We start from the raw sequence: 230,686 nt of genomic DNA on the forward strand, positions 1-230,686 counted from the left end.
CCGGCACCGGCGCCCAGGTGCTGTGCGGCGCCGACAACTCCTGCCTCGCCCACCTGGACGGCCTGCTGCGCCGTGCGGACAGCCCGCTGCGGACCCTGCACCTCGCCGAGATCCTGGCCGCGACCGAGGAGGAACCGCTGCCGTGACCGGTACGCACCTGGGCATGCCCGCCTTTCCCGGCTCCCCGTCCTTTCCCGCCTTTCCCGCCGCCGCGCGGGAAGCCGTACGCGACGAGGCGCTGCGCGCGAACCTCCGGCACGCCACCCACACCATCCGCGACAAACGCGCGCGGGCCGTCGCCGAACTCGCCGACTGGGAGCGGCTGCGCGCCGCGGGCAAGGCCGTCAAGGACCACACCCTCCGCCACCTCGACCGCTACCTGCTGCAGCTGGAAGCAGCGGTCACGGCCGCCGGTGGCACCGTCCACTGGGCCGCCGACGCCGAGGAGGCCAACCGGATCGTCACGGACCTGGTCCGCGCGACCGGCGAGCGCGAGGTCGTCAAGGTCAAGTCCATGGCCACCCAGGAGATCGGGCTCAACGAGGCCCTGGAGGCCGCCGGGATCGCCGCGTACGAGACCGACCTCGCCGAACTCATCGTCCAGCTCGGCCACGACCTCCCCTCCCACATCCTGGTCCCGGCCATCCACCGCAACCGGGCCGAGATCCGCGACATCTTCCGCGCCGAGATGGCCGGCTGGGGCCGTCCGGCGCCCGAACAGCTCGGCGACGACCCGCGGGAACTCGCCGAGGCGGCCCGCCTGCACCTGCGCGAGAAGTTCCTGCGCGCCAAGGTCGCCGTGTCCGGTGCCAACTTCATGGTCGCCGAGACCGGCACGATGGTCGTCCTGGAGTCCGAGGGGAACGGCCGGATGTGCCTGACCCTGCCCGAGACCCTGATCTCCGTCGTCGGCATCGAGAAGGTCGTCCCCACCTTCCGCGACCTGGAGATCTTCCTCCAGACGCTGCCGCGCTCCTCGACGGCCGAGCGGATGAACCCGTACACGACGATGTGGACCGGGCTGGGCCCCTCGCGAGGGGCGGACGGCGACGGGCCCACCGCCTTCCACCTCGTCCTCCTCGACAACGGCCGCACCGACACCCTCGCCGACCAGACCGGCCGCCAGGCCCTGCGCTGCATCCGCTGCTCCGCCTGCCTCAACGTCTGCCCGGTCTACGAGCGCGCCGGCGGCCACGCCTACGGCTCCGTCTACCCGGGCCCCATCGGCGCGGTCCTCAGCCCCCAGCTCCGCGGCACCGGCAGCGCGATCGACGCCTCGCTGCCCTACGCGTCCACCCTGTGCGGAGCCTGCTACGAGGTCTGCCCGGTCGCCATCGACATCCCCGAGATCCTCGTCCACCTGCGCGAACGCGTCGCCCAGGGCGGCCCGGTGACCCGCGCCGGCATCCGCGTCACGCTCCGCCCCGCCGACGGCCACACCGCCGAACGGGCCGCCATGCGGGCCGCCCGGCTGCTCCTGGACCACCCCGGGGCCCTGCGCGCGGGGGAGCGCCTGCTGGCCAGGGCCCGGCGGCTGGCTCCCCGCCGGCTCCCCGGAGCCGGGCGGGCCTGGACCGACAGCCGCGAACTGCCCACCGTGGCGGCGCAGTCCTTCCGCGACTGGTGGGCCCGTGAACGGAGCGACCCGCGATGAGCAGCAAGGACCGCATCCTGGGCCGGATCCGCCGGGCGCTGCGCGACGACGCGCCCGAGGCGGCGATCCCCCGCGACTACCTCCACGTGCACGGCACCCGGACCCCGGCGGAGCGGGTGGACCTGCTCGCGGGCCACCTCACCGAGTACCGGGCCGTGGTCCACCGCACGGACGAGGAGGCGCTGCCCGCGCTGCTGGCGCGGCTCCTGGACGCGCGGGCCGCCCAGTCGGTGCTCGTCCCGTCCGGCCTGCCCCCGCACTGGCTCCCGGCCGGGGGCCCCACCCGCGTACCCGACCGGGCGGCCTCCACCCCGTACGAGCTGGACCGGGTCGACAGCGTGGTCACCGGCTGCGCCCTGGCCGTCGCCGAGACCGGCACGATCGTCCTCGACGGCGGCCCCGGCCAGGGACGGCGCCGCATCACCCTGATCCCGGACCACCACATCTGCGTGATCCGGGTCCCGGACCAGGTGGTGGACTCCGTCCCGCAGGCCCTGCCGCTCCTCGACCCGGCCCGCCCGCTGACGTGGATCTCCGGCCCCTCCGCCACGAGCGACATCGAGCTCGACCGGGTGGAGGGCGTCCACGGACCCCGCACCCTGGAAGTGGTCCTCGTGGGCACACAATGAGGGCATGCCCTCGCACATCGCTCTCACCGCCCTCCTCGTCGACGACTACGACGAGGCCATCGACTTCTACACCCGCGCCCTCGGCTTCGACCTCGCCGAGGACACCGCCCGCCCGGACGGCTCCCGCTGGGTCGTGGTCCGCCCGCCCGGCGCCACCGAATCGGCGCTCCTCCTGGCCCGCGCCAAGGACGAGGCCCAGCGCTCCCGGGTCGGCGACCAGACGGGCGGCCGCGTCGGCCACTTCCTGTACACCGACGACTTCGCCCGTGACCACGCCCGGATGACCGCCGAGGGCGTCCGCTTCCTGGAGGAGCCCCGCCACGAGCCGTACGGCTCCGTCGCCGTCTTCGAAGACCTGTACGGCAACCGCTGGGACCTCCTCCAGCCCGCCGCCTAGGAGGCGGGCCGGCGGAACCGGTCGGCCACCGCGCGACAGGGGGAGCCGGGCGCGATGAAGTCGTGGACGAACGCCCCGTCCACGCACTCGGCCGCGCAGAGGTCCAGCAGCGCCCCGACCTCGGCGGCCTGCTCGCGCTCGTCGCGGACGTGGCCGTGCTCGACCACGGGGGTTCCCGCTCCCGGTCCACCGCGGTGAAGCCCGAACCGCCCCGCTCCGCGGCCCCCGTGAGTGTCGTTGCCGCCCTGGATCTCCATCACCGCGTTCCGGCAGTCGGACAGCGACTCTCACAACCGCCGTCGCCCGCCGTGGACCTGACGCCCGATCGGGCGGCATCGGCGTGCCCACCAACGGCCGACCTGCGTCGGTTCGGCATCAGGTCGGTGGTCCCGCAGCCCGTACCCGCAGCCTGCTACGACATGACCTGGGGGGCGAGCCTCGGTGCCTCCCGCGCGGCATCGACGGCCGCGCCGCCGTCCGCCACCCGGCCGGCCAGCTCCCCGGCCCACCGGACCAGGCCCGGCACGTCGACCCCGTACGGTCCGCCGTCCAGCCCCTCGATCCCCGCGGCCCCGCGCCGCAGCAGCCGCGCCCCGCCCACCGCGTTGCCGCGCGCGGAGTGCGTCAACCCGACGGCGAGCTGCGCGAGCCCCCGCCAGAGCGGGGCCGCGGCCTCCGGCCCGGACTTCCAGGCGTCCTCGAACACCTCGTGCGCGTGGAACGGCATCCCGGCGTCCAGCAGCCGTTGCGCCTCCCGCACGGTCTCCCCGGGGGAGCGCACCACCCCCTCGGGCTGCCGCTCGACCCCGGCCACCCCGTAGGCGAGCGGCCGCCCCAGCCCATCCCGCGGCCGCGCGCTGCGCGCCCGCCCGTCGACGTCCCGATCCCGTGTGTTCACCACCCCATCCTCCCCCTCGCCGATTACCCGTGCATGCACACCCCTCGCCGTGGGGTAATGTTCTGCATGTGCCGCCGAGCAGGGGGAAATCCCAGGTCGCAGGCACATCGGGACGTGGCGCAGCTTGGTAGCGCACTTGACTGGGGGTCAAGGGGTCGCAGGTTCAAATCCTGTCGTCCCGACCATGCGGAAACGCAGGTCGGAGGCCGTTCTCTCATTCACGGGAGGGCGGCCTTTCGTGCGTCCGGCGGCCCGCGGCCGGTCCGCAGGCCGTGATCACCGGTGCGGCGGGGCCGACCCGCTCGATCGGGTCGCAGACTCTGAGGGCGGGCAGGGCCTGCATCCGCTCGGCCTGCCGGCACACGTTCCGTCGGCTTGCTGCGCCCGAGCAATGGCCGGGACGGGCGGGCGATGTTGAGAGCGACGATGCGGTCGGCCACCTCGGCACTGCCGGACGCGGCGCCGAGGGCCGCTACGGCGTGAGCCAGGCGCCGCGGGCCCGGCGGGGACGGTCGGGTGCTCAAGGCTGACCGCGGTCACACGTACTCCTCGTGATCATGCCGCGCCCGGTCACACTCTACGCGCCGTCCCGTCGAGAGCTCAGCGCCCCAGTCGGGCGTCGAGCCAGGCGAGGACCTCGGGGGTGACGGGGTCGGTGATGTCCGCGAACTCCTGGTGCTTGATGAGGAACTTGGCGACGTAGGGGCAGACGGGCACGATCCGCTTCCCGGAGGCGCGGACGTCGGTCAGGGCCTGTTCGACGAGGACCGCGGCGAGCCCCTGGCCGGCGTAGGTGTCGTCGATCTCGGTGTGGAAGAAGACCCGCTGGTCGTCGCGGTCGCGATAGGCGGTCAGGCCGGCGCGGTCGTCGGCCACGAGGATCTCGTAGCGGTGGCGGGCGTCGACGCGGCGGACGACGGGGGCGGTGGTGGCCTGCTCGCTCATGGCGGAGGTCCTTTCGGTACGCGGGATCAGTGGCGGGTGGGGTTCTTGCGGGGCGCGATGACGGCGTTGGGCAGGGCGGGGGCGGGCAGTCGCTCGCCGGGGTAGCCGTCGACGGTGCCGAAGCGATCGGAGGCGCTCTCCCACGCCTTCCGTGCGTCGACGATGTCCTGGTGGCTGCGGCCGATGAAGTTCCACCACATCACGATCTCCTCCTCGAAGGGCGGGCCGCCCAGGAGGACCGTCCGGGCCGGGCGGTCGGATCCGTTGGTGAGGGTGAGGGTGGTGCGGCCGGGGGCGGCGTAGCCGAGTTCGGCCGGGAGCAGGGGAGTCGTGTCGAGGCGGACGTCGCCCTCGTCGACGAGGAGTCCGTGTTCGAAGCCGGGGTCGACGTCGAGGGTGACGGTGGCACCGGCGTCGATGAGGACCTCGGCGCCGAGGAGCGGGGTGTAGGTGCGTACGGGGGAGGTGACGCCGGCGAGGGTGCCCAGGAAGACCCGCAGTTCGGCGCCGTCGACGCGCAGCGGCTCGGGTGCGTGGTGCTGGAACTCGCGTGGCGCGTGCCGGTGTTCGCCGGGGAGGGCCACCCAGAGCTGGACGCCGTGGAGGACGGTGGTGCCGGGGGTGGAGACCTCCGTGTGGCTGATGCCGTGTCCCCCGGTCATGAGGTTGATCTCGCCGGGCCGTACGAAGGCGTGCGTGCCCAGGCTGTCGCGGTGCTCGATCTCCCCGCTGAACAGCCAGCTGACCGTCTGGAGCCCGGTGTGCGGGTGGGGTGCGACGTCCATGCCCCCGGAGTCGGCGACCCGGTCGGGGCCGTAGTGGTCGGCGAAGCACCAGGCCCCGATGAGCGTCCGGGCCCGCTGGGGCAGGGTGCGCCGTACGGTCATCGCCCGCGGTCCGCCCAGCGGGACGTCCCGGGCGGTGAGGACCTCGACCGCGGCCCCGACCCCGGCCCCGATCCCGGCCTCCGTGTGATCCATGTCCCGGCCCCTCTCCGCCAAAGTAGTTTTACTTTCAACAATATTCGTTGATCATAGTACCGATGATGACCCGCGACAAGCAGGCGAAGGAGCACAGGGTGAGCGAGACGGTACAGGTCACGGAGGTTCCCCGGACGAACGGCCGGATCTACCTCGACAAGCAGAGCCCCGCCGCGTACCAGGCGCTGGTCAAGACCGCCGACGCCGTCCGCGCGACGGCGGCCGAAGCCGGCCTGGACCGGATCCTGGTCGAGCTGGTCAACCTCCGCGTGTCCCAGCTCAACGGCTGCGCCTTCTGCCTCGACGTCCACACCCGGGCCGCGCTGCGCGCCGGGGAGACGACCCGCCGCCTCGGCGTGCTCGCCGCCTGGCGGGACACCGAGCTCTTCACCACCCGCGAGCGCGTCGCCCTCGCCCTCGCGGAGGCCACCACCCACCCGGCCGACGCGCTCGCCCAGGAGCGGGCGTACGCGCAGGCGCGGGAGGTTCTGGACGACGACGAGATCTCCGCCGTGGTCTGGGCGGCGATCACGATCAACGCCTTCAACCGCGTCTCGATCCTGAGCAAGCACCCGGTACGCGAGACACCCGCCCGCTGAACCCCTGCGGGCCCGGAGGCCTTCCGGCTGTGGCAGTGTCCGGATCAGTGGTCGGAAGGCATTCCCGCGGAGCGCCACCCTGCCGAACAAGACGGTCGCCGCCGAGAACGGCCCGCGGGAACCCGGACAACTGGGATCCCGCACCGGTCGAAGCGCTCGCCCCGGCCAGGCGCGTGATCGCCTTCGGCAACACCGGGGTCGGCGTCTTCACCGGCTCGGCTGCCTCGACCTGCCGGTGTTCGTTGCCAACGGCGACAGCGAGCGTCGGCACGAGCAGAATCGTTGACATCGGGATGCGGGGCACGCCCGCCGCGGGCCGTTGGCGACATTCGTACAAGACCGGCAACCGCCACCCCCCGCACCATCGCCATATGAACGACCACGACGCACAGCACGCGCAGCCGATGCATGTGGACCGCGACGGACCGCGGGACGCGCCGCCGTTGCTGCTCATCCACGGGTCTGGAGCCTCGGGCGCCTCCTGGGGGCCGGTGGTCCCGGCCCTCGCCGCCCGTCATCATGTCGTCCGGATGGACCTCGCGGGCTGCGGCCAGTCCCCGCCCGCCATGTCCTACGGCGTTCCGGCGCAGGCGGGCCGTGTGGCGGCGCTGCTCGACGAACTCGGCCTGCGCTCGGTCACCGTGGCCGGCCACTCCAGCGGCGGATACGTCGCCACCGCGCTCGCGGAGCAGCGCCCCGACCTGGTGGGTGCGCTGGCGATGATCAGCACCGGCCCGCGCCTCGACGCGCTCCTGCCGCAGCCGGCCATTCTCCGCGCCATGCTGGCACCGCCCTTCGGGCCGCTGCTGTGGCGGCGGCGTTCGGACGCGATGATCCGCAAAGGCATCGGCGCCACGCTCGCAGGCCCTGCGCCCATCCCGCCCGGCATGGTCGCCGACGTGCGGAGCACCACGTACCGCGCGTTCCGCGAAGTGCTGCGCGAGAACACCGCGTACCTCGCCGAGGAGTCCGTGCCCGAGCGGCTCGCCGCCCTCGGGCTCCCGGTACTCGTGGTCTTCGGCGCTGCCGATCCCCGGTGGGATCCGGCGTCGGCGAGCCAGTACGACGTCGTGCCGGACGTGCGGGTCGAGATGATGCCGGGCGTCGGGCACGTGCCCATGCTGGAAGCGCCCGAGCCGGTGGGCCGGCTGCTACTGGACTTCGCGGCCCTTTGCGCCGGAACCCCGCCGACAGGCCCGGCCTAGACTGGTGCCGTGTCGTCGCAGGGCGTGCCTCCCGTGTGGTCGGGCGTTGACATCGCGGTACCGGTGCCTTCGGACCGGCTGCCGGGCATCAGCATGGCCGGCTTCCGCCAGCGTGTCCCCGCGTCCGTCGACATCGCCATGGTCGCCCATCCGTCCGTCACCGTGGTCATCGATCTGAGCGACGATGCCGGCCTGGTCTACGACACTCGGGGCCGGCGCGGACACGGCAGTGTCGTGATCGGCCTGGCCCCCGGGGAGCTGCGGGCGTCCGGTCTGGTGGGCGAGTGCCTGCAGATCCGGCTTCAGCCGGGTGTGGCGGCCGCGGTGCTCGGCTCGTCGGCCGGGGTCAGCGGGAGCGTGGAGTCCTTGGCGGACGTCTGGGGCCGCGACGCCGGGCGCGTCGAGGAGCGGCTGAGGACGGCCGGGTCGTGGGACGAGCGGTTCGCGATGGCGACGGACATCGTCCGTCGGCGGATCGGGGACAGCCTGCGGGTCGATCCGGAGGTCGCCCACGTCTGGAGGCGGACGGTCACCGGCGGCGGCCGGGTGCGTATCGACAGCCTGGCGGGCGAGGTCGGCTGGAGCCGCAAGCGCCTGTGGGCGCGTTTCCGGGCGCAGCTCGGCGTCACCCCAAAGCGGGCCGCCCAATTGGTGCGGTTCGACCATGCAGCCCATCTCCTCGCGGCGGGTCACCCTCCCGCCGGTGTCGCAGCCGAGAGCGGTTACGTCGACCAGCCTCATCTGCACCGCGACGTCAAGGCGTTCACGGGGCTTACGCCGACTGCCGTCGCCGCCGCGCCGTGGCTGGCGATCGACGACGTCGCGTGGCCGGACTTCTGGCGGGCAGGGAGGCCTGTGACAGATGGCGCAGGCGCTTCCGGCCGGCACCGAACCGCAACTGTGCTTTGACATCCGACCTGGTCGCCCCAGGTCGGGCCCTCGCATCGGACGACACCATGCCGAGTTCGCCGCCGACGTCGACACCGGCCTCGACGGCATTTCGTCCGCCTGATCACGCCCCATCAGAAGGGTCGGCCCCCATGGACGCCGCGTTTACCACGGTCCGAAGACGTCCGCACATCATGCGCAGCCACACGAATGAACACTGCCCCTCCGATGGTGGCTATCGGTGAACGCGCCGATACTGGATTCGCTGTGTGAACTGTCACGCAAGCAAGGAAATCGAGGGAGTTCGGAATGTCTGAGTACGAAAACGGATTCGCCTGCAAAGCGCACGGTGAGGACTTCACCGCCACGGCGTACGAGAACAGCAAGGGTGAACGCTGGGTCACGGTGGAGGGCACCTGTTCATGCAACACCGAGGGCTTCGAACTGACTTTGGAACTCGCACCCCCACCGATCAGGCCGGTTCCCGAAGAGCTTCATCTGCACCTGGTCGAACACGCGCCGGGCGGGCTCGTTCCTCCCGTCATCACGCCGACGCCGGTCAAGGAGGAGTTCCGCATCGATGGCAAAGTGGAACGAGTTTTGATCCGCAACAGGAACATCACCGTGCCGATCAAGAAGGAATGAATTTCACGGTTCACTCGCTCGCCACAGTGGAGGGGGAGGCTTTCCGGAAATCCGCGTAGCGGCCGCCACGACGCACTCGGTGCGCGACCATCGCCACCGTCCGGCCGACCGTCAGGTGCTGAAGCCGCCGTTCCCTGCCCGCTGCCGCCGAGCCCGACGCCGAGCCCGGCCCGGGTGCTGGTGCCGACCCGAACCGGCACACGTGTCACCCTGGTCCCGGGTCGAGGACGGGTGCGGGTGCGCGTCGGGATCGGGGGAGGAACGTGGCGGACCGGGAAGCGCCGGAGGATCGTCTCGGCGGGTATGCCGACATGCTGCGGGACGCGTGTGCCACGGGGCGTCACCTCACCCGTGCCGAGCTCGACTCCAGGCGAGCCGAGGGGCAGTGGGCGGCGGAGGCGGGTCTGCCGCTGCGCGGGCTCGTACGGGACCACCTGGCCGCCGCCCGGAACGTACCGACGCGATCACCGGCGCCGCTGCTGGCCGTGGTCGAGCAGGCGGTGGACGCGTTCGTGGAGGGATACGAGCGCTCCCAGCGCCAGGCGGTCCGTCAGGAGGAGGCGGCCCGGCGCGAGTTCATCGACGACCTGCTGTACGGGCGCGGCGGGCTGGGCCGGTTGGCGGAGCGGGCCGAACGGTTCGGGCTGCGCCTGTCGCAGGCCCACGCGGTGGCCGTGGCGGCCGGTCCCGAGCCGTACGGCGACGGCTACCCCGTGGCGCGCCGCATCGAGGAGGCGGTCCTCGGCCGGTTCGGGAACCGGCAGATCCTGCTGGCCACCAAGGACGGCAGCCTCATCTGCGTGGCGCCCGGCGATCAGCCCGATGTCCTGGCCTACTTCGCCGAACGGGCGCACGCGGCGACGGACGGCGGGCGGGTCGCCATCGGCCGCTCCCACCCGGGCCCGGGCGGAGTCGTCCACTCCTACGAAGAGGCCCTGAACGCCCTGGACCTCGCCGAGCGGATGGGGCTGGAGGGGCCGGTGCTGCACGCCTCCGACCTGCTGGTCTATCCGGTCCTCAGCCGCGACCGGCAGGCCATGGCCGACCTCGTGGAGAGCGTCCTGGGCCCGCTCCGCCGGGCGCGCGGCGGCCCGCAGCCCCTGCTGGACACCCTCACCGCCTACTTCGACAGCGGCTGCGTGGCGACGGAGACCGCCCGCCGCCTCTCGCTGAGCGTGCGCGCCCTGACGTACCGGCTGGGGCGCATCCACACCCTCACCGGTGCGGACCCGGCGGACCCGGCGGACCGCTACACACTCCAGACCGCGGTGATCGGATCACGGCTGCTGGGCTGGCCCGGCGCCAGGACCTGACCCGGGGCACCCTGCCGTACTGCTGCGTCAAGGAGTCGTAAAGATTGCCGGAGGCTGGCAATGTGCGGCGCCTTCGCGCGCTGGCACGATGCCCTTGTCCGGCGGGGATGCCGGCCGAGCGGGGAGGTGCTCATGGACTTGTTTCTGGGTCTCGGCATCGGGGGAATCGTCCTGCTGGCCGGCTCGCTGGTGTTCGACGGGGTCCTCGAAGGAGTCTTCGACGGTGCCCTGGACGGACTGTTCGACGGATGGCTGTCGCTTCCGGTCGTCGCGGGCTTCGTCTCGATGCTCGGTTTCACGGGGGCGATCGTGCTCGGGACCACGGGTCTCGGGCCGGGAGCGGCGGCCGCCGCCGGGGCCGCTGCCGGTGCGGGGGCCGGCTGGTCGACGTACCGGCTGAGCCTCGCCCTCACCCGGTACGGCAGCGGGGGCGCCCCGCGCCACGACGAGCTCGTCGGGTCGTCCGGGACCGTGGTCACCGCCATTCCGGCGGGCGGGTACGGCGAGGTCCTGCTGAGGCTGGGCGGCCAGCCGGTCAAGTACGCCGCGACCGCCGACGGCCCGGTGGCCCTGGGCGCCGAGGTGTGGGTGACGCGGACGCCGTCGTCCACCTCGGTCGGCGTGTGCGCCGTCGAGCGCTGACCCGGCGCGACGGCCGCCCCGGGCACCGCCCCGGGCGCGACCTCGGCGCCGCCCCGGGCGCTCCACCCTCTCATCCACCACCGATCTGCCCCCGTGAGAGCGGGCAGGGGGGATCCACCATGAGTTCAGTCGTCGTTCCGGTCGTGGGAGTGGTCGTGCTCCTCGTGCTGCTCGCACTGGTCGTCGTCACCCGCTACAAGGTCGCCGGTCCCAGTGAGGCCTTCCTCATCACCGGCCGGCGCGGCAAGAAGTCCACCGATCCGGCCACCGGACAGGTCTTCACCGACACCAGCGGCCAGAAGGTCGTGGTCGGCGGCGGAGTGTTCGTCGTGCCCTTCGTCCAGCAGCGCTACACCCTCGACCTGTCCAGCCGGCACATTCCGATAGCCGTCCGCGGAGCGGTCACGCTGCGCGGCATCAAGGCGCACCTCGAAGGCGTGGCGATCGTCAAGGTCGGCGGCAACGAGGACGCCATCCGCGCCGCCGCCCAGCGTTTCCTCCAGCAGCAGGAAGGCATCGTCGGCTTCACCCAGGAAGTGCTGTCGGGCGCGCTGCGGGCCATCGTCGGACGGATGTCGGTCGAGGACATCATCCGCGACCGGGCCGCCTTCGCCGGGCAGGTCGCGGAGGAGGCCGAGGCCAGCCTCTCCGGCCAGGGCCTCGTCCTGGACGCCTTCCAGATCCAGGACATCACCACCGAGGGCTCCTACCTGGAGGATCTCGGCCGCCCTGAGGCCGCCCGCGCCAAGCAGGAGGCCGACATCGCCGAGGCCAACGCCCGCCGGGCCGCCGAACAGGCCCGGCTGAAGGCCGAGGAGGAGATCGCGGTCGCGCAGCGCACCCTGTACCTGCGCCAGGCCGAGATCAAGGCCGAGACCGACGCCGCCACGGCCCAGGCGAACGCCGCCGGCCCGCTGGCCGACGCCGACCGGCAGCAGCAGATCCTGGCGGAGCAGGAGAAGGTGGCCGAGCGGCAGGCCGCGCTGACCGACCGACAGCTCGACACCGAGGTCCGCAAGCCCGCCGACGCCCGCCGCTACCAGGCGGAGCAGGAGGCCGAGGCGCTGCGGGTGGCCCGGGTGAAGCAGGCCGAGGCCGAGCGCCTCGCCGCCATCGCCGCCGCCCAGGCGGAGGCCGAGCGGGCCCGCCTGACCGGTGAGGGCGAGAAGCAGCGCCGCTCGGCCCTCGCCGAGGCCGAGGCCATCGAGGGCGCCAGGCGCGGTGAGGCCGAACGCGCCCGCCGGGCGGCCATCGCCGACGCGGTACGCCTGGAGGGCGACGCGGAAGCGGCTGCGATCGCCGCCAAGGGGGCGGCCGAGGCCGAGGCGATGCAGAAGAAGGCCGACGCCTTCGAGAGCTACGGCGATGCGGCGATGGTCCAGATGCTGGTCGAGGTGCTCCCGCAGGTCGTGGCCAAGGCGGCCGAACCGCTCGGCGCCATCGACCGGATGACCGTCATCTCCACCGACGGCGCGAACAAACTGTCCCGCACCGTCGCCGAGAACGTCGCCCAGGGCATGGAGCTGCTCGGTTCCACCACGGGCGTCGACCTCGCCGGGCTCCTCAAGAACCTCACCGCGACCGGCCCCGCCCCGGCCGTGACCGCGCCCGAGCCGGCGAAGACCCCCGGGCCCGCCCCGGCCAACGGCAGGATCGCGATCACCGACTGACGTCCGGTGCCGTCCCGTCCGGGGCGGCCTCCGATCACATTTCCGGTCAGGTGGCGCACCCTCGAGCAATCAAACCTACCCACTCCGTTAACATGTCCGGTCTGACAATGTTCACGTTGGACCACGATAAGCGGCCGGAAATTGACATCTTCGATATCGCGGGTTCTTTCTCGAATAGGCGACGGCGCCAGGTCCGCCGCGCGGCCCCGACCACGGGTCGTGCTCTGGGCCGCGGTGGGTGTGATCGGCCTCGGATTCCTCGTCGCACTGGAGCTGGCCGCGCGTCAGTACGGCGTGCCCGGTCCGATCACCGTCCAGACCCGAGAAGTGATCTTCGCCCCCCAGTCGGGGACGGTGCTGTACGCCAGCATGGCGTTGATGATGGTGGTGCTCACCTGGCGGCAGCGCTTCATCGGACTCGCCGCCGCGATCGGCATCGACCTCGTCTTCTGGCTCGTGAGGTGGGTGGTCGGCGCCCAGATGATGTTCGGCAACGGCGCGTTGCTGGTGACCCTGTCCTGGGCCGTCATCGCCGTCACCCGCCGCACCGGCCGGGAACGCCTCCTGCTGCTGAAGGGCGTCGGACTGGCCCTGCTGCTGGTGGCCGGCCGCAAGACCGGCTACACCTGGCTGCTGATCACCTCGAAGTCCCGCCCGATGGTGCTCGACCAGTACGTGGCGACCGCCGATCACGCGCTGGGCAACCCGTCCTGGGTGGCGGGCCGGATCGTCGAGGCCACCGGCACGGTCGGCTTCCGCGTCCTCGAGTTCGTCTACATCCAGCTCGCGGTCGCCGCGGTCGCCGTCGCGCTCTACCAGCTGCGGCACGTGGCGGCCCTGCGCCGCTTCCCGAGCCACCATCTGGTACGCACCTTCCTGGTCATCGGCCTGCTCGGGCCGGGCATCTACATGATCTTCCCGGTGGTCGGGCCGATCTTCGCCTACGGCGCCGACGGCGCGCACTGGGCGGTGGCCGACCTGTGGCCGAACACCCCGCCGCCCCTCGGCACCCCCGGCCCGATGCCCTTCGACGAGTTCACCCCGCGCAACTGCATGCCCAGCCTGCACACGGCGTGGGCCACCGCGATCTTCATCCATTCCCGTAAGGCCCCGCGGGCGCTGCGCTACGCGGGCACGTTCTGGCTGATCGCCACGCTCGGCGCCACCCTGGGCTTCGGCTACCACTACGGCGCGGACATCATCGCCGGCGTGGTGTTCACGGTCACGATCGAGACGGCACTGCGCTCGCTCGCCCGCGGCTGGGACCGGCCCGGCATCCTGCTGACCGTCCACGGCACCGCGGTGTTCGTCGCGTACCTCGCCTCGTACCGCTTCCTGTCGACCCAGCTGGCCGCCTACCCGTGGGTGTTCGGGCCGCTGCTGATCCTCGCGATGGGCTCGGTGGTCTACGGCTACGTACGCATCACCAGGACGTGGGAACGGGCGGACGCGGCAGCAGCCGCGGCGGCGGCGCGAGTGCCGGAACAGCGACGCGAACCGCAGCCCGAACTGGTGTGAGTGCGCGCGACGGCGCGGCCGGCCGGCCCCGCCGTCGCCCCGGGCGAAATCCGGTGGGGCTGGTGATCGGCGCCGGGTAGGGTCGGCCCGTCGTGACGGACACGGGGACGGGCAGGTCGGGCATGGAGCAGGCGAAGGCGTCGGCGGAGCTGCTGGACCTCGTGGGGGAGCGGGTCCGGCTGGAGCCGCTGGAGCTGCGGCACCACGACGGGCTGTGCGCGGCGGTGCGCGACGGCAGCCTGTGGGAGCTCGCCGTCACGGCCGTCCCCCACCCGGACGACGTCCGCGGCTTCATCGAGGAAGCGATGGCGGCCCGTGCCGAGGGCACGCAGATCCCGTACGCGACGGTGGACGCGGCGACGGGGCAGGTCCTCGGCTCCACCCGGCTGATGATGATCAACACCGCGCAGCGGCGGCTGGAGATCGGCTGGACCTTCCTCGCGGAGTCCCGTCAGCGGACCGGTGTGAACACCGAGGCGAAGCTGCTGATGCTGACGCATGCCTTCGAGGTGCTGGGGATGAACCGGGTCGAACTGCTGACGGACGTACGCAATGCGAAGTCACGGGCGGCGATCGCCGGGCTGGGCGCGACGCACGAGGGCGTGCTGCGGCACCACATGGTCATGCGGGACGGTTGGATCCGCGATACGGCGGTGTACGGCATCATCCGGCCGGAATGGCCGGCGGCGAAGCGCGCACTGGAGGCGCGCACGGCGGGCCGCCCCGCATCACGCGCCGGGGAGTGAGCGCCGGGACGTGAGCGCCGGGGCCCGAGCGCGGAGGAGTGAGCGCCGGGACCGGAGCGCGTGGACCCGAGCGCCACGACGTCCGTCCCGGTCCGGCCCTCAGGGTGCGTCCGCCGGTGTCTTCGCCGGGGGTTCGGCGCGGATCCCCGAGATGACCACCGTGATCAGGCAGAACGCGATGACCGTCTCCGCCCAGAGGAAGGCGATGTAGTCGAGCAGGCAGCCGATGGGCGGGGAGCCCGGAGCCGTGTTGCGGAAGGCGGCCAGCGCGAAGAGGGTCGCGGCCATCCAGCCGAGGGCGGGCCAGGTCAGGCCCTTGCGCCGGGTGACCAGGTACCAGCCGCCGATCAGGACCGAGACGGCGAGCGCCCACATGGCCAGCATCATGAAGATCGCGAAGATGAACACGCTGGTGGACCGGGCCAGCCCGATGTCGAGGACCGCGACCTCCTGCACCGTGGAGGCGTCGACCGTCGCCGAGAACAGGACGTCGTTGTTGGAGAGCGTCACGCGGACCGGGACCTTCTCGCCGCCCATCACCGCACCGAACTCGACGTCCGCCCCGTAGGCGTCGAACGGGTAGTCCGTGATCGAGCCGCCCGTCAGGGCCACGGGCACGTCCGTCGTGGAGATCCGCTGGTGGGCCTTGAAGGTGAGGTCGCCCCGGGTCGCCGTCGAGGTCTGGACGGTGAGGTCCTCGGTGGGGGAGACCCCGTCGGCCTCGGCCAGGGCGCCCCGGGGAGTGACCAGGACGCGCAGCGTCATCTCGCGGCCCGCGGCGTCGACGCGCTGGATCGTGGCGTCGACGTCGACGCGGTCCCGGTCGGCGCGGCCGGCCGTGTACACCGTGTCCAGCGCCTGGCGTTCCCCGAACTGGAGCCACGCCCCCACGGTGACCGCCGCGACGATGGCGATCAGGAGCAGGCCCGGCAGCAGCGGGACGCGGCGCGCGGGTCGTGCGGGGCGGTGGGAGTTGGACACGGCGTCTCCGGTGGTGCGGGCGGCGGTGAGGGTGCGGGGCCGGATCAGGCGGCGGGCTTGCCGGGCTGGTCGTGGGTCGAGCAGTGGATGCCGCCGCCGCCCGAGGCGATGGTGTCGATCTTCACCATGACGACGTCCCGCTTGGGGAAGTGCTCCCGCAGGATGCCGCGGGCGCGGTCGTCCGCCTTGCGGTCGCCGAACTGGGGCATGAACACCGAGTCGTTGGCGACGTAGAAGTTGGCGTAGGTGGAGACGAAGTCGTCACCCTCGCCCGTGATCCGGTTCAGGTCGGGCTGCGGCAGGTCGATGACCTCGAAACGGCGGCCGCGGGCGTCCGTCGCCTTCGACAGGACGGACTTGGCCTGGTCGGCGGAGCGGGACCAGGAGTCCGGCGGGGTGCCCGGGTGGGCGCGGTCCAGCAGGACCACGCCGGGGGCGGTGAAGCGTACGAGGCTGTCCACGTGCGCGTCGGTGATGTCCTCGCCGCGCACGCCGGCCAGCCAGATGACCTTCTGGACGCCCAGGGTCTGCTTGAGCTCGGCCTCGATGGTGTCCCGCGACTTCCCCTTGTTGCGGTTGTCGTTGACGATGGAGCTCTCGGTGACCATCAGGGTGCCCTCGCCGTCGGTCTCGAAGGAGCCGCCTTCGGCGACGAGCGGGGCCTGGACCCGGGGGATCCCGTACTTCTGCAGCAGCAGGCGCCCGACCTGGGCGTCGTTCGTGTGCTCCTGCTTGTTGCCCCAGCCGTTGAAGTTGAAGTCGACGCCGACGACCTTGGCGCCCTCCTCGACGAACACGGGGACGGTGTCGCGGGCCCACAGGTCGTCGACGGCGAGGGGAATGACCTCGACCTGGGAGCCGACGGCCTTCTGGGCCGCGTCCATCTGGTCGGGCCGGGCCATCATGATCACTTCTTCGTAGTCGCCGACGGCCCGGGCGATCCGCGCGATGTCCTCGCGTACGTAGGGCAGGTCCCGCTCCCAGACCGAGGCGAGGGCGGGCCAGGACATGAAGGTGCGGGTGTGGCTCTCCCACTCGGCGCCGAACCGGCGCTTTCCGTCCGGGGCGGGCTGGGAGGAGCCGGCGGCGCCGGGCCGCGTACCGGATTCGGCGGGCCCGCAGGCCGCCGCGCCGAAGACGGCGGCGCCGATCCCGGCGAAGGTGCGGAGGACGGAGCGGCGGGTGGGGGGAGTGAACGACACGGGGGGACTCCGATCGTGTGCTGGCGGAGCGAGGGGCGTCCGGCCAGGGCGGGCACGGGAGGCGTGGCACAGGCCGGCGGCCGGGCCCTATCCAAAGGGTGCACGCTTTGCACCGAGAACGTCCGGTACGCACGGGAATATGGTGCGGCCGGATGTCGTCCACTGTTGCACTGACTGGAATTTCAGTCAATTTACGTGGTGAGGGAACCGAGCCTGCCGATCTCGACTCCGATTGCCCCGCGCATCAGGTCACGGGCGTGCGCCACGGGCAGCAGGCCGCTCAGCCAGCGGCCGCTCAGGCCCTCCAGGAGGGCGGTCAGCCGCTCGGCGGCGGCGCCGACGGCGGAGCCCGGCGCCGACGGGCACGCGGCGGCCAGCAGGCCGGCGACCTCCTCCACCCAGGCCGCGCCGGCCGCGGTGAGCTCCTCGCGCAGCTCCGGGTCGAAGATCGTGTGGGCCCGCAGCTCCCCCCAGGCCGTACTGTTCTCGCGCACCTCGGGCAGGTCCTGGAACTCGAGCAGCAGGATCCGCTCCAGGAGCCGGCGCGGGTCCCCGGCCAGGGGGGCGGCGTCCGCCTCCTCGGCGGCGCCCGTGTAGCGGTCGGCCCGGTCGCCGATGAAGGCCAGGGCGTGCCGCAGGATGCCCGTCCGGTCCTTGAAGTGGTAGTAGATCAAGGCGGTCGACACGCCGGCCTCGGCGGCCAGGTCGGTCACCCGCAGTCCGCGGACCCCGCGGCGCGCGATGACCCGGGCGGCGCCCTCCAGGATGGCCCTTCTTCGATCCGACACCGGTCGATCCTCCCTTCTGGCGGTGTGCGTCTCGCATTGTCACACATTGACTGAAACTTTAGTTAGCGGCACGATGCGCCCCAGGTCATTGCCGCATCGTTGAAAGAGCCACCGCATGTTCGCTCAGACTCCCGGCGTACAGTCCGCCCTCACGGCCCTGTCCGCCGACGACCCCCACGAGATCGGTGGCTACCGCCTCCACGCCCGGCTCGGCTCCGGCGGCATGGGGGTGGTCTACCTGGCGTACACGCCGGGTGGCCGGCCCATCGCGCTGAAGGCGGTGCGGCGGGAGTTCGCCGCGGATCCGGAGTTCCGCGAGCGCTTCGCCCAGGAGGTGGCGAGCGCCCGCCGGATCCACGGCCTGTTCACGGCTCAGGTGGTCGACTCGGGCGAGGACGACCACACCCCGTGGCTGGCCACGGCCTACGTACCCGGCCCCTCGCTGCACCAGGTCGTGCAGCGGCACGGGCCGCTGCCGGTGCGCACGGTGCTGCTGCTCGTCGCCGGCATCGCCGAGGCCCTCCAGGAGATCCACCGGGTGGGCGTCGTCCACCGGGACCTCAAACCGGCGAACGTGCTCGTGGCGGGGGACGGGCCGCGGGTGATCGACTTCGGCATCGCGCGCGCCGCCGACGCCGCCGCCCTGACCGGCGTCGGCCTGCGGATCGGCACCGCCGCCTTCATGGCGCCGGAGCAGGCGCTGGGCCATCCGGTGACGCCGGCGACCGACGTGTTCGCGCTCGGGGCGCTCGCCGGGTTCGTGGCGGGCGGGGTCCCGCCCTTCGGGAACGGGCCGGAGTCCGGCGCCCTGTACCGGGTGGTCCACGAGCACCCGGACCTCGGCCGGATCCCCCCTGAGCTGCACGGCCTGCTGTCGTGGTGCCTGGCCAAGTCCGCGCAGGACCGTCCCACGACCGCCGATCTGATCGCCGCCGTCCATGCGCACCCGCTCGTGGGCCCGCGGCCGGAGTTCACCGACGGCTGGCTGCCCCGGCCGGTGCTGGAGGAGGTCGGGGGCCGGGCCGGCGCCGACGACCCGGGCGCGGCGCCCGCGGCGCCCGCGGGGTCCGCCGGGTCCGCCGGGTCCGCCGGGTCCGGCCGGCCGGGGCCGCCCGTTCCGGAGCACCTCCAGGCGACCAGGGCGGCGGCCGCGTACCCCGCCCCCGGGCCGGGCGGGACGATGCCGTACGCCCCGGGGGCGGGCCCGGCGGCCCCCGTGACTCCGTCGGCCCCCATGGCCCCGGCTGCCCCCGTGGGCCCGGCTGCACCCGTGGCCCCCGCGACCCCCGTCGCCCCCGTCGCCCCCGTGATCCCGGCCCGGCGTGACCGGCGGCGCGACCGGAGCCGGCTGCCCGTGGTCGCCCTGGCCGCCGCGGCCCTGCTGGCCTGCGGCGGCGGCGCCTACTGGTTCGGCTTCCCCCCGGAGGAGGGCGAAGCCCCCGCCGCGGAGCCCGCTGCCGCCCCGCCCCGGCCGACGGCCTCGGCGTACGTGCCCGGATATGCGCAGGCCGAGCTCACCGCGCCGGATTCCGGTTACGAGTTCGACCTGCGCGCCGGAAAAGTGGTCCCCGTCGAGACGGCCGCCTGGTACCTCGCACGCGGCTCCGACGCCTTTCTCCTCTCCGAGGAGTCGGACGCCTTCGTCGCGGACGGAAGCGGAGAGCTGACCCCGGACGACTGCGCGCGGGGCATCGAGACCCGGCCCGTGACGACCCTGCCCTTCAAGGCGCTCGCCAAGGAGCGCCCCTTCTGCGTACGAAGCCCTGACCAGCGGGAAGTCGCGATCGTACGGCTCGTGGAGGCTACCCCCGCAGGGTCCGTGACGATCGCCGTGGACCACTTCCGCAAGGCCTGATGCCCGGAAGCGGAACCGGGCCCGCGCGGCGCGCCGACACGCGGCGAAGGTTGACTGAATTTTCAGTTAGGGCGAGGATGCCGTCCATCCCGCCCCTCCTCATCAGGGAGTCACCATGGATATGAACCCCCGCACCTCTCGCCGGCGAGTGCTCCAGTTCGGCGCGGCGGCCGTGCCGCTCGCGGCCCTCGGCTCCGCCCTCCCGTCGCTGGTGCAGACGGCCTCGGCCGCCCAGAACGGCACCGGCACGCTCCGCATGCCCGCCGAGACCGACCGGCACGTCCGGACGTACATGGCCTGGCCTGCCCTCTCCTCGGTGTGGGGCAGCGGCCTCTCGGCGGTGCGCAGGGACATCGCCGAGGTGGCCCACACGATCTCGCGCTACGAGCCGGTCGTGGTGCTGGCGCGCCCCGGCCAGGTCGCCGAGGCCCGCTACCAGTGCGGACTGGGCGCCTACTACGGCATCCAGGTCATCGACATACCCAACGACGACCTCTGGATCCGCGACTTCGGCCCCACCTTCGTCGTCGCCCCGGGTGCCGTCGCCGGTGTGGACACCAACTTCAACGGCTGGGGCAAGGCCGGTACGAAGTACGCGCAGCCCTTCGCCAACGACGCGGCGGCGGCCCGCACGCTCCTCGCCGAGTACGAAGTGAACCGGATCCGGGCCGGCTTCGTCGGCGAGGGCGGCTCGCTGGAGACCGACGGCGAGGGAACCCTGCTGGCCACGGTCAGTTCGATGGTGAACGCCAACCGGAACCCGGGCATGAGCCAGGCCCAGGTCGAGTAGGCCATGAAGACGGCGCTGGGCATCGACAAGGTGATCTGGGTGCCCGGCCTCGCCGGCGAGGACATCACCGACTGCCACATCGACTGCCTGGCCCGCTTCGTCGGTCCCGGCCGCGTCATCCTCGACAAGCCCGGCCCCGTCGCGGACAAGAAGTGGGTGGCCGTCTACGAGGAGACCAAGCGGGCCCTGCAGAGCGCCACCGACGCCCGGGGCCGCCGCCTGTCCATCACGGAGCTGCCCGGCCCGGACCGGCGCGAGATCAGCGGCCGGGGCGACGAGTTCCTGTCCAGCTACACCAACTACTACACGGCGAACGGCGCGGTGATCGCGCCGCGGTTCGGCGACGGTTACGCCGACGGCGTCGCCTACGCCATCCTCCAGGCCGCCTACCCGGGTCATCGCGTCGAGCAGCTCCTGATCGACGGCATCGCCTCCGGTGGCGGCGGCATCCACTGCGCCACCCAGTCCCACCCGGCCGCGCCGCCGGTGCTCTGATGGCCGGGCCGCCCCGGCCGGCGCGGACGCCGCCGCCCGCCGGGGCGGCCCGCGCGCCCTCCGGTACAGCCGGTCACGGGCCGCGTACGTACGCACCCGATCATCCCGGTAAGGTGCGGAGCATGTCGTCTCGTAGTACTCAGATCCTCGAAGCTGCCGCCCGGGTGATCGCCCGCCGCGGTGTACGCGGGCTGCGCGTGGAGGAGCTCGCGGCCGAGGCCGGCGTTTCCACCGCCCTGATCTACTACCACTTCAAGGACCGTACGGGCGTCCTGCGCCAGACGCTGGAGTTCATCAACGACCGCGCCGAGCGCTACACCACCGAACGCGATCCGGACGATCCGCCGCTGACCCCGCGCGAAGAGCTGGAGGAGACCCTCCTGCTGGAACTCCAGGACACCGTGGAGGTACGGGAGAACAGCTCGGCCTGGGGCGAACTGCGGGCGAGCGCCGTCTTCGACGAGGTCCTGCGCGAGGACCTGGCGCGGGCGACCCTGGTGTGGGTCCAGGAAGTGGCCGCCCTGCTGGGCCAGGTCCGGCCGATGGTGCCGGCCTCCGCGCTGGCCGGGGCCGCCGAGCGGCTCACCGCCCTGCTGGAGGGGCTGAGCATGCGCTGGCTGAGCGGCGGCATCAGGATCGACCACGCCCGCGAGCTGATGCGGGGCGCCATCGACGCCGAGCTCGCGGGGCTCGGGCAGCACTGACGCCCGCCGGCCGGGGGCTGTTCCGCGCCCCCGCGTCTTTCGCTTGCCTCCTGCGGTACTCCTGCTCGCCTGCTGTTCGTTTCCCGTGGTTCCTTGCGGGCCGGGGGCCGTTCAGACTCTTGACTGAATTTTCAGTCAATGCCAGAGTGGGGATTCCGAGCAGGGTGGGCTGAACCTCCCGCCCCTTCGGACCGCCGGTCGGCCCGCATTCCTCGGCGTACCCCTTGAGGTGCCCCCGGCGCACCACCGGCCTCCGGTCGCCGTCTCGCGCATCACGCATCCGGACGGCGGCGCCCCGGCCCCGGCCGTATCCCCGCCCGGCCTTCCGGAGGAAGGAGCGATCATGACGATATCGGGTCGAGAGGTGCGGCCGACGGCGCCCGCCTCGCCGATGCCGGCGTGAACGCCCGGACCGGGCCGGTCGGGCTCGACGGCGAGCCGGGCTCCTGTGTCGCGGCCGGCCCGGCCCGGCCCGGCCGGCCTCCCTGAGCCGCCCCTCTTCCGCTGGTCGCTCCTTCCGGCCCTCCCGCACTCCCGCACTCCCGTGCTCCCACACTTCCGCACTCCCTGCCTTCCGTACGACTTCGCTCTTGACTGAATTTTCAGTCGAGTGGAAGACTCCACCCACGCAAGAAATGAGACATCCGATGACCGATTTCCGTATGCCCGCCGAGTGGTCCCCGCACGACGGCTGTCTGATGGCCTGGCCCACCCGCGAGGACCTGTGGGGCAGCGTGCTCGCCGACGTGAAGGAGGAGTACGCGAACGTCGCCCGCGCCATCGCCGCGTTCGAGCCCGTCACGATGGTCGCCCCGCCCGGCTTCGCCGAGGACGCCCGCACCCTGTGCGGCGACGGCGTCACCGTCATCGAGCTGCCGCTCGACGACTCCTGGTTCCGCGACTCCGCCCCGCTCTTCGTCCTCGACGGCGACGGCAACCGCGCCGGAGTGGACTTCCGCTTCAACGCCTGGGGCCGCAAGCACCACCCGTTCGACGCCGACGACCGGATCAGCGGCCTGCTGCTGGATCACCTCGGGATCGACCGCATCCCCTCCGGCATGATCCTCGAGGGCGGGGCCGTCACCGTCGACGGCGAAGGCACCCTGATCACCACCGAGCAGTGCCTCCTGCACCCGAACCGCAACCCCGGCATGACCCGCGACCAGATCGAGGCCGAGCTCAAGGCCCGGCTCGGCGTCACCAAGGTCATCTGGCTCCCGTACGGCGGGCTGCTCGACACCGAGACCGACGGGCACGTCGACGGCGTCTGCGCCTTCGCCGCCCCGGGCACGGTCGTCGTCTCCCTGCCCTCCGACCCGGACCACCCCGACCACGCCCGCATGCGCGCCAACCGCGCCGTGCTGGAGGCAACCACCGACGCCCGCGGCAGCCGCCTGGAGATCATCGAGGTGCCGCAGACCGCCTTCGCCGACCTGGCCGACGGCGAGATCGAGGTGTCGTACCTCAACTACTACGTCGCCAACGGCGGCGTCGTCGTCCCGGTGGCGGGCGTGCCCCAGGACGAGGAGGCCCTCGCCGTGATCGCCACGGCCTACCCGGGCCGCAAGGTCGTCGGGGTACGGGCGCTCGCCATCGCGTTCGGCGGCGGCGGAGTCCACTGCATCACCCAGCAGATCCCCGCGGTGCGGACCACCGTCTGACCCGGGAAACCGCCCGCTCCTCCCCCCGCATCCCTCACGGAATAGAGAGCGCGACGATGACCACCACCCCGCCCCGCACCGGCAGACGCTTCCGCGGCCGGCGCGGCCGGCTCAGCCCCGTTGCCACGGCCGCGACCGCCGCCCTGACGGCCGTCTCCCTCCTCGCGGCCTGCTCCGGCCCGCCGAAGGAGAACGCCGGAGGCGTCACCGACGTCCGGCTGTCGCCGTCCACGCCCGAGGCCGGCGGCGAGATCGACTCCTTCACCTGGGCCGTCTACGCCGAACCGCCCACCCTCGACTACACGGTGGCCTTCGACTACCCGCAGAACACGGTCCTGTCCAATGTGTGCGAGAGCCTGATGCGCTGGACCCCGGGCCTCACCACGGAGCCCGGTCTCGCCCAGAAGGCCTCCAACCCGGACCCCACCACCTGGGTCTACGACCTGCGCCCCGGCGTCCGCTTCCACGACGGCAAGGAGATGACCGCCGACGACGTGGTCTTCAGCCTCGGCCGCCAGAGCGACCCCGACAACGCAGCCGCCTGGGCCCAGGTGTTCCAGAACGTCGCCTCGATCACCAAGAGCGGCCCGCTGCAGGTCACCGTCAAGCTCAACAAGCCCGACTCGCAGTTCCCCCAGTACATGGCCACCGCCGCCGGCGTGGTCGCCTCCAAGGCCGCCGTCGAGGCGGCCGGCAAGGACTACGGCACCACGGGCGGCCTCGGCTGCAGCGGCCCCTTCCGGCTCGGTACGTGGAACAAGGGCCAGTCGATCGAGCTGGAGCGCTTCGACGGATACTGGGGCAAGAAGGCCAAGGCGAAGAAGGCCGTCTTCCGGGTCCTGACCGATCCCTCCGCCCGCACGAACGCCATGCTCAGCGGGGAGGCCGACGGCGGCTACCTGATCCCCACCGAGAGCTACGCCCGCCTCAAGAACAGCGGCACCGGCACCCTCTACTTCGGCGAGGGCCTGAGCACGGTCAACGTCAACGTCACCAACATGCAGGGCCCCCTCGGCGACATACGGGTCCGCCGGGCGCTGTCCCTGGCGCTGGACCGCTCCGGCTTCGTCAAGGCCGGCCTCGGCGGGGCGGGCACCGTCACCAACTCCCTCACCACCCGCGCCGCCTGGGCCGCCGCCCCCGAGCGCACCCTGAAGACCGCCTTCGACAGCCTGCCGCCCACCGGCCAGGACATCGAGAAGGCCAAGGCCCTGGTCAAGGAGGCCGGCGCCACCGGCAAGACGCTGACCGTGGCCACCAGCTCCATAGGCCAGGACGTCTCCCTCCTCGCCACCGCCGTCCAGGCGGCCGGCACGCAGATCGGCCTGGACATCCAGCTGAAGACGATCGCCCCGAACGCCTTCACGGCGCTGTTCACCGACCCCCAGGCGCGCGAGGGCATCGACATGTTCCCGCTCACCTACTACGACTCGATCACCGACCCGCTCGACCTGCTGCAGAACTTCAAGACCGGCGCGTACATGAACTTCGCCGGCTACAGCGACCCCGAGTACGACAAGCTCGTCGACCGGGCGAGCGCCGTCTACCCGGTCGAGGAGCGGATGGACATCGAGGCGAAGCTGCAGCACCACGCCTCGGACCAGCTGCTGTGGATCCCGGTCGCCGAGTGGCCCACCGCGCTGTTCATGAACAAGCGGATCACCGGCGCCCCCACCACCATCGCGTACATGTACTACCCGTGGGCCGCCGACGTGGGGGCCGCTCAGTGAGTTTCGTCAGATTCGCGCTGCGGCGGGTGGCGGAGATGGCCGCCACCCTGCTGACCGCCTCGTTCGTGGTCTTCGGGGCCATGTACCTGGCACCGGGAAACCCGGCGAGCTTCCTGCTCGCCGGCCGCTCGGCCTCCCCGGAGGCGCTGGCCTCGATCAACGCCCAGTACCACCTGGACGACCCCTTCCTCGTGCGGTACTTCCGGTGGCTGGGCGACGTACTGCAGGGCGACTTCGGGCGGTCGATCACCTACCGCACCGATGTCTCGCGGCTGCTGGCGGACCGCCTGCCCACCACCCTGCTGCTCATCGTGATGTCGCTCGTCGTGGTCGTCGCCGTCGGCCTCCTCCTCGGCCGGATCGCCGCCGTGCGCGGCGGGGCCACCGACTCCGCCATCCTCGTCACCACGACGTTCGCGGTCGGTACCCCGTCCTTCGTCGCCGCGGTCCTGCTCCAGGGCCTCTTCGCCGTCAACCTCGGCTGGTTCCCCAGCAGCGGGGCGGGGGACGGCGGCCTCGGCGACAGGCTCTGGCACCTCACGCTCCCCTCCATCGCCCTCGCGCTCTACCTGATCGGCATGCTCGCCCGGGTCACCCGCTCCGCCATGCTCGAAGCCCTCGACAGCGACCACGTCACCGTCGCCCGCAGCCGGGGCGTCCCCGAACGCCAGGTCATCGGGCGCCACGTCTTCCGCAACTCGCTCGGCACCGTCCTGACCACCGGCGGCCTGATCGTCTCCACGCTGCTGGTGTGCACCATCCTGGTGGAGACGGCCTTCAGCATCGGCGGCATCGGCCAGCTCCTCGAACTGTCCACCACCACCAAGGACTTCCCGACCGTCCAGGCGATCTCCCTGATCATCGTGGCCCTCTTCATGATCGTGAACCTGGTCGTGGACCTGCTGCTGCCCCTGGTCGACCCCCGGGTCACCCTCGGAACGAGGAGCGCCGCCGCATGACCGCCGTCCTGACCCGCCGGCCCGGCCTCTCCCGGATCCGTGCCGCCGGCTCCCCGCTCCACCTGGTCTGCCTGGTGTTCGTCGCCGTCGTCGTCCTGGCCGCCCTGCTCGCGCCCTGGCTCGTACCCCACGACCCCAACGCCGTCGACCTCGGCAACGCGCTGGCCGCACCCTCGGCCGCGCACCCGCTCGGCGTGGACGCGGCCGGCCGCGACACCCTCTCCCGGCTGCTGCTCGGCGCCCGTACCTCGCTGCTCGGACCGCTCGGCGTCGTCGCCTTCTCCACCGTCGCCGGCATCGCCATCGGCACGGCGGCGGCCTGGCGGGGCGGCTGGATCGACTCCGTGCTCTCCCGCAGCACCGAGCTCGTCTTCGCCTTCCCCGGCATGCTGCTGGCCATCCTGATCATCTCGGTCTATGGAGAGGGCCTGCTCGCCCCGGTCATCGCCCTCGCCGTGGCCTACCTGCCCTACGTCAGCCGCCTCACCCGGTCCCTCGTCCTGGCCGAACGGGCCCGCCCGTACGTCAGCGCCTACCAGGTCCAGGGCCACCCGGCGCTGCAGATCTGCCTGCGCCACATCCTGCCCAACATCGCCCCCGTCGTCCTCGCCCAGTCCACCATCAATTTCGGCTACGCCCTGATGGACCTGGCCGGACTGTCCTTCCTCGGGCTCGGCGTGCCCGCCCTCACCCCCGACTGGGGCCGCATGGTCTTCGACGGCCAGACCGCCATCCAGCACGGCTACCCGCTGTCCGCGATCCTGCCCTGCGCCTTCATCGTGCTGACCGTGGTCGCCTTCAACGTGGTCGGCGAACGCTGGGCCGACCGCATAGCCAGGAGGGCCCGATGACCCCGCCGCAACCACCCCAACCGCCGCACCCCGCGTCGCCCACGCCCACCCTCGACGTCCAAGGGCTGAGGATCACCCTCCCCGGCACCGCCCGGCCCGTCCTCGACGGCGTCGACCTCACCGTCTCCACCGGTGAGACCGTCGCCCTCGTCGGAGAGTCCGGCTCCGGCAAGAGCCTCACCTCGCGCAGCGCGCTGAACCTGCTGCCGCCCGGAGCCGTCGTCGAAGGAGCCGTGCGCGTCGGCGGCGAGGACGTCCTCACCATGGACGCCGACCGGCTGCGCACCGTACGCGCCTCCGCCGTCGCCATGGTCTTCCAGGATCCGCGCGCGGCCGTCAACCCCCTGCGCCGCATCGGGGACTTCCTCACCGAGAGCGTCACCCTGACCCGGGCCATGAGCCGGGCCGGGGCGACCGCGCGCGCCACCGAGCTGCTGCAGGCCGTGGGCCTGGACCCGGAGGTGCTGCGCAAGTACCCCGGCCAGGTCTCCGGCGGCATGCTCCAGCGCGTGGTGATCGCGGCGGCCCTCATGGGGGACCCCGTCCTCCTGCTGGCCGACGAGCCCACCACCGCGCTGGACGTCACCTCCCAGGCCGAGGTCGTCGCCCTGCTGGCCGGGCTCCGCGCCCGCTTCGGCACCGGCCTGCTGTTCGTCACGCACGACCTCGACCTCGCGGCCGCCATCAGCGACCGCGTCTACGTCATGTACGCGGGCCGGATCGCCGAGAGCGGGCCCGCCGAGGCCCTCTTCGCGCGCCCCCGGCACCCGTACACGGCCGCCCTGCTGGCCTCCACCCCGCGGATGGACGGCCCGCGCGGCCGGCTCGCCGCCATCGAGGGCCAGCCGCCGGACCTGCGCCAGGCCCTCCACGGCTGTGCCTTCGCCGCCCGCTGCCCGCTCGCCACGGAGGTCTGCGACCAGCAGGTCCCGCAGCCGGTGGCCGCCCCGGGCCGGCCGGGGCACCTGGCCGCCTGCCACCACAGCGACCGGCTCGAAGGGAGCACCGTCGATGCCCGATAGCGGACTTCCCGACAACGTCCTGGAGGTCACGGGGCTGCGCCGCTCCTACGGAGCCGTGCGTGCCGTGGACGACGTGTCCTTCGTCCTCCCCGAAGGCGGCTCGCTGGGGATCGTGGGGGAGTCCGGCTCCGGCAAGACCACCACCGCGCGGATCGTCGTCGGACTGGAACGGGCCGACGGGGGCGAGGTCCTGGTCGGCGGCCGGAACCGGATCGCGCGGGGCGGGGGCGGGGGCCGCGGCCGTGCGCGGCGCCTGGCCCGTGCCCGCGAGGTCCAGATGGTCTTCCAGGACCCGTACCTCTCCCTCGATCCGCGGACCAGCGTCGAGGCGGCCTTGCGCGAGACCCTGCGCCTGCACTTCCCGGGCCGGGACCACGCCGCGCGGATACGGGAGTTGCTCGACCAGGTGGGTCTGGGCACCCGGGCCGCCGACGCCCTGCCGCGCCAGCTGTCCGGCGGCCAGCGTCAGCGCGTCGCCATCGCCCGGGCCCTGGCCGTCGAGCCGTCCGTGCTCGTCCTGGACGAGGCGGTCGCGGCGCTCGACGTGTCCGTACAGGCGCAGATCCTCAACCTGCTCGCGGACATCAGGGAGCAGACCCGCATCGGGTACCTGTTCATCACCCACGACCTGGGCGTCGTTCGGTGCGTCACCGACGAGATCGTCGTGATGCGCCACGGCCGGATCGTCGAGGCGGGTTCCACGGCCGAGGTGCTGGCCGCGCCCCGGCACCCGTACACCCGGCTGCTCCTGGAGTCGGTGCCCCGCCCGGGATGGGATCCGGAGGCGATCGCCGCGGCCCGCCGGGCGCTGTAGCGGGGGCCGGTCACGGCCCGGATCCGGCTCCCGGGGCGGCTTCCGATCCGGCTCCCGCGGCGAGGGTACGGATCAGGGTCCGCAGGATCTGGCCCGTACCGCCGTCGGCGCCGAGGGAGTCCATGGCCGCCAGGCCGTCCACGGCCGCGGCCACGGCCAGTCCCAGGGGGCGCGGGTCGAGGTCCCCGCCGCGTTCGTCGGCCAGGACCTGGAAGAGGGCGACGAAGCAGGCGCGCCAGCGCCGGTACTCGGCTTCCAGGCTCTCCCGGACCCGGGCGTCGTTCAACGCCTGCCAGTGCAGGGCGGAATGGAGGTGGGAGAGCTCGGCGCCCTCGGGCCGGCCGAGCAGTTGGACGACCCGTTCGGCGCGCTCGGCGAAGGGCCCGGAGCCGGACACCGCCGCCTCCAGCGGTGTGATCCATTCCGGTCGGATGTCCTGGATGACCGCCAGGACGAGATCGGTCCGGTCCTGGAAGTGGTAGTGGCACATTCCGTGCGAAACGCCTGACAGCGCGGCGACGTTGCGGGTGGTGAAGCCCTCGCCCGCCTCTCCCGCGAGCAGGGTCCGCGCGGCGGCGATCAGCCGCGCCCGGGTCAGTTCGCCCTTCGCCGAGGCCCGTGGCCGGCCGGCCCTTGCAGGGGGAGTGGCCGGCCGGTCCCCGGAGTCCTTCGCGACAGCTGCCATGGCGTCACTCTAACCAGCCTTCGGTCCGCGACCTGGGGCTTTCGGTGATCCACCGGAATGACCTCGTCCAAACTATTGACCGAGCGCTTGGCCAGTTTTAGCTTTCCGGTCAACCCCGCTGTCCCCGCGGGGAGTTGAGCCATCGGAGGACCCCCACATGAACGATCACGCAATGAACCGCCCCGTGGGCGAGGGCATGGGCAGGCGCAGGTTCCTCGCGGCGGCGGGACTCACCGCCGCCGCGGCCGCCCTCGCGGCGACCGAAGGGCGGGCCGGCGCCGCCGCGGCGATCCGCCCGGCGGCCGCAGGTGCCTTCCGCGTACCGATCGAGGACGTCCGGCACACCCGCACCTGGATGGCCTGGCCGGACTCCACCTCGATCTGGGGCAACACGCTCGGCGGCGTCCAGCAGGACATCGCGCTCATCGCGCGCACCATCGCCAAGTACGAGCCGGTCTACATCTGCGCCAACTCCGCCGGCGCCGCCAAGGCCCGCTCGATGTGCGGCTCCACCGTCACCGTCATCAGCACCATCCCCGTCGACGACTGCTGGATGCGCGATACCGGCCCCGTCTTCCGCACCAACGGATCCGGCGGTCTGGACGCCGTCGGCCTCAACTTCAACGGCTGGGGCAAGAAGCAGGCCCACTCCCGGGACAACCTGGTCGCCGGCCGGATCGCCTCCTACGTCGGGGTCCCCTTCACCGCCGCCGCCCTGGTCGGCGAGGGCGGCGCGATCGAGCAGGACGGCGCCGGCACCCTGATGGCCACCCGCAGCAGCCTGGTGAACAAGAACCGCAACCCCAACAGGACCGAGGCGCAGATCGAGTCCGCCATGCTCGCCGCCTACGGCGCCTCCAAGGTCATCTGGTTCGACGGCGTCAAGGGCCAGGACATCACCGACGACCACGTCGACGCGACCTCACGCTTCCTCGCCCCCGGCCGGGCCGCCGTCCAGATGCCCCTGGCCTCCGACAACGACGTGTACGCCAAGGACGCCCGCCAGCAGTACCAGATCCTCTCCGCGGCCACCGCCGCCGACGGCACGCGCATGGCGGTCGACCAGATCCAGGGGCCCGACTACAACAAGATCCGTTCCACCAACCCGGACTTCCTCGCCTCCTACGCCAACTACTACCTGTGCAACGGCGCCGTCATCAGTGCCCACTTCGGCGACACCCGCGCCGACACCGCGGCCAAGGCCACCCTCGCCCGGCTCTACCCCGGCCGCACCGTCGAGCAGCTCAACATCGACCGGCTCGGCACCGGAGGCGGCGGTATCCACTGCGTCACCCAGCAGCAGCCCGTCCCGTAACCGGGCACCCGCACACCACGAGGGCCGTTCCGGAGCGATCCGGAACGGCCCTCCGGCGTACGCGGGCGCGAACGGGTACGAGATACCGCCATTCGGGAAAATCCTTGGACCGCGCGGATGCCGTCACGGGACACTTCCAGTTCCTGCAAACCGCCCGCACACGACAGCACAGGGTTGCAATGGGAACGCCTGAACCGCCCGACAGTCCACCGGGCAAAGGCCCGGTCATCCTCGCACTTCGTTACTACGGAAGGGAGTTGGTCCGCCTCCGATGGCTGACCGCACCCGCGATGCTGCTCCCGGCGCTGGGCAACATCGGCATCAACTACATCGCGCCACTGATCGTCGCCAAACTCGTCGGCCGCATCGCCGGGGGTGCCGCAACCACCGTCGACACGATGCTGCCCTACGTCCTCGGATTCGCCGGGGTCCTGCTCCTCGCGGAGGCGCTGTGGCGCCTGGGCCTGCACTGCCTCAACCGCCTCGACGCCCGCGGCATCGAGCGCCTGTACGTCGTCGGCATGGACGAGCTGTTCGCCAAGGACGCCGCGTTCTTCCACGACAACTTCGCCGGGTCGCTGACCAAACGGGTACTCAGTTTCGCCTCCCGCTTCGAGGAGTTCGTCGACACCCTGACCTTCTCGGTGATGGGCAGCTTCGTACCGCTGGTGTTCGCCTCCGTGGTGCTGTGGCAGTACGACCCGCTGCTCGTGGCCGGACTGCTGATCCTGATCGCCGTCACGGCACTGGGCGTCGCGCCGCTGATCCGGCGCCGCCAGGGCCTCGTCGCCCAGCGCGAGGAGGCGATCGCCCGGGTGTCGGGCCACGTCGCCGACAGCCTGATGAACATGGACACCGTCCGGGCCTTCGCCGCCGAGGAACGCGAGGCGGCCGAGCACCGCTCGCGCGTCGCGCAGTCGCGCCGGCTCACCCTGCGCTCCTGGGACTACGGCAACCTGCGGATCGACACGGTCGTCGCGCCGATGTCCGTGCTGACCAACGCGCTGGGCCTGCTGCTGGCCGTCACGCTCGGCGGGGGAGAGCACGGCGTGGAGGCGGTCATCGTCGCCTTCACCTACTACGCCAGCGCGACGCGGATCATGTTCGAGTTCAACCAGATCTACCGTCGGCTGGAGAGCTCGATGACGGAGGCCGCACAGTTCACCGAACTGCTGCTCACCCCGCCGACCGTACTCGACCCGGCATCCCCCGAGCCGCTGCGGCCCGGGTCCCGCGACGTCCGCTTCGAGCGGGTCACCTTCGCCCACGGCGGCGGCAGACCCCTCTTCGAGGGCCTCGACCTGGACGTGCCCGCCGGCACGAAGATCGGCCTCGTCGGCCGGTCCGGGGGAGGCAAGACCACGCTCACCCGGCTGCTGATGCGGATGACGGACGTCGAATCCGGCCGGATCCTGATCGGCGGCCAGGACATCACCCGGCTGCGCCAGGCCGACCTGCGCAGCCTGATCGCCTACGTCCCGCAGGACCCGGCGATGTTCCACCGCACCCTGCGGGAGAACATCGCCTTCGCCCGGCCGGGCGCCACCGAGGCCGAGATCCGCCGCGCGGCAGAGGCGGCGCACGTCACGGAGTTCACCGACGCCCTGCCCGACGGCTTCGACACCATGGTGGGCGAGCGCGGCGTCAAGCTGTCCGGCGGACAGCGCCAGCGCGTCGCGCTCGCGCGGGCGATCCTGCGCGACGCGCCGATCCTGCTGCTCGACGAGGCCACCAGCGCCCTGGACTCGGAGAGCGAGATCCTCGTCCAGGAGGCGCTGTGGCGGCTCATGGAGGGGCGCACGGCCCTCGTGGTGGCGCACCGGCTGAGTACGGTCGCGACCATGGACCGGCTCGTCGTCCTCGACCGCGGACGCATCGTCGAGCACGGTACGCACCAGGAGCTGCTCGCCTCGGAGGGTCCCTACGCGAAGCTGTGGCAGCACCAGTCGGGGGGCTTCCTCGACGACACCTCCGCCGCGCGCTCGGAACTCGGCTGACGGCAGGCACGGTCCGGTCGTGGTGCCGGTCATGCCCGGCACCACGACCGGACCGGGCCCGAACCACCACCGCTGCCCCGGCGCCCGGGACGACGCGGTTCGCTCGTGCTCCTGAGCCGTGGACGCCGTGCCGCTGCTCCCGGGCGGGGTCCTGGCCCGGAACGCCCCGCCGCGCGTCCCGCCCGAGAGCGGCACCCGCCCTTCGGGAGCGGATGTGCATATTTTGTTCTGATATGAGCATCCATGAGGAAAGTCATGGCGGCCCGGGGCGGCGCCGGCTGCTCCGGGTGGTACTGACCGGCACGGTGGCCCTGGGAGCCGGCCTGGTGGCCGGTTCCCCCCGCGCCCCGGACGCCCCCGTCGCCGGCGGCCCCGGAAGGACCCGGCCCGCCAGCCCCTTGTCCGCGCTACGGGAGCTGGAGACGGGCAACGCGCGCTGGCGGACCCTGCACGAGCGGCACCCCGACGAGACGCGGACCGTGCGGCAGACCCTGGTCGGCGGCCAGCACCCGTTCGCCGTCGTCCTCGGCTGCGTCGACTCCCGCGTTCCCCCGGAGCTGGTCTTCGACCAGGGCCTCGGCGATCTGCTGACCGTACGGTCGGCGGGCGAGGTCCTGGACGAGGCGGTGCTCGGCAGCATCGCCTACGGGGTCCTCGAACTGGGCATCCCGCTGATCGTCGTCCTCGGTCACCAGTCGTGCGGGGCGGTCGCCGCGGCCGTCCGGGCCGACGAGGGCGGGCCCCCGCTGCCGGGTCACATGCAGTACCTGGTCGAGCAGATCCACCCGGCGATCGACCACACGCTGCGCGGGGCCGCGCGGATCGACGCCGCGATCACCGCGAACGTACGGCTGGTGCGGGCGCGGCTCGCCGCGGAACCGGAGCTCGCCGCCAAGGTCGCGGCCGGGGACCTCGCCGTGGTCGCGGCCCGGTACGAACTCACCAGCCAGCGGGTGCGCCGGCTCGGCTGACCCCAGCGGTCCGGGTCCGGCTCGCCACGAATCCCAGTTCGTCAGCCTCGCGCGGCCCGAACCGCACGTCCGGGTGGTTGTTCGCCGCAGGGGTGCCTTTGGGCGCTCAAGGCGCTTGGGGGCCGGGACAGTTGATACATGATCATCGAACCCGTGCCCACGCCCGATCCCACGCCCGGCCCCTCCGGCGAGCCCGCCCCGGCGCCCTCCCGCCGCCCTTCCCGCCGGAAGGTCATCGCCGGTGCGGCCGCGGTCGCCGGAGTCGGCGGCCTTTCGGTCGCGGCCGCCTCCGCCGGGACCCCGCAGGCCCCGACCGGCCCGGCGAGCGCCGACTGGGAGACCTGCCTGACCATCGCCCGGGCCGTCCTCGTACGGGACGAGGACGACGAGCCCCTGGTGCCCCGTTACTCCGACATCCTGCTGAAGAACGGCCTGCCCCGGTCCCGTACCCGCAAGAAGGTACTGATCGTCGGCGCCGGCCCCGCCGGGCTCACCGCCGCCCACCTGCTGCGCGAGGCCGGCCACCGGGTCACCGTCATCGAGGCCAACGGCAACCGGGTGGGCGGCCGGATCAAGACCTTCCGCACCGGCGGCCACGAGAAGTCCGCGGCCCCCTTCGCCGACCCGAAGCAGTACGCCGAGGCCGGCGCGATGCGCATTCCCGACAGCCACCCCCTGGTCACCGGGCTGATCGACGGTCTCGGCCTGAAGCGCAGGCGCTTCCACCTGGTCGACGTCGACGGGGCCGGCCGCCCCGCCTACCGTACGTGGATCTTCGTCAACGGAATCCGCGTCCGCCGCGCCGACTACGCGCGCAGCCCGCAGGCCCTCAACAAGTCCTTCGGGGTCCCGGCGGCCTACGAGGCCCTGCCCGCCGCGCAGATCGTCCGCAACGCCTTCGCCCCCGTGCGCAGGGAGATCGAGGGCAAGAAGGACAAGCAGCTCGTCGAGGGCTGGGCCCGCGTGATCCAGCGATACGGCCACATGTCGATGTACCGCTACCTGACCGAGGAGGCCAAGCTCGACGAGCGGACGATCGACCTGATCGGCACCGTCGAGAACCTCACCTCCCGACTGCACCTCGCCTTCGTGCACAGCTTCATCGGTGCCTCGCTGATCAGCCCGGACACCGCCTTTTTCGAACTGCCCGGCGGTACCGCCACCCTGGTCGACGCCCTCTACGCCCGCGTCGACGACCTCGTCCGGCTCGACCGCCGCGCCACCCGGATCACCCACGGGGAGAGCGGGGTCAGCATCGAGACCGTCTCCGAGGGCCGCGGCGGCAGCCCCGTGCGGCGCGAGACCTTCACCGGCGACACCGCGATCATCACCGTGCCCTTCTCCGGGCTGCGCCACATCCCGGTCGCGCCCGCGCTCTCGTACGGCAAGCGGCGCGCGATCACCGAGCTGCACTACGACGCGGCGACCAAGGTGCTGCTGGAATTCAGCCGCCGCTGGTGGGAGTTCGACGAGGCCGACTGGAAGCGCGAGCTGGAGGCGGTCCGGCCCGGCCTGTACCGCGCGTACCAGCTCGGGCGGACCCCGGCGGACGGCACCCTGCTGGGCGCGCACTCGTCCGTCGCCGACCGCGGCATCTCCAGCGGGCAGCGGGCGCACTACGCGGCCTGCCGCGCGGTCACCCGGGACCAGCCCGAGGCGGCCCGCGTCATCGGCGGCGGCTCGGCCACCGACAACCCCAACCGCTTCATGTTCCAGCCCTCCTACCCCGTCGAGGGCAGCGCGGGCGGGGTCGTGCTCGCCTCCTACAGCTGGTCGGACGACGCCCTGAAGTGGGACTCCCTGGACGACGAGGAGCGCTACCCGCGCGCGCTCGCCGGGGTGCAGGAGGTGTTCGGGCAGCGGATCGAGGTCTTCTACACCGGCGTCGGGCGCACCCAGTCCTGGATGCGCGATCCGTACGCCTACGGCGAGGCCTCCGTGCTGCTGCCCGGCCAGCACACCGAACTCTTCCCGCACGTCCGCAAGGCCGAGGGGAACCTGCACTTCGCCGGGTGCCACACCTCCATCAAGCCCGCGTGGATCGAGGGGGCCCTGGAGTCCGCCGTACGCACCGCCCTGGAGGTCCACTCGACCCTCTGACCGGACCTCTGACCGGGCCTCAGCTCTCGGCGAGCACGATCAGCCAGTCGTGCTCGCCGAAGCGGACCCGCTGCCCCTTGTCCGGATTGAGCCGCACGCCGTAGGCGGGGCCCGTGGCGGCCTCGGCGCGCAGCCGGTAGCCGACCGCGCATTCGCGGCGCCGCCGCGCCGACTCGACGAGGGTCGCGAACGTCACCTCGCGATCGGTGCGCACGTAGTCCGCGACCGGCTTCAGGTGGAGCTCGTTCCCCTCCGCCTCGAACAGCTCCTCGAAGACGGCGGCGAGATAGGGGCTCTCCGAGATCTGGGTCATCAGGAGACTGATCAGGCGGCCGCTGACGATGAAGTCGGCGCCCTCCCGGGCGGGTGCCAGCAGCCGGTTGCCGTCGTCGGACATCTCCGTGGTGAGCGACAGCTCCCGGCCCGCCGCCTCCCCGATGGCCCGCAGATGCAGCAGGGTGACCAGCGTCCGGTCGTCCGTCTCCGTCCCGGTCTCCGGCGCGAGGCCGAGGTCGATCGCGCGGGCGGGCGCCGCCGCCGCGCGGGGGAGGGGCTCGTGGCCCGTCTCGCCGATGACGATCACGCTGTCGTACGCGGGCACGTCCAGCTTGGCCAGCAGCCCGGGATCGGTGATGTCCCCGCTGCGGAAGGCCACTTCGAGGCTGCCGTGCGCCCCCGCGACCCCGGTGGCGGCGCGCGTGCGCACGTCGTCGGCGAGCGATACGACGTCCAGCGTGCTCCCGGGACCGACGAACCGGTCGAGCTGCTCCACGAGGAGCGGGGCGCGCCGGTTCCAGCCGAGGAGGAGCAGCCGTGCAGCCTCGGCCGTCCGGGGGCGGGCCGTGACGATCGCCTCCTCGTCGACGCACGAGGACGCGTCCGCCGGTACGGCCGTGTCGTCGTCCTCGGAGATCAGGATGATCCGGTCGCCCGGGCCGATCGCCGTACCGGGGTCCGGATTGAGCGCGACGGCGCCGTCGGCGTGCAGCAGCCCGACCACCGAGGACGTGGTGAACGCCAGCAGGGCCTCGCCGAAGGTGCGTCCGGCCAGGCCCCGGGCGGCGGCGGTGTAGAACTCGTCGCCCGCGAAGTCCAGCAGTTCCTGGTAGACGAGCGAGAGACCGGGTTCGCGGGCGGTCTGGACGAGGAGCCGGGCGATGATGTCGTCGACGCACAGGACGTGACCGCCGCGCCCGGCGGCCAGCCGGGCGGTGAGATGGCTGCGGGTGTCGCGCACGGCGGCGACCACCACCGCCCCGCCTCCCTCGGGGACCGCGGCGCCGAGGGCGAGCAGCGTCTTCACCACCTGGGCGTCGCCGGTGTCCCCCTCGGGGGGCAGGACGAGCACGGCCTTCGCGGTCCGCGGGCTCACCCGGGCCAGCTCCGCGGGGTCGGTGGTGCGCCCGTTGCGGCAGATGATCCGCGTCGTGCCGGTGCCGGTGCCGGTGCCGGTCGCGGCGGCGGAGGTGGCGATCTCCTCCTCCATCTCCACCTTGTCCTTGGGCGCGAGGACGGCGATGGCGGCCCTTCGCTGGTTGGCGTTCGCGGCCACCAGCTCCCCGACCACCGGGAAGATCTGGTCCGACCAGCCCAGCAGGACGGTGTGCCCGGACTCCAGCACGGTGGAGTGGCCGCGCCGGAGCAGCATGATGCGCCGGTTGATGCCGGTGGTGATCAGACCGACCAGCGTGGACACGAACAGCAGGGCGACCAGGGCGAGGGCCACGGAGGCCAGCACGTAGAGGGGCGACCCGACCGCGCCCCCGATCTTGAGGGTCTGTCCGACGCTGACCCATACGGCGGCGAGCCGGCCGGAGAGGGTCGCCGGCGCGGCCCGGTCGGCCCAGACGAGCACCGTGCTCGCCGGGACCACGACGGCGAGACAGGCCAGGGCGAACCATCCGATGAGCGCGGTGGTTCCCCCCGCCATCAGGTTGTCGAACCTGTACCGCAGGCGCAGCGCCAAGGTCGTCGTGTGCCGCTGCGCCATGAGAACCCCCTCGTCTTCCCCGCTGCTAACCCGCGGGCGCCCGCTCGGTTACGGGTGAACCGCCCCCGGGGCGCGGCCGGTCAGGGGTGCAGCGCCGCGATGATCTCGTCCGTGGTGCTGACCCTGCCGATGCGCGGGAAGATCTTGCCGAAGGTATGGGCGTGGGACTCGGGGTCGGTGTCGGCGGTGGCGTCCTCCGCGAAGACCAGGTCGTAGCTGAGCTCCCACGCCGTACGGGCGGTGGACTCGACTCCGACACTGGTGGAGATGCCGGCCAGCACGATGCGGTGGATGCCGCGGCGGCGCAGCTGGAGGTCGAGTTCGGTACCGGTGAAGGCACCCCAGTGGCGCTTGGTGACGACCACGTCCCCGAGGTCGGCCAGCTCGGCCGGGATCTCGGAGAAGGCGGCGGGCGGGGCGGCGGCCGGGCCGGGGCGGTCCACGTTCGCGGTGGGCAGGTCGCCGCCGTCCGGGGACCACGCCACCTTGACCAGGACCACGGGCAGCCGGTGGGCGCGGAACGCCTCGGCGAGCGCGATCCCCTTCCCCAGGATCTCGGGGGTGGGCTTCGCGGCGGGCCGGTCGAGGATGCCCGTCTGGAGGTCGATGAGAACCAGGGCGGTGTCCCCGCCGAGGGTGAGGCGATGGGGTTCGGCGGTCATGAGGTCTCCTCCGACAAGATGGGACATAGGGGCACAACGTACAAGGCGGGCCCCCGATTTCCCCGGCCCTCCTGGCCCTCCCGCAGGCTCGCCCACCCCTAATATGGGAACGTGAGTACGAATAGGGAGGAAGCCCGGCCCGCCCTGACCCGCGCGCTGACCGGGACCGAGCTGCTGCGCTGGTACTGGACACTGGCCGAACTGAGCGCGCTCGCACGGGAGATGGGCCTGTCGGCCGGCGGCGGCAAGGCGGCCGTCACCGCGCGGCTCGCCGCCGCCCTCGACGGACTCCCCGCGCCCGCCGCCCCGGCGGCCCCCGCGGCGCGCCGCGCCGGGCGCCAGCTCACCGCCCCCGTCACCGGCGCGACCGTGATCCCGCCGGGCCAGCGCTGCAGCCAGGTGCTGCGTGCCTACTTCGTCCGCGAGATCGGACCCGGCTTCCACTTCGACGCCTTCATGCGGGACTACGTCGCCCAGCACGCGGGGCACACCCTCGCCGATGCCGTCGCCCACTGGCACGCGACGCGCGCCCGGGCGGCCGAACCCCAGGAGGTGGGCGCGCAGTTCGAGTTCAACCGGTTCCTGCGGGCCTGGCACGGCCGGAACCCGGACGGGGCCCGCGCCGAGGCCCTGGCCGCGTGGCAGGCCCACCGGGCCCGCCCCCGGGACTGACCGCCGTGCTCGGGGTGCCGTGCTCGGGGTGCCGGGCTCCGGGCTACGCGCGCTCGTAGCGCAGCAGGACGACGCCGTTGCCGAAGGTGTGGGTGTCCGTGTGCCGCAGGGTCACCGGAGCGTGGTCGAGGGTCGGGAAGAGCGGTGTGCCGCGCCCGATCCGCACCGGATGCACGTAGATCCGGTACGCGTCCACGAGGTCCTGGCGCAGGAAGGAGGCGGCGAGACCGGCCCCGCTCAGCGTGAGGTCGCCGCCCGGGGCCGCCTTGAGCGCGGCGACCTCCTCGGGCACGACGTCCCGCACGACCGTGGTGTTCCACTCGGCCGACCGCAGGGTGCGCGAGTACACGTACTTGGGCTTGGACCGCCAGATCTCCGCGAACTCGGCGACCGGACCCGCGTTCGCGGGATCGGCGTCGGCGGTCGGCCAGTAGTCCGCCATCAGCTCGTGCGTGACGCGTCCGCTGAGGAAACCGCCCATCGTGCGGAGCACGTCGTTCATGTGCTGGTGCAGCTCTTCGTCGACCTGGTGCCAGCCGATGTCCCGGTCCGGCCCCTCGATGAACCCGTCGAGCGACACCCCGGCCATCAGCACGATCTTCCGCATGGCCGACCACGGTACGCCCCGGGAGCGCCCCGCGGCGGGAGCGGCGCGGGCCACCGTGATACTGGCCGGTGTGAAGACCGAAGACCCGCAGACCGAAGACGTGAAGCCCGACGACGCGGACACCGTGCTGTTCCACATGGAGGGCCGGACCGGGGTGGTCACCCTCAACCGCCCCCGGGCCATCAACGCCCTCACCCACCCCATGGTGATCCGCATCGACGAAGCCCTCGCCGCATGGGCGGCCGACCCCGCCGTGCGGCAGGTCCTGATCCGCGGCGCCGGTGAGCGCGGGCTGTGCGCGGGCGGCGACATCCGGGCCATCCACGACGACGCCAAGGCCGGGAACACCGCCTCCGCCGCTTTCTGGCGCGACGAGTACCGGCTCAACGCCCGCATCGCCCGCTACCCCAAGCCGTACGTCGCCCTCATGGACGGCATCACCATGGGCGGCGGCGTCGGCGTCTCCGCCCACGGCTCGGTCCGGGTCGTCACCGAACGCTCCCGCGTCGCCATGCCCGAGACCGGCATCGGCTTCGTCCCCGACGTGGGCGGCACCTACCTGCTCGGCCGCGCGCCCGGCGAACTCGGTACCCACCTCGCCCTCACGGGCACGGCGGTCGGCGCCGCCGACGCGCTGCTGTGCGGGCTCGCCGACCACTTCGTACCGGCCGACCGGCTCCCGGAGCTGACCGCCGCCCTCGCCGACGCACCCGCCCACGAGGTGCTGCCGCGGTACGCCGCCACCCCCGGGCCCGGTGACCTCGCCGGCCGGCGCGGCTGGATCGACCACTGCTACGCGGCCGACACCGTCGAGGAGATCGTGGAGCGGCTGCTCGGCCAGGGCGAGCCCGCCGCCGAGGAGGCGGCCGAGGCGATCCTGGCCAAGTCCCCGACCGCCCTCAAGGTCACCCTGGCCGCACTGCGCCGCGCCGTCGGGCTCGGCTCGCTGGAACGGGTGCTGGCCCAGGAGTTCCGGGTCTCCTGCAACGGGCTGGCCGCGCCCGACCTGGTGGAGGGCATCCGGGCGCAGGTCGTCGACAAGGACCGCGATCCGCGCTGGTCCCCTTCGACCCTGGCCGAGGTGACCGACGCGGACGTGGAGCGGTTCTTCGTCCCGCTCGGGCAGGACCGCGAACTGCGCCTGCCGCCGCGGGAGGACCTCGAACGCGGCTGAGCCGCGTCTCCAGGCCGCCCGGGCCCCGCCGGCGTCCGTGGTCGAAGTCCTCCTCGCGCAGCCTCCGCGGCCGCCGGGAGGCCCGCCGTCCGCAAGAGCGCCACCCCGGCCGGGCACCGAGGCCGGCCAGGGGTGGCGCAGGGCCATCGCGCGCAGGCTGTGCCCGTCCCGGTGCCGAGCCTGTGCATGCCCGGTGCCTCGATGCCCTCGGCGTCGAGCAGCCGGATCGCCGCCGCGACGACCCTCTAGGAGGCCACGTACTCCCGCAGGTGACGGGCGGTCAGTGTGTCCGCCCCGGCCACCAGGTCCGCCGGCGTGCCCTCGAAGACGACCTCGCCCCCGGCGTGGCCGCCGCCCGGGCCGATGTCGATCAGCCAGTCGGCGTGCGCCATCACGGCCTGGTGGTGCTCGATGACGATCACCGAGTTCCCGTCGTCGACGAGCCGGTCGAGCAGGGCCAGCAGCCTGTCCACATCGGCCATGTGCAGTCCGGTCGTCGGCTCGTCCAGGATGTACGTCGAGGACTTCTCGGCCATGCTGATGGCCAGCTTGAGCCGCTGCCGCTCGCCGCCCGACAGGGTGTTGAGCGGCTGGCCGAGCCGCAGGTACGACAGGCCCACGTCGACGAGCCGGCCGAGGACCGCACGCGCCTGCCCGGTGGGGAAGAACGCGTGCGCCTCGGCGACCGGCATGTCCAGCACCTCGCTGATGTTCTTGCCGCGCAGCCGGTACGTCAGCACCTCGGGCGTGAACCGCCTGCCCCCGCACTCCTCGCAGACCGAGGCCACCGCGGCCATCATCGCCAGATCCGTGTACACCAGCCCGAGGCCGTTGCACTTCGGGCAGGCGCCCTCCGAGTTCGCGCTGAACAGGGCCGCCTTGACCCCGTTGGCCTTGGCGAAGGCCGTCCGGATCGGCCCCAGCAGTCCGGTGTAGGTGGCCGGATTGGACCGGCGCGAGCCGCGGATCGGTGACTGGTCGGCCACCACCACCCCGTCCTGCCGGGCCAGGTATCCGTGGATCAGCGAGCTCTTGCCCGACCCGGCGACGCCGGTCACCACCGTCAGTACCCCCAGCGGCACCTCGACGCTGACGTCCTTGAGGTTGTGCAGATCGGCGTCCTTGACCGAGAGGTGGCCGCGCGCGGTGCGCACCGGCTCCCGCAGCCGGGCACGGTGTCCGAGATGGCGCCCGGTGAGGGTGCCGGAGGCGCGCAGCCCGGCCACGTCGCCGGTGTAGCAGAGCCGCCCGCCGTCCGTCCCCGCGCCCGGTCCGAGGTCGACGACGTGGTCGGCGATCGCGATGACCTCCGGCTTGTGCTCCACCACCAGCACGGTGTTGCCCTTGTCGCGCAGGCGCAGCAGGAGGTCGTTCATGCGCTGGATGTCGTGCGGGTGCAGGCCGGTGGTCGGTTCGTCGAAGACGTACGTGACGTCCGTGAGCGAGGAGCCGAGGTGGCGCACCATCTTGACCCGCTGGGCCTCGCCGCCGGACAGGGTGCCGGAGGGGCGGTCCAGGCTGAGGTAGCCCAGGCCGATCTCCACGAGGGAGTCGAGCAGGTCGCGGAGGTTGGCGAGCAGCGGGGCGACGGCCGGGTCGTCGATCCGGCGGACGAAGGAGGCCAGGTCGCTGATCTGCATCGCCGAGCAGTCGGCGATGTTCATGCCCTCGATGCGCGAGGACAGCGCAGCCGCCGAGAGGCGGGTGCCCCCGCACGCCGGGCAGTCGGTGAAGACCACGGCCCGGTCGACGAAGGCCCGTATGTGGGGCTGCATCGCCTCGCGGTCCTTGGACAGGTACGTCCGCTGGATCTTCGTGATCAGGCCTTCGTAGGTGAAGTTGGTGGAGCCGGACTTCACCTTCACCGGGCCCGTGTGCAGGAGGTCGGCCCACTCGCGCTCGGTGAAGTCCTTCAGCTTCGTGTCGGGTGAGTAGAAGCCGGAGTTGGCCATGTTCTGCCAGTACCAGGTGTCCACGGCGAAACCGGGGACGGTGATCGCGCCCTCGTTGAGGGAGAGTTCGCGGTCCACCAGCTGGTCCACGTCGATGTCGGTGACCTGGCCGATGCCCTCGCAGTTCGGGCACATGCCGTCCGGAGAGTTGAAGCTGAAGGCGGTGGAGGCTCCGACGTGCGGGACGCCGAGGCGGGAGAAGACGATCCGCAGCATCGTGGAGGCGTCGGTCGCGGTCCCGACCGTGGAGCGGGAGTTCGCGCCCATCCGCTCCTGGTCGACCACGATGGCGGCGCTCAGATTGTGCAGCCCGTCCACGTCCGGGCGGCCCAGGCTCGGCATGAAGGACTGGATGAAGGCGGTGTACGTCTCGTTGATCATCCGCTGCGACTCGGCGGCGATGGTGCCGAAGACGAGCGAGGACTTGCCGGAGCCGGACACGCCCGTGAAGACGGTGAGCCGGCGCTTGGGGATGTCGAGGGAGATGTCCGTGAGGTTGTTCTCCCGCGCTCCGCGGACCTGGATGACCTGATGACTGTCGGCGGCGATCTGCACGGAACTCCTCGCGGTTGCGGTGTCGCGGTATCGCGCTGGCGGTGTTTCGACCTTACTTTATACGCTGTATTCTGTACGGTGTAGTGAATTATTGGCATGCGCTCGGAGGGCCGGACATGGCGAAGGACCGCAGCGGTGCGGGAGACCCCGCCCGCACGCTGGAGCTGCTGTGGCGCGGCTCCGGACAGCCGGCCCCGGCCGGGCGGCGCGGCCCGCGGCAGGGCCTCACCGTCGACGCCGTGGTCGGGGCCGCGACCGAACTCGCCGACGAGGCCGGACTGGCCGCACTCACCATGCGCGCCCTGGCCCAGCGCCTGGGAGTGACCCCGATGACCCTCTACACGTACGTCCCCGGCAAGGCCGAACTCCTCGACCTCGTGCTGGACGAGGCGTACGGGCGCATGGAACGCCCGGCGCCGGGCGCGGGGGAGGGGTGGCGGACCAGGGTCGCCCGTGTGGCCGAGGACAACCGGGACCTGCTCGCCCGGCACCCGTGGATCGCGGACCTGCCGGTCACCCGCCCGCCGCTGGGCCCGGGAGTGATCGGGAAGTACGAGTACGAACTGGCCGCCTTCGAGGGCATCGGCCTCACCGACGTCGAGATGGACGCGGCCCTGACCCACCTCCTCGGCTTCGTCCACGCGAACGCCCTGGCCGCGGCCGACGACGCCGCGCACAACAGCCACCAGAGCCAGGACGAGTGGTGGGCCGTCACGGCCCCGCTGCTGGAGCGGGCCCTGGACCCCGGGCGCTACCCGCTCGCCGGCCGCGTCGGCAGCGCCGTCGGCGGCTACCACCCGCAGGCGCTCTGGAACTTCGGCCTCCGGTGCGTCCTGGACGGCCTGGCCCACCTGATCGACGCCCGCCCGGCCGGGTGAGGGCCCGTCCCGGCACCGGGACGGGCACCCGGACCGCTCAGCGGTAGCCGGTGGTGTCCGCGGGGCGGTCCGGGTCCTGGACCTCGACCATGTAGCGCCAGGCGTCCGGGCGGCTGCCGTCCAGGTCCGTGAAGCCGTACTCCCGGGCGAGCTGCCCGCTGGAGAGGGACCGGCCGTTCCAGCGGGCCACCTCCGGGTCGGCGGCGAGCGCCGCGACCGCCCGGCCCACGTACGACGGGGTCTCGGAGATGGCGAAATGCGGGACCTTCGCCAGCGCGTCCCGCCAGTTCGCCTCCGTCACCCCGAAGGTGTCGAGCATCATCTCCGAGCGCAGCCAGCCCGGCGTCAGCGCCACCGCCGTGGCCCCCCGCGGCCCCAGCTCGTGCCCCAGCGCGAACGCCATCCGCAGCACCGAGGACTTGGCGATGTCGTAGAAGAAGGACACCCGGTAGCGGCTCGCGTTGTACTCGGCGGTGCCGTCCGTCATCTCCACCACCAGACCACCCGGCTCGCTCAGCAGCAGCGGCACCGCGAAGTGGCTGGTGATGGCGTGCGTCTCCACGGCCAGCCGCATCAGCCGCAGCCCCTTGTCCAGGTCGTGCTCCCAGACCGTGCTCTCCCACTCGAAGAGCAGCTCCCCGCCCCAGATGTCGTTGACCAGGACGTCCAGGCGGCCCTGTTCCGCCTCGATCCGCCCGACCAGGGCCTCGACCTCCGCCGGCACCAGATGGTCGGCGACGACCGGGACGCCCCGGCCGCCCGCCGCGGTGACCAGCTCGGCCGTCTCCTCGATCGTCTCGGGCCGGTCGTACTCGGAGCGACGGCCCCGGGTGCTGCGCCCCGACACGTACACGGTCGCACCCCGCGCGCCCAACTGGACCGCGATGCCCCGGCCCGCGCCGCGTGTCGCCCCGGCCACGAGGGCCACCCTGCCTTCGAGACTCCGCTGTGTTTCCGGCATGCCCCGACCCTACGACGGACACCGCCGCCGAGGGCGCACCTTCACCCCGGCTCTCGGCCGGTTCCGGGACGGGACCGGCGCGGGCTTGTCCAATCCGCCTCCGAGACCGCACTGTTGACCGAGTTTCGTCCCTCAGGTCAGGAGAACCGGCTTGTCGTCCCCCATCTCGCCCGTCCCGCAGGCTCCGGGCACCCCGTACGTGATCGACCCCGCCGGCGGCTGCCCGCACGCCCTCAACGCCCGGCTGCGCGCCGAGCACGGGGCCGTGGCGCAGGTCGTGCTCCCCGGTGGGGTCCCCGGGGCGGTCGTCCTGGAGCACGACGCGCTGAAGGAGTTCCTCGCCCACCCCGAAGTGGCCAAGGGCGCCCGGCATTTCCCCGCCCTGCACGACGGCACCATCCCCGCCGACTGGCCGCTGCGGGTCTTCGCCAACGCCCAGGGCATGCACACCGCGGACGACGCCGACCACCGCCGCCTGCGGGGGCTGGTCGGCAAGGCCTTCACCATCCGCCAGGTGGAACGGCTGCGGCCGCGCGTCGAGGAGCTGACCGCCGGACTCCTCGACGACCTCGCGCGGGCCGCGGCCGGCTCCCCCGACGGGACCGCCGACCTCTACGAGCACTTCGCCCTCCCGCTCCCGATGAACGTCATCTGCGAGCTGCTCGGCGTGGACCCCGAGCACCGGGGCCGGCTGCACCACCTGACCAACCAGGTGATCATCGCCACCGACATCACCCCGGCCGAGAAGATGGCCGCCCTCCAGGAACTCATGGCCCTGATCGCCGCGATCGCGGCCGCCCGCGCCGCGAACCCCGGCGAGGACCTCACCAGCGCCCTGATCGCCGCCCGCGAGGACGACGGGGACCGGCTCACCGAGGTCGAACTCATCGGCACCATGCGGCTGATGCTCGTCGCGGGCCACGAGACCACCCTCAACCTCATCGTCAACGCGGTCCGCGCCCTGTGCGCCCACCGCGACCAGCTCGCGCTGGTCCTGGACGGCAAGGCCACCTGGTCGGACGTCGTCGACGAGACCCTCCGCTGGGACACCCCGGTCAGCTGGTTCCCGTTCCGCTATCCCACCCGCGACCTGACCTTCGGCGGGACCGTGATCCCGCAGGGCACCCCGGTGCTCGCCGGATACAGCGCGGCGGGCCGCGACGAGTCCTTCCACGGGCCGGACGCCGACCGCTTCGACCTCACCCGCGCCACCGCCGCCCGCAGCCTCGCCTTCGGCCACGGCGCCCACTACTGCACCGGGGCCCCGCTGGCCCGCCTGGAGGCCACGATCGCCCTGGAGCGGCTCTTCACCCGCTTCCCCGACCTCGACCTCGCGGTCCCGGACACCGAACTCCCCTACCAGAACAGCTTCATCAGCAACAACGTCCGCTCACTGCCGGTCCGGCCCGGCCGGCAGGCCGCCGCCACCCTCTAGCGCCCGGACGCGCACGTCCACCGCGTGCCACCCCGTCGCCCCGTCCGGCACGGTCCCGGTGCGGACCCCCGTCTGCACCGCGCCCGTGCCGTCCGTGGCGCGGACCTCCAGGGTGTGCGGCCCGGGGGTCGCCTCCCACGGCCAGACCCACTGCCGCCAGGTGTCGACACCGTCCGCCGCCCCGAGCCGCGCCTCCTGCCAGGGGCCGCCGTCCACCCGTACCTGGACCCGCTCGATCCCGCGGTGCTGGGCCCACGCCACCCCGGCGACGGGCACCCGGCCCGGTGCCAGGCCGGCGTACGGGCGCGGGGTGTCGATCCGCGACTGCGTCTTGACCGTGGCCTGCTGGGCCCAGGACCTGCGCACCCAGTAGGCGTCGTAGGCGGCGAACGTGGTCAGCCGCAGCTCGGTGAGCCACTTGCAGGCGGATACGTACCCGTACAGACCCGGTACGACCATCCGGACCGGGAACCCGTGGGCGAAGGGCAGCGGCTGGCCGTTCATGCCGACCGCCAGCAGCGCCGCCCGGCCGTCCATGACGGCCTCGACCGGTGTGCCGATGGTCATGCCGTCCACCGAACGCGCCACCAGCTGGTCCGCGGGCCCGCCCTCGGACGGCGGTCGCACCCCCGCTTCGCGCAGCAGGTCTCCCAGGCGTACGCCGAGCCAGCGGGCGTTGCCCGCGTACGGGCCGCCGACCTCGTTGGAGACACAGGTGAGGGTGATGTCGTGCTCGACCACCGGGCGGGCGAGCAGCTGGCGCAGATCCAGGGTCAGGGGCCTGGCCACCCCTTCCCCGTGGATGCGCAGCCGCCACGTGTCCGCGTCCACGCGCGGGACGACCAGCGCGGTGTCCACCCGGTAGAAGTCCCGGTCCGGGGTGAGGAAGGGGCCGAGCCCGGGCACCCGCAGGTCCGCCCCGGCGGGCACCGGCGGCGCGGGCACGGTGGGCCGGGGCAGGACGAAGCGGGCCCGGGAGGCGGTGGCGTCGGCGCTGCCGTGCGCGCCCAGCCGTCGTGCCCCGAGCCCGACGCCGGCCGACGCCGCCAGCACGGCGACCACCAGCCGGCCGAAGCCGCGCCGGTCCATCGACCCGGCCGCGCCAGGCGGAGCTCCTGCCGGGCGGGTCCGCTTCCCGGCCGTGACCAGCAGGTACAGCACCCCGGCCGAGACCAGCGCGCCCACCAGCGAGGGCAGCGCGTCCCGCCAGGAGGCCTCCGGCCGGCTGAGCGCGGCGAGCGCCCCCACCAGCCCGAGTCCGCCCGTGACCGCGATCGCGGCCGGGAGGTGGCGTACGGCGAGCAGCCCGGTGCCGACGGCGACCGCGGCCAGCACGACGAGGATGCCGAGGCCCAGCACCAGCTTGTCGGAGGTGCCGAACAGTCGGATGGCCCATTCCCGGACGGCCACCGGCGTCAGGTCCACCACGGCTCCGCCCACGGCCGTGACCGGCGAGGCCTCGGGCCGGCCTGCCGCTGCCGCGGCCAGTTGCGCGGACGCCAGCCCGGCCACGGCCGCGACGATCCCGCTGACGGCGCCCGTCGTGCGCCGCGGCCGTGCGGAACGGCTCGGGTCTGACTCCACATGGCCAGTGTCCCGCGCCCGGGCCCTCCCGGTGCGGCGCCGTGCCGCCGTACCGGCCCCGCGCCGGGCCGCGTCTTGCGCCCAGGGCGAAAGGACCACGCCCCGAGTGAACGGACCGTGGCGACGGCGGGGTGCGGGGCAACGATCACGGCATGACCTCCCTTCACTCCACGCAAGCGTGGATACCGTGCCCCTGAAACCCGCGCGGATCCTCCGCACCTCGCCCTACCGGCCCGTACTCACCCACTCGACGCTGCGCCGCCTGTTACCGGGGTTCACCGTCTCCTCCCTCGGCGACGGCATGGCCGTGGTCGCCGTGAGCTGGCTGGCGATCGAGATCGCACCGGCGACGGAACGCGCCCTGTGGGTCGCGCTGGCGACCACCGCCTACACCCTCTCGGGCGCCGTGGGCGCGGCCCTCCTCGGACCGCTCCTGCGACACCGCTCCCCGGCCCGGCTCGTCGCCTGCGACGCCCTGCTGCGCGCCGCCGCCCTCGGCGCGATCCCCGTGTTTCACGTGCTCGGGGCGCTGAGCATCGAGCTGTACGTGGTGCTGCTCGCTGCCTCCTCCGTCCTGCACTCGTGGGGCCGGGCCGGCATCCACACCCTGCTGGCCCGCCTGCTGCCGGAGCGCGACCACCTGGCCGGCAACGCCGTCCTGTCCGGCATCGGGTCGCTCTCCACCGTCTTCGGCCCGCCCCTCGCCGGCGCCCTGATCCTGTGGGGCGGCGCCGCCACCGTGATCGCCGTCGACGCGGCGACCTTCCTCGTCCTGGCCGCCACCTTCCTCTTCGGCGTGCCGCACGAGGACGCGCCCGCGCCCGGGGAGGGCGGCTCCCGTTCCGCGGGCTTCGCCGTGATCTGCAGCGCCCCCGCCCTGCTGGGCCTGCTCGCCCTGAGCTTTGCCTTCTTCTGCCTCTTCGGTCCCGTGTACGTGGCGCTGCCGCTGTACGCGTCCAACGGGCCGGGAGCTCCCGCCGCCGTGCTGGCCGCCTTCTACACGGCGTTCGGCGTCGGGGCCGTCCTCGGTTCCGTACTGACCGGGTACCTGGGCCGGCTGCCGATCCGGCCGGCCATGACCGGCATCGTCATCGCCTTCGGCCTCTGCATGCTGCCGGTGGGCCTGGGGGCGCCGACAGCCGTCGGCGTCGCCGGGTTCGCAGCCGCCGGGCTGCTCTGGCCCCCGTACGCCTCGCTCTCCACGGCCCTCTTCCAGCGTTCGGTCCCGCGGGACCTGCTTCCCCAGACGCTGGCCGCGAGCACCGCGGTCCAGCTGCTCGCGGTGCCGCTCGGCACCGCGCTGGGGGGCCCGCTGGTGGCCGGGCTCGGCGCCAGGGGGACCCTGCTGGCCTCGGCCGTCTCGATCGCGGTCCTCGGCCTGGTGGCTGCCGGGGCCGCACGGGCCGGGCGGATGCGGAATTCGTGAATCCGGGTCCGGGGCCCGCCCGGGGGCCGGGCGAGCCCGCGGTGCGGGTCAGCGGGTCAGCGGGCGGCGGCGGCCGGTGGCAGGGCCGCGGCGATCCGTTCGGCCAGCCGGTACGGGTCACCGTTCGGCCGGTCCGGATGGCGGGTGGTGCGCCCCGCCCACTCCGCCTCGAAGGCGTGCCAGTCGATCTCCCGCGGCGCGGCCTTCTTCACCAGCGCCTCGTCCAGCGACGCGAAGTAGCGCGCCCACCGGGGTGCGTACAACTCCGAGATCAGGCCGCTCCATTCGCGGTTCGCGTAGTCGTGCAGGAAGCCGCCCTCGCTGGTGCTGCGGCGGCCCCACACGCTCAGCAGCGAGCGCGCGTCGTACTCGTACCGGTCCTGCTCGGCCCGGTCCGCGCCCCAGGAGCGCGCCGCGGAGAGCCACGTGCCGAGGAGGAAGGCCGGGTCGGATCCGGTGACCGCCTCCAACTTCCGCTCACCGTCCTGCCATTCGGCCGTCAGGGCCCGGAAGCGGGCCAGGTCCTTGGCCTCGTAGGCCGCCCTGATCTTCGGCAGCAGCACCCGCGAGTGGTTGGCGAGGGCCTGCCGGGCGGTGTCCACCAGGTCGAAGCGGTAGGCGCTGGAGCCGCGCAGCGCGGGATCCACCTTCAGCAGGTGGTCCAGGGCCCTGCGCACCGAACCGGCCGGGTAGCGCATGGACTTCGGGCTCCAGTACGCCGCCCCGGCCGCGGTCAGGCCCGGCCGGGCGGTGAACAGGCTGTCCTGCGACTCCGACCACAGGCCCGAGGAGGTGCTGTACGGCCCCTTGCGGAGCTCCTCCCAGGCCGCGGCCGCCGCGGCGTCGGGGCGGCCGTACCGGCGGGCCGCGAAGTCCGCGAACCACCGGCGCTGGTCGATCGGCCCGCGCTCCCAGGCCAGATCGGTGAAGAGGTCGAAGGCGGCCGGGTTGGTCCCGGTGGCCTCCGGCAGGTAGGCGATCCCGGCGAGCGCGCTGTTCGCCTTGTCCCGCCAGGGGCCGAACCGCTCGATCCACACGGAGCTGTTCGCGCCGACCGTGGTGTGCCCGCCGAAGTTGTAGATGGTGCCCATCGCGTACGGTGCCCCGCCCCAACGGGCTTCGCGGTCCAGCCGGTTGTACCGGTCGGACAGCCCGTCGAGGATCAGCAGCTTCGAGGTGTCCACCCCGGCCAGCAGCTCCGCGGTGGGGTCGTCCTGCCAGCCCAGCACCGCCCACAGCGCACCCGGACGGGCGGCGTGCAGTGCGCGCTGGATGGCGCCGGCGGCGGCGCGGACCTCGACGGAACCCGTCCGGCCGCCCTCGTGCAGCGGGCTCATCCGGTACATCGTGCTGTCCCCGAACACCTCGCGCTGCTCGGCGTAGTACGCGGCGGCCAGCCTCCCGAACACGGGCGAGGCGGGGTCCAGCCAGTCGGGGCGGTCGAAGCCCGCCCAGTCGCCCTGTGCGACCGTCGCCGCCCCCGGGTTGCGGGCGGAGAAACCGGGCGGCACGGTGCCGAAGTAGCCGGGCAGCACCGGGGTCATGCCGAGCCCGCGCAGCTGCTCGGCGATCCGCCCGCCCAGCTCGGCGCGCTCTCGCATCAGCCGCTCGGTGACCGGGCCGCCGAAGTCGCTCAGGTTCTGCAGCAGCCACCAGCTCTGGTGGCCGGGGCCGGGGATCCACCGCCGCAGCTCCTCGGCGGAGTAGCCGAACCCCTGGAGCGCCCGGTAGTACGGGTACTCGGCGCCGACCTGCACGAACACCTCGTTGATGCCGTGCAGGGCGAGCAGGTCGATCTGCCGCTGGTGCTCCTCGAAGGAGCGGTACGGGCCGGAGTACCCGTCGTCGGTGTCGTTCAGCGCGTACCGGTGCGGGACCTGCGCGGCGCGGGTGACCGGCACCGGGACCGCCGGCAGCCGGCCGGGCAGCATGCCGATGCTGTCGCCGGGCCAGCCGATGTCGACCCCGGCGACGTGCTGGAGGTACCAGCCGACGCCCGTGAGCAGGGTGGCCCCGGTGCTGCCGCGCACGGTGACCGCGCCGGCGGTGCCGGACACGGTGAAGGTGTCGGCGGCTGCGCCGGCATCGGGCACCAGCGTGAACTGCTCCCAGTGGCGCGGGAGCAGCCGCCGCAGGGCGGCCCGCGCGGGCGCGACGTCGAAGGTGCCGGCCCGGCCCGGACGCGGGGCGGCGCCCGGGTGCGCGTCCGCCGGTACGGAGGCACGTGCGGGCGCCCCCGCGCAGATCAGTGCCAGCAGCGCCGCGGGCAGTGCGGCGAGCGCGAGCGGGCGCCGGGGCTTCGGCCGGCGTCCGCTGCGCTGCGTCGGGTTGCTCATCCGTTCGCCCGGCCGTCAGACCGGCAGGGCCCAGGTCTGGTCGACCCGGTGGTCGCCGCAGTCGGTCAGCCGCAGCCGCTCGGCCGGGGCGGCGGCCGCGGGGGCCGTCAGGCACATCCCGCTGACCTCCTCCACGAGGGATCCGTCGCGGCGCTGCGACCAGGTCTGGCCCGGCTGCTCCGCCGGACGGTTCGAGCAGTCGGCCAGTTCCACGATCCGGTCCGCACCGGCCGACAGGCACTCGCCGGCCAGCCGCAGGGTCGCGTCCTTGCCCACGGTCCAGCGCTGGTCGGGGGCTCCGGTGCAGGCGGCCATCACCACGGCGCCGACGCCGGTGGTGTTGGCGCCGTCGGCACAACGGGCGCCGTCACCGACGACCTGCCCGGTGGGTACGGCCTCGGCGCAGCCGCGCGGGCTGAGCCGCCAGACCCCGGTGTCGTGCCCGGCCACCTTGCCGGTCAGCGTCGCGCCGACCTCGCGGGTCGTGCCGCTCCACAGGTCCTGGGCGCCGGCGGTGCAGTCGGTCAGGCCGATCTCGTCGAGCGGCACGTTGATGTCCCGGGTGGTGGCGGAGCGGTTCAGCACGGCCACGGCGCGGTCGCCGTTCGCGAGCGGCCGCACCAGGATCTCGAAGGTGGCGTTGGAGGAGACCACGGAGCCCTGACGGCCCATCGGGTCCTGGTCCAGCCGGATCATCCGGGTGTTGCCGAGGGCCGCCAGGCCCGCCGGGGTCAGCTTCGAGACGTCGGACGAGAGGATGAAGGGGGAGGCCATCATGGCCCACAGGGCGACCTGGCTGCGGCTCTCGGCGGCCGTGAGCCCGGGGGCGCCCGCGATCAGGAAGTCGGGGTCGTTCCAGTTGCCGGGGCCCGCGTACCGGCCGAGCCAGCGGTTGTAGCCGTAGTTGCCCAGCACCGCGCTCCACCGGGAGGTGCCGGGTGCGGCCGGGTTGTAGACCTTGATGTCCTTGCCCTCGCGCCACAGCTGGCCGGTCTCGCCGACCCAGTCGAGGACCTTGTGCCAGTCGGAGCCGCCCCACTCGCCCTGCTGGAAGTAGGCGGGCGCGGAGGCCGACAGGACCATGTCCCGGCCGCTGTCCCGCAGGGCCTTCGCGACGGCGTTGTAGGCGCCGCGGTAGGCCACCTCCTTGGTCGTGCCCTCCGGGACCCAGAGGTTGCAGCCGTCCATCTTGACGTAGTCCACCTTCCAGGAGGCGAACTGGCGGGCGTCCTGCGCGTAGTGGTCCGCCCCGCCGCCCTGGGGGGCGCCGCTGCCCGGGTACTTCTCGCAGGTGAGGGAGCCCGCGTCCTGGTAGATGCCGAACTTCAGGCCCTTGGCGTGCAGATACTCGCCGAGCCAGGCCATGCCGTGCGGGAACTTCGCCGTGTCGACGACCAGACTGCCCTGCGCGTCGCGGCTCTTGGTCATCCAGCAGTCGTCGACGGTCACCGTGTCGTAGCCCTTGGCGGCGAGCCCGGTGGACACGAGCGCGTCGGCGTTGGCCACCACCTTGGCCTCGTCGATGTCGCACATGTAGTGCGCCCAGTTGTTCCAGCCCATGGGAGGGGTGAGCGCGAGCGGGGTGTCCGAGGTCGCCCGGGGCTCGGCCGCCACCGGGGCGGGGGAGAGCGCGAGGGCGAACAGGGCGGCCGCGGTCAGGCAGGGGAGCGTTGCACGCAGGCGAGGCGGCACGGAGTCTCCTTGACGTGGGGGCAGTCGTGCGCCCAGTGCAGCGAGACGATTACCCACTGTCAACAGAAGTCGCTGATTGTCGACCGATGACCAGCAATATGGCGGCAATCGATGTCACACGAAAGTGCAGATACATCGTATGTTACGGTGTATCTCATGCCGCGAAGATCAGCCGCCCTGGACCGTGCGACCCCGGAGGCCATCGCCGTCGCCGCCCTGCGGATCCTCGACGAGCAGGGGCCCGGCCACCTGAGCTTCCGCAACCTCGCCGACCGGCTGGAGGTCTCCCACGCCACCGTGCAGCGCCGCTGTACCGACCTCGCCGGCCTGCTCGACCTGTGCACCGAGCACCTCGCCGGGCAGCTTCCCGAGATTCCCGCCGGCACGGACTGGGCGCGGGCCACCGAGGAGCGGTTCCGCGCCCTGTACCTGCTGCTCACCGCGCACCCCGGACTGCTGGCGCTGCGCGGCAGCCGGCCCTGGCTCGGGCGCCAGCTGCTGGCCCGGCTCGTCGAGCCCGCCCTCGCCGACAGCGTGGCCGCCGGGATGACCGCCGCCGAGGCGATGACGGTCTACCGCCGCATGTACCTGCTCACCCTGGGCAGTGCCGCCTTCGTCGACCACCGGGATCCGGGCACGGCCACCGCCGCCTCGCGGGCGGCCCTGGCCGCGCTGGATCCGCAGGAGTTCCCCGTGCTCGCGGGCGCGGTGCCCGACGTACTGCCCGCCCTGACGGACCACGAGGTCTACTACGGGGCCCTGCGCCAGCTGATCGAAGCCGCCCGGCCCACCCGGCCCGACCGGCCCGCCACCCGCACCTGATGGGGAGACAGCCCATGCAAGCAGCACCGGCCCAGCAGCTCGACCACGCCGCCGTCCGTGCCGCCGCCGACCGGATCGCGGGCGGGATACGCCCCGTCACGGTGGCGCCCGCGGCCGAAGCGGGGGTCTGGTACGCGCTGGAGTACCTCCAGCACACCGGCTCCTTCAAGGCGCGCGGCGCCCGCAACTTCCTCGCCGCCCACCACGAGTCCGGCGCCCTCCCGGCCGCCGGGGTCACCATCGCCTCCGGCGGCAACGCCGGGCTCGCATGCGCCTGGGCGGCCCGCGCGCTGTCCGTGCCCGCGACCGTGTTCCTGCCCGCCAACGCCCCGCGGGTGAAGGTGGAACGGCTGCGCGGGTACGGGGCCGAGGTACGGCTCGTCGGCGACCGGTACGCCGATGCGCTGGCCGCCTGCGAGGAGTTCGCCGCCGACAGCGGGGCGCTGAGCAGCCACGCCTACGACCACCCGCTCATCGCGGCGGGCGCGGGCACCCTGCTGGAGGAGATCCGGGCTTCCCTGCCCGGCCTGGACACGGTGGTGGTCGCGGTCGGCGGCGGCGGACTGTTCGCCGGGGTCGCCACGGCCGCGCGCGAACACGGCGTACGGGTGCTCGCGGTCGAGCCGGAGAACTGCCGGGCCCTGAACGCGGCCCTGGCGGCGGGCCGGGTCGTGGACGTGACCGTGGAATCCGTCGCAGCCGACTCCCTGGGGGCCACCCGCGTCTCGGCGGACGCGCTGGCCGCCGCGCGGCACGGGAACGTCACGTCGGTCCTCGTGCCCGACACGGAGATCACGGCCGCCCGGCGTGCGCTCTGGGAGGAGCACCGGATCGTGGTCGAGGCGGGCGCGGCCACCGCCGCGGCGGCGCTGCGCGTCGCGCCGGGGCCCCTGGGGGACCGGGTCGCCGTCGTCCTCTGCGGCGCCAACACGGACCCCCGGGACCTGGTGACCCCGGGGACCTGACCCCCGGTCGGATCGGGTCGGAGGGCCCCGCGTGCGGGGCCGTCAGTCGTCGTCGTCCGCGCCCTCGCGGACGATCACGACCGTGCCGGCCGAGTACTGCACGACCTGCTGGCTCACCGAGCCCAGCAGCGCGCCCTTGAAGCCCCCGTACCCGCGGGTGCCGACCACCATCAGGTCCGCCTCCTTCGAGGCGTCGACCAGGACCTGCGCCGGGGACCCCTGCTCCACGCGCCGGAACACCGGTACGCCGGGCGAGGTGCCGACGGCCGCGGCGACCGTGTCCGCCAGCTTCCGCCGGGCCGCCTCCTCGGCCGTCACCGCCTCGGCGTCGGCGGTCTCGGCGGCCGTCGGGCTGATGGCGAACGGATTGCGGTTCCACTCCCAGGCCATGACGGCGTGCACCCGGGCGCCCGTCATCGCCGCCTGCGCGACCGCCCAGCGCAGCGCCTCCTTGGAATGGTTCGACCCGTCCACGCCGACGACGATCAGCGGCTCGATGGTGTGCTCACTCACGGTGGGTTCCTCTCGGTTCGCCCGGATGGTCGCTCTCCTCCCTGTATACACGGACCGGTGGGTCCGACCTCGAACGACGATCGTCGCGACGGACGGCGACTTTCGAGGACAGCCCGAGGACCCGGCCCCTTGCGAGGGTGTGAGTGTCCAGGCGACCGCCGCCGGACACGAACGACACGGAGGAACGGGCGTGGCTCAGCGCAAGGGTTGTCTGATCGGGTGCGCGGTGGCGCTGGTGGTCGGCGTGGGCCTCCTCGTCGCGGTGGTCTTCGGCATGGGGAAGGTCCTCGACATGGCCGACAAGACCCTGGTCGACCCCGCGGTCTACGAGGCAGTGAAGACCGGGGACGCGGAGAGCGAGGTCCGCGGCAAGCTCCCGTCCGGCGAGAGCTTCGTCAAGAGCGCCCTCAAGGAGGGCGGGCCGGCCGAGCCCGAGGGCAGCAGCTGCTCCTGGTACATATCCAGCGGCGAGGCCAGGAACGGCGAAGAGACCGTGCTCCGCTTCTGCTTCAAGGACGGCAGGCTCGCGGAGAAGACCCAGTACCCCATGAAGTGACCGGACCGGGCGCCGGGCGCGGGTCAGTTGACCGCGTCGGCGCCCATCGGCGTTGCCGCGGCGCCCGCTTCGTTGCGGATGTCGCTCGGAGCCCGCCCCTCCCAGCGGCGCACCGCCCGGCGCAGCGCGCGCATGTCGCTGTAGCCGACCCGGGCCGCGACCGAGCGGAGCGGCAGATCGGTGGCCCGAAGGAGCTCCATGGTGTGCTCCTGGCGCACGGCCTCGACCTCCTCGCGCCAGGTCGTGCCGTGCTCGCCCAGGCGTCTTTGGAGGGTGCGCGGGCTCATCGCCAGCCGCTGCGCCACCTGCTCCAGGCTCACGGAGTCCTCCCGGAACGCGGAGTCCAGGACCATGCGGAAGCGGTCCTGCCAGAGCAGGGCCGGCTGTGCGGAGGCGATGGTCAGTGCCGCTTGCCGGGCCAGGATGCGGTCCAGCCCCGGCTGCGCCTTCGGCAGCGGTGCGCGCACGTCGTCGTCGTGGAAGGTGATCGAGTTGTACGCGGCGCCGAAGTCGATGCGGGTGGTCCCGAAGAACTCCGCCAGCCGCCGGAAGCGGCCGGACGCCGCGTGCGTCACGGAGACGCGCAGCGGGACGACGGGCCGCCCGGTGGCGGCCCGGGCCCGGGTCAGGAACACGCCCAGGGCGAAGAAGTCGATCGCCTCCACCACATCGGGCCCCCAACTCCCCGTCGCGTGACGGATGGTGAAGGACCGTCCGTCCTCCTCGACGAGGAGCTTCTCCTCGGCCGCGTCACCGATGACGGCGCTGTACTCCACCGCCTGCTTCAGGGTTTCCCGGAGCGTGGGACCGGTGGTCACCAGGTAGTCCCACAGGCCGAACGTACCGATCGGCGCCTCGGCGGTGATCAGCGCGCCGATGGCCGTCCCCGGCTCCGCGAGGGTCAGCTGCTCCCACACGGCCAGCGCCGACGCGGTCGAGACCCGGGCCAGATCGTTGCCCAGCACCTCGGGGCCGAGGTCGGGCAGCCGGGCGACCCTGCCCGGGCCCACCCCCGACCGGTGCAGGGCATCGACGACGAACCGCGCGAGGTGGACGGAGACGGTGCCGTCGGTGGCAGGAGAGCGCATAGGACGATCGACGCTACCAGCCGCCCGCTCGAACTGGCGTGTCAAGTCCCCTCGTTGGCGCCACCGGGTCCTTATCGACGGTTCGGGGCGCGGCTTACGTTGGCGTGGATCCCGGTGTGCGGATCAAGAAGCGTGCGGCCGTGTTCCGTGCGGGACCACCGAATCGAAGGAACCGATGTGACGTTCTCCCCGGCCCACTGGCAGAGCCGCCTCGACACCCTGCGCGCCGCCCACCACGTACCCGGCGCCACCCTCGCGGTGTTCGCCGAAGGGCGGATCCACGAGCTGGCGAGCGGCATCCTGCACCGTGGCACCGGGGTGGAGGCGACCACCGACTCGGTGTTCCAGCTCGGATCGATAGCGAAGCTGTACACGGCGACCCTGGTCATGCAACTCGCCGCCGCGGGCGAGCTGGACCTCGACGCTCCCGTGACCGAGGTGCTCCCGGAGTTCTCCGTGGCCGACCCCGACGCCGCCAGGACGATCACCGCCCGCCAGCTCCTCAGCCACACCAGCGGTCTGACCTGTGACTTCACCTACGACAGCGGCCGCGGGGACGACTGTCTGGCCAAGTACGTGGCAGCCGCCCGGAACGTGGCGCTGGACTGCCCGCCCGGCACCGCGGTCTCCTACAGCAGCGTCGGCTACAACGTCCTCGGCCGCATCGTCGAGGTCCTCACCGGACGCACCTGGGACCAGGCCCTCAAGGAGCGGCTCGTCGCCCCGCTGAGCCTGACCCACACCATGACCCTGCCCGAGGAGGCGCTGGCCTTCCGCACCGCGATGGGGCACCTTCCGGGCGACGGCCCGGACCCGGAGCCCGCGCCGGCCTGGGACATGATGCCCCGCTCCGCGGGGCCGTACGGCCGCGTCCTGGCCACCGCCGCGGACGTGCTCCGGCTGGCCAAACTGCACCTCGACGGCGGCTCCGCCCCGGACGGCACGCAGATCCTCGGTGCCCGGGCCGTCGCGGAGATGCAGCGGTGGGCGGCCGACGTACCCGACAAGTGGACGGTGAGCGCGGACGGCTGGGGGCTGGGCTGGTCGCTCTACGACTGGAACGGGGTCCCGGGATACGGCCACGACGGCGCCTCGATCGGCCAGTACGGCTATGTGCGCGTGGTTCCCGGCGCCGATCTCGTCGTCGTCCTGCTCACCAACGGCGGCGCCTCCCGCCTCCTCTACGCCGACCTGATGCGCGAACTGCTCCGCGACCTCGCCGGGGTCCACATGCCGCCCGCCTTCGCGCCGCCCGCGCGGCCCCCGGTCGTCGACATGGTCCCGCTGGTCGGCACCTACCGCCGGGAAGGCGTGGTCATCACCGTCGGCGTCCGGCCCGACGGCGCCCCCCACCTGCGGTACGAGTTCGTCGACGGGATGCGGGACTTCTCGCCGCCGCTGGAGCTGGACCTCACGCCGCTCAGTGCCACCGTCTTCGCCGCCTCCGGCGCCGGTCCCTCCTTCGGCGGGGACTGGACGCCCGTCGTCTTCGCCGCCCTCGTGGACGGCACCCCCTGCTGCTACATCGGCATGCGCTGCGCCCCCAGGGCGGACGCCGGCTGACGGCCCGGGCCGCCGCCCGGCGTCAGTGCAGGCTCAGACAGAAGGGGTGCCCGGCCGGGTCCGTGAGGACCCGCCACCGGGCACCGCCCGGCTGGTACTCGGGCTTGCCCGCGCCCAGCTCCAGCAGCACGGCCTCGGCCTCGTCGAGGTCGTCGACGGCGAAGTCGAGGTGCGACTGCTGGGGCACGGACCCGTCGGGCCACTGAGGGGCCCGGTAGCCGTCCACCCTCTGGAACCCGAGGAACAGTCCGTCCTCGCGGGTGAGTCCGGCGAATTCGCCGTCCGACCGGGGGTGCGGCTCGAACCCGGTGGCCCGCGCGTAGAAGTCGGCCAGCGCCCGGGGGTCGGCGCAGTCGAGGGTGATCGCGGTGAGCCTCATCCGAAGGGGCACGGCAACCCCTCACTTTCCCTTGAGGAGTTGGTCGACCCGGGGCACGGACAGTCCGATCAGTTCCGACACTTCCCTGAGGGTGCGCCCCTGCCGCAGCTCGCCCACGGCGGCGGTGCGTATGTCCTTGACCGTCTTCGCCACAGCGGGCAGCAACTGGTCGGTGAACAGCCGCGCGGCCTGTTCCCGCGCGACGGGGGTCTCGATGCCGGCGAGCCGCGCCCGGACCGCGCTCAGGTATTCGACGGTCAAAATGCGCAGGTCATCGGGCACTTGCTGGTCGGCAGGGGTGGAGTCGGTCATGGGGACAGCGTACGCAGACGTGGTAGGAATTTATGATGACCTTCCCCATCGGCGCGTGTCGCGCCGGGCGGGAGAGGCGTCAAGCGGACCCCCGGAAGCAGGTGTTGGGGGTGCCGCGTACCGGCGTGGCGGCCAAGTGCCCCAGGCAGGAATTCCGTTGCGAGAAGCGGGACGAGGCGGTGACCGTCCGCCCGCAGTCATCACACACCGGGAGCGCCAGCATGATCCTCGAACTCGCCGTGATCTACACGACCCGTCTCGACGCCTGCCGCGACTTCTACCGGGGCATCGGCCTCGACCTCGTGCGCGAGCGGCACGGCAGCGGGCCGGAGCACTACGCGGCGACGCTCGCCGACGGCGGCGTCCTGGAGCTCTACCCGGCCACGGCCCGCCCGGAGACCGGGTACCTGCGCCTCGGTCTCACCGCCCCGCCGGACGGAGCCGGGTTCCTGCCGCCGGGCCGGCACACCCTCACCGATCCGGACGGCCGTACGGTCGTCCTCACCGTGGGGGAGGCCCGCCCTGGCCGGGTCCCGCCGGAGCCGCGCACCGGGGGGCGGACCCGGTCGAACGGCGGCCCCGTACCTCCCGAGGGCCGCACGGGAGTCACGTACGCCGAGATAGCCGAGCACTACGGCATGAGCGCCCGCTACCTGTCGGAGAATCCCCGGTGGGGACGGCACCCCGGGTGGCCGCCCGCCGTCGGCAAGCGCGGCAGGACCATCGAGTTCGACCCGGACGCCATCGCCCGGTTCTTCGGCGAGCACCACACCCGGGAAGCCACCGCGCTCGAACCGTCCCGCCACTACACCGTCGTCGAGATCGCCGAGGCGTCCGGCCTGCAGCCCGACAGCATCCGGTCGGACATCAGCCGCGGCCGGTGGCCCGCACCGGACGGGATGGACGGCGACCGCAAGCTGTGGCGGGGCGAGACGGTCGCCACGCATCTGGCCGGCCGTCGCATCTACCGCAACAAGCCCAAGTGAACTAAGTGGCGGCGGCGGCGAGTCGGAGGTCGGCGAGGGGCAGGGCGATCCGCGTCGCGGTGCGGGCCGGCAGCCGGGCGGCCCGCGCGTCGATCCAGGTGAGTACGCGGGCCTGCTCGTCCGCGTCGCACAGCGCGAGGTGGAACAGCAGCTGACGCCAGGCGCACGCGCTGCTCTTCGCGGTGGCGGCCGGGCCGGTCGCGGCGGCGAACGCGCCCCGGGCCGCGCCCTCCCAGCCGCCCCGCGGGGTGACGTCCGCGTGCACGACCAGGGTGGCGAGGTTGGCAGTGGTGAGGATCCGGGCCTGTTCGACGACCGCCGGGTCGTTCGCCGGTGAGTCTCCCGGGCGCCCGGCCCGCTCGGCGCACAACAGGGCGAAGCCGTACCGGTCGCGGGCGTCCGCCAGTTCCAGCACCGCCGCGTAGTCGATGCCGTGGTAGCGCTCGTACACCGTGCCGCGCAGCAGCCCGGCGGCGGTCCGGGCCGCCGTGAGGACGGCGGGATCGGCCATCCCGCCGTACGTGTCGAACAACGGCTCCGCGGCGAACGCCACGGGCAGCCCGGCGAGCCGTGCGAGCCCGGACAGCGCACGGACGTGCAGGTTGGGCAACCCGGCGCCCGGGAAGGCCCGCACACAGGCCTCGCCGAGCGTCCGCAGGGTCGAACGGGCCTCCTCCACCGGGTCGCCGGCCCAGGGGGCGACCGCGCGGACCCACGGCAGCGCGGTGATCCGGGCGTGGTGCTCGGGGCTCCACCACAAGGGGTACCGGCGACCGCGCCGGGCCCGGTAGGTCGCCGCGAGCAGCGTGCGCAGCGAGGCGTCGGCGTATCCCCGGGCGGTGTGCGCGGCGACCAGCTGTTCCGCCACCTCGCCCAGTACCTCCGCGGAGGGGACCAGTCCCTGCTCCAGCAGTGTGTCCAGGGGCGCGCTGCGCGCCGAGGCGACCGCGGCCCGCACCGATGCCGGGACGACCGTTCCGGCGGGCAGCCCGGACTCCTCGGCCTCCTCGGCGGTCACCGGGCCGATCAGCGGACCGATGTCCGCCAGCCCCCGGCTGACGTCGAGCGGGGCGAGCCGGCGCAGCACCAGGGCGGCCAGGTCGTGGTGCGCGGGCCGGCCGGCCTGCCGGGCCTGGGCCCGGCGCAGCCGGGCGTGTTCGGCGGACCCGGGCCGGCCGCGCTTGGCGACCATCGAGTCGACGGCGTGGCGCAGCAGTCCGGCGAGGCGGGGCGACAGCTCGCGCCCGGCGACCCGCTCCTCCAGCGCGCGGCGCAGCACGGCCGGATTGGACTTGGGGTCGAGGTGCCCGGTGCAGCGGGTGTGCGCGGCCGCGAGCCGTCCGTACCGCGCGAGCAGGGCGGCGCCCTCACCGGTACGGTCCCCGCAGTCCTCCCCGGAGTCCTCCCCGGCGCGCAGCCAGTGGTCGAGCAGCTCGTCCTCGAAGGGCTGCCAGACGGTCAGTGCCTCGTGCTGCGCCGCGACGCCGGGACGGGGCGCGCGGCGCGCGAGCGCCCCGGCGACCTCGCCGACGGTGCGCACGTGCACGGCGTCCGCGCCCGCGACGGGCTGCTCCGCGAGGTGCGGCGCGAACCGCACCTCGGCGGCGAAGGGACGTATCTCCTCGACGAGGGCGGCCGCCGCGCCGGTCTCCCCGGCGCGCATCAGCCATGCGACGAAGAGCAGCGCGGCCTCTTCCGGCTCGCGCAGCTCGTAGTGCCCGCTGTCGAGCAGCGACCACAGCAGGGCGAGGCCCTCGTCGGTGAGGCAGTGGTCGAAGAGCCCGGCGCCGGAGAGCCCCGATGCGGGGAGTCCTGGGGCCGGGAGCTGGTTTCCGGTGTTCTCGTCCATGGCCGGCGTGGCAGGTCCTGCCCCTGCGCCCTCCGACTTGGCAAGTCGGCGCTCTGGCTGCTGAGCTACACGCCGTTCGAGGCGAAATCTAGACGTGCACCCGGCGCCCGCACAACCCGGTTCCGACTAAAGCGGTTTCGCGGCATGCGGATAAAGCGCATTAGTGAACACCCGCCATGAACCATCGACAAGAGGTCAAGTTCCGACGCGCGAGCAGCTTCGTTATCGAATCGAGACCAGCCCCGACCGTCTTTGTACTAAAGCGCATCAGTCCAGTTCGGAGCGGTGATCATCAAGTCTTCCGAGGCGTTCCCGGCCCCGTCGCGCCATTCGGCACCAATGCGTGTCCGGCCAGCCGTCGTCCGGCCTCATTGACGAGGTCTTGCTTTCGGACGACCGTGGGCACCGCCTCCGGCGATGAGGCCGGACTTCTGCAAAGGCGGCGACGATGGCCCGTTCGAACCCGACCCGTATCGCTGTTGCCCTGCTGGCGGCGGGATCCCTCCTCTCGACCGCCGCGTGCGGTCTGAGCGGCGGCGCCGCCGACACGGAGGAGGCACGGCGGACGGGCAGCGTGTCCGGCGAGATCACCTTCCGGACCCTGCAGCTGAAGCCCACCTTCACGGCCTACGTCCAGGGGGTCATCGACGCCTTCGAGAAGCGGTACCCCGAGGTGAAGGTCACCTGGGAGGACGTCCCCGGTGACGGCTACAACGAGAAACTCGTCGCGGACGCCCAGGCCGGAGCCCTCCCCGACGTGGTCAACCTCTCCACCGACTCCTTCCAGCTCCTCGGCGACCGGGGCATGCTCGCCGACGTGGCCGCCCTCGACGGCGCGTCGGCCAAGGAGTACGTGCCGGGCGCCTGGGAGCAGTTCAAGCTGCCCGGCAAGGGTGACAGCGTGTACGCCTACCCCTGGTACGTGACCCCGGAGATCCTCACCTACAACAGAGAGCTCTTCGAGAAGGCCGGTCTGGACCCGGCCGCGCCGCCGACCGGCGTGGAGCAGTTCTTCGACTACGCCGAACGGATCGCCGCCTCCTCGGGGGGCCGGTACACGGCCTTCATGGCCGACCCCAAGGGCCGGTTACCCGGGGACTGGCAGAAGATGGGCATCCCGGTCCTCAACGAGAAGCGGGACCGCTTCACCTTCGACACGGACCTGGCCGTCCGGTGGGTGGAGCGGATGAAGGACCTCTACGCCAAGGGCGCCATGCCCAAGGAGTCGCTCCTCAAGTCGGACGACATCAACCAGCTCTACGGCGGCGGCAAGCTCGTCTTCGGTCCGGGCTCCCCGGGCTTCGTCAAGGACATCAAGCAGAACGCCCCCCAGATCTACGCCAAGACCCAGGTCGCCCCGGCCGTGACCGGCACGCTCGGCCACATCGGCATCTACGCCCAGTCGCTCGGCATCAGGAAGGACACCGAGCACGTGGACGCGGCCGCCGAGTTCGCCAAGTGGGTCACCAACGGCCCCAACCAGGTGGAGTTCTCCAGGAAGGCCACCATCTACCCGTCCAACGCCCAGGGCCTCGCGGACCCGTTCTTCTCCGACAAGGGCGACGGCAAGGACGCGGAGACCCTCGCCCGTGCCGTCGGCGCGGACCAGCTGAGGACGGCCGCCCTCGACGCCAACACCCCCGTCCAGTGGACCAACCAGGTCGGCGACGCCGTCGTACGCGAGGTGCAGAAGGCCATCAAGGGCGAGCAGGACCCCCGGACCGCCGTGCAGAAGGCGCAGGAGGCGGCGAACAAGCTCCTCGCCGCCGCGGCCGCGAAGTGACCGGCGGCGCCCCCGACGGGCCGCGGGGCGGCGGTACGGCACACGAACGGCGCCGCGGAGCGGCGCGCCGGCGGCGGGCCCTGCGGGCCATGGAGACCGAGGCCGGACTGCCCCACCGCAGCTGGTGGACCCCCTACCTGTTCCTCGCCCCCGGCCTGGTGATGGTGACGCTGTTCAGCCTCTGGCCGTTCGTCAACACCGTCGTCCTCTCCCTCACGGACGCCCGGATCCTGCGCGGCGGCAGCTTCGTCGGCCTCGACAACTACCGGCGCGCCTTCGCCGACCCCGACTTCTGGGTCGCCACCGGGAACAGCGTGCTGTACCTCGTGGTCGTCGTTCCCTGCCTGGTCCTCCTGCCGCTGGCCCTCGCGGTCCTGGTGCAGGCGAAGATCCCCGGCATCGGTTTCTTCCGCTCCGCCTTCTACACCCCGGTGATCGCCTCCGCCGTGGTCGTCGGGCTGATCTGGCAGTGGGTGCTGCGCAGCGACGGTCTCGTCAACACCGTCTTCCAGCGGCTGCACCTGGTCTCCGAGCCGGTCCCGTTCCTGACCGACTCCACGATGCTGCTGGTCTCCGCGATGATCGTGACCGTGTGGAAGGGCCTCGGCTACTACATGGTCTTCTACCTGGCGGCCCTCGGGAACGTCTCCGCCACCCTCCACGAGGCGGCCGCGATCGACGGCGCAGGCCCCGTCCGCCGCTTCTTCAGCATTACGGTGCCCCAGGTGAGGCCGATGATGCTGCTGGTCGGCACCCTCTCCGCCATCTCGGCGCTGCGCGTGTTCACCGAGATCTACATACTCGGCGGCGAGAGCGGCGGACCCGGCGGCGGCGCCCGCACCCTGCCCTTCCTGATCCGGCAGGTCGGCCTCGGCTTCGCCGGCGAGACCGGCTACGCCTCCGCCGTCTCCATCCTGCTGTTCCTCCTGACCCTGGCCTTCAGCCTGCTGGGCCGCCGCCTGTCGAAGGGAGACGAGGGGTGAGCACTCCGTCCCCCTCCGGGAGCGGGCAGCCGCCCCGGCGCACCGCCGCCGCCCGCCGCCGCCACCGGATCGGCCTGGCCGGGCGGTACGCCACGCTGGTGCTGATGCTCGTGGTCATGCTGGGCCCGATCGTCTGGCAGTTCCTGACCTCGATACGCGGCCGCACCGAGAACGTGTACGACGGCGTGCTGCCCGCACGGCCCACCCTCGACAACTACGTCCGGGTCGCCGAGTCCTTCCCGCTGCTCCAGTACGTCGGCAACACCCTCACCGTCGCCGCCCTCGCGGTCACCTCGAACGTGCTCTTCGCGGCCATGGGCGGCTACGCCCTCTCCCGGGCCGGCTGGAAGGGCCGGCAGGCCGTCTTCACCGTGCTGGTGGCGACCCTGATGTTCCCCTTCGAGTCCGTGATGATCTCCATGTTCCTCACGGTCCGCGAGATGGGCCTGGTCGACACCCTCGTGGGCGTCTGGCTGCCCGGCGCCGTCTCCGTGCTCAACGTCATGATCATGCGGGCGGCCTTCCTCGCCGTGCCCCGGGAGGTCGAGGAGGCCGCGGTCCTGGACGGGGCGGGCGAATGGACCCGTTTCACCCGGGTCTTCCTCCCCGCCGCCCGGGGCGCCCTCGCCGTCGTCTGCATCACCAGCTTCATGGGTGCCTGGGACGACTTCCTGTGGCCCCTGCTGGTCCTCACGAACAGCGACCACTACACGCTCCAGCTCGGCCTGAAGACCCTGGCCGGTGCCACGACCGTCAACGACCAGCGGCTCGTCGCCGCCGGCGCGATGGCCGCGCTCGTCCCGATGATGCTGCTCTTCTTCGCCCTCCAGCGTTTCTTCTTCAAGGGCGTGGGCGAGGGAGCCGTCAAGACCTGAGCCGGCCCGCCCGCCGCCCGCCGCCCGCACCGCCACGCCCGCACCGCCACGCCCGTACCGAAACGTCCGTACGCCCGTACCGACCACCCTCCCTGGAGCAGCAGTCATGCATGACGACCGCAGCATCACCGAACACCGCCTCCGCCGGGTTCTCAAGGAGCGCGTCAAGCCCGCCGTCCACTCCCGCGCGGTCCCGCTGACCGTCGAGCGCTGGGAAGCCCCCGGCGAGCCCGTCCCCGTCGCCGAGGGACTCGCCGCGCACTACGGGCCCTGCGCGATCGGCGACGCGTGGGGCCCGGCCTGGGGCACCACCTGGTTCAGGGTCACCGGTACGGTCCCCGCGGACTGGGCCGGCCGCACCGTGGAAGCCGTCCTCGACCTCGGCTTCGACCGGATGATGCCCGGGTTCCAGTGCGAGGGCCTGGTCCACCGGGCCGACGGCGGCGAGGTCAAGGCCCTCAACCCGTACAACGACTGGGTGCGCGTGGCCGACCGCGCCGAGGGCGGCGAGCAGGTCGAGTGGTACGTCGAGGCCGCCTCCAACCCGGTCCTGGTCGACCACGCGGCCACGTACGAGGGCGACCTGCCGACCAGCGGCGACCAGCCCCTGTACCGGCTCGCCCGGATGGAGCTCACCGTCTTCGAGACGGAGGTCTGGGAACTGGTCCAGGACCTGGAGGTGCTCTACGACCTGATGACCCAGCTCGACACCGCGGACGCCCGCCGGCACGGGATCCTGCGGACCCTCGGCGCCGCGCTGGACACCCTCGACCTCGGCGACGTGCCCGGCACGGCGGCCGCCGCCCGCGGTTGTTTGGCCGGGGTGCTCGCCGCCCCGGCCAACGCCTCGGCGCACCGGATCAGCGCGGTCGGCCACGCCCACATCGACTCCGCGTGGCTGTGGCCGCTGCGCGAGACGGTCCGCAAGGTCTCGCGCACGGCCTCCAACATGGTCAACCTGATGGACCAGCACCCCGAGTTCGTCTTCGCGATGTCGCAGGCGCAGCAGCTCGACTGGATCAAGACGTACCGGCCGGAGCTCTTCGAGCGGGTCAAGAAGAAGATCGCGGACGGGCAGTTCGTGCCCGTCGGCGGCATGTGGGTCGAGTCCGACACCAACATGGTCGGCGGCGAGGCCATGGCCCGCCAGTTCCTCTACGGCAAGAAGTTCTTCCTCGACGAGTTCGGCATCGAGACGCAGAACGTCTGGCTCCCCGACTCCTTCGGCTACACCGCCGCCCTGCCCCAGATCGTCAAGCTCTCCGGCTCCAAGTGGTTCCTGACCCAGAAGATCTCCTGGTCCCAGGTCAACCGGTTCCCGCACCACACCTTCTGGTGGGAGGGCATCGACGGCACCCGCGTCTTCACCCACTTCCCGCCCGTCGACACCTACAACTCCGACCTCGGCGGCGCCCAGCTGGCCCACGCCGCCCGCAACTACCGCGAGAAGGGACACGGCTCGCGCTCGCTCGTCCCCTTCGGCTGGGGCGACGGCGGTGGCGGCCCCACCCGCGAACACCTCGCCCGCGCCCGCCGCCAGCGGGATCTGGAGGGCTCCCCGAAGGTCCGGATCGAGCGCCCGGACGCCTTCTTCGAGAAGGCCCGCGCCGAGTACGGCGACGCGCCCGTCTGGGCCGGTGAGCTCTACCTGGAGCTGCACCGCGGCACCTACACCTCCCAGGCCAAGACCAAGCAGGGCAACCGGCGCAGCGAGTCCCTGCTGCGCGAGGCCGAGCTGTGGGCGGCGACGGCCGCGGTGCGCGTCGCCGGGTACGCGTACCCGTACGAGGACCTGGAGCGGATCTGGAAGACGGTGCTGCTCCACCAGTTCCACGACATCCTGCCGGGCTCGTCCATCGCCTGGGTGCACCGTGAGGCGCGCGAGACGTACGCGGCGGTAGGCGAGGAGCTCCGGGCGATCACCCTCGCCGCGCAGCAGGCCCTGGCGGGCCAGGGCACCGAGGAGCTCGTCTTCAACTGCGCCCCGCACGCCCGCCGCGGCGTGCCGGCGGGCGGGGCCGCCCGCCCCGCCGAGGCGGGGGAGCCGGTCACGGTGGAGGAGCGGCACGGCGGTGGGCACATCCTGGCCAACGGCAGGCTGCTGGTGGAGATCGACGGCCGCGGCCTGATCGTCTCCGTCTACGACCTGGAGGCGCGCCGTGAGGCGGTCGCCCCGGGCGCCGCGGCGAACCTGCTCCAGATCCACCCCGACTTCCCGAACATGTGGGACGCCTGGGACGTCGACGCGTTCTACCGCAACCGGGTCACCGACCTCGTGGAGCTGGACCGGCTGGAGGTCACCGGGAGCGGCCCGGCGGCGGCGACCGTACGCGTGACCCGCTCCTTCGGCCGGTCGGCGGCGGTCCAGCAGATCACCCTGCGGGCCGGGGCCAGGACGGTCGACATCGTCACGGAGGTGGACTGGCACGAGACGGAGAAGTTCCTCAAGGCGGCCTTCCCGCTGGACGTGAAGGCCGAACGGACCGCTTCCGAGACCCAGTTCGGACACGTCTACCGGGCCACCCACACCAACACCTCCTGGGAGGCGGCCAAGTTCGAGATCTGCGCCCACCGCTGGATCCACGCGGAGGAGCCCGGCTGGGGGGTGGCGCTGCTCAACGACTCCACGTACGGCCACGACGTGACCCGGGACGTACGGCCCGACGGCGGCCAGACCACCACGGTCCGGCTGTCCCTGCTGCGCGCCCCGCGCTACCCCGACCCGGAGACCGACCAGGGCTCCCACACCCTGCGCTACTCGCTCGCGCCCGGCGCGGGGACCGGGGACGCGGTCCGCGAGGGCCACGCGCTGAACCTGCCCGAGCGGGTGGTCCGCGGCGCGGGCCCGGTCGCCCCGCTGGTCACGGTCGACGAGGACGCGGTGGTCGTCGAGGCCGTCAAGCTGGCCGAGGACCGCAGCGGCGATGTGATCGTCCGCCTCTACGAGTCCCGCGGCGGGCGCGCCCGGGCCACCCTCACGGCGGGCTTCCCGATCACGGACGCGGTCGAGAGCGATCTGCTCGAACGCCCGCTCGCGGGCTCGGCGGTGGGCGTCCCCACCCCGGAGCGCCGCATCCCGCTCACCCTGCGCCCGTTCCAGATCGTCACGGTCCGCCTGCACCGCCCCTGACCGCTCCGGCGGGCTCCTGCGGCGGTCCCCGGCCCGGCCGTCAGGGCCGGGGACCGCTCTCCAGCGCGGTCCGCAGCTCGGCCAGGTGTGCCGTGTCATCAGGGAGTTCCAGCCCCTCGAGGACGGTGCGCGCCCGGACGCGGTCGAGGCCGCCGTGCCCGTCGCGGTGGCTGTGCAGGATGCCCCGGAAGACCGCCTCGTGCAGGGCCGGGACCCGGGCCGCGGCCCGGTAGGCCAGTACCTTGACCTGCCAGGGCACGCGTCCAGAGGATTCCAGCACGCGCCGGGCACGGCGCAGCACGGCTTCCGGGGCGTCCTTCTGCAGCTGCGTGACGTCCTTGCCGAGGACCTCGGTGAAGGCCGTCTCCGCGGTGTCGCGGTCCTCGAACCAGTCGGCGCGCAGGGACCGGGTGATCGCCGCGCAGGCAGCCGGGGCGCCCAGTCGGCTGCGGTAGCCGTTCCAGAGCGCGCGGGCCGTGTCCGGATCCGCGATGCCCCGGGCGGCGGAGGCGATCTCGACCATCACCCGGTGCTCGTCGAGGAGGTCCACCAGACCGAAGCCGAGCCGCAGCCGGTGCTCGATGTCGAGGGAAACGTCCCCGAGGGCAGCCGCGGACCACCAGTGGGCGACCTCTTCCGAGGTGAGCCGGCCCTCCCCGGACTCCCCGTCCGTCCAGGTGTGCTCGCCGGTCCGGACCACGCCCCGCTCGGCCAGCCAGAGCCGGGCCGACTCGCTGTCGGGCAGTTCGTCGAGGAAGTCCACGACCGTCCGGACGAATTCCTTCGGGGCGGCCGCGTGGACGAGGTGCCCCACGGGGATCGTGGTCAGCCGTGCGTCGGGGATCCGGCGGGACATCTCCGCCATGCGGTCCTGTGGGTACGGGCTCGTGGGGCCACCCGCCAGTATCAGGGTCCGTGCGGTGATGCGCCCGAACTCGTCCAGTTCGTCGGGCTGGGGCAGAGAGCTCCCCCACTGCTCCGAGTCGAGCCATTCAGACCAGTCGATTTCGACGTGGTCGGGTCTCACCTGCCAGTCCTCGCGCGGAGCCGGAGCCTCCTCCAGGACCAGCCGGGCCACCCGCCCGGGCTGGTCCGCCGCGGCACGGTAGGCCGCTACCCCGCCCCCCGCGCGGCCGGCGAGGTCCACCCGGTCGAGGCCGAGGACGTCCAGGAAGCCCAGGAGTACGGCGGCTCCCCAGTACGGCCACGGGTACTGCCCCGCCGGCTCGGCGTTGCGGCATGCGTACGGGAGGTACACCCGGCGTGTGCGCGCGAGCTCGGCCCGGAGCACTGCCCAGTCGCCCCGATCGGGCAGCAGCACCAGCGGGTCGCCGTCCGCCGGGCCCGACACCTCGTACTCCAGCGGGAGGCCGTTCACGGTCAGGGAGTGGTGTTCGATCATCCGGCCGACGCTACCCGCCACGGCCGCCCGCCGGGCGCGGCCCGGTTCGCGCCGGCGGCGTGAACTGTGCCACAGCTTCGGGAGGGCGGACCCCGTGGGCCCGGGGGTGGCGGGGTGGGATGCGGGCACCTGGTTATGCACCTAGTTGCAAAACCGGCCTCCCCTCGCTAGAACAGGTTCATCACCCCCGCGCGAGGAGGCGCCCCTCATGAGTTCCCAGAGCCGGTACCCGCACCTGCTGAGCCCCCTGGACCTCGGTTTCACCACCCTGCCGAACCGCGTGATCATGGGGTCGATGCACACCGGCCTCGAAGAGCACCAGGGCGGCTTCGAGCGGCTCGCCGCCTTCTACGCCGAGCGTGCCCGCGGCGGCGCCGGCCTGATCGTCACCGGAGGCATCTCCCCGAACGACGCCGGCCGCCCCTTCGAAGGAGGCTCCCGCCTCACCACCGAGGACGAGGCCGCCGAGCACCGGGTGATCACCGAAGCCGTGCACGCCGAGGGCGGGAAGATCGCGATGCAGATCCTCCACTTCGGCCGCTACGCCTACCACAAGGACCTGGTCGCCCCCAGCGCCCTCCAGGCCCCCATCAGTCCCTTCGTCCCGAACGAGCTCACCGACGCCGAGGTCGAGCAGACGGTGGAGGACTTCGTCCGCGCCGCCCGCCTCGCCAAGCTCGCGGGCTACGACGGCGTCGAGATCATGGGCTCCGAGGGCTATCTGGTCAACGAGTTCATCGCCGCCGCCACCAACAAGCGCACCGACCGCTGGGGCGGCGCGTACGAGAACCGCGTCCGCTTCCCGCTGGAGATCGTGCGGCGCACCCGCGCGGCCGTCGGCGAGGACTTCATCCTCATCTACCGCCTCTCCATGCTCGACCTGATCCCCGGCGGCTCCACCCTCGACGAGGTCGTCCACCTCGCCAAGGAGATCGAGGCGGCCGGCGCCACCATCATCAACACCGGCATCGGCTGGCACGAGGCCCGCATCCCCACCATCGCCACCTCCGTACCGCGCGGCGCCTACACCTGGGTCACCAAGCGCCTGATGGGCGCGGTGAGCGTCCCCCTCGTCACCAGCAACCGCATCAACACCCCGGAGATCGCCGAGGAGCTGCTCGCCGACGGCCGCGCCGACCTGGTCTCCCTGGCCCGCCCCTTCCTGGCCGACGCCGACTTCGTCGCCAAGGCCGCGGCCGGCCGCTCCGAGACCATCAACACCTGCATCGGCTGCAACCAGGCGTGCCTCGACCACACCTTCAGCGGCAAGATCACCAGCTGCCTGGTCAACCCGCGCGCCTGCCACGAGACCGAGCTCGTGCTGTCCCCGACGAAGCTGAAGAAGCGCGTCGCCGTCGTCGGCGCCGGTCCCGCCGGCCTCGCCTGCGCCGTCTCCGCCGCCGGCCGCGGCCACGCCGTCACCCTCTTCGAGGCCTCCGGCCACATCGGCGGCCAGCTCGACATCGCCCGCCGCATCCCCGGCAAGGAGGAGTTCGAGGAGACCATCCGCTACTTCGGCACCCAGCTCGCGGAGTCCGGTGTCGAGGTCCGCCTCGACACCCGCGCCGACGTGGAGACCCTCCGGGGCTACGACGAGGTCGTCGTCGCCACCGGCGTCACCCCGCGCACCCCCGACATCGAGGGCGTCGACCACGCCAACGTCGTCAGCTACCTCGACGTGCTGCGCGACGGCGCCCCCGTCGGTGAGCGCGTCGCCGTCGTCGGCGCCGGCGGCATCGGCTTCGACGTCGCCGAGTTCCTCACGGACAGCGGCGAGGGCGCCGCCCAGGACCCCGACGTCTACTTCCGCCACTGGGGCGTGGACACCACGTACGCCGGCCCCGGCGGGCTCACCGCCCCCGAGCGCCCCGCGACGCCGCGCCAGGTCCACCTCCTCCAGCGCAAGGCCACCAAGGTCGGCGCGGGTCTCGGCACCACCACAGGGTGGATCCACCGCGCGGAGCTCAAGCACCGGGGCGTCGTCTCGGTCGCGGGAGCCACGTACGACCGCATCGACGACCAGGGACTGCACATCACCGTCGGCGGCGAACAGCACCTCGTGCCCGCCGACACCGTGGTCCTGTGCACGGGTCAGGAGCCGCGCCGCGACCTGTACGAGGCCCTGCGCGCGGCCGGCGTCGAGGCCCACCTGATCGGCGGCGCCGACGTGGCGGCCGAGCTCGACGCCAAGCGGGCCATCCGGCAGGGCACGGAACTCGCCGCAAGTCTCTGACCGAAAGGGGATTGTGGCGGTCCGGTCGGGCCGCCACAATCTCCCGGTGACGATCTCACCGGCAGACGCAGACAAGATCCTCAGCGACAACTTCGCCCCCTGGGTGCTCGCCCTCGGACTGACCGTCCAGGAGACCGGCGAGCGGCACGCCGTGCTGCGCCTGCCCTGGTCGGACGAGCTGGCCCGGGACGGCGGAGGCCTCTCGGGCCAGGCCATGATGGCGGCCGCCGACACGGCCACCGTCATCGCGATCTCCGCCGCCCGCGGGACCTACGGGCCGATGACCACCGTCCAGCAGTCCACCAGCTTCCAGCGGCCGGTGGTCGGGGCCGACGTACTGATCCACGTACGGGTGACCAAGCTCGGCAAGCGGATGGCCTTCGCCGACATCACCCTGACCCCCGAGGGCGCCCAGGACCCGGCGGCCACGGCCTCCACGGTGTACGCCCTGCTCGGCCAGTAGGAGCCGGGGCGAAAACGTGTTGGCGGGCGGCGGACCCGCTCGCCTACGCTCGCCCCCATCGGCCGACCCCTCAGGCGGCCGGCGGGCACGGGGGAGCGGGACCATCTCGGCGGAATCCAGAACGTACGACTCGCTGCCGCCGCTGCGGCGGAACAAGGACTTCACGGTCTTCTGGCTCGGCCAGGCGCTGTCCGTGCTCGGCGGGTCCGTCTCGATGCTGGCGCTTCCGCTGCTCGTCCTCCACGCCACCGGATCCATCGTCCAGATGGGTCTGGTCACGGTCGTCTCCGCCGTCACCGCCATCGGCACGGGGATCTTCGCCGGATACGTGGTGGACCGGGCCGACCGCCGCAGGCTCATGATCGCGTGCGATCTGGTGCGGGCCGTGCTGCTCGGCGCCGTACCGTTCGTCTGGTGGCTCGCCGGGCCGCAGATCTGGCTGCTGTACGTGCTGACGGCGCTCACCTCCGTCCTGAGGACGCTGTTCGACGTCGCGTACGTGACCGCCATCCCCAACCTGGTGCGTACGCAGGACCTCACGGCCGCCAACGGGCGGCTGATGGGCACCTTCGCCCTCGGGAGCCTGCTCGGGCCGGTGGTGGCCGGCTTCCTGACGGCCGGAGTGGGCGCCGACTGGGCCCTGGCCCTGGACGGGGCGACCTTCCTGGTCTCCGCCGCGAGCCTGGGGTGGGTCAGGTTCACCCCGCGCCCGGCCGGGGACGGGGCGGACCGGGCCGGGGCCTCGGACGAGGCCGGAGTGTTCCGGGAGATGTTCGTGGTCGGCCTCCGCTTCCTGTGGAGCCATCCGCTGCTGCGCCCGCTCACCGTGGCGCTCACCCTGCTGACCTTCGTCACCATGGGCGCCACCGACCTGCTGATCTACCGGGTCCAGCACGACCTCGGCCGGGACGCGGCCACCCTCGGCTACGTGATCGCCGTCAGCGGGGCCGGATCCGTAGCTGCGGCCCTGGGTGCGGGGCGACTGCGCCGGCTCTTCGGCTTCGGCACGTGCTGGCTCGCCTCGGTCGCGATGATCGCCGTCGGGGTGGCGGTGACGGGCGTCAGCCGCAGCGTGCCGGTGATCGCCGCACTGGCCGCCGTCTCCATGTTCGGGATGACCCTGGGCGGGGTCTGCAGCATGACCCTGCGCCAGGAGGTGACCCCGGACCACCTGCTCGGCCGGGTCACGTCCGCCTTCTGGACCGTGCACAACGCCGCCGGCCCGGTGGGCGCGGCCGTGCTCACGCTGCTGGCCTCCCGGCACGGGGTCCCGGCGGTCAGCCTGGCGGGCGGGGCGCTGTGCCTGCTGATCCTCGGCGGCGCCCTGCTGACCCCGCTGCGCGGCAGCCGCGCGGGCGCGGCGACGGGCGGGTCCGGCGCCCCGGACCGGGAGCCGGCCGCGGGGCCGTCGGCGCGCGCGTAGGGTGCCCCTCTGGGATCGTGGACCGCAGGCAGCCGCACCGAGGAGCCCACATGTCCGGACAGTTCGAGGCCAGTGTTGAGATCGACCGGCCGGTGGAGGCGGTGTTCGCCTACCTCGCCGACGGACGGCACGACCCCGAGTTCAGCCCGCGCGTCCAGGAGATCACCAAGACCCCGGACGGCCCCACGGCCCTCGGCACGGTCTTCCGGAGCACGGTCAAGGACGCCGGGATGAAGACCGGACGGGAGTTCCGCATCATCGGCCTGGAACCGCCGCACCTGATCCGCTGGACGGAACAGAGCCGCAACCTCATCACGGCGGAGGGCGGCTACGACCTCGAGTCCCTCCCCGGCGGCCGCACCCGCGTCCGGATCTTCAACACCCTCGAAGGCCACGGCATCGGCAAGCTGCTCGTCGGCCTCGCGGCCGGCGCGGCCCGAAAGGACGCCCCCGACTTCGGCCGCCGCATCAAGGCGGCCGCGGAGGCCTCCCTCGCCCCGTAGCGGTACTTCGACCCCGAGCAGGCCGGGGCGGCGCGTCCGTCCCTGTCGCGCGGACGCCGCGCGTAGCCTGGCGACAGCCGCATCCGTCCGAGTCGGGCAAGAAGTGTGAGGGCGTGCATGGCCGAGGGGCAGGACGACCGGCACGACGTGGTGGTCATCGGTGCGGGAGCCGCCGGCCTGGCCTGCGCCTCGGACCTGGCCGCGGCCGGCCTGCGGGTGCGTCTGCTGGAGGCCGAGGACACGGTCGGCGGCCGCATCCGCACCGAACGGGTCGCGGGCTTCACCACCGACCGCGGATTCCAGGTGTTCAACACCGCCTACCCGCAGGTCAGACGCCGCCTCGATCTGCGCGCTCTGTTCCTGCGGCCGTTCACGCCCGGCGTGCTGGTGCACACCGACCGCGGGAGGCTCCGGCTCACCGATCCCACGCGGCGCCCGCGCGACGGCATCGGCCTCCTCACGGGCGGGCGGGTGGGGCCGCGCGACCTGCTCGCCTTCGGCGCCCTGTCGGCGCACGCCATGCTCGCACCCGCCTCCCGCGTGCGGGCCCGGTCCGACGTCACCACCCGTACGGCCCTGGCCGAAGCGGGGTTCTCGGAGGACTTCGTCGAAACGTTCTTCCGGCCCTTCCTGTCAGGGGTCTTCCTGGAGGACTCCCTGGAGACCTCCGCCCGCTTCTTCCACCTGGTCTGGCGCAGCATGCTGCGCGGCACGCTCTGCCTCCCGCGCGACGGCATCGGCGCCGTGCCGGCCCAACTGGCCGCCGGGCTGCCCCGCGGGGTGCTGCGGATCTCGTCGCCGGTCTCCGCGCTGACACCCGCGGGAGTGGCGTCCGGCGACGGGGAAGTGCGGGCGCGAGCCGTCGTCGTCGCCACCGGAGCCGGCGCCGCGGCACGTCTGCTGCCCGGCCTCGAACCGCCGGCGGGACGGACCGTCACCACCCTCTACCACGCCGTCGAACGGTCCCCCCTCCCGGAACCCACCCTGCTGATCGACGCACGCCGCAGGTTCCTGAACACGTGCGTCCTGACCGAGGTCCAGCCCGGCTACTCCGGCGACGGCCGGAGCCTGGTGTCGACCTCGGTACTCGGCGCCCCCGCCCCGGCGGACGAGGCCGCGGTGCTCTCCGCCCTCGCCGAGGTCTACGGCGTGGACACCGGAACCTGGGAGCCGGTGCACCGTGTGACGGTGCGCAACGCCCTGCCCGCCATGACCCCGCCGATGCCCCTCACCCGGACCACCCGCTTCGCCCCGGGCCGCTACGTCTGCGGGGACCACCGCGCGACGGGCTCGCTCCAGGGGGCGCTGGCCTCGGGGGCGAGGGCGGCCCGCGAGGTGCTCGCCGGCCTCGGGGCCGCGGGAACGCCCTGACGGACGAGGCGCGCCGCCGGTCTGCCCTCACCAGCCGGCGGTTCCGGGACCGCCCTTGAACGGGCCCAGGATCTCGTCGGTGATCCAGCCGCCGTAGAAGTCGCCGGGCTGGGCCCGCACGCGCTCTCCGTCCACCGTGCACAGATCGACCCTGCCCGCGTAGAAGGCCAGGCTGCCGGCGATGCCCGCGTACCCGGGCGAGGGAGCCTCGTAGCTCCATGCCGCGTCCCGGACGGTGCACCCGTCCACGGACAGGGTCCAGTAGGTGGCCAACCCCTTCCACTCGCAGACGCTCGTCGCCCGCGACCGCGACAGCAGATCGGTGCGCACGTCCTCGCGCGGCACGTAGAAGACCGGGGGATGGCTCCTCTCCAGCACGCGTCGGCAAGTCCGGGAGTCGGCGAGCGTCACCCCCCGGTGCATGATCAACACCCGCCGCGCGTCCGCCTCCACACGCGGCGGACGCGGATAGTCCCCGACCGATTCCGTCGGCTGCCGCCCGTTCATGGGCCAAGCCTCACCCATCGCACGCACCTCCACCCGGCCTTCGCCGGATTCGCGGCCGGCGGATGCGCCTCAGCCGGGCGAGTCCGGTCCCTGCGGCTCCCGTCCCCCCGGCACCCGGACGAGAAAGACCTCGTCGACGAAACACCAGGCCCAGGACTCGTCGGGGGCCAGGGACAGGACCACGGGATGTCCCGTCCGCGCGTGGTGGGCATAGGCGTGCCGGCCGCGGGAGCTGTCGCAGCATCCGACGTGCCCGCACGTGGCGCACCACCTCAGCCGGGTCCAGGTCCAGCCGCGGGAGCGGCATTGCGCGCACACCTCGTACGGCGTCCCCGGTGATGCGGGCAGTGCCGCCAGGTGGGCACAGGCGCGACCCTCGGGAAGCCCTCCGTCGGGTGACACCGTCCACGGGGAGGGCGGCCGGCGCGGGCCGTCGGGGTCTTCGGAGGTCATGGTCGGCCTTCCCGAAGGGCGGGTGCGGGCTCCGGGCCGACCGCCGGGGCGGGCCGGGCCAGTGCGCTCGGCCACCAGACGCGCGGGCCGATGTCGATGATGAGGGCCGGTACCAGCAGGGAACGCACGACGAGGGTGTCCAGCAGGACGCCGAACGCGACGATGAAGGCGATCTGGACGAGGAAGGCCAGGGGGATCACCATCAGCGCGGCGAAGGTCGCGGCGAGGACCACGCCGGCGGACGTGATGACCCCGCCCGTGGTGACGAGTCCCCGCAGCACGCCCTCGCGCGTGCCCACGGCGAAGGTTTCCTCCCGTACGCGGGACATGAGGAAGATGTTGTAGTCGACGCCGAGGGCCACGAGGAACACGAATCCGTAGAGCGGCACGGAGGCATCCGTTCCGCTGAAGCCCAGCAGGTGCTCGAAGACGAGGGCGGACACGCCCAGCGTCGCCAGGAAGTTGAGGGCGACCGTCGCCACGAGCAGGACGGGCACGAGCAGGGAACGCAGCAGGGCGGCCAGGATCAGCAGGATGATGCCGAGTACGACCGGGACGATCACGGTGCGGTCGCGGGCCGCGGTCTGCTGGGTGTCGAACTGCTGGGCCGTGTAGCCCCCGACCAGCGCGTCGGCACCCGGCACCGCGTGCACCCGCGCGCGCAGTTCCCGGACCGCCGCCTTCGCGGCGTCGCTGTCGGCCGCCGCCTCCAGCGTGGCGTCCAGGCGTACCCGGCCGTCCACCACGAGCGGGGCCCCCGAGCCGGGACGGCCGCCCGCGGTGACGGGGACGACCGCGGCGACCCCCTCCGTGGCCTCGGCCGCCGCCCGTACCCCGGCGATCCGCCCGGCGTCGGTGATGATGACGGCCGGATTGCCCGAGCCGCCGGGGAAGTGCCGGGCAAGGGTCTGCTGGGCACCGACCGAGGGCGCGTCGTTGACGAAGATCTCCTCCAGCGGCACGCCCTTGGACGGCAGGGAGGCGGAGAACCCCGCCAGGACGATGAGCAGGAGGGCCGTGGACATCCACACGCGCCGCGGTGCCCGGTCGAGCAGCCCCGCGATACGGCGCCACACGCGGTGGCCCTCGGCCGACGCGTCGGCCGGCCCGGGCGTGGCGGGCCAGTAGGCGGTCCGGCCCAGCAGGGCCAGCACGGCCGGCAGGAAGGTCAGGGAGCTCAGCACCGCGCAGACGATGCCGATCGCGCCGACCGGCCCGAGAGCCCGGTTGTTGGTCAGATCGCTCGCCAGCAGGGCCAGCAGCCCCAGCGCCACGGTCGCCGCGCTCGCGGTGATCGCGCCGGCCGACCGGCGCACGGCTGCCAGGACCGCCTCCGTCCGGTCGCCCCGTACGACGAGCTCTTCCCGGAAACGCGCTGTCAGCAGGAGGGCGTAGTCGGTCGCGGCCCCGATCACCAGGATCGACAGGATGCCCTGGACCTGGCCGTCGACCCGGACGGCGCCCCGGTCGGCCAGCGCGTACACCACCGCGCAGGCCAGGCCGAGTGCGAACACCGCACTGATGATGATCACCAGGGGCAGCAGCACGCTGCGGTAGACCAGCAGCAGGATCAGCAGCACCGCTCCGAGCGCCACGCCCACCAGCAGTCCGTCGATGCCGGCGAACGCGTCGGACAGGTCCGCCTGGGTGGCCGCCGGGCCCGCGATCCCGACCGAGGTGCCCGGCACTTCCCGAGCGGCCTGCCGCACCTCGTCCAGGACCGCCTGCAGTTCCTCGCCCAGGCCGGGTGCGAGCGGTACGACGGCCTGGATCGCCAGGCCGTCATCGGAAACGACGGCCGGTGAGGGTGGAGCGGCGATGCCGGGCCGGCCGGCGAGAGCGCCGACCGCCCGGGTGGCGGCCTCCTGCTGTCCGGCGCTCACCCGGGTGCCGTCGGCCGTCCACACGATGATCGCGGGAACGGACGGCGACGTCTCGAACGCCTTGCGGGCTTCGAGGACCCGCGTCGACTCGGCGCTCCGCGGCAGGAACGCCGCCTGGTCGTTCGTGGAGACCTCGCCCAGCTTGCCCGCGTACGGACCGAGCGTCCCGCCGATGCCGAGCCACAGGATCACGAGCGCGAGCGGTACGACCCAGCGGGCCCAGCGGGGTGTGTTCTTCAATGCGTGCTCCCGGCCATGACATTTATGTCAGTCGTAAAGAATGTCAATCATCGAGAGATCTTATCCTGAAGCCATGCGCGACACAGACAGTCCCTCGCCTCACCTTCCGGCCGACGACCCGATCGGGTTGCAGTCCTTCGCCGTTCTGCTGCGCCGGATGAACGCCGAGTTCAATCGCATCGCGCAGGAGTTCGCCCACGCCCAGGGCCTCCACCTCACCGACGTCCAGGCGCTCATCGCCGTACTGGACGCGGACACCGACGAGGACGGCGGCCCCATGACACCCGGCCGGCTGCGCAAGCAGATGAACCTCACCTCGGGCGCCATGACCGCATGTCTGGACCGCCTGGAGAAGACCGGGCACATCCGCCGCGTCCGGGCGGCCGACGACCGCCGGGTGGTCCACCTGCATTACGCCCAGGCGGCCAAGGAGGTCGCCCGCGACTACTTCCGCCCCCTCGCCCACGGCACCGACGCCGCCCGCGAACGCTTCACCCATGACGAACTCCACGTGGTGGTGCGCTTCCTCGCCGAGATGAACCATCAGCTCGCCCTCGTCCGGCGATGAGTCCCACCCGGGGCGCGCGGGCCGACCCGAGGGGGAGAACGACTGCGGAACCCGCCCGGGCCGAGGCGCCGGGCGGGTTCCGCAGGTGGTGGGGGTCCGGGCGGTGTCAGAACCGGCCGGGAGCGGACGGGAGCGGCAGTCGCTTCGCGGGCGCCGCCGATTCGCGGCGCTCGGCAGCGGCAGGCGGGTTCTGGCAGGTCACGTCCTGGGCGGGCAGCTCGCCCGTGGCCAGGTACGCGCTCACCGGGGCGTTGGCGCAGGAGGCCGGGTCGAAGAGGTACACGCCGTGGCCCTCACCGCCCGCCGCCAGGACCATCCGCGAGCCCTTGAGCGCCTTGTGCAGGCCCTGGCCGCTCACCAGCGGGGTCTGCGAGTCCCACTCGTTCTGCACCGTCAGCACGTTCGCCTTCTTGTGCATCGGCGTGGCCGCCTCGACCGGCCGGTCCCAGAAGGCGCACGGCATGATGTTGGACGCGAAGTCCCCGTACAGCGGGTACCTGGCCTTGTCCTTCGCCGCGTCCCGCGCGTACTGCTCGGTGTAGCGGGGCCAGCTGCCGGTGTCCCCGCACGCCACGGCCCAGAACACGGCGGTGGCGTTGTCCGAGGCCGGTTCGGCCGCCGCGCCGCCGGTCAGCAGTCGCCCGAGCTCCGTCGCGGTCGGGCCCGCGGGCAGCGGCTTGCCCTCGGACGCGGCCTTCAGGGCCACGACCAGCGGGGTGGCCTGCGAGGGGTAGAAGAACACCCCGCGCGCGGTGCGGATCATGTCTCCGTCGACCTTCACGCCCTCGAACTCGAACGGCTCCTTGTCGGCGCGCGCCACCAGATCCCAGAACGTGTCCGACACCGCCTTCGGGGTGTCGCCCAGCCGGTACTCCGCCGACCGCTGCGCCGCCCACTGCGTCCACCGCGCGAAGGCGGGCTCGGCCTCGGTGGCCCAGACCTGGATCATGCCGCGCCAGATCCGCTGGGGGTCCACGCCGCTGTCGAGCACGAAGCGGTCCGTGCGGTCCGGGAACATCTGCGAGTAGACCGCGCCCAGGTAGGTCCCGTACGAGTAGCCCAGGTACGAGAGCTTGCGCTCGCCGAGGACCGCACGGATCGTGTCCATGTCCCGGGCCGTGTTGCGGGTGGTGATGTGCGGGAGCACCGGACCGGCCTTCTCGCGGCACTTGTCGGCGACGGTGCGCGCCCAGGTCACGTCGGAGCCGAAGGTCTCCGGGCGGTAGGCGCGGTTGAAGTTCTGCTCGGCGTCGGTCAGTCCGCAGGTGATCGGGCTGCTGGCGCCCACTCCGCGCGGGTCGAAGCCGATGAGGTCGTAACTGTCCCGTACCTCCTTCGGCATCGCTTCGCCGACCAGCAGCGGCAGGTCGAGACCGGAACCGCCCGGGCCGCCGGGGTTCAGCAGCATGGCGCCGTGCCGCTTGGCCGGGTTCTCGCTCTTGACCCGGGATATGGCGAGATCGATCGTGCGCCCCTCGGGACGCCGGTAGTCGAGCGGGACCTTGAGCGTCGCGCACTCGTACGAGGCCGGCTGCTCGGGGCTGCAGCGGTGCCAGGCGGGTTTCTGCCGAAGGTGGTCCGCGGCCGGGGCGGCGGCGGCCTGGGTCGCGGACAGCAGGGGGACGGTGGTCGCGATGAGTCCGGCGGCGGCGAGCAGCGGTGCGAGGCGTTTCAGGCGCACTGAGCCGTTCCTTTCGGTGAAGTCGCTTACGCGACCACCTTGTTGCACCCGGGCGGCCGACCGAATCATCCCGAAGGTCCGTGTCCTGTGCTCCTCACGAACGAGCCGGGAACAGGACAGGTGGCCGACACGCCGAAGTCGGCACCCGGTTGGTCGTGTACCGGGGGCCGACGTGTGCGCGGTGCGGGAGCGGCCTCAGTGGCCGCCGCCCTGGCCGCCGTCGTGCCCGCCACCGTGTGTCTCGCCGGGCGTCGCACCGGGCGTCGCGCCGGGTGCGGTGTCGGGCGCCGCGCCGGAAGTCCCACCGTGTGCGCCTCCGTGCGTGTCGCCGGTCTCCAGGGAGCCGCCGAGACGTCCGCGCAGTGTGGTCAGGGCTTCCTCCGTGGCCGCGGTGACGACCCATCGGTCGCCGACCAGATAGAGGCCGCCGTACATGCGGGCCTCGGTCAGCCAGGAGCGCAGTCCCTGCTCGGCGGTGAAGGTGACCATACGGTAGACGACCTGCCCGGCCTGGCACCCGCCCTCGCGCAACTCCTCGGCCTCCACGTTCACTTCGGCGGTACAGCCGATAGCCGTGGCGATCTGTTCGAGGGAGGTCCCGGGCGCCGCCGCCGCGGCGGCCGCGGTCGACGGGGCCCCCGCCGAGGTGTGCTGCGCCGCCGCCTTCGAGGAACAGCCCCCGCACAGCAGCGCGGTGAGGCACACCGCCGCGACGGCCGGGAGCGACGGGCGGATCCGCCGGATCCGGCGGGTGCGGCGGTCGGTGGACGGCATGGTGACCTCTCTGGGCGGTCGGGGAGGGATCGTGGCGCCCGGGTGGGGAGGTACCCGGGCACCACGCGTTTCGGGGGCGGATCGGCGGGCCGCCGACAGGGGCTAGCCGACGACCTTCGCCTTCTTGCCCTTGTCGGTGATGGCGAACCAGAGACCCTTGTTGTTGTGCCCGGTGGTGTCACCCGGTTCCTTGTCACCGGTGAAGGTGTAAACCGGCCAGCAGTCGATCGTCAATTGCTCGCTGCCGTCGGGCCGCTTCACCTTTCCAATCAATTCAGGGGCGATTCCGTTTACCTTGTCCTTGTCGACCGGCTTGGCCGGCTTCCAGGTGTCCGTGCAGGCGTCCACGCAGCCGATCTTCATCGGCCAGGCGCTGTCCTTGTCGAACCGGTAGAGCGTCTTGCCCTCCCCGTCCTCGACGAGGGTGCCGAGCTGGGGGTTCTGCACGGCGGTGAGTTCGCCGCCCTTGGCCGCGGCGTCCGGCTTCTCTTCCTTCTTCTCTTCCTTCTCCGCCCCGGCGCCCTTGCTCGCGCCGGCCGGCTTCCCGCCCGGGCCCAGTACGTGCCAGGTGCCGCCGACCCCTTCGCCGAAGGAGTCGCCCGCCTTGGCGTCCTTGGAGTAGCGGTACACGGGCCAGCCGGCGAGCGTGAGCTGCTTGGTGCCGTCGGCCCGTTCCACGGAGCCGAGGAGCGCCGAGTCGATTCCCGCGCTGACCGAGGCGTCGTCCGCGGAGACCGCGGGCCAGGCCGCGGCGCAGTCCCCCTCGCAGTTGGACTTGGGCGGCTTCGGCGTGTCCTTGTCGAACCGGTAGAGCGTGAAGCCCTCGCTGTCGGTGACCCCGGGCCCCAGGCCCGCGATCTCGGTCACCTTCAGCTGTCCGGCCGAGCCGGTCTTGCCGGCTGCGCCCGCCGGGGCGGCTCCCGAGCCGCCGCCGGCGCCGCTTCCGTACGGGTCTCCGTATCCGGAGCCGGCTCCGACCTGTTTGCTGTCGCCCACCGGCTGGACCGCAGGTGCCTTTCCCCCGTAATTGTCGGAGCTTCCGCATGCGGCTGTTGTCATCATCAGTACCGCGACCGCTGACCCGGCGAATATCTCACGACGCTTAATCTTCACGATCTCTCCTTCAGGTTCGGTTTCCGCGTTTCCTTGCCCCCGGTAATTGATACGGGGCCGGGAGCTGCGGAAGCGAATATCCCGGGGAATTTGTCAGATCGCGCCAACATTGAACCCGGGGCATTGGTTCAGTCCTGGATGCGCAGCGCGAGGGCCGGGCAGCGCCGCACCGCGCGCAGCGCCTTCTGGCGCTGCGCGCGGGGTACGGCCATGGACGCCTCCGCGGGGAAGCCGTCCAGGTCCAGGCGGACCACATCGGGCAGGACGTCCACGCACAGCCCGTGGCCCCTGCAGAGGGTCCAGTCGACCAGGAGCCGCTCCGGGCTCTCGTCGTCCTCGTACAGCGGAAGGGCGCCCAGCACCCGTCTGCCGCAGCCGCTGCCGAGCGCGTGGTCACGGAACTCGTCCGGGAAGGTCCTGAGCGCCGAGGCGACGAAGTTCGAGGTGCCGTCCGGATGGCTGCACGCGCCGCGTTTGAGCACCGCCTTCATCCGGAGCTCCAGCATCTCCAGGGCGGGTTTGCCCCCGCCCCGGATGGCCTCGTCCAGTACGTCGGCGATGGCGGGCAGCCCGCGTACGCACGGGCCGCACTGGCCGGCCGACTCCTTGGCCAACCAACGGGTCACGCGTGCCACTTCGCCGGCCGGGCAGGTGTCCATGGGCAGCGGCATCACCGCCCCCGCCCCCAGCCGTGCGCCGAGCCGGTCGAGGGACTCGCGCGATATCTCGGCCGCACGTGCGTTTGCCGGAGTGAGCCATTTGCCGTGAAACCCGCCGACCAGGACGCCCTGGCCCGGATCGGTGCCGCACAGTTCCAGGATGTAGGAGAGCGCGGCTCCGCTCGGCGTCTCGACGACCGTGTTGCCCGCGACCGTCAGCATGATGGTGCCCGGCTCGCTGGGCAGGCCGGTCGCACGGAAGTCCAGCGCGCCGAGCCGGGCGGCGACGGCCAGCTGGGCGAACGTCTCGGTGTTGGAGAACAGGGTGGGCACGCCGTTCAGGCCCCGGTCGCTGGTGCGCACCTTCTGGCCGGACGGCAGCGTCGGCCCGCCGTTGAGACCGTTCACGTGCGCCGTGCTCTCGCCGGTCACGAAGCGCTCGGGGAGCAGCGTGACCTGCACCCGGCGTCCTGCCGGGCCGCGTTCCGCGACGGCCTCCCGCAGTGACTGCTCCACGTCCCTCCGGGTGACGCCCACCACGACGTCCTCGGAGTTCAGCGCGGCGGCGGCCAGCAGGGCCCCGTCGAGCACCAGATGGGGGGTGTGCAGCAGCAGCGCGGTGTCCTTGAGGCAACTCGGCTCGCCCTCGCTGCCGTTGACGACGACGGCGGTCTGTCCGTCCCCGGCGCGGGCCGACCGCATCACGGAGCGCAGTTTCTTGGCGAACGGGAAGCCCGCGCCGCCGCGACCGCGGAGGTCGATGTTCTCGGCGAGGTCGACGAGCTCCTCCGGCCGGTAGCGGGGCATTTGGCCGTGTGTCGTCAGATGGGCCACGCGGTCGAGCCGCGCGGCCTGGTCGAGCCCGGCCAGCAGCCGGGGAGCGCCCACGCAGCCGAGGCTGGGGCGCGGCTCACCGCTCACAGCCACTGGTCCCGGCTGATGAGCGTCTCGGCGTCAGCGGTTGCGCGGGCGCGGCTCGGCGCGTAGACGGCGGTGCGCGGAGGTTCGTTGCTCAGGGGCGGTCGGTCATTGAGGGCCGGCCGCTCGGGCCGGGGCGGCTGGGCCTGGTTCGCGGTCACGGCCGCCGCTGCAGGACGTGAGCCGCGCCTCTGTCGGGGCACGCCGCCCTTGACGGGCTCCGGAGCCACGGGCTGGGGGACGGGCGGCACGAAGACGGCCGCTTCGCGCATCCGGCTCCTGACCCGGAACACGAGCACACCCACGATGCCGAGCAGGGCCAGCGCGTACGCGGACGTGACCCAGGGGGCGGCCGCGCGGCCCGACTTCAGGCCGTGCACCAGTGAGGCGCCCCAGGCCGGATAGGCGCCGAAGTGCAGGACCCGCCACCACGCCGAGCCGCTCCTGGTGTTGAACACGCTGCGCACCGCGCCGGAGATGGCCACCGCGATGAAGAGGTATCCGGCCAGACTGCCGAGCCCGACCAGTACGGGCCGGGTGGCGTCCGTGAACGGCACGGCCGCGGAAGTCGCGGTCGTCCGCTGTCCCGCGACCTTGATCCAGATGTGCAGGGCGAGGAAGAGGAGCCCTGACACGGCGAGGCCGCGGTGCGCGCCCTGGGCGAGCAGCCGGTGTCCCGAACCGAGGACGGCCCGGTCGGTCGCGGCCAGTCCCCAAAGGACGGTGGCGGTGAGCGAGACGAGCGAGAGCACGCCCGCCCCGAAATCGAGGAAGGCGAATAGCTGGCTGAAGGCGCCCGCGCGGGCGGCCACGGTGACGAGCACGATGGCCGCGCCGACGGCGCAGATCACGCCGGGGCTCAGCCTGCCCTCCTTGGGAAGGAGGGAGGGCCGCCGAATGGCCCTCCGTCCGGCCGCCGCAGCCGCAGCCGAGGCATGGCGGTTCTTGCGGCGAGCCCTATGTGAGCTGGGCATTTGAGGCTGGGGCAGGGGCATCCAGGTCTCCTGTGCGCCTGGGCATCCGAGCACTCCACCTGGCGCTCGGTACCCGGGGGTCGTTGTAGTCGTACCCGGCAGCGCTGTGAAACTCCGCGCCGGCCGAGGGAACTTGGGGCCGGAGTGCAGCAGCATCGTGGAGCTGCACAGCAGCTCCACAGGTTTTATCGAAACGTGATAATTTCTCGCACCTGCGTCTCCGGCGCATCGAACAACCCCGGAAGATTCCCCTCCAGCGGGGGTTGCGACAGGCCACCGCGCCGCCCGCCACCTACGCGTCCCCGACGGCAAAGACACGGCAAAGAGACGGGACCGTAGGTGGTCGGACCTCTCTAGGAGGGAGTACGAGGGCCGCAACTCTCGCGTCAGACAGCGATGTTGACGTGGGGAGCAACCTCGGCGGGCTTGTTGCTCTTCCCCGGACAAGCCTCCCCCGGCACGAACGAGGAAAACGATGTGTGAACTTCTGAACCGCATCTGGTCCCGCCCGCGTGGCGAGTGGACGCGCGTCCTGCGCAACGAACTGCCCGCGCTGGCCGGCGAGATAGTGGAGGAGCTCCTGCATGGAATTCCGGAATTTTCCGCACTTATCGATGACAACGATGCCATTGATGACGAGTTGTTCCGGCAGAGGGTGGAAGAGGCTCTCCTCACCGTCCTCGGCTACCGGGAGCAGCCCCGGGAACACGCACCGGACGAGCACGATGAACAGGCGGAGAGTGAGGACGAGATCGAGAACCAGATCGAGGTCGGGATCGCGGCCAGGGCCGAGTGCGAGGTCACGCACGAGGGCCGTCGCGAAGGCCTCCGCGAGGTCCGTAACGAAGTACGCAACGAGGGCCGCCGCGAGGGTCTGCGCGAGGTCCGCAACGAGGGCCTGCGCGAGGGTCTGCGCGAGGTCCGCAACGAAGGTCTGCGCGAGGCCCGGCACGGGAGCCGGCACGATTCCCGGCACGAAGGCCTCCGTGAGACGGACCGGGCGCGGCACGACCTGTTCAGGACCCTCACCGATGACAGGGAAGCATCCGAGATGTCCCTCAGCGAGCTCGCGGAGGCGGCCGGCTGGCCCCTCCCGCTCGCCGTACGGGCCATCGTGCCCGCCACGCCCGGTGAGACCCAGCAACTCGCCGCCGTACTGGACCACTGCCTCGTCGGCATGTTCGCGGGCCGTCCGTGCCTGCTCGTCCCCAGCCCCGACCCGGACAACCGCGCCCAGCTGGAGAACGTGCTGCGCGGCCGGTTCGCGGCCGTGGGCCACGCCGTTCCGCTCCGCGACACGGCCTCCTCGCTGCGCTGGGCGCTGCGCCTGGCCGCGCTGACCCCCGCCCGGCCCGGGCTCGAGGTCCGGCCCGTCTTCGTCGACGACCACCTCTCGACCCTGCTGCTCCTCCAGGACGAGCCCCTGGCCCACGCGCTGGCCGCCCGGTGGCTGCGTCCGCTCGCCGACCTGACCCCCCGCCAGAGCGAGCGGCTGGAGGTGACGCTGCTCGCCTGGCTGGAGGGCGGCGGTGCCCCCGAGGCCGCCAAGGCCCTGAGCGTGCACCCGCAGACCGTGCGGTACCGCATGCGTCAGCTGGAGAAGCTCTTCGGTACCGGCCTGCGTGACCCCCGTACCCGCTTCGAACTCGAGATGGCCCTGCGCAGCCGTCGGCTGATGGCCCAGGTCCGCCGTCAGCACTCCCGGGTCGGCCGAAGGGCCGCCCGCGTCATCCAGGCCGACTTCACCCCCTTGGTCGTCGGACGGATGGCCCGCGTCAACGGCCTCTGACCCCCGCTGAGCCCGAAACAGCCCGGCCCGGTCCCGTACATACGGGACCGGGCCGGGCTGTTTCGCGCGTACGCCGCCGGGCGGGCTTGTGGGGCGGGGGCGTCGTGTGTGGCTGGGGGCGGGGTGTGCGTCCTGCATGCCCCGGGGCCGTGCGTCCTGCGGTGCGCCGCCCCGCCCCGCCCCGCCCCGGGCCGAGCCGTGTCGTGTTCTGCCGTGCCGTGCGGTACGCCGCCCGGTGGGCCGGGTGCGTGCGCGTACGCCGGCGGGCCCGGTGTGCCACCGGGACCCGCCCGTGTCACGCAGAACGCCGCCACCGGGAGCCGGTGGCGGCGTACATATACGAGCGGTGTTGGCCCGAAGTCGGCTTCGGGCCAACACCTGTCCCGGGCCGGACACCGGGGTTGGGGGAGAGGAGGGGCGTCCGGCCCGGGAGCGTAGGGGGAGCTCCCGCTGCGGGGGTCAGCGGCAGTTCTGCCCGTTGTTGATGCAGTTCACGGCCTTGTTCATCAGGCCGTTCGACATCACGTTGATGAAGTCGCCGTGGTCGGTCGCCGGCTTGTGGAGCTGCTCGGGGAAGCTGTCCACGGCGAACCGGGCACCCGGTGCCACCCCGTAGGTGAGGCGCAGCACCAGCTGCGGCATGGCCTTGAAGCCGTTCGGGCAGCGGCCGTTCTTGTCCGCGAAGGCCACGTGCGTGCGGTGGTTGGCGCTGTCGACGTTCTTGCCGTCGAAGCAGCTCTGGAAGTTGAAGGTGCGCACCACGTCACTGCCCTTCGGGCAGACCGGGTACTTGTCCTTCAGCTGACGGTTCTCGAATCCCGTGCAGCTCCAGGAGGCGTTGGCGTTGCCGTTGCCGTTGGTGAAGGCCTTGGCGTCACCGGTGATGACGCGCATGAAGCGGGGCATCGCCGTGACCTTGCCGACCGGGCTGCCCTTGAAGGTGATCGACACCTGCTTCGGCTGGAGGATGGTGCCGACGTTGCCGTCCTGGCCGCCGCCGGGCGCCTTGGCGTCCTTCTCCACCTTGCCGTCGCGCACCCGCAGCACGGGCCAGTAGTAAGTGGACTGGTCCCCGTTGCTGCAGGTGGTGCCGGACGCGGCGAGGCTGTTGTTCGTGGAGAAGGCGTCAGTGGTCTTGTTGCCCACGTAGTCGTGCATGTGGTGGGCGCCGTTGGAGACGCCGGGGGCGACGATGACGTTGTCGGGGTTGAAGTGCTTCTCCTCGTTGCGGCCGCACTGCGAGGTGAAGGAGCCCTTCGAAGCGTTTCCGGCCTGCGCGGGGTTCTTCACGTTCGGCTTGATCTTGGTGATGTTGACGAAGTCGTTCTTCGCCGGACCACCCTTCTGTGCGGCGGCCTGGGCGGCCGCGCCCTGCTCGCCCTTGCTCGCGGCCGCTGCCGCGCCGTCGTCCGCGGCAGCCGTCTGCTTCATCGTGCACGCGGCCAAGCCCTGGATCTCGTTGGGGCGTTGGCCGGCGCGGCCGATCGCGTCGGCCACGCCCGCAATGGTCTGGTCCCGCTTCTGCTTCAGGTCACCGAGCAGGGCGGCGTCGCCCTTCGCCTTCCCGGCGGCGAGCTGCTTGTAGGCCTCGGCGACCTGGTCGTCCAGCTTGGCGAGGTTCGCGTCGACCTCGGGCTTGGCCTGTTCGGGGACCGCGGTGAGCTTCTCTCCCACGTCGGGGCAGTCGATGGTGGACGTCATGCCCCCCGCCTTGTCCTGGCCGGCGGACGCGTTCCCGGCGACGACGGCGACGCCGCCACCGCCGAGTACGAGCGCGGATATCACGCCAAGGACCTTGTTCGACAAGCGTGAGCGTTTGTGGCCCTTTTTACTCATGCGATCACTTCACTTCGTCGGTTGGACATTGTTGGAAAGCGCGTCGAAGTCGACGAGTCCGGTGTCTTCGAGGACCGTGATGTGGTCCAGAACCGTGGTGTTGGCGGAGGTGGCGAGGGCCCGGACCATTGAGTTCTTGGTCTGTCCCCGGATCTGGGCCACCAGGGCGAACACCTTTCCGTGGGCTGCGCGCAGCAGTTGGGCGAACAGTCGTTCGTATTCCTCGCCGCGTGCACGGTTCATCTGGCCCAGCCAGTCCTGCTGCTGTGCGGAGGGCTGGTTGGGCAGGTCGACACCGAGGGCCTGGCCGACCTGGATGACCTGTCGGTCCAGCTCGGTGTGACCGTCGATGAGGTGCTGCCCGGCCGTCTTGATCGCAGGACGGGACCCGCGCTGCTGGGCCTGGCGGCCCGCGGGCAGCTCCCAGAGCCCGGCGAGCCGGACCTTGCGGATGAAGTCACGGTCCGCGGCCGTCAAGGGCCCGAAGGCCGTGCTCAGCGTTCCGCCGCCGTCGTCGTCGCCCGCCGGACCCGCCACGGCGGCCGTGGGCCGGCTGCCGAAACTGTCCACGGGGATCAGAAGCGCGATCAGGGTGAGCGCAAGGGCGGTGATGACCAGGCCGCTTCCGATCGTGTATCGCGTGGCCAGCGACAAGCTGTTGATGGATCTCCGCCGCAATGACGGCACTGTGCCTCCTCGCTCCAAGGGCCGGGAGGGGGTGGCGGGGCAGGAGGATCCGCACATGCCGTGCTGTGCGGTGCGCACCCGCATTCCCGGGGTGTCACGGGACGCTAGTGCCGGGCGCGGCGATGAAGTCGTAGGACATCACCATCGGATAAACATCCGGGCGACTGTCCGGAAGGCTGATATGTTGCGGCGCGCCCGGGCATTCGGCCGCGTGGTGCCGCCGTGCCCTGCCCTGCCCGGGTGCCGTCCTGCCCTGCCCGCGTGCTGTCGGCCCCGTGCGCACGGCCATCCGACCGGTCCGGCCGAAGGGCGCGCGGCGGACATCCACGGCGCGGAGGCTCCCGGCACCTGCCCTCGGTGCGGGACACCAGGATGAATGCGGGCGGCCGCGGACACCCGGCAGCCGGGACGCCCGCGCCGGCCGGAGGGCCCGGACCGACAGCACCTCGTACAGCCATGCGGAAGGGCTGCGGGGGCAACAGCCGCCCGCAGCCCTCCCGTTCGGCCCGTCCGCAGGATCAGGCGAGCGCCGCGGCCGCCGTCAGTACGCGCTCCGGGGCCCGGTCGTGCCGAGGCGCCGGCGGCTCCGGCGCCGCCTCGGTCGTACGGGTGTCCGTCAGGAGCGCGATCAGGGAGGTACGGGCGCGGGCGACGCGGGAACGCACCGTGCCGATCGGGCAGCCGACGGCCGTGGCGGCCTCGGCGTAGGACAGGCCCAGCAACTGCGTCAGGACCAGGGCCTCCCGGCGCTCGGCCGGGATCACGGCGAGCAGTTCCGCCAGAGCGATGCCGTCCTCGAAGCCCGGCACGTCGTACGGCTGGGTCTGCTCGGCGGCCGCCTGCCAGTCGCAGCGGTCGGAGAGTCTGGGCCGCGCGGCAGCGTGGCGCAGGCTGTCCACGACCGTGCGCCGGGCTATGGACAGCAGCCACGTGCGGGCGGAGGAACGGCCCTCGAACCGGTGCAGGCTCGCCAGCGCGCGGAGGAATACGTCCTGGGTGAGGTCGTCGGCCGCCTGGGTGTCGGCGCTGAGGTAGGCCACGTAGCGCCAGACGTCGCGGTGCAGCGCGCGCACGAACCGGTCGGTCTTCACGGGATCCCCGTCGCGGGCGTCCAGCGCCAGCCGGGTCACCGCCGCGTCGGAGTCGGGGGTGCGCCGGGCCGGCCGGTCGCCGGCGGTACAGGAGGGGGTCGTCAGGGCAGCAGTCATCGCCACAAGGTCCTTATGGGCAAGGGGAGTCCGGCACCGCGAGCGGCGGGGCCGGTGAGGAGTTCGGCCCGCCGGAAGGCATGGCCGAGGCCCGAGGCGCGGTGTGCGGGTGCGAGAGCGGTCGCGGACGCGGCTCGGGGAACCAGCTGTCAGAGGACAGCGGTCCCCACCGGCGGACCCCGAGAGGTGATGGCATGGACGAGGAAGAGCCGGCGCGGCGCGCGGTGGTGGCGCCTGCGGCGGATCCGGACGGGCGGTCGGTGCGCGGGCACCGCCGTACGGAGCAGCAGGCGCAGCGGGGTCCAGAGGCGTCCGGCGACGGCGCGCACCACGCGGAAGACGGCCCGCTCGCCGTGGGCGAGCCACAGCCCGCACACCACGGCGGCCAGGAGGTGCGCGGCCGGCATGCCGAACGCGGACATGGCGGCCGCCTCGTGCACACCGTCCGTCACGGCGGGCGCGGCGTCCGCCGCCCCGTGCATGGCGTGGTGCAGATGGGCGGGGGCCTGCGGCCCCCCGGTGCCGGACGGCTGCGGCATCCGCAGCACGGGTGAAATCGAGGACATCGACGACATCGCCGACATCCGCCCGGAGCCGGTCGGCGCGGCCGACCCGGCGAGGGACTGGGCCAGGGAGAAACCGGTGTGGAGCACCGCCTGGACGGCAACGGCCGCCGACGTCACGGCGAGCAGCCCGCGTTCACGTCCCGCGAGGGCCCAGGCCGTTGCCGCCGTGCCCGGGAAGGCGACGGACAGGGCCCACCAGGGCACTGCCGCACCGGACATGAGCAGGTGCCCGGTAGCCGCGAGCAGCACACAGAGGGCTGCGAACATCGCAGCCCGGAGGGCGCGCAAGCAACGGACCGGGTTCATCGAGGGCTCATCCTTGCACCGGCCTCCCGAGCCGCACATCAGGGTGCGCACTTCCGGACAAGTTCCCGCGTCCCGGCCTGTCGTGGCCGGGACGTCCGCCTCGTGTGGTGCAGGGCACAGCGGAGGGAGGGAACCTGCCCGCCGCTCCATCCGACTGCCTACCCGCTCGGTCGAAGAGTTCAACGTCCTGGGAAGGGAGACTTCGTGACGGCGGAGGGGACGGCGACCGCATCGCCGGTGGGGGAAGACGGCCCGGCGGGGCGGCAGTTGACCGCCTTGCTCACCTGCGCCATGGCGTTCTCCATGCTGCAGCTGTTCCTCCTCGGGGCGCTGGGCCCGCGCCTGGTGACCGAACTCGGGGTGTCCCCGGCCGTGCTGGGGCTCACCACCACGATCGGCTTCGGGACCGCCGCCGTCCTGTCCCCGGCGGGCGGCCGGATCGTGGACCGGATCGGTCCGCGGCGCTCACTGGTGGTCCTGCTGCTGGTCTCCGCGGCGGCCCTCGCCCTGATCGGCGCCGCCCCCGGCGCCGGTCTGCTGCTCGCCGCCGTCGCACTGGGCGGCGTACCCCAGGCGCTGGCCAACCCGGCCACCAACAAGGCCGTGCTGCGCGCCGTTGCGCCCGCCCGGCGGGGCGCGGTGACCGGGCTCAAGCAGTCCGGGGTCCAGCTCGGCGCCTTCGCGGCCGGACTGCCGCTCGCCCTGCTCGCGGGCGCCATCGGCTGGCGCGGCGCGGTCTGGACCGGCGCCGGCGCCGCCCTCCTCGCCGGGCTGTGGGCCCTGCGCGTACTGCCCGCCGACCCCGCCGCACCGCCCGCGGGGCCCCGTACGGCTCTGGTGCCGCGGGGGATGGTGGCCTGGCTGGCGGTCTTCTCGCTGTTCCTCGGCGCCGGGATCGCCTCGGTCAACACCTACCTCGCGCTCTTCGGGGCGCAGCGGCTGGACATGGGCCCGACGGCGGCGGCCGCCCTGGTCGCCGTACTGGGCGTGGCGGGGATCGCGGGCCGGGTCGGATGGTCGAAGGCGGCCCGGCCCGGCCGGGCCGAGTGGCTCCCGGGCGGGCTGGCCTGCGGAGCGCTGGGCGCCGCGGTCCTGCTGGCGGCCGCCCTGGTGGCGGGCCCGCTGGTGTGGGCCGGGGCGATCGCCGTCGGCGTCTTCGCGGTCTCCGGCAACGCCGTCTCGATGGTGCTGGTCATGCAGCGGGCCGCACCCGGCCGCGCCGGGCAGGACTCGGCGCTGGTCGCGGCCGGGTTCTTCGGCGGGTTCGCGCTGGGACCGCCCCTGTTCGGGCTGCTCGCGCAGAGCGGACGGTACGGGCCGGGCTGGCTGCTGGTCGCGGCGGAGTTCGCGGTGGCGGCGGCCGTCGCGTTCCTGTGGGCCGTACGGGACCGGCGGGAGGGCGCGGCATGAGCGCGGGCGACGCCCGGCCGGGTCCGGCCCTCGCGGCCGTCATGGCGCGGGTGGCGGTGACCGCCGAGGCGGTGGGCCCCCGCTTCCCGCTGTACGCCGAGCCGGACGACGGGCGGTGGACGACCACCGGCCGCGGCTCGTGGACCGGCGGGTTCTGGGCCGGACTGCTCTGGCTGCGGGCACGGTACACCGGCGACGCGGCCGACCGGCGCGCCGCCGCCGCGTGCACGGCCCGGCTCGAACCGTGGGTACGGGCCGACACCGCCACCCGCGGCCTGATCCTCTGGTACGGGACCGCTCCGGCCGGGGACGACGCCCGGGTCACCGAGCTCCGGGGCCGCGGCGCCGACGCCGTGCTGTCCGCCTACGACCACGAACTCGGGCTCGTGCCCTGGGGGGAAGCGCTCGGCGGGCCCCGCCTGCTCGCCCGCGTGGACGGGGTGCCGGGGACGGTACCCCTGCTGGCCGGAGCCGGACCGCGGGGAGCCGCCGTGGCGGCGGCCCACCTCCACCGCCACCTCGATCTCTGCCTCGGCGCGGGCCGGGGCCTGGGGGGCCTCCCGCTGCGGCCCGCCCTGCGCTTCGACGCCGCCGCGGGCTGGCAGCCCTGCGCGGACCCGCCGCCGGGCTGGAGCCGGGGCCGGGCCTGGCTGCTGCTGGCGGTCGCCGACGCCCTGCTGCGCCCGGACCCGGCGCTGCCCGGCCCGGCCGCGGCCCCGGCCCGGCTGGCCGAAGCCGCCGAACTCCTCTCGGCGGAGGGCGGATCCCCGGCCGCAGGGCTCGTCCCGGCGGCCGACACCGACCGGCCGGACGGGCCGCTCGACACCTCGGCCGCCGCGATCACCGCGGTCGCCCTGCTGAAACTCGCCCGGGTGCCCGGCCCCGCCTCGGCCGCGTACGCGCACCGGGCCGAGGCGATCCTCCGCCGCCTCGCGGAGCACCACCTCACCGGCCCGGACTCCGGCCGCCCGCCCGGGATGCTGCTGGACGGCTGCTACGACGCCGCGAAGGGGCTGGCCGTCCGGCACGAGCTCGTCTGGGGGGACTTCTTCCTGGCCCTCGGCCTCGCCGCCCTGGACGGGATCGTCGACATCACCGGCGTCTAGATGATTGAGGCCAAGGGCTCGTCGCCGTGGAAGGCCGGCGAGTGGTGGCGCATGTCGCTGCCGTCATTCGCCCCGCGCGTGCGAACGCGCCCGTTCGTCCTTCGCGGTCGGCGGAGATCACGCGACTCGTGCTTCGGCGGCTCGCAGGACGTCCCGGTCGGGGCCCGCCGGGGAACAGCCTTGAGTCTCCAGCGACTGGAGACAGCAGAGTGGGGGACATGGACGTTACGACCCTCTACTCGATCGGGGAGCTTTCCCGGCGGACCGGCTTGTCCGTGAGGACCATCCGGTTCTACTCCGATTCGGGGGTGGTAGCGCCGACCACCCGTAGTCCCGCCGGCTATCGGCTCTACGACCTCGACGCACTGCTTCGTCTGGAACTCCTCCGCACACTGCGCGAGCTGGGCATGGACCTGCCCACGATTCAACGGGTACTGGACCACGAGCTCTCGGTGGCGGAAGTCGCTGCGGCGCACGCCGACGCGATGGACGTCCAGATCCGGGAGCTGCAACTGCGCCGGAGCGTTCTGCGAGTCGTGGCCGGCCGGGGGTCCAGTCCCGAGGAGACCAAGCTCATGCACAGGCTCACGCAGTTGTCCGGCGAGGAACGCCGGCGTTTGATCGACGATTTCATGGATGGCGCCTTCGGCACGGTGGATGCCGACCCGGCCGCAGTGGCCATGGTTCGCGCTGCGACTCCCGACCTTCCCGATGATCCGACCGGCGAGCAGGTCACCGCGTGGGTGGAACTCGCCGAACTGGTCGGCGACGAGGACTTCCGTGCCCGGATGCGCCGGACGGCCGTACGCCAGGCCGCCGGGCGCCCGCTCGACATCGAGCGCGATGCCGGCGAGGAGCTGATGGAGTTCACCCGTCAGAAGGTGGCCGAGGCCCGGAAGTCGGGCATCGACCCGCTCGGCAACGGGGCCGCACCCGTCATGGACGACCTCGTGCACCGCTTCGCCGAGGTGTTCGCGCGCACCCCTGACACGGAATTCCGGCACTGGATGGCGCAACAGTTCGAAGAGGCGCACGATCCCAGGGTGGACCGGTACTGGCAGCTGGTGTGGATCGTCAACGGCTGGCAGGCAGTGCCGGACCTGATCCCCGTGTACCCCTGGCTCATCCGGGCGCTGCGAAACGACCGCGCCGCATAGTCACCGCAATGGGCACCGCCCGGCACCACGGCACTCCGTGCCCGGATTCATGTCGGCGCCGCTCGGAACACCGTCGACTCATTCATCCGGGCTCCGGCGGCCGTCGGGCGCGTAGCCGCGCAGGACCCGGCGGGCCACGGAGGTGATGTGGAGCTCGTCCGGTCCGTCGAGGATGCGGGCGGCCCGGCCGGTGCGCAGGAGTCCGGGCAGGGGGGTGTCCGGACCGAGCCCGGCGGCACCGTGGACCTGGATGGCGGAGTCGGCGACCTGCTGGAGCATGCGCGCGGCGGCGACCTTGGCGAGTCCCACCTCCGTACGCGCGTCCCGCCCGGCGGCGATCAGTGCCACCGCCTCGTGCACCAGGGGGCGGGTGGTACGCAGGGCGAGCAGGGCGTCGAAGACGTGCCCCTGGACCAGCTGCTGGTCGGCGAGGGGACCGCGGGACCCGCTGCGGGTGGCGGCCCGCTCGCACATGAGGTCGAAGGCGCGCCGGGCCTGGCCGAGCCAGCGCAGGCAGCGCAGCGTACGGCCCAGCTGCAGCCGCTCACCGGCGATGGTGAGCGCGTCCCCGGGGTCCCCGAGGAGGTGGTCGGCCGGGACCCGGACCCGGTCGAGCTCGATCTCGTACTGGCCGCCCGCACCGAGGACGGGGAGTTCGCGTACGACGCGGAAACCGGCCGACGCGGTGGGCACGAGCAGCAACGACAGCCCCTCGCGGTCACCGGTGCTCCCGCCGGTGCGGGCCATGACCGTCACCAGGTCGGCGCCCGCGGCGCCGGAGGTGAACCACTTGCGGCCGGTGACGAGCCAGCTCCCGTCCGGCCCGCGCTCGGCCCGGGTGCCGGTCCCGAAGGGGTCGGTACCGGGGACGTCCGGTTCGGTCATGGCGTAGCAGGTCCGCATCTCCCCGGCGACCAGCGGCTTCAGGTACGCCTCGCGGACCGCGCTCCCCCCGTGCCGCGCCAGCATCGTCACGTCGAGCAGCGGCGCGGATCCCAGTGCGGCCGGGCCGTGGTCACTGGCCCCCTCCGTCTCGGCCAGTGCGGCGTACTCCCCGAACCCCAGCCCGCCGCCGCCCAGTTCCGCCGGGAGCGGCAGGGCCCACAGGCCCTCCTCCCGCGCCCGGCCGCGCAGTTCGGCCAGCGCGTCGGCCGCAGCGGGCCCGCCCGCGTCCAGCACCGGCTCCCGGGGGATCACCCGTGAGCGGACGAACCGGTCGATCCGCTCCCTCAACTCATCGACACCCGGAGCCTGTTGTGCAACCGAGGTGTGGTCCGTGCCTGGATCCGTCACTTCTTTCCTCCTCATTCCCGGGAACTCGTGGGAACGCCCGACCGACTCACTGTCCGTGGAACTGGTCGGGTGCGGACGCTCCCGGGTTCCCCGGATTCGGTAAGACCCGGGCGCGCCGGTCACCGCCGCGCCAGGAGAGGAGAGGCATGACGTCACCAGCAACCACGCAGACGGTCCGGCCGCTCGACACACTGCGCTTCGACACCTCGGGGCCCCCGCAGATCACGAGCGTCATCGCGGACCACCTGCGGCTGCTCGGCGCACGGACGGACCGCCCCGCACACGGGGACGCGTCCACCGGCGCGTCCACCGGCACGGCCACCGGCATCGCCACCGACACCGGTGGCACCACGCTCACGGGCGGCGGTTTCGACCCGGCGCACGCGAGCGCCACCTGGGCGGATCCGCTGAGCGGGCTCGTCGACGAGGCCACGGTCCAGGCCGCCACCGGCATCATGGCCGTGCACGGCCGGCGCGACGGCGGCCCGCGCGGCCTCGCCGCCGACTACGCGGCCACCGCCACCGGGGTCCTGGCCGTACAGGGGCTGCTCGCGGCTCTCGTGGGCCAGGCCCGTGGTGGCGCCGCCCGCGCGGTCACCACCAGCGCGGACCGGGCGGGCCTGCTCGCGGTCTCCCAGTACCTCGCCGCCGCCGGGGCCGACGAGGGCGAGGCCGCCGAACTCGCCCCCGGAGGACCTCCGTTCACCTCCTCCGACGGCGTCCTCTTCGAACTGGAGACGCTCGATCCGGGCGCCTGGGCGGCCTTCTGGAAGGCCCTGGAGGCGCCCCCGGAGGCCCTGCGGGCCGGCTGGCGGCCCTTCCAGTTCCGCTACGCCACCGCCTGCGCCCCCTTCCCGGCGGCCCTCCACCTCACGGCCCGGTCCCACACCTGGGAACGGATCCGGCGGGCCGCGGCCGCATACGGCACCGAGGTGTGCGCCCTGCGTCCGCTCGCGCGAAGGGCCGAGGAACGTGCCGCGGAACACGACGGCGCCGCCCCCTGGTCCCTGTCGCGGTCGGCCACCGGACGTCTCACCGCCAGGTCGGTCCGGCTACCGGGCGCGGCGCACTCCGGCGGACCGCTGGCCGGGCTGACCGTGCTGGAGGCGGGCCGCCGCATCCAGGCACCGCTCGCGGCTCATCTGCTCGGGCTGCTCGGCGCCGAGGTGATCCGGATCGAACCGCCGGGCGGCGACCCGCTGCGCGGCATGCCCCCGGCCTGTTCCGGGATCTCGGCGCGCTGGCTCGCCCTCAACCGGGGCAAGCAGGCCGTCGAGATCGACATCAAGCGGGAGGCCGACCGCCGGCGGCTGAGGGAGCTCGCGGCCGGCGCCGACGTCTTCCTGCACAACTGGGCGCCGGGCAAGGCCGCCGAGCTCGGCCTCGACTCCGAGGACCTCGCACGGGTCAATCCCGCGCTCGTCTACGCGTACACCAGCGGCTGGGCCGACCGGATCGAAGACGCCCCCATGGGGACCGACTTCATGGTCCAGGCCCGTACGGGCGTCGGCGAGGCCGTCCGGCCCGAGGGCGAGGCCCCGGCGCCCTCGCTGATGACCCTGCTCGACGTACTGGGCGGACTGCTCGGCGCCGAGGCCGTCCTCGCCGGGCTGCTGCTGCGCGAACGCAGCGGACACGGGGTCCGGGTGGACTCCTCCCTGCTCGGCGCGGCCGACACGCTGACCGCCCCCGCCCTGCGCCGGGCGGCCCGCGGGGAGAACCCCCGGCGGCCGGCCGGATTCCGCCTCCCGCGGCCGACAGCGGACGGCTGGCTCGCACCGTCCGACGCCGACGCCCGCGCCGTCGCCGCCCACGACCTGGGCGGCCTGTCCACGACCGAGGCCCTGGCCCGGCTGCGGGAGCACGGGCTGACCGCGACCGCGGTCACCACCGAGCTGTCCGACCTGCACCACGATCCGCGCTTCCCCGGCTCGATCAGCCGCGACGCGCACGGCGCCCCCGCAGTCCCCGACCCCTGGAGCTTCGTATGACCGCCGACCGGCTCGTCCTGCACGATCTGCTGCCCGCCGAACTGCGCCGGTCCTGGGTGGTCGACGGGACCTGCCCCGACCTCGACCTCTACAGCCTCTTCCGGGCACGCCAGATCGCAGACCTGCACCGCACCGCCGTCCTCGACGCCAAGGGCAAGCTCTGTTACACCGCGCTGGACCGCAAGGTCCGATGTCTGGCCACCGGCCTGCGGGAACTGGGCATCGGCCCGGGCGACGTGGTCGGTGTGCAACTCCCCAACAACCGCTTCGCCGTCATCGCCGATCTCGCGCTCGCCGCACTCGGCGCGATCGCGCTCCCCTTCCCGGTGGGCCGGGGCGTCCTCGAAGCGGAGTGCCTGCTGCGCCGGGCCGAGGCCGTGGCCGTCATCGCGGCCACCGAGCACCGGGAGTTCCGGCACGCGGCGGATCTGAGCACGCTCGCCGGGGCGCTCCCGGCCCTGCGCCACGTCATCGCGGCCGGCTCCGGAACCGCACCTGAAGGAACGATTCAGCTGTCGGGGCTGCTCCGCAGCGACCCCACCGGCTTCGTCCCCGCCCGGCCCGACCCGGACAGCGCAGCACGCATCCTCGTCTCCTCCGGCTCGGAGGCCGAGCCGAAGATGATCGCGTACTCGCACAACGCGCTGGCCGGCGGACGCGGGAACTTCCTCGCCTCCCTCATCCCGGACCGCACCCCGCCGAGCTGCCTCTTCCTCGTACCGCTGGCCTCCGCCTTCGGGTCCAACGGCACCGCCGTCACCCTCGCCCGGCACGGCGGCACCCTCGTCCTGCTCGACCACTTCAGCCCGGACGCGGCGATCGCGGCGGTGCGCGAACACCGGCCGACACACATCCTCGGCGTGCCCACCATGGTCCGCATGATGCTCGAGCGCCTCGACGGGACGGACGAGGAACTGCCCGCGCCCACCGCACTGGTCCTCGGCGGCGCGCCGCTCGACGAGACCACCGCGGCCGCAGCCGCCAAGGCCTTCGGCTGTCCCGTGGTGAACCTCTACGGTTCCGCCGACGGCGTCAACTGCCACACCGGACTGGGCAACACGGTGCCGCCCACCGACGGATCCGGGGTCGTCGCCGGCCACCCCGACCCCCGGGTCGCCGAGATCCGCATCGCCGACCCCGACACGCACGAACCGCTGCCCGACGGCGCCGTCGGCGAGATCATCTCGCGCGGCCCGATGACCCCGCTGTGCTACGTGGGCGCACCCGACCTGGACGCCCGCTACCGGACGCCCGACGGCTGGGTCCGCACCGGTGACCTCGGATACCTCGACGCCGACAGCGTCCTGCACATCGTCGGCCGTCTCAAGGACATCGTCATCCGCGGCGGCGCCAACATCAGCCCGGCGGAGGTGGAACGCGAACTCACCGCGCACCCCCAGATCCGGGACGTCGCCTGTATCGGCGTGCCCGACCCGCTGATGGGGGAGCGGCTGGCGGCCTGCGTCGTGCCGCGCGGAGGGCAGCCCCTCACCCTCGCCTCCCTCGGCGAACACCTCACGCGACGCGGGCTGGAGCGGAACAAGCACCCCGAGCGGCTGCTCCTGATCGCCGAACTGCCCCTGACGGCGGCCGGCAAGCCCGACCGCGCCGCCCTGCGCGAGCGCCTGGCGGCGACCCCCGAGGTGGCCCCGCCGCTCGCCCAGGCGGGATGACGTCCGGGTCCCGGCGGCCGGACACCCGCCGCCGGGACCCGCCCCGGACACGACACGCAGGCCCGGGTCCCGGTTGAGTCTCCCGTGGGGGGAGACCGCAAGCTGAGGGCATGGAAAGCGACATGCTCCATTCCATCGGAGACCTATCCCGCCGGACCGGCCTCACCGTGAAGACCATCCGGTTCTATTCCGACCAGGGCATCGTCCCTCCGACCGACCGCAGCCCCGCGGGCTACCGCCGCTACGGCCCCGACGCGCTCGCCCGCCTGGACCTCGTCCGCACCCTGCGCGATCTCGGGTTCGACCTCGCGACCGTCCGCCGGGTCCTGGACCGGGAGATATCCCTCCAGGACGTCGCAGCCGCGCACGCCGGCGCCCTCGACGTGCAGATCCGTACGCTGCGCCTGCGCCGGGCCGTGCTCCGCGCGGTCGCCAGGCGCGGCCCCACCCCCATGGAGATGGAACTCATGCACCGACTCGCCACGCTCTCCCGGGCCGAACGACGCCGCCTCGTCTCCCGATTCATCGACGACGCCTTCGAAGTCCCGCACTCCAACCCGGAGTTCGAGACCCTCATGCGATCCGTCACGCCCGAGCTCCCCGACGATCCCACGCCCGAACAGGTCGAGGCCTGGGTGGAACTCGCCGGACTCTGCCAGAACGAGGACTTCCGGGCCGCACTGCGCCGCACGGCCGAGGAACAAGCCGAGGAGCCCGCCCGGCAGGCCGTCGGCACACTGCACGACACCCTCAACCGGGCGATGCGCGAACGGATCGCCGAGGCCGTGTCCGCCGGCCTCGTGCCGGCCTCGGCGGGCGGCATGTTCCTGGCCGACTCGCTGGGAGGCCTCTACGCCCACGCCTTCGAGTGCGCGGACGAGGGCGACCTGCGCCGCTGGCTCCTCGCCCGCCTCGGGACGACCGCCGACCCCCACGCCGAGCGCTACTGGCAGCTCCTGGCCGTGGTCAACGGCTGGCCCGCCTCCCCTACGCTCGCCCCTGTGTACGCATGGTTCACCACGGTCTTCGCCAGGGGCGACGCCGACCACGAGAAGGGCCTGACCCGATGAGGACGCGCATACTGACCTTCGGCCTCTACGCCGACGAGCAGGGGCTGGCATGGGTCCAGGGCCTCGTCGTGGAAGCCGTCCGCTCCCGGAACGCCCGCAACACCCGGATCACCGGCGCGACCGTCGCGGACTCCCTCACCGGGAGCGGGGGGACGGCCGCGGACGCGTACGAGGACCTGGCACTGCAGTGGGCCGTGGAACATCCCGGGCAGAGCAGCGGCGAACGGCGACCGGTCGAGCTGCGCGTCCGCCTGGTGTGTTCCCGGCGGGCGCACCGGGTGATCCGCAGGGCGGTGATCAGTGCCCTGTGCCCCGAGGACACGGCCCCCCACGTCTGCCGTGTTCCCTGGACGGCCTGGTGACCACCCGGACGGGAGCCGGGTCCCGCGCCGATCCGGCTGCCGGACCCGGCTCCCCGCACCGGCCGGTTCAGGAGCCGCCCATGGCCTTCTTCAGCTCGGCCGCGGCGTTGCGGTAGACCGCGAGCAGGTCCAGGTCCTCGCCCGGATAGTTGACGATCTTCACCTGCTTGGCTCCGGAGTCGGGCAGGACCGTGCCGGTGGACATGTGCGCGTTGTCCAGCACCAGTTCCGGCTTCTTCGCCGCGAGCTCGGCCAGCTGCGCCGGGGTCACGGCCTCGGGTCCGTAGGTGCCCACGGGGGTGGCACCCGCGAGCTTCGCGGCCCAGGTGGTGAAGACCTGGCTGACCACGGAGGGGCTCTTGCCGCCGGGCCAGGCGGCCTGGACGTCCTTGTTCAGCTTCGTGTACTCGGTGTCGAAGCCGGACTTCCACTGCGTGGCGGCCTCGGGGGTGCCGAACAGACCGGCCAGCCGGGCGACTTCGGCGGACGCCTTGGCGGGGTCGTTGTCGAGCTCCACCTCGACCAGCTTCGCCTTGGACCCCGCGGCCTCCTTGATCTTCGCGGCGTACGGCTCGAAGGGCGCGTAGAGCACGAAGTCGGCCTTGGCCACGGCGGCGAGGTCCGACGGCTTGGGGTCGTAGTCCGGGGCGTGGTGCACGGACTGCGGCACGATGACCTTGACGTCCTCGGCGCCCGCTGCCTTGGCGAAGGCGCCCTCCCAGGTGGTGGTGACGACCACGACCGGCTTCTTGGCGGCCTGCGGCTGCGTGCCGTCCTGGGACTTCGCGTCCTCGGGGGAGGGGGTGTTGCCGCAGGCGGCGGTCAGAGCGAGCGCCGCGCTCAGTGCGAGGAGGGAAGGGATACGGACGCGGGTGCGCGCCATGAGCTGATTCTCCGTTCGGGTATGAAATGCACCGCGAGGACCAGTGCCCCCGCGGTCAGGACGAGGACCGGGCCGGGCGGCCAGTCCAGCCACAGGGCCAGCAGGAACCCCGTCAGATTCACCGCCACGCCGATGCCGACCGCCCAGAGGGTGATCGACTTCAGTGAGCTGCCCAGGCGGCGGGCGGCGAGTGCGGGCAGCAGGGTCAGGGCGTCGACGAGCAGCGCGCCGGTCAGTTTGATGGCCCCGGCGACCGCGATGGCGACCAGGACCAGCAGCGCGGCCGTCAGCGCCCGCACCGGAACGCCGGAACACTGCGCGAGCTCGCGGTCGTACAGCAGCAGGCCGATCTCCCGCCGACGCCACCAGAACAGGCCCGGTACGACGACGGCCAGCACGCCCAGGACGACGAGGTCGGCCGGGCCCACCGACAGGATGGACCCCCACAACAGGGCGAAGGCACCGGAGGCGTTGACCCCGGACACGGCCAGCAGGAGCAGCGCCGCCGCGATGGCCAGGCTCATGAGCAGGCCCATCGCCCCCGACAGGCCGTCCGGGGTCCGGGCGAGCGGGGCGACGCCCGCGCCGGCCAGCGCGCAGGCCACCAGTGCGCACAGCATGGGATCGAGTCCGGTGAGCAGTCCGACGGCGATTCCCAGCAGGGCCACGTGCATCATCGCGAACCGCACCGGCATGATGTCGAGCCCCACGATGACCACGCCGATGACCGGCAGGCCGATCGCGGCCAGTAACAGGGCCGCGCCGGCCCGTTGTACGGGCAGCAGTTGGAGCAGTTCGCCGAGGTCGGCGGTGGCCAGGTGCGCGGCGAGGATCACCGGACCTCCCGCAGATGGCCCGCGGCCATCTCCAGTACGCGGTCGCAGCGGTCCGCCAGCGCCCGGTCGTGCGTCACCACGATCAGGGTCACCGGCAGGGAGGTGAGGACGTCCGCGGCCTCCGACTGCCCGTCGAAGTCGAGGGCGGCGGTCGGCTCGTCCGCCAGGAGCAGCTCGGCTCCCGCGGCGATGCATCCGATCGCCCGGGCGAGGTACATCCGCTGCAACTGGCCGCCGGAGAGGGTGTGCAGGGGGCGCCCGACGAGCGGCCCCACACCGAGCCGCTCCGCGGCCTCGGCCGCCTCCGCCGGAGCGTTGCTGGCGGCCAGCAGTTCGGAGCCGAGCAGGGGGAAGCGGCCGGCGGCCGGCTTCTGCGGGATCCAGGCGCAGGCCCGGCGCCGCCAGGCCCACTCGGCGGGCGACCGGCCCTCCCGGCCGCCGACCGTGATCGAGCCCGTCGTCTGACGGTGCAGACCGAGGACGGCGCGCAGCAGCGTCGTCTTGCCCGAGCCGTTGGTGCCGGTCAGGGCAACGCGTTCACCGGCGGCGATCTCCAGATCGACGTCCGAGACGGCCTCCACCCGGCCGTGCCGGCACACGACCTCCCGCATGCGCACATCCAGTCCGCCCATCCCACGCCTCCTCCGCCATGAGGGAAGGCGAGGATCCGCCTCCCACGTGCCAGTAGTCGGACGGAGGGCGCCCGGGGTTCCCGGCGGACCGGGTCGGATTCAGAGCGGGTGGCCGGCGGCGTCCGTGTGGTCCTTCTGGCTGGAGAACTTGTTCAGGAACACGTCGTAACGGCCGTCGGGGCGGCGGGTCATGGTCGCGCCGTCCTGCCAGATGCCGTTCTCGGGCCACCACTGGCTGCCGTACGGGTCGCCCTGGTTCTGGTGGATGTTGTGGACGCCCAGCCCGGTGTCGAAGGGTTCGCCGAAGACGAGGATCGGCCGTCCGACGACGAGGATCGGCTCGAAGGCGGTGGCGGCTTCGACATTGGAGCCCGAGGTCCAGGGCGGGGAGGACTTCAGCAGCCGGTCGAGGAGGTCGCGCAGCGGGCCGGGCAGCCACCCGGGCCACTCCTGTAGCCTGCGCAGGGCCGGATGGCGGAGGTAGTCGATGGCTCCGGACCTGGGCACGCGGTCGAGGTCGTGGAACCCGGGCGTCATCGCGGGCACCGGGTCGAGCGCCGCCGCGTCCACGGTGAACACCTTCCACTGCACGCCGGTCTGCGAGTCGTGGCTGTCCACGTCGACGGCGCACTTGTACTGTCCGTCGGGTGCGTCGACCCGGAGGTTGACGTGGAACCAGGCGCCCTCGGTGTCGGGCGTGTCGCGGAAGTGCTTGTGCAGGGTCCCGGCCAGTACGCCGTAGCGGTCGAATGGCATGTTCCCCAGTGAAACACCGGGCCGGCCGGTCGGGCGGTCGTGGCGCGCGGGCACGAGGGGGACCCGGCCGCGCCGGACGCCGGCCGCACGTCGTGGACCGAGCCGCAAATCCGGTGCCACGGCGCAGCCGGCTCCGGCAGCGAAGCGAGGCAGTACCTGGACGCGGTGATCCACGGCATGTCGCGGCGCCGGGCCCGCGAGCTCCGGCTCCTCGTGGACCGGCTCGACAACGCGAACTGAGCGGGTTCGCGCCGGGCGTCCGAACGGCGTGCCGAACCGTGCGTGCCGTCCCGGTGGCCGGCCTCAGAGGCCCGGTGTCGCCAGGGCGCCGAACCACACGTGCGTGACCGCGCTGACGTAGCGTGCCCCGCACCGGTCCGCGGGGACCACCAGCTGGGCCCCGGCCTCGTCCAGGTCCGCCCCGTCCAGGCGGGTGGCCAGCAGCACCGGACTGTTCCCGAAGTCGGCGTCCAGCTCGGCCCAGGCGAGCACGCTGTGGTGGCCGTCCCCGCCGCTGACCGCCAGCAGGAAGCGCGAACGGTCCTTGCGGCGCCGGGCGTCGAAGGCGGGCCCCGCGCTCGCGACCACGTCACGCAGCAGCACGCCCTCGAAGACGTGGTGCTGCGGGCCGTTCGTCGCGCAGTCGAAGACCACCTTGGCCCGGTGCTGCTGCCATTCGCGCAGGTCGGCGACGCTGAGCAGGGCCGGGCGGTCGAGGTCGCCGTGCAGCATGAGTTTGGCCATACGAGCCCGATTCCCAGGTCCCGTCGCCTCGGAAACGTATCTGCCACCCTCATCTCACTATGTGAGTGGCAATTGAGTCCCCTCTACCCCGTCGGGGCTTGCATCTTCTGCCAGACGACGTCCCGCGTCACCGGCATCTCCGTGAACCGCACCCCGGTCGCGTCCCGCAGGGCGTTGGCGAAGGCCGGGCCCACCGGGTTGAAGGGGCTCTCGCTCATCGACTTGGCGCCGAGCGGGCCGATCGCGTCCGAGGTCTCCATGAAGTGGACCTCCGTGCGCGGGACGTCCGCGTACTGCGGGAGCCGGTAACGGCGGAACGCCGCCGTGGTGACCTCGCCGCGCTCGTCCACCCGTACCGTCTCGAACAGGGTCGCGCCCAGCGCCTGGGCCACACCGCCCTCCACCTGGCCGCGGCACTGCATCGGGTTCATGACCTTGCCCGCGTCCGCCGCGTGCACGCTGCGCAGGATCTTCATCTCGCCGGTGTGCGGGTCGACGGCGAGGCGGAACCACTGGGCGTTGAAGGCCACCGAGCGGGGGGAACCGGTCCAGTGGCCGTCCGCGGCCATCTCCTCCAGCTTGCCCTTGTCGTACGCGGCCTCGTACAGCTCCTTGAGGGTGACGGTCCGGCCCGCGCAGTCGAAGGCCTCGGGCCCCAGCCTGCACAGGTGCCGGGCCACACCCGTGTGCCGGGCCGCGAAGGTCTGCAGGCGTTCCGCGAGCGAGTTCGCCGCCAGCATCACCGCCTTGCCCGCCACCACCGTGCCGGCCGAGCCGAACGCGCCGGTGTCGTGGCGCACGACGTCCGTGTCCGACTGGCGGACCGCGATCCGGTCCACCGTCGTGTTCAGCGCACCGGCCGTGATCTGCTTGTGGACGGTGGTCGTGCCGTTGCCGAACTCCGCCGTGCCGACCGCGATGTCGTACGTGCCGTCGCGCAGCAGGCTGATCCGGGCGTCGGCGAAGTGGCCGCCCGGCGGGCCGGTCGCGATCATGGCGACCGCCGATCCGGTGCCGGTGAGCCAGCCCTCGGGGACGTCCTCGTGGCTGCGGTCCTCCGCGATGGCCCGGCGCACCACGTCCATGCACTGCTTCATCCCGTACGAGGCGATGAACAGGTCCTCCTCGTGGCCGATCGGGGTCACCATGTGGTCGCCGGCGCCGATGACGTTCTTCTCGCGCAGTTCGAGCGGGTCCATGCCGAGCCGGATGGCGAGCTCGTCCATCGCCGATTCGAGGGCGAAGAGGACCTGCCCCAGGCCGTAGCCGCGGAACGCGCCGGCCGGCACGCCGTTGGTGTAGACGGAGTACGCCTCGACCTCCTTGTTCGGTGCCTTGTAGACGGCGAAGGACTCGCCCACGCTGTGGAACATGACCGCCGGGCCGTGGTTGCCGTAGGCGCCGGTGTTCGAGACCACGCGGATGCGCAGCGCGGTGAGCGTGCCGTCGGCCCTGGCGCCGATCTTGATGGTGATCTTGAAGGGGTGGCGGGTGGTGGCACCGTAGAACTGCTCGGCCCGGGTGAATTCGAGTTTCACCGGCCGGCGCAGCTTCAGGGCGGCGAGGACCACGATGTCCTCGGTCAGCATCTCCTGCTTGCCGCCGAACCCGCCGCCCACGCGGCCCGCGACGACGCGGACCTCGTCCTCACCGAGGTCGTAGAGGGCGCACAGCGCCCGCCGGGTCAGGAACGGCGCCTGCGTGGAGGAGCGGACGGTGATGCGCTCGCCGTCGCCCTCCTCCTTGGGCTCGAAGTACGCGACGCTGCCGTGGGTCTCCAGGCTGGCGTGCTGCACGCGCTGCGTCCGGAAGGTCTCCTCGTAGACGACGTCCGCCTCCGCGTACCCCTTCTCCATGTCGCCGATCGTGTTGTGGACCTCGCCGCACACGTTGTTCTCGGCGCGGAAGATCCCCGACTCGGGGCCCTTGGGGTGGAGGACGGGGGCGCCCGGGAGCATGGCCTCCTCCGGGTCGATGACGTACGGCAGCTCCTCGTACGTCACGACCACGCGGCGGCAGCCCTCCTCGGCGGCCTGCTCGCTGTCGGCGACGACGGCCGCCACGCGCTGGCCGACGAAGCGGACCACGTCGTCCAGGACCCGGGTGTCCATCGGGTCCTCGGTCGGGTGCTCGTGGCGGGCGGACGAGTACAGCCGGTCGGGGGAGTCGTGGTGGGTGAGGACCGCGTGCACGCCCGGGACCCGGAGGGCGTCCCTGATGTCGATGTCGACGATCCGGGCGTGCGGGTGCGGGGAGCGCAGCAGCTTCATGTGGAGCAGCCCGGGCACCTCGACGTCGAAGGTGTAGCGCGCCGTGCCCGTGACGACGAGGGGACCGGCGGGGGCGCCCAGGGACCTGCCCACGGCCTGCCCGGCTTCCGGGGCCTCGGTGTGCTTGACCCCGCGCACCGCGTCCTCGATGGCGCGGTAGCCCGTACAGCGGCAGATGTTGCCCTTGAAGGCGCGCGGGAGGTCCTGGAGCTTGCCGTCGTCGTGGGCGGTGCCCTCCTCCGCCTGGAGGGCGGCGGTGGTCATCAGGAAACCGGCGGTGCAGAAGCCGCACTGGAAGCCCTGGGCGTCCAGGAACTGCTGCTGCGCCGGGTGGAGCTCGCCGCCGGAGCAGGCCAGGCCCTCCACGGTGGTGACGCTGCGGCCCTCGGCGCGGACGGCCGGGTAGAGACAGCTGTGCACCGGCTGCCCGTCGACGTGGACGGTGCAGGCCCCGCAGTCGCCCTGGTCGCAGCCCTTCTTCACGCCGAACCAGCCGCGTTCGCGCAGGTAGGTGCGCAGGCACTGGCCGGCCCGCGGTTCGGTGTCGAAACGCTGCTCGTTGATCTCGATCTCGTACGTCATCGGTGGTCCTCGGTGGTGAGCTCGCGGCGGATCTCCTCGGCCAGGCGCAGGGCCATGTGGCGCCGCCATTCGGGCAGCCCGTGGATGTCGTCGTACCACTCGCCGGGCCGGACGGCGCCGTCGATCGCCTCGCGCAGTTCGGCGGCCGTGGGCGGCAGCGCGAACCAGAAGCGGAAGGGGCGGGTGGTGGCGGCGGAGACCGTCACGGCGAGGGAACCGTCGGCGGGGTCACAGGCGCCGATGACCAGCGCGCCGGAGCGGCCGAGTCCGTAGAGGGACGCCTGGCGGAAGGCCGTACGGGAGTCCAGCGCGTTCGGGGGCAGGCGCACGGACCGCAGCAGCTCGCCCTCGCGCAGGTTCTTCACCCCGGCGCCGAGGATGAACTCGGTGACGGGCATCCGGCGGGTGGCGCCGTCCTGGCCCTGGAGGAAGACGGTGCCGTCGAGGCCGGCCGTGAGGGAGACCATCGGACCGGCGGGCAGGCCGTTGCACAGGTTCCCGCCGACGGTCGCCATGTTCCAGATCTTGAAGCTGGCGAGGAAGGCCCGGCAGCACTGCTCGAAGAGCGGGGCGGCCGTCGTCGGAAGGGTCCGGGCGAACCGCGAGAGCTCGGTGATCGTGCAGGTCGCGGCGATGTCGAGGGAGCCGTCGGGCTGCCAGGACAGCGGCGGCCAGCCCATGCGGGAGAGGTCGACGAGGCGGCGGACGTGCGGCTGGGGCTCGGAGAAGAGGTACGTGCCGCCGCCGAGCCAGGCGTCGCCGGGACGCCAGGGTTCGCGGCGGCGGGCGTCGCGCACGTCGAGCACCGTGTTGAGATCCAATTCGCGCCACCGGCCTTTCTGGTCTGACAGGGGGTTTCAGCCAGTGAAGCAACGGGGGCGGGGGCGAAACGACTGGTCCCGGCCACGGAATCGGACGAGCCGGAAACCCTCCCTCCTGGAGGATCAACCAAGAGGTCTATCGGGTACTTCACCTTGCATTTACGATGACTCAGCCTCTGTTCACCTCGCGAATGTGGGCGTCCGCCCGCCGCAAGGAGTTCCCGTCATGCACGTCCTCGACCTGCTCCAGCTCGACAGCCTCGGTCTCAACCTGCTCTGGGGCGAGGAAGCCCTTCTCGGCCAGGAGGTCGCCGGCGTCACCGCCACCGACCTGGAGGAGCCCGGCCGGTTCCTGGGGCCGGGGGAGCTCGTGCTGAGCGGGCTGGTGTGGTGGGCCGAGGGCGACGCGGCCAAGGCGGACCGCTTCGTCGGCGCGCTCGCCGACGCCGGAGCCACGGCGCTGCTCGCCGGGGAGGAGACCCACGGCAGGGTCCCCGACGAGGTCGTCGCCGCCTGCCGCAGCCACCGGGTGCCGCTCGTGGCGGTCCCCGCGCGCACCAGCTTCCGGGCCGTGACCGAGGCCGTGTACCTGCGCCAGTGGGGAGACCTGAGCCGCCGCCCGACCCGGCTCTTCGCCCTCCCCGAGAACGTGCGCGGCGAGCTGAGCCGGCTCGTGGAGGCGGGGGCCGGCCCGGACGAACTCCTGGACCGGGCGTGCGCGCACCTCGGCCGGGTGTCCTGCTACCTGCTCACCGCCAGCGGCCGCACGGTGGCCCGCACGCCGTCCGCCCCCGAGCTGCCCGCCCGGCAGGCATCGGTCGCCTCCGCGCGCGGCGGGGTCTGGCTGCGCATCGAGACCGAGAGCTCCCCGTACGACGCCTGGCAGCTGCACGTGCCCGACCCGGACGCGGCGCCTCCGCGGGTGCTCCACGAGATCGCCGAGGTGCTCGCCCAGAGCCGCAGCGGGCAGACCCGCCGCCTCGCCGCGGAGCGGCTGGCCGGGCAGGAGCTGATCGGCGTACTGGAAGGCACGCTCGCGGGTCCCGCCCCGGCCGACACCGGAGCCCTGGAGGAGGCGCTCGCGGGCGCCGGGCTGCCCGTCGGAGGGGCGTACCGGGTCCTGGCGGCGACCTCGGGCGACGCCCTCGCGGAGGGCCTGCGCCACCTGGAGGACGCCGCGTACGCCGTGGGGCGGTCGGTCGCGGTGCTCCACGAGGACCCGGCCCGCGCGACCGACGCGGTCGGCGCGCTGCGCGCCGTGTGGCCGATGCTCCAGCAGTGCGGGGGACCGCAGGCGGAGCTCCGGCTGGGCCTGGGCACGCGGGCCGAGGGTCTGGAGGGCCTGCGCGCCTCGCTCGGCCAGGCCCGGTTCGCCCTGACCTCGGCGGACGAGGCGGTCCCGGTGCGCGGGGTGGAACAGCTGGACACCCTCGGGGAGCTGATGGCGGGGATCCCGCCGGAAGTCCGGACGGTGTACGGGACGCGGACCCTGGGGGCGCTCGGGGACGGGATGCTGCGGGAGACCCTGGAGGTCTTCCTGGCCAACAACTGCTCCTGGGCCCGCACGGCGGAGGCGCTCCACCTGCACGTGAACACGGTGCACTACCGGATCGAGCGGGTGGAGGTCCTGACGGGCCGTGACCTGTCGCGCCTCGACCACAAGTTGGACCTGTACGCGGCGCTGCGCTGCGCATGACCGTGCGCGGACGCCCTAGGACAGTTCGACGCGGACCTCGGTGGACTTCACCCGGGCCGTCACGGTCGAGCCGACCGTGATGCCGAGCTGCTCGACCGACTCCCTGGTCACCACGGACACCACGTGGTGCGGCCCCGACTGGATCTCCACCCGGGCCGCCACCTCGTCGAGCCGCACGGCGGTGACGATCCCGGCGAAGGAGTTCCGTACGTAGGTCGCGGCGGTGCCGGGCGGCAACGGGTGCGTACCGGCTGCGCGTTCCTCGGCGAAGGCGGCGAGGGCCACGCCGTCGACGGACCGGGAGCCGTCGGGGGCGCGGTCGGCCGGCAGCCGGCCCGTCCCGGCCCACCGGCGGACGGTTTCGGGGCTCACGCGCAGCAGTCGGGCGGCAGCGCCCACGGAGTACGACGGCACGCCCGCAGGATAGGCGGCGGCGCAGATGCGGTCGATCTCATGAGTTCACCCGGCACGTGCCGTACCCGCCGGTAGGTGATGACGGTGCTCGCGCCGCAGCCATTTGTCCGGTGATGAGGTTTCTCCAATCCCTCGCCCTGCTCGTTGCGAATCCCTGTTGAGGCTCCTGAGGCTGAGGGGGCCGCTGAACCGACCGTCCGATGAAGGGAAGGAGGTGAGTGCGATGACCGGTTCGCTGCGCACACGGCGCCTGCTCGTCGGGACCGCGTCCGTCGGGCTGCTGGCCGGCGGCTCGCTGCTGGGCCTCTCCGGCACCGCGAACGCCGCCCCGGCGGCGTCCGCCGCGGTGAGCTCGACGCTCACCGGCGACCGTGACCGCGATCGTGACCACCGCCAGGACCGCCACGACCGCCACGACCGGTGGGACCGCCACAACCGCTGGGACCGCCATGACCGGTGCACCTGGGTGAAGGGCCACTGGGAATCCAAGTGGCATCACGGCAACGGGCACGACGGCTGGTGGAGCAAGGGCCACTCGCAGCACTGGGTGCCCGGCCACTGGAACTGCCACAGCAAGTGGTAGCGCCCGGACGCCGTAGCGCCGACCAGGCACAAAGGGGTTCCGGGGGCACCGCCCCGGAACCCCGTCCGTTCCCGTCCCCCGGCCCGGAGCCCCCCGAGCCACCGGAGCCCACCGGGGCCGCTCGCACAGCGAGGAACCGTCATGGACACCGCAATCGCACCACCGGCGCGGCCGAGGACCGTGCACCACCCACTGCCGTCGGGACCCCAGGCCGCCGGGGAAGCCCGCCGCACTGCCGCGCGCACCCTGGCCCTGCACCCCGTGCGCTGCTCCCCGGAGACCGCCTGCGACATCCTGCTGATCGCGTCCGAGCTCGCCACCAACGCGGTCCGGCACGCCGTCCCCCCGTACGCGCTCACGATCAGCCTGGACCGGGGCCGGGCGGGCATCTGCGTGAGCGACGGCTCGCTCTCGCTGCCCCAGCGGGGCGCCGGACACGGGCCCGACGCCACCAGGGGGCGCGGCCTGCAGATCGTCCGGGCGCTCGGCGCGGACGTCTTCGTCAGCCGCTCGCCGCGCGGCAAGCAGGTCATCGCCGTGATCACCTGGCGGGACGGCTGACCCGACGGCTGGCCCGGCGGCTGACCCGGCGGCGCCGCGGAGCCGCCGCCGCTCCGGCCGGAAGGGTCCCCTCCGGGTTCCGGAGCGGGTTCGGGGCTCAGGGGGTCATGTCGTACGTGACCCACATCGTCCGGGTGGCGACCTGGTCGTACTTGGAGCGGGCCCGGTGGTTGTCGTCGGCGGTGATCCAGCGGACCACGCTCCAGCCGCGCTCGGCCGCGAGCCCGCGCAGGGTGGCGAGCAGCAGGTCGGCGGCGCCCGAGCCGCGGTGCTCCGGGGCCACGAACAGGTCGTCGAGGAAGCAGCCGACCGTGGCGGAGAGCGGTCGCGCGAACGGACGGTAGTGGGCGAGTCCCAGCAGCCGGCCCTCGGTGTCCTCGGCCACCAGGGCGCCCACCTCGTGGCCGGGGTCGGTCACCCAGGACCACACCGTGGCGGCCGCCTCCTCGGTCTGCTCGACCCCGTAGAAGTCGGCGTAACCGCGGTAGAGGGCACGCCACTGGGTGAAATCGCCGTCGCGCACGGAGCGCACGCTGATGTCGGACATGGGGCTGGACTCCCGTGATCGAAGGAACGCGGAGCGGAGCGGGCGGGTGCGCCGCCGCTCCGGCGCACAACATCGATCATCCTGGAGCCCGGCGGGCCCGACAGGTGCCGGGGTGTCGAAACGCGGGCCGGCTCAGCGCCACGATGTACGGGTGCGGCCGCGGCCGGCGAAGCCCCGCGCGCCGAACACCGCTGTCGGCGCGCGGGGGCTCCCTGCACCAGGCCCTTCCGTGGCCGCGAGAGCCGCCAGGCGGTCCGGAGGGTGGTGGCCACGGCCAGTGAACCAGGAGCGGCCTCGGGGCGGCAGCTGGTGCAGGGCACGGAATCGGGCCGGTCGGCCACGTGCCGTCACAGTGGATCATCCAAGAGGCGGATCGGCCGCGCGGCGGCCCGGCGTGCCCGCGCGACGTGTCCGGACGATGATGTGGAGAGAACGGAGTGCGGAAGGGGACGTCTCGTGCCATCGGCTCGGCCGGGGGGCGAGGAGACCCACGGCCCGATCTGGTCCGAGCCGGGGTCGCTGCTGGAGCGCGTGCCCGTGGCCGTCCTCGGCATCGACGAGCACGACCGCGTCTGCTACTGGGGGCCCGGCGCCCGCGACCTCTTCGGGTACGAGCCCGGTGCCGTCCTCACCCGGCCCGGTGCCGTCCTCTTCGCCGACGGCACCCGCGGCGGCACCTCCGCATCGTGCGCCCGGCTGACGGAACAAGGGCGCACTCAGGGCTACTGGCGGGGCCGGCTCACGGCCCGGCACCGGGACGGAACGGCTTTCGACTGCGGCTTCCGGTCCTTCTCCGTCACCGGATCCGGCGGGCCCTCGGTGGTGATGGTCCTGTCGAGCCGCAGCGACGAACTCGACCGGGTCAAGACCAACCTCGCCTTCCTCGACGCCCTCTTCGAGACCTGTCCCATCGGCCTGGTCATGGTCGACGAGGACCTGCGGTACATCCACCTCAACCAGGCGCTCGCCGACATGGACGGCCTGCCGATCGACGCCCACCTGGGGCGGCGCATGGACGACATCATGATCATGTCCGACGGCGGTGAGTACGAGCGCATGCTCCGCGCCGTCGCCCAGGGCGGCGCACCCGTCGTGGGCACGCTGGTCGGCGTGCGCCCCCGCGGACATCCGGACCGCGACCAGGTCCGGTCCGTCAGCTTCTTCCCGCTGAGCCGGGCCGTCGGCACCCGCTCCGGCGTGGGCGGGCTGATGATCGACGTGACGGACCGGGAGCGCGCCATCCTGGAAGCCACCGCGAGCCGCCGCCGGCTGGCCCTCCTCGATGGGGCCTCCACCCGGATCGGGACCACCCTGGACGTCAACGTCACCGCCCAGGAACTCGTCGACGCGTCGATGCCCGACTTCTGCGACGGCTCCGTCGTCGAGATCGTGGAATGGATGGACGAGACAGAGGACTTCGACCCGGCGCGGCCGCTGTTCACCCGCCGCATCGCCTCCGGGACGACCCTGCCCGCTCCGGCCGTCGAGCTCGTGAGCGGGGTGGAGAAGGTGCGCTACCCGCCGGGCTCCGTCATCCACGACATGCTGAGCACCGGCCGCGCCATCTCGGCCGTGGTGGACGAGGAGTTCCTGGCCCGCACGGTCGTCACCGAGTCACGTACGAAGATCATGGGCGAGAGCGGGATCGCCTGCATCCTCGTCGCCCCGCTCATCGCCCGCGGCACCGTCCAGGGCATCGCCATGTTCGGCCGGTCCGCCGCCCGTCCGCCCTTCACCGAGGAGGACGTCAGCCTGGCCGGCGAACTCGCCTCGCGCGCCGCGATCTGCCTGGACAACGCCCGTCTCTACAGCCGGGTCCAGGACATCGCCCTCACCCTGCAGCGGGCCCTGCTGCCCACGGCGCTGGCGGCCACCCCGTACGTGGACGTCGCCCACCGCTACGTGCCCGGCAGCCGGATCACGGAGGTCGGCGGAGACTGGTACGACGTGATCAACCTGCCCGACGGCCGGATCGTCCTCGTCGTGGGCGACGTGATGGGGCACGGAGTGGACGCGGCCGCGGCCATGGGCTACCTGCGCATCACCACCAAGGCCCTGGCCCGCCACGACAGCGAGCCCGCCGATCTGCTCACCGAACTCGACGCGTGCGCCCAGGAGACCGGCATCGAGCTCGCGACCTGCCTCTACCTCGTATACGACCCGCGCACCGGCCGCGCCCGCATCGCCAGCGCCGGACACCCCCCGCCCCTGGTGCTCCGGCCGGACGGCACCGTGCAGGGCATCGACGAGGTCCTCGGGGTCCCGCTGGGCGTCGGCGGCGCCCCGTTCCGGACCACCGAGATCGAACTGCCCGAGAACGCGACGCTCGCCCTGTACACGGACGGCCTCATCGAGGCCCGGGGGCGGGACATCGAGGTGGGCATCGACGCCCTGCGCGCCGAACTGGTGGACCGCGGCGAGCCGTTGGAGGACATGGCGGACCGCATCCTGGCCGGTCTGCTGCCCGAGCCGCCGACCGACGACACCGTCCTGATCCTGGCCCGCGTCCACCGCGGCACTCCGTGAAGGGGCCTCAGCCGCGGTGGGAGTGGGACACGCCGGCCGTGTCCAGCGCGGCTCCGGCCAGCGCGGCCAGGGCGAGCGCCACCGAGCGGGCGTCCTCGGGCGGCAGGCGGTGGCCGGGAAAGGGCTCGAGGAGGAAGCGGCCGTAGTAGTGCCCGCCCCCGACGACCCGCAGCTCGGTCTCGCCCTCCGGCCAGTCGGCGTACCCGGTGACCCGGCCACCGCGGCGCAGCCACAGACCGCCGTCGTGCTCCAGGCGCGGCCGGTGCCCGATCAGGGTCCCGTACTCGAAGCGGCAGCCGCGCAGCCCCAGCAGACCGATGAGCTCCCGGCGGACGAAGTCGACCACCGCCTCCGGTGATCCGCCGCGTTCGGCCAGCCGGGCGGTGCCCTGGAGGCTGGAGAGGTGCGCGGCGCCGGTGACCACGGCCGTCTCCAGCCTGCGGGCGCGGGCGGCCGGCTGCGCGACGATCAGCCCGACGGCCAGCAGGAGGACGGCCGTCTGGATCTCGTCCCGGTCGGCGAGGGTGAAGTGCTCGTAGGGCCGGGCGAGGAGCAGGAGGCCGAACCAGGTGGCCGCGGAGAGCGCGGCCAGGACCGCGGCGGCCCGGGTGCCCGATGCGGCGATCGCGGCCACGGCGACCACCAGCACCAGGGCCTCGTTCGCCGGGGAGAGCCAGGTGCGGAGGGGGACGAGCGCGAGCGCCACGAGGAGGGGTACCACCAGGGCCCCGAACAGCGCGGCACGGTCGTGGAGTCGGTACCCCGGCATGTGATGCCTCCCGTCAGGACGTGACGATCTCGACCAGAGCCAGATGTCCGTGGGCAGACTGCCCACGGCGAGGGGCGGAGCCACCCGCCCTGACGAGGTCTTGACGTACCGCACACGGATTTTGCCGACGGGCCCCCGGCCCCCGGTCCCGGGCCCCCGGCCCCCGGTCCCGGGCCCCCGGCCCCGGGACCCGCCCCCCGCCCCTACCGGCCGCCGTCCGGGAGCAGCGCCGACGACTCGCGCTGGTGCGGGACCGGTGCGTGCGGTGACAACGGCGCACGCGGTTCGTCCCGGTGGAGCTCGACCGTACGCGTCGGAGCGGGGATCGAGATGCCCTCGGTCCGGAACCGCTCGTGCAGGCGCTTGATGAACTCGTGCTTGATCCGGTACTGGTCGCTGAACTCGCCGACGCCCAGGATCACCGTGAAGTTGATCCGGGAGTCCGCGAAGGTGTGGAAGCGGACGGCCCCCTCGTGCGCGGGGTCCGCGCCGTCCACGTGCGCCATCACCTTGCCGACCACGTCGAGGGTCACCCGCTCGACGTGCTCCAGATCGCTCTCGTAGCCCACCCCCACCTGGACCAGGATCGAGAACTGCGCTTCCGGCTGGGTGAAGTTGGTCATGTTGGTGCGTGCGAGACGCCCGTTGGGAATGATGACCAGGTTGTTCGACAGGTTGCGGACCACGGTGTTGCGCCAGTTGATGTCGACGACGTAGCCCTCCTCGCCGCTGGTGAGCCGGATGTAGTCACCGGGCTGCACGGTCTTCGAGGCGAGGATGTGCACGCCCGCGAAGAGGTTGGCGAGGGTGTCCTGGAGCGCCAGGGCCACCGCCAGACCACCCACTCCGAGGGCGGTGACCAGCGGCGCGATGGACACGCCGAGGGTCTCCAGGGCGACGAGCACACCCATCACGAGGACCACGATCCGCGTGATGTTGACGAAGATGGACGCCGACGCGGCCACCCCCGTCCGCGATCCCGCCACGGACTGGACGAGGCCCGCGACGACGCGCGCCGCGCTGAGCGTGGCGATGAGGATGAGCAGCGCGGTCAGCGACTGGTTCACGAACCCCGAGACGCGCGCGGTGAGCGGCAGGGTCGTGGCGGCCACGGCCGCGCCCGCGATCAGCGCGGCCCCGGGCGCGATGGTGCGCAGCGCGTCGACGATGATGTCGTCCCCCTGCCACCGGGTCCGCTCGGCGTGCCGGCCCAGCCAGCGCAGGAGTGCGCGCAGCAGCAGCCCGGCCGCGGCGCCGGCCGCCAGCGCGATCCCGGCGACCAGCCAGTCGTGAAGGACGAGATCCCGGTTCAACGGACCCCCTCCGGTGCGCCGCGCCGGCCCGGGGGAGTGGCGACGGGCGCTGCCGGCCGTCGTATGGGGTGTGGGTGTGTCGTCACCTTGTCACCTGTCAGTTTGTCGTGCGTGAAGCCGCGTTCGGGCGTGTGTACGCATCCGGAACGGGCTGCCATCCTGCCCCATGGCAGCAGGACGCACCGCAGGCGGGGCTGCCGCTACCGCCGTGCGCCGGCGTGTTCGAGGACCGCGCGCACCTCCGCGGTGATCGCGCTCTCGTTGCGTTCGAACTCGGGGCCGGTCAGCTGCTGGGGGTCGGCCGGCAGGCCGGTGAGCACCGGGGTGTGGAGATGGCCCCCGGGCAGGCGCGGGGCGAGTTCGGCGCGCAGCCGGTTGGAGCGGTAGGCCACCTCGTTGGACAGGTAGCCGCCCCCGCCGCCCGCCACGGCCCGTGAGCCCGGGGTCGGGCCGTCGGTCCGGTCGACGGGAGCCGTGCCGCCCGCCGGGATCTCGGTCACGTCGCTGTTGAGGAGGACCGGGTACGGACTCTGCACGGCGCGGGTGACCGCGTGGGCGGGAAGCGTGGTGCGGATGAACTCCGGGCCCGGGCCGAGGCCGGGGGCGGTCACCGGGTGCTCTCGGGTGCCGCCGGACAGGGCGCGCACGTTGTCGGGGTACGGGTCGGCGGACCGGGCCCGTCCCGCCCAGTCCTCCAAGGTGAAGATGCCGGGGTAGCCCTGGCTGACGGTGGTGATGATGTCGGCGGAGGCGGGGCCGCCGGCCAGGCGCGGGGCGAACGCCCGCTCCACCATGCCGGCGTCGAAGTCGGCGTACCGCACGGGGAGGACGACGGCACGGATCTCGGCGGGGCTGCCGTCGGCGAGGGTCACGCGCCGCCCGTTGAGCTGGAGGGCGGCCGACCCCGAGGGGTTGGCGCGGCGGATCTCGGTGTCGAGCCCGAAGGGGTCGAACCCGCTGATGAAGACGCGCCGCACCCCGGGCGTGGTGCGGAAGGCGTTGTTCGTCAGGCCCCGGGAGGCGTCCTCGAGGCGGGCGCGGAGCGCCGCCCGGTCGGCGGTGAACTCCGGCTGCCAGCGGGCGAGTGCGGCGGTCATGCCGAGCCGTGCCCAGTACAGCGGCCGGTCGTCCCCGGGGGCGAGGTCGCCGCCGGGCCGCTGTCCCTGGGCCCGTCGTACGGAGGCCTGCCACAGGGCCTCGCCCCAGTCGGTGACCAGCCGGCCGGCCTCGGCCGGGTCGCGGGTCGCGCACAGCGCGGCGGGGAACCGCCGGACGAAGTCCCCGAACCCGCCGCGCTCGACGAGTGCCGTGGTACGGGCGTCCGAGAGCCGCGCCTGTTCGGCGTCCAGCGGTACGGCCGCCGGGGCGCGGCACGCGGACGGGCCGTCGGCGGCCGGTGCGGACGAGGCGACATCGGCGTGCGCGGGCGAGGCGACGGCCAGGGGCAGGACGGTGGCGAGAAGGGCAGCGGCCGACGCCGCACGCCGTAAGAGCATCATGCGATGTGACATTACATAGCCCCCCGCACCCCCACCAGACACACCGGCCGAGGTCGGACGTGACTGGCTCAACTCCACCTCTGCGACGGCCGGTTCGCCGCGACGGCGCGGGTGCGGAGCCGGCCTAGGCCGGCCGGTCCGGGGCCAGGCCGTGTGCGGGGCCGGTGCGTTCGAGGGCGTGTCCCGCGCGGAGGACCGCGGGTTCGCCGAAGGGCTTCCCCATGAGCTGCATGCCGATCGGCAGGCCCGCCGCGTCCAGGCCGACGGGCAGGCTCAGTGCGGGAACGCCGGTGAGGTCGGCCGGGGCCGACAGCCGTACGTACGCGTCGGCGACGCTTTCCGTGCTGCCGTCGCCCCAGGTCACGGCGGTCCGGCCGGACTCGACGGCGGTGAGCGGCACGGTCGGCGCGGCGATCACGTCGACCGCCTCCAGCATGTCCCGCCAGGCCCGCCGCATGAGGGTGCGGGCGCGCTGGGCCCGCAGGTAGTCGCCCGCCGTCATGAGCTCGCCCGCCTCCAGCAGGACCCTGATGTCGGCCTCGTACAGGTCGGGCACCGCCCGCAGGGTCCGCTCGTGGTAGGCGGAGGCCTCGGGCACCATCAGCCCCCAGTGGGTCGCCCGGATGTAGCGCGTCATCGGGATCTCGACGTCGACGAGCCGGGCACCGAGGTCCTCCAGCCGCCCGATCGCCCGCCGGACGGCGGCCTCGACCTCCGGGTCCACCCGGTCGAAGAAGTAGTTGCCCGGCACCCCGACCCGCAGCCCCCTCAGATCCGCCGGATCCGTCGGATCCGGGCCGGGGTGCGGCCAGTGGTCCGCGGCCGGAGCCGCGACGGACGCCGGGTCGCGCGGGTCGTGTCCGACCAGGGCGGCCAGGACCAGACCCGCGTCCTCCACGGTGCGGGTGAGGGGGCCCACGTGGTCGAGCGACCAGGACAGCGAGGTCACGCCGTGGCGCGGGACCAGTCCGTACGTCGGTTTCAGTCCGACGACCCCGTTCAGCGCGGCGGGCACCCGGATCGAGCCGCCGGTGTCGGTCCCCAGGGCGAAGGCGGCCGCCCCCGCGGCGACGGCGACGGCCGACCCGCCGCTGGACCCGCCCGCCACCCGGTCCGGGTCCCAGGCGTTGGCCGTCTGAGGGGTGGTCAGGCCGTAGGCGAACTCGTGCGTGTGGGTCTTGCCCACCAGGGCCCCGCCGGCCGAGGCGAGCCGCGCCGCGACGGTGCTGTCGGACAGCGCCCGGTGCCCCGTCCGCACCCGGGAGCTCGCCGTGGTCGCCAATCCGGCCACGTCGATGAGGTCCTTCAGGCCGAACGGCATCCCGTGGAGGGGCCCCCGGTACGCGCCGCCGGCGATCTCGGCCTCCGCCCGGCGGGCCGCGTCGCGCGCCCGGTCGGCCGTCACGGCGGTGAAGGCGTTCAGCCGCGGTTCGACCCGCACGGTGCGTGCGAGCGCCGAGTCCACCAGGTCGACCGGCGAGAGCGCCCGGGTGCGCACGGCCCCGGCCGCTTCGGCCACGGTCAGCTCATACGGCTCCATCGTGCTGCTCCCCTGCCGCGCGGTACACCGAGGCGGGCGGTGTCTCGTCGAAGTCCAGTTCCCGCAGGAGCGATACGACGGTGTGGATGTGGTCGGCGGTGGCCGCCACTTCCGCGTGGCGGTCCTTCGCCAGGGGAAGCCCCGACCGGGCGGCCCAGCGGGCGGCTTCGGGGGGAGTGAGGTCCGGGGTGGACATGTGCTGCCTTCCTTCAGGGGGAACGGCGGAACGAGCGCCGCCGCCTTAAAGCTAACGACTTGCGTTAGTCCACGGTAGGGCCTACGGTCGCTTAAAGCGAATGAGTCGCTTTTGTTGTTGGCCGGTCCTCCGCAGACGAAGGAACACGCGCATGCGCACCGCACAGTTCACCGAGCCGGCCCCCTCCGGAGCCGCCGCCCACTGGTCCGTCGGGGAGATCGCGGTCCACCGCGTCGACGAGGTGCCCCTGCCGCCCGCGACCGGACCGTGGCTGCTGCCGGCCGCCACCCCGGACGTGGTGGCCGAACACGACTGGCTGCGGCCCGACTTCGCCGGGCCGGACGGCGTCCTGCACCTCGACAGCCACAGCTTCGCGCTGGTCGTGGACGGTCTTCGGGTCCTCGTCGACACCGGGATCGGCAACGGCAAGACGAGGGCCAACCCGGCCTGGCACCAGCTCCGTACCGACTACCTCGCACGCCTCGCGGACATCGGATTCACCCCCGACAACGTCGACCTGGTGATCCTCACCCATCTGCACACCGACCACGTCGGATGGAACACCCGCGAGGTGGACGGCACATGGGTGCCGACCTTCCCGGGCGCCCGCTACCTGACGTCGAGGACGGAGTACGAGTTCTGGGCGGCGTACGACATGGACGAGGCGCGGCGCGCCATGTTCCGCGACTCCGTCGTGCCCGTCGAGGAGGCGGGTCTGCTCGACCTGGTCGACGTACCGGACGAGGGGATCGAGGTGGCCGAGGGGCTGCGCCTGCTGCCCGCGCCGGGGCACACCCCCGGGCAGATCGCCGTACAGGTGAGCAGCGCCGGTGCGACGGCCCTCGTCACCGGGGACGCCGTCCACCACCCCGTGCAGCTGGCCCGTCCGGAGATCGGCAGCTGCGTCGACATCGACCCGGTGCAGGCCGAGGCCACCCGCCGGGCGCTGCTCGCCCACCTCGCCGGCACCGGTGCGCTGGTCCTCGGTACGCACTTCCCCGCGCCGACCGCCGGCCGTGTGGTCGCCGAGGGGGACGGCTACCGCCTCGAACCCGTGGCCGCCGCACCCGTGCGGGGCTGACCGGCGACGGCGACGGCGACGGCGTACGTGCCGGACCCGGTCAGCGGGGTGCGCCGAAGCCCTCCACGGCCTCTCGCGCGAGCCGGTGCGCGTACGCGCCGGTGAGGCCGTCGGGGCGGAACAGGATGCGGTACATCATCGGCGCCACGACCCGGTCGAGCACCGTCTCGACGTCCGGGGCCTCCTCGCCGCGCGCCGCGGCGCGGGCGAGGACGACGGCGATCTGCTCCGCGGCGTAGGCCGAACACCGCCCCGCGTTGTCGCCGTCGGGGTCCCCGAGCAGCGCGTCACGGATGTACGCCCGTCCCGCGGGCGAGGCCATCTCCTCCTGGAACTGCTCGGCCCAGCCCCGCAGGTCCGCCAGCAGGTCTCCGTGGTCCTGCGGCGGGGCGTCCGGGCGCAGGTGCTCGACGGCGACGTCCGAGAGCAGTTCCTGCAGGTCGCCCCAGCGGCGGTAGATCGTCGACGGAGTGACGCCGGCCCGCGCCGCGACCATCGGGATCGTCAGCTCCGGACGCCCCAGCTCGGCCTGGAGCTCACGCACGGCGGTGTGGACCGCCTCCTGGACCCGCGCGCTGCGGCCCCCGGGGCGGACCATCGCTTTTCGGCTCATGCGGTCAGCTTAAAGCAAATTTCTTGCATCACGCCTGACCGCGGGCCCCCGCCCCGGGCACCTCCGGGTGCTAGTCCCCGATGAAGGCGAGGAGGGCGTTGTTGACCTCTTCGGCGTGGGTCCACAGGAGGCCGTGCGGGGCGCCGTCGAGGACGACGTAGTCGGCGTGCGGGAGGGCCTTGTGGAAGGGTTCCGCGGTGGCCTCGATCGGCAGGATGCGGTCCGCCGTGCCGTGGAGGATCAGGGCGGGGACGTCGATCTTGGGGATGTCGGCCCGGAAGTCGGTGGTCCACGTGAGGACGGCGGCACGGGAGGCGTACGCGGAGGCGCCGGCGGCGGTGGCCCAGCTCGCCCGGACCGTCTCCTCGCTGATGCGCGAGCCGAGGTTCTCGTCGAGGTTGTAGAAGGCCTGGTAGAAGTCGGTGAAATAGGCGTAGCGGTCCTTCGTGACGGCGGCGAGGATGCCCTCGAACACGCTGCCGTCGACGCCGGTGGGGTTGTCGTCGGTCTTGAGGAGATAGGGCTCCAGGCCGGCGAGGAAGGCGGCCTTGGCCACGCGTCCGGAACCGCGGGTGCCGAGGTAGCGGCCCACCTCGCCGGTGCCCATGGAGAAGCCGACGAGGATCGTGTCGGTGAGGTCGAGGGTCTCCATCAGCGTGTGGAGGTCGTCCGTGAAGGTGTCGTAGTCGTAGCCGGTGGTGGGCTGGCTCGACTGCCCGAAGCCGCGCCGGTCGTAGGTGATGACGCGGTGACCGGCGTCGAGCAGGGCGGGGAGCTGCTTCTCCCAGGAGTGTCCGTCCAGCGGGTAGCCGTGGATGAGGACGACGGGCTGCCCGCTGCCGTGGTCCTCGTAGTAGAGGTCGATGTCGGTGCTGTTCTCCTGGCCGACGGTGATGAAGGGCATGGTGCCTCCTGTGGCGATCTCGGTTCGGTCCGCGGCAGCAGTCTCCCGCCCCGGGGTGCCCGAACGGCGTCGGAACACGGCCTTCCGCCCGTACTTGCGCAGGTCGTCCACCGCCGCGGTCACGTGAATCGGGGACCGGAAACAGGCGACTTCACCCGAATCGATGCCGTTCCTAGGCTGGCTGGGCAAGCAAGCGGAGCATGCGCCGCGTACCAGCCACCGGTGCGGCGCCGAGGGAGTTGTCTTGGCCAGTCACGATCCGACCGAACGCCCTGCGGAGCCGTCGTTCAGCGCGTTCCGCGCGTCGGGAGCGCAGCAGCGGATGTACTTCCTCCAGCAGCTGGAGGAGGGCAGGCCGACCTACCACATGCCCGTCTTCTACGGCCTCGAAGGACCGGTGGACGAGACCGCGCTCCGCGCGTGCGCCCAGGGTCTGATCGACCGGCACGAGGCGCTGCGCACCCGGTTCGTCCTGCGGGACGGCGAGCTGTGGCAGCACATCGACACGGGGGCCCCGCTCTCCTGGTCCTCCGCCGCGGCGCGCGCACCCCAGGACATCGAGGAGTGGATGTCCGCCGAACACCACCGGCCCTTCGACCTGGAGGCCGGACCGCTCTTCCGCGCGGCGCTGCTGCACACCCCCGAGGGCGCGGTGCTCGCGCTCGCCATGCACCACATCGTCGCCGACGGCTGGTCCGTCGGGATCCTCGCCCGCGAGCTCCTCGCCGAGTACGCCCGGTACGGCGACGGCCCGGACCCGGACGGTCCGCGGCCGGTCGCTTCCGCGCAGGCACCGGAGACCCCCGAGTACCAGTACGCCGACTTCTCCGACTGGCAGGAGGAATGGCTCGACGGTGCCGCCGCCCAGCGCCAGCTCACCTACTGGGAGCAGCAGTTGGGCGGAGAACTGCCCGACGCGCCGCTGCCCCGGGACGGCCGCCCCGGGACCGGAGCGGCCCGCGGCGCGGCGGCGCTGCACTCCTTCGACGTGCCCGCCCCGGTGCTCGCCCGGATGGAGCGCCTGTGCCGTGACACCCACAGCACCCCCTACACGCTGATGCTGGCGGCCTTCCAGGTCGTGCTGGGCCGCTATACCGGTACCGACGACGTGCTCGTCGGAACGCCGGTGGCGGGCCGCAACCGCAAGGAGTTCCAGGACACCGTCGGCCTGTTCGTCAACACGCTGGTGATCCGCGCGGACCTGTCCGGCGACCCCGCCTTCCGGGCCCACCTGGAGCGCGTACGGGACACCGTGCTCGACGCCCAGGACCACCAGGACCTCCCCTTCGAACGCGTCGTCGACCGGATCGCCCCCGGACGCACCGGTGAGGACGCGTCCCCCTTCCGGGTCATGTTCGGCCTGCACGACGAGGACGGCATGACCGACGGCCTGCCCGGCCCGCGGGCCAGGCTGCTCGAAGGACCTGCCGGAACCGCCAAGTTCGACCTGACCTTCGACGTCGTGCGCACCGGCGGCACGCTGAGCTGCCGGCTGGAGTACCGGTCCGACCTGTTCGAGGCCGCCACCGTCCGGCAGTTCGGCCGGCACTTCGCCCGCCTCCTGGACGCCGCCACCGAGAACCCCGGACTGCCGCTCAGCCGGCTGCCGATGCTGTCGGCCGACGAGCGCGGCGGCATCGGCTCGCCGCTCCCGGCCCGCGCCGCCCTCCCGCACGCCCCGCACGCCCGGCACGCCCCGGGCGAGCAGGGCGAGCCGGCGTGCGTCCACGAGATCTTCGCCGGGCACGCCGCCCGCACCCCCGAGGCGGTCGCCCTCGTCCACGAGGGCACCTCCCTCACCTACCGCGAGCTCGACACCCGGGCGAACCGGCTCGCCCACCGGCTGCGCGCCCTCGGCGTGGGTCCCGACACCCTCGTCGGACTGTGCCTGCCCCGCTCCGCCGACCTCGTCGTCGCCCTGCTCGGCATCCTCAAGGCCGGCGGCGCCTACCTGCCGCTCGACCCCGACAACCCGCCCGAGCGGCTGCGCCACATCGTCCAGGACGCCCGCCTGGAGCACGTCGTCGGCACCACCGGCACCCGGGACCTGTGGGACGCCCCCGGCCTGCACGCCGTCGACCTCCAGGCCGACGCCGCACTCCTGGCCGCCGAGCCGGACACCGCCCCGGACACCGGGGTGACCCCGGACCACCTGGCCTACGTCATCTACACCTCCGGCTCCACCGGACTCCCCAAGGGCACCCTCGTGCCCCACTCCAACGTCACCCGGCTGTTCTCCGCCACCGACCACTGGTTCGGCTTCGGCCCCGAGGACGTGTGGACCCTCTTCCACTCCATCGCCTTCGACTTCTCCGTCTGGGAGCTGTGGGGGGCCCTCGCCCACGGCGGCCGCCTCGTCGTGGTGCCGTACGGGACCAGCCGTTCGCCCGAGGAGTTCCACCGGCTGCTGCGCGCCGAGCGGGTCACCGTGCTCAACCAGACCCCCTCCGCCTTCTACCAGTTGGCCCGCGCCGACGAGGAGCACCACCGCACGGCCGGTCCGGACGTCCCCGGGCTCGCCCTGCGCCACGTCGTCTTCGGCGGGGAGGCCCTCGATGTCGCCGCCCTCGCCGGGTGGTTCGCCCGGCACGGCGACACCGCACCCCGCCTGGTCAACATGTACGGCATCACCGAGACGACCGTGCACGTCACCTACCGGCCGCTGACCGCCCGCGACGCCGAGGAGGGCCGCGGCAGCGTCATCGGCGTGCCCATCCCCGACCTGCGACTGCACCTGCTCGACGCCCGCGGTCGGACCGTCCCGCGCGGCGCCGTCGGAGAGCTGTACGTGGCCGGGGCGGGCCTGGCCCGCGGCTACCTGCGCCGGCCCGGACTCACCGCCGAGCGCTTCCCCACCGGCCTCGCCGACCGCGCCGCCGACGGACCCGCAGGGCTCGCGGAGGGCGAGCGGCTCTACCGCACCGGCGACCTGGCCCGGGCCCTGCCCGACGGGGACCTGGAATACCTCGGCCGCATCGACCACCAGGTCAAACTGCGCGGCTTCCGGATAGAACTCGGCGAGGTCGAGGCGGCCCTGGCCGCCCACCCCCTCGTCGACGCCGCGGTCGCCCTCGTAGCACCGGACCCCGCGGGGACCGACGTCCTCGTCGGCTACCTGGCCGTGACCGGGGCCGAGGACGGGGCCGGCCCCACCGTGGAGGAGATGCGCACCCACCTCGCGCGGCGGCTGCCCGGCTACATGATCCCCGGCGCCTTCGTCACCCTGCCCGCCTTCCCGCTGACCGCCAACGGCAAGACCGACCGGCGCCGGCTGCCCGCCCCCGGCTCGGTGCCCCGCACCCCCACCGCCGCCTACGAGGCACCCGGCGGGCCGGTCGAGACCGCCCTCACGGAGGTCTTCGCCCAGGTCCTGGGCCATGAACGGGTCGGCGCCCTGGACAACTGGTTCGCCCTCGGCGGGGACTCCATCCGCTCCCTCCAGGTCCTCGCCCGGATCCGGGAACGCGGCCTCGACCTCACCGTCGGCGACCTCATGCGCCGTCAGACGGCCCGCGCACTGGCCCCCGTCGTGACCCGGCGGGAGACGACGGCCGGCGCCGAGGCCCCGTACGAGCCGTTCTCCCTGCTCACCCCCGAGGACCGGGCCGCCCTGCCCGAAGGGCTGGAGGACGCCTACCCGATGACCCGGCTCCAGGCCGGCATGCTCTACCACAGCGACCTGCCGTCGGCGGGCGGGCGCGTCTACCACAACGTGGCCTCCTACCTGGTCGAGGCGCCCTTCTCCGAGGACGCCTGGCGCACCACCGTCGAGGTCCTCGCGGCCCGGCACGAGATGCTGCGCACCTCCTTCGACCCGCACGGGTTCGGCGAGCCCCTCCAGCTCGTCCACCGCGGCGCCCGCCCCGAGATCACCTTCGAGGACCTGCACGGGCTCGACCCCGAGGCTCAGCGGACCGCCGTCGCCGCCCGCTACGCCGCCGAGCGCGAAAGGCCGTTCGCCTGGGACCGGCCCCCGCTGATCCGCTTCCACGTCCAGCGGCTCTCCGACACCCGCCTCCAGCTGTTCGTCGCCGAGCACCACGCCGTCCTCGACGGCTGGAGCGAACGGTCGCTCCTGACCGAACTGGCCTCCTGCTACACCGAGGCGCTCGCCGCCGCGACCCCCGCGGAGGGGCCGTCCCCGGACGCGGGCCCCCGCTCCCGGTTCGCCTCCTTCGTGGCCCTGGAGCGGGCCGCGCTGGCCGACGCCGGGCAGCGCGCCTTCTGGACCGGCAAGGCCGCCGACGCCCCCGCGACCCGGCTGCCCCGCCCCGCCGCGACCGGCGGACCCGCCCGGATGTCCTGGTACCTCGCGCCGCTCCCGGACGGGCTGCACGCCCGGCTGACCGCCCTGGCCGCCGAGTGCGGCGTACCGCTGCGCACCGTCCTGCTCGCCGCCCACCTCAGGGCCCTGGCCCTGCTGGGCGGTGGCGACGCGGTCACCACCGGAGTGGTCCACAACGGCCGAACCGAGGAGACCGACGGCGACAAGGTCGTCGGCGTCTTCCTGAACACCCTGCCGCTGAGCGCCGGCGTCACCGGGCTCAGCTGGCGCGGCCTCGTCGCGCACGTCGCCGGGCTGGAGGCCGACCTGCACGCGTACCGGCGCTTCCCGCTCGCCGAGATCCAGCGGCTGTCCGGCGGCGGCCCGCTCTTCGAGACCTTCTTCAACTACACCCACTTCCACGTGGAGCGGGACGGGTCCGCCGGCGGCGCGTTCACCGTGCTGGAGGAGACCGGAGAGGCCGGCACCGACTTCGCCTTCGGCGCGGAGTTCTCCCGCAGCCCCGACGGCTCCCTGCTGGAGCTCGGCCTGCGCTTCGACGCCGCCCAGTTCTCCGAGGAGCAGATGGAGAGCGCCCACGCCTCCTACACCGCCGCCCTGTCCGACCTGGCCGAGGCCCCGGACCGGGACTGCACGGCCGCCGACCTGCTGCCGGAGTCCGAGCACCGCCGCTACGCCGAGTGGAACCGGACCGCCGTCGACTACCCGCAGCCGCACGTCCTGACCCGGCTGATCGACGCGCAGCGCGACCGGACCCCGAACGCCCCCGCCGTGCGCTTCGAGGGCGCCGAGCTGACCTACCGCGACCTCGACGCCGAGGCCGAGCGGCTGTGCGCGGCCCTGCGGGAACGGGGCGCGGGCCCCGGCACCTTCGTCGGACTGCTCCTGGAGCGCTCCCTCGCCCTGCCCGTGGTCCTGCTCGCCGTCCTGAAGTCGGGCGCCGCCTACGTCCCGCTCGACCCGGAGCACCCGGCGCCGCGCGTGCGGTCCCTGCTCGCCGAGTCCGGCATCGGCCTGGTGGTCACCGAGGGCGCGTGGGCGGAGCGGCTGGAGGGCTGCGGGGTCACCGTCGTCCGGCCGGAGGAGGCCGCGACCGCCGCCGCGGGTCCCGCCCGGGCCGCCGAGCCGTCCGACCCGGCGTACATGATCTTCACCTCGGGTTCCACCGGCAAGCCCAAGGGAGTCGTGGTCTCCCACCGGGCCATCGCCAACCGGCTGCTGTGGATGCAGGACGAGTACGGGCTGGTCCCGGGCGAGCGGGTGCTGCACAAGACGCCGTACACCTTCGACGTCTCCGTGTGGGAGCTGTTCTGGCCCCTGCTGACCGGTGCCACCCTGGTCCTCGCCCGCCCCGGCGGCCAGCGCGACCCCGGCTACCTCGGCGGTCTGATCCACGACGAGGGCGCCACCACGGTGCACTTCGTCCCGTCGATGCTCAGCGTCTTCCTCGACGACCCCGCGGCCGTGACCGGCGCCGCCGGCCTCACCCGGGTGGTGTGCAGCGGCGAGGCCCTGCCGTACGAGGTCCAGCGCAGGTTCTTCGAGCGGCTGCCCGGGGTCGAACTGCACAACCTCTACGGGCCCACCGAGGCGGCCGTCGACGTCACGTACTGGCAGTGCCGCCCGGACGGCGGCGACACCGTGCCCATCGGCCGGCCCATCGCCAACATGCGCACCCACGTCCTGGACCGCCGCCTGGCCGAGGTCCCCCTGGGCGTCACCGGGGAACTCTTCCTCGAAGGCGTCGGCCTCGCCGACGGCTACCACGGACGACCCGAACTGACGGCGGAGCGCTTCATCGAGCACACCGGCCCCGACGGCACCACCCGTCGTCTCTACCGGACCGGCGACCTGGCCCGGCACCGCCCGGACGGAGCCCTGGAGTACGCGGGCCGCACCGACCACCAGCTCAAGATCCGCGGCTTCCGGGTCGAGCCGGGGGAGATCGAGGCCGTCCTCGCCGAACACCCCGGTGTGCGCGACTGCGCCGTCCTGCCCCGCGGCGAACGCCTCGTCGGCTACTTCGTCCCCGACACGGCCGGCCCGGACACCGGCCCCGCACCCGGCCCGGGCGAGCTCGCCGCCCACGCCCGGGAGCGGCTCCCCGAGTACATGGTCCCCTCCGCCTGGGTGCGCCTGGACGCCCTTCCGCTGACCGCCAACGGCAAACTGGACCGCGCCGCCCTGCCCGACCCGGACCCCGCCGACCTGCGCGGGGGAGCCGAGCCGGTCCCGCCCCGCGACGCCCTCGAATCCCGCCTCGCCGGGATCTGGGAGCGGCTGCTGGACGGCGGCCCGGTCGGCGTCCACGACGACTTCTTCGAGTCCGGCGGGCACTCCATCGACGCCCTGCGCCTGATCGGCCGGATCAACCAGGCCTTCGGCGAACGCCTCGGCGTCTCGGCCGTCCTGGAGCACCCGACCGTCGCCCGGCAGGCCGCGCTGCTGCGGGGCCGCCACCTCGCGGTGGCCCCGGACCCGGTGGTGCGCCTCCAGCCCGAGGGCGCGCTCGACCCGCTCTTCCTCGTCCACCCGATCGGCGGGAACGTCTTCTGCTACCGCACCCTGGCCGCAGAACTGGGCACCGAACGGCCCGTGTTCGGGCTGACGGCGCCCGGTCTGACCGACCCCGCGGCGGCGCCCGACGCCACCGTCGAGGAGCTGGCCGCCGCCCACCTGGAGGCCCTTCGCCGGATCCGCCCCACCGGCCCCTACCACCTGGCCGGCTGGTCCTTCGGCGGACTCCTCGCCCACGAGATGGCCGTCCAGCTGCGGGCCGCCGGGCAGCAGGTGGCGACCCTCGCACTGCTGGACACCGGCTACCCGGAGCCAGGCCACGTCCCCGACGACGAGAGCGAGCTGCTTGAGTGGTTCCACGAGGACCTCGCCCGCTCCGCCGGCTTCGACCCCTCCGAGGCGAGCGTGTCCGCCCTGCGCAGCGCCCTGCGGAGCGTCGCCGACACCCCGGCCCGGCTCACCGTCCTCGCCGAGCAGGTGGAACGCGACGGCTTCGCCCCCGGACTGGACCCGCAGGACCTCGCCCGGCACTACTCGGTGTTCCGTACCGGGATCCGCGCCGCCGCGGCGTACGAGCCCCCGGCCGCCCCCTGCCCGGTCCTCTTCCTCCAGAGCGGGACCGGGGCCCGCGAGCGGGCCGCCGACCGGTGGGAGGCGCGGGCCGGGGCCGGCTTCACCCGCCACGACGCCGCCACCGACCACTACGGGCTGATGCGGCCGCCGCACAGCACCCGGGCCGCCGCCCTCCTGCGCGCCGCCCTCGCCGCGGCCGACCGCCGCTGAACGGGTCCCCGGCCCGCCCGGGGACCCGTACCCCCTTCCCGCGCCGCGCGTCGGCGAGGCATGCGCCGACGCGCCCCCGCACCAGAACAGGAACGGAACACACCACGTGACGAGTGACACCCCGGGGCCCGCCCCCGAGCTGAGCGGCCGCATAAGCGGCGGTCCCGCCGAACTCCTGCACGACGAAGTGCTCGCCCCGCAGTTCGGGTTCGAGTCCCGCCACCTGCTGCGCCACTACGTCGCCATCGAAAAGACCCTTGCCGCCGAGTACGTCCGCATGGACCTGATCAGCGCCGAGGAGGCCCACCGGATCGCCGCCCTGCTGGACTCCGTCGGGCCCGACACCCTCAGCGCGCAGCCCGGCGCCAACATGTCGGACATCGCCTTCGCCCTCGAACGGTACGTCGAGGCGGGCCTGCCCGCCCCGGTCGTGCGCTGGCACGCCGACCGCAGCCGCAACGACCTCCAGGCCTGCGCCCAGGTGATGTACGGCCGCGACCAGCTCACCCGCTTCGCCGCGGCCCTCCTCGAACTCGCCGCCGTCGTCCACCGGCTGGCCCGGGAGACCTGCGACCTGCCCATGCCGGGGTACACCCACTTCCAGGCCGCCCAGATCATCACCCCCGGCTTCCACCTCGCCGCGCTCTCCGAGCACCTGCTGCACACCCACGCGCGGCTGCTGAACGCCTACGACGGCATCGACGCCTGCCCGCTGGGCGCCGGCGCCATGGCGGGGCAGGAACTGCCCTGGGACCGCGACCGGATGGCACGGCTGCTCGGCTTCTCCCGCCCTCAGCCGCACGCGCTCACCGCCGTGGCCTCGCGCCGCTGGAGCGCCGAACTGACCGCCGAACTCAGCCTGCTGGGCACCGCCCTGAGCCGCTTCACCACCGACCTGCTCACCTGGGGCGGCAGCGAGTACGGCTTCATCGAACTGCCCGACGAGCTCTCCGGCATCTCCTCCGCCATGCCGCAGAAGAAGAACTACCCCGTCCTGGAACGCATCCGCGGGCGCACCGCCCACCTGACCGCCTTCCACTTCGACGTGCTCCTGGGCCAGCGCAACACCCCCTTCTGCAACCTCGTCGAGGTGTCCAAGGAAGCCGGCACCCACCTGCTGAACGCCTTCGACTCGGCCCACGGCACCGTCCGCCTCCTCACCGAGGTGCTGCGCAGGCTGACCTTCCGCGCCGACCGCATGCGCCAGGTGTGCGAGCGCGAGTTCCTCGGCGGGTTCAGCCTCGCCAACGCCCTCTGCCTCACCGAAGGAGTCCCCTGGCGCACCGCCCAGGTCGTCGCCGGGAAGTACGTCGTGCTCGCCGCGGCGGCCGGCGCCGCGCCCGCCCCGGGCGAACCCGCCCTGCTGGCCGAGGCGGCCGCCGGACACGGCATCACCCTCGCCGACCCCGCCCGGCTCCTCGCCGAGGCCTTCGACGTCGACCGGGGCCTGGAGCGCATGGTGTCCGCCGGCTCGGCCCGCCCCGACGCCGTGCGCGCCGTGCTGCGCACCCAGCAGGAGACGTACGAACGGCTCGGCGCCGACTGGGAACTGCGCGCCGCCGCGCTCCGCGCGGGCGCCGAGGAAGGCGACCGCGCCCTGTACGGCGCGGCCGGCGACGAGATCCACGAGGAGGACGGCGATGGCACCCGCGCCCGTGTACAGCACGCCCACTGACGCCGCCGGCGGGACGTCCGCCTCCGTCCTCGGATCCGCCCCCGCTCCCGGGGCCGGCTCCGGCAGTGCCTTCGGCACCTTCGGCGAACTGCTCCAGGGCGCCCTGCCGCACCCGCAGGGGGACTTCCTGGTGACCTTCCCCCTCGCCCGCTGGGCCACCGCCCACTTCCACCCCAGCCCCGGCCGCCGCGACGTCCGGGTGCGGCCGGCCCACAAGGCCAAGTCCCGCCGGGTCGCCGAAGCCGTCCTGGCCGCCCTCGGCACGACGGACGGCGGCCTCCTGGAAGTGGCCGGGGACCTGCCCGAGGGCAAGGGCCTCGCCAGCTCCTCCGCCGACCTCGTCGCCACCGTACGGGCGGTGGGGGCCGCCCACGGACGCGAGTTCACCCCGGCCGAGACGGAGGACTTCCTGCGCGGCATCGAACCGGCCGACGGGGTCATGTACGACGAGATCGTCGCCTTCCACCACCGTGAGGTGCGCCTCGGCCACCGCCTCGGCGTCCTGCCCCCGCTGACCGTCGTCGCCCACGACGAGGGCGGCCAGGTGGACACCGTCGCGCACAACCGGGGCGCCCGGGCCATCGCCGCCGCCGACCGGGAGGAGTACGCACTCCTGCTGGACCGGCTCACCGGCGCCGTGGCCGGCGGCGACCTCCAGGAGGTCGGCGCCGTCTCCACCCGCAGCGCCGAGATGAACGCCCACCGCCGCCGGCGCGCCGGATTCGCGCAGCTGCACGCCCTGTGCCGCGAGGTCGACGGCCTGGGCCTGGTCCTCGCCCACAGCGGCACCATGCTCGGCGTCCTCCTGGAGGCGAACGACCCGGCCCTCGCGGGCAAGACCGAGCACGTCCGGGCCGGCTGCGCCGCCCTCGGCGGAGAGGTGTCCGTACACCGCTCCCTCGGCGCCGACGACAGCTGGAGCCCGCAGGCCGCGCCCGCCCACCCCACCGAGCTGGAGATCTGAGCATGCTGTTCGACACCGTGACGGACGCGATCGGCGCGACCCCGCTGGTCCGGCTGCGCCTGGGCGAGGCCCGCGGCGTGGAGGTCTACGCCAAGCTGGAACTGCAGAACCTCTTCGCGATGAAGGACCGCGTCGCCCGCAACATCCTGCTGGAGGCCCGGCGACTGGGCACCCTGAAGCCGGGTGCCCCCGTCATCGAGAGCTCCTCGGGGACGATGGCCCTCGGCGTCGCCCTCGTCGGCCGCTCCCTGGGCCACGAGGTCCACATCGTCACCGACCCGCGCATCGACCCCGTCACCCTCGCCAAACTCCGCGCCCTGGGCTGCCGGGTGCACGTGGTCGAGGCCATGACCAGCCACGGCTGGCAGAGCGCCCGCCTGGAGCGGCTCGCGGAACTGCAGGGCGAACTGCCGGGCGCCTTCTGGCCGCAGCAGTACACCAACCCCGACAACCCCGGCGCCTACCGCACCCTCGCCGGTGAACTCCTCGCGGACCTGGGACGGTTCGACACCCTCGTCGGAGCCGTCGGCAGCGGCGGCTCCCTCTGCGGGACGGCACGCGCCCTGCGCGAGCGACTGCCCGCCCTGCACGTCGTCGGCGTCGACTGCGTGGGCAGCGCCCTCTTCGGCCAGCCCGACGTACCGCAGCGGCTGCAGAGCGGGCTGGGCAACAGCCTGCTGCCCAAGAACCTGGACCGCACCCTCGTCGACGAGGTGCACTGGCTCAACGACCACGAGGCCTTCGCCGCGACCTGGGACCTCGCCCGCGAGCAGCAGATCTTCGGCGGCAACACCTCGGGCTCCGTCTACCGGGTCCTCACCGGCCTCGCCGACCGCGCCGAGCCCGGTACCCGGATCGTCGGCATCCTGCCCGACCGCGGCGACCGCTACGCCGACACCGTCTACAACGACGAGCACTGGGAGGCCAACCGGCTGCGCGAGGTGCCCACCGCCACGGCGCCGGCCGCCCTCGGCCCCGACGGGACGGCCCGTACCTGGTCCGCCCTCGCCTACAGCCCGCCCGCCGGGATCCAGCGGCACCTGCTGTTCGTGGAGTCCAACACCACCGGAACCGGCATGCTGGCCCTGGACCGGGCGCGCGAACTGGGCACCGTGCCGGTCCTGCTGACCGGCGACCCCGACCGCTACCGGGGCCTCGCGGAGACCGGCGCCGAGGTGGTGCGCTGCGACACCAACTCCGACGCCGCCCTGCGCGCCGCCGTACAGGAGCGCTTCCGCCGCGAGGAGATCGCCGGGGTCACCACCACCAGCGACTTCTACGTACCGGCCGCCGCCCGGATCGCCCAGTGGCTCGGCCTGCCCGGCAACGCGCCCGAGGCGGTGGCCGTCTGCCGCGACAAGTCCGCCCTGCGCGAGAGGATGCGGGCCGCGGGCGTCCGCCAGCCCCGCTACGCCCTGGTCCGCGAGCCGGCCGGGGCCGCGGCCGCCGTCGCCCGCACCGGACTGCCCTGCGTGGTCAAGCCGGCCGACGACTCGGGCTCCACCAACGTCCTGCTCTGCGCCGACGAGGCGGAGGTCCGCGCCCAGATCGAGAAGATCCTCGCGATCGACACCAACGTCCGGGGCATGCCCACCGCCCGCACGGTCCTCGTCGAGGAGTACCTGGACGCGCCGGAGTACAGCGTCGAGATGTTCAGCGGGGATGGCCGGGCCGTGTGCGTCGGCATCACCGCCAAGTCCGTGACCGCCACCCCCCACTTCGTCGAGCACCGCCACGTCTTCCCCGCCCCGCTGCCCGCCGCCACCGCCCAGCGGATCACCGAGACGGTGACGGCGGCCCTGGACGCGGCCGGGATCCGGCTCGGAGCCACCCACACCGAGGTCAAACTGACCGCCGACGGGCCCGCCCTCGTCGAGATCAACCCCCGCCCGGCCGGTGGCATGATCCCCGAACTGATCCGACTGGCCAGCGGCATCGACCTCCTCGACGCGCAGCTGCGCGCCGCCCTCGGCCTGCCCCCGCACCTCAAGGCCGAGGAGGCCGGCCACGCCGGGATCCAGTTCCTCCTCGCCGACGCCGACGGCACCCTCACGGCCGCCCACGGCGCCCGGGAGGCCGCCGCCGTCGAGGGGGTCGAGTCGGTGCTGGTCACCGCCGCCCCCGGCGCGCCCGTACGCAGGCCCCGCAGTGCCTCCGACCGCCTCGGGCACGTGATCGCCCGCCACCCGGAGCCCGAGGGCGTGCACGCCGCCCTCGACGCGGCGCGGTCCCTGCTCCGCCTCGACATCGAGCCCGCACAGCATTCCTGACCATCCATCAATTCCTGTCCGAGGGTGCGCCGTACGACCCGTACGGCCGCGCCCGGCCCCGAAAGGTGAACCGCCATGAGCAACCCCTTCGAGAACGACAACGCCACCTACGTCGTGGTCCGCAACGACGAGCTGCAGCACTCCCTGTGGCCCGCCGCCAACCCCGTCCCGGCAGGCTGGACCGTGGTGCACGGCCCCGACGGCCGACAGGCCTGCCTGGACCACGTCGAGCGGGTCTGGACCGACATGCGCCCCGCCTCCCTGGTGGCCGCCCTCGCCGGGAACGCGCCCCGTGGCTGAGCCCGTCCACCCCACCGGCCGGCCGGCCGGCACCGACACCGACTCCGAGGCCGACCCCGTACGGACCCTGTGCGCCCTCTTCGCCGAGGTCCTCGGCCGCGCCGGGGTCGACGCGGGCCACAGCTTCACCGGGCTGGGCGGCGACAGCATCCAGGCGATCCAGGTCGTCAGCCGCGCCCGCGCCGCCGGCCTGGTCGTCAGCACCCGCGACGTGCTCCGGGCCGAGAGCGTGAGCGCGCTCGCCGCCACCGCCCGCGCCCAGGGCCGGGCGGGCGAGGGCGCCGGACCGGTCGTGCCCCCGCGCCGCCTGGGCCCGCTGGCGCCCACCCCCATCATGGGCTGGCTCGCCGAACTCGGCGGCCCCGTCGACACCTACAACCAGTCGCTCGTCCTGCGCACCCCGCCGGGCTTCGGGGCGGACGCCGCCGAACGCACCGTCCAGGCCCTCCTCGACACCCACGAGATGCTCCGCCTGCGGCTGCCCGACGGGATCGGGGCCCCCGGCGCCGAGCCGCTCGTGCCGCCCGCGGGCTCCGTCAGCGCGGCGGACCTGCTGGAGCACGTGGACGCCCGCGGGACGGACGACGCCGGACTCCCCGACCTCACCCGGGACCGGATGCGCGCGGCCCGGCGGCTGCTCTCGCCCCGCGAGGGCCACATGCTGCGCGCCGTGCTCCTCGACCGGGGCGCCGGACAGCAGGGACGTCTCGCGCTCGTCGTCCACCACCTCGTGGTGGACGGCGTCTCGTGGCGGATCCTCCAGGACGACCTGAAGACCTGCGCGGCGGCCCTCGCCGAGGGCCGCGAGCCCGTCCTGGAACCGGCGCACACCCCCTTCGCGCACTGGGCCGACCTGCTGCGCGCCGAGGCCACCTCCGGCCGCCGGACCGCCGAGGCCGGCCGCTGGGCCGCAGCCCTGCGCGAGGCCCCGCAGGCCCTCGCCGGGGTCCGCACGGCCGGCGGCCTCGACCCCGAGAGCCCCGACCACACCTTCACCCTGACCCTCGGGCCGGAGATCACGGGCCCCCTGCTCACCACCGCCCCCGGCCTGGTCAACGGCACCGTCAACGACGTCCTGCTGACCGCCCTGGCCCTCGCCGTCCTCGGCCGCCGCGGCGCCGACGGCGAGGACACGGGCGACGCGGAGGGCGCCGTCCTCGTCGACGTCGAGGGCCACGGCCGGGAGGACGTCGCCGACGGCACGGACCTGTCCCGCACCGTCGGCTGGTTCACCACCGTGTTCCCCGTCCGCCTCGCCCTCGGCCGGCCCGACCTCGACGATGCCCGCGCCGGCGGACCCGCGGTCGGCGCCGCCCTGCGCCTGGTCAAGGAGGAACTGCGCGCCGTACCGGACAAGGGCATCGGCTTCGGGCTGCTGCGCCACCTCAACTCCCGTACCGGGCCGGACCTCGCGGCGCGCGGCATCCCCCAGATCGGCTTCAACTACCTCGGCCGGTTCCCGATGGGCGGCGACGCCCCCTGGGACGCCGCGCCCGGGCACGCCTTCGCCCTCGACGACGCCGACGAAGGCCTTCCGATGGCGCACGCCGTGGAGGTCAACGCGGCCGCCCACGAGGGTCCGGACGGCCTCACCCTCAGCGCCACCTGGACCTGGGCGGGCAACGTCTTCCCGGGGAGCTGGGTCCACGACCTCGCGCAGGAGTGGTTCACCATGCTGCGCGCCGTCGTCACCCACGCCGCCCGCCCGGACGCCGGCGGGCTGACCCCTTCCGACGTGTCCCTCGCCCAGGTCAGCCAGGCCGACCTCGACACCTTCGAATCCCAGCTCGGAGCCCTGCTGTGATCCCTCTGTCCCACGCCCAGCAGCGGCTGTGGTTCCACGCCCGGGACGGCGCCGACGGCGCGCTTTACCACATCCCCGTCGGGCTGCGGCTGCGCGGCGCCCTCGACCGACCGGCCCTGCGGGCCGCGCTCGCGGACGTGAGCGGCCGCCACGAAGCCCTGCGCACCGTCTTCCCCGACGCGGCGGGCCGCCCCCACCAGCGCGTGCTGGACCCCGCGGACGCCGTCCCGGTGCTCACCGTCACCGTCTGCCCGCCCGCCGAGCGCGCCGGGCGGGCGGCGGAGGCCTCGTCCCGGCCCTTCGACCTCGCCGCCGAACCGCCGCTGCGCGCCGACCTGTTCACCGACGGGGACCAGGACCACTACCTGCTGCTGGTCCTGCACCACATCGCGGGCGACGGCCACTCCGTGAACGTCCTCGTCCGCGACCTCGCCGCCGCCTACACCGCCCGGTGCTCCGGCCGCCCGCCCGAGTGGCCCGAACTGGCCGTCCAGTACCCGGACTACGCCCTGTGGCAGCGCGAGGTCCTCGGGGCGGCCCAGGACCCCGCCTCCCTGCACGCCCGGCTGCTCACCCACTGGGCGGCCGCCCTGGACGGCCTGCCCGAGGAGCTGGCCCTGCCCGCCGACCGGCCGCGCCCGGCCGTGGCCGGCCACCGGGGCGCCCTGGTGGAGGCGCGGACCGACGCCGCCGTCCACGCGGGCCTGGCCGCGCTGGCCCGGGGCGGCCGCGCCACGCCGTTCATGGCCGTCCAGGCCGCCTTCGCGGTCCTGCTCACCCGCCTCGGCGCCGGCACCGACCTGCCGCTCGGCTGCCCCGTCGACGGCCGCGACGACGAAGCCCTCACCGACCTCGTGGGCCTCTTCGTCAACACCCTGATCGTGCGCGCCGACACCTCCGGCGACCCCGCCTTCACGGAGGTGCTGGGCCGCGTCCGGTCCGCGGCCCTTGCGACGTACGCCCACCAGGAACTGCCCTTCGAATCGCTCGTCGAGCGCCTCAACCCGGCCCGCTCGCCCGCCCGGCACCCGCTCTTCCAGGTCGCCGTCTCCGCACAGCGCACCGAGCCGCAGACCCCCGCCTTCGCGGGCCTGGCCGCGGAGGTGGAGGCGGTACGCACCGACACCGCCAAGTTCGACCTCACCCTGGAGGTCGAGGAGCTCCACGACCCGGCCACCGGAGCACCCCGGGGCCTGGCCCTCGGCCTGGAGTACGCGAGCGACCTGTTCGACGAGGCCACGGCCCGGCGCCTGCTGGACCGGCTCGTCCACCTCATCGGCGCCGTCGTCCGCGAACCGGGGACGCCGATCTCCGCCCTCGACGTCCTGCTGCCGGGGGAGCGCGCCGACCTCCTGGAGCACTGGCAGGGCGCACCCGCCGCCGCCGACGACCGCACCGTCCACGGGGCCTTCGCCGAACGCGCCGCCGACCACCCCGACCGGGCCGCGGTGCTCTGCGCCGGCAGGGAGACCACGTACGCCGAACTCGACGCCTCGGCCGACCGGATCGCCGGACGGCTGCGCACCCTCGGCGTCCGCCCGGGCGAGGCCGTCGCCGTACTGATGGACCGCTCGGCCGAGCTCGTCGCCGCCTGCCTCGGCATCCTCAAGGCGGGCGCCGCCTACCTGCCGCTGGACGCGCGGGCCCCGCGCGCCCGGACCGAGGCCGTGATCACCGCGGCCGGGGCCGCCGTCCTCGTCACCGACCTCCCGGACGGCGAGCCCGTACCGGCGGGGCCGCACCACGTGCTGCGCCCGGACGGGACCCGCGCCGGCGGGGCCGCGCAAGCCGCGACGGCCGGGCACCCCGGGCACCCCGAGGCGCTCGCCTACCTGATGTACACCTCCGGCTCCACGGGCACCCCCAAGGGCGTGGCCGTCTCCCACCGCGAGGTCGTCGCCCTCGCCACCGACGGGCGCTGGCGCGGCGGAGCGCACGAACGGGTCCTGTTCCGCTCCCCGCACGCCTTCGACGCCTCCACCTACGAGCTGTGGGTGCCGCTCCTGAACGGCGGCCTGGTCGTCGTCGCACCGCCCGGCGAACTCGACGTCGACGCGCTGGCCCGGCTGATGACCGAGGAGAAGGTCACCGGAACCTTCCTCACCGCCACCCTCTTCAACGTCCTGGCCGACCGCTGCCTGCCCGCCCTCGGCTCGCTGCACGAGGTGATGACCGGCGGCGAGGCCGCCTCGCCGTCCATGGTCCGCCGGGTCCGCGAGGCATGCCCCGGCACCACCGTCACCAACGCCTACGGCCCCACCGAGACCACCACCTTCGCCGCGACCTTCGCCGTCGGCCCGGGCCAGGAGGCCCCCGAAGGACAGGTCCCGATCGGCCGCCCGCTCGACGGTACGCAGCTCCACGTCCTGGACGGGCGGCTCGGCCTCGTGGCCCCGGGCGTCGTCGGCGAGCTCTACATCGCGGGCGCCGGACTCGCCCAGGGCTACCTCGGCCGGGCGGCACTGACCGCCGAACGCTTCGTCGCCTGCCCGTACGGCCCCCCGGGCACCCGCATGTACCGCACCGGCGACCTGGCCCGCTGGAACGGCGACGGCCAGGTCGAGTACCTCGGCCGCGCCGACCGGCAGGTCAAGATCCGCGGGCTGCGCATCGAACCCGGCGAGATCGAACACGCCCTGGCCGGCCACCCGGCGGTGGGCCAGGCCGCCGTCACCGTCGTGGACACGGCCGCCGGACCCGCGCTCGCGGGCTACGCGGTCCCCGCCGAGGGAATCCCCGCACCCGACCCGCGGGAACTGCGCGAGCACCTGCGCGCCCGGCTGCCCGACTACATGGTGCCCGCCACCCTCACCCTGCTGGACGCCTTCCCCGTGACGGCCAACGGCAAGACCGACCTGACCGCCCTGCCCGCGCCGGATCCGGCGGCCGTCGGCGGCGAAGGGACCCACCAGGAGCCGCGCACCGACGACGAGCGCGCCCTGTGCGCGATCTGGGAACAGGTCCTCGGCCTGCCGCGGATCGGCGTCCACGACAGCTTCTTCGACCTCGGCGGACACTCCCTGCTCGCCACCCAGCTGCTCGCCGAGGTCAAGGCGCGGTTCGGAGCCGCCATCGGCATCCGCCAGTTCTTCACCGGCCCCACCATCGCCGAACTGGCCGCCGCCCTGCCCGCCGCCACGGCCGCCGGCACCGGCGCCGAGGACCCGCCGATCGTCCGCCGGGCCCGCCGCACCCAGACCGCCTGACCACCGAAGGAACACCACCGTGAACCACCCGCCGTCCACCTCCACCTCCACCTCCGCTCCCGCCCCAGCCGCCGCCCCCGCCGCACGCTCCCTGGTCGAGGACGTCCTGCCGCTCTCCCCGCTCCAGGACGGCATCCTCTTTCACGCCCTCTTCGACGAGGACGAGCGCGACGTCTACGTCGCCCAGCTGCTCCTCGACCTCGACGGCCCCCTCGACGCGGACCGGCTGCGCGCCGCCGCCGACACCGTCCTGGAACGGCACGCCAACCTCCGCGCCGGCTTCCTGCGCCGCGCCACCGGCGAACCCGCCCAGGTCGTCCAGCGCGGCGTACGGGCCCCCTGGCAGGAGGTGGACCTGTCCGGGCTCGGCGCGGCCGAGCGCGCGGCCGCCGTCGACACCCTCCTCGCCGAGGACCGGGCCACCCGCTTCGACCTCGCCCGGCCGCCGCTGCTGCGCTTCACCCTGATCCGCACCGGCCCGCTGTCCCACCGGCTGCTGCTGACCTACCACCACATCCTGATGGACGGCTGGTCCTGGCCGGTCCTGGTGCGTGAACTCCTCGCCCTGCACCACGCCGACGACGCGCCCCTGGGCCCGGTCACCCCGTACTCCGCCTTCCTGGCCCGGCTCCACGGCCGCGACACGGCCGCCGCCCAGGACGCCTGGACCCGCGCCCTGGACGGTCTGCCGGGCGGAACCCGCACCGCGCCGGTGTCCCCGCCGCCCGGCTCGGTCCTGCCCGACCGCGTGGAGACCTACCTCCCCGAGTCCCTGACCGAGCGGCTCGGCGCCCTCGCGCGCGGCCACCGGATCACCTCCGGAACCCTGCTCCAGGGCGCGTGGGCGCTCCTGCTCGGCCGGCAGATCCGCTCCGAGGACGTGGTCTTCGGCGCCATCGTCAGCGGTCGCGACCCCGAACTGCCCGGCGTCGCCGACATCGTGGGCCTGTGCATCAACACCGTGCCGGTCCGCGTCCGCATCGACCCCGCCGAGTCCCTCGTCGCCCTGTTCGAACGGCTCCAGGACGAGCAGGCGCGGCTGATCGACCACCACCACCTGGGCCTGGTCGAGATCCAGCGGCTCGCCGGGGCGGGGGAGCTCTTCGACTCCTGCGTCGCCTTCCAGAACTACCCGGTCGACGAGGCCGGCCTCGCCGCCCTCGGCGCGGGCGGGCTGCGGGTCACCGGGGTGGACCCGTACGACGCCGCCCACTACCCGCTCTCGCTGACCGCCATCCCCGGCGACCGGCTGCGCCTGCAGATCGACTACCGGCCGGACGTCTTCGACCGGGACACCGCCCAGGCCCTGCTGGAGCGCCTCGCCCGGCTCCTGGAAGCCGTCGCCGAGGACCCGTCGTGCCCGGTGGGCACCGTGGACCTGCTCTCGCCCGCAGAACGCCACCGCGTCCTGGTCGAATGGAACGACACCGCACGCGACGAGCAGTACGCCGAAGTCGTCGAGCGGGTGCGGCAGCAGGCCGAGCGCCGCCCCGACGCCGTCGCCACCACCGACGAGACCGGCCGCGAACTGAGCTACGCGGCCCTCGTCGCCCGCGCCGACGCCCTGGCCCTGGCCCTGCTCTCCGACGGCGTGCGCCCCGGCGACCTGGTCGCCGTGCTGAGCGAGCCCACCGCCCGGGTCCCCGTCGCGATGCTCGGCATCCTCGGCTCCGGAGCGGCCTACGTCCCCCTCGACCCAGAGGGCCCGGTCACCCGGACCGCCGACCTCCTCGCGAGCGGCGGGATCGCCCGCCTGCTGGCCGCACCCGAACAGCGCGCCCGCGCCGAGGAGATCGCCGCCGCCGTCCCCGGCGGCCTGCCCGTCCGCGTCATCGACGACGCGGCCGCCGCCCCGGGCGAGCGCCCGGCGCCCGCCGGCGGACCCGACGCCCTCGCCTACGTCTGCTTCACCTCGGGCTCCACCGGCAAGCCCAAGGGCGCCATGGTCCACCGCCGGGGCATGAACAACCACCTCCTGGCCAAGGTCGAGGACCTCGGCCTCGGCGACGGCGACCGCGTGGTGATGAACGCCCCGCTCACCTTCGACATCTCCGTGTGGCAGATGCTCGCCCCGCTGATCACCGGCGGACAGGTCCACCTGGTCACCCGGGACACCGCCCGCGACCCGGCCGCCCTCTTCGACGACGCCGCCCGCCGGGGGATCACCGTCCTGGAGACCGTGCCCTCCTTCGTCCGCGCCGCCGTCGACCTGTGGGACACCGGCGTGCTGCCGCCGGCCCTGCCCGAACTGCGCTGGTTCATCGTCAACGGCGAGGTGCTGCCGCCCGAACTGTGCACCCGCTGGTACGCGCGCCACCCGCAGGCCGCGATCGTCAACGCCTACGGCCTCACCGAGTGCTCCGACGACAACACCCACGCCTTCATCGGCCCCGACGTGCACGCCCAGCTGGAACACGGCCGACTGCCCGTCGGCCGCCAGCTGCGCAACAACACCCTGTACCTGCTCGACGCCGCGCTCGCGCCCGTACCGCCGGGCGTGCCCGGCGAACTCTTCATCGGCGGCACCGGCGTGGGCCCCGGCTACCTGCGCGACCCGCGCCGCTCCAGCGAGCGCTACGTCCCCGACCCGTTCTCCGCCGTGCCCGGCAGCCGGATGTACCGCACCGGCGACCTCGCCCGGATGCGGACCGACGGCCAGCTCGACTTCCTCGGCCGCCAGGACCACCAGGTCAAGGTCCGCGGCAACCGCATCGAACTCGGCGAGGTGGAGACCGCTCTGCGCGCCGTACCCGGCGTCGGCGAGGCGGTCGTCGCCGTCGACCGCGACCACGCGGGCCAGCAGCGGCTCGTCTGCTACTTCACCGGCACGCCCACCGCCGAGGAGGTCCGCACCGAACTGGGCCGGAACCTGCCCAACTACATGGTGCCGTCGCTGTTCCTGCACCTGCCGAGGTTCCCGCTCACCGTCAACGGCAAGCTCGACCGCAAGGCGCTCCCCGACCCGGCCACCGTGCACCGCCCGGCCGGCCGGCTGCCCTCCACCCCCGCCGAGAAGGCGGTCTGCGAGATCTTCGCGTCCGTCCTCGGCCTCCAGGAGGCGGGCATGGACGACGACTTCTTCGCCCACGGCGGCCACTCGCTCCTCGCCACCCGGCTGACCGGCCGCATCGGGACGGAGCTGGGCGTACGACTGGGCATCCGCGACCTCTTCGAGACGCCCACCCCGGCGGGCATCGCCGCCCGCCTGGCCGAGGCCGCCACCGCACCCGCCCGCCCCGCCCTGCGCCCCCGCTCCCGCGACCGGGGCTGACCGGACGTGACCGCGCGTCCGGGCGCCTTCGGCCCCCGAACGCGCGGTCACGCGCCGCGCCCCCGCGAAGAGCCCGCCCGCACCCCCAGGAGACACCCCACCATGAGCCCCACCGAGACCACCCCCGTGCCCCTGCGCATCGCGCACCGGGCCGGGACCGCACCCGAGGCCACCGCGGTCCGCGCACCCGAAGGAGAGCTGACGTACCGCCAGTTCGACCGGCGGGCCCGCGCGGTGGCCGAGGAACTGCGCGCCGCGGGCGCCGGGCCGGAGGACACCGTGCTCCTGGGGGTGCGCCGGGGCGTCCACTGGGCGGTGGGGCTGCTGGGGATCTGGTACGCGGGCGCGGCCCCCCTCCTGGTGGACCTCGACGCCCCCGACGAGCGGCTGCGCACCCTGCTGCGGGCCGCCGGGACCCGGCACGCGGTCGCGCAGGACACCTGCGCGGCGGCGATCCTGCAACGCCGCACCGGGAGCGAGCTGTTCTGGGCCTCCACCTCGACCACGGCCCCCGCGTCAGAGGCCCGGCCCGCCGACGTCGCCCCCGGCTCCCTCGCCTACGTGCTCTTCACCTCCGGCTCCACGGGGCAGCCCAAGCCGGTGGCGGTCGGCCACGCCGGACTCGCCGCCCAGGTCGCCACCCTGGCCGGACGCTACGGGCTGACCGCCGAGGACGCGGTCCTGCAGTTCGCGGCCCCCGCCTTCGACGTCAGCCTGGAGGAGGCCCTGCCCACCTGGTGCACGGGCGGCACGGCCGTCTTCGTCGAGGACAACGTCCTCTCGCCCGCCGAACTGGAGCCGTTCCTCGGCGAACAGCGGATCAGCGTCGTCAACCTGCCCACCCCGTACTGGTCGCAGTGGGCCAAGGACCTGGAGCGCGCCCCGCGGCCGCTGCCCGCTGCACTGCGCCGCGTGGTGATCGGCAGCGACGCGGGCCGCACCGCGGACCTGACGCGCTGGACGGCCGCCGGGCACCCCCCGGTGATCAGCTGCTACGGCCTCACCGAGTCCACGATCACCGCCACCTCCTACGAGCCGGGACCGGACGAACTGGCCGGCTTCACGGGCGACGAGCTGATCCCGCTCGGCGAACCGCTGGCGGGCGTACGCGCCTACGTCCTCGACGAGGAGCTGCGCGAGGCGCCCCCCGGCGCCGCGGGTGAGCTGTACCTGGCGGGTTCCTGCCTGGCGCGCGGCTACCACGGCCGGCCGGCGCTGACCTCCGAGCGGTTCGTCGCCGACCCCTTCGCCGAGGCCCCGGGCGAGCGCATGTACCGCACGGGCGACCGCGTCACCCGCGCGCCCGGCGGCCCGCTCGTCTTCCTCGGGCGCGCCGACGACCAGGTCAAGATCCGCGGCCACCGGGTCGAACTCAAGGAGGTGGAGGCGGCCGTGGCCGCCCACCCCGATGTCGTCGACGTGGTCGCCCGCGCCGTCCCGGCGGCCGGCGGACCGCAGCTGGCCGCCTGGGCCGCCGTCACCCCCGGCAGCGCCCTCACCCCGGACGCCCTGCGCCGTCATCTTCTGGCCAAGGTGCCCGGGTACCTCGTACCGGCCGTGGTGACACTGATGGACAGGCTGCCGCGGACCCCGGGCGGCAAGCTCGACCCCAGGGCGCTCCCCGCGCCCGCCCCCCGATGAACCAGCAGCCCGCGGACCCGGTCCGCGACCAGACAAGGAACGCACCCGTGTCCGTCACCACCGACGAGTCCGCCGAGCCGACAGAGTCCGCCGAGCCGGGTCAGGCCGTGCAGCGCCGCCGGCGCAGGGACTTCCGGCTCTTCATGTCCTCGCACATCTGCAACGAGCTGGGCGGCAGCATCACGTACGTGGCCCTTCCGCTGATGGCGGTGCTCACCCTCGACGCCTCCGCGATGCAGGCGGGTCTGCTGTCCGCCGCGGAACACGCGGCGTTCCTGCTGCTGGGGCTGCCCGCCGGCGCTTGGGTGGACCGGATGCGCAAGCGCCGCGTGATGATGGCCGCCGACCTGGCGCGCACCGTCCTGCTGACGGCGCTGCCGGTGGCCTACCTGCTGGACCTGCACTCGATGCCGCTGCTGTACGCGGTCGCCCTGCTGCTCGGCTGCGCCCGGCTCTTCGGTGACGTGGCCGATCAGAGCTACCTGCCGACCCTCATCGGCAAGGACACCCTGATCGCGGGCAACTCGAAGCTGGAGACGGTGCGTTCGGGGGCCGAGTTCGCGGGCCCCGGTATCGCCGGCTTCCTGGTGCAGCTGCTGGGCGCGGCCGGGACACTGGCCGGGCAGGCCGTCACCTCACTGGCGTCCGTGGTCCTGCTGGGGCGGATCGGGGCCCGGGAGGAGAAGCCGGAGCCCGCCCCGCGCCGCCACCTGCTGTGCGACATCCGGGAAGGGCTGGGCTACGTCCTGAGCCACCGGATCCTGCGGCTCATCGCCCTGAACACGGCTGCCGTGAACCTGTTCCTCAGCGCGGTGATGGCCATCGAGGTGCTCTTCCTGACCCGCACCGTGGGGCTGCCGCCCGCGGCCCTCGGCTGGGTGCTGACGACGGCCACGATCGGCTCGGTGCTCGCGGCCACCTTCGCGGACCGGGTGACCCGGGCCGTCGGCGCGGCCCGGCTCACATGGCTGTCCCTGCTGGTCACGATGCCCTTCGGGCTGCTGCTCCCGCTCGCCGGCAACGACTGGCGGATCGGCCTGTTCGTGCTCGGATCGCTCGTCCAGTCGGCCGGCGTCACCCTGTACAACATCTGCCAGGTCACCTACCGGCAGACGGTCTGCCCGCCGCACCTGCTCGGCCGGATGACCGCCACCATGCGCTTCCTGGTGTGGGGGGTGCTGCCCCTGAGCGGCCTGCTGGCGGGACTCCTCGGTGAACTGCTCGGCGTGCGCGACGCGTTGTGGCTGTGCGCCGCCGCCCTCTCGGCGGCCCCGCTGGTCCTGCTCTGCTCCCCGCTTCGGCGGATGCGGGAGTTCGAGGACGACGTGCCGGAGGCCGGGGCCGGCGCCGGGGCCGCGCGGCCGGCTCAGTAGCCCATGCGGAAGGCGATGTGGGTGAGCTGGGTCCGGTTCACCGCGCCGGTCTTGCTGCGCAGCCGGCGCAGGTAGGTGTCGACCGTGTGCGGGCTGAGCCCCATCCGGCAGGCGATCATCCGGTACGTGTCCCCCTGCGCGAGGTAGGCCAGCACCTCCTGCTCGCGGGGGGTCAGGGCGGGCAGCTCCGGTGCGCGGGCGGTGAGCGTGGTGTGCAGCATGGGGGGCTCCGGATTCGGGAGAGAAGGTGGAGGGGCGCGGCGGGGTCCGGCGTTCCCGGTGACGGTGCGATCACTTTGCGTGTGATCGCGCCGTTTCGGACGTCCGGGGCCTGAAGTGGCCGGACACCCGCTGCTGTTCGTCGGGTACAGCCTTTCGCCCTGCATATCCTGGCGCCAGGGGGCGGGCACCTCACCAAAGTGCCTGGCAGTAAAGCGACCAGGGGCGAAAAAGGCAAAGTGGGGCAATGCGAACATCTGACGTGGTGCCGGATCCGAACAGCGCTGATGTTGACATCGATGTCTACGGATGGGTGCTCGAGCACCGCACGGTGGACGTGGACGCGGTGGCCGCGGGTACGGGGCACGATGCGGACGAGGTCCGGCGGAGCGTGGCGCGGCTGCGCGCCTCACGCCTGCTGCACGTGAGCCCGGTCGACCCGTCGGTGGCCTTCGCCGTGGCACCGGACACGGCCGCCGAGCAGCTCGTCGCCCCCCTGGAGGCGCGGATCCGCGACCAGCAGCGGGAGATCAGCGGGATCCGCGAGGACCTGGGGCGCTTCCTGCCGCACTATCTCGGCCGCCGCTCCACGGGGGAGTCGCTGGAGGTCCTGGAGAGCCTGGAGGACGTGCGCGGGGCACTCAACCGGGCCTCCCTCAACTGCACGACCGAGATGCTCAGCTCGCAGCCCGGGGGCGGCAGCAGGGTGCCGGAGGCGATGCAGGAGGCGTTGCGGCGGGACGAGACGATGCTCCAGCGGGGCATCTCGATCCGGACCCTGTACCACCACACCGCCCGCTTCAACGGACCGAGCCAGGCCTACGTCGCGGCCACTTCCGTACTGGGGGCGCAGTACCGCACCGCGCACGAACTGTTCGGCCGGCTGATCGCCTTCGACCGGGAACTGGCCTTCATACCCGTCTCCGACGGCAGTTGGGGCGCCGTGGTCATCCGCGAGCCCTCGACCGTCGCGTACCTGTGCAACATCTTCGACCAGACCTGGGACCTGGCCTCGCCGTTCTCGGCCGCGGCGGGCCAGGGGCTCGAAGAGGTGGCCCGCGAGATCCACGAGACGATCATCCGGCTGCTCGCCGCCGGTCTGAAGGACGAGGCCATCGCGCGGCGCCTGGGCATGTCACTGCGCACGGCGCGGCGCCACATCGCCGACATCATGCAGGAGCTGGGCGCGGGCAGCCGGTTCCAGGCCGGTGTGGCCGCGGCCGCGCGCGGCCTGCTGACCCTGGAGTCCGAGGCGGACGGCGAGGCGGTACAGCACTCCTGACCTGGTGTCACGCATTCTCGTGTCTGTCGTGGTCGGCGGGCGTGTCGCATGCTGCTGTGATGGGAGCTGTGGAGCCGCCGAACAAGAGGGGCACGTGATGGACATGCCGGACGAAGTCAGCGAACGGGAGGCCCCGCACCTGCGGGAGATCGTCCTGTTCCTCTCGGTCCACCTGGACCGGGCGCCGGGTGTGCTGTGGCCCGAGTACGACAACCCGGCCTTCGGCGACCCCGCCGACGCCGGTGACGACGACGGAGCCGTCGGTGCCTTCGGCGCCGACGGCTCCGCGGCGGGCCCGGCGGGTGGTGCCGTGTGCCCGGCCCAGGTGGACCGGTTCACCGCCGAACTCGCTGCCCTGACCGGCCTGTGCGTCCGGCTGGACCGGGTGGAGACGGCCGGGGCCGCGCCGGGCGTAGGCGTGGACGCGGTATGGGCCGGGCAGCCCGGGGGCCGGGAGCACCTGCTGATCCACCAGATCGCCGGCGCCGTGACCTGGCAGCTGACCGGGACCGGCGAGAGCGGCCGGCCGGAGTCCTTCCAGTGCCGGCTGCTGCCCGGCGAGGTGCTGTACGTACCGGCCCGGTGGTCGCGCAGGTGTGTCGGCGCACCGCAGGCGCAGTACGCCGTCATCTCCCTGAGCGGTGCGGGTGACTGACGGCCCGGTGCGCGAAAGGGGGGAGGGAGGATCGCGGCGCGATCCTCCCTCCCCCCTTTTCCGTCCGGCCCTCACGGGCCGGTGCGATCAGCCGCCCCAGGAGCTGTCGTTGATGTCGCGCAGCCGGCCGTTCGTCGTGGTGCCGACCGTCACCACCTGGCCGCTGGGCGTCACGATCTGACGCGGCGTCTGGGTGGTGGTGCCCTCGCCCCCGGTGGTGGTGGTCGTCACGGTGGTCGCGGCCGTGTCGCCGTCGGCGGCCTGAGCGGTGCCGGCGGCGGGCAGCAGCAGCGCGGCCGCGGTCACGGACAGGGCGATGGCGTAACGCTTGAGCATGGGATCCCCAGGAGTACGAGCGGTCTGGTCCCGCCGCGGTCCGCCTTGTGGGCCGTCCGCGCCGGTCGGTGCAGGACCAACCTTGCCGTGCGCAGGGTGCTCCGGTGATCGATCAGACTGTTCATCAAGCTGCCTGGCGCGATGGTGAGGGGCCGCAAATCACGCTGAATCTCACCTATTCGGACAGGATTCCCGCTCCTGCGGCGGCCGGAGAGTCGTACTCACGTCCGACAGGTGCCTCCTCGGGCTCCGGTGCCTCCGCGGGCTTCGCCGGGCCCCTGCTGTCGAGCTCCCGCCACACCGGGAAGACCAGCGGCGAGAGCGTGACCGCGAGGTACAGCGCTCCCGTGCCCAGCAGCGCCGCCACCAGACCGGAGGCGTCCAGGGCCAGCCCCGCGCCGAGCATCCCCAGCGGGGTCGCCGCCAGCGCGGCGGCCATCAGCAGACCGAACACCCGTCCCCGGACCGCCGCGGGCACCCGCTCGTAGGCGACCGACATCATCAGCGGACCCACGATCCCCGACCCGATGCCGGACAGGGCCAGTACCGCCAGCAGCACCGCCGTCGGCGGCTCGGCGGCCAGCGCGGCGCACCGCACCGCCCCGACCAGGACGAAGGCTCCGACGAAGACCGTGCGCCGGGGCATCCGGTGGCCGGCCCAGCCGTACAGGGCCGCTCCGAGCAGCGCGCCGGCCCCCATCGCGGTCACCATCGCCCCGAACAGGGCGCTGCTGCCCAGCACCTGGGTCCCGTACGCCGGATAGAGCACGCCGTTCAGGGCCCCGTCCAGGGCGTTGGTCAGCATCAGGACCGCCACCATCGCGCCCAGCAGCGGGTCCCTGCGCAGCTGCCCCAGCCCGAAGCGCAGCTCCTGGCCGTAGGAACCGCGCGCCGGTCCGTCGTCGGCCGGGCGGGGGCGGGCCGCCGCCGGCACCAGGGCCGCCACGAGGAGGGCGGCCAGCGCCATCGCCGCCGTGTCCGCGTACAGGGTGCGCACGGGGCCGACGGCCGCGATGAGCAGACCGGCCAGCGGCGCCCCCGCCATCATGCCGATGCGGCGGGCTCCCTCGACGGCTCCCGTGGCCCGCTCCGCGGTGACCCCGGCGCACTCCATCGCCCCGGGCAGGAGCAGCTGCTTGGAGGTGTCGGACGGCCCGCGGGCGGCCCCGACCAGGAAGACCAGGACGATCAGGACGGGCAGGGGCAGGGCGCCCCAGGCGTGCAGGAGCGGGATCAGGCTGATCGCCGCGGCCGTCAGCAGGTCCGCTCCGATGCTCGTCGCGCGCACGGGCAGCCGGTCGACCACCGGACCCGCGAGCACGGCGGAACACAGCAGGCCCAGCACCTCGGCGGTGGCGACGAGCCCCGTCCGGGCGCCGCTGCCGGTGCTGTGCAGGACGAACCAGGGCACGGCGACCAGGGTCGCCGCCATGCCGAGCGAGGAGATCCCGGAGACCGCCACCAGGGCGGCCAGCGGGGTGCGGCGGCGCGGTGACGCGGAGCCGCCGGGGTACGAGCTGGTCATACGGGGTTCCTTCCGGCACCGCCGCGCCGCCCGGCAGCCCGCGGTGGGGTCTGCCGGGCGGCGTGGTGCCCGGGGATCGTCGGGTCAGCCGGCCATGCTCACGCGGAGGCTGAGCGGGCGCATGTCGGTCCACACCCGCTCGATGTGCGCGAGGCACTCCTCCTTGGTGCCGCGCACGTCCTGGTCGTGCCAGCCCAGCGGGACGGGCCGGCCGGCCTCCCAGAGGGAGTACTGCTCCTCGTCGTTGGCGACGACCAGGTACTGCTGCGGGGACGAGTCGTTCACGGTGTTCTCCTCGATGGATCAGGGATGCGGAAGGGATACGGGGCGGAGCGGGTCAGGAGGGCAGGGCCGCGGCCAGCAGCTCCGCCAGCACGGCGCTGTGCGGGGGGTCCACCAGGTCGTGGTGGTTGCCCGGGACCGCGGCCCGCAGGACGCCGCCCGCGGTGCGCGGCCGCCAGGCCGCCGGGTCCACCAGCGGGGTCGCGAGCTCCGGGTGGCGCTCGTCGACCGTGAAGAGGTGCAGGCCCACGGCGAGTACGGCGTCGGTGCGGTAGGCGGCGGCGGCCGTCCCGTTCGCCTCGGCGACCCGCAGCAGTCTGCGCAGGGCCTCGGTCGGGGACGTACGGGGGAGGGTTCCCTCCTCGCGGCCCCGGCGCACCAGGACGTCGAGCAGCTCCTCCTCGTCCAGTTCGCGCGCCGAGCCGGCGTCGATCCCGGCGGCGATGCCGTACCGCAGCAGGTCCGGATCGCCCGGCCCGCCCGCCGCACCGGAGCGGCTCCCGGGAGCCGTCCCCGGCGCCGCCGCGTCGATCAGACCGAGGAAGGCGACCTCCTCACCGGCGGCCTCCAGCCGGGCCGCCATCTCGTAGGCCACCGTCCCGCCGAACGACCAGCCGGCCAGCAGGTACGGGCCGTGCGGCTGCTCCTCGCGGAGCGCGGACAGGTAGCGCTCGGCCATCTCGGGCACCCGCTCCAGCGGCTTCTCGCCGGTGTTGTAGCCCACCGACTCCAGGCCGAGGATCCGCCGGTCGCCCCCGGGGCGGGCGGACAGGTCCCGCACCAGGTCCCGGTAGCAGACGACGTCGCCGCCCCGCGGGTGGACGAGGACCAGCGGCGGCCGGGACGGGTCACCGTCGGCCAGCGGCACCAGCAGCCTGGCGGCGGCCGCCCCCGCGTCCGGCAGCGCCTCGCACAGCAGCTCCACCGTGCGCCGGCGGAACACCAGGTTCAGCGGCAGTTCCACGCCGAACTCCCGGCGTACGGCGGCCATCAGGGCGAAGGCCTTGAGCGAGTGCCCGCCGAGCGCGAAGAAGTCGTCGCGCACCCCGATGGGGGCCGTCCCCAGGGTCTGCTCCCACAGCCGGGCCATTCGCAGCTCGGTCGTGTCGCGCGGGGCGAGGTGCCCCGCGCCGTCGCCGCGCACCGCGTCCGCCGAAGGAGCGGGCAGCGCCTTGCGGTCCAGCTTGCCGTTCGGGGTGAGCGGCAGCCGCTCCAGCGTGGTCAGGACGGCCGGGACCATGTACTCGGGGAGGTCCTGGCGCAGGAAGTCGCCGAGCTCCCGCACGTCGCCCTCCTCGTCCCGCCAGGTCACGTAGCCGGCCAGTACCGCGTCCACCCCGGTGCCGTGGACGGCCACGGCCGCCGCCAGCACCCGCGGGTGGCGGGCCAGCGCGGACTCGATCTCGCCGAGCTCCATGCGGTGGCCGCGCACCTTGACCTGGCCGTCGGCCCGGCCCCGGTATTCCAGCGTGCCGTCCGCGAGCCGCCGTACGAGGTCACCGGTGCGGTACAGCCGTTCGCCCGCCGCGTACGGATCGGGCACGAACCGGTCCGCGGTCAGCGCCGGCCGCCCGTGGTAGCCGCGGGCCACCCCGTCGCCGCCGATGTACAGCTCGCCGAACACACCGACCGGGACCGGCCGCAGGGCCGCGTCCAGCACGTGCAGCCGGGTGTTGGCGAGCGCCGAGCCGATCGGCACCGGCCCCTCGCCGACGGGACCGGACAGCCGGTGCGCCGTGGACCAGACGGTGGTCTCCGTCGGCCCGTACACGTTCCAGACGGTCCCCAGCGCCGCGCGCATCCGCTCGGCCAGGGCCGACGGCAGCGCCTCGCCGCCGCACAGCGCCCGCACGTGGGGCGCACTCCAGCCGGACTCCATCAGCTGGTGCCAGGTGGCCGGGGTGGCCTGGACGACCGTGACCGGCGCCGAGTCCAGCTCCTTCGCGAGCAGGAGGCCGTCCCGCGCGGTCTCCCGGTCGACGACCCGTACGGTGGCCCCGCACACGAGCGGGACCAGCAGCTCCAGCACGGCGATGTCGAAGGAGGCCGTGGTGACGGCCGCGACCGTGTCACCGGCCGTCAGCTCCAGCCTGCGCACCATGTCCCGGGCGAAGTTGGCCAGCGCCCGGTGCGGGACGGTGACCCCCTTCGGGCGTCCCGTCGAGCCCGAGGTGTACAGGGCGTAGGCCAGCTGCTCCGGCTCCGGCCGCACGGGCGCGAAGTCGGCCCGCGCGCTCCCGTCCCCGGCCAGGGCGTCGAGGTCCACCACGGCGACCCCGGCCGGTGCCTGCGCGGCGTCGGACAGCCCCGACACCACCAGCACCCGGGCGCCGCTGTCCGCGAGCATGTAGCCGATCCGGTCGGCCGGATAGCCGGGGTCGACGGGCACGTACATGCCGCCGGACCGCAGCACGCCCAGCAGTGCCGCCGGCAGCAGCACGGACCGCTCCGCACAGACGGCCACCGCCGTGTCCGGGCCCACACCGAGGCGGGCGAGCTCCCGGGCGAGGCGGCCCGAGACCTCCCACAGCCCGGCGTACGTCAGGTTCCGCTCCCCGTCGTCCACGGCGACGGCCTCCGGCGTACGGGAGGCTTGCTCGCCGACGAGCAGGGGCAGCGGCCGCTCGGCGGCCGGCTCCGCGGATCCGCCGCCCGCACGCAGGATCCGGCGCTCCTCGGCCGGGCCCATCAGGGGCAGCGCGCCCAGCGGGGTCGCGGGATCGGCCACCGCGGCCGTGAGCAGTTCGGCCAGCGCCGAGGTCATGCGCTCGACGGTCGCCCGGTCGAAGAGGTCGGTGGCGAACACCGCCTCGCCGCGCAGCGCCCCCTCCTCCTCGACGAAGTACAGCGAGAGGTCGAACTTCGAGGCCCCGCTGGCCAGCGAGAGCGGTTCGACGTCCAGCCCGGCCGGCGCGGGCGGCGCGGCGGCCTCCTCGTCGAGCACCAGCATCACCTGGAAGAGCGGGTTGCGGCTCAGGTCCCGCTCCGGCCTCACCTCCTCCACCAGACGCTCGAACGGCACCTCCTGGTGGGCGTACGCGGCCAGGGCGGTCTCCCGGGCCCGGTCCAGCAGCTCACCGAAGGCCGGGTCGCCGGACAGGTCCGTGCGCAGCACCAGGTTGTTGACGAAGAAGCCGATGAGCGGCTCCAGTTCGGTGCGGTCGCGGCCCGAGATGGGGGAGCCCACCGCCACGTCCTCGCTGCCCGACCAGCGGGCCAGCAGGGCCTGGAAGCCCGCCAGCAGCACCATGAACAAGGTGGCGTCGTGCCGGCGCCCCAGGTCGCGCAGTCCGCGCAGCAGCGGCTCGGGCAGGACGAAGGGGAACTGCTCGCCGCGCCCGGACGGGGTGGCCGGGCGGGGCCGGTCGGTGGGCAGGTCCAGCGGGGCGAGCCCGGCGAGCCGCTCCCGCCAGTGGTCCAGCGTGCCCGCGAGCGCGTCACCGCTCAGCCGCTCGCGCTGCCAGGCCGCGAACTCGCGGTAGGAAACGGTGAGTTCGGGGAGCGGATCGGAGTTCTCGACGGTGCGGGCCCGGTAGGCGGCGAAGAACTCCCGCCAGAACACCCCCACCGACCAGCCGTCGAAGGCGATGTGGTGCGCGACGATCACCAGCAGGTGCTCCCGCGCCGCGATCCGCACCAGACGGGCCCGCAGCGGTCCCGCCGCGGCCAGGTCGAAGGGCCGCGCGGCGTCCTGCGACGCCAGCTCCCGCGCCCGCTCCCCGGCCGCCGCCGCACCCAGCTCCGACAGGTCGGTGAAGGCAGGGGCGATCATCGAGGCCGGACCGGGCACGACGCGGGCACCGAAGGCCCCGTCACCGCCGTGCTCCCCGGACTCCCCGGCCTCCTCGATCCGCGAGCGCAGCACCTCGTGCCGGGCGACGACGTCCGTCAGGGCCGCCAGCGCCGCGGCGGTGTCGAGCTCCCCGGTCAGCCGGACTGCACCGGGCATGTTGTAGTCGGGCCGGCCCGGCTGGAGCCGGTCCAGCAGCCACAGCCGCTGCTGTCCGAAGGACAGCGGGCCGGGCCCCTCGGGCAGCGCGGGGATCGCCGGTCCCGTCGCGCCCGCCGCGCCGAGCGAGGCCAGCGCCCGGGCGAGGTCCTCGGCCACCGGGTGGCGGAAGAGCAGCTGCATCGGGATGTCCAGCTCCAGCAGGGCGCGCAGCCGGGAGATGACCCGGGTGGCGCGCAGGGAGTGCCCGCCGCGCTCGAAGAAGTGGTCGCGGACCCCGATCGGGCCCTCGCCGAGCACCTCCTCCCAGACCTCGGTGACCGTCCGCTCCAGCGGCGTGCGCGGGGCGACGTGCGCCCGGTGCCCGCCGGCCGAACCGGCTTCCGGCGCGGGCAGCGCCCTGCGATCGGTCTTCCCGTTCGGGGTCAGCGGCAGCGCGTCCAGCACCACCAGCGCGGACGGCACCATCGCGGCCGGCAGGGCCGCGCGTACGAAGTCCAGTACGGCGGCCGGATCACCGCTCCCGTCCCGCCACACCACGTACGCGGCGAGCAGCCGGTCGGCGCCCTCGCCGTGCGCGGCCGCCACGGCCCGGGCGACGTCCGGGTGGCGCAGCAGCGCGGCCTCGACCTCGCCGAGTTCGATCCGGTGGCCCCGGACCTTGACCTGGTTGTCGCGGCGGCCGTGGAACTCCAGCACCCCGTCCGCGCGCAGCCGCGCCAGGTCACCGGTGCGGTACATCCGCGCACCGGGCGGCCCGTACGGGTCCGGCGGATAGGCCTCGGCGGTGCGGGCCGGATCGCCGAGGTAGCCGCGGGCCACCCCGCGTCCGGCGATGAACAGCTCACCGATCGCTCCCCGGGGCAGCGGTTCGAGGTGTTCGCCGAGCACGAGCACCCGGGCGCCGGGCAGCGGCCGCCCGATGGGGATGCGGCCCGCCTCGATGTCGGCGTCCGTCACCACGTGGTACGTGGTGGTGTTGGTGCACTCGGTGGGACCGTACTGGTTGACCAGCTGCAGCCGGCCGGGCTCGCCCAGGGCGTGCGCGGCGCGGGCCAGCCCGGCCGTCAGCGCCTCACCGGTGGTCATCACCAGCCGCAGCGCCGGCGCGGGTTCGGTGACGGCGGCGACCAGCGGCTCCAGCATCGACGGGACGATCGACAGCAGCGCCGTCACGCCCTCGGCGTGCAGCAGCCGGGCCAGCGCGTCCGGGTCCCCGGCCTCGTCCTGCGAGGCCAGCACGATCCGCCCGCCGGTGGTCAGCGGCGCGAACAGGTCGCGCACCGACGGGTCGAAGGTCAGCGCCGTACGGGCGAGCACCGTGTCCTCGGGGCCGAGGCCGAAGGTGGCGGTCAGCGCCGCCAGATAGCCGGTGATCGCGGCGTGCGTGACGGCCACGCCCTTGGGGCGGCCGGTGGACCCGGAGGTGTACAGCAGGTAGGCGAGGTGCGCGGGGGAGGCGGGGGCGGCCGGCTCCGTCGCGGGCAGCGCGTCGATCAGCTGCCGCTCGGCGTCCAGGTCCAGGACCGGCAGGCCGCCGGTCAGGTCCGCGGGCAGCCCGCCGGGCAGGCCCGCAGTCAGCACCAGACGGGCACCGCTGTCGGCGAGGACCGTGCGGATCCGCTCGGCCGGATGTCCCGCGTCGAGGGGCACGTAGGCGCCGCCGGCCTTGAGCACGGCGAGGACGCAGACCAGCATGCGCGGGTCGCGTCCGGCGAGGACGGCCACCCGGGTCTCGGGGCCCGTCCCCAGCTCCCGCAGGCGGTGGGCCAGCCGGTTGGCGGCCGCGTCGAGCTCGCCGTAGCCGGTGGTACGGCCCTCGCAGGTCACGGCCGGGGCGTCCGGCCGCAGCCGGGCCTGCTCCGCCACCAGGGAGTGCAGGGTCCGGTCCGCGGGCCGGACCGTCCGGGGCGCGGACTCCTCGCCGAGCAGGGCGGCGTGCTCCTGCGGGGACAGCACGTCCAGCCGGGACAGCGGCGCGTCGGGGGTCTCGGCCGCACCGGCCAGCAGCCGCAGGTAGTGCGCGCCGAACCGCTCGACCGTGGCCCGGTCGAAGAGGTCCGTCGCGTACTGCACGGTGCCGGTCAGTCCGCCGGGGTGCTCGGTCATCGCGAGGCTGAGGTCGAACTTGGCGGTCCCGTTGGAGGTGTCCAGGCTCTCGACCTCCACCCCCTCCAGCGGCAGCGCGTCGAGCTGCTCGGGGTGCAGCTGGAACAGCACGTCGAAGAGCGGGTTGCGGCTGAGGTCGCGCTCCGGCCGCAGCTCTTCCACCAGCCGGTCGAAGGGGACGTCCTGGTGTTCGTACGCGGCGAGCGCGGTCCTGCGCACGCGGCCCAGCAGTTCGCCGAAGGCGGGGTCGCCGGACAGGTCGGTGCGCAGTACGAGGGTGTTGACGAAGAAGCCGACGAGCGGCTCCAGTTCGGTGCGGTCGCGGCCCGCGATGGGCGAGCCCACGGCGATGTCCGCCTGCCCCGTGTAGCGGGCCAGCAGCGCCTGGAAACCGGCCAGCAGCACCATGAACAGGGTCGCCCCGCGGTCCCGGGCCAGCGCGCCGAGCCGCTCGGCGAGCTCGGCCGGGACCTCGAAGACGAAGGAGTCGCCCGCGCCCGAGCGCACCTGGGGCCGCGGCCGGTCGGTGGGCAGTTCCAGGGCCGGGAGGCCGCCCAGGGCTGCCCGCCAGTGGGCGATGCCCGCGTCGGCGTCGCCGTCCGCCAGCCGGCGCTGCTGCCAGTACGCGAAGTCGCCGTACTGGACGGGCAGTTCCGGGAGTGCGGGACGCTCGCCGCGGCGCAGGGCCGCGTAGGCCCCGGACAGCTCCCGCCACAGGACCGGCATCGACCAGCCGTCGCCGACGGTGTGGTGCAGGACCAGGACGAGGAGGTGCTCGTCGTCGGCGACCCGCACCAGGCGGGCCCGCAGCAGGGGAGCGGAGCCCAGGTCGAAGGGGGCGGCGGCGTCCGCGTGGGCCAGGCCCAGGGCCCGCGAGCGGGCCTCCTCGCGGGGCAGGCCCCCCAGGTCGGTGCGGACCGGGGCGAAGACCTCCGGTGCCTCCACGGTCTGTACGGGACCCTGGGGGCCCTCGGTGATCCGCGAGCGCAGCACCTCGTGCCGGGTCACCACCGCGCACAGCGCGGCCGCCAGCGCGTCGGCGTCGAGCGGGCCGCGCAGCCGGGTCGCGACGGGGATGTTGTAGTCGGGCCGGCCGGGCTGGAGCTGGTCCAGGAACCACAGCCGCTGCTGCGCGAACGACAGCGGCGCGGGCTCCCCGGCCGGCCGGGCGCCGATCGCGGTGACGGCGGGCGCGGCCGCGGCGGGGCCCGCCCCGCGCAGCGCGTCCAGCGCCGACGCGAACCGCTCCAGCGTCGGGTGCTCGAACAGCAGCCGCAGCGGTACGCCGGTGCCCAGACGGGCGCCGAGCCTCGACACGGCGCGGGTGGCCCGCAGGGAGTGGCCGCCCAGCGCGAAGAAGTCGTCGTGGCGGCCGATCCGCCCGGTGCCCAGCACCTCGCCCCATACGGCCGCGGCGAGTTCCTCGGTCGGCGTGGCCGGCGCGGCGAACTCGGCCCGGCGCACCCCCTCCTCGGGGGGAGCGGGCAGCGCGCGCCGGTCCAGCTTGCCGTTCGGGGTCACCGGCAGGGCCGCGAGCGGCACGATCGCCGAGGGCAGCATGTACGCGGGCAGCCGTGCGGCGAGGACCCCGAGCAGCTCGGCCGGCTCGGCCACCTGCCCCTCCGAGGGCACCACGTAGCCGACGAGGCGCTGCTCGCCGGGGGTGTCCTCGCGGACCACCACCGCGGCGTGCCCGACCTGCGGGCAGCGGGCCAGCTCGGCCTCGATCTCGCCGGGCTCGATCCGGTGGCCGCGGATCTTGACCTGCTGGTCGTCGCGGCCCAGGTAGTCGACGGTGCCGTCGGGGCGCCGCCGGGCGAGGTCGCCCGTCCGGTACATGCGGGCGCCCGGGGCGCCGTACGGGTCCGGGGTGAACTGCCGCGCGGTCAGGCCGGGCCGGCCCAGGTAGCCGCGGGCCACGCCGGTGCCGCCGATGCACAGCTCGCCGACGGCGCCCTGCGGGACCGGGCGGCCGCGCTCGTCCAGGATGTACAGGCGGGTGTCGTCCAGGGCGGTGCCGATGGGGATCCGGCCGTCCACGGCGGCACCGGCACGGGGGTCCAGCCGGTGGCCCGTGGCGAAGGTGGTCGTCTCGGTGGGTCCGTAGACGTTGACCAGGACGGTGTCCGGGGCCTGCTCCAGGGCCCGGGCGAAGGAGTGCGGGGAGGCGGCCTCGCCGCCCGTCCACACCTCCCGCACGCGCGTCAGGAGCTCCACGCACTCCTCGACCACCAGGTTGAACAGGGCGGCCGTCAGGAACAGGGCGGTGATCCGGTGCTCCTCCACCAGAGCGGCCAGGGCCGCGGTGTCCACCCGGCCGGGCGGCGCCATGACGACCTGTCCGCCGGACAGCAGCGGCACCCACAGTTCGTACGTCGAGGCGTCGAACGACAGCGGGGAGTGGGCCAGCACCCGCCGGTGCGCGGCACCGAAGGCGGCGTCGCGGGCGAGCGCCGCGACATTGGCGTGCGTGACGCCGATGCCCTTCGGCTCCCCCGTGGAACCGGAGGTGTACATCACGTACGCCAGCTGGTCCGGCGCGCAGGGCGGGTACGGGACCGGTCCGGCCGTGATCCCGTCGGCCGGGGCGCTCACGTCGAGCACCGGCACGGGCGAGGTAAGGACCGCCGCGTGGCCGGCCGTCGCCGGATCGGCGAGCAGCAGGCGGGCGCCGGTCCGCTCCAGCATCCAGTGCAGCCGGGCGACGGGGAACCCCTCACCGAGCGGGACGTACACCCCGCCGGCCTTCAGGACGGCCAGGATCGCCACCGGAAGGTGGACCGAGCGCTCCATGAGCAGGGCCACCGGGGTCTCGCGCCCCACCCCGGCGGCGGTCAGCCGGGCCGCCAGCAGGTCGGAGAGGGAGTCGAGCGCGGCGAAGGTGAGGCGGTCCGTGCCGCAGACCACTGCCTCGGCGCCGGGGGTGCGCCGGACCTGCTCGGCGAACAGCTCCACCAGGCCGGCCGGCGCGAGGTCCGGGCGGACCGTGCCGTGGCCCGCGGCCGCGAGCCGGGCCGCGGTCGGGGCGGAGGGCAGCAGCTCGGCCACGGGGCGGTCGGGCTCCTCGGCGGCGGAGGCCAGCAGCTCCAGGTAGTGGCCGAGGACGAGTTCGGCCGTGGCCCGGTCGAACAGGTCGGTGTCGAAGACCAGCGAGCCGGAGCAGGTCTCGGCGCCCTCGGAGACGAAGACGCTCAGGTCGAAGAGCGAGCCGCCGAAGTCGGTCCGCACGGACTGCGCGTCCAGCCCCGGCAGTCGCAGCCCGGCCGTCTCGTCCGGGGCCGACGCGAACATCACCTGCACGAGCGGGTTGCGGTCGCCGACCCGCTCGGGGCTCAGGTGCTCCACCAGCCGGTCGAAGGGCACCTCCTGGTGGTCGTAGGCGTCGACCGTCGCCCGCCTGACCCGGCCGAGCAGTTCGCGGAACCCGGCGTCGCCCGACAGGTCGGTGCGCAGCACCACGGTGTTGACGAAGAACCCGACGAGGGGCTCCAGTTCCACCCGGTCGCGCCCGGCCACCGGAGTGCCGACGGCGATGTCGGCGCGGCCGGCGTAGCGGGCCAGGGCCGCCTGGAAGCCGGCCAGAAGGGTCATGAACAGGGTGGCGCCGGAGCTCTCGGCGATCCCGCGCAGCCGTGCGGTGAGCGGCGCGTCGAGGGTGAAGTCCAGGCTCGCGCCGTCGCCGCTGCGGCGGGTGGGCCGGGGCCGGTCGGCGGGCAGTTCGAGGGGTTCCAGCCCGGCGAGGCGCTCCTCCCACCAGCGCAGCTGCCCGTCCATCGCACCGCTCGCGAACCGGTCGCGCTGGGTACGGGCGTACGCCTGGTAGTCGAGGGGGAGCGGCGCCTGCGGGAGGGGCCGCTGCGCGAGCAGGGCCGCGTAGCCCGCGGAGAACTCCTGCCAGAGCAGGCCCATGGACCAGCCGTCGGTGGCGATGTGGTGGACCACCAGCACCAGCAGGTGGTCCTCCGCGCCCAGCCGGATCAGCAGGGCGCGCAGCAGCGGGCCCGCCGCGAGGTCGAAGGGACGGCGGACCTCCTCCCGGGCCAGGGCGTGGGCCCGTTCCTCCAGTTCGGCGAGGGGGGCGCTGCCCAGGTCCAGCACCGGCAGCGGGACGGCCGCCGGAGCGGGCAGGACCACGGGGTGCGGGGCGCCGTCGCGCTCCTCGAAGACGGTGCGCAGCGGGGCGTGGCGGGCCACGACGGCCGTCAGGCTGCGGCGCAGCAGGTCGGGGCGGACGGGGCCGCGCAGCCGCACGACCTCCGGGATCGCGTAGCCGGGGGTGCCGTCCATCATCCGGTCCACCAGCCACATCCGCTCCTGGGCGAACGAGGCGACGGGCTCGCCGCCGGGGCCGTCGGCCGCCGGGGCCGGGGCCGTCGCGGTGGCCGGACCGGCCGCCGAGTCGTCCAGCGCGGCGCGCACCCGGCGGCGCAGCAGTTCGCGGGCGGCGGCCAGGCGGCTGTCCGTGCCGGTGGCCGGCAGGCTCTCCTGGGTGGTCACGAGGTCTCTCCCTGAAGTACGAGTGAAGGAACGGCGTCGGCGGTGGCGGCGAACGGGGCCGCTTCGGCCTCCAGTTCGGCCAGCAGCACCGTCTCGACGGCCATGGCGAGGGCGGCGACGGTCCGCTGTTCGAAGAGGGTGTGCAGGGGCAGGTCCAGGCCCAGGGACTGGCGCAGCCGGGCCGCCACCCGGGTGGCGCTCAGCGAGTGCCCCCCGAGGGCGAAGAAGTCGTCGTGGCGGCCGATCCGCGGCACGTCCAGGACGGAGGCCCACACCATGGCGACCAGTTCCTCGGTCTCCCCGGCGGGCGGCTCGTACCCGGTGGCCGCGGCCGCCGCGGCGGGCGCCGGAAGCGCCCTGCGATCGAGCTTGCCGTTCGCCGTGACCGGCAGCCCGTCCACGACCACCAGCACCGGAACCATGTACTCCGGGAGGGATCGGCCCAGTTCGGCGCCCATGGCCCCGGGCTCGGGGGCGGGATCAGCCCCCGGCTCCGGGACGACGTACCCGACGAGCCTGCGCTCGCCCGGGACGTCCTCGCGGACCACGACCGCGGCCCGCCCGACACCGGGGAGGCGGCCCAGGGCCGTCTCGATCTCGCCGAGTTCGATCCGGAAGCCGTGGATCTTCACCTGGTCGTCGGTGCGGCCCAGGTACTCCACCGAGCCGTCGGCCCGGTGACGGGCCAGGTCCCCCGTGCGGTACATCCGCGAGCCCGGCGGGCCGAACGGGTCCAGCGGGAACCGCTCCGCGGTCAGCGCCGGGCGGCGCAGGTACCCGCGGGCCAGGCCCGCGCCCGCCAGGAAGAGCTCGCCCGCGACCCCCACCGGGACGGGCCGCCCCCGCGGGTCGAGCACGTACAGCGAGGTGTTCCAGATCGGCCGGCCGATCGGCACGGGCCCGCTCTCCTCACGGAGGCAGTCCCAGTGCGTGACGTCCACGGCCGCCTCGGTGGGCCCGTACAGGTTGTGCAGGGGCACGTCGAGCACGTCGAGGAAGCGGTTCTTCAGCTCCTCCGGCAGGGCCTCGCCACTGCACACGACCCGGCGCAGCGACCGGCAGAGACCCGCCTGCGGATCCTCCACGAACGCGGCCAGCATGGACGGCACGAAGTGGACGGTGGTGACCGCCTCCTCCCGGATCACCCGGGTGAGGTAGGCGGGGTCCTTGTGCCCGCCCGGCTCCGCGACCACCAGGGCCGCGCCGGTCAGCAGCGGCCAGAAGAACTCCCACACCGAGACGTCGAAGCCGAACGGGGTCTTCTGCAGCACCCGGTCGTCCGCGCCCAGCCGGTAGCGGTCCTGCATCCACAGCAAGCGGTTGACGATGGCCGAGTGCTCCACGACGACGGCCTTGGGCCGTCCCGTCGACCCCGACGTGTAGATCACGTACGCGGGGTGCGCGGGCAGCGGGGCCCGCCGCACCGCACCGGTCCCCCTCCCGTCGTGGACGGCCCCCGGATCCAGCCGGGGCAGGTCCGCCGCGGCCGGCAGGGCCGCCGCCACCTCGTCGTCCGCGAGCAGCAGCACGGGCTCGGCGTCGGACAGCAGGTACGCGATCCGGTCCGCCGGCAGCGAGGGGTCCACCGGAAGGTAGGCGGCCCCCGACTTCAGCACGGCCAGCAGCGAGACCACCATCTCGGTGGAGCGGTGCAGGGCGACCGCGACGATCCGCTCCGGACCGGCGCCCCGGGCGCACAGCTCACCGGCCAGCCGCTCGGCGCGGGCGTCGAGTTCGGCGTACGACAGGCGCTCGCCCCGGAACACGGTCGCCGGGGCGCCGGGCGTCCGGGCCACCTGGCGCGCGAACAGCTCCACCAGCGTGGTGTCGGGAACGGGCACGGCCGTGCCGTTCCACTCCCGGATCAGCCGGTGCTGCTCCTCGGAGAGCAGGTCCACCTCCCCGACCGGGGTGGCGGGCGCGTCGGCGACGGTCGTCAGCAGCCGCTCCAGCGCCTCGCCCAGGCTGCGCGCGGTCCGCGCGTCGAGGACGTCCGTGCGGTGGTCGAGGTGCAGCCGCAGCCGTTCCCCGGGCAGCACGATGAGGTTGACGGTGTAGTGGGTGGCGTCCGAGCCCTCCACTCCGGTCAGCCGCGGCCCGCCGGCCAGCTCCCGCATCGACTCCAGGTCGAGCGGATAGTTCTCGACGACGACCGTGGTGTCGAAGAGGGCGCCCAGCCCCGCCGCCCGCTGGATGCCGGCGAGCCCGACGTGCTGGTGGTCCATCAGCTCCGCCTGCTCGTCCTGGAACCGGGCGAGCGCGGCCAGCAGCGGCTCGCCCTCCCGGATCCGGAACCGCACGGGCAGGGTGTTGATCAGCAGCCCGACCATCTCCTCGATGCCCGCGACGTCCGCGGTCCGCCCCGAGACGGTCCCGCCGAACACCACGTCGTCCCGCCCGGTCACCCGGCCCAGCAGCACCGCCCAGAGGCCCTGGACGACGCTGTTGAGGGTCACGCCCGCGGTACGGGCCCGCGCGGTGAGCCGCGCCGTCAGCTCCGCCGACAGCTCGACCGAGGTCCGCTCGGGCAGCGCGTCGATCCGGTTCGGGTCGGCCGCGCCCAGCAGGGTCGGCTCCTCCAGCCCGGCGAGCGCGGCGTTCCACGCGGCCTCGGCGGCGCCGTCGTCCCGGCGGGCCAGCCAGTCCAGGTGCGAGCGGTGCGGGACCCCTTCCGCGACCGCGCCGGACCCGGCGCCCGAGGCGTGTTCGGCGTATCCGGTGAGCAGTTCGCGCAGCAGCACCGCCGAGGACCAGCCGTCCCAGACGATGTGGTGGTTCGTCATGACCAGCCGGTGCTCGTCCGCGCCGAACCGGACCAGCGTGAAGCGCACCAGCGGCGGCCGCTCCAGGTCGAAGCGGCGGGCCCGGTCGGCCGCGAGCAGCCGCTCCCACTCCCGCTGCCGGTCCGCGGGGGCGAGCCCGCCGAGGTCCACGGCCTCCCACGGCGCCGCGGCGGACTCGACGACGATCTGTACCGGCCGGTCCAGCCCCTGGTCGGTGAAGGCGGAGCGCAGCGCGGTGTGCCGGCGCAGCAGCCGGTCGCAGGCCGTCCGCAGGGTGCCCTCGTCCAGGGGGCCGTCCAGGGTGAGGACGATCTGGCCGGTGTAGGCGTCGATCGCGCCCGTGTCGAAGGCGGAGTGGAAGAAGAGGCCCTCCTGGAGCGGCGAGAGGGGCAGTACGTCGGCGAGCCCCGGGTGGCGCGCGGACAGCGTGTCGATCTCCGGCTGCGTCAGCCGTACCAGCGGCAGGTCGCGGGGGGTGAGGCGGCGCGGCCGGGGAGCGCCCGTCCAGCCGGCCAGCAGGCGCAGGGCCTCGCCCCAGGCCGCGACCAGAGCGTCCGCCTCGGCGTCGGTCAGCAGGGCGCGGGGATGGGTGACGGCCGCGGTGAAGGAGGGGCCGTCGGCGCCGTCCACGCCCATGGCGTCGATCTGCAGGGCGTGTTCGACGGGCATCGCGGGATCCACGTCGGCCCGCAGCCCGCCCGCCTCGGGGGCCGGGCTCCAGGGCGTCTCGTCCCCGCCGGAGAACCGGCCCAGGTAGTTGAACAGGACCCGGGGGCGCGGGAGTGCGGACAGCTGCTCGGCGGACCGCGGATCGAGCCGGCTGAGCAGACCGAAGCCCGTGCCGTGGTCCGGCACGGCGGCCACCGCCGTGTGGATCCGCGCGACCAGCTCGGCGAGGGCGTCGCCGCCCCGGGCCGCCGCGTCCAGGTCGAGGCCGTCCAGGTCGAAGCGGACCGGGTACTGGGTGGTGAACCAGCCGACCGTGCGCGCCAGGTCGTGGCGGCCGGTGCGGTCGACGCGGCCGTGGCCCTCCAGGTCGACCAGCAGCGAACCGGGGGCGCTGCCGGGGGAGCGCAGCCGGTGGCCCGCCAGGACCAGTCCCGCGAGCAGCACCTCGGCCGGACCGGTGCGCAGCGCGCCGGGCACCCGGGCCAGCAGCGGGCCGGCGACCTCGGCCGGCAGGTCGAGCGTCAGCGTGCGGGTGGTGCCCGCGGTGTCCCGAGCCGGATCGGGGACCCGGTGCCACGGCTCCCGCGGGTCCGGGGCGGCTCCGGCGGCCTCCAGCGTCGAGCGCCAGAAGGGCAGCTCGGCGAGCACCTCCGGGGAACGCGCCTGGAGTTCCAGGTGGTGGGCCCACGCACGGAACGAGACCCCGCCGTCCGCGGCCGGCAGCGGACGCCCGGCGACGGCGGCCTCCCAGGCCGCGGCCAGGTCCGCCGTCAGGATCCGCCAGGACACCCCGTCCACGGCCAGGTGGTGCACGCACAGCAGCAGCCGGTCCGGGGACGCGCCACCGCTGTCGAAGCGCACCGCCCGCAGCATCGCCGAGGCCGCCGGGTCCAGTTGTCCGGCCGCCTCCCGCGCCGCCCGCGCCACGATCGCGGCGCGGGCGGACTCGTCCGACCCGGCCACGTCGACGGTGCGGTAGAGCCGGGACACGTCGACGGAACCGGGCTCGCCGACCGTGCACAGCGGACCCCGGGGGCCGGTGGTCACGCCCAGGCGCAGCGCCCCGTGCCGGTCGACGACCGACTGCAGGACCCGTACGAGCGTGGCGTCGTCCGCGCCCTCGGGCAGGGCGAGCACCATGGACTGGCTGAAGCGCCCGACCGGGCCCGGCCCGTCGAGGAGCCAGCGCATGACCGGGGTCGCGGGGAGCGGACCGTGCTCCGGGAGCGCCGGACCGGCCTCCCGGGAGGAAGCGTGGTCCGGCTCGCCGACGGCCGCGGCGAGGGCGGCCGGCGTCTTGTGCGCGAACACCTCGCGCAGGGTGAAGGAGAAGCCGCGGGCCCGGGCCCGGCTGGTGAGGCCGAGGGCGGCGATGCTGTCGCCGCCGAGCTCGAAGAAGTTGTCGTCCGGGGTGGCGGTGGTGCCGAGGGCCTCGGAGAACAGCGCCGCGAGGGCCAGCTCGGTGGCGCCGTACGCCCGCTCGGGGTGCTCCGCGCGGCCCGCGGCCTCGGGTACGTGGAGCCGCGCACGGTCCACCTTGCCGCCCGCCGTGAGGGGCAGCCGGTCCACCGCCACGAAGGTGCGGGGCACCATGTAGCCCGGCAGGGCCCGGCCCAACTCCGCGGCGAGGAAGTCCGGTTCGGGCGTCGGGCCGCCGTCGCCCGGGGGTGCCACGAAGGCGACGAGCCGCCGGGCTCCGCCCGAGGGGGCGTGCACCACGACCGCGGCCTGCCCCACCGAGGGCTGCCGGCCGAGCACCGCCTCGATCTCGCCCAGTTCGATCCGGTGTCCGTTGATCTTGACCTGTCGGTCCACGCGCCCGACGAACTCCAGTTCGCCCCGCGCCGACCAGCGCACGAGGTCGCCCGTCCGGTACATCCGGGCACCGGGAACCCCGGAGAAGGGGTCGGGCACGAAGCGGTCGGCCGTCATGGCAGCGCGCCCCGCGTACCCCTGGGCCAGACCGGCACCGGCCACGCACAGCTCGCCGGTCGCGCCCGGCGGCAGCAGCCGCAGCGCCCGGTCGACCACGTACGCGCGGTGGTTGGTCATCGGGCGCCCGATCGGCGGGATCCGGCCGTGCGAGGGCGGAACCACCCGGTGCATGGTGACGGACACGGCGGCCTCGGTGGGCCCGTACGCGTTCCAGACCTCGCGGCCGTTCGCCGCCCAGCGGTCGACGGCGTCCCCGGACGGGGCCTCGCCGCCCGTGGACAGGAACCGCAGAGCAGGCAGGGCGTCCGGGTCCAGCAGCGGCAGGAGCGCCGGCGGGAGGTCGGCCACGGTCACCGCGTGCTCGGCGAGCAGGGCCTGGAGGCGGTCGACGTCGACCCGTTCGGTGTCGGTGGCCAGGACCAGCGTGGAACCGCTCAGCAGCGCGCCGAAGACGTCCAGGACGGACACGTCGAAGGAGAGCGAGGCGAAGCCGAGGAAGCGCTCGGTGCGCTCGGATCCGGATCCGGATGCGCCGCTACCGCCCGCGCCGCACAGGGCGAGGTGGCCGTGGACGAAGTCGACCGCCGCCGCGTGCGGCACGACGACGCCCTTCGGCTCGCCCGTACTGCCCGAGGTGTACAGCAGGTACGCGGCGGACGCCGCCGGCACCGCCGTGCCCTCGCGGCCGCCGCGGACGGGGTCGGTCACCGCTCCCGGGTCGACGACCGAGGGGAGGTCGTGCGGCAGCCGATCGGAGGTGCCGGGCCCGGCGACGACCGTGCGCAGGCCCGCGTCGCGCACGATGTAGGCGATGCGCTCCGGCGGCAGACCGGGGTCGAGCGGTACGTAGCAGCCGCCCGCCTTCAGGACGCCGAGCAGGGCCGCGACCATCGCGGGGGAGCGTTCGACGCACACGCCGACCGGTGTGCCCGGTGCCACGGAAGGCCCCAGCCGGTCCGCGATGTCCTGTGCCCATGAGTCGAGTTGGCGGTAGGTCACCTCCTGGCCGGCGCAGATCACGGCGGCCTTCCCGGGAGTGCGCGCCGCCTCCCGCTCGAAGAGCGTGTGCAGCCGTTCGTCCCCGGGCGCCGGGTCGGCGCCGCCCTCGGCGAAGACGGCGAGGCGCTCCTCGTCCTCGGGGGTCAGGAAGGGCAGCGCGCCGACCGGGGCCTCGTCGTCGGCCGTGGCGAGCGCGACCAGGAAGCGGGTGAACCGCACGCGCAGCGCGTCGAGTTCCTCCGGGCCGATGTCGGCGGCGTCGCCCTCGGCCTGCACGGTCAGCGGGCTGTCGCCGCCGCGGTCGTAGACGTTGAGGGAGACGTGCTCGACCGGGCCGACGGAGAGGTTGTGCGCGCGGGCGGGAGCGCCGGCGAAGGACAGCTCGTAGTCGAAGGACATGAGGTTGACGGCGGCGTCCCACAGCCGGGGCCCGGTTCCGGTGAACTCCTCGATCCGGTACCGCTGGTGGCGCAGGGCCTCCTTGATCCCGGCGGAGGTGGCGCGCAGCAGTTCGCCGACCGTGGTGTCCCCGGTCACCGTCAGCCGCAGCGGCAGGACCTTGGAGAACATGCCGGGCGTCCGGCGGGCGTCCGGGGTGGTGCGGCCGGTGACCGGCAGGCCCAGGACCACGTCCTCGGTGGCGCCGGCGCGGTGCAGGTGGGCGGCGGCCGCGGCCATCACCAGCGCCGACCAGCGCGTGCCGTGCCGGCGCGCGGCGTCGCGCAGGGTGAGGGCATCGGCGGGGTCGAGCTCGCCGCTCACCCGTACCGTCGTACCCGACGCGGGCGCCGGGACGCTGCCGGTGAAGGACACGGGCTCGGGGGAGCCGTCCAGCCGGGCCCGCCAGAACTCCCGGTCCGCCGTGGACCGTTCGGAGCGGGCGTACTCCTCCTCCCCGGCCACGATCCGCTCCCACGGCGTGTCCTCGGGAGCCGGTACGGGCTCTCCCGCGACCAGCGCCGAGTACACCTCCGCGGTCCGCCGCGCGAGGATCGACCCGGTGACCCCGTCCGCGACGAGGTGGTGGTAGCCCTGCATCCAGCGGTACGTCGCCGGACCGGTCCGCACCAGGAGGTGCCGGCACACGTCACCGGTCGCCAGGTCCGTCGGCCGGGCCAGCTCGGCGCGCATCAGCCGCTCGGACTCGGCGTCCGGGTCCGGGTGGTCGCTGACGTCGGCCGTCTCCATCCGCAGCGGCGGCGGACCGGCGGGTATCTGGCACACCACTCCATCGACCTCGGCGAACCGGACGCACAGCGTCTCGGTTCCGGCCACCGTCGTGCGCACCGCCTCGGCGAGCAGTTCCGGATCCACCGCCCCGCGGATCTCCAGGTACTCGGCGATGGTGTAGTCGAGGCGGGTGGGGTCGAGCTGCTGTGCGAACCAGACGCCGTTCTGCGGCGGGGTCAGGGGCAGCGGCCCGCGGTCGTGAGTGGCCATGCGGTGGTCAGTCTCCTCAGTCGGATCGGTCGATCAACGACGACGTGAGGCCACTGTCCGCGACGGCCGGACGGTCCCGAAAGTCCCACTAATACGCCTCTTGACGACACCCGATCCGCTCGGAGAAGTCCTCGGTACCGCGATCCCGTGACAGGTGGATCCAGGTGCCGCGGTCCACGGCGCGCCCCGCGGAACCCGCGGCAGGGGCCGGCGCGGCCGCGGGCTCTGACATCGATGTCGGGACACAGGTGCGGACGGTCTCCGGACCGTCGGGTGCGAGCAGCCCGTGCCGGTGGGCCAGGTAGCCGAGCTGGAAGCGGCTCGTCGCGCCGAGCTGGCGCATGATGGCGGAGACGTGGCGCTGGCAGGTGCGCACCGAGATGCCGAGGGCGCGGGCCGTGGCGCGGTCGTCGTCGCCCTGCATCAGATGCTGCAGTACGGATCGTTTCGCCTGGTCGGCGACGTCCTGGATGAAGGCCTTCTCGTGCGCTTTGCCGATGCGCTCGCCCGTCGCCCACAGCAGGTCGAACATCTCGGCGACGAACGCGACCAGGTCCGGGCTGCGGACGAGCAGCGCCCCGCCCGCCGTTTCCGGGAGCGGGAGGGCGAGCAGGGACCGGTCGAAGACCAGGCAGCGGGCCAGGCCGCCGGAGACCGTCCTCGCCTCGGCCCCGAGCGCCGCCAGCTCCGCCTCGTACCGCACGGTCGGCGGGTCGAACCGGGCCGAGTGCTGGTACAGCGTGCGTACGGGGACGCCCCGGGCGAGCAGGTCCCGGTGCCGGGCGCGGGCGCGGCGCAGTTCGGCCTCGGGCAGGGGGCCGCCCGGCTGGGCGCAGAGCACCTCCTGCGTGCACGCGGCGGACTGCCGGTCGAGGATGCGCCGGAGTTCGGCCGCCGACTCGACGCGCTCCAGCGGCGGTCCCTCCAGGGTGCGTTGGCGTGCCGCGTGCACGATGGCCAGTTCCGCGAGCTGCCCCCGCATGCGCAGCAGGTCGAGCTGGGCCCCCTGGACGCGTTCCTCCCACTGCTTGAGCAACCGCGCGGACACGTCGGTGGGGTTGGTGGCCGCGAAGCAGTCGGGGCCGATCTGCTGGACCAGGCCGCTGGAGACGAGGGCGTCGAGGGTACGGGCCATGGCGGCGGGTTGTGTCCGGGCGAGCAGCTGGCTTCCCTGGAGGGGGCCGTTCTCTGCGAACTCCCGGTAGAGCTCCATCTCCTCGGACGTGAGCTCCCGGGGTCGGTCACGGTCCTGCGGGCGGTTCGGCGCGCCTGGTTTCATTTCGCTGCCCTCTCGTTCGCATTCGTCGCGATCGCGATGCTAGGAGACTCCGCTCCGGCCCTGCCGCCCCAGGAACATGTATCGGACACGCTTCCTGCGTACGGGCCTTGCGGGGAGGCCGGCGCAAGATCCTTGATCCGTGCCGGAATTCGGCGGCGGGCGCGCACCGGCGCACCGGACGGCGCGCCTCCGCCGGGATGGCCGGAACAGGTGGGGCGCCGCCTGAAAGTTGCAGCAAGCACTTGCTGTCGTCTTTCCGACAGTCGGTAAGACGACGGCCGCCCCCCATTGGCGGGCGGCCGCCTCCCCCTCGATGCTGGGACGGGGCGCGCCGACCGGGGATGCGCACCGTGCGGGAAAGGCGAGCATGCATGGATCCCAGACGACCGGCGGGACCCGCCCGCCGGGACCGCCCGGGCCGGCCGCCGCCGCGCTCAGTCGTCCGCCGGATGGACCACCTCGACCCCCTGGTCGCGCAGCACCTCGATCGCGGGGGAGTCCGCGGGGGCGTCCGTCACGACGAGGGCGATCTCCTCCATGGAGCAGATGCGGCCCAGTGCCGCACGGCCGATCTTGTCGGCGGTCGCGACGAGGATCACGCGCTGCGCGGCGGCGACCGCCGCCCGTTTCACCTGGACGTCTTCCAGGTTGTAGGCGGTGGCGCCCTGGACGGGGTCGACCCCGCAGCAGCCCAGGATGAACGTGTCGAAGCACAGCTCCTTGAAGGTCTGCACGGGTGCGTGGCCGTAGAAGGACAGCTCCTCGGGGCGCACCTGCCCGCCGGGCATCACCAGTTGGACGCCGGGGAACGCGGACAGGGTGAAGGCCGCGTGCAGTGACAGGGGTGCGACGGTGAGCTGGCGGTCCGCCATGGCCTTGGCGATGGCCACGGCGGTCGTGCCCGTGTCCAGCGCGACGGTCTCGCCGTCGGTGAGCAGGTCGACCACGGCCCGCGCGAGCCGCTCCTTGGCCTGCGCACCGGACATGGCCCGGATCGCGTAGGGGGGCTCGACCCCGCCCGGCAGGTTGCTCACCGCGCCGCCGCGCACGCGGCGCAGCGCTCCCCGGGACTCCAGTACCTCCAGGTCCCGGCGGATGGTCATCTCGGACGCCCCGGTGGCCAGGGCCAGCTCGGCCACCGTCGCGCGGTTCTGCTGCATGAGCAGTCCCACGACGAACTTGTGCCTCTCCATCACGTTCATGTGTCTGCTTTTAGCACAGGTGGGGGCTGAGAGTCGTCTGGATGTGCGTTTCGAACATTCAAACTGTTGAAATGAACATTCACGATGTGTAGCGTGAGCGGGACGGTGGGAACTTCCTGCTGTTGTGAACGTTGATCGTGTTCATTCGGCCGTGACCGATGAGGAGAGCCATGACCGCCACCCAAGAGGCCGACCTGCCACAGGGGGGGAAGCCCCTCCTCACCACCGTCGCGATCGTCGCCTCGTGCCTGGCGTTCGTGGTGATCGGCGCCCTCCAGGCGCTCTACGGTCCGGCGATCCCGGCCCTCCGGGACGAGTTCGGCATCAGCCCGGCCGTGGCCGGGCTCAGCCTCAGCGCCCACTTCGTCGGCGCCCTCCTCGGGGTGCTGATCTACCACCTCCTGCGCGGCCGCCTGAACAACCGGGTGCTGCTCGGCGGCTCCTACGTGCTGATGGCCGTCGGCGCCGCCGCCTTCGCCTTCTCCCCGAACTGGGCCCTCGCCCTGGCCGGCACCTTCGTCATCGGCCTGGGCTTCGGCGGCATCGACTACGGCCTCAACCAGCTCTTCGCCATCGGCTTCGGCCACCGCAGCACCGCCATGCTCAACCTGCTGAACGGGCACTTCGGCATCGGTGCGATCGCCGGCCCCGCCCTGATCGGCTGGCTCGGGGCCGACAGCTACCCGGAGATCTTCATCGGCACCGGCGTGATCAGCCTGCTGATCCTCGTCACCCTCGGCGGGGTGGCCGCCCGGGAGCCCGCCCCCGCTGCCGTGGAGGGCGGCCCGGCGGGAGGCGCCCGGGTCCTTCCGATCATCGGGGTGTTCATCGGCGTCTACGTCCTGCACGTCGCCATCGAGACCGGCGTCGGCGGCTGGGAGCCCACCCACCTCGAAGCCGTCGGGTACGGCGCCGCCACCGCCGCGACCGCGACCTCCGCCTACTGGGCCGCCATGACCCTCGGCCGGTTCGTCGCCGCACCGATCAGCCTGCGCTGGTCCGCGCCGTCGATCCTCCTCGTCTGCTGCGTCGGCATGGCCGGCTTCCTCCTCCTGGCGACCGTCCCGGCGTTCGCCCCGTACGCGTACTTCGGCGTCGGCCTGATGATCGCGCCGATCTTCCCGACCTGCCTGCCCTGGCTGAACCGCGCCGTGCCCGGCGTGGGCGCCGCCGGCGCCTATGTGATCGCCGCCTCGATGATCGGCGGTGTGGCGTTCCCGCCGCTGCTGGGCGCCGTCATCGACACGATGGAGGTGAAGACGGTGCCGCTGCTGCTGTTCCTGCTCGCCGTCGTCTGCGGCGTACTGAGCCTGTGGCTGCGCCGCAACGCCCCCGACCCCGGGGGCGTGACCGGCCCGCGCGACGCGCGGCGCACGGACGCCGTCACCACACCCCTGAACCCGTAGAACGTGAGTGAGGAACCGAAGGATGAAAGCCGTCCTCTTCGACATGTTCGGTGTCATCGCACGTGTCCAGTCGCCCGAGGCCATGGCCGCCCTGGAGCGCACGGCCGGCGCCGACCCCGACGCCTTCTGGGCGGCGTACTGGTCCCACCGGCCCCCCTACGACCGGGGCGAGGTCACCGGGCCCGGCTACTGGCAGGCGGTCTGCGCGCAGCTGGGTATCCCGCTCGACCGGCGGCTGACCGGGGAACTGACCGAGGCCGACCTCGCGAGCTGGAGCGAGATCGACCCGCGCATGGTGGACCTGCTCGGCGTCCTCGCCGACCGGGGCACCGTGCTCGGCCTCCTCTCCAACATCCCCGAGGACCTGGCCGCCCGGTACGAGGCCACCCAGCCGTGGCTGGAGCGCTTCACGGTCCGCGGCCTCTCCTGCCGGATCGGCAGCGCCAAGCCCGAACCCGCCGCCTACGAGTGGTGCGTCCGTGAGCTCGGCCTGCCGCCCGAGGAGATCCTGTTCGTCGACGACCGGGCCGAGAACGTGGACGCGGCACGCCGACTCGGCCTCCAGGGGCACGTGTTCACCTCCCCCGAAGAACTGCGGGGCGCGCTGGAGACGGCGTTGGCGTGACGCCCCCCGCGCGGCTCTGCGCCCTGTGCGCCGCCGCGCACGGCGACCTGCCGCCGCCGCGCCGCGAGACGGAGACCGGCCCGGGGCAGCCGCGGCGACCCGGAGCCGGGTGCCTTCCCGGCGCACGTCAAGACCGCTCCCCGGCGGCGCCGCCCTCCGCGCGGTGGCCGCGCCGGGGTCCGCGGGGCGGCTGCCCGTCGTACGCGCCGCTACGGCCGGCTCCCGTTCCCCGAGCGCTCCCGCCGGCGCTCCCGCCTTTCCCGGTAAGGGGGCCGGACCGTAAAGGGAGTAAAAAAGATCCACATATCCAAAAGGCCACTTGTCAGGCCGAGTTGGAATGTGATCAGATGAAAGAGAAGGCGCTGCCACGAGATCCCTGTCTCCAACGGGTGAAGTATCCGGGCCGCCCCCCACCGGCATCAAGCCGCCGTATCCGAATTCTTTCCATTGGACGTGAGTTGCAATTCCGCCGTCCATTTTTCTCCGTGATGACGTCTCGAACGACCCGTGTGAGAGGGACCGATGGAAACCAAGGACGTTACCGAGCACATCTATTACCCCGTCAGCGACTACAAGATGGCGCGGGGTGAAGGCGTCTACCTCTACGACGAGGACGGCAGGAGCTACCTCGACTGCGCGTCGGCGACCTTCAACCTGAGCCTGGGATATTCCCACCCGGCCGTCGTCGCCGCGATGAAGGACCAGCTCGACAAGGTGGTCCACATCACCTCCTCCTACCAGAGCGACCCGGTAAACGGCCTGGTCCGGCGGCTGGTCGAGGTCTCCCCGGACAACCTGACGAAGGTGCACCCCAAGGTCTCCGGCGGCTCCGCCGCCAATGAGGGCGCCATTAAGATGGCCCAGATGGCCACCGGCAAGTCCGAGGTCATCACGCTGTTCCGCAGCCACGTGGGGCAGACGATGATGATGACGTCGATGTCCGGGAACGCGTTCCGCCGCGAGCCGTTCCCCAACCTCTTCCCCGGCAGCCTCCAGGTCCCCGACCCGTACTGCTTCCGCTGCTTCTACGGGCAGAAGGAAGGCTCCTGCGGAATGATGTGCGTCGACCGGCTCGAGGACTTCGTCGACTACGCCAGCTCCGGCCGGGTCGCCGCCGTACTCATCGAGCCGATTTCCGGAAACGGCGGCAACATCGTCCCGCCGGACGGCTACATGCAGAAACTGCGCGCCTTCTGCGACGAGCAGAACATCGCCCTCATATTCGACGAGATCCAGACGGGAATCGGCCGCACCGGCCATATGTTCGCGGCCCAGTACTTCGACGTCGAACCCGACGCCATCACCACCGCCAAGGGCCTCGGCGGATCGGGCGCGCAGGTCGCCGCCATCATCACCAACGAGCGGCTCGCCGGCCTCCCCGCGAACCACCACTCGTTCACCTACGGCGCCAACCTGCTGGCCGCCGCCGCGGCCAACGCCACCCTCGACATCGTGCGGCAGCCCGAGTTCCTGACGAACGTCACCCGCACCGGGGACTACATCATGGAACGCCTCAACGACATGAAGCGGCGCTACCCGCAGATCGTCGACGTCCGCGGCGTCGGACTGATGATCGGCTTCGAGATTGCCGAAGCCGACGGCAAGCCCGCCGTGAAGCTCACCAACCACCTGGCCACCAAGGCCATGGACCACGGCCTGATCCTGCGCACCTCGCGCTACGGCTACGGCAACGTCCTCAAGATCCGCCCGCCGCTGATCCTCACCATGGACCAGGCCGAGGAGATCTGCGACAAGCTGGAGAACCTCTTCCTCGCGGAGCTGGCCCGATGACCGCCGGCACCCCTGCGACCCCCGACAACCCGATGAAGCGGCTGCTGACCTCCCTCGGGCAGCACGTCCGCGCCGAACTCCTCGCCTACGAGGCCACCGGCCGCGAGCGCAGCGTCCACGGCGACTCGCCCGGCGGCGACGCCCAGTTCGACGTCGACGAGGTGGCCGAGCAGGCCGTACTGGACTACCTGCGCGAGCACGCCCACGTCCCGGCGGCCCTCTACACCGAGGACGGCTCCTACGTGGAGCTCGCCCCCGATCCGCAGGTCCTCCTCGTCGTCGACCCGATCGACGGCACCCGCCCCACCTCGGCCGGCCTCGAAATGGGCATGGTGTCCATCGCGGCCGCCCCCTACGGCGACGGCAAGCCCACCCTCGCCGACGTCGACGCCGCCTGCCTGGTCGAGATCAAGAGCGGCGCATGGCTCTACGGCGACGACACCGACGGCCTCGACAGCGGCGGATTCGCCACCCCGGTCCCACGGCTGAGCCGCAACACCGACCCGACCCACATGTTCTGGTCGATCGAGTTCAACGGCCACCCGATGGACCTGATGACCCGCGCGTACGGCCACCTCGTGGACAGCTCGGCCAACACGGGCGGCATCTTCGTCTTCAACAGCAGCACCTTCTCCGTCTCCCGCATCATCACCGGCCAGCTCGACGCCTACGTCGACATCGGCAACCGCGTGCTGCGCGACCACCCGGACACCGAAGAGGCGTTCCTGCGGGTCGGCCGCGGCTCGATCCTGCACCTCTTCCCCTACGACATCGCCGCCGTCGTGTACCTCGCCCGGCAGGCCGGCGTCGTCATCACGGACGCCTACGGCGACGACCTCGGCAGCACCTCCCTGGTCGACCTCGGACCGATGAACCAGAAGTCCTGCATCGCCGCCGCCACCCCCGAACTGCACAAGCAGCTGCTCGACACGATCCGCTGGGACCTGGGCCGCGCCGCCGCGCCCGTGAGGGAGGAATCATGAAGGCCCTGACGCTCACCGCCGACCGCACGCTCGCCCTCGTCGACCACCCCAAGCCGGAGCCGCTGGCCGCGGACGACATCGTCATCCGCGTCACCCAGAGCGGCATCTGCGGGACCGACCGCAGCGTCCTCGTCGGCAAGTTCCCGGCCGAGACCGGCGTCGTCATGGGCCACGAGGCCGTCGGCGTCGTCGACTCCACGGGCCCGGGCGTCACCCGCTTCGCCGTCGGCGACCGGGTCATCGTCAACCCCACCCTGTACTGCGGAAACTGCCCCACCTGCCTCGAAGGCCACTGGAACTTCTGCGGCCGCAAGGCCGGGACCGAGGTCGGCCTGGACTACGACGGCTCCTTCGCCGAGTTCATCCGCCTCCCCGAGCTCTTCTGCCACGCGATCCCCGACGACATGGACTTCGACCGCGCCGTCGTCGTCGAACCGCTCGCCTGCGCACTCAACAACATCGAGGCCGGCCGCCTGGCCGCCGGCGAGACCGCCGTGGTCGTCGGCGGCGGCCCCATGGGCGTGGTCACCGCCATGGCCGCCCAGCGCTACGGCGCCACCGTCCTCCTCGTCGAACCCGACCCGGTACGCGGCAGGCTCGGCCAGGAGATCTTCGACGCCCCCGAGTTCGGCGGCCGCGTCACCGTCCACACCCCGGACGACCCCGCCCTCACCGGCCGCGGCGACCTCGTCGTCGACTCCGTGGGCAACCTCCTGGAGCAGAGCATCGGCTACGCCGCCGTGCGCGGCCGCGTCGTCGTGATGGGCTTCAACAGCAACGCCTCCGCCACCGTCCGGCCGCTCACCCTGCTCCAGCGCGGCCTGCAGATCATCGGCGCCGGCGACTACAACAGCATGATCTTCCCCAAGGCCGTCGAGCTGGCCCGGCAGCTGCCGCTCGAGCGCGTGGTCACCCACCGCTTCGCCCTCGCCGACCACGAGGAGGCGTTCAAGGCCCTCGCCGCCGTCCCCGGCGCCGAGTACACCGCCCTGAAGGTCGTCCTCGTACCCCCGCACGACGGAGCGGCCGCATGAGCCCCGCCCCGCGCACCTCGCTCGCCGGAGCGCTCGTGCCCGGCACCACCCGGCCCGTCGTCGTCGGCGAGTACCCGTACTACCGGGCCGCCCCCGCCAACTGGGCCGCCGACCTTCGCGAACTGCGGGCCCTCGGCGTGGACGTCGTCTCCTGCTACCTCCCGTGGCGCTTCCACGAGACGGGTGCGCAGGAGAGCGAACGCTCCTTCGACTTCACCGGGAAGACCGACCCGCAGCGCGACGTCGTCGGACTGCTGGAACTGGCCGCCGCGGCCGGGCTGGGCGTCCTCCTCAAGCCCGGCCCCTTCATCCACGCCGAGGTCCAGCTCGGCGGGCTGCCCGACCGCCTCTGCGGCCCCGGACACACCCCCTACCAGGGTCTGGACGGCAGCGTCCTGACCTCCCAGGGCAAGCCGCTGCCCAGCCTCCTCGACCCGGCGGTCCAGGCCGAGACCGAGACCTGGCTGAAAGCCGTCGCCGACGAGGTCGTCGCCGGGGCCGCGGGCCCCCACGGCCCCGTCGTCGCCCTCCAGCTCGGCAACGAGGGCACCTGCGGCGACGCCCACCTCCCGGTGGACGCCCAGGACGCCTCGCCGGCCGCCCGCCGGGCCTTCGCCCGCTGGCTGACCGGACGCGGCCTGACCGACGAGGCCGCCCTCGCCACCGAGGACGTCACCCGCTGGACCAGCGCGACGCGACAGCAGTGGTCCCGCTGGTCCGGGCACGCCATCGTCGGCCTGTGGGACCGGATCTCCGCGCTCTTCCCCGAAGGTCCGGCCCGGCTGGCCAACGTCCCCCTCACCGCGGTCACCGCGCCGCGCGCCGCCCTCGACGCCTGGGCCGCCCGCCAGCGCGCCGTCCAGGGCTCCGGGTACTTCACCGGCCACACCGAATGGATCGGCAACCCGGCCCGGGAGAGCGCCGCCTTCGGCTCCCACCTGGCCGGGATCCTCCTCGGCGGCACCGACGTGGTCGAGGCGAACTGGGGATTCACCTGGACCGACGAATCCTTCGCCCGGCCCGCGACCCCCGTTTTCAACGCCCTGCTGGCCCTCCTGCTGGGCTCCACCACCGTCAGCGTCTACACCGCCTGCGCCACCGGGAACTGGGGCCCGCTGGTCGACATGGACCCCGAAGGGCTGCGCGCCGAGGGGGTGGACCCCGCCCTGCACGCACCGCCGTACACCCCGGGCGCACCGCTCGCCGAGGGCGGCGCCCACCAGGCCAACGCCGAGGGCCTGCGGCTGCTCGCGGCATTCCTCGAACGCCACGGCGACCTGCTGTCCGGCTCCGTCCTGGACCGTGACGCGGTGGTCCTCGTCGACCGGGCGCTGCCCGAGGCCGGTGCCTGGCAGCGCACCGGCCGCACCGTCCTCGCGGAACTCGCCGACGCGGTGCACGACCAACTGGCCGACTCCGGGCGGCTGATCGGGCTCGGCTGGCTCGACGAGCGGCCGGCCCCCGCCGCGGACGGCACCTCCGTCCCCGTCGCCGTACTGCGGGCCGGGCACCCCGTCGCCGACGGCCCCGGCGAGCTGACGCTCCCGGCCGGCGAGCCCGCGGACGGCGCGGCCGCCGCGTTCCTCGCCGCGTTCGCCGCCGCGCTCCCGGCTCCGGCCGGACCGCGCTGGACCACGGCGCACGGCGCGGCCCGCGTGCTGAGCCGGTCCGGCCCGGGCGGCGTCCGCGTGATCGGCGCCTTCAACCCCACCGACGCCGACGACCGGGTCACCGGTACCGGCACCGGTACCGGCGGAGGCTGGACGCTGGAGCTGCCCGCCGGCTCCGCCGCGGTCCTCGTCACCCGCGACGGCGCACTCGTGGGATGGCTCGCCACCCCCGAGGAGCCGTCCGCGGCCCCCGTCGCCCTCCTCTGGGACGGCGAGCGGCCCGACGCGACACGCGTCCGGGCCTCCTGAGCCCCGGGCGGCGGGGGAGCGCACCTGACAGCGCGCCCCCCGCCGCCCGGCCCTGCCCCTGCCGCCGGGTCGCGGCACCGTGCCGGGCGTTGCCCAGTGCCGGTCCGCCGTCGGTGTCCGACCGGTTGCCGGTCCCGCTCCTGGCTCGGCCCAGCGGTGTCCCGCGACGCGGTGCCGTGCGGGGCATTGCCCGGTGGTGGTCGCGCCTCGGCGCGGTGCCGCAACGGCCCCGGCGGCGACCCGCCACCGGTTGCCGGTCCAGGTACGGCTGCTGGCTCCGCCTGGCGGTGGGCCGTGTCCGGCTTTGCCGGGGCGCGGTGCCGCAACGGGCCTTGCCCGGCGGTGATCCCACCGTCGGTTGCGCCTCGGCGCGGTGCCGCAAGGGCCCCGGCGTGGCCCGCCACCGGGCGCCGGTCCCGGGGTACCGATGCCGGCTCCGCCGAGGTGCGGTACCGCAACGGCTCCGGTACTGCTCCCGGCTCCGCCGGGTGGGGCTCCCGCGGTCGGCTCCGCCCGGAGCAGTACTGGAACGGGCGCCCGGGGGCCCGCCACCGGGCGCCGGTCCCGGGGTACTGCTCCTGGTTCCGCCGGGGCGCGGTGCCGTGCCCCGGCGGAGCATCCACCACCGGGCTGCCGGGCCGGATCCGCCCGGCTGTGGTTCCGCCGCCTGCGTGTCGCGGCACTCCGCACCGGCACCGGCACCCGCACCCCGCAAGCGCAGCGCCCCGCGGACACTCCGCCGCCGGGATCCCCCCACGAGCGAGATGGCGTCATGAACCCGAACCCCCACGCCGCCCCCGGCCCGGTACCGCACCTGCGTCCGGCCGGTCCGCAGACCCTCCGCATCCTGGCCGAGCTCATCGCCCAGGAACAGCCCGTCTTCGCCATGCCGTCCTGGTTCGTGTCCACCGAATCCGCCCAGGCCGGCCACCTCGTCAGCGAGTTCGTCCGGGAGCTGGGCGGCCGCCCGCCCGGCACCCACTACCGGAGCTTCTTCGCCAACTCCCGCTACGAGGCCCTGCACGGCGCCGTCAAACTCCTGCGCCACCGCGCCGCCGCGACCGCCACCTCCCACCGGGGCCGCGTCCTCGTCCTGGACCCCGACGGCACCCTCGCCCGCCGCACCGATCCGCTCGGCGAAGGCCCCGACCGCGCCCTCGCCCCCGGCCTCCTCACCCACACCACCGTCGCCGGCCTGCGCACCGCCCTGCACGGCACGACCGTGTGCGGACTCGTCGTCCGCGCCCCCGAACTCCTCGACGCCACCGCCCTCGCCGCCGTCGTCGAACTGGCCCGCACCGCACGCGCCACCGGGGCCCGCGTCGTCGTCGACCTCAGCGACGTCGCCCCGGACAGCCCGGCGGACCCGGCCGTCACCGCGCTGCGCCCCGACCTCGTCGTCCTGGGCGAATCCCTCACCGGGTACGAGGTCCCGTTCGGCGCCTTCACCGGCACCCACGACACGTTCGCGCCGTGGACCACCCCGAAGACCGGATTCCTGCACTCCAACACCTACGGCGGCAACAGCGTCGCCATGCGCGCCGTCGGCGCCCGGCTGCGCCCCCGCTGGGACGCCGCCGCCCCGGTGCACGGCGTCCTCGCGGCGGCCGCCGCCGACCGGCAGGCCACCCTCGACCTGTACGCCCGCCACGTGAACCCGATGGCGGTCCGCATGCACCGCAAGCTGCACGGCGCGCTGAACGTCGTCCGCGCCAAGGGCTCCCGGCTCACCGTCCGCCTCGACTCCGGCCGCGAACTGGACCTCGTCGACGGACTGTGCGGGGCCGGGCTCGGCGTGGCCGGCCACAACCCCGCCGACGCGCTGACCGACGTCGTACGCGACCACGACCCCGCCCGGGACCACGACCCCGCCCGGGACCACGTGCGCGAGCTCGAACAGGTCCTGGCCCGCGAAACCGGCCTGCCCCACACCTTCCCCGCCGTCAGCGGCGCGTCCGCGGTCGAGAGCGCCATCACCCTGGCCCGCCTCGCCCGCCCCGGCCGGCGCCGCATCGTCGTCTTCAAGCACAACTACGGCGGCAAGACCCTCGTCTCCCTGCTCGCGACCGCCGCCGGACGCACCCGCGCGCCCTTCGGCCCCCTCTACGACGACATCCGCTACATCGACCCCTTCACCCCGCACGCCGTCGACGACTTCCGCAAGGAGGCGGCCACCGGCGAGATAGGACTGGTGTGGATCGAACTGGTCCACGGCAGCTCCGACGCCTACGCCCCCATCCCCGGACCGCTCCTCGACGCCGTCACCGCGGGCCGGGCCGAGCAGGGCTACCTCGTCGGCGTCGACGAGGTCCTGACGTCCTACTACCGCTGCGGAACCCGCTTCGCCCACCACGGCCGGCTCCCCGCCATCGACCTCATGAGCCTGTCCAAGGCCCTGAGCTACGGCTGCTTCCCCACCGGCGCCGCCCTCGTCTCCGACGAGGTGTACGCGGCCGCCCGCCGCACCAACCCGCAGCTGGTCGAGGAACTGCGCACCCACCACGCCCACGCCCTGGGCGCCCACTTCGCCCTCCAGGCCATCCGCCAGGTCGACGCCCTCGGCCTGCCCGAACGGGTCCGGGCCCTGTCGGGCCTCGTGGCTTCCGGACTCGCCGCGATGGACACCGGGCCGCACGGCGTGATCGGCCGCCGTTTCGCCGAAGGCATGCTCGGCCGGTTCGAAGCACGCGTCCCCGGAGCCCTCGGGCGCTTCGTCGACCCCGAGGGCGAGTGGATGACGTACGCCCTGATCCTCTGGTGGATCACCCGCGCCCGGGCCTTCGTCGTCTACGACGTGTTCCTGCTGCCCCTGACCGCCACCGAGCGGGAGGTCTTCCAGGTCATGCGCGGCGCCCGCCGCCTCTCGCGCACCGGCCCGGCCCGGCTCCTCGCCCACGCCGCCCTGTTCCGGCTCGGCCAGCGCCTGTCCGGCGCGCTGAAGCCGGGCCGTACGTCCCGTACCCCCGCACCGTCGAGGAGCACCGTATGAGCACGCAGAACGTCGAAGTGATCCGCACCTTCTTCCGGCTGTTCGACGAGGGCCGCCTCGCCGACATCGAGCCGCTGCTCGCCCCCGACTTCGAGTGGGTCTACCACGGCCCCGCCTCGCTGCCGTGGGCCGGCGTCTACCGGGGGGTCGAGGGCTTCCGCGCGTTCTTCGCCATCGTCCGCGAGCTGATCCGGGTCCAGGAGTGCGAAGCCCACGAGTACCTCGACGCGGGGGACCGGGTCGTCGTCCTGGGTGTGAGCCGCACCCACGTCCTGGCCAACGGCGCACGCTACGAGGCCCAGTGGATGAACGTCTTCACCGTCCGCGACGGCCTCATCTCCCGCTACCTCGACCTCTTCGACACCGCCAGCGTCGTCGAGGCCCTGGAGCGCGACCCGCAGGAGGTGACCGCGGCCCCGTGAACACCATCATCCCCACCACCCCCACCACGCTCGGTGCGGCCTTCACCGCCGTCGCCCGGGCCCACCCCCACCGCACCGCCCTGATCCACGGCGACCTGCGGATCGGCTACGGCGAACTCGCCGCCCGGGCCGCGGCCGCCGCCCGCCGGCTCGCCGACCGGACCGCCCCCGGCGAGAGCGTCGGGCTCTGCGCCCGGCGCTCGCCCGGCACCATCGCCGCCCTGCTGGGCACGGTGCTGGCCGGAGGCGCGTACCTGCCGCTGGACCCCGACGCGCCGGACGGGCGGATCCGCGCCCTCGTCCTCGCCAACGAGCTGCGCACCGTCTTCGCCGCCGGCCAGGACACCGCGCGGCTGCGCGCCCTCCTGCCCGCCGCGGTGACGGTCCTGCCCGTGGACGAGGACGCGACGCCGGACGCGGGCCAGAGCCCGCCGTACACCAGTGCGGCCGCTCCTGCGGCCGGGCGGACCGCCTACGTCATCCACACCTCAGGCAGCACCGGCACTCCCAAGGGCGTCCGGGTCGCGCACCACTCCGTCCTCGCGCTGGCGAACGCCCCGGAGGCCGGGCTGACCGCCGACGACACCGTCCTGCAGCTCGCCCCGCTCCACGTGGACCCTTCCGTCTTCGAGATCTGGGGCGCCCTGCTCAACGGCGCCCGGCTCGTCCTGCCGCAGTCCGAGCGGCCCGGCATCCACGACATCGGCCGGGAGTGCGCCCGCCACGGCGTGACCGTCCTGCGGCTGGCCGCCCCCCTCTTCCGGCTGGCCATGGAACACATCACCGCGGACCTGAGCGGGCTGCGCCTGTGCGTGTCCGGCGGCGACCGGGCCGACGCGGACGCGGTACGGACCGCCCTGCGCGAGCTGCCCGGCTGCCGGATCGTCAACGGCTACGGGCCCACGGAGACCACGGTCTACGCCTGCTGGCAGACCTTCGACGCCCCGGACGACTGGGACGACGCCTGGCAGGACGTGCCGATCGGCCGCCCGTTCGCCGGCGCCACCGCCCACGTCCTGCGCCCCGACCGCACCCCGGCCGCCCCCGGCGAGGAGGGCGAACTCTGCATCGGCGGCCCGGGCGTGGCCCAGGGCTATCGCGGCGAGCCGGAGCGGACCGCCGAGCGCTTCGTCCCCGAGCCCGGCCGGCCCGGCCGCACCGCCTACCTGACGGGCGACCGGGTCCGCCGGCTCCCCGGCGGCGAACTCGCCTTCCTGGGACGCCTCGACGACCAGGTCAAGATCCGCGGCCACCGCGTCGAACCGGCCGAGACCGAGAGCGCCCTGCGGACCCACCCGGCGGTCCGCGAAGCGGTCGTGGTCCCGTACGGCGCCGCGAACGCCCGCCGACTGGCCGCCTACGTAACCCTGACCCCGACCAACCCGCTTGTCCCGGCCCCGACCACCCCGGCCACAACTGTTCCGTTCGTCCCGGCCGTGGCCGCCCCGGTCGCCCGGGCCATGGCCGACCCGGTCGCCCCGGCTTTCGCCGATCCGGTCGCCCGGCCCGCAGCCGTTCCGTTCGTCCGGGCCGGGGCCGACCCGGTCCCCCCGGCCCCGGTTGGCCCGGCCCCCACCGGCCCGGTCCCGCCGGCCTCGGCCGATCCGGTCGCCCGGCCCGCAGCCGTTCCGTTCGTCCGGGCCGGGGCCGATCCGGTCCCCCCGGCCTCAGTTGACCCGGCCCCCACCGGCCCGGTCCCGCCGGCCTCGGCCGATCCGGTCGCCCGGCCCGCAACTGTTCCGTTCGTCCCGGCCCCGGCCGACCCGGTACCGACGCCTCCGGCTGATCCAGCGGCCCCGGCTCCCGCCGGACCGGTCTCCCCGGCCTCGGCCGACGCGGTCGTGCGGGCCGCAGCCGACGGGGTTGCCCCGGCCACGGACCCGGCCGACGTGCTCATCGCCCACGTCGGCCGGCTGCTGCCCGGGCCGGCGGTTCCGGCCGTCGTCACCGTCCTGCCGGAGCTGCCGGTCACGGCCAACGGCAAGGCCGACCGCCGACTGCTAGCCGCCCTCGCCGACCGCGCGGCCGCGGCCGGCTCCGGTCCGGCCCCCGGTGCGGACGAGGGCTCCGCCCTGCGCGCCGTCTCCGCGCACTGGGAGGCCGTTCTCGGCCGCGCCGTCGGCCCGGACAGCGACTTCTTCGCCGTCGGCGGCGACTCCCTGGCCGCGCTGGCCGTCCTCGCCCGCCTCGAACGCGACCAGGGCGTGGCCCTGACGACCGCCGACCTCTTCACCGCCCCCACGATCCGCGCCCTGGCGGCCCGCGTGGCCACCGCCCCGAAGGCGGTACGCCCGGGGCACGACCCCGCCGCCGACCCCGGCACGCCGCTGTCGTTGTCCCCCGCCCAGGAGGGGATCTGGTTCGAGCAGGAGGCCATCGGAAGCACCGGCCGGTACGTCATCGGCCGCGGCCACTTCGTCGACGGCCCCCTCGACCCGGCCCGGCTGCGGACCGCCCTGACCCTGCTGGCCCGGCGCCAGGCGGCCCTGAGGACCGTCGTACGGCGCGACGCCGACGGCTGGCGGCAGAGCCTGACCGCCGACCCGGGCGCGGCGGTGCGCCACATCGACCTCACCGGCGTGCCGGCCGGCGAACGCCAGGCCCTGGCCCGCGCCCTGGCCGCCGAGCACCGCACGGCGGAGCCGGACCCCGACGGCACGCGGCTGCTGCGCACCCTGGTGCTCACCCTGGACGCCCGGAGCACGCTGGTCCACTTCGCCGTCCACCACGCCATCGCCGACGACTGGTCCCTGGACCTCTTCACGTCCGAGCTGTCCGCCCTGTACGCGGACCCGGCGGCGGACCTGCCGCCCCTGGACCCGGGCTACCCCGAGCACCTGCGGCGCTCCCTCGCACCCCGCCCCGAACGGCTCGCCGCCGCGACCCGCTTCTGGCAGGACGCGCTCGACGGCGGCGCCGCCGCACTCGACCTGGTCACCGACCGCCCCCGCCCCGCCGTCCTCAGCGGATCCGGTGACCGGGTGCGGCTGCGGATCGGCGCCGCACAGCACGCGCGGCACACCGCGGCCGCCCGCCGGCACGGCGTCAGCCCGTACATGTTCGGCCTGGCCGGCGTGTACACGGTGCTGGCCGCCCACACCGAACGCGACACCCTCACCCTGGGCACCCTGGCCGCAGGCCGGAACCGCGCCGACGCGCAGGGCCTCGTGGGCTGCTTCGTCAACCTGCTGCCCGTCCGCGTCGAGGCGGACGCGGACACCACGGCCGGTGTTCTGCTCGCCCGCGTCCGCGCCGCCTGCACCGAGGCCCTGCAACACGAGGACGTCCCCTTCCAGACCGTGGGCCGGGAACTCGCCGAGGCCACCACCGGCCGGGGGGCCGTCCCCTTCCAGGCCGTCGTCAACCACCGCCGGAGCCGCCCGCGTCCACTGGAGCTGCCCGGCGCGCGGACCGCACCCTGGGACGCCGGCGACCGCGGCACCGCCACCTTCGAGCTGTCCTTCACCTTCCAGGAGGAGGGCGACGGCCTCGACATCGAGGTCGAGTTCAGCACCGACCTCTACGACCGGGCCACCGCACAGCGGCTGGCCGGCCAGCTCGCCGCCGTGCTCGACCGCCTCGCGGACGGCGACCCGCCGCTGCGCGCAGTCGCCCTGTACGAACCGGGCGAGTACGAGCGGCTGAGCCGCGCCCCGGAGCCCGTCCCCCGGGCGGCCCGGACCACCCTGCCCGCCCTCTTCGCCCGGCAGGCCGCCGCCCACCCGCACAAGACCGCCGTCATCGGCGCCGGCACCAGCCTCACCTACGCCGAACTCGACCGGCTCACCGACACCGTGGCCGCCCGCCTCGCCAACCGCGGGATCCGGCCCGGCGACCGCGTCGCCGTGTGCCTGGAGCGCTCCCCGCTCCTCGCCGCGACCCTCCTCGGGGTGCTCAAGGCCGGAGCCGCGTACGTGCCGCTCGACCCGGCGTACCCGGCGCGGCGACTGCGCCACTGCATCGCCGACGCCGGTGCCGGCGCGCTGGTCTGCGCCAAGGACACCGCCGACACGCTGTTCGGGCCGGGTACGCAAGGCTCCGGCCCGCCCGTCCTGGACATCGAGGCCCTCACCGCCCCCGGCGAGCGCACCGCGCCCCCCGCGCACCCCGGCGACCCGGCCGCCCCCGCGTACGTCATCTACACCTCCGGCAGCACCGGGCGCCCCCGGGGCGTCGCCGTCTCCCACCGCGCGGTCGCCAACACCCTCCTCGCCTGCCTCGACCGGCACCCCTTCACCGCCGACGACGTGTGGCTCCAACTGACCTCGCCCGGCTTCGACGTGGCCGCCTTCGAGCAGTTCACGCCGCTCGTCTCCGGCGCCACCCTGGTGTACGCGGACGACGACACCCGCGCCGACGGCCCGGCCCTCACCCGCACCCTGCGCAGCGCCGGGGTCACCGTGATGGTGACCGTACCCTCCCTGCTGCGCGCCCTGGACCGCCCCGACCTGGCCGGCGTACGCGTCCTGCTCGTCGCCGGCGAGCCCGCGGACGTCCACGACACCCGGCACTTCGCCGCGGACCGGGTCGTCGTCAACGGCTACGGCCCGACCGAAGCGGCGATCCTCGCCACCACCCACCGCGCCGACCCCGCGGACGACCGGGCCCGCGTGCCCGTGGGCACCGCCCTGCCCGGCACGGCGGCCCACGTCGTGGACCGCCACGGACGGCTCGCGGCCACCGGCGTGCCCGGCGAACTGTGGCTCTCCGGCGCCGGACTCGGCGACGGCTACCTGGGCGACCCCGGGCGGACCGGCGAGTCGTTCACCACCCATCCCGCACTCACCGGCGCCGGCCGCTGCTACCGCACCGGGGACCGGGTGCGCCGACTGTCCGACGGATCGATCGACTACCTCGGCCGGCTCGACCACCAGATCAAGCTGCGCGGCTTCCGCATCGAGCTCGGCGAGATCGAGGCCGCGCTCGCGGAGCACCCCGGTGTCCGGGAGGCCGTCGCCGTCCTCCTCACCGCCGGGGCCGACGCCGAACTCGCCGTCGGCTACGTCGGCACGACCGACCCCCAGGACGCCCGCGCCCACCTGGCCCGGCTGCTCCCCGCCCACATGGTGCCCCGGCTGGCCGTGCCCGTCCCCGCCATCCCCACCGGCAGCCACGGCAAGGCCGACCGGCCCGCGCTCGCCGCCCACCTGGCCGCCGTGCGCGGGCGGCGGCCCCACCCGGCCAACCCGGCCGCCGACGGCGCCGACGGCCCCGCGAACGGGACCGAGCGGCGGCTGCTCGCCCTGTGGGAAGACGTGCTGGGCGGGCCGGTGGGCTCCCCGGACGAGGACTTCTTCGCCCAGGGCGGCCATTCCCTGCACGTCATCCGGCTCCTGGGCCGCATCGAGCGGGAGCACGGCGTCCGGATCGCCGTCGCCGACTTCCTCGCCGCGCCGACCGTACGGGAGGTGGCCCGCCTGCTGGCGGGGTCCGACCCGGCGGCCGGGGCCCGGCCCGTGGGGCCCGACGACGTGCGGCTCGACCCCGCGATCGCCTTCCCCGCACGCCCCGGCCCCTTCGACCCGCACGACGCCGTCCTGCTCACCGGAGCCACCGGATACGTGGGTTCCCACGTCCTGGCCGAGCTGCTGGACCGCACCACGGGCCCGGTCCTGTGCCTGGTCCGGGCCGCGGACCCGGACGCCGCCCGCCGACGGCTGTCCGCCGCCCTGCGCCGGCACGGGCTGCGACCCGACGCCTCGGACCCGCGGATCGTGCCCGTCCCCGGCGACCTGACCCGGCCCGGCCTGGGCCTCGGCGCCACCGACCGGGAGCAGGTCCTGCGCGCCACGACCGTCCTCCACCTCGGTGCCGAGGTCCACCACGTATCCGGCTTCCACCACCTGGCGGCGGCCAACGTGGGCGGCACCGCCGAACTCCTGAGGATCTGCGCCGAGGGCCGCCCGGCCCGCCTCCACCACGTCTCCACCCTCGGCGTGTTCCGCGACGCACCCGGTGGCGCCCGCCCGCGCACGATCACCGAGGCCACCCCGGCCGCCGCGGAACGCCACCCCCGCGGCCGAGGCTACGCGGCCGCCAAGTGGGCAGCGGAGCACCTCGTCGCCCAGGCCCTCGAACGCGGCGCCGACGCCCGGATCTACCGGCTCGGCCGGGCCGGCGGCAGCACGACGGGCGCCGTCAGCGAGGACGACTTCCTCAGCCGGCTCCTCGTCACCTCCGCCGCCCTCGGCTGCCATCCCGACGACCCGCGGCTCGCCACCGACGCCCTTCCCGTGGACACCATGGCCCGGGCCCTGGTCGCCCTGGCCCTCGCCGACGGAGCCCCCGGCACCGTCCACCACCTGCACCACCCCCGGCGGACGCCCCTGGCCGAACTGCTCGCCGTGCACGACCGCCGCACGGGCCGGACCACCCGTGCCGTCCCGCTGGACACCTGGCTCGGCCGCCTGGCCGACGCCGAGGCCGACGGCACCGCGCTGCCCGCCCTCGCCTACCGCGAGTACTTCCGGGACCTGCGCGACCACCCGGACGCCCGCCCCCTCGACCACCGCAACGACGCCACCCTCGCAGCCCTGCGGGCCCACGGCATCGCCCCGCCCGCCCTGGACGACGAGCTCGTCGGCCGCTGGTGGCACGACCTCGACCGGAGCACCCGCGCATGACCGACCCGACGACCGCACCGCACTACCCGATGGAACGGCAGTGCCCGTTCGCCCCGCCACAGGAGGCCACCGCCGTCCGCGACGCGGGCACCGTGCCCCGCGTGACGCTGTGGAACGGGGTCCGCCCCTGGCTGTTCACCCGCTTCGACGACGCCCGCACCGTCCTGTCCGACCCCCGGTTCAGCGCGGACAAGAGCCGCCCCGGCTACCCGCTGTCCAGCGCCGTCGCCCTCGCCGAGACCGCCGTCGAACCGACCCTGCTCATCATGGACAACCCCCGGCACGACGCCGTACGGCGCCTGGTGCTCGGCGAGTTCACCGTGAAACGGGCCGAAGGCCGGCGCCCGGCCGTGCGCGCCGTCGTCGACGGCTGCCTGGACCGCATGCTCCGTGGCACCGAGGCCGACCTCGTGTCCGACCTGGCCCTGCCCGTCGCGCTCACGGTCATCTGCGAGTTCCTCGGCGTGCCCTTCGAGGACCGCGAGCTCTTCCGCGGTCTGACCCACACCATGAACGTCGTCGCCGGCACCACCGAGAGCGCCGCCGCCGCCCGGCAGGCCCTCCAGGACTACCTCGAGGACCTCGTCGCCGCGGCCGAACGGGAACCGCGGGACGGCTTCATCGGCCGCATGGCCGCCCGGCACCGGCCCGACGGGACCATGACCCGCAGCCAACTCGCCGCGATGGCCCTGCTGCTGCTCACCGCCGGCCACGACACCACCGCCAACATGATCTCCCTCGGGGTGCTGACCCTGCTGCGCCACCCCGCCCACTTCGCCGCCCTCGGCGCGGACGACGACCCCGAACTGCTCGCCGACACCGTCGAGGAGATGCTGCGCCACCTCACCGTGGTCCAGCGCGGCATCCGCCGGATCGCCGTCGAGGACGTAGTGGTCGGCGACCGGCTCGTCCGGCGCGGGGAGGGCGTCGTCGCCGCCATCAACGTCGCCAACCGGGACCCCGAACGCTTCCGCTCCGGCGAGGAGTTCGACCCGGCCGCCCGCGCCCACGGCCACCTCGCCTTCGGCTACGGGCCCCACCAGTGCCTGGGCCAGGCGCTGGCCCGCGTCGAGCTCCAGGAGGTCTACGCCGCCGTGGCCCGCCGGATCCCGACGCTGCGCACCGCCGTGCCCGTCGAGGAGATCCGCTTCAAGTCCGACATGGCCGTGTACGGGGTGCACGCCCTGCCCGTGACGTGGTGACCCCGCCGCCGCGCACGGGCCGCCGTCCCGTACCGGACACCGGCCGCCCCGTACGGCCCCGGCCCGCACCGCCCCGTCTCCGTCCGTCCCCCGCCCCGAAGGAGCCGACCCCGTGAAGGTCACCCTCGATCCCGAGCGCTGTGTCGGCGCCGGCCACTGCGTCCTGTCCGCCGGTACGGTCTTCGACCAGGACGAGGCCGACGGCGTCGTCCTGCTGCTGGACCCGGAACCGGCCGAGGACCTCGCCGGCGCCGTCCTGGAAGCCGCCGACCTGTGCCCCGCCCGGGCCATCCTGGTGACCGGGGCCGACGGGCGGCCCGTATGACCGCCGCCCTCCTGGACGCCCTGCGTGCCGCCCTCGACGGCGACGGCGCCCTGGTCACCGACCCGGACGCCACCACCGGGTACGCCCACGACATGATGCCGCTGGCCCCGTACGGCCGGCCGCTCGCCGTGGTCCTGCCCGCCTCGGCCGAGCAGGTGCGGGCATGCGTACGGGCCTGCGCGGCCGCCGGCGTTCCCATCGTCCCCCGGGGCGCCGGAACGGGCCTGACCGGCGCCGCCAACGCCGTCGACGGCTGCGTCGTCCTGGCCACGACGCGGATGAACCGGATCCTCGAACTCGACCCGGACAACCGGATCGCCGTCGTGGAGCCGGGGGTGGTCAACCAGGACCTGAAGACGGCCGCCGCCACCCACGGCCTGTACTACCCGCCCGACCCCTCCAGCCTCGACACGTGCACCCTCGGCGGCAACCTGGCCACCAACGCCGGCGGGCTGTGCTGCGGCAAGTACGGGGTCACCGGCGACTACGTGCTCGGCCTGGAGGCGGTCCTCGCCGACGGCTCCCTCCTGCGCACCGGCCGGCGCACCGTCAAGGGCGTCGCGGGCTACGACCTCACCCGCCTCCTCGTCGGCAGCGAGGGCACCCTCGGCATCATCACGCGGGCCACCCTCGCCCTGCGCCCGCTGCCGGCCGCGCCGGGCACCGTCATCGCGGCCTTCGACTCGGTGGCCCAGGCCGGCGCCAGCGTCAACCGGATCGTCCGGGCCGGCCTCGTGCCCTCCCTCATGGAGATCATGGACGCGACCTCGCTGCGCGCCTCCTCCGCCTACCTGGGCACCGAGCTCGTCGGCGAAGGGGACCAGGCCCTGCTGCTGTGCCAGTCCGACGCCCCCGAAGCCGCCCGCGAAGCCGAACTCGACCACATGGAACGCGTGTTCCGGCAGGCGGGCGCGGTCTACACGCACGCCACGCAGGACGCGGCGGAGGGCGCCCTGCTGCTGCGCGCCCGCCGGGTCAGCCTCGCCGCCCTCGAAGCGCGGGGCGCCTGCATGACCGAGGACGTCGCCGTGCCCCGCACCCGCATCGCCGAACTGATCGACGGCTGCACGCGGATCGGCACCGACGCGGGGCTCACCGTCGCGGTCGTCGGCCACGCGGGCGACGGCAACATGCACCCCACGGTCCTCTACGACGGCGCCGACACCGGGCAGTACGCCCGCGCCCGGGCGGCGTTCGACGCGATCCTCGCCCTCGCCCTGTCCCTCGGCGGCACCATCACCGGCGAGCACGGGGTCGGCAAGCTCAAGCAGGACTGGCTGGAACGCGAGCTCGGACCCGTGGCGCTGCGCGTCCACCGGAGCCTCAAGGAGGCCCTCGACCCGGCGGGCCTGTTCAACCCCGGTGCCGTCCTCGCCCGCCGGCCGCCCGGGAAACACCGTGCCACTTGAGACCTGCGGACGCTGTTCCTCACCACCCTGCTCTTCCGCACCGGCGCCATGGCCTGCCCCTTCCTCACCCCCACCTGCTGAGCGGCGCAGGCCTGGACGCGGCCGGGGCGGCCGTCTGCGCCGCCTGCCTGCTGCTGCTGCTGCTGCTCGCCGCCCGCACCCACCCGTACACCTGGCACAAGGAGGAACCGTGCACAAGCGCGACCTGACCCCCTTCATCGGCGTCGAGTACACCGGACTCACCCACGCCGAACTCACCCGCCCCGAGGTCTTCGCCGACGTCGTCGACTCCCTGCACCGGCGCGACCTCGTCGTCGTGCGCGGCATCGACCTCACTCCCCGGCAGCAGATCGGGATCGCCGCCCGCATCGGCCGGCCCGTCCCCTTCCTGCTCGCCGACTGGCGCCACCCCGACTTCGCCGAGATCCTCGTCTCGTCCAACGAGCGCAGGGCCGGCCGGCCGATCGGGATCGAGCGCGTCGGCCACTTCTGGCACCAGGACTCCTCCTTCGACGCCGACCCCTCTGCCTACACCGTGCTGCACGGCGTACACGTCCCCGAGGGGCACGGCGACACCGTCTTCGCGAGCGCCGCCGACGTCTACGACCGGCTGCCCGATGAGTGGCGCGACCTGCTGTGGGACCGGATCGGGCGGCACACCCTCACCAAGCAGCAGCGCATCGCCCCGGAGCACGTGGGCCTGTCCATCGCCGAGGTGCGCGCCCTCGTCGCCCGCCAGTACCCGGCCGTCGAACACCCCGTCGTCCGCCGCGACCCGCACACCGGCCGCCGCTTCCTGTACGGGGCCCGCGCCTACATGGACCGGGTCGTCGGCCTCGACGCCAACGAGAACGAGGAGTTCTTCGACCTCGTCGACACCCTCCTGGCCGACCCCGACCGGACGTACACCCACCGCTGGACCCCGGACGACCTGCTGCTGTGGAAGACCGCCACCACCTACCACGTCGCCTCGGACCTGCCGCCCGGCGTCTCCCGGACCGTCCACCGCGTCAGCGTCGCCGCCGCGTGAGCACGCCCCCGAAGAAGGGATCCGCCATGGCCTCCGCCCCGGCCGCCCCGGCCTCCTCCGCCGCGCCCGTCGGCGTGATCGTCGACGGCTACTCGGTCGGAAAGTACCTGCCCGCCGCCTTCCGCCGGCTCGGCGCGGACGTCGTGCACCTGCAGAGCACGCCCGAGTTCCTGGACTGCGTACCCCCGCCGGACCTGCGCCCGTACCTGGCCAACGTGGTCCAGGACGCGGCCGACCCCGCCCGCACGGTGCGGGAGCTGGCCTCCTACCACCCCTGCGGGGTGCTGCCCGGCCAGGAGACCGGGGTCCCGCCGGCCGACCGGACCGCCGAGCTGCTGGGCCTGCCCGGCAACCCGTCGGCCACCTCCGCGCTGCGCCGCGACAAGTACCTCATGATCGAGGCGCTGCGCGCCGCCGGCATCCGCTGCGCCGACCAGCTGAAGTCCGGCGACGTCGAGGAGGTGCTCGCCTGGGCGCGGACCACCGGCTACCCGGTCGTCGTCAAACCGCTCAGCTCGGCCTCCACGGACAAGGTCTCGGTCTGCCGCGGCCCGGACGAAGTACGCGCCGCCGCCACCGAGATCCTCGGCAGCCGGGACATCTTCGGCCGGCACAACGACGAACTGCTCGCGCAGTCCTTCCTGGACGGCACCGAGTACATCGTGGACGTGGTCAGGGGGCCCGGCGGCGCACGGCACGTGTGCGGTGTCTGGCGGTACGACAAGACCCTCGTCGGGACCCGGCCCGTCTACGACCGGGACGTCCTGGTCGACCCCGGCGCGCCGGTGGTCGAACCCCTCGTCACCTACCTGGACACCGTGCTCGACGCCCTGGACATCCGGTTCGGTGCCGCCCACGCGGAGATCATGATGACGGCCGCCGGGCCGGTCCTCGTCGAGGTGGGCGCACGGCTCGACGGCATCATGGACCCGGGCCACCACGACGCGTGCCTCGACGGGAACCAGGCCGACCTGCTCGCACTCGCCTGCGTACGCCCCGAGGCGTACCGGCGCGGGCACCCCGGCGACAGCCTGTACCGCAAGCACCGGGAGGGGATGGTCGTCCACGTCCGCACCACCCGCGGCGGTCTCGTCGAGGCCGTGGACGAGGACGCCCTGGCCCGGATCCGCGCCCTGGACACCGTGCACCTGGCCGTGCCCCGGCTGGCACCGGGCGACCGGATGCGACCCACCACCGACCTGCTGTCCAGCCCGCTGCGGATCTACCTGACCGGGGACCGCACGGAGCGGCTCCTCGCCGACCACCGCCGCATCCGGCTGCTGGCCGACGACGTGTTCCGCCTCGCCCCGAACTGACCGCGTCCGCACACTCCGAGGAGCCCCATGGGCGTCGCCATCAGAAGCGACCTGGCCACCGTCCCCGACTACAACATCCCCGGCACGGCGCCCGACGCCGTCCTGCTCAACTCCAACGAGGGGCCGCTGCCGCCACCGCCCGCCGTGGTCGAGGCCATCACCCGCGCCGCCGTCGAGGGCCACCGCTATCCGCAGTGGTTCTCCGACACCCTGGTCGGCCGGCTGGCCGCCGTCCTCGCCGTCCCCGAGGAGCGGATCGCCGTCGGCTGCGGGTCGGTGAGCCTGTGCCGCGACCTCGTCCAGGCGTTCTGCGGCCCCGGGGACGAAGTCCTGTGCGCCTGGCGGTCCTTCGACGCGTATCCGGTCTTCGCCAGGGTCACGGGCGTACGCGCCGTCACCGTCCCGCTGGACGCCGGCCACCGGCACGACCTGGAGGCGATGCTCGCGGCGGTGACCCCCGCCACCCGCGTCGTCTTCGTCTGCAACCCCAACAACCCCACCGGGACGGCGGTCCGGGCCCGCGAGCTGCGCACCTTCCTCGACCGCCTCCCCGACCGGATCCTGGTCGTACTGGACGAGGCGTACCGGGAGTTCGCCGACGACCCCGACGTGCCGGACGGGATCGAGCTCGCCCGCGACCGCCCGAACGTGGCGGTGCTGCGCACCTTCTCGAAGGCGTACGGGCTCGCCGGTGTGCGCATCGGGTACTGCGTGGCGCCGCCGGCCGTGGTGTCCGCCGTCCACAAGGTGTCCGTCCCCTTCGCGGTCAGCCGCCTCGCCCAGGCCGCGGCCCTCGCCGCACTCGACCGCCCCGAGGAGGTGCGCTCGCGCTCCGCGGCGATCGTCGGCGAACGCCGCCGGCTGCAGACCCGGCTGGCCCGCCACGGCCACCCGGTTACCGCCTCGCAGGCGAACTTCGTATGGCTGCCCCTGGGGGAGCGGGCGGTCGCCTTCGCCGACTTCTGCGCCCGCCACGGCGTCCTCGTACGCGCCTTCCCCGGGGACGGGGTCCGCGTCACCGTCGGCCTGCCGGAGGAGAACGACGCCTTCCTCTCGGCGGCCGACCACTATCGCGCCGGCACGGATCCCACCGGGGCACGCGGACGCGGCGCCGACGGGTGAACGACGGGGCCGCCGTCAGCCGGAGACGGCCTTGTCCCAGTAGCGGTTGACGGTCTCCTTCGCCTTCTGCTGCTGCGCCTCCGTCGGGAACGCCGGTGTGCCCTCGACCGTCGGCAGGTTCTCGGCGGCAGCCGTGTCGAGGGTGCCGTCCTCCTTCATGGCGTCCATGAGGACGGGGCGTGCGTAGGCGCCGAGCCGGATGTTCTGGCCCTCCGGGCTGAAGACGTACTCCTGCCACAGACGGGCCGCGGCCGGGTGCGGGGCGTCCTTGTTCACCCCGTTGGCGTAGTACTCGGCGAAGCTGCCGTCGAAGGGGATGGCGGTCCGCCAGTCGACGTCCGCGCCCTTCCTGCGGAACTCGTCGGCGTACCCGAGGTTGAGGAAGTCCCAGTCGATGCTGATCGGGGTCTCGCCCTTCTCGATGGTCGCCGGGGTGGATTCGACCGGGATGAAGTTTCCGATCCTGCTGAGCTCGGCGAAGAAGTCGATCCCGGGCCGGATGTCGTCGAAGGAACCGCCGTTCGCCAGGGCCGCCGCGTACACGCCGGCGAACGCGGAGCCGGACTTGGTCGGGTCGCCGTTCAGCGCGATCTTGCCCTTGTACTCGGGCTTGCGCAGATCGGCGAAGGTCGAGGGGCAGGTCTCGACGCGCTTGGCGTCACAGCCGATCGAGACGTAGCCGCCGTAGTTGTTGTACCAGCGGGCGCGCGGGTCCTTCTGGTCCTCGGGGATGCTGTCCCACGGCGCGACCTTGTACGGGGCGAGCAGGCCCTGCTCGGCCGCGGACCGGGCGAACGAGCCGCCCACGTCGATCACGTCGGGGGCGCGGCCGTCGCGCCGGTGCTCCTTGATGGCGTCGATCTCGTCCTGGCTGGTGCCTTCCGGGTTCTCCACCGAGACCGTGATCCCGTACTTCTTCTCGAAGCCGTCGATCAGCGCGCCGTAGTTGGCCCAGTCGCTCGGGAGCGCGATCGTGTTGAGCGAGCCCTCCTTCTTCGCCGCCGCGGTCAGCGCGGCCATGCCGCCGGCGTCCGTGGCGGAGGTGGCCACCGCGGGCTCTCTGGGCACGGCGGCGGGCTTGTCCGCACAGGCGCCGAGGGGCGCCGCCGCGGAGGCCAGGAGGGCGGCGACGACGGCTGTCCGGAGACGAGGTGCGGGCACAAAGGCTCCATGGCGGGCGGTCGCGTACCGGTCGGAACCAGCGTACGTTCACAGGCCCCGGTGGCGCAGTCCCGGCCCGCCCGGTCGCCGCGTTTCCCCCGGCCGCGCTCTTCGTGGCCCCCGTACCGGCGCGTCCCCGGCGCGGTCTCAGAGCGGCTCGTCGTCCCACCCGGCCAGCAGGGTCTCTCCCGGAACCGTCACCGCCGGCGGGGCGCCCTCGTGGAGGGCCTGCTCACTCCAGATGATCTTGCCGCGATCGGTGTAGCGCGTTCCCCAGCGCAGCGCGAACTGCGCGACGAGGAACAGACCGCGGCCGCCCTCGTCGTTGTCGTCGGCCCGGCGCAGGTGCGGGGAGGTGCTGGATCCGTCGGAGACCTCGCAGACCAGGTTGCGGTCGTAGAGCAGCCGCACCCGGATGGGCTCGGTCCCGTAGCGGATGGCGTTGGTGATCAGTTCGCTGAGGATGAGCTCCGTGGTGAAGGCGATGTCCTCGAGGCCCCAGTCCGCGAGCTTGCGGGCGCAGGCGTTCCGCACCCGGGACACCTCCGCCGGTTCGGGCGGCACGTCCCACTCGGCGATCCGCTCGGGGTCCAGCCGCCGGGTGCGGGCGACCAGCAGGGCGACGTCGTCGTTGGGCCTGGTCGGCAGCATCGTGTCGATCACCGCGGTGCAGATCTCCTCCGGGGTGCGGGCGGGCCCGGCCAGCGCGGCGCGCAGCGCTGCCAGCCCCGCGTCCGGGTCGCGGTCGCGGCTCTCGATCAGCCCGTCGGTGAAGAGCGCCAGCACGGAGCCCTCGGGCAGGGTCAGCTCCGCGGTCTCCATCGGCAGCCCCGCGCCCAGGCCCAGCGGCGGGGAGACCGGCACCTCGGGGAAGGTCACGGTGCCGTCGAGCCGGACCAGGGCAGGGCCCGGATGCCCGGCGGTGGCGGCCGTCACCCGCCCCGAGGAGGGGTCGTAGACGGCACACAGGCACGTGGCTCCGGTGATCCCGCCCCACTCCTGCTCGTCGGTGTCGATGTGGGCGACCAGCTCGTCCAGGTGGCTCAGGAGCTCGTCCGGAGGCAGGTCGAGGGTGGAGAAGTTGTAGACCGCGGTCCGCAGGCGACCCATCGTGGCCGCGGCGTGCAGGCCGTGGCCGACCACGTCCCCGACCACCAGCGCCACCCGGGCGCCGGGCAGGGGGATGACGTCGAACCAGTCGCCGCCCACCGCCTGGGCGGCCAGATAGCGGTGCGCGACCTCGACGGCGGACTGCTCCGGTACGTGCCGGGGCAGCAGACTGCGCTGCAGGGTGTCGGCCACGGTGTGCTCGCGGGTGTAACGGCGGGCATTGTCGACGGACAGCGCGGCCCGGGCGGTCAGCTCCTCGGCGAAGGACACGTCCTCCTCGTCGAAGGCCGGGGAGTCCCGCCCCCGCCAGTAGCCCGCCATCCCCAGCACGACGCCCCGGGCCCGCAGCGGCACGGCGATCATGGAGTGGATGCCGCGGTCCAGGATCAGCTGGGCATTGGCCGGGTCCTGGGTCCGCCAGAGCCGGGCGCTGCGCAGGTCCGCCTCCAGGACCGCGCGGCCGCCCGCCAGCCCGGCCGCCATGGGGCTGTCGGGAACGAAGCGGATCAGTTTGCCGACGGGGTAGAGCGGATGGTCGTCCAGATGGCCGACGGCGGCGGTGCGGCGCATCTCGGTGTGCGCCTCGGGCGGCTCCTCGCCGCGCAGCACCGGGTCCAGCAGATCGACCGTGACCACGTCGGCGAACCGCGGGACCGCCACCTCGGCCAGTTCCTCCGCGGTGCGCTCGACGTCCAGGGTCGTACCCACCTGGACCCCCGCGTCGTACAGCAGCTTCAGGCGTTCGCGGGCCACCTCGGCCCGGCCGGACAGGGCCCTCAGCTCGGTGGTGTCCCGCAGCGTGACGACGGTACCGGCGGACCCGTACGGGGCGGTGGGCCGGATGTTCACCGCCAGTAGCCGATCGGCTGCCATGTGCACCTCGTCGGTCACCGCCCGGCCCGACACGATCGGCTCGGCGATCCCCTCCTCCAGACCCAGGTCCGTGACGGGAAGCCCTTCCGCGTCCGCCGGCAGGTCCAGCAGCCGGCGTGCCTCGTCGTTGGCCAGCAGCAGTCGTCCGCCGGCCCCGACGATCAGCACGCCCTCCCGGACCGCGTGCAGTACCGCGTCGTGGTGCTCGTACATCCTCGTCATCTCGGCCGGTCCCAGGCCGTGGGTCCGGCGCAGCAGCCGGCGGCTCACCAGCGCGGTGCCGCCCGCGGACAGGGCGAGCACCGCGGCCGCGCTGCCCAGGACGACCGGCAGCTGCCCGTTCAGCATGTTCTGGACGTTCTCGACCGTGACCGGGGAGGAGACGATGGCGACGACCTTGCCGTCGGCAGCCTTCACGGGGACCACCGAGACCACTGACTGCCCCAGGGAACCGGTGAACGTCTCGGTGAAGGACCGCCCGGCCGCCGCCCTCGCGAAGGGGCCGACGACGTGCTTGCCGATCTGCCGCGGGTCGCTGTGGGCGAGGGTCAGCCCGTCGAGCGTGTACACGTTGATGCCGTCGACCCCGGCGATCTTCGCGGCCGCCTGGGCGCTGGGCTGGAGCACCGCGCTGGGGTGCTGGCCGCGCACGGCGGCGACGATCCCCGGGGACTCGGCGAACGTCCCGGCGGCGGCGAGGGTGCGGTTCCGGGCGTCCATCATGGCGGCGCTCCGGCCCTGCACCACGAGCGCCACGACAGCGGCGGCGACGAGGAGGACGACGACCGCCAGCTGGAGGAGGAACACCTCACCGGCCACGCTGCGCGCGCTCAGCAGGGAGGACAGGCGCTGCGGCCGCCGCCGCACCCCTTCCTTGGGGGGCGGGGCCTGGTCCCGGTGCTCCTGGCGCTCCCGGTGCTCCTGGCGCTCCTGGCGCTCCTGGCGCTCCTGGTCGTTCCCCGGGAGAGGAGGCCGGGAGCGGGCGGAGGAGCCCATGCCGGAACCGAGCAGCCAGCGCCGGATTTCTCCCAGATAGTTGCTCATCAGTCCATTTTCCAACCTCCGCGCGCTGTCGGCAGCGTGCGGCACGTGCGCCCGGTCCCGCAGCACCTCCGGCAAGGGACGGCCGCGTCACCGTTCCGGCCCGCCGACACGTCTGACCGACACTCACCGGGCAGGAGCAGCCGCACGACTTCGCAGGGGGCGGGCCGGCGGTCCACCCCCGGTGCGGGGTCCCGCGGCCGTCCGTGTGCACGTGTTCGGACCAGCCGGTAACGTCGATTACGTGCGTTCCGCCCATACCGCCGCGGCGCCGTCCGGCGGGCAGCCGTCGATCGGCAGAGGAACGGGATCACATGGCAGAGCACAGCTACCGTGACGGGACGGCGGTCGCCGGGGCCGCCCTGGCCCTCCTGGCGGCACTCGGCCCGGTGCCGGCGGGTGCCGCCCAGCAGAATGCCGACACCGGCCCCACCCCCGGCACGGCCGCCGCGTCACGCTTCGAGCCCGGGCCCTGCCCCCGGACGCCCGAACCGATCGAAGCGCTGGCCAACGCCCGGTGCGGCTTCCTGGAGGTCCCGGAGAACCGTGCCCGTCCCGGCGGCCGGACCATCCGGCTGGCCGTGGCGGTCATCCCGGCCGTCTCGGCGAAGCCCGCCCAGGACCCCGTCGTGTTCATGTCGGGCGGCCCCGGTGGCGAGACCTTCGACGACATCCCGTTCCTGGTCTCCTCCGGCCTGAACCGGGACCGCGAACTGATCGTGATGGCCCAGCGAGGCAACCTCTACGACCAGCCCGACCTCGCCTGCCCGGAACTGGACCGCTTCAACAGCACGGCCGTGGGCCTGCCTTCCTACGCACCGCAGACGCAGCGGCTCATGCTCGACGCGGTGAAGCAGTGCCGAAACCGCCTGACGGCCGACGGAACCGACCTGAGCGCCTACAACAGCACCGAGAACGCCGCCGATTTCGCCGACCTGCGCACGGCGCTCGGCATCGGGCGGTGGAACGTCTACGGCCACTCCTACGGCAGCAACCTGGCCCTGACGTACCTGCGCCTGCACCCCCAGGGGATCCGTGCGGTGGCGTTCGACTCCATCGCCCCTCCGCAGTCGGTCTCCCTGCCCTTCGCCTGGGCCAGCGCCCACGAAGGCCTCCAGAACATCTACAAGGCCTGCGCGGCCGAGCCCCGCTGCAAGAGCCGCTACCCGGACCTCGAACGCACCCTGAACGAGCAGGTGCGCAAACTGGAAGCCCACCCGCTGACCCTGAACGTCCGGCCGCCGCAGGGCGGGGACCCGGTGAAGGTCGTCCTCGACGGCGGCGCGCTGGTGAACCTGCTGGTGGCCAAGGCGATTCCGTTCGCCGAGCTCCCGGCGGCGATCGACGAACTCGGCCGCGGACGTCCGGAGCGCTTCGCCAGGGCCCGCGCCGCCGGCGCGGCCCAGGTCGTCGGCCAGACCGCCCACGGTCTGACGAATTCGGTCGTGTGCAGCGAGTGGGTACCGGACCACACGGCGTCCGACGTGCTGGACGCGGGCCGCCGGGCCTTCCCCGACTGGCCGGACCAGGTCCTGGCCCAGGCGCCCCAACTGGCCTTCCAGGACCAGGTGTGCCGTGTCTGGAACGTCCCGGACCGCACCGCCCAGCAGCGGGTGGCGCCCGCCGGCTCGGTGCCGACGCTCTTCCTCAACGGGACGGGTGACATGAAGACCGGGGCGAGCTGGGCACAGCGGACGGCCCGTACGCTGCCCGGGTCGACCACCGTGCAGATCCCCGGCATCGGGCACTGGGTGGTCCCGCAGTCGCCGTGCGCCCAGAAGGTACTGGCGTCCTTCCTCGCCACTCCGGCCGCGCCCGACACCGCGTGCGTGGCGGGCCTCGGGTGGGAGCCGTTCACGATCACCCCGAAGTGACCGGGAGGGCGGATGCCACGACCCCACGTACGGAGGTTGCGCTCCGGGTCGGCCGCGACGGTGACCGCCATCCTCGTCACCGGCCTGCTCGCGGCGCCCGCGAGCGCGCAGGGGGAGACGCCCGGAGGCGCGAGCGGCACGGTCGCCCGCACCGTGGGGGACGCCCGCTACGAACCGGGCCCCTGCCCCAGGACACCGCAGCCGGTCCGCGAACTCGAAGGGGCCCGCTGCGGCACGCTCACCGTGCCCGAGAACCGCGTCAGGCCGGGCGGGCGGACGATCGCGCTCGGCGTCGCGATCGTCCCCGCGGCGGCCGCCCGTCCGAAACCCGACCCGATCGTGTGGCTCTCCGGCGGACCCGGCGACGACGCGGTCGGTGCCGCGAAGCGGGCGGTCGACGGCGGCCTGAACCGCGACCGGGACGTGATCCTCATGTCCCAGCGCGGGACGTACTCGGCCGACCCGGCGCTCACCTGCCGCAACATCGACGAGTTCAACGCAAGGGCGGTCGGCCTCGTCTACGACGCGCCGGCCACGGAGCGCGCACACGTCGCCGCGACCAAGGCCTGCCGCAAGAAACTGGCGCGCACCCCGGCCGACCTCGGCGCCTACAACGACATCGAGAGCGCCGCCGACTACGCGGACCTGCGCACCACACTGGGGCTGCGGGAGTGGAACGTCTTCGGCATCTCCTACGGAACCCACCTGGCGCTCGCGTACATGCGCCTGCACCCGGAAGGCATCCGGTCGGTCGGCCTCGACGGCATCCTGCCGCCGTCCAGGGCGAGCGCGGCGGCGGCCTGGAGCAGCGCCCGCCAGGGATTGGACGCCGTGTTCAAGGCGTGCGCCGAGCAGCCGGCGTGCCACCGCAGATATCCGGACGTGTCCGCCACCTTCGACCGCCTGGTCCGCGCACTGGAGGCCGAGCCCGTCACCACCACCGTCACGCTCCCCGACAGCCCGAAGCCCGTGAAGGTCGTCCTCGACGGCGGAGCCCTGCTGAACTGGATGATCTCCGCCACCCAGGTCGCCACCGGGGTCCCCCGCGCCCTCGACGAGCTGGCCCGGGGCGACCCGCGGCGCGTCGCCGAGCAGTGGGCGGGCGGCAGGTTCAGCCCCCAGGCCATCGGCCGGGTCTCCCACGGTCTCGCCTACGGAGTCTTCTGCAGCCAGTGGGTGCCGTACGAAACCGGGGCCCAGGCCGTCCGGGCCGGCCGGCAGGCGTTCCCGGCGTTCCCCGCCTCCGTACTGGCCCAGGCTCCGCAGCTGCCCTTCCTCCGATCGGACTGCGAGGCCTGGCACGTCCCGGCGGCCCCCGGCTCGATCCGGGACGTCACCCGCAGCGACATCCCCACCCTCGTGCTGTCGGGCGGCTTCGACTCCCGGACCGGCGCCGACAACGGCCCGTACGTCGCCCGGACCCTGAGCCGTGCCACCGTCGTCACGGTCCCCTACGCACCCCACGTGGTGTTCGCCACCTCGAAGTGCGCCCGATCCATCACCTCCTCCTTCTTCGACGACCCGACCGCCCCGAACACCGCCTGCCTCGAGGACCTCGAGCCCCCGAAGTTCGACATCGCCCCCTGAGCCGGCCGAAGGTCCCGGGGAGAGCTGACCGGACATGCGAACCGTTGTAGGCTCCGAGGACTGCACTTGACCTGCGTAAAGCAGGCAGGTAGCCGACAATCCGGGAGTTTCTCCATGCTTCGTACCATGTTCAAGTCCAAGATCCACCGGGCCACCGTCACCCAGGCCGACCTGCACTACGTCGGCTCCGTGACCGTCGACGCCGACCTGCTGGACGCGGCCGATCTGCTGCCCGGGGAGCTCGTCCACATCGTGGACATCACCAACGGGGCGCGGCTCGAGACCTACGTCATCGAGGGGGAGCGCGGGTCCGGGGTGATCGGGATCAACGGCGCCGCCGCGCACCTGGTGCACCCCGGGGACCTGGTCATCCTCATCAGCTACGCGCAGGTCGAGGACGCCGAGGCCCGGGTGTTCGAGCCCCGCGTCGTACACGTGGACGGCGACAACCGGATCGTCGAGCTGGGGGCGGACCCTTCCGCTCCGGTGCCGGGCACGGATCAGCGGCGCAGCCCGCACGCCGTGGCCGTCTGAGGGAGCGGGGGATCATGCCGATCGAGTTCCGGGACGACCGTGGGGCCGGGCGGCTGCTCGCCGTCGAGGACGGGGCGGTGGTCGGTCGCATCGCGTACTTCGTGCTCGCCGACGCGCCCCACGCCCTGGTCGCGGTGCACACCATCGTCGAGCAGGGGCACGAGGGCCTCGGTATCGCCGGCGGGCTGGTGAAGACCTTCTACGGGATCGCCGCCGCCGAGGGGGTGCCCGTGGTGCCGCTCTGCCCGTACGCGGCGAGCTGGGCCGCCAAACATCCCGACGAGGCACCCGAACCGGCCGCCGGGGTCGTGGCGGCGGCCGAGGCGCAGCTGGCGGCGTCCCCCGGCCTCGGGTGACCGATCTGCTCCTGCTGCACACCTCGCCCGTGCACGTCCCGGTCTTCGACTCCCTGCGCGACCGGCACCATCCGGGGGCCGCACTACGGCACCTGGTGGTCCCGGAGCTGCTGGACCGGGCCCGGGCCGAAGGGCCGGAGTCGGTGGCTCCGGCCCTTCGGGAGCTGCTGCTCGCGCAGGCCGGGCCGCCCGTACTGGTCACCTGCTCCACCATCGGGGCGACCGCGGAGTCCCTGGCTCCGGCGCTCGGCGCCCCGGTGCTCCGGGTGGACCGGCCGATGGCGGCCGCCGCGGTGCGGGCGGGGCCGCGGATCGCCGTACTGGCCGCCCTGGAATCCACGCTCGCCCCGACCTGCGCGCTGCTGGCCGAGGAGGCCGGTGAACGGCCCGTGTCGATCGTCACGCACCTGGTCGCCGGGGCCTGGGACCGCTTCGAGGCCGGGGACACCGCCGGCTACCTCACCCTCGTGGCCGAGGCCGCCGACGCCGTCACCGGCGCGGACGTCGTCGTGCTGGCCCAGGCCTCCATGGCCGGGGCCGCGGACCTGGCCACGGGCCCGGTCCCGGTACTCTCCAGCCCGGCTCGCGGCCTGGCCGCGGGCCTGGCGTTGCGCTCGACCCGGTAGGCCAGGCATAGAGGCCGCAAACGCGGGAAGGTGGGGCTTATGGTGCGAAAGCGAGATGCAGAAGAGACGCAGCCGCCCGTCCCGGGACCGAGTCCTTTCCCCGACCCCGAGCCCATTCCGCGGCCCGTACCGCCCGTGCCCGGCCCGGTGCCCGAGCCGGACCCGGTCCCCGCGCCGCCCGGGCCCGCGCCGATCCCGCAGCCCGGGCCCCTCAGCCAGGGCTTGCCCGGCCGGTCGTGCGGAGCCAGGTGACAAGGGGCCGCGCCTGCCGTAGCGCGTGGCCACGGCTCCGGCGCGCTCGAGCCGATTGATTGCCCGTTCAACGGTGTTGCGTCTCGTTACCGCGCTTCGTCGAAGCCGTGTGGCCGTCCGCCGCGTGAGCCCTTGCGGAGGCGGGCGACGAGGCTCTGCCACGGCGTTTCGCCCTGGTGATCTGCCGGTGCCTCTCCCCTTCGAGCAGGGCGCCGGCGGCGGGTCGATGCGGGCGCCAGCCGCGTGCCGGTGTGCGCGAACAACGTCTATCGGTGTGCCGGTCGGCCGGGGTCCAGGGGGCGGGCCCTCGGCGAACGACCGGCCGCACCGCGGCCGGCGGCGGTGCTGCTGCTCGTCGGCGGATTCGGAACCTGCACCGCCCTCCTGCTCACGTGGCGGGGCTTTCGCGCGTCACGGATCAGCCACAGCGCACCCGCACCGGTCCCGGCGCCGACACCATGACGCCATGCGCACACACCACACCGTCACCCTCCTCGCCGCCGCCGGCCTCCTCGCCCTCACCGGCTGCTCCGAGGCCGTGACCAGCGAGCCCAAGCCCGACGACAAGGTTGCCGCCCCGCCGTCCGCATCCCGGTCGAGCATCGCCCCCGAGGCGCCCAGCTCCGCAGCCGCAGCCGCCGGCATCCCGCCCGGCCCCGCCCCCGAGCAGCGCGCCGTCTACCTCGCCGCGCTCAACGGAATCGACCCCGAGATCGTCGACGGCAAGGACGACAAGGCCGTCAGCCGCGGGCTGAGTCAGTGCCAGTCCATGAAGGACGAGAAGGACCCGACCAAGCGTGTCGAGTCCACGAACCGGCGCTTCATCAGCCCCAACCATCCGGACGGCTTCGGCCCCACCAAGGCCGCCTTCATCCTCGCCGCCGTACAGACCAACCTCTGCCCCACGTACTGACGGAGCCACAGAGCACCACGCTGCGGGTGGGTGCGGGTACGGCCGCCCGTCGCCCTGCGGGCGGGGCGGCAAGGCGGCGCGGTGACATCCCTTGTGGGCGATACGCAACCGTTCCGCCGCCTTTCACGTCTCACCGTGCAGGAGCGACCAACTCCTATGACGACCAGGGGGAAACATGAAATTCACCCGTTCCGTCCTTACCACCACCGCATTCGCCGCCCTGGCCCTGGGGGCCACGACCGCGCTGGCGGCGCCCGCCACCGCCGCACCCAACACCACGCCGCAGAAGGTCTGCGGAAGCGCCTTCAAGACCGTGAACTCGGCCGCCATCGGCTCGCTGGGCACCGTCTACCTGACGTACAACGCCGCGAGCGGCAAGAACTGCGTCGCGACCATCCGCAACAACCCGGGCGCGGCCGTGGACATGGCCCTCTGGATCGAAGTCCCCGACACCTGGGAGCGGGGCGAGGACTACGGCCGGTACACGTCGTACGCGGGCCCGGCCTACGTGTACGGCAAGGGCCACTGCGTCGACTGGGGCGGGGGCATCAGCAACGTGCACGTGCAGGTGTACAACTCCAACTGTGGCGCGCTCAAGGAACACCGGGTCACCGAGGTCCGCTGACACTCGCGAACGCGGCGTTCCGTGACGTCGCGCGGTCGCCGGGTCGGACCTTCGACCCGACGACCGCATGGGGCCCGGGGCGGATCCCGGACCTGGATGCCGCGCGTCCGGGCTTTCCCGGTCCGTGACGAGCCATCTCGGGGGTGGCGGCGGACGGGGCGTCCGGCACACGATCCCGGAGAAGACCGACGGCCGGGCCGTCCGCCTCGGGAAGGGCTCACGAGGCGGACGGCCACCCGGCTTCGACGACGAGCGGTACGAGCCACTGGCCGCGCACATGACCGGCCGGACAGGTCCCAGGGGCTTAGGACGTGCGGACCTCGGAGCGGTCGCCGCTCCAGAGGGTGTGGAAGGAGCCCTCGCGGTCGGTGCGCCGGTAGGTGTGCGCGCCGAAGAAGTCCCGCTGCCCCTGGGTGAGGGCCGCGGGCAGCCGCTCCGCGCGCAGCGCGTCGTAGTAGGCCAGTGAGGCCGCGAAGGCGGGCGCCGGGATGCCCTGGCGCACCGCCGCCACCAGCACGGACCGCCAGCCGTCCTGGGCGGCCGCGATCTCCTCGGCGAAGTGCTCGTCCGCCAGCAGGCTCGGCAGCTGCGGCCGCGCGTCGTACGCCGCCCTGATCCGGTCCAGGAACGCGGCCCGGATGATGCAGCCGCCGCGCCACAGCGAGGCCACGGCCCCCAGGTCCACGTTCCAGCCGTACTCCTCGCTGCCGGCCCGGATCTGGTGGAAGCCCTGGGTGTACGAGACGATCTTCGACGCGTACAGCGCCTGCTCCACCTGGGCGGCGAACGCCTCCGCCTCCTCCGGCGCGAGCGCGGCAGCCGTCGGGCCCGCGAGCCCCCGCGCGGCGCCGCGCAGGTCCGCGTGGCCCGAGACCGCGCGGGCGAAGACCGCCTCGGCGATCCCCGACACCGGTACCCCGAGGTCGAGGGCGATCTGCACGGTCCAGCGGCCGGTCCCCTTCTGCTCGGCGGCGTCGGCCACGACGTCGACGTACGGGCGCCCGGTCGCGGCGTCCGTGTGCGCGAGCACCTCCGCCGTGATCTCGATCAGGTACGAGTCCAGGCGTCCCCGGTTCCAGGCCCGGAAGGTCTCCGCGATCTTCGCGGGGGAGTAGCCCGCGACCTCGCGCAGCAGGTGGTAGGCCTCGGCGATGAGCTGCATGTCGGCGTACTCGATGCCGTTGTGCACCATCTTGACGAAGTGCCCGGCGCCGTCGGGCCCCACGTGCGAGGTGCACGGCGTGCCGTCGGCGGCCTTCGCGGAGATCTTCTCCAGCAGCGGTCCGAGGGAGGCGTAGGACGTGGTCGAGCCGCCCGGCATGATGCTCGGGCCCAGCAGTGCGCCCTCCTCGCCGCCGGATATGCCCACACCCACGAAGTGCAGCCCCTGCTCCCGCAGTTCCCGCTCGCGGCGCCGGGTGTCCTCGAAGTGCGCGTTGCCGCCGTCGATGATGACGTCGCCCTCCTCCAGGAGCGGGGCGAACTCGCGGATCACCGCATCGGTCGGCTCCCCGGCCTTCACCATGACGACGATGCGCCGGGGGCGCTCCAGCGCGTCGACGAACTCCTTCGCCGACTCCGCCGCCACGAAGGAGCCCTCGTGCCCGAACTCCTCGACGAGCGCGGTGGTCCTGGCGGCGGTGCGGTTGTGGACGGCCACGGTGAACCCGTTGCGGGCGAAGTTGCGGGCGAGGTTGCTGCCCATGACAGCGAGTCCGGTGACGCCGATCTGGGCTGTGCTGGTGCTCATCGTTGCGCTCCTGCTTGCTTCGGTGTGCCTTCGGTGGGCCGGGAGCACCGAAGCTACCCCCACGCGGGGCCCGGTGGATCTTTTGCTCATCGATGTACAGTCAAGTTCCGGTGGCATGCGCCCCGTTGCGCCTCTTGTCACGCTCTGATCGCGACGTTAGGTTGTGCCGTTCCTGATGTCTTCGATGGGGGCTCCCATGGGTGTACGGGGCCGGCACCGCCGGTATCAGCCGAGCAGCATCAACCGGGCCTCACTGGCCGTCACCGCCGGCGGGGCCGGGATCGCGCTCCCGCTGATCGGGGCCGGAGTCGCCCACGCGGCCTCCGTGGACACCTGGAACAAGGTCGCTTCCTGCGAGTCGACGAACAACTGGCGCATCAACACCGGCAACGGCTACTACGGCGGCCTCCAGTTCAGCCAGAGCACCTGGCGGGCCTTCGGCGGCACCGCCTACGCCCCGCGCGCCGATCTCGCCACCAAGGACCAGCAGATCGCGGTCGCGGAGAAGGTGCTGAAGGGGCAGGGCCCCGGAGCCTGGCCCAACTGCGGGAAGCAGGCCGGACTCACGCGCAGCGGTCCGGCGCCCGCGGTCACCCCGCAGACGCAGACGCAGACACCGGCGCACGCGCAGACACAGGCGCACGCGCAGACACAGCCGCAGGCCCCCGTGGCGCGCACGGCCCCGGAGCAGGGCGGCGGACCGCGCCCGACGGGGACCTCCGTCCTGCCCAACCCGTACGTCGTCGCGCCCGGCGACTCGCTTTCCGCGATCGCCACCGACCAGCACGTCGAGGGCGGCTGGCAGGCGCTGTACGAGACCAACCGGACCACCATCGGCGGCAACCCGAACCTGATCTTCCCGGGCCAGCGGCTCACCCTGCGGGTCACCACGGCGCCGGCCCTGCCGCCACCGCCCAGGCAGGACCCGCAGAAGCCGCCGCGGACCGCCGACCCGGTACTCCCCGGGGAGCCGGCCGCCGAGAAGCCCGCGGAGAAACCGGCCGAGAAGCCCGCGCCCAAGCCGGTCGAGAAACCGGCCGAGAAGCCTGCTCCGGAGCCCGCCTCAGCGCAGCAGAAGCCCGCCGCGGGCGGATTCTCCGCCCCCGTCGACGCGGCCCTCGGCACCGCGTACCGCGTCTCGGGATCCTCCTGGTCCAGCGGCTACCACACGGGCGTCGACTTCCCGGTGGCGACCGGCACCACCGTCAAGTCGGTGGGACCCGGCGAGGTCGTCTCCGCCGGCTGGGCCGGGGCCTACGGCTACCAGGTCGTCATCCGGCACACCGACGGCAGGTACTCCCAGTACGCCCACCTCTCCGCCCTCGGCGTCAAGGCCGGCCAGCAGGTCTCCGGAGGCCAGCGCATCGGCCGCTCCGGTTCGACCGGCAACACCACGGGCCCGCACCTGCACTTCGAGATGCGCACGGGACCCGGCTACGGATCCGACATCGACCCGCTCAAGTACCTCCGCGGCCACGGGGTCCGCATCTGACCCGCGCACGTGCGAGGGCACGACGGTGAGCAGGATCAGGCCGGCCGCGGCGAGCGCGGCGCTGGCCACCGCCGCCGTCGCGCCCGCGGTCCCGTACCGGAAGCCCTCGTCGAACAGCGTGATGCCGACCGTCGCCGCCACCACCGGGTTGACCACGGTCACCGTGGCCAGCGGCGCGGTCAGTCCGGCGCCCCGGTAGGCCGCCTGCGACAGCAGCAGCCCGCCGGCCGCCAGGACCGCTATCGCGGCGAGGTCGGGCCACAGGCCGGGCAGCGCGTCCGGCCCGAAGCCCTCGGCCACCGCCTTGGTGAACACCGAGGCCATACCGAAGGCCGTACCGGCGGCCGCCGCCAGCAGCACGCTGTGCAGCACCGCCCGGTGCATCCGGTGCGCCGCGAGGAACAGCAGCAGCACCGCCCCGGCGGTCACCACGAGCAGCACGCGCCGCTCGTCCCCGGCGAGCGCCTGCCCGGCCCGTCCGCTCCCGCCGGTCAGCGCCAGCAGCCCGGCCAGACCGACCGTGGCCAGCAGAGCCCCGCGCCAGGCCGCCGCGCCCGCCCGGCGGCGCACGAACAGCGCCGCCATGGGCAGGGCGAAGACGATGGTCAGGGCGCCCAGCGGCTGGACCAGGCTCAGCGGCCCGTACGCCAGGGCCACCACGTGCAGCAGCGCACCGAGGCCGTTCAGCCCCACCGCCACCCACCACACGCCCCGGCGCAGCGGGGCGTACCGGCGGTCCGGCGTGCTCGCCGCGACCCGTTCCTGGACGATCGCGCCACCCGCGTACGCAAGGGCGGACACGAGGCAGAGCAGGACCGACAGCGCCAGTGCACTCATAAGGTCCACAATGCCGCACCCACCTGCGCTATTCCTCCGTCCACAGGTGGTGATCAGTCATACTCCCGACGTAGTACGGGAGTACGCAGCGTGGCCCCTCGGACAGCGGACAGCGACCCGCGGCGCCGCCCCGCCGCCACCGGTCCGACGCATACGGTGACGCCCCGCTCGCGGTGGGTGAGTGTGACGGAAGCGGGTTTGGCTCCGGGCATGTGCGATCCGTACAGTTTCCCTTTTGAGGACTTCCGCAGCAGGCGGATGCGGACGAGTGATCGAGGAACGGCAGCGGCGATGACGGTGACCGAAGACAGCCAGGACTACGGCCAGGACCACGGCCACGACTCCGGGCACGCCTACGGGCCCGGGATCGACCCCGAGCGGCTGGCCCTCTGCCTCAGCGTGCTCGACGAGCTGGACAGGATCGACGTCGACCACCCCGACGCGATCACCGTACGCCGTGCCACCGCCGGCCTCTACCGGACGGTCAAGCAGCGCCGCCGCCAGGAGCGCCGCGCCGCCAAGACCGCCAACGACAAAGCCGTCACCGAGGCCACCGCCACCGGCTCCGCCGAGCGCATCGACGACGAGACCGAGGGCATCCTGCCCTCCTCGGTCACCGAGGCCGGCCGGATCGCCGGGATACTCCAGCGCCCGCGCTCCTGCTACGTGTGCAAGACCCGCTACGTCGAGGTCGACTACTTCTACCACCAGCTCTGCCCGGGCTGCGCCGTCGAGAACCGGGCCAGGCGGGAGGCCCGCGCCGACCTGACCGGCAAGCGCGCGCTGCTCACCGGCGGCCGGGCCAAGATCGGCATGTACATCGCGCTGCGGCTGCTGCGCGACGGCGCCCACACCACGATCACCACGCGCTTCCCCAAGGACGCCATCCGCCGCTTCAAGGCGATGGAGGACTCCGCGGACTGGATGCACCGCCTGGAGGTCGTCGGCATCGACCTGCGCGACCCGGCCCAGTCCGTGGCCCTCGCCGAGCAGGTGGCCGCGGCCGGTCCGCTCGACATCCTGATCAACAACGCGACGCAGACCGTGCGCCGCCTGCCCAGCGCCTACGCGGCGCTGGTCGAGGGGGAGTCCGCCCCGCTGCCCGCCGGTGAGCTCCCCGCCCACCACGTCATCGGCGCCTTCAACTCCGGCGCGGTCGACGGTCTGGCGGCGCTGCCCGTCGGGGTGAGCGGACTGGAGGCGCAGAAGGTCGCCGACCTCGCCCTCGTCGCGGGCAACGCCAGCCTGGAGCGGCACCTCGCCGGCACCGCCATCGACGCGGGCGGCCTGCTGCCCGACGTCGTCGAGTCCAACACCTGGGTGCAGACCATCGACCAGATCTCCCCGGTGGAGCTGCTCGAGACCCAGCTGTGCAACTACACGTCGCCGTTCATCCTGATCAGCGCGCTTCGGCCAGCCATGGCGGACGCCGCCCGCAAGGCGGCCAACGGGCGGGCGTACATCGTCAACGTCTCGGCGATGGAGGGCGTCTTCAGCCGCGGCTACAAGGGCGCGGGGCACCCGAACACCAATGCCGCCAAGGCCGCGATGAACATGGTGACGCGGACCAGCGGCCAGGAGATGTTCCAGACCGACCGCATCCTGATGACCTCGGTCGACACCGGCTGGATCACCGACGAGCGTCCGCACTTCGACAAGCTGCGCCTCGCCGAGGAGGGCTTCCACGCCCCGCTCGACCTGGTCGACGGCGCGGCCCGGGTCTACGACCCGATCGTCCGCGGTGAGGCCGGCGAGGACCTGTTCGGCGTCTTCCTCAAGGACTACGCCCCGGCGAACTGGTAACCCCGCGACCCCGGAGTCCCCTCCCCGTCCTACCGGGCCCGGTCCGGCCCGCCCGGCCCGCCCGGCCTCCTCGACCCCCTCGGCGCACCGAGGGGGTCGAGCGCGTTCCCGGGGGGTCCGACCCGGCAGGATCCGGCCGCGACCAGTTCCAGCAGAGGCTGCCAGTCCTCCAGCACGCCCGCGTCCAGGCCGGCCGCGGCGGCTGCGTCCCGGGCCTGGCGCAGGGTGGCCACCGCCTCGGCGTCGTCGCGACCGCTGCCGTCGCGGTGTCCGTCGTCCGCCCCGGCGGGCCGCTCCGGCGACTGCAGCCGTACCAGCCGGGCCACCCGATCGCCCAGCAGCGGGCGGATCGATTCCGCGGCAACCCCGACGGTAACCGTCCCGTCACTCAGACGGAGCAAGCGCCCGAGGCGGTGCACCAGGCCCGCGATCTGCAGTTCCTTGTCGAAGGGGTGCGAGCGGCGCAGCAGGGCGGCGGTCCGCAGGCCCCGGTCGTCGGGGTCGGCGCGCAACAGCTCCATCAGCTCCAGCACGCTTGTGACGTAAGGGACTTGAGCCTCGGGCACTCCGGACCTCGCCACCGCCGACCCCCTCCGTCACACCCCGCACGTCCGGGGTCGAGCAGATCAGCCGTCACCTGCCCGCAGACCCACGACTTGCTGAACTAGGAGCGAAAGTAAGAGGGCGCAGCGGATTTTGCCTTCCTATCGAGCGGAGGTCCGCTCATATGTGTACCCTGGGGCATCAAGACGGCCCCCACCCGGGCCGCGCTCCACCAAGGCGCCACCGCGTCCGGAAACCTTTCATCCCTTGCCCGGGGCGCGGTCCGCCCACCGGGTTGCGCGACACGAAGGAGTGCGCGGTGACTGAGAAGACAAAGCCCGAACCGACGGTCATGGAGCGGACGGGAACGCGGGCGAAGCCCCGGACCGACGAACTCGGAAGCCTCGAGGTCTGGGCCCGATCCGCCCCGATCCGGCTGGCCGGGTACGAGGACGACCTGGCGGAAGCGCACATCCTGCCCGGTATCGACTAGTCCGCACAGCGGTGCCAAGCGCCCCCTCGTGCCACGCGCACCGGGGGCGCTGCCCTGCGCCCGGTCCGGTTCCCCTCCCGGCTACGCCCTGAGCGTCTTCGCGGACGGCGATCACCGCTTCCGGCGCCGCGCCCGGCCCGGCAGGCTGGCGGCCATGAAGCTGCTGATGCTGGGTGGTACCGAATTCGTCGGACGCGCGATCACCGAGGACGCCCTGACCCGGGGCTGGGAGGTGACCGTCTTCCACCGCGGACACCACACACCCCCGCCGGGCACCTCCGCCCTCCACGGGGACCGCACCGCCCCCGGCGGGCTGGCCGCCCTCGGTACGGGAGAGTGGGACCTGGTCGTCGACACCTGGGGCGGCGCGCCCACCGCGGTGCGCGACAGCGCCCGCCTGCTGCGGGACCGGGCCGGGCGGTACGCGTACGTCTCCAGCCGCTCGGTGTACACCTACCCCGCGCCCGCCGGCCTCGCCGAGGACGGCGCTCTGGTCGGAGGCTCGCCGGACGCCGGACCGACCGCCTACGCCGAGGACAAGCGGGGCGGCGAACTCGCCGCCCTGGCCGCCTTCGGGGACCGCGCCCTGCTCGTACGCGCCGGCCTGATCCTCGGTCCGTACGAGAACGTCGGCCGGCTGCCGTGGTGGCTGGAGCGCACCGCCCGCGGCGGCCCCGTGCTCGCACCGGGACCGCGGGAGCTCCCGATCCAGTACATCGACGTACGCGACCTCGCGCACTGGACCCTCGACGCGGCGGCGGCGGGGCGCTCGGGCGCCTACAACCTGGTCTCCCCGTCCGGGCACGCCACGATGGGCGGGCTCCTCGACGCCTGCGCCGCCGTCACCGGGGGCGGCGCCGACCTGCGCTGGACCGACCCGGACCGGCTCCTGGACGCGGGCGTGCAGCCCTGGACCGAGCTCCCGGTCTGGGTCCCCGAGGGCGAGGCCCACGACCACATGCACCGCGGGGACGTCTCCAAGGCGCTGGCCGCCGGGCTGACGTGCCGGCCGGTCGAGGAGACCGTGGCCGACACCTGGACCTGGCTGGGCACGCTCGGCGGAGCCGCCCCGCAGCGCCCCGACGTGCCGGCCAAGGGCATCTCGGCGGAGCGGGAGGCCGCGCTACTCGGGCTCTGAGCGGCGCGCGTCCGCGAGGCGGGTCGGCGGGAGGTACTCGCGCACGAGCGTGCGGTGCCACCAGGCCCCCGTCTCGCGCAGCTCCCGCCAGGTGGTGAACCGGTAGCGGTACAGCAGGGCGCGGACGTGGACGGGCGGCGCGTCGGGGAACGGATTGCCGCGCAGCAGCCGCAGCGTGTCCCGGTCGCCCGCCAGCAGCCGCTCCACGAACGGCCCGAACCAGTCGCGCGCGTAGTCGGGGGAGATCGCGGCGAACCACATCAGCCAGTCCAGCCTCAGGTGGTACGGGGCGAACTGGCGCGGAATCCGGCCCGGTTCCCCCGGCTTGCCCTTGAAGCCGTACTCGCGCCAGTCCCCGTCCGCGCGCGGCACCCGGTCCGTGGTGCCCTCCACCGCCACCTCCATCCGGGTCCGGCCGACCGAGCCGAAGGCCCCGTAGGTGTTGACCAGGTGCAGCGCGTCGAAGGAGCGGTTCATCACCTGGCGGCGCGAGACCATGTTGAGCACCGGGTGCCGGCTGAGGAACAGGACGAGGACGGTCACCGCGCACACCAGGACCACGAACCACACGGGACCCGTGCGCGAGGCGGCCGCCGGGGGAGGGCCCGCGAGCCCCGTGAAGTCCACGGCCGAGACGGCCAGCGTGATCGTCAGCCAGTTCAGCCACGCGAAATTGCCCGAGAGCACCAGCCACAGCTGTGTCGCGATGACGATCCCGGCGGCGTACGAGGCCACCGGCTGCGGGGTGAACAGCAGCACCGGGACGATCAGTTGGGTCACGTGGTTGGCCGCGCACTCCACCCGGTGCAGAGGTTTCGGCAGATGGTGGAAGAACCAGCTCAGCGGCCCGGCCATCGGCTGCGTCTCGTGGTGGAAGTACAGGCAGGTCAGCTTGCGCCAGCAGGGGTCCCCGCGCATCTTGATCAGCCCGGCCCCGAACTCCACGCGGAAGAGCACCCAGCGCAGCAGCCACAGCACCAGCACGGGCGGGCCGGCCCGTGCGTTGCCGAGGAACACGGCCAGGAAGCCCACCTCCAGCAGCAGCGACTCCCAGCCGAAGGAGTACCAGGTCTGCCCCACGTTCACGATCGAGAGGTAGAGCAGCCACAGCACGGCCCACATGGCCATGGCCGCGCCCAGCGGCACCTCGTCCCCGGCCCCGGCGGCCAGCGCCGCGGCCAGCGCCGCGCCGCCCCAGGCGCAGCCCGCGAAGAGCCGGTCGGAGTAGTGCAGTTGGAAGAGGCTCGGGGCGCGCCGGAAGGGCACGTACCGTACGTAACGCGGTACGGGCGTCATGCCGTGCGCCCCGATCAGGGCCCGGAACTGCAGGGCGGCCCCGAGGAAGGCGACGAGGTAGACCCCGGCCAGGGCCCGCTGGAAGACCAGCCGGGCGAGCCAGTATCCGGGCGCCGTGAACCAGTCCATCGCCTCCAGTATCGGACCGGTCAGCCGGTGGCGGCCAGCCTGCGCAGGTGGTGGCCGAGCCAGCGGGCGTAGGACAGCTGGAGGAAGGGGACCACCGGGCCGGCGAGGCGGGTGTACCAGGCGTTCGGGCGGCTGAAGGCGGTGACCGTGAACCACACCGTCCCGTCGGGGTCCATGTCCACGATGAAGGACTCCTCCCCGCACTCGGGGTGCCCGGCCAGGGTTCCGTAGGCGAAACCGATGCGGGCGGGCTCGTACGCGGTCCAGATCACCTCGCACGGAGCGTCGATCCGCAGCGGCCCGAGGCCGATCCCGACGATCACCCGGCTGCCGGGCCGCACCGCGCCGGCGTCGGCGCGGACGCGCATGCCAGACGTCCGGTGTGCCTCGAAGGTGGTGACCGCGGTACCGGCGGCCTCGAAGACGGCCCGGCCGTGGCCGAGGCGGGTGCGGTGCCCCAGGTGGTTGTATCCGGCGGGCAGCGGCCGGTGGGTCGTCGCGCCCCGGTCGGGGTAGTTGACGGTGTCCCGGCCGGCGCTGATGAGGCGGGTCATGGCGAGGTCTCCACTCGGTCGGTGGGGCGGGTGTCGGCGGTGCGGATGTCGGCGGTACGCGCGTCGGCGGTACGCGCGTCGGCGGTGCGCGCGTCGGCGGCCAGGCGGCGCCAGGCGAGCACCGAGCACAGGGCGAATCCGAGGGCGTTGCCGAGGCCGTGGGTGGCGGCCATCCAGGTCAGGGTGGGATGGGTGATCCCGGTGGCCTCGCCGGCCGCCCACCACAGGGCGAGCAGCATCGTGACCACGAGCACGGTCGCCGAGGTGGCGAGCAGGGTCCGTGTGGTCCGGTCCGCGCCCGCGGGCCGGATCTCCCGCCAGGTGAGCAGGGCCACGGCCCACATTCCGCCGGTGAGGACCACCGCGCCCAGCAGCTCGGCCCAGTCGTCGACGAAATAGCCCAGGAGGACGAGCAGGGTGCCCGCCGGGACGCTGTACGCCGCCCAGCGGGCGAGGCCGCCCGTTTCGGCGCGGCCGCTCACGGCGCGGCACACCAGCCCGGCGACCAGGGCTGCGGTGAACCCGGCGAAGTGGAAGTGGGGCACCGTCAGCGCCAGGATGTCGAGGTCGAAGCCGAAGAGCCGGTATCCGGCACGCTCGGCGACGAGCGCGGTGGCGGCGATCGACGGCGAGACCAGCGCGGTGGCGACGGCGATGGAGGGCGGGGTCAGGGAACGGGCCCGCAGCAGCCGGACCGGGGCCCGGGCGGCGAGCGCCAGGCAGGCCGCCGCGTACAGCGCGGCGAGCGCGGTGGCGGGCAGTCCGCGGGGCAGCCACAGGCACAGGGCTCCCGGGGCGGCGGCGAGCGGCCAGAGGCGGGCCGTCCGCAGGAGCCGGGCCGGTTCGATGAGCCGCAGGCCCGCCGGGACGACGTAGAGCATGCCCAGGGTGACGATCACGTTCACCAGTACCGTCACCCTGGACTCCCCCCAACGCTGCGGCCCAACGCCTTGAACGCGTTCAACTCACGATGGTGAGCGTACGGCGTTCCTTGAACATGTTCAAGGTGCGCTCCGGTTGCGGCTCCCGCGCGGATGCGGCAGACAAGAGGTGAGCAACCGGGGCGAACAGGGAGATTCAAGTGAACGGATCGTCACTTCCGACACCACGTCAGGCATCGCGGCGTCATGCGCCCGCCGGAGCCGCCCTCTTCGCCCTCCTCGGCCTCCTCGCCGCGGCGTGCGGCAGCCCCGAGCAGCCGAAGGGAGCGCCCGGAGCCGAGAGCCAGGAGGTCTACCTCCAGCCCGTCGCCTCCGCCGGACCCGACCCCTTCACCCCCTCCTCGGCCACCGCCGAGTCCGCCCCCGTACAGCCCCCGCTGCCCAACCCGACCGGCCAGGGCATCCGTACCGTCAACGCGGCCACCCCCGGCCTGTACGGAGGCACCCAGCGGCTCGGCAGCTGCGACGTGGAACAGCAGGTCCGCTTCCTGGAGGACGACAAGGCCAAGGCCCAGGCCTTCGCCGAGGCGTCGAACATCGAAGTGGGGAAGATCCCCGAGTTCCTGCGCGGCCTGACGCCCGTCGTCCTGCGCGCCGACACCCGGGTCACCAACCACGCCTTCCGCGACGGTGCCGCCGACGACTTCCAGTCCGTCCTGCAGGCCGGCACCGCCGTCCTCGTGGACGAGCACGGCATGCCCCGGGTCCGCTGCGGCTGCGGAAACCCGCTGGCCTCCCCGCGGACCGCCAAGGGATCCCCGGTGCACAAGGGCGATCCGTGGAGCGGCTACCAGGCCAACCAGGTCGTCGTCATCGAACCGACCACCCACGTGATCAACAACCTGGTGATCGTCAACATCGCCGACAACACCTGGATCGAGCGCAAACGGGGTGACGACGGCGCACAGGACCGGGTCCCGAAGACGCTGCCCCCGTACGACCCGTCCGCCGGCATCCCGGACGGGCCCGTCACCCCGCCGGGGTCCGCGTCGGGCGACCCCTGCCCGCCGAACCAGGCCTCACAGGCATCCCCGAACGTCCCGACCGGTGCCACCGCGCCGACGCCGGGGGCGACGGACTGCCCGCAGGGCTCGCAGAGCTCGACCGGCGGGAACCTGCCGCGGAACCCGGGCACGCCGTCCAACCCGTCCACCCGGCCGCGGCAACCGGAGCAGCCGCAGCAGCGGCCGCCGTCCGCCGAACCCTCGGACCCCCTGGCCGGCCTGCCGCCGCTGGACCCCGGCGAGCTGGGACTGCTTCCCCCCGAACCCGACGGATCGGGCCTGCAGCCCGCAGACCCCGCCGCCCCCGCAGACCCCGCCGCTCCGCTCGACCCGGACATCCCGTCCGACCCGTACGCCCCTTACAACCCGGCCGACCCCTACGCGGTTCCGGACCCGGACCTGCAGCCGCAGTCCTCGGACGGAGGCAATCCGCTGGAGAGCGCCTGACCGGCCCGTGTGTCATGGTGGATCGGTGCCGACCACCGTATCTCTGCCGGACGACTGGCCCGCACACCCGGACCGGTCGCTCTCGCTGAACCGCATGGGCAGTTTCGACTGGGACCTGATCACCGGTCTCATGCACATGGACGAAGCCGCCCTCGACGTCTTCGACACGACTCCCGACGAGTACGACGGCCGGCCGGAGTCGCTCAACCCGCGCGTTCCCGCCACCGAGGGCGCCCGGCTCGACGCCCTCGTCTCCTCCGCCCTCAAGAGCGGCGAGGACAGCTACGGCGCCTACTTCCGCATCCGCTGCCACGACGGCCGGCTGCGCTGGACGCACACCCAGGGCCGGGTCATGCGCGGCCAGGACGGCCGCGCGTACCGCATCATCGGCATCGTCCGGGACGCCACCGACGAGCTCAGCCACTCGGCGGAGCGGCTCGGCCTGGACGAGGAACGGCGCCGCCAGACGTCGGTGGTCGAGTCCACCACCGCCGCCCTCGCGCACGCCCGGACCGTGCAGGACGTCATCGACGTCATCGGCGACGCCCACGGACTGGAACGGCTCGGCTCGATGGGGATGGTGATGGGCCTCGTCGAAGCCGGCCGGATCCACCTGGTCGCCGAGGGACCCGAGGACAGCTTCGTCCCCGGCACCCGCTACACCCGCATCGACGAGCAGTACCCGATGAGCGAGGTGGTCCGCTCGCTGGAGCCGCGCTTCCTCGACTCGGCGCAGGAATTCGCCCGGGAATACCCCGGGCTCTGGGCGAAGATCTCGTACATGCGGATCTCGGCCGCCGCCTACCTGCCGCTCATCGCCCAGGCCCGCCCCATAGGCGCGATCGGACTGCTCTACCAGGACAAGGACGGCTTCACCCAGGAGGAGCGCAATCTGCTCGTCGCCCTGGGCAGCAGCATCGCGCAGAGCCTCCAGCGGGCCATGCTGCTGGAGCAGGAGCATGATCTGGCCGAGGGCCTCCAGCAGGCCATGCTGCCGCGCCGGATCCCCTCGGTCGCCGGTGGGGAGATCGCCGTGCGCTACCGGTCCGCCCGGATGGGCCAGGACATCGGCGGCGACTGGTACGACGTCATCCCGCTGCCCGGCGGCCGGGTCGGCGCCGTCATCGGCGACGTCCAGGGCCACGACACGCACGCGGCGGCCGTCATGGGCCAGCTGCGGATCGTGCTGCGCGCGTACGCCGCCGAGGGGCACTCGCCCGGCACGGTCATGGCCCGGGCCTCGGTCTTCCTGCACGAGCTGGACACCGACCGGTTCGCGACCTGCACGTACGTGGAGGCCGACCTCTCGACGGGCGTCCTCCAGGTGGTCCGGGCGGGCCACATCGACCCGCTGCTGCGCACCCGCGACGGGGACTGCCACCGGCTCCCGGTGGCGGGCGGGATGCCGCTCGGCCTCTCGGCGGAGTTCAGCCGCCTGGAGTACCCGGTGACCACGGTGGAGCTGGACCCGGGGGAAACGGTCCTGCTGTGCACCGACGGCCTGGTGGAACAGCCCGGCGCCGACCTCGACGACGGAATCCAGCTCCTGGCCTCCCACATCCGCCGCGGACCGGCGGACCTGCAGCTCCTCGCGGACCTGCTGTGCGAGATCGTCGACGAACGGGGCGGGGACGACGACATGGCGCTGCTCCTGCTGCGCCGCCACGTGGTGGCCGCCCAGGAGGGCGGCGGCCGCCTCCAGCAGCACGTGGCACCGGGGGACCCGGAGGCCCTGGTGGCGGCCCGGCACATGATCGGCGCGGCGGTGCGGTCGTGGGGCGCACGGGAACGGGCCGACGAGATCGAACTGGTCGCGGACGAGCTGATCGTGAACGCCCTGATGCACACCGACGGCCCGGCGATCGTGACCCTACGGGTCCTCGCGGGCCCCCAGCGCCGGCTCCGGGTGGAGGTGGAGGACCGCTCCAGCGCCCTGCCGCGCCGCCGCGAGGCGGGCGAGTCGGGCGTCTCGGGACGGGGCCTGATGCTGGTCGACCGCCTGGCGGACGTCTGGGGCGTGGAACCGCGGGGCGGCGGCAAATGCGTCTGGTGCGAGTTCGTGATGGGCTGACCCACCGTTTCGCCGTCCTCCGGACCGCTGCCGATGGCGGCTGGCAGGATCACCGGTATGTCCGAACCGACCCGCGCCATCACCGCCTACTGGGACGCCGCCGCGGCCGCGTTCGACGACGAACCGGATCACGGCCTGCGGCAGGAGCACACCCGCGCCGCGTGGGCCCGGCTGCTGAGGTCCTGGCTGCCCGCCGGGCCGGCCGGCGTCCTCGACCTCGGCTGCGGTACCGGGTCGCTGTCCCTGCTGCTGGCCGAGGCCGGGCACCGGGTGACCGGCGTGGACCTCGCGCCCCGGATGGTGGAGCGGGCCGAGGCCAAAGTCGCCGCCGCGGGTCTGTCGGGCCGGTTCCTCGTCGGCGACGCCGCGGATCCGCCGACCGGGCAGGAACGGTACGACGTCCTGCTCTGCCGGCACCTGCTGTGGACCCTGCCCGATCCCGGGGCCGCACTCCGCGCGTGGGTGGCCCGGCTCGGCCCGGGCGGGCGGCTCGTACTGGTCGAGGGGCGCTGGCGGGAGGCCGGCGACAGCGGCGCGCCCTACGTCGCCGGAGCCGAATCGCTCCCCTGGCACGGCGGGATCACCGCGGGCGAACTGGCCGATGAGGTCCGGCCCCTGGTGTCCGACCTGCGGATCGAACCGCTCAGCGGCGACACCGAGTTGTGGGGCGGACCGGTCACCGACGAGCGGTACGCACTGATCGCCCGGACCTGACCCCGGCGGCCGCAGGCAGCCCGGACGGTCGCGGCGGCGCGACCCCGCCCGCTCGCGCTCCGCCGGAGGCGGCGGCAGGCTGGGACCATGCCGGAGCTGCCCGAGGTCGAGGCCCTGCGGGAGTACCTCGACGAGCACCTCACCGGGCGGGTGGTCGAGCGCGTCCTCCCGCTCGCCGTCAGCGTGCTCAAGACCTACGACCCACCGCTGACCGCCCTCGAGGGGCAGCCGGCCGGCCCGGCCGCCCGGTACGGCAAGTTCCTGGCCCTGCCGGTCGGCGACCTCCACCTCGTCACGCACCTCGCCCGGGCCGGCTGGCTGCGCTGGCAGGACACCCTGCCCGCACAGCCGCCGCGCCCCGGCAGGGGGCCGCTCGCACTGCGCGTCTCCCTCGTGGGCGGGGGCGGCTTCGACCTCACCGAGGCCGGGACACAGAAGCGCCTCGCCGTGTACGTGGTCCACGACCCGCAGGAGGTACCCGGGATCGCCCGCCTCGGCCCCGACCCGCTCGCCGAGGGCTTCGACCGGGACGCCTTCGCCGCGCTGCTCGCGGGGGAGCGGCGCCAGATCAAGGGCGTGCTGCGGGACCAGAGCGTGATCGCGGGAATCGGCAACGCCTACAGCGACGAGATCCTGCACGCGGCCAGGGTCTCGCCGTTCAAGCTCGCCGCCTCCTTCACCGAGGAGCAGCTCACCCAGCTCTACGAGGCCGTGCGGAGCACCCTGGGCGAGGCCGTCGGCCGGGCCCACGGGGTGGCCGCGGGACAGCTCAAGGCCGAGAAGAAGAGCGGTCTGCGGGTGCACGGCCGGGCCGGTGAGCCGTGCCCGGTGTGCGGGGACACCGTACGCTCGGTGTCCTTCGCCGACTCCTCCCTGGAGTACTGCCCCACCTGCCAGACCGGCGGGAAGCCGCTCGCCGACCGGCGGCTCTCACGGCTCCTCAAATAGGCGGCCGCTGCGTAGACTCCGCGACCATGGCCGAGGAGCACCAGCAACAGGCGCCGCCCCGGCGCGAGATCGTCACCGGGACCCCCCGGGGCACCCGCCGCCCGCCCGCGCACACCCCGGCCCGCTCGGAGATCTCCGAGCAGACCACCCTCGGGGCCACCTACGTCCGGGCCCTGATGCGCAGCCAACTGCGCGCGGCTCTGGGCGCGCTGGCCGCGCTCGTATCGCTGATCGGCACCCTGCCGCTGCTGTTCGCCCTGTCGCACGACGCGTCGGGGCCACTGGTGTGGGTGGCACTCGGCCTGCTGGTGTATCCGGTGATGTGGCTCATCGCCCGGTGGTACATCACCCGGGCGGAGCGCAACGAGGCGGACTTCACCGGCCTGGTGATGGACCCGGCCGACCGCGCCTAGTACCTGCGCCCGCAGGCTCGCGGCGGTGTTGTCAGAGGGGGCCCGGATGATGGTCCCGACCACTTGCACACCAGGGACGAGGAACGGCATGCCATCACCATGGGAACGCCTCCGGGCACTGCTCGGTGAGCCGGAGGAGGCCTGGGGCCGGCCGAGCCGAGAGCTCTGGGAGGCCTCCGAACGGCACCTCGGTGTCACACTGCCCGCGGACTACAAGGCCTTCATGGACACGTACGGGCCGGGAACCCTCGACGGATACCTCCACCTGGACCGGCCGACGGGTCTCATGACCGCTGCCGAGCTGGAGGAATTCTGGTCCCTGGAGGCCTGGCGCGAGGCACGAAGAGGCGCGGAGGACCTCTATCCCTTCCCCTTCCACCCCGACCCCGGCGGGCTCATCCCCTGGGGCCACGACGAGCACAGCAGCGAGTACTACTTCCTGGTGGGAGGCCCGGATCCGGGCGATTGGGAGATCGTGGTCGGCAGCGAGTGCGCGGAGTGGTACCGCACCAGCGGCACCTTCACCGACTTCCTGATGCGCTGCTTCGACGGCCTCGACCGGGCACCGTTCATGGACCGCGCCTGGCCCGGGGCCGATGCCCGCTACAAACCTTTCGACAGCCAGGACTTGTCCGACCGGTCATGAGCGTTTAGGGCCGTGGAAGACCGTCCACAGGGGCCGAAGGGACCTTCCCGGGCACTGCCACCGTTCGGCCGTCACGATCCGGCTCCGAACATGAACTCCCCGGGGTAAATCCTCCCCGGGGCGCAGGGGCCGAGCGTGCGCGCGCCGGTCCTCGGCTTGCGCCTCACCCATCCCGGGCTACTGCAGTTGGCCGTCGAAGTCCGGGAGCTTGAAGGTGCGTTCGGAGTGGCCGCCTTTGGTCCGTTCCCAGTGAGGTGTTGTCGATGTCCAGCGCGATCGCGACGTGCCCTCAGAGCTGTCGTGTGGTTGAAGCGGTAACCGTGATGAAGGCTGGCATCTGCGCCCCGGGCGGCGCATGATGGACATAGTGCTCTCACCCGCATGGAAGCAAGAGCGTGACGGCATTCTCGGCTCCCACACCCGTCCCCGCGCACGGGGTGGTTGAAGTCGAATCGAGTAGCCACCACTCGGACGCCCTGCTGGATGCACCAGGGAAGGACGGACATCATGGCCGTTCTGAAACTTTCACTGTTCTCGAACAACTTGCCCGACTTCTTCATCATCGATCGCAACGGTTTCGGTGACATCGCCAAGATCGAAACCGACGAAGACCGCCGTGACGCCACGTTCCAGTGGACCGGTCCCAGCCTGGTGAACTTCGGCGGAACGGGAATGCTGGTACGGGCAGTTGCTCCGCCGGGATTCTGTCTGCGCATCGCGACGTTCGACGACTTCCGGATACACAGCAAGTTCTTCACCGGGATCATCGACCCCCAGGTCAAGGCGGAGGTCATCGAGGAATCGACCTACGTCATCCAGGCGGCGGAAATCGATCCGAACCAGGCGTCGTTCCGATCCGTGAAGTTCCCGGACCGATTCATCCGGCACAGGAACTTCGAACTCTTCGCCGAGCCGCTGTTCACCATCGCCGACCTCCAGTCCGCCTGCTTCAGAATCGCCCCGCCACTCCACCCGGAGGAATTCTAGGCGTGCCGGCGGTTCAGTTCGGCTCGTACGGTTCCACCGGGAGCGGGCCCAGTGGTTGCTGGGTGTGGCCCTTGGGTGAGCATGCGGCGAACGGGCCCTGCCGGGGGTCCATCAGGACCCGCAGGTGGGGGTCGGCGTGCTGGATCCACCACGTCGTCATGCCGAGGGCCGGATCGTGGCGCAGGTGTTCCCAGGCCAGCCAGAGCGAGGACAGCCGGGCCCCCGCCTCCGGGTGCTCCCACCAGAGCGGACACCAGGTGGCGGATGCACCGTCCAGCGGGCGGCGGACCGTGACCGCGAGGTAGTCGGTGACGAAGGCGAAGACGTCGCTGAAGTAGAACTCGGGCCCGTCGCCGTATACGTCCGCCGCGGGCATGGGGAAGACGGAACGCGGTTCCGGCCTCGGCCGGGGCAGGGGGTACAGCGCCAGCAGCGAGCCCAGGGCGTCGTCGCTGCGCCCGAGTTCCGTCAGGAGCCAGCCCAGGAGGAGGTCCTGGGATTCGGCGACCTCGGCGTAGGCGTCCGCCGCGAGGGAGGCGACGAGCCGCTCCCTCCAGTCGTCCAGCTGCCTCCTCCAGCGGTCCTCTTCCGCGGCGGACCGGGAACCGGCCAGGAAGCGGGCCACCGTCCAGTGGTGTTCCTTCCAGGCATCGCCATCGGCTTCGGCCGTCACCCGCGCTGCCACCCGTTGGGCGTTCTCGATCGCTTTGCTGTCCATGGAACCGGTATGTGCCTTTCGAGCCACGAGAGGAGTGTGCTGATCATACGAGTTCAGCCTCCCGCGCCCGTGTCCGTGCCCGCGGCTTTGTCAGAACAGGTGCATCGCCAAGTGTCCGAGGGGCAGACCGAGTTGCCAGGCCGGTGTCCAGACGCGCGCGTTCTCGTCGAGTCCCGGCGGGATGTCGGTGTGCTCGGGCCGGCCGGGGTCGAGGTTGGTGGCGAACAGCTCGGTGCCGTCCAGCCAGCGCCACGCCGCACGGGCCAGTTCCAGGTCGGGGTCCCCGCCGTCGCCGCGTTCCCGGGCCTCCTCGCCGAGCGCGAGGAACCGGGTGTGGACCCAGTCGCGCCACGGGTGCCCGTACGCCGTGAGCGACAGCCACTCGTCGAGCTGCGAGACCACCCGGATGCCGGAGAGCTCACCGGCCGCGTCCGAGAGGTAGATCGTCAGGGCGAGCGTGTCCCGTCCGGCCCTGAACTCCAGGGTGCTGACCGGGATGAGCCGGCCCGTACGCAGCAGTTCGTCCGCGATGTACTCGGCGTACAGCCAGGCCATGGGCACCGCGAGCCCGCCGTCACTGGTGCCGTTACTACCCTCGGGCTGCACCGTTCCACCTTCTCCCGCGCTTCGAGCGTCCCGTCGTCAGTCCCGAGCCTTCACCGAGCGGCTCTCGGAGCGGGGGATGTTTACTCAACTTGCACGCTCTGGTGCCGAAATCGACGCGTTTTATGTCCGATCCGCATCCATTCACGGCGTTAACCGATCCTTCGCCGTGCCGCAGACTCAGGCCCCGAGGCCGTACCCGTACCCCTGGAGGCCCTTCTTCAGGGCGCGGAGGGCGTAGTACGTACGGGACTTGACGGTTCCGGCCGGGATGCCGAGTTCGGCGGCGGCCTCGGCCACCGAGCGGTCACGGAAGTAGACCTGCATCAGCACCTCGCGGTGCTCCGGCCCCAGGGATCCCACGGCCCGCCGGACGTCGATCGCCGTGACCGAGCCGGCCACCGCGTCCTGGGGCTCGGGTGCGTGTTCCAGCACCTCCGGATCGACCTCCAGCGGCCGCGACAGCCGGGCCCGCCGGGCGTCGATCGCTAGGCGCCGGGCCACCGTGAACAGCCAGGGCCGCATCGAGTCGTGCCCGCTGGACAGGGCCTCCGGGTGCTGCCAGACCCGTACGAGGGTCTCCTGCACGAGGTCCTCCGCGCGCTGGGCGTCCCCCGCCGTGAGGCCGACCAGGAACCCGAACAGGGCCCGCCCGTGGTCGCGCTGGAGTTCGGCGAGTGCCTCGGGGTCCGTACGCGGGAGGGTGGGGGAGAGCGGCACGAGGGGCTCCTTCCGGGGTGCGTGGGGGCCGTGGAGGCGGCGACCCGTCCACCCTGACCTGCACGGAGCCGACCCGGAACCGTCCGGCCCCGGCGTTGCGCCCAAGCACCCGGGTCGTCCGCCGGGCGGCCGTGCGGGTCGGTGAACGGTCGAACGGCGCGGCGAACGGCAGGCGCCCGGCGCCGCCCGTGGCGGCCGCTCGTGGCCGCCGCCCCTGTCCGCCGCTCCTGTCCGCCGTCCGGGTGGGTGTGCGTCCGCGCGGCGGCGCCGTTCCTTGACTTACCGCGTGTAGTTATATGGATTGCATGTGATCACACGTCAGATAATCGTATTAACGAGAGCAGGGCACATGACCACGCGAATCCGGCCGCAGGTGCTCGCCCTCCTGTCGGCCGTGCTGCTGTCCGCCGCCGTCGGCTGTTCGGCCACCGGGAGCTCCGCACCGGCCCGCCTCGGGGACTCCGGCGGACCGCCCGCCGTCCCCTCCAGCGCCGCCGGATCGGCCCCCGACCGGGGCTTCACCCTGGTCGCGAGCGGCGACGTACTGCCGCACACCTCCGTCATCCAGCACGCGGCGAACGACGCGGGCGGCGACGGATACGACTTCGGGCCGATGTTCTCCGGGGTCAAGCCCGTGGTTTCGGCGGCCGACCTCGCCCTCTGCCACATGGAGACCATCTACGGGGAGGAGGGCGGGCCGTTCTCCGGCTACCCGGCCTTCAAGTCGCCACCGGAGGTCGCCGACGGACTGAAGGGCGCCGGGTACGACGGCTGCTCCACGGCCTCGAACCACACCCTCGACGACGGGGGCGACGGCCTGCGCCGCACGCTGGACCGCTTCGACAAGGTCGGGCTGAAGCACGCGGGCTCGGCCCGTACGGCCGCCGAGGCGGCCACGGTGACCATGTACACGGCGGGTTCCGCCAAGGTGGCGCACCTCGCCTACACCTACGACACCAACGGCTACCCGCTGCCCGAGGGCCAGCCGTGGGCGGTCAACCTGATGAAGCAGGACAAGATCGTCGCGGACGCGCGGGCGGCCCGGAAAGCGGGCGCGGACGTGGTCCTGGTAAGCGTGCACTGGGGCACGGAATGGGAGACCGAACCGGACGACACCCAGCTCTCGCTCGGCAGGGCGCTGACCGCCTCGCAGACCGGCGGCCGCCCCGACATCGATCTGATCATCGGAACACATGCCCATATCCCGCAGCCCTACGAGAAGGTCAACGGGACCTGGATCGTCTACGGCATGGGCGACCAGGTCGCGGGGGAGATGTTC

General features: G+C 73.6%; 175 protein-coding genes, 2 tRNA genes and 2 pseudogenes (2 of these 179 cut by a window edge). 108 read left to right on the forward strand and 71 right to left on the reverse strand.

Annotated elements, in window-relative coordinates; genetic code table 11:
- The 4 genes in view from ACXNSR_RS32055 to ACXNSR_RS32070 are tightly spaced (at most 4 nt apart) and all read left to right on the forward strand, a layout consistent with a single transcriptional unit that may run on beyond the window.
- Nucleotides 1-146 carry the final stretch of a (Fe-S)-binding protein gene (locus ACXNSR_RS32055; RefSeq protein ID WP_458638839.1) on the forward strand. It extends 610 nt beyond the left edge of the window, so only the last 146 of its 756 coding nucleotides appear in the window; its start codon lies beyond the left edge, outside the window; it ends in the stop codon at nucleotides 144-146.
- Entirely contained in the window at nucleotides 143-1,654 is a 1,512-nt protein-coding gene (locus tag ACXNSR_RS32060; RefSeq protein WP_458638840.1) for a lactate utilization protein B, read from the forward strand. The genes ACXNSR_RS32055 and ACXNSR_RS32060 overlap by 4 nt, the downstream gene beginning before the upstream one ends.
- A complete protein-coding gene (locus tag ACXNSR_RS32065; RefSeq protein ID WP_458638841.1) occupies nucleotides 1,651-2,283 on the forward strand; it encodes a LutC/YkgG family protein in 633 nt (210 codons plus the stop codon). The genes ACXNSR_RS32060 and ACXNSR_RS32065 overlap by 4 nt, the downstream gene beginning before the upstream one ends.
- A gap of 4 nt (nucleotides 2,284-2,287) precedes the next feature.
- Nucleotides 2,288-2,680: a VOC family protein gene (locus tag ACXNSR_RS32070; protein ID WP_458638842.1), complete on the forward strand. Its 393-nt coding sequence runs from the start codon at nucleotides 2,288-2,290 to the stop codon at nucleotides 2,678-2,680.
- On the opposite strand, the gene ACXNSR_RS32075 is transcribed toward ACXNSR_RS32070, so the two are convergent.
- Together ACXNSR_RS32075 and ACXNSR_RS32080 are read right to left on the reverse strand one after the other, a co-directional pair.
- Entirely contained in the window at nucleotides 2,677-2,847 is a 171-nt protein-coding gene (locus ACXNSR_RS32075; protein WP_458638843.1) for a hypothetical protein, read from the reverse strand. The two genes, ACXNSR_RS32070 and ACXNSR_RS32075, sit on opposite strands and share 4 nt — an antisense overlap.
- A 245-nt stretch (nucleotides 2,848-3,092) precedes the next feature.
- Nucleotides 3,093-3,578, reverse strand: a complete 486-nt coding sequence (locus ACXNSR_RS32080; protein ID WP_458638844.1) for a DUF309 domain-containing protein — start codon at nucleotides 3,576-3,578, stop codon at nucleotides 3,093-3,095.
- Between the two features lie 108 nt (nucleotides 3,579-3,686).
- Between ACXNSR_RS32080 and ACXNSR_RS32085 the strand changes: the two genes are divergently transcribed.
- Nucleotides 3,687-3,763 (forward strand) — tRNA-Pro (locus ACXNSR_RS32085).
- A gap of 415 nt (nucleotides 3,764-4,178) precedes the next feature.
- On the opposite strand, the gene ACXNSR_RS32090 is transcribed toward ACXNSR_RS32085, so the two are convergent.
- Nucleotides 4,179-4,523 (reverse strand): GNAT family N-acetyltransferase, encoded by a 345-nt coding sequence (locus ACXNSR_RS32090; RefSeq protein WP_458638845.1) that lies wholly within the window; start codon nucleotides 4,521-4,523, stop codon nucleotides 4,179-4,181.
- A 26-nt stretch (nucleotides 4,524-4,549) separates the two neighbouring features.
- Complete coding sequence (locus tag ACXNSR_RS32095; RefSeq protein WP_458638846.1) at nucleotides 4,550-5,503, reverse strand: pirin family protein; 954 nt, start codon at nucleotides 5,501-5,503, stop codon at nucleotides 4,550-4,552.
- A 98-nt stretch (nucleotides 5,504-5,601) separates the two neighbouring features.
- On the opposite strand from ACXNSR_RS32095, the gene ACXNSR_RS32100 reads away from it, so the two are divergent.
- The 9 genes from ACXNSR_RS32100 to ACXNSR_RS32140 all read left to right on the forward strand — a co-directional run bounded on the left by ACXNSR_RS32100 (nucleotide 5,602) and on the right by ACXNSR_RS32140 (nucleotide 14,729).
- On the forward strand, nucleotides 5,602-6,102 hold the full coding sequence (locus ACXNSR_RS32100) for a carboxymuconolactone decarboxylase family protein (RefSeq protein WP_458638847.1): 501 nt from the start codon (nucleotides 5,602-5,604) through the stop codon (nucleotides 6,100-6,102).
- Nucleotides 6,103-6,473: 371 nt separating this feature from the next.
- Entirely contained in the window at nucleotides 6,474-7,307 is an 834-nt protein-coding gene (locus ACXNSR_RS32105) for an alpha/beta fold hydrolase (protein ID WP_458638848.1), read from the forward strand.
- A 9-nt stretch (nucleotides 7,308-7,316) separates the two neighbouring features.
- A complete protein-coding gene (locus ACXNSR_RS32110) occupies nucleotides 7,317-8,216 on the forward strand; it encodes an AraC family transcriptional regulator (protein ID WP_458638849.1) in 900 nt (299 codons plus the stop codon).
- Between the two features lie 288 nt (nucleotides 8,217-8,504).
- Entirely contained in the window at nucleotides 8,505-8,840 is a 336-nt protein-coding gene (locus ACXNSR_RS32115; protein WP_458638850.1) for a hypothetical protein, read from the forward strand.
- Nucleotides 8,841-9,103: 263 nt separating this feature from the next.
- Entirely contained in the window at nucleotides 9,104-10,153 is a 1,050-nt protein-coding gene (locus ACXNSR_RS32120) for a PucR family transcriptional regulator (RefSeq protein WP_458638851.1), read from the forward strand.
- A gap of 132 nt (nucleotides 10,154-10,285) precedes the next feature.
- A complete protein-coding gene (locus ACXNSR_RS32125; RefSeq protein ID WP_458638852.1) occupies nucleotides 10,286-10,795 on the forward strand; it encodes a hypothetical protein in 510 nt (169 codons plus the stop codon).
- Nucleotides 10,796-10,914: 119 nt separating this feature from the next.
- Nucleotides 10,915-12,465, forward strand: coding sequence for an SPFH domain-containing protein (locus ACXNSR_RS32130; RefSeq protein WP_458638853.1), 1,551 nt, complete (start codon nucleotides 10,915-10,917; stop codon nucleotides 12,463-12,465).
- Between the two features lie 219 nt (nucleotides 12,466-12,684).
- Nucleotides 12,685-13,983 (forward strand): DUF5933 domain-containing protein, encoded by a 1,299-nt coding sequence (locus tag ACXNSR_RS32135; RefSeq protein WP_458638854.1) that lies wholly within the window; start codon nucleotides 12,685-12,687, stop codon nucleotides 13,981-13,983.
- Nucleotides 13,984-14,075: 92 nt separating this feature from the next.
- On the forward strand, nucleotides 14,076-14,729 hold the full coding sequence (locus ACXNSR_RS32140) for a GNAT family N-acetyltransferase (protein WP_458638855.1): 654 nt from the start codon (nucleotides 14,076-14,078) through the stop codon (nucleotides 14,727-14,729).
- Between the two features lie 99 nt (nucleotides 14,730-14,828).
- On the opposite strand, the gene ACXNSR_RS32145 is transcribed toward ACXNSR_RS32140, so the two are convergent.
- The 3 genes from ACXNSR_RS32145 to ACXNSR_RS32155 form a co-directional block, all read right to left on the reverse strand.
- Nucleotides 14,829-15,710: a DUF4436 domain-containing protein gene (locus tag ACXNSR_RS32145; protein ID WP_458638856.1), complete on the reverse strand. Its 882-nt coding sequence runs from the start codon at nucleotides 15,708-15,710 to the stop codon at nucleotides 14,829-14,831.
- A 44-nt stretch (nucleotides 15,711-15,754) separates the two neighbouring features.
- Entirely contained in the window at nucleotides 15,755-16,912 is a 1,158-nt protein-coding gene (locus ACXNSR_RS32150; protein ID WP_458638857.1) for an agmatine deiminase family protein, read from the reverse strand.
- A gap of 191 nt (nucleotides 16,913-17,103) precedes the next feature.
- Complete coding sequence (locus ACXNSR_RS32155; RefSeq protein ID WP_458638858.1) at nucleotides 17,104-17,700, reverse strand: TetR/AcrR family transcriptional regulator; 597 nt, start codon at nucleotides 17,698-17,700, stop codon at nucleotides 17,104-17,106.
- A gap of 115 nt (nucleotides 17,701-17,815) precedes the next feature.
- On the opposite strand from ACXNSR_RS32155, the gene ACXNSR_RS32160 reads away from it, so the two are divergent.
- From ACXNSR_RS32160 to ACXNSR_RS32200, 9 genes and pseudogenes are all read left to right on the forward strand, one after another.
- The gene (locus ACXNSR_RS32160; protein WP_458638859.1) at nucleotides 17,816-19,555 is read left to right on the forward strand and encodes a serine/threonine-protein kinase; all 1,740 of its coding nucleotides are present in this window, start codon (nucleotides 17,816-17,818) and stop codon (nucleotides 19,553-19,555) included.
- A 256-nt stretch (nucleotides 19,556-19,811) separates the two neighbouring features.
- Nucleotides 19,812-20,840, forward strand: a pseudogene (locus ACXNSR_RS32165) (agmatine deiminase family protein).
- A gap of 122 nt (nucleotides 20,841-20,962) precedes the next feature.
- Complete coding sequence (locus ACXNSR_RS32170) at nucleotides 20,963-21,544, forward strand: TetR/AcrR family transcriptional regulator (protein ID WP_458638860.1); 582 nt, start codon at nucleotides 20,963-20,965, stop codon at nucleotides 21,542-21,544.
- A 647-nt stretch (nucleotides 21,545-22,191) separates the two neighbouring features.
- The gene (locus tag ACXNSR_RS32175) at nucleotides 22,192-23,205 is read left to right on the forward strand and encodes an agmatine deiminase family protein (RefSeq protein WP_458638861.1); all 1,014 of its coding nucleotides are present in this window, start codon (nucleotides 22,192-22,194) and stop codon (nucleotides 23,203-23,205) included.
- Between the two features lie 56 nt (nucleotides 23,206-23,261).
- Complete coding sequence (locus ACXNSR_RS32180) at nucleotides 23,262-24,935, forward strand: ABC transporter substrate-binding protein (RefSeq protein ID WP_458638862.1); 1,674 nt, start codon at nucleotides 23,262-23,264, stop codon at nucleotides 24,933-24,935.
- Nucleotides 24,932-25,894, forward strand: a complete 963-nt coding sequence (locus tag ACXNSR_RS32185; RefSeq protein WP_458638863.1) for an ABC transporter permease — start codon at nucleotides 24,932-24,934, stop codon at nucleotides 25,892-25,894. The genes ACXNSR_RS32180 and ACXNSR_RS32185 overlap by 4 nt, the downstream gene beginning before the upstream one ends.
- Complete coding sequence (locus tag ACXNSR_RS32190; RefSeq protein WP_458638864.1) at nucleotides 25,891-26,745, forward strand: ABC transporter permease; 855 nt, start codon at nucleotides 25,891-25,893, stop codon at nucleotides 26,743-26,745. The genes ACXNSR_RS32185 and ACXNSR_RS32190 overlap by 4 nt, the downstream gene beginning before the upstream one ends.
- Nucleotides 26,742-27,767: an ABC transporter ATP-binding protein gene (locus tag ACXNSR_RS32195; protein WP_458638865.1), complete on the forward strand. Its 1,026-nt coding sequence runs from the start codon at nucleotides 26,742-26,744 to the stop codon at nucleotides 27,765-27,767. Before ACXNSR_RS32190 ends, ACXNSR_RS32195 begins: the two co-directional genes overlap by 4 nt.
- Nucleotides 27,757-28,581 carry an ABC transporter ATP-binding protein gene (locus tag ACXNSR_RS32200; protein ID WP_458638866.1) on the forward strand — a complete coding sequence of 275 codons (825 nt, stop codon included), beginning with the start codon at nucleotides 27,757-27,759 and terminating at the stop codon, nucleotides 28,579-28,581. The genes ACXNSR_RS32195 and ACXNSR_RS32200 overlap by 11 nt, the downstream gene beginning before the upstream one ends.
- 10 nt (nucleotides 28,582-28,591) lie before the next feature.
- Here the strand turns inward: ACXNSR_RS32200 and ACXNSR_RS32205 are convergent, their stop codons facing one another.
- Nucleotides 28,592-29,266, reverse strand: a complete 675-nt coding sequence (locus ACXNSR_RS32205) for a TetR/AcrR family transcriptional regulator (RefSeq protein ID WP_458638867.1) — start codon at nucleotides 29,264-29,266, stop codon at nucleotides 28,592-28,594.
- 157 nt (nucleotides 29,267-29,423) lie between these two features.
- On the opposite strand from ACXNSR_RS32205, the gene ACXNSR_RS32210 reads away from it, so the two are divergent.
- From ACXNSR_RS32210 to ACXNSR_RS32225, 4 genes are all read left to right on the forward strand, one after another.
- On the forward strand, nucleotides 29,424-30,581 hold the full coding sequence (locus tag ACXNSR_RS32210; protein ID WP_458638868.1) for an agmatine deiminase family protein: 1,158 nt from the start codon (nucleotides 29,424-29,426) through the stop codon (nucleotides 30,579-30,581).
- A 179-nt stretch (nucleotides 30,582-30,760) separates the two neighbouring features.
- Nucleotides 30,761-32,578, forward strand: coding sequence for an ABC transporter ATP-binding protein (locus ACXNSR_RS32215; RefSeq protein WP_458638869.1), 1,818 nt, complete (start codon nucleotides 30,761-30,763; stop codon nucleotides 32,576-32,578).
- A 233-nt stretch (nucleotides 32,579-32,811) separates the two neighbouring features.
- A complete protein-coding gene (locus ACXNSR_RS32220; protein WP_458638870.1) occupies nucleotides 32,812-33,549 on the forward strand; it encodes a carbonic anhydrase in 738 nt (245 codons plus the stop codon).
- A gap of 138 nt (nucleotides 33,550-33,687) precedes the next feature.
- A complete protein-coding gene (locus ACXNSR_RS32225) occupies nucleotides 33,688-35,649 on the forward strand; it encodes a flavin monoamine oxidase family protein (protein WP_458638871.1) in 1,962 nt (653 codons plus the stop codon).
- 19 nt (nucleotides 35,650-35,668) lie between these two features.
- Here the strand turns inward: ACXNSR_RS32225 and ACXNSR_RS32230 are convergent, their stop codons facing one another.
- Complete coding sequence (locus ACXNSR_RS32230) at nucleotides 35,669-37,639, reverse strand: CASTOR/POLLUX-related putative ion channel (protein WP_458638872.1); 1,971 nt, start codon at nucleotides 37,637-37,639, stop codon at nucleotides 35,669-35,671.
- 80 nt (nucleotides 37,640-37,719) lie between these two features.
- Nucleotides 37,720-38,301, reverse strand: coding sequence for a hydrolase (locus ACXNSR_RS32235; protein ID WP_458638873.1), 582 nt, complete (start codon nucleotides 38,299-38,301; stop codon nucleotides 37,720-37,722).
- A gap of 111 nt (nucleotides 38,302-38,412) precedes the next feature.
- Here ACXNSR_RS32235 and ACXNSR_RS32240 point away from each other — a divergent pair, with 111 nt between their 5' ends.
- Nucleotides 38,413-38,973 carry a DUF6434 domain-containing protein gene (locus ACXNSR_RS32240; RefSeq protein ID WP_458638874.1) on the forward strand — a complete coding sequence of 187 codons (561 nt, stop codon included), beginning with the start codon at nucleotides 38,413-38,415 and terminating at the stop codon, nucleotides 38,971-38,973.
- Between the two features lie 43 nt (nucleotides 38,974-39,016).
- Here ACXNSR_RS32240 and ACXNSR_RS32245 read toward each other — a convergent pair whose 3' ends face one another.
- On the reverse strand, nucleotides 39,017-39,580 hold the full coding sequence (locus ACXNSR_RS32245; RefSeq protein ID WP_458638875.1) for a dihydrofolate reductase family protein: 564 nt from the start codon (nucleotides 39,578-39,580) through the stop codon (nucleotides 39,017-39,019).
- Here ACXNSR_RS32245 and ACXNSR_RS32250 point away from each other — a divergent pair.
- Nucleotides 39,474-40,754 (forward strand): enoyl-CoA hydratase/isomerase family protein, encoded by a 1,281-nt coding sequence (locus ACXNSR_RS32250; RefSeq protein WP_458638876.1) that lies wholly within the window; start codon nucleotides 39,474-39,476, stop codon nucleotides 40,752-40,754. The genes ACXNSR_RS32245 and ACXNSR_RS32250 overlap by 107 nt on opposite strands.
- 245 nt (nucleotides 40,755-40,999) lie before the next feature.
- On the opposite strand, the gene ACXNSR_RS32255 is transcribed toward ACXNSR_RS32250, so the two are convergent.
- Nucleotides 41,000-43,261, reverse strand: coding sequence for an ATP-binding cassette domain-containing protein (locus ACXNSR_RS32255; protein WP_458638877.1), 2,262 nt, complete (start codon nucleotides 43,259-43,261; stop codon nucleotides 41,000-41,002).
- A gap of 116 nt (nucleotides 43,262-43,377) precedes the next feature.
- Between ACXNSR_RS32255 and ACXNSR_RS32260 the strand changes: the two genes are divergently transcribed.
- Nucleotides 43,378-44,139, forward strand: coding sequence for a TetR/AcrR family transcriptional regulator (locus ACXNSR_RS32260; RefSeq protein ID WP_458638878.1), 762 nt, complete (start codon nucleotides 43,378-43,380; stop codon nucleotides 44,137-44,139).
- 37 nt (nucleotides 44,140-44,176) lie between these two features.
- Here ACXNSR_RS32260 and ACXNSR_RS32265 read toward each other — a convergent pair whose 3' ends face one another.
- Nucleotides 44,177-45,100 (reverse strand): SDR family oxidoreductase, encoded by a 924-nt coding sequence (locus ACXNSR_RS32265; RefSeq protein WP_458638879.1) that lies wholly within the window; start codon nucleotides 45,098-45,100, stop codon nucleotides 44,177-44,179.
- Nucleotides 45,101-45,251: 151 nt separating this feature from the next.
- Between ACXNSR_RS32265 and ACXNSR_RS32270 the strand changes: the two genes are divergently transcribed.
- Complete coding sequence (locus ACXNSR_RS32270; RefSeq protein ID WP_458638880.1) at nucleotides 45,252-46,535, forward strand: cytochrome P450 family protein; 1,284 nt, start codon at nucleotides 45,252-45,254, stop codon at nucleotides 46,533-46,535.
- Here ACXNSR_RS32270 and ACXNSR_RS32275 read toward each other — a convergent pair.
- Nucleotides 46,491-48,119 carry a molybdopterin-dependent oxidoreductase gene (locus ACXNSR_RS32275; protein WP_458638881.1) on the reverse strand — a complete coding sequence of 543 codons (1,629 nt, stop codon included), beginning with the start codon at nucleotides 48,117-48,119 and terminating at the stop codon, nucleotides 46,491-46,493. The two genes, ACXNSR_RS32270 and ACXNSR_RS32275, sit on opposite strands and share 45 nt — an antisense overlap.
- Before the next feature lie 187 nt (nucleotides 48,120-48,306).
- On the opposite strand from ACXNSR_RS32275, the gene ACXNSR_RS32280 reads away from it, so the two are divergent.
- The gene (locus tag ACXNSR_RS32280) at nucleotides 48,307-49,545 is read left to right on the forward strand and encodes an MFS transporter (protein WP_458638882.1); all 1,239 of its coding nucleotides are present in this window, start codon (nucleotides 48,307-48,309) and stop codon (nucleotides 49,543-49,545) included.
- Nucleotides 49,546-49,601: 56 nt separating this feature from the next.
- Here ACXNSR_RS32280 and ACXNSR_RS32285 read toward each other — a convergent pair whose 3' ends face one another.
- Entirely contained in the window at nucleotides 49,602-51,881 is a 2,280-nt protein-coding gene (locus ACXNSR_RS32285) for an alpha-N-acetylglucosaminidase (protein WP_458638883.1), read from the reverse strand.
- Between the two features lie 15 nt (nucleotides 51,882-51,896).
- Nucleotides 51,897-53,573, reverse strand: a complete 1,677-nt coding sequence (locus tag ACXNSR_RS32290) for a ricin-type beta-trefoil lectin domain protein (RefSeq protein ID WP_458638884.1) — start codon at nucleotides 53,571-53,573, stop codon at nucleotides 51,897-51,899.
- 156 nt (nucleotides 53,574-53,729) lie between these two features.
- On the opposite strand from ACXNSR_RS32290, the gene ACXNSR_RS32295 reads away from it, so the two are divergent.
- Nucleotides 53,730-54,395 (forward strand): TetR/AcrR family transcriptional regulator, encoded by a 666-nt coding sequence (locus ACXNSR_RS32295; RefSeq protein WP_458638885.1) that lies wholly within the window; start codon nucleotides 53,730-53,732, stop codon nucleotides 54,393-54,395.
- A 14-nt stretch (nucleotides 54,396-54,409) separates the two neighbouring features.
- Entirely contained in the window at nucleotides 54,410-55,360 is a 951-nt protein-coding gene (locus tag ACXNSR_RS32300; protein WP_458638886.1) for a serine/threonine dehydratase, read from the forward strand.
- Between the two features lie 42 nt (nucleotides 55,361-55,402).
- On the opposite strand, the gene ACXNSR_RS32305 is transcribed toward ACXNSR_RS32300, so the two are convergent.
- Entirely contained in the window at nucleotides 55,403-55,873 is a 471-nt protein-coding gene (locus tag ACXNSR_RS32305; RefSeq protein WP_458638887.1) for a universal stress protein, read from the reverse strand.
- 190 nt (nucleotides 55,874-56,063) lie between these two features.
- Here ACXNSR_RS32305 and ACXNSR_RS32310 point away from each other — a divergent pair, with 190 nt between their 5' ends.
- Entirely contained in the window at nucleotides 56,064-56,429 is a 366-nt protein-coding gene (locus tag ACXNSR_RS32310; protein WP_458638888.1) for a hypothetical protein, read from the forward strand.
- A 23-nt stretch (nucleotides 56,430-56,452) separates the two neighbouring features.
- Here ACXNSR_RS32310 and ACXNSR_RS32315 read toward each other — a convergent pair whose 3' ends face one another.
- Nucleotides 56,453-57,517: an AraC family transcriptional regulator gene (locus ACXNSR_RS32315; RefSeq protein WP_458638889.1), complete on the reverse strand. Its 1,065-nt coding sequence runs from the start codon at nucleotides 57,515-57,517 to the stop codon at nucleotides 56,453-56,455.
- Between the two features lie 177 nt (nucleotides 57,518-57,694).
- Between ACXNSR_RS32315 and ACXNSR_RS32320 the strand changes: the two genes are divergently transcribed.
- Complete coding sequence (locus tag ACXNSR_RS32320; protein WP_458638890.1) at nucleotides 57,695-59,080, forward strand: serine hydrolase domain-containing protein; 1,386 nt, start codon at nucleotides 57,695-57,697, stop codon at nucleotides 59,078-59,080.
- Between the two features lie 22 nt (nucleotides 59,081-59,102).
- Here ACXNSR_RS32320 and ACXNSR_RS32325 read toward each other — a convergent pair whose 3' ends face one another.
- Both ACXNSR_RS32325 and ACXNSR_RS32330 read right to left on the reverse strand, forming a co-directional pair.
- Complete coding sequence (locus ACXNSR_RS32325; protein ID WP_458643457.1) at nucleotides 59,103-59,459, reverse strand: VOC family protein; 357 nt, start codon at nucleotides 59,457-59,459, stop codon at nucleotides 59,103-59,105.
- Between the two features lie 21 nt (nucleotides 59,460-59,480).
- Nucleotides 59,481-59,771, reverse strand: coding sequence for a hypothetical protein (locus tag ACXNSR_RS32330; RefSeq protein WP_458638891.1), 291 nt, complete (start codon nucleotides 59,769-59,771; stop codon nucleotides 59,481-59,483).
- A gap of 221 nt (nucleotides 59,772-59,992) precedes the next feature.
- On the opposite strand from ACXNSR_RS32330, the gene ACXNSR_RS32335 reads away from it, so the two are divergent.
- Nucleotides 59,993-60,757: a hypothetical protein gene (locus ACXNSR_RS32335; RefSeq protein ID WP_458638892.1), complete on the forward strand. Its 765-nt coding sequence runs from the start codon at nucleotides 59,993-59,995 to the stop codon at nucleotides 60,755-60,757.
- A gap of 1 nt (nucleotide 60,758) precedes the next feature.
- Here ACXNSR_RS32335 and ACXNSR_RS32340 read toward each other — a convergent pair whose 3' ends face one another.
- Nucleotides 60,759-62,606, reverse strand: a complete 1,848-nt coding sequence (locus ACXNSR_RS32340) for a hypothetical protein (RefSeq protein ID WP_458638893.1) — start codon at nucleotides 62,604-62,606, stop codon at nucleotides 60,759-60,761.
- A tRNA-Gly gene (locus ACXNSR_RS32345) sits at nucleotides 62,606-62,681 on the reverse strand. Before ACXNSR_RS32345 ends, ACXNSR_RS32340 begins: the two co-directional genes overlap by 1 nt.
- A gap of 373 nt (nucleotides 62,682-63,054) precedes the next feature.
- On the opposite strand from ACXNSR_RS32345, the gene ACXNSR_RS32350 reads away from it, so the two are divergent.
- The 4 genes from ACXNSR_RS32350 to ACXNSR_RS32365 all read left to right on the forward strand — a co-directional run bounded on the left by ACXNSR_RS32350 (nucleotide 63,055) and on the right by ACXNSR_RS32365 (nucleotide 69,377).
- Nucleotides 63,055-64,389 (forward strand): ABC transporter substrate-binding protein, encoded by a 1,335-nt coding sequence (locus ACXNSR_RS32350; RefSeq protein ID WP_458638894.1) that lies wholly within the window; start codon nucleotides 63,055-63,057, stop codon nucleotides 64,387-64,389.
- An 89-nt stretch (nucleotides 64,390-64,478) separates the two neighbouring features.
- Nucleotides 64,479-65,372 carry a carbohydrate ABC transporter permease gene (locus ACXNSR_RS32355; RefSeq protein WP_458638895.1) on the forward strand — a complete coding sequence of 298 codons (894 nt, stop codon included), beginning with the start codon at nucleotides 64,479-64,481 and terminating at the stop codon, nucleotides 65,370-65,372.
- Entirely contained in the window at nucleotides 65,369-66,247 is an 879-nt protein-coding gene (locus ACXNSR_RS32360; RefSeq protein ID WP_458638896.1) for a carbohydrate ABC transporter permease, read from the forward strand. Before ACXNSR_RS32355 ends, ACXNSR_RS32360 begins: the two co-directional genes overlap by 4 nt.
- 106 nt (nucleotides 66,248-66,353) lie before the next feature.
- Nucleotides 66,354-69,377 carry an alpha-mannosidase gene (locus tag ACXNSR_RS32365; protein ID WP_458638897.1) on the forward strand — a complete coding sequence of 1,008 codons (3,024 nt, stop codon included), beginning with the start codon at nucleotides 66,354-66,356 and terminating at the stop codon, nucleotides 69,375-69,377.
- A gap of 40 nt (nucleotides 69,378-69,417) precedes the next feature.
- On the opposite strand, the gene ACXNSR_RS32370 is transcribed toward ACXNSR_RS32365, so the two are convergent.
- Nucleotides 69,418-70,779, reverse strand: coding sequence for an alpha/beta fold hydrolase (locus ACXNSR_RS32370; RefSeq protein WP_458638898.1), 1,362 nt, complete (start codon nucleotides 70,777-70,779; stop codon nucleotides 69,418-69,420).
- Between the two features lie 208 nt (nucleotides 70,780-70,987).
- On the opposite strand from ACXNSR_RS32370, the gene ACXNSR_RS32375 reads away from it, so the two are divergent.
- The 5 genes from ACXNSR_RS32375 (at nucleotide 70,988) to ACXNSR_RS32395 (ending at nucleotide 76,772) form a co-directional block, all read left to right on the forward strand.
- Complete coding sequence (locus tag ACXNSR_RS32375) at nucleotides 70,988-73,012, forward strand: oxidoreductase (RefSeq protein WP_458638899.1); 2,025 nt, start codon at nucleotides 70,988-70,990, stop codon at nucleotides 73,010-73,012.
- A 46-nt stretch (nucleotides 73,013-73,058) separates the two neighbouring features.
- Nucleotides 73,059-73,475, forward strand: a complete 417-nt coding sequence (locus ACXNSR_RS32380) for a PaaI family thioesterase (RefSeq protein ID WP_458638900.1) — start codon at nucleotides 73,059-73,061, stop codon at nucleotides 73,473-73,475.
- Nucleotides 73,476-73,491: 16 nt separating this feature from the next.
- A complete protein-coding gene (locus ACXNSR_RS32385) occupies nucleotides 73,492-74,898 on the forward strand; it encodes an MFS transporter (protein WP_458638901.1) in 1,407 nt (468 codons plus the stop codon).
- Nucleotides 74,899-74,948: 50 nt separating this feature from the next.
- Complete coding sequence (locus ACXNSR_RS32390; RefSeq protein ID WP_458638902.1) at nucleotides 74,949-75,401, forward strand: SRPBCC family protein; 453 nt, start codon at nucleotides 74,949-74,951, stop codon at nucleotides 75,399-75,401.
- A gap of 117 nt (nucleotides 75,402-75,518) precedes the next feature.
- Nucleotides 75,519-76,772: an NAD(P)/FAD-dependent oxidoreductase gene (locus ACXNSR_RS32395; RefSeq protein ID WP_458638903.1), complete on the forward strand. Its 1,254-nt coding sequence runs from the start codon at nucleotides 75,519-75,521 to the stop codon at nucleotides 76,770-76,772.
- 27 nt (nucleotides 76,773-76,799) lie between these two features.
- Here ACXNSR_RS32395 and ACXNSR_RS32400 read toward each other — a convergent pair whose 3' ends face one another.
- The 3 genes from ACXNSR_RS32400 to ACXNSR_RS32410 are packed head-to-tail and all read right to left on the reverse strand — an operon-like array spanning nucleotide 76,800 to nucleotide 79,855.
- Nucleotides 76,800-77,297 (reverse strand): DUF427 domain-containing protein, encoded by a 498-nt coding sequence (locus tag ACXNSR_RS32400; RefSeq protein WP_458638904.1) that lies wholly within the window; start codon nucleotides 77,295-77,297, stop codon nucleotides 76,800-76,802.
- Between the two features lie 51 nt (nucleotides 77,298-77,348).
- On the reverse strand, nucleotides 77,349-77,681 hold the full coding sequence (locus ACXNSR_RS32405; RefSeq protein ID WP_458643458.1) for a UBP-type zinc finger domain-containing protein: 333 nt from the start codon (nucleotides 77,679-77,681) through the stop codon (nucleotides 77,349-77,351).
- Nucleotides 77,682-77,728: 47 nt separating this feature from the next.
- Complete coding sequence (locus ACXNSR_RS32410) at nucleotides 77,729-79,855, reverse strand: MMPL family transporter (RefSeq protein ID WP_458638905.1); 2,127 nt, start codon at nucleotides 79,853-79,855, stop codon at nucleotides 77,729-77,731.
- Between the two features lie 73 nt (nucleotides 79,856-79,928).
- Between ACXNSR_RS32410 and ACXNSR_RS32415 the strand changes: the two genes are divergently transcribed.
- Nucleotides 79,929-80,423 carry a MarR family transcriptional regulator gene (locus tag ACXNSR_RS32415; RefSeq protein WP_458638906.1) on the forward strand — a complete coding sequence of 165 codons (495 nt, stop codon included), beginning with the start codon at nucleotides 79,929-79,931 and terminating at the stop codon, nucleotides 80,421-80,423.
- 106 nt (nucleotides 80,424-80,529) lie between these two features.
- On the opposite strand, the gene ACXNSR_RS32420 is transcribed toward ACXNSR_RS32415, so the two are convergent.
- From ACXNSR_RS32420 to ACXNSR_RS32440, 5 genes are all read right to left on the reverse strand, one after another.
- The gene (locus tag ACXNSR_RS32420) at nucleotides 80,530-82,104 is read right to left on the reverse strand and encodes an alpha/beta hydrolase (RefSeq protein WP_458638907.1); all 1,575 of its coding nucleotides are present in this window, start codon (nucleotides 82,102-82,104) and stop codon (nucleotides 80,530-80,532) included.
- A gap of 195 nt (nucleotides 82,105-82,299) precedes the next feature.
- Nucleotides 82,300-82,878: a hypothetical protein gene (locus ACXNSR_RS32425; protein ID WP_458638908.1), complete on the reverse strand. Its 579-nt coding sequence runs from the start codon at nucleotides 82,876-82,878 to the stop codon at nucleotides 82,300-82,302.
- A gap of 102 nt (nucleotides 82,879-82,980) precedes the next feature.
- Nucleotides 82,981-83,940, reverse strand: a complete 960-nt coding sequence (locus tag ACXNSR_RS32430; protein WP_458643459.1) for an SCO0930 family lipoprotein — start codon at nucleotides 83,938-83,940, stop codon at nucleotides 82,981-82,983.
- 179 nt (nucleotides 83,941-84,119) lie between these two features.
- Nucleotides 84,120-85,538: an NADH-ubiquinone oxidoreductase-F iron-sulfur binding region domain-containing protein gene (locus ACXNSR_RS32435; RefSeq protein WP_458638909.1), complete on the reverse strand. Its 1,419-nt coding sequence runs from the start codon at nucleotides 85,536-85,538 to the stop codon at nucleotides 84,120-84,122.
- A 29-nt stretch (nucleotides 85,539-85,567) separates the two neighbouring features.
- Nucleotides 85,568-86,419 carry a hypothetical protein gene (locus ACXNSR_RS32440; RefSeq protein ID WP_458638910.1) on the reverse strand — a complete coding sequence of 284 codons (852 nt, stop codon included), beginning with the start codon at nucleotides 86,417-86,419 and terminating at the stop codon, nucleotides 85,568-85,570.
- 598 nt (nucleotides 86,420-87,017) lie between these two features.
- Between ACXNSR_RS32440 and ACXNSR_RS32445 the strand changes: the two genes are divergently transcribed.
- Nucleotides 87,018-88,331, forward strand: coding sequence for a PucR family transcriptional regulator (locus ACXNSR_RS32445; RefSeq protein WP_458638911.1), 1,314 nt, complete (start codon nucleotides 87,018-87,020; stop codon nucleotides 88,329-88,331).
- A gap of 459 nt (nucleotides 88,332-88,790) precedes the next feature.
- Here ACXNSR_RS32445 and ACXNSR_RS32450 read toward each other — a convergent pair whose 3' ends face one another.
- From ACXNSR_RS32450 to ACXNSR_RS32465, 4 genes are all read right to left on the reverse strand, one after another.
- The gene (locus ACXNSR_RS32450) at nucleotides 88,791-90,167 is read right to left on the reverse strand and encodes a DUF1996 domain-containing protein (RefSeq protein WP_458638912.1); all 1,377 of its coding nucleotides are present in this window, start codon (nucleotides 90,165-90,167) and stop codon (nucleotides 88,791-88,793) included.
- A gap of 9 nt (nucleotides 90,168-90,176) precedes the next feature.
- Entirely contained in the window at nucleotides 90,177-90,821 is a 645-nt protein-coding gene (locus ACXNSR_RS32455; RefSeq protein WP_458638913.1) for a DUF4142 domain-containing protein, read from the reverse strand.
- Between the two features lie 551 nt (nucleotides 90,822-91,372).
- Entirely contained in the window at nucleotides 91,373-92,062 is a 690-nt protein-coding gene (locus ACXNSR_RS32460) for a sigma-70 family RNA polymerase sigma factor (protein ID WP_458638914.1), read from the reverse strand.
- 149 nt (nucleotides 92,063-92,211) lie between these two features.
- Nucleotides 92,212-92,934 carry a hypothetical protein gene (locus tag ACXNSR_RS32465; RefSeq protein ID WP_458638915.1) on the reverse strand — a complete coding sequence of 241 codons (723 nt, stop codon included), beginning with the start codon at nucleotides 92,932-92,934 and terminating at the stop codon, nucleotides 92,212-92,214.
- Between the two features lie 204 nt (nucleotides 92,935-93,138).
- Between ACXNSR_RS32465 and ACXNSR_RS32470 the strand changes: the two genes are divergently transcribed.
- The 3 genes from ACXNSR_RS32470 to ACXNSR_RS32480 all read left to right on the forward strand — a co-directional run bounded on the left by ACXNSR_RS32470 (nucleotide 93,139) and on the right by ACXNSR_RS32480 (nucleotide 96,607).
- Nucleotides 93,139-94,344 carry an MFS transporter gene (locus tag ACXNSR_RS32470; protein ID WP_458638916.1) on the forward strand — a complete coding sequence of 402 codons (1,206 nt, stop codon included), beginning with the start codon at nucleotides 93,139-93,141 and terminating at the stop codon, nucleotides 94,342-94,344.
- Nucleotides 94,341-95,450, forward strand: coding sequence for a sugar ABC transporter permease (locus ACXNSR_RS32475; RefSeq protein ID WP_458638917.1), 1,110 nt, complete (start codon nucleotides 94,341-94,343; stop codon nucleotides 95,448-95,450). Before ACXNSR_RS32470 ends, ACXNSR_RS32475 begins: the two co-directional genes overlap by 4 nt.
- A 218-nt stretch (nucleotides 95,451-95,668) precedes the next feature.
- A complete protein-coding gene (locus tag ACXNSR_RS32480; RefSeq protein WP_458643460.1) occupies nucleotides 95,669-96,607 on the forward strand; it encodes a MerR family transcriptional regulator in 939 nt (312 codons plus the stop codon).
- Nucleotides 96,608-96,685: 78 nt separating this feature from the next.
- Here the strand turns inward: ACXNSR_RS32480 and ACXNSR_RS32485 are convergent, their stop codons facing one another.
- Nucleotides 96,686-97,900: an acyl-CoA dehydrogenase family protein gene (locus tag ACXNSR_RS32485; protein WP_458638918.1), complete on the reverse strand. Its 1,215-nt coding sequence runs from the start codon at nucleotides 97,898-97,900 to the stop codon at nucleotides 96,686-96,688.
- Nucleotides 97,901-98,046: 146 nt separating this feature from the next.
- Here ACXNSR_RS32485 and ACXNSR_RS32490 point away from each other — a divergent pair, with 146 nt between their 5' ends.
- From ACXNSR_RS32490 to ACXNSR_RS32505, 4 genes are all read left to right on the forward strand, one after another.
- Complete coding sequence (locus tag ACXNSR_RS32490) at nucleotides 98,047-99,891, forward strand: CoA transferase (protein WP_458638919.1); 1,845 nt, start codon at nucleotides 98,047-98,049, stop codon at nucleotides 99,889-99,891.
- Entirely contained in the window at nucleotides 99,888-101,564 is a 1,677-nt protein-coding gene (locus tag ACXNSR_RS32495; RefSeq protein WP_458638920.1) for a class I adenylate-forming enzyme family protein, read from the forward strand. Before ACXNSR_RS32490 ends, ACXNSR_RS32495 begins: the two co-directional genes overlap by 4 nt.
- A 110-nt stretch (nucleotides 101,565-101,674) precedes the next feature.
- Nucleotides 101,675-102,634, forward strand: a complete 960-nt coding sequence (locus tag ACXNSR_RS32500) for a MerR family transcriptional regulator (protein ID WP_458638921.1) — start codon at nucleotides 101,675-101,677, stop codon at nucleotides 102,632-102,634.
- A complete protein-coding gene (locus ACXNSR_RS32505; RefSeq protein ID WP_458638922.1) occupies nucleotides 102,631-102,996 on the forward strand; it encodes a hypothetical protein in 366 nt (121 codons plus the stop codon). The genes ACXNSR_RS32500 and ACXNSR_RS32505 overlap by 4 nt, the downstream gene beginning before the upstream one ends.
- A gap of 67 nt (nucleotides 102,997-103,063) precedes the next feature.
- Here the strand turns inward: ACXNSR_RS32505 and ACXNSR_RS32510 are convergent, their stop codons facing one another.
- From ACXNSR_RS32510 to ACXNSR_RS32525, 4 genes are all read right to left on the reverse strand, one after another.
- Complete coding sequence (locus ACXNSR_RS32510) at nucleotides 103,064-103,879, reverse strand: metal ABC transporter solute-binding protein, Zn/Mn family (protein ID WP_458638923.1); 816 nt, start codon at nucleotides 103,877-103,879, stop codon at nucleotides 103,064-103,066.
- Nucleotides 103,837-104,712, reverse strand: a complete 876-nt coding sequence (locus ACXNSR_RS32515; RefSeq protein ID WP_458643461.1) for a metal ABC transporter permease — start codon at nucleotides 104,710-104,712, stop codon at nucleotides 103,837-103,839. Before ACXNSR_RS32515 ends, ACXNSR_RS32510 begins: the two co-directional genes overlap by 43 nt.
- Nucleotides 104,712-105,347 carry an ATP-binding cassette domain-containing protein gene (locus tag ACXNSR_RS32520; RefSeq protein WP_458638924.1) on the reverse strand — a complete coding sequence of 212 codons (636 nt, stop codon included), beginning with the start codon at nucleotides 105,345-105,347 and terminating at the stop codon, nucleotides 104,712-104,714. Before ACXNSR_RS32520 ends, ACXNSR_RS32515 begins: the two co-directional genes overlap by 1 nt.
- Nucleotides 105,348-105,446: 99 nt before the next feature.
- On the reverse strand, nucleotides 105,447-106,103 hold the full coding sequence (locus ACXNSR_RS32525) for a DUF2278 family protein (protein WP_458638925.1): 657 nt from the start codon (nucleotides 106,101-106,103) through the stop codon (nucleotides 105,447-105,449).
- Between the two features lie 39 nt (nucleotides 106,104-106,142).
- Between ACXNSR_RS32525 and ACXNSR_RS32530 the strand changes: the two genes are divergently transcribed.
- Nucleotides 106,143-106,343, forward strand: a complete 201-nt coding sequence (locus ACXNSR_RS32530) for a hypothetical protein (RefSeq protein WP_458638926.1) — start codon at nucleotides 106,143-106,145, stop codon at nucleotides 106,341-106,343.
- Between the two features lie 63 nt (nucleotides 106,344-106,406).
- Here ACXNSR_RS32530 and ACXNSR_RS32535 read toward each other — a convergent pair whose 3' ends face one another.
- The 3 genes from ACXNSR_RS32535 to ACXNSR_RS32545 form a co-directional block, all read right to left on the reverse strand.
- Nucleotides 106,407-106,847: a molybdopterin-dependent oxidoreductase gene (locus ACXNSR_RS32535; RefSeq protein WP_458638927.1), complete on the reverse strand. Its 441-nt coding sequence runs from the start codon at nucleotides 106,845-106,847 to the stop codon at nucleotides 106,407-106,409.
- Between the two features lie 83 nt (nucleotides 106,848-106,930).
- Nucleotides 106,931-109,699 (reverse strand): molybdopterin-dependent oxidoreductase, encoded by a 2,769-nt coding sequence (locus ACXNSR_RS32540; protein ID WP_458638928.1) that lies wholly within the window; start codon nucleotides 109,697-109,699, stop codon nucleotides 106,931-106,933.
- A complete protein-coding gene (locus ACXNSR_RS32545; RefSeq protein WP_458638929.1) occupies nucleotides 109,696-110,520 on the reverse strand; it encodes an FAD binding domain-containing protein in 825 nt (274 codons plus the stop codon). The genes ACXNSR_RS32540 and ACXNSR_RS32545 overlap by 4 nt, the downstream gene beginning before the upstream one ends.
- Nucleotides 110,521-110,746: 226 nt before the next feature.
- Between ACXNSR_RS32545 and ACXNSR_RS32550 the strand changes: the two genes are divergently transcribed.
- Entirely contained in the window at nucleotides 110,747-112,216 is a 1,470-nt protein-coding gene (locus ACXNSR_RS32550; protein ID WP_458638930.1) for a PucR family transcriptional regulator, read from the forward strand.
- Nucleotides 112,217-112,231: 15 nt separating this feature from the next.
- On the opposite strand, the gene ACXNSR_RS32555 is transcribed toward ACXNSR_RS32550, so the two are convergent.
- Nucleotides 112,232-112,630 (reverse strand): TOBE domain-containing protein, encoded by a 399-nt coding sequence (locus ACXNSR_RS32555; RefSeq protein ID WP_458638931.1) that lies wholly within the window; start codon nucleotides 112,628-112,630, stop codon nucleotides 112,232-112,234.
- Between the two features lie 223 nt (nucleotides 112,631-112,853).
- On the opposite strand from ACXNSR_RS32555, the gene ACXNSR_RS32560 reads away from it, so the two are divergent.
- Nucleotides 112,854-113,213, forward strand: coding sequence for a hypothetical protein (locus tag ACXNSR_RS32560; protein ID WP_458638932.1), 360 nt, complete (start codon nucleotides 112,854-112,856; stop codon nucleotides 113,211-113,213).
- Nucleotides 113,214-113,354: 141 nt separating this feature from the next.
- Entirely contained in the window at nucleotides 113,355-113,774 is a 420-nt protein-coding gene (locus tag ACXNSR_RS32565; protein ID WP_458638933.1) for an ATP-binding protein, read from the forward strand.
- 97 nt (nucleotides 113,775-113,871) lie between these two features.
- On the opposite strand, the gene ACXNSR_RS32570 is transcribed toward ACXNSR_RS32565, so the two are convergent.
- Entirely contained in the window at nucleotides 113,872-114,321 is a 450-nt protein-coding gene (locus ACXNSR_RS32570; protein ID WP_458638934.1) for an N-acetyltransferase family protein, read from the reverse strand.
- Between the two features lie 456 nt (nucleotides 114,322-114,777).
- On the opposite strand from ACXNSR_RS32570, the gene ACXNSR_RS32575 reads away from it, so the two are divergent.
- Entirely contained in the window at nucleotides 114,778-116,847 is a 2,070-nt protein-coding gene (locus ACXNSR_RS32575; protein WP_458638935.1) for a SpoIIE family protein phosphatase, read from the forward strand.
- A 7-nt stretch (nucleotides 116,848-116,854) separates the two neighbouring features.
- On the opposite strand, the gene ACXNSR_RS32580 is transcribed toward ACXNSR_RS32575, so the two are convergent.
- The 5 genes from ACXNSR_RS32580 to ACXNSR_RS32600 all read right to left on the reverse strand — a co-directional run bounded on the left by ACXNSR_RS32580 (nucleotide 116,855) and on the right by ACXNSR_RS32600 (nucleotide 122,164).
- Nucleotides 116,855-117,616: a DUF4118 domain-containing protein gene (locus ACXNSR_RS32580; RefSeq protein WP_458638936.1), complete on the reverse strand. Its 762-nt coding sequence runs from the start codon at nucleotides 117,614-117,616 to the stop codon at nucleotides 116,855-116,857.
- Between the two features lie 203 nt (nucleotides 117,617-117,819).
- Nucleotides 117,820-118,929, reverse strand: a complete 1,110-nt coding sequence (locus tag ACXNSR_RS32585) for a mechanosensitive ion channel family protein (protein WP_458638937.1) — start codon at nucleotides 118,927-118,929, stop codon at nucleotides 117,820-117,822.
- A 200-nt stretch (nucleotides 118,930-119,129) separates the two neighbouring features.
- Nucleotides 119,130-120,428 (reverse strand): pyroglutamyl peptidase, encoded by a 1,299-nt coding sequence (locus tag ACXNSR_RS32590; RefSeq protein WP_458638938.1) that lies wholly within the window; start codon nucleotides 120,426-120,428, stop codon nucleotides 119,130-119,132.
- A 124-nt stretch (nucleotides 120,429-120,552) separates the two neighbouring features.
- A complete protein-coding gene (locus ACXNSR_RS32595; RefSeq protein ID WP_458638939.1) occupies nucleotides 120,553-121,968 on the reverse strand; it encodes an amidase in 1,416 nt (471 codons plus the stop codon).
- On the reverse strand, nucleotides 121,955-122,164 hold the full coding sequence (locus ACXNSR_RS32600) for a hypothetical protein (RefSeq protein ID WP_458638940.1): 210 nt from the start codon (nucleotides 122,162-122,164) through the stop codon (nucleotides 121,955-121,957). The genes ACXNSR_RS32595 and ACXNSR_RS32600 overlap by 14 nt, the downstream gene beginning before the upstream one ends.
- 151 nt (nucleotides 122,165-122,315) lie before the next feature.
- On the opposite strand from ACXNSR_RS32600, the gene ACXNSR_RS32605 reads away from it, so the two are divergent.
- Nucleotides 122,316-123,245, forward strand: a complete 930-nt coding sequence (locus ACXNSR_RS32605) for an MBL fold metallo-hydrolase (RefSeq protein WP_458638941.1) — start codon at nucleotides 122,316-122,318, stop codon at nucleotides 123,243-123,245.
- Between the two features lie 40 nt (nucleotides 123,246-123,285).
- Here the strand turns inward: ACXNSR_RS32605 and ACXNSR_RS32610 are convergent, their stop codons facing one another.
- A complete protein-coding gene (locus ACXNSR_RS32610) occupies nucleotides 123,286-123,858 on the reverse strand; it encodes a TetR/AcrR family transcriptional regulator (RefSeq protein WP_458638942.1) in 573 nt (190 codons plus the stop codon).
- Between the two features lie 70 nt (nucleotides 123,859-123,928).
- Nucleotides 123,929-124,762 carry an alpha/beta fold hydrolase gene (locus tag ACXNSR_RS32615; RefSeq protein WP_458638943.1) on the reverse strand — a complete coding sequence of 278 codons (834 nt, stop codon included), beginning with the start codon at nucleotides 124,760-124,762 and terminating at the stop codon, nucleotides 123,929-123,931.
- A gap of 244 nt (nucleotides 124,763-125,006) precedes the next feature.
- On the opposite strand from ACXNSR_RS32615, the gene ACXNSR_RS32620 reads away from it, so the two are divergent.
- From ACXNSR_RS32620 to ACXNSR_RS32665, 10 genes are all read left to right on the forward strand, one after another.
- On the forward strand, nucleotides 125,007-132,347 hold the full coding sequence (locus ACXNSR_RS32620) for an amino acid adenylation domain-containing protein (protein ID WP_458638944.1): 7,341 nt from the start codon (nucleotides 125,007-125,009) through the stop codon (nucleotides 132,345-132,347).
- 106 nt (nucleotides 132,348-132,453) lie between these two features.
- The gene (locus ACXNSR_RS32625; protein ID WP_458638945.1) at nucleotides 132,454-134,022 is read left to right on the forward strand and encodes a lyase family protein; all 1,569 of its coding nucleotides are present in this window, start codon (nucleotides 132,454-132,456) and stop codon (nucleotides 134,020-134,022) included.
- The gene (locus ACXNSR_RS32630) at nucleotides 133,988-134,986 is read left to right on the forward strand and encodes a GHMP family kinase ATP-binding protein (protein ID WP_458638946.1); all 999 of its coding nucleotides are present in this window, start codon (nucleotides 133,988-133,990) and stop codon (nucleotides 134,984-134,986) included. Before ACXNSR_RS32625 ends, ACXNSR_RS32630 begins: the two co-directional genes overlap by 35 nt.
- Nucleotides 134,987-134,988: 2 nt before the next feature.
- Nucleotides 134,989-137,256 carry a pyridoxal-phosphate dependent enzyme gene (locus ACXNSR_RS32635; RefSeq protein WP_458638947.1) on the forward strand — a complete coding sequence of 756 codons (2,268 nt, stop codon included), beginning with the start codon at nucleotides 134,989-134,991 and terminating at the stop codon, nucleotides 137,254-137,256.
- A 75-nt stretch (nucleotides 137,257-137,331) separates the two neighbouring features.
- On the forward strand, nucleotides 137,332-137,556 hold the full coding sequence (locus ACXNSR_RS32640) for an MbtH family protein (RefSeq protein WP_189741799.1): 225 nt from the start codon (nucleotides 137,332-137,334) through the stop codon (nucleotides 137,554-137,556).
- A complete protein-coding gene (locus ACXNSR_RS32645; RefSeq protein ID WP_458638948.1) occupies nucleotides 137,549-139,360 on the forward strand; it encodes a condensation domain-containing protein in 1,812 nt (603 codons plus the stop codon). The genes ACXNSR_RS32640 and ACXNSR_RS32645 overlap by 8 nt, the downstream gene beginning before the upstream one ends.
- Nucleotides 139,357-142,566 carry a non-ribosomal peptide synthetase gene (locus tag ACXNSR_RS32650; RefSeq protein WP_458638949.1) on the forward strand — a complete coding sequence of 1,070 codons (3,210 nt, stop codon included), beginning with the start codon at nucleotides 139,357-139,359 and terminating at the stop codon, nucleotides 142,564-142,566. The genes ACXNSR_RS32645 and ACXNSR_RS32650 overlap by 4 nt, the downstream gene beginning before the upstream one ends.
- 19 nt (nucleotides 142,567-142,585) lie before the next feature.
- Nucleotides 142,586-145,837, forward strand: a complete 3,252-nt coding sequence (locus tag ACXNSR_RS32655; RefSeq protein WP_458638950.1) for a non-ribosomal peptide synthetase — start codon at nucleotides 142,586-142,588, stop codon at nucleotides 145,835-145,837.
- Nucleotides 145,838-145,939: 102 nt separating this feature from the next.
- Nucleotides 145,940-147,478: an amino acid adenylation domain-containing protein gene (locus ACXNSR_RS32660; protein ID WP_458638951.1), complete on the forward strand. Its 1,539-nt coding sequence runs from the start codon at nucleotides 145,940-145,942 to the stop codon at nucleotides 147,476-147,478.
- Nucleotides 147,479-147,525: 47 nt separating this feature from the next.
- A complete protein-coding gene (locus ACXNSR_RS32665; protein WP_458638952.1) occupies nucleotides 147,526-148,851 on the forward strand; it encodes an MFS transporter in 1,326 nt (441 codons plus the stop codon).
- On the opposite strand, the gene ACXNSR_RS32670 is transcribed toward ACXNSR_RS32665, so the two are convergent.
- Nucleotides 148,845-149,072, reverse strand: coding sequence for a response regulator transcription factor (locus ACXNSR_RS32670; RefSeq protein WP_030716619.1), 228 nt, complete (start codon nucleotides 149,070-149,072; stop codon nucleotides 148,845-148,847). The genes ACXNSR_RS32665 and ACXNSR_RS32670 overlap by 7 nt on opposite strands.
- A 245-nt stretch (nucleotides 149,073-149,317) precedes the next feature.
- Between ACXNSR_RS32670 and ACXNSR_RS32675 the strand changes: the two genes are divergently transcribed.
- Together ACXNSR_RS32675 and ACXNSR_RS32680 are read left to right on the forward strand one after the other, a co-directional pair.
- A complete protein-coding gene (locus ACXNSR_RS32675; RefSeq protein WP_458638953.1) occupies nucleotides 149,318-150,352 on the forward strand; it encodes a LuxR C-terminal-related transcriptional regulator in 1,035 nt (344 codons plus the stop codon).
- A gap of 97 nt (nucleotides 150,353-150,449) precedes the next feature.
- Nucleotides 150,450-151,007: a hypothetical protein gene (locus tag ACXNSR_RS32680; RefSeq protein WP_458638954.1), complete on the forward strand. Its 558-nt coding sequence runs from the start codon at nucleotides 150,450-150,452 to the stop codon at nucleotides 151,005-151,007.
- Nucleotides 151,008-151,094: 87 nt separating this feature from the next.
- Here the strand turns inward: ACXNSR_RS32680 and ACXNSR_RS32685 are convergent, their stop codons facing one another.
- The 7 genes from ACXNSR_RS32685 to ACXNSR_RS32715 form a co-directional block, all read right to left on the reverse strand.
- Nucleotides 151,095-151,343, reverse strand: coding sequence for a hypothetical protein (locus tag ACXNSR_RS32685; protein ID WP_458638955.1), 249 nt, complete (start codon nucleotides 151,341-151,343; stop codon nucleotides 151,095-151,097).
- A 175-nt stretch (nucleotides 151,344-151,518) separates the two neighbouring features.
- Nucleotides 151,519-152,868, reverse strand: a complete 1,350-nt coding sequence (locus ACXNSR_RS32690; protein ID WP_458638956.1) for an MFS transporter — start codon at nucleotides 152,866-152,868, stop codon at nucleotides 151,519-151,521.
- 84 nt (nucleotides 152,869-152,952) lie between these two features.
- The gene (locus ACXNSR_RS32695) at nucleotides 152,953-153,153 is read right to left on the reverse strand and encodes an MbtH family protein (RefSeq protein WP_403873382.1); all 201 of its coding nucleotides are present in this window, start codon (nucleotides 153,151-153,153) and stop codon (nucleotides 152,953-152,955) included.
- 52 nt (nucleotides 153,154-153,205) lie between these two features.
- Entirely contained in the window at nucleotides 153,206-163,705 is a 10,500-nt protein-coding gene (locus tag ACXNSR_RS32700) for an amino acid adenylation domain-containing protein (RefSeq protein WP_458638957.1), read from the reverse strand.
- Complete coding sequence (locus ACXNSR_RS32705; RefSeq protein WP_458638958.1) at nucleotides 163,702-171,531, reverse strand: amino acid adenylation domain-containing protein; 7,830 nt, start codon at nucleotides 171,529-171,531, stop codon at nucleotides 163,702-163,704. The genes ACXNSR_RS32700 and ACXNSR_RS32705 overlap by 4 nt, the downstream gene beginning before the upstream one ends.
- 88 nt (nucleotides 171,532-171,619) lie before the next feature.
- Entirely contained in the window at nucleotides 171,620-172,744 is a 1,125-nt protein-coding gene (locus tag ACXNSR_RS32710) for a helix-turn-helix transcriptional regulator (RefSeq protein ID WP_458638959.1), read from the reverse strand.
- Nucleotides 172,745-173,244: 500 nt separating this feature from the next.
- Complete coding sequence (locus tag ACXNSR_RS32715) at nucleotides 173,245-174,012, reverse strand: DeoR/GlpR family DNA-binding transcription regulator (protein ID WP_458638960.1); 768 nt, start codon at nucleotides 174,010-174,012, stop codon at nucleotides 173,245-173,247.
- A gap of 170 nt (nucleotides 174,013-174,182) precedes the next feature.
- On the opposite strand from ACXNSR_RS32715, the gene ACXNSR_RS32720 reads away from it, so the two are divergent.
- The 16 genes from ACXNSR_RS32720 (at nucleotide 174,183) to hisC (ending at nucleotide 198,208) form a co-directional block, all read left to right on the forward strand.
- Nucleotides 174,183-175,418, forward strand: coding sequence for an MFS transporter (locus ACXNSR_RS32720; RefSeq protein ID WP_458638961.1), 1,236 nt, complete (start codon nucleotides 174,183-174,185; stop codon nucleotides 175,416-175,418).
- A 22-nt stretch (nucleotides 175,419-175,440) separates the two neighbouring features.
- Complete coding sequence (locus ACXNSR_RS32725) at nucleotides 175,441-176,043, forward strand: HAD family hydrolase (protein ID WP_458638962.1); 603 nt, start codon at nucleotides 175,441-175,443, stop codon at nucleotides 176,041-176,043.
- A 522-nt stretch (nucleotides 176,044-176,565) separates the two neighbouring features.
- Nucleotides 176,566-177,834, forward strand: a complete 1,269-nt coding sequence (locus ACXNSR_RS32730) for an aspartate aminotransferase family protein (RefSeq protein ID WP_458638963.1) — start codon at nucleotides 176,566-176,568, stop codon at nucleotides 177,832-177,834.
- Nucleotides 177,831-178,817 (forward strand): inositol monophosphatase family protein, encoded by a 987-nt coding sequence (locus ACXNSR_RS32735; RefSeq protein WP_458638964.1) that lies wholly within the window; start codon nucleotides 177,831-177,833, stop codon nucleotides 178,815-178,817. Before ACXNSR_RS32730 ends, ACXNSR_RS32735 begins: the two co-directional genes overlap by 4 nt.
- On the forward strand, nucleotides 178,814-179,851 hold the full coding sequence (locus ACXNSR_RS32740) for a zinc-dependent alcohol dehydrogenase (protein WP_458638965.1): 1,038 nt from the start codon (nucleotides 178,814-178,816) through the stop codon (nucleotides 179,849-179,851). Before ACXNSR_RS32735 ends, ACXNSR_RS32740 begins: the two co-directional genes overlap by 4 nt.
- Nucleotides 179,848-181,770 (forward strand): beta-galactosidase, encoded by a 1,923-nt coding sequence (locus ACXNSR_RS32745; protein ID WP_458638966.1) that lies wholly within the window; start codon nucleotides 179,848-179,850, stop codon nucleotides 181,768-181,770. The genes ACXNSR_RS32740 and ACXNSR_RS32745 overlap by 4 nt, the downstream gene beginning before the upstream one ends.
- A gap of 772 nt (nucleotides 181,771-182,542) precedes the next feature.
- A complete protein-coding gene (locus ACXNSR_RS32750) occupies nucleotides 182,543-184,759 on the forward strand; it encodes an aminotransferase class III-fold pyridoxal phosphate-dependent enzyme (RefSeq protein ID WP_458638967.1) in 2,217 nt (738 codons plus the stop codon).
- The gene (locus ACXNSR_RS32755) at nucleotides 184,756-185,181 is read left to right on the forward strand and encodes a nuclear transport factor 2 family protein (RefSeq protein WP_458638968.1); all 426 of its coding nucleotides are present in this window, start codon (nucleotides 184,756-184,758) and stop codon (nucleotides 185,179-185,181) included. The genes ACXNSR_RS32750 and ACXNSR_RS32755 overlap by 4 nt, the downstream gene beginning before the upstream one ends.
- Nucleotides 185,178-191,804 carry a non-ribosomal peptide synthetase gene (locus tag ACXNSR_RS32760; protein ID WP_458638969.1) on the forward strand — a complete coding sequence of 2,209 codons (6,627 nt, stop codon included), beginning with the start codon at nucleotides 185,178-185,180 and terminating at the stop codon, nucleotides 191,802-191,804. The genes ACXNSR_RS32755 and ACXNSR_RS32760 overlap by 4 nt, the downstream gene beginning before the upstream one ends.
- Nucleotides 191,801-193,006: a cytochrome P450 gene (locus ACXNSR_RS32765; protein WP_458638970.1), complete on the forward strand. Its 1,206-nt coding sequence runs from the start codon at nucleotides 191,801-191,803 to the stop codon at nucleotides 193,004-193,006. The genes ACXNSR_RS32760 and ACXNSR_RS32765 overlap by 4 nt, the downstream gene beginning before the upstream one ends.
- Before the next feature lie 112 nt (nucleotides 193,007-193,118).
- Nucleotides 193,119-193,331, forward strand: coding sequence for a ferredoxin (locus ACXNSR_RS32770; protein ID WP_458638971.1), 213 nt, complete (start codon nucleotides 193,119-193,121; stop codon nucleotides 193,329-193,331).
- On the forward strand, nucleotides 193,328-194,740 hold the full coding sequence (locus tag ACXNSR_RS32775; RefSeq protein WP_458638972.1) for an FAD-binding oxidoreductase: 1,413 nt from the start codon (nucleotides 193,328-193,330) through the stop codon (nucleotides 194,738-194,740). The genes ACXNSR_RS32770 and ACXNSR_RS32775 overlap by 4 nt, the downstream gene beginning before the upstream one ends.
- Nucleotides 194,737-194,949 (forward strand): hypothetical protein, encoded by a 213-nt coding sequence (locus ACXNSR_RS32780; RefSeq protein WP_458638973.1) that lies wholly within the window; start codon nucleotides 194,737-194,739, stop codon nucleotides 194,947-194,949. The genes ACXNSR_RS32775 and ACXNSR_RS32780 overlap by 4 nt, the downstream gene beginning before the upstream one ends.
- A complete protein-coding gene (locus ACXNSR_RS32785; RefSeq protein WP_458638974.1) occupies nucleotides 194,931-195,770 on the forward strand; it encodes a TauD/TfdA dioxygenase family protein in 840 nt (279 codons plus the stop codon). The genes ACXNSR_RS32780 and ACXNSR_RS32785 overlap by 19 nt, the downstream gene beginning before the upstream one ends.
- Nucleotides 195,767-197,086, forward strand: coding sequence for an ATP-grasp domain-containing protein (locus tag ACXNSR_RS32790; RefSeq protein WP_458638975.1), 1,320 nt, complete (start codon nucleotides 195,767-195,769; stop codon nucleotides 197,084-197,086). Before ACXNSR_RS32785 ends, ACXNSR_RS32790 begins: the two co-directional genes overlap by 4 nt.
- 27 nt (nucleotides 197,087-197,113) lie before the next feature.
- A complete protein-coding gene (gene hisC, locus ACXNSR_RS32795; protein WP_458638976.1) occupies nucleotides 197,114-198,208 on the forward strand; it encodes a histidinol-phosphate transaminase in 1,095 nt (364 codons plus the stop codon).
- Between the two features lie 15 nt (nucleotides 198,209-198,223).
- On the opposite strand, the gene ACXNSR_RS32800 is transcribed toward hisC, so the two are convergent.
- The gene (locus ACXNSR_RS32800) at nucleotides 198,224-199,369 is read right to left on the reverse strand and encodes an ABC transporter substrate-binding protein (RefSeq protein WP_458638977.1); all 1,146 of its coding nucleotides are present in this window, start codon (nucleotides 199,367-199,369) and stop codon (nucleotides 198,224-198,226) included.
- A 147-nt stretch (nucleotides 199,370-199,516) separates the two neighbouring features.
- Nucleotides 199,517-202,396, reverse strand: a complete 2,880-nt coding sequence (locus tag ACXNSR_RS32805; RefSeq protein WP_458638978.1) for a SpoIIE family protein phosphatase — start codon at nucleotides 202,394-202,396, stop codon at nucleotides 199,517-199,519.
- 311 nt (nucleotides 202,397-202,707) lie between these two features.
- Between ACXNSR_RS32805 and ACXNSR_RS32810 the strand changes: the two genes are divergently transcribed.
- The 7 genes from ACXNSR_RS32810 (at nucleotide 202,708) to ACXNSR_RS32840 (ending at nucleotide 209,160) form a co-directional block, all read left to right on the forward strand.
- Entirely contained in the window at nucleotides 202,708-204,267 is a 1,560-nt protein-coding gene (locus ACXNSR_RS32810; protein ID WP_458638979.1) for an alpha/beta fold hydrolase, read from the forward strand.
- Nucleotides 204,268-204,279: 12 nt separating this feature from the next.
- Nucleotides 204,280-205,854 (forward strand): alpha/beta fold hydrolase, encoded by a 1,575-nt coding sequence (locus tag ACXNSR_RS32815; protein ID WP_458638980.1) that lies wholly within the window; start codon nucleotides 204,280-204,282, stop codon nucleotides 205,852-205,854.
- 114 nt (nucleotides 205,855-205,968) lie between these two features.
- The gene (panD, locus tag ACXNSR_RS32820; RefSeq protein ID WP_030011425.1) at nucleotides 205,969-206,388 is read left to right on the forward strand and encodes an aspartate 1-decarboxylase; all 420 of its coding nucleotides are present in this window, start codon (nucleotides 205,969-205,971) and stop codon (nucleotides 206,386-206,388) included.
- A 14-nt stretch (nucleotides 206,389-206,402) separates the two neighbouring features.
- A complete protein-coding gene (locus ACXNSR_RS32825; RefSeq protein ID WP_458638981.1) occupies nucleotides 206,403-206,744 on the forward strand; it encodes a GNAT family N-acetyltransferase in 342 nt (113 codons plus the stop codon).
- Entirely contained in the window at nucleotides 206,741-207,370 is a 630-nt protein-coding gene (locus ACXNSR_RS32830) for an aspartate/glutamate racemase family protein (RefSeq protein WP_458638982.1), read from the forward strand. The genes ACXNSR_RS32825 and ACXNSR_RS32830 overlap by 4 nt, the downstream gene beginning before the upstream one ends.
- Nucleotides 207,371-208,088: 718 nt before the next feature.
- Complete coding sequence (locus tag ACXNSR_RS32835; RefSeq protein WP_458638983.1) at nucleotides 208,089-208,535, forward strand: DUF732 domain-containing protein; 447 nt, start codon at nucleotides 208,089-208,091, stop codon at nucleotides 208,533-208,535.
- Nucleotides 208,536-208,710: 175 nt separating this feature from the next.
- Nucleotides 208,711-209,160, forward strand: coding sequence for a spore-associated protein (locus ACXNSR_RS32840; RefSeq protein WP_458638984.1), 450 nt, complete (start codon nucleotides 208,711-208,713; stop codon nucleotides 209,158-209,160).
- A 304-nt stretch (nucleotides 209,161-209,464) separates the two neighbouring features.
- Here ACXNSR_RS32840 and gndA read toward each other — a convergent pair whose 3' ends face one another.
- Nucleotides 209,465-210,910, reverse strand: coding sequence for an NADP-dependent phosphogluconate dehydrogenase (gndA, locus tag ACXNSR_RS32845; RefSeq protein ID WP_458638985.1), 1,446 nt, complete (start codon nucleotides 210,908-210,910; stop codon nucleotides 209,465-209,467).
- A 196-nt stretch (nucleotides 210,911-211,106) separates the two neighbouring features.
- On the opposite strand from gndA, the gene ACXNSR_RS32850 reads away from it, so the two are divergent.
- The gene (locus ACXNSR_RS32850) at nucleotides 211,107-212,402 is read left to right on the forward strand and encodes a transglycosylase family protein (protein WP_458638986.1); all 1,296 of its coding nucleotides are present in this window, start codon (nucleotides 211,107-211,109) and stop codon (nucleotides 212,400-212,402) included.
- A gap of 24 nt (nucleotides 212,403-212,426) precedes the next feature.
- Here the strand turns inward: ACXNSR_RS32850 and ACXNSR_RS32855 are convergent.
- Nucleotides 212,427-213,239: pseudogene (locus ACXNSR_RS32855) on the reverse strand (DMT family transporter); the annotation flags it as partial.
- 291 nt (nucleotides 213,240-213,530) lie between these two features.
- Here ACXNSR_RS32855 and ACXNSR_RS32860 point away from each other — a divergent pair.
- Complete coding sequence (locus tag ACXNSR_RS32860; RefSeq protein WP_458638987.1) at nucleotides 213,531-215,042, forward strand: SDR family NAD(P)-dependent oxidoreductase; 1,512 nt, start codon at nucleotides 213,531-213,533, stop codon at nucleotides 215,040-215,042.
- Nucleotides 215,043-215,071: 29 nt separating this feature from the next.
- On the opposite strand, the gene ACXNSR_RS32865 is transcribed toward ACXNSR_RS32860, so the two are convergent.
- Nucleotides 215,072-215,575, reverse strand: coding sequence for an HD domain-containing protein (locus ACXNSR_RS32865; RefSeq protein ID WP_458638988.1), 504 nt, complete (start codon nucleotides 215,573-215,575; stop codon nucleotides 215,072-215,074).
- 329 nt (nucleotides 215,576-215,904) lie between these two features.
- Between ACXNSR_RS32865 and ACXNSR_RS32870 the strand changes: the two genes are divergently transcribed.
- Together ACXNSR_RS32870 and ACXNSR_RS32875 are read left to right on the forward strand one after the other, a co-directional pair.
- Nucleotides 215,905-216,078, forward strand: a complete 174-nt coding sequence (locus ACXNSR_RS32870) for a hypothetical protein (RefSeq protein ID WP_162500713.1) — start codon at nucleotides 215,905-215,907, stop codon at nucleotides 216,076-216,078.
- 154 nt (nucleotides 216,079-216,232) lie between these two features.
- Nucleotides 216,233-217,216: an NAD-dependent epimerase/dehydratase family protein gene (locus tag ACXNSR_RS32875; protein ID WP_458643462.1), complete on the forward strand. Its 984-nt coding sequence runs from the start codon at nucleotides 216,233-216,235 to the stop codon at nucleotides 217,214-217,216.
- Here ACXNSR_RS32875 and ACXNSR_RS32880 read toward each other — a convergent pair.
- The 3 genes from ACXNSR_RS32880 to ACXNSR_RS32890 are packed head-to-tail and all read right to left on the reverse strand — an operon-like array spanning nucleotide 217,202 to nucleotide 220,112.
- Complete coding sequence (locus ACXNSR_RS32880; RefSeq protein WP_458638989.1) at nucleotides 217,202-218,641, reverse strand: lipase maturation factor family protein; 1,440 nt, start codon at nucleotides 218,639-218,641, stop codon at nucleotides 217,202-217,204. The two genes, ACXNSR_RS32875 and ACXNSR_RS32880, sit on opposite strands and share 15 nt — an antisense overlap.
- A gap of 20 nt (nucleotides 218,642-218,661) precedes the next feature.
- Complete coding sequence (locus ACXNSR_RS32885) at nucleotides 218,662-219,195, reverse strand: DUF1990 family protein (RefSeq protein WP_458638990.1); 534 nt, start codon at nucleotides 219,193-219,195, stop codon at nucleotides 218,662-218,664.
- Entirely contained in the window at nucleotides 219,192-220,112 is a 921-nt protein-coding gene (locus ACXNSR_RS32890) for a YndJ family protein (RefSeq protein WP_458638991.1), read from the reverse strand. Before ACXNSR_RS32890 ends, ACXNSR_RS32885 begins: the two co-directional genes overlap by 4 nt.
- 164 nt (nucleotides 220,113-220,276) lie before the next feature.
- Here ACXNSR_RS32890 and ACXNSR_RS32895 point away from each other — a divergent pair, with 164 nt between their 5' ends.
- The 7 genes from ACXNSR_RS32895 to ACXNSR_RS32925 all read left to right on the forward strand — a co-directional run bounded on the left by ACXNSR_RS32895 (nucleotide 220,277) and on the right by ACXNSR_RS32925 (nucleotide 227,366).
- Nucleotides 220,277-221,587: a DUF6777 domain-containing protein gene (locus ACXNSR_RS32895; RefSeq protein ID WP_458638992.1), complete on the forward strand. Its 1,311-nt coding sequence runs from the start codon at nucleotides 220,277-220,279 to the stop codon at nucleotides 221,585-221,587.
- Between the two features lie 7 nt (nucleotides 221,588-221,594).
- Complete coding sequence (locus ACXNSR_RS32900) at nucleotides 221,595-223,658, forward strand: SpoIIE family protein phosphatase (protein WP_458638993.1); 2,064 nt, start codon at nucleotides 221,595-221,597, stop codon at nucleotides 223,656-223,658.
- A gap of 57 nt (nucleotides 223,659-223,715) precedes the next feature.
- Entirely contained in the window at nucleotides 223,716-224,372 is a 657-nt protein-coding gene (locus ACXNSR_RS32905) for a class I SAM-dependent methyltransferase (protein WP_458638994.1), read from the forward strand.
- An 87-nt stretch (nucleotides 224,373-224,459) separates the two neighbouring features.
- The gene (locus ACXNSR_RS32910) at nucleotides 224,460-225,320 is read left to right on the forward strand and encodes an Fpg/Nei family DNA glycosylase (RefSeq protein ID WP_458638995.1); all 861 of its coding nucleotides are present in this window, start codon (nucleotides 224,460-224,462) and stop codon (nucleotides 225,318-225,320) included.
- Nucleotides 225,321-225,346: 26 nt separating this feature from the next.
- On the forward strand, nucleotides 225,347-225,733 hold the full coding sequence (locus ACXNSR_RS32915; RefSeq protein ID WP_458638996.1) for a hypothetical protein: 387 nt from the start codon (nucleotides 225,347-225,349) through the stop codon (nucleotides 225,731-225,733).
- An 88-nt stretch (nucleotides 225,734-225,821) separates the two neighbouring features.
- On the forward strand, nucleotides 225,822-226,379 hold the full coding sequence (locus ACXNSR_RS32920) for an SMI1/KNR4 family protein (protein ID WP_458638997.1): 558 nt from the start codon (nucleotides 225,822-225,824) through the stop codon (nucleotides 226,377-226,379).
- A 507-nt stretch (nucleotides 226,380-226,886) separates the two neighbouring features.
- Nucleotides 226,887-227,366, forward strand: coding sequence for an AbfB domain-containing protein (locus ACXNSR_RS32925; protein ID WP_458638998.1), 480 nt, complete (start codon nucleotides 226,887-226,889; stop codon nucleotides 227,364-227,366).
- 13 nt (nucleotides 227,367-227,379) lie between these two features.
- Here the strand turns inward: ACXNSR_RS32925 and ACXNSR_RS32930 are convergent, their stop codons facing one another.
- From ACXNSR_RS32930 to ACXNSR_RS32940, 3 genes are all read right to left on the reverse strand, one after another.
- Nucleotides 227,380-228,084 carry a DUF4913 domain-containing protein gene (locus ACXNSR_RS32930; RefSeq protein WP_458638999.1) on the reverse strand — a complete coding sequence of 235 codons (705 nt, stop codon included), beginning with the start codon at nucleotides 228,082-228,084 and terminating at the stop codon, nucleotides 227,380-227,382.
- 90 nt (nucleotides 228,085-228,174) lie between these two features.
- Entirely contained in the window at nucleotides 228,175-228,639 is a 465-nt protein-coding gene (locus ACXNSR_RS32935; protein ID WP_458643463.1) for a hypothetical protein, read from the reverse strand.
- 228 nt (nucleotides 228,640-228,867) lie between these two features.
- On the reverse strand, nucleotides 228,868-229,407 hold the full coding sequence (locus tag ACXNSR_RS32940; RefSeq protein WP_458639000.1) for a sigma-70 family RNA polymerase sigma factor: 540 nt from the start codon (nucleotides 229,405-229,407) through the stop codon (nucleotides 228,868-228,870).
- 349 nt (nucleotides 229,408-229,756) lie between these two features.
- On the opposite strand from ACXNSR_RS32940, the gene ACXNSR_RS32945 reads away from it, so the two are divergent.
- Nucleotides 229,757-230,686, forward strand: partial view of a CapA family protein gene (locus ACXNSR_RS32945; protein ID WP_458639001.1) — the 5' portion only. It continues 273 nt past the right edge of the window; only the first 930 of its 1,203 coding nucleotides appear in the window; the start codon lies at nucleotides 229,757-229,759; the stop codon falls past the right edge of the window.

This window comes from Streptomyces sp. NC-S4 (assembly GCF_054353315.1).

Bases quoted from the DNA above. Each gene is read 5' to 3' on its own strand.
- ACXNSR_RS32215 (WP_458638869.1), top strand. From the start codon at position 30,761: ATGGGAACGCCTGAACCGCCCGACAGTCCACCGGGCAAAGGCCCGGTC.
- ACXNSR_RS32875 (WP_458643462.1), top strand. From the start codon at position 216,233: ATGAAGCTGCTGATGCTGGGTGGTACCGAATTCGTCGGACGCGCGATC.
- ACXNSR_RS32370 (WP_458638898.1), bottom strand. From the start codon at position 70,779: ATGATCGAACACCACTCCCTGACCGTGAACGGCCTCCCGCTGGAGTAC.
- ACXNSR_RS32195 (WP_458638865.1), top strand. From the start codon at position 26,742: ATGACCCCGCCGCAACCACCCCAACCGCCGCACCCCGCGTCGCCCACG.
- panD (WP_030011425.1), top strand. From the start codon at position 205,969: ATGCTTCGTACCATGTTCAAGTCCAAGATCCACCGGGCCACCGTCACC.
- ACXNSR_RS32250 (WP_458638876.1), top strand. From the start codon at position 39,474: ATGTGCTGGTGCAGCTCTTCGTCGACCTGGTGCCAGCCGATGTCCCGG.
- ACXNSR_RS32595 (WP_458638939.1), bottom strand. From the start codon at position 121,968: ATGGAGCCGTATGAGCTGACCGTGGCCGAAGCGGCCGGGGCCGTGCGC.
- ACXNSR_RS32235 (WP_458638873.1), bottom strand. From the start codon at position 38,301: ATGACCGCCGAACCCCATCGCCTCACCCTCGGCGGGGACACCGCCCTG.
- ACXNSR_RS32125 (WP_458638852.1), top strand. From the start codon at position 10,286: ATGGACTTGTTTCTGGGTCTCGGCATCGGGGGAATCGTCCTGCTGGCC.
- ACXNSR_RS32295 (WP_458638885.1), top strand. From the start codon at position 53,730: ATGCCGCGAAGATCAGCCGCCCTGGACCGTGCGACCCCGGAGGCCATC.
- ACXNSR_RS32230 (WP_458638872.1), bottom strand. From the start codon at position 37,639: ATGGCGCAGCGGCACACGACGACCTTGGCGCTGCGCCTGCGGTACAGG.
- ACXNSR_RS32425 (WP_458638908.1), bottom strand. From the start codon at position 82,878: ATGCCGTCCACCGACCGCCGCACCCGCCGGATCCGGCGGATCCGCCCG.
- ACXNSR_RS32450 (WP_458638912.1), bottom strand. From the start codon at position 90,167: ATGAGTAAAAAGGGCCACAAACGCTCACGCTTGTCGAACAAGGTCCTT.
- ACXNSR_RS32810 (WP_458638979.1), top strand. From the start codon at position 202,708: ATGGCAGAGCACAGCTACCGTGACGGGACGGCGGTCGCCGGGGCCGCC.
- ACXNSR_RS32805 (WP_458638978.1), bottom strand. From the start codon at position 202,396: ATGAGCAACTATCTGGGAGAAATCCGGCGCTGGCTGCTCGGTTCCGGC.
- ACXNSR_RS32340 (WP_458638893.1), bottom strand. From the start codon at position 62,606: ATGGACGAGAACACCGGAAACCAGCTCCCGGCCCCAGGACTCCCCGCA.
- ACXNSR_RS32130 (WP_458638853.1), top strand. From the start codon at position 10,915: ATGAGTTCAGTCGTCGTTCCGGTCGTGGGAGTGGTCGTGCTCCTCGTG.
- ACXNSR_RS32930 (WP_458638999.1), bottom strand. From the start codon at position 228,084: ATGGACAGCAAAGCGATCGAGAACGCCCAACGGGTGGCAGCGCGGGTG.
- ACXNSR_RS32735 (WP_458638964.1), top strand. From the start codon at position 177,831: ATGACCGCCGGCACCCCTGCGACCCCCGACAACCCGATGAAGCGGCTG.
- ACXNSR_RS32395 (WP_458638903.1), top strand. From the start codon at position 75,519: ATGGCCGAGGGGCAGGACGACCGGCACGACGTGGTGGTCATCGGTGCG.
- ACXNSR_RS32755 (WP_458638968.1), top strand. From the start codon at position 184,756: ATGAGCACGCAGAACGTCGAAGTGATCCGCACCTTCTTCCGGCTGTTC.
- ACXNSR_RS32175 (WP_458638861.1), top strand. From the start codon at position 22,192: ATGACCGATTTCCGTATGCCCGCCGAGTGGTCCCCGCACGACGGCTGT.
- ACXNSR_RS32210 (WP_458638868.1), top strand. From the start codon at position 29,424: ATGAACGATCACGCAATGAACCGCCCCGTGGGCGAGGGCATGGGCAGG.
- ACXNSR_RS32445 (WP_458638911.1), top strand. From the start codon at position 87,018: ATGTGTGAACTTCTGAACCGCATCTGGTCCCGCCCGCGTGGCGAGTGG.
- ACXNSR_RS32160 (WP_458638859.1), top strand. From the start codon at position 17,816: ATGTTCGCTCAGACTCCCGGCGTACAGTCCGCCCTCACGGCCCTGTCC.
- ACXNSR_RS32840 (WP_458638984.1), top strand. From the start codon at position 208,711: ATGAAATTCACCCGTTCCGTCCTTACCACCACCGCATTCGCCGCCCTG.
- ACXNSR_RS32265 (WP_458638879.1), bottom strand. From the start codon at position 45,100: ATGCCGGAAACACAGCGGAGTCTCGAAGGCAGGGTGGCCCTCGTGGCC.
- ACXNSR_RS32430 (WP_458643459.1), bottom strand. From the start codon at position 83,940: ATGATGACAACAGCCGCATGCGGAAGCTCCGACAATTACGGGGGAAAG.
- ACXNSR_RS32475 (WP_458638917.1), top strand. From the start codon at position 94,341: ATGAGCGCGGGCGACGCCCGGCCGGGTCCGGCCCTCGCGGCCGTCATG.
- ACXNSR_RS32525 (WP_458638925.1), bottom strand. From the start codon at position 106,103: ATGCCATTCGACCGCTACGGCGTACTGGCCGGGACCCTGCACAAGCAC.
- ACXNSR_RS32630 (WP_458638946.1), top strand. From the start codon at position 133,988: ATGGCACCCGCGCCCGTGTACAGCACGCCCACTGACGCCGCCGGCGGG.
- ACXNSR_RS32745 (WP_458638966.1), top strand. From the start codon at position 179,848: ATGAGCCCCGCCCCGCGCACCTCGCTCGCCGGAGCGCTCGTGCCCGGC.
- ACXNSR_RS32835 (WP_458638983.1), top strand. From the start codon at position 208,089: ATGCGCACACACCACACCGTCACCCTCCTCGCCGCCGCCGGCCTCCTC.
- ACXNSR_RS32935 (WP_458643463.1), bottom strand. From the start codon at position 228,639: ATGGCCTGGCTGTACGCCGAGTACATCGCGGACGAACTGCTGCGTACG.
- ACXNSR_RS32640 (WP_189741799.1), top strand. From the start codon at position 137,332: ATGAGCAACCCCTTCGAGAACGACAACGCCACCTACGTCGTGGTCCGC.
- ACXNSR_RS32465 (WP_458638915.1), bottom strand. From the start codon at position 92,934: ATGAACCCGGTCCGTTGCTTGCGCGCCCTCCGGGCTGCGATGTTCGCA.
- ACXNSR_RS32680 (WP_458638954.1), top strand. From the start codon at position 150,450: ATGGACATGCCGGACGAAGTCAGCGAACGGGAGGCCCCGCACCTGCGG.
- ACXNSR_RS32490 (WP_458638919.1), top strand. From the start codon at position 98,047: ATGACGTCACCAGCAACCACGCAGACGGTCCGGCCGCTCGACACACTG.
- ACXNSR_RS32725 (WP_458638962.1), top strand. From the start codon at position 175,441: ATGAAAGCCGTCCTCTTCGACATGTTCGGTGTCATCGCACGTGTCCAG.
- ACXNSR_RS32915 (WP_458638996.1), top strand. From the start codon at position 225,347: ATGGCCGAGGAGCACCAGCAACAGGCGCCGCCCCGGCGCGAGATCGTC.
- ACXNSR_RS32715 (WP_458638960.1), bottom strand. From the start codon at position 174,012: ATGAACGTGATGGAGAGGCACAAGTTCGTCGTGGGACTGCTCATGCAG.
- ACXNSR_RS32905 (WP_458638994.1), top strand. From the start codon at position 223,716: ATGTCCGAACCGACCCGCGCCATCACCGCCTACTGGGACGCCGCCGCG.
- ACXNSR_RS32670 (WP_030716619.1), bottom strand. From the start codon at position 149,072: ATGCTGCACACCACGCTCACCGCCCGCGCACCGGAGCTGCCCGCCCTG.
- ACXNSR_RS32335 (WP_458638892.1), top strand. From the start codon at position 59,993: ATGATCCTCGAACTCGCCGTGATCTACACGACCCGTCTCGACGCCTGC.
- ACXNSR_RS32220 (WP_458638870.1), top strand. From the start codon at position 32,812: ATGAGCATCCATGAGGAAAGTCATGGCGGCCCGGGGCGGCGCCGGCTG.
- ACXNSR_RS32375 (WP_458638899.1), top strand. From the start codon at position 70,988: ATGAGTTCCCAGAGCCGGTACCCGCACCTGCTGAGCCCCCTGGACCTC.
- ACXNSR_RS32720 (WP_458638961.1), top strand. From the start codon at position 174,183: ATGACCGCCACCCAAGAGGCCGACCTGCCACAGGGGGGGAAGCCCCTC.
- ACXNSR_RS32095 (WP_458638846.1), bottom strand. From the start codon at position 5,503: ATGGATCACACGGAGGCCGGGATCGGGGCCGGGGTCGGGGCCGCGGTC.
- ACXNSR_RS32330 (WP_458638891.1), bottom strand. From the start codon at position 59,771: ATGACCGACTCCACCCCTGCCGACCAGCAAGTGCCCGATGACCTGCGC.
- ACXNSR_RS32600 (WP_458638940.1), bottom strand. From the start codon at position 122,164: ATGTCCACCCCGGACCTCACTCCCCCCGAAGCCGCCCGCTGGGCCGCC.
- hisC (WP_458638976.1), top strand. From the start codon at position 197,114: ATGGGCGTCGCCATCAGAAGCGACCTGGCCACCGTCCCCGACTACAAC.
- ACXNSR_RS32565 (WP_458638933.1), top strand. From the start codon at position 113,355: ATGGACACCGCAATCGCACCACCGGCGCGGCCGAGGACCGTGCACCAC.
- ACXNSR_RS32540 (WP_458638928.1), bottom strand. From the start codon at position 109,699: ATGACGTACGAGATCGAGATCAACGAGCAGCGTTTCGACACCGAACCG.
- ACXNSR_RS32920 (WP_458638997.1), top strand. From the start codon at position 225,822: ATGCCATCACCATGGGAACGCCTCCGGGCACTGCTCGGTGAGCCGGAG.
- ACXNSR_RS32400 (WP_458638904.1), bottom strand. From the start codon at position 77,297: ATGGGTGAGGCTTGGCCCATGAACGGGCGGCAGCCGACGGAATCGGTC.
- ACXNSR_RS32105 (WP_458638848.1), top strand. From the start codon at position 6,474: ATGAACGACCACGACGCACAGCACGCGCAGCCGATGCATGTGGACCGC.
- ACXNSR_RS32460 (WP_458638914.1), bottom strand. From the start codon at position 92,062: ATGACTGCTGCCCTGACGACCCCCTCCTGTACCGCCGGCGACCGGCCG.
- ACXNSR_RS32740 (WP_458638965.1), top strand. From the start codon at position 178,814: ATGAAGGCCCTGACGCTCACCGCCGACCGCACGCTCGCCCTCGTCGAC.
- ACXNSR_RS32775 (WP_458638972.1), top strand. From the start codon at position 193,328: ATGACCGCCGCCCTCCTGGACGCCCTGCGTGCCGCCCTCGACGGCGAC.
- ACXNSR_RS32765 (WP_458638970.1), top strand. From the start codon at position 191,801: ATGACCGACCCGACGACCGCACCGCACTACCCGATGGAACGGCAGTGC.
- ACXNSR_RS32505 (WP_458638922.1), top strand. From the start codon at position 102,631: ATGAGGACGCGCATACTGACCTTCGGCCTCTACGCCGACGAGCAGGGG.
- ACXNSR_RS32300 (WP_458638886.1), top strand. From the start codon at position 54,410: ATGCAAGCAGCACCGGCCCAGCAGCTCGACCACGCCGCCGTCCGTGCC.
- ACXNSR_RS32560 (WP_458638932.1), top strand. From the start codon at position 112,854: ATGACCGGTTCGCTGCGCACACGGCGCCTGCTCGTCGGGACCGCGTCC.
- ACXNSR_RS32500 (WP_458638921.1), top strand. From the start codon at position 101,675: ATGGAAAGCGACATGCTCCATTCCATCGGAGACCTATCCCGCCGGACC.
- ACXNSR_RS32710 (WP_458638959.1), bottom strand. From the start codon at position 172,744: ATGGAGCTCTACCGGGAGTTCGCAGAGAACGGCCCCCTCCAGGGAAGC.
- ACXNSR_RS32495 (WP_458638920.1), top strand. From the start codon at position 99,888: ATGACCGCCGACCGGCTCGTCCTGCACGATCTGCTGCCCGCCGAACTG.
- ACXNSR_RS32615 (WP_458638943.1), bottom strand. From the start codon at position 124,762: ATGCCCTTCATCACCGTCGGCCAGGAGAACAGCACCGACATCGACCTC.
- ACXNSR_RS32390 (WP_458638902.1), top strand. From the start codon at position 74,949: ATGTCCGGACAGTTCGAGGCCAGTGTTGAGATCGACCGGCCGGTGGAG.
- ACXNSR_RS32180 (WP_458638862.1), top strand. From the start codon at position 23,262: ATGACCACCACCCCGCCCCGCACCGGCAGACGCTTCCGCGGCCGGCGC.
- ACXNSR_RS32065 (WP_458638841.1), top strand. From the start codon at position 1,651: ATGAGCAGCAAGGACCGCATCCTGGGCCGGATCCGCCGGGCGCTGCGC.
- ACXNSR_RS32190 (WP_458638864.1), top strand. From the start codon at position 25,891: ATGACCGCCGTCCTGACCCGCCGGCCCGGCCTCTCCCGGATCCGTGCC.
- ACXNSR_RS32070 (WP_458638842.1), top strand. From the start codon at position 2,288: ATGCCCTCGCACATCGCTCTCACCGCCCTCCTCGTCGACGACTACGAC.
- ACXNSR_RS32925 (WP_458638998.1), top strand. From the start codon at position 226,887: ATGGCCGTTCTGAAACTTTCACTGTTCTCGAACAACTTGCCCGACTTC.
- ACXNSR_RS32480 (WP_458643460.1), top strand. From the start codon at position 95,669: ATGGACGTTACGACCCTCTACTCGATCGGGGAGCTTTCCCGGCGGACC.
- ACXNSR_RS32860 (WP_458638987.1), top strand. From the start codon at position 213,531: ATGACGGTGACCGAAGACAGCCAGGACTACGGCCAGGACCACGGCCAC.
- ACXNSR_RS32245 (WP_458638875.1), bottom strand. From the start codon at position 39,580: ATGCGGAAGATCGTGCTGATGGCCGGGGTGTCGCTCGACGGGTTCATC.
- ACXNSR_RS32685 (WP_458638955.1), bottom strand. From the start codon at position 151,343: ATGCTCAAGCGTTACGCCATCGCCCTGTCCGTGACCGCGGCCGCGCTG.
- ACXNSR_RS32580 (WP_458638936.1), bottom strand. From the start codon at position 117,616: ATGCCGGGGTACCGACTCCACGACCGTGCCGCGCTGTTCGGGGCCCTG.
- ACXNSR_RS32365 (WP_458638897.1), top strand. From the start codon at position 66,354: ATGCATGACGACCGCAGCATCACCGAACACCGCCTCCGCCGGGTTCTC.
- ACXNSR_RS32590 (WP_458638938.1), bottom strand. From the start codon at position 120,428: ATGATGCTCTTACGGCGTGCGGCGTCGGCCGCTGCCCTTCTCGCCACC.
- ACXNSR_RS32570 (WP_458638934.1), bottom strand. From the start codon at position 114,321: ATGTCCGACATCAGCGTGCGCTCCGTGCGCGACGGCGATTTCACCCAG.
- ACXNSR_RS32260 (WP_458638878.1), top strand. From the start codon at position 43,378: ATGGCGAAGGACCGCAGCGGTGCGGGAGACCCCGCCCGCACGCTGGAG.
- ACXNSR_RS32355 (WP_458638895.1), top strand. From the start codon at position 64,479: ATGGAGACCGAGGCCGGACTGCCCCACCGCAGCTGGTGGACCCCCTAC.
- gndA (WP_458638985.1), bottom strand. From the start codon at position 210,910: ATGAGCACCAGCACAGCCCAGATCGGCGTCACCGGACTCGCTGTCATG.
- ACXNSR_RS32090 (WP_458638845.1), bottom strand. From the start codon at position 4,523: ATGAGCGAGCAGGCCACCACCGCCCCCGTCGTCCGCCGCGTCGACGCC.
- ACXNSR_RS32635 (WP_458638947.1), top strand. From the start codon at position 134,989: ATGCTGTTCGACACCGTGACGGACGCGATCGGCGCGACCCCGCTGGTC.
- ACXNSR_RS32885 (WP_458638990.1), bottom strand. From the start codon at position 219,195: ATGACCCGCCTCATCAGCGCCGGCCGGGACACCGTCAACTACCCCGAC.
- ACXNSR_RS32705 (WP_458638958.1), bottom strand. From the start codon at position 171,531: ATGGCCACTCACGACCGCGGGCCGCTGCCCCTGACCCCGCCGCAGAAC.
- ACXNSR_RS32690 (WP_458638956.1), bottom strand. From the start codon at position 152,868: ATGACCAGCTCGTACCCCGGCGGCTCCGCGTCACCGCGCCGCCGCACC.
- ACXNSR_RS32550 (WP_458638930.1), top strand. From the start codon at position 110,747: ATGCACGTCCTCGACCTGCTCCAGCTCGACAGCCTCGGTCTCAACCTG.
- ACXNSR_RS32730 (WP_458638963.1), top strand. From the start codon at position 176,566: ATGGAAACCAAGGACGTTACCGAGCACATCTATTACCCCGTCAGCGAC.
- ACXNSR_RS32325 (WP_458643457.1), bottom strand. From the start codon at position 59,459: ATGAGGCTCACCGCGATCACCCTCGACTGCGCCGACCCCCGGGCGCTG.
- ACXNSR_RS32750 (WP_458638967.1), top strand. From the start codon at position 182,543: ATGAACCCGAACCCCCACGCCGCCCCCGGCCCGGTACCGCACCTGCGT.
- ACXNSR_RS32675 (WP_458638953.1), top strand. From the start codon at position 149,318: ATGCGAACATCTGACGTGGTGCCGGATCCGAACAGCGCTGATGTTGAC.
- ACXNSR_RS32285 (WP_458638883.1), bottom strand. From the start codon at position 51,881: ATGAGCAACCCGACGCAGCGCAGCGGACGCCGGCCGAAGCCCCGGCGC.
- ACXNSR_RS32825 (WP_458638981.1), top strand. From the start codon at position 206,403: ATGCCGATCGAGTTCCGGGACGACCGTGGGGCCGGGCGGCTGCTCGCC.
- ACXNSR_RS32510 (WP_458638923.1), bottom strand. From the start codon at position 103,879: ATGGCGCGCACCCGCGTCCGTATCCCTTCCCTCCTCGCACTGAGCGCG.
- ACXNSR_RS32170 (WP_458638860.1), top strand. From the start codon at position 20,963: ATGTCGTCTCGTAGTACTCAGATCCTCGAAGCTGCCGCCCGGGTGATC.
- ACXNSR_RS32910 (WP_458638995.1), top strand. From the start codon at position 224,460: ATGCCGGAGCTGCCCGAGGTCGAGGCCCTGCGGGAGTACCTCGACGAG.
- ACXNSR_RS32315 (WP_458638889.1), bottom strand. From the start codon at position 57,517: ATGCGCTCTCCTGCCACCGACGGCACCGTCTCCGTCCACCTCGCGCGG.
- ACXNSR_RS32605 (WP_458638941.1), top strand. From the start codon at position 122,316: ATGCGCACCGCACAGTTCACCGAGCCGGCCCCCTCCGGAGCCGCCGCC.
- ACXNSR_RS32115 (WP_458638850.1), top strand. From the start codon at position 8,505: ATGTCTGAGTACGAAAACGGATTCGCCTGCAAAGCGCACGGTGAGGAC.
- ACXNSR_RS32880 (WP_458638989.1), bottom strand. From the start codon at position 218,641: ATGGACTGGTTCACGGCGCCCGGATACTGGCTCGCCCGGCTGGTCTTC.
- ACXNSR_RS32200 (WP_458638866.1), top strand. From the start codon at position 27,757: ATGCCCGATAGCGGACTTCCCGACAACGTCCTGGAGGTCACGGGGCTG.
- ACXNSR_RS32205 (WP_458638867.1), bottom strand. From the start codon at position 29,266: ATGGCAGCTGTCGCGAAGGACTCCGGGGACCGGCCGGCCACTCCCCCT.
- ACXNSR_RS32610 (WP_458638942.1), bottom strand. From the start codon at position 123,858: ATGAGCCGAAAAGCGATGGTCCGCCCCGGGGGCCGCAGCGCGCGGGTC.
- ACXNSR_RS32815 (WP_458638980.1), top strand. From the start codon at position 204,280: ATGCCACGACCCCACGTACGGAGGTTGCGCTCCGGGTCGGCCGCGACG.
- ACXNSR_RS32520 (WP_458638924.1), bottom strand. From the start codon at position 105,347: ATGGGCGGACTGGATGTGCGCATGCGGGAGGTCGTGTGCCGGCACGGC.
- ACXNSR_RS32535 (WP_458638927.1), bottom strand. From the start codon at position 106,847: ATGGCCAAACTCATGCTGCACGGCGACCTCGACCGCCCGGCCCTGCTC.
- ACXNSR_RS32660 (WP_458638951.1), top strand. From the start codon at position 145,940: ATGAGCCCCACCGAGACCACCCCCGTGCCCCTGCGCATCGCGCACCGG.
- ACXNSR_RS32850 (WP_458638986.1), top strand. From the start codon at position 211,107: ATGGGTGTACGGGGCCGGCACCGCCGGTATCAGCCGAGCAGCATCAAC.
- ACXNSR_RS32350 (WP_458638894.1), top strand. From the start codon at position 63,055: ATGGCCCGTTCGAACCCGACCCGTATCGCTGTTGCCCTGCTGGCGGCG.
- ACXNSR_RS32415 (WP_458638906.1), top strand. From the start codon at position 79,929: ATGCGCGACACAGACAGTCCCTCGCCTCACCTTCCGGCCGACGACCCG.
- ACXNSR_RS32225 (WP_458638871.1), top strand. From the start codon at position 33,688: ATGATCATCGAACCCGTGCCCACGCCCGATCCCACGCCCGGCCCCTCC.